This window comes from Neptuniibacter halophilus, assembly GCF_030295765.1.
GTDB lineage: Bacteria > Pseudomonadota > Gammaproteobacteria > Pseudomonadales > Balneatricaceae > Neptuniibacter > Neptuniibacter halophilus.
On record NZ_AP027292.1, the window covers coordinates 2880749 to 3108448 of the forward strand.

General features: G+C 53.1%; 212 protein-coding genes, 1 pseudogene and 1 riboswitch (1 of these 214 running past the window's edge). Of the genes and pseudogenes, 119 read left to right on the forward strand and 94 right to left on the reverse strand.

Annotation, left to right across the window (positions count from 1 at the left end; genetic code table 11):
• Positions 1–45 precede the first annotated feature (45 nt).
• The 4 genes from QUD59_RS13430 to QUD59_RS13445 all read left to right on the forward strand — a co-directional run bounded on the left by QUD59_RS13430 (position 46) and on the right by QUD59_RS13445 (position 4986).
• Positions 46–1545: an N-6 DNA methylase gene (locus tag QUD59_RS13430; protein WP_286237605.1), complete on the forward strand. Its 1500-nt coding sequence runs from the start codon at positions 46–48 to the stop codon at positions 1543–1545.
• Positions 1545–3290 carry a restriction endonuclease subunit S gene (locus QUD59_RS13435; RefSeq protein ID WP_286237607.1) on the forward strand — a complete coding sequence of 582 codons (1746 nt, stop codon included), beginning with the start codon at positions 1545–1547 and terminating at the stop codon, positions 3288–3290. Before QUD59_RS13430 ends, QUD59_RS13435 begins: the two co-directional genes overlap by 1 nt.
• A gap of 92 nt (positions 3291–3382) precedes the next feature.
• Entirely contained in the window at positions 3383–4342 is a 960-nt protein-coding gene (locus QUD59_RS13440) for a hypothetical protein (RefSeq protein ID WP_286237608.1), read from the forward strand.
• Between the two features lie 35 nt (positions 4343–4377).
• Positions 4378–4986, forward strand: coding sequence for a hypothetical protein (locus QUD59_RS13445; RefSeq protein ID WP_286237610.1), 609 nt, complete (start codon positions 4378–4380; stop codon positions 4984–4986).
• Here the strand turns inward: QUD59_RS13445 and QUD59_RS13450 are convergent.
• Positions 4983–5543 carry a hypothetical protein gene (locus tag QUD59_RS13450; RefSeq protein ID WP_286237611.1) on the reverse strand — a complete coding sequence of 187 codons (561 nt, stop codon included), beginning with the start codon at positions 5541–5543 and terminating at the stop codon, positions 4983–4985. The two genes, QUD59_RS13445 and QUD59_RS13450, sit on opposite strands and share 4 nt — an antisense overlap.
• Positions 5544–5930: 387 nt before the next feature.
• On the opposite strand from QUD59_RS13450, the gene QUD59_RS13455 reads away from it, so the two are divergent.
• The 4 genes from QUD59_RS13455 (at position 5931) to QUD59_RS13470 (ending at position 10809) form a co-directional block, all read left to right on the forward strand.
• Positions 5931–6614 carry a hypothetical protein gene (locus QUD59_RS13455; RefSeq protein WP_286237612.1) on the forward strand — a complete coding sequence of 228 codons (684 nt, stop codon included), beginning with the start codon at positions 5931–5933 and terminating at the stop codon, positions 6612–6614.
• A 516-nt stretch (positions 6615–7130) separates the two neighbouring features.
• Positions 7131–8984 (forward strand): hypothetical protein, encoded by a 1854-nt coding sequence (locus QUD59_RS13460; protein ID WP_286237613.1) that lies wholly within the window; start codon positions 7131–7133, stop codon positions 8982–8984.
• A gap of 2 nt (positions 8985–8986) precedes the next feature.
• Positions 8987–9691, forward strand: a complete 705-nt coding sequence (locus tag QUD59_RS13465; protein ID WP_286237614.1) for an OmpA/MotB family protein — start codon at positions 8987–8989, stop codon at positions 9689–9691.
• Positions 9691–10809 carry an HNH endonuclease gene (locus QUD59_RS13470; protein WP_286237615.1) on the forward strand — a complete coding sequence of 373 codons (1119 nt, stop codon included), beginning with the start codon at positions 9691–9693 and terminating at the stop codon, positions 10807–10809. Before QUD59_RS13465 ends, QUD59_RS13470 begins: the two co-directional genes overlap by 1 nt.
• 397 nt (positions 10810–11206) lie before the next feature.
• Here QUD59_RS13470 and QUD59_RS13475 read toward each other — a convergent pair whose 3' ends face one another.
• The 3 genes from QUD59_RS13475 to QUD59_RS13485 all read right to left on the reverse strand — a co-directional run bounded on the left by QUD59_RS13475 (position 11207) and on the right by QUD59_RS13485 (position 14312).
• A complete protein-coding gene (locus QUD59_RS13475; protein ID WP_286237616.1) occupies positions 11207–12763 on the reverse strand; it encodes a cryptochrome/photolyase family protein in 1557 nt (518 codons plus the stop codon).
• A gap of 17 nt (positions 12764–12780) precedes the next feature.
• Positions 12781–13197, reverse strand: coding sequence for a DUF3429 domain-containing protein (locus QUD59_RS13480; protein ID WP_286237617.1), 417 nt, complete (start codon positions 13195–13197; stop codon positions 12781–12783).
• 167 nt (positions 13198–13364) lie between these two features.
• Entirely contained in the window at positions 13365–14312 is a 948-nt protein-coding gene (locus QUD59_RS13485) for an AEC family transporter (RefSeq protein WP_286237619.1), read from the reverse strand.
• Between the two features lie 373 nt (positions 14313–14685).
• Here QUD59_RS13485 and QUD59_RS13490 point away from each other — a divergent pair, with 373 nt between their 5' ends.
• The 4 genes from QUD59_RS13490 to QUD59_RS13505 are packed head-to-tail and all read left to right on the forward strand — an operon-like array spanning position 14686 to position 17073.
• Complete coding sequence (locus tag QUD59_RS13490; protein WP_286237620.1) at positions 14686–15198, forward strand: DUF2878 domain-containing protein; 513 nt, start codon at positions 14686–14688, stop codon at positions 15196–15198.
• Complete coding sequence (locus QUD59_RS13495; RefSeq protein WP_286237621.1) at positions 15191–15718, forward strand: hypothetical protein; 528 nt, start codon at positions 15191–15193, stop codon at positions 15716–15718. Before QUD59_RS13490 ends, QUD59_RS13495 begins: the two co-directional genes overlap by 8 nt.
• Complete coding sequence (locus QUD59_RS13500) at positions 15705–16289, forward strand: DUF3833 domain-containing protein (RefSeq protein WP_286237622.1); 585 nt, start codon at positions 15705–15707, stop codon at positions 16287–16289. The genes QUD59_RS13495 and QUD59_RS13500 overlap by 14 nt, the downstream gene beginning before the upstream one ends.
• Positions 16279–17073: an SDR family NAD(P)-dependent oxidoreductase gene (locus QUD59_RS13505; RefSeq protein WP_286237623.1), complete on the forward strand. Its 795-nt coding sequence runs from the start codon at positions 16279–16281 to the stop codon at positions 17071–17073. The genes QUD59_RS13500 and QUD59_RS13505 overlap by 11 nt, the downstream gene beginning before the upstream one ends.
• 202 nt (positions 17074–17275) lie before the next feature.
• On the opposite strand, the gene QUD59_RS13510 is transcribed toward QUD59_RS13505, so the two are convergent.
• Positions 17276–18793 carry a choice-of-anchor I family protein gene (locus QUD59_RS13510; RefSeq protein WP_286237624.1) on the reverse strand — a complete coding sequence of 506 codons (1518 nt, stop codon included), beginning with the start codon at positions 18791–18793 and terminating at the stop codon, positions 17276–17278.
• 417 nt (positions 18794–19210) lie between these two features.
• Here QUD59_RS13510 and QUD59_RS13515 point away from each other — a divergent pair, with 417 nt between their 5' ends.
• Positions 19211–19786 (forward strand): phosphoribosyltransferase, encoded by a 576-nt coding sequence (locus QUD59_RS13515; RefSeq protein ID WP_286237625.1) that lies wholly within the window; start codon positions 19211–19213, stop codon positions 19784–19786.
• 24 nt (positions 19787–19810) lie between these two features.
• Complete coding sequence (locus QUD59_RS13520) at positions 19811–20404, forward strand: DNA-3-methyladenine glycosylase I (RefSeq protein WP_286237626.1); 594 nt, start codon at positions 19811–19813, stop codon at positions 20402–20404.
• Here the strand turns inward: QUD59_RS13520 and QUD59_RS13525 are convergent.
• Together QUD59_RS13525 and QUD59_RS13530 are read right to left on the reverse strand one after the other, a co-directional pair.
• On the reverse strand, positions 20401–21090 hold the full coding sequence (locus tag QUD59_RS13525; RefSeq protein ID WP_286237627.1) for a pirin family protein: 690 nt from the start codon (positions 21088–21090) through the stop codon (positions 20401–20403). The two genes, QUD59_RS13520 and QUD59_RS13525, sit on opposite strands and share 4 nt — an antisense overlap.
• A gap of 48 nt (positions 21091–21138) precedes the next feature.
• Entirely contained in the window at positions 21139–21585 is a 447-nt protein-coding gene (locus QUD59_RS13530; protein WP_286237628.1) for a DoxX family protein, read from the reverse strand.
• A 116-nt stretch (positions 21586–21701) separates the two neighbouring features.
• On the opposite strand from QUD59_RS13530, the gene QUD59_RS13535 reads away from it, so the two are divergent.
• Entirely contained in the window at positions 21702–22616 is a 915-nt protein-coding gene (locus QUD59_RS13535) for a LysR family transcriptional regulator (RefSeq protein WP_286237629.1), read from the forward strand.
• 28 nt (positions 22617–22644) lie between these two features.
• Here the strand turns inward: QUD59_RS13535 and QUD59_RS13540 are convergent, their stop codons facing one another.
• A complete protein-coding gene (locus tag QUD59_RS13540; RefSeq protein ID WP_286237630.1) occupies positions 22645–22956 on the reverse strand; it encodes an MGMT family protein in 312 nt (103 codons plus the stop codon).
• A 194-nt stretch (positions 22957–23150) separates the two neighbouring features.
• On the opposite strand from QUD59_RS13540, the gene QUD59_RS13545 reads away from it, so the two are divergent.
• The gene (locus QUD59_RS13545) at positions 23151–24617 is read left to right on the forward strand and encodes a protein adenylyltransferase SelO (RefSeq protein ID WP_286237631.1); all 1467 of its coding nucleotides are present in this window, start codon (positions 23151–23153) and stop codon (positions 24615–24617) included.
• Between the two features lie 492 nt (positions 24618–25109).
• On the forward strand, positions 25110–25313 hold the full coding sequence (locus QUD59_RS13550; protein ID WP_286237632.1) for a cold-shock protein: 204 nt from the start codon (positions 25110–25112) through the stop codon (positions 25311–25313).
• A 77-nt stretch (positions 25314–25390) separates the two neighbouring features.
• On the opposite strand, the gene QUD59_RS13555 is transcribed toward QUD59_RS13550, so the two are convergent.
• The gene (locus tag QUD59_RS13555; RefSeq protein ID WP_286237635.1) at positions 25391–25711 is read right to left on the reverse strand and encodes a DUF3301 domain-containing protein; all 321 of its coding nucleotides are present in this window, start codon (positions 25709–25711) and stop codon (positions 25391–25393) included.
• Between the two features lie 88 nt (positions 25712–25799).
• Here QUD59_RS13555 and QUD59_RS13560 point away from each other — a divergent pair, with 88 nt between their 5' ends.
• The 4 genes from QUD59_RS13560 (at position 25800) to QUD59_RS13575 (ending at position 31458) form a co-directional block, all read left to right on the forward strand.
• Positions 25800–26513, forward strand: coding sequence for a DUF599 domain-containing protein (locus QUD59_RS13560; protein WP_286237636.1), 714 nt, complete (start codon positions 25800–25802; stop codon positions 26511–26513).
• Between the two features lie 129 nt (positions 26514–26642).
• Positions 26643–28571 carry a molecular chaperone HtpG gene (htpG, locus tag QUD59_RS13565; protein WP_286237638.1) on the forward strand — a complete coding sequence of 643 codons (1929 nt, stop codon included), beginning with the start codon at positions 26643–26645 and terminating at the stop codon, positions 28569–28571.
• A gap of 220 nt (positions 28572–28791) precedes the next feature.
• Positions 28792–29088 (forward strand): c-type cytochrome, encoded by a 297-nt coding sequence (locus tag QUD59_RS13570; RefSeq protein ID WP_286237639.1) that lies wholly within the window; start codon positions 28792–28794, stop codon positions 29086–29088.
• Between the two features lie 429 nt (positions 29089–29517).
• On the forward strand, positions 29518–31458 hold the full coding sequence (locus tag QUD59_RS13575; RefSeq protein WP_286237640.1) for an ABC transporter substrate-binding protein: 1941 nt from the start codon (positions 29518–29520) through the stop codon (positions 31456–31458).
• Positions 31459–31545: 87 nt separating this feature from the next.
• Here QUD59_RS13575 and QUD59_RS13580 read toward each other — a convergent pair whose 3' ends face one another.
• On the reverse strand, positions 31546–33192 hold the full coding sequence (locus tag QUD59_RS13580) for a HAMP domain-containing methyl-accepting chemotaxis protein (RefSeq protein ID WP_286237641.1): 1647 nt from the start codon (positions 33190–33192) through the stop codon (positions 31546–31548).
• 449 nt (positions 33193–33641) lie between these two features.
• Here QUD59_RS13580 and QUD59_RS13585 point away from each other — a divergent pair, with 449 nt between their 5' ends.
• Positions 33642–35885 carry an ABC transporter substrate-binding protein gene (locus QUD59_RS13585; protein WP_286237642.1) on the forward strand — a complete coding sequence of 748 codons (2244 nt, stop codon included), beginning with the start codon at positions 33642–33644 and terminating at the stop codon, positions 35883–35885.
• A 50-nt stretch (positions 35886–35935) separates the two neighbouring features.
• Here QUD59_RS13585 and QUD59_RS13590 read toward each other — a convergent pair whose 3' ends face one another.
• A complete protein-coding gene (locus QUD59_RS13590; protein WP_286237643.1) occupies positions 35936–37039 on the reverse strand; it encodes a phosphoribosylaminoimidazolesuccinocarboxamide synthase in 1104 nt (367 codons plus the stop codon).
• Positions 37040–37143: 104 nt separating this feature from the next.
• A complete protein-coding gene (locus QUD59_RS13595; protein WP_286237644.1) occupies positions 37144–37362 on the reverse strand; it encodes a hypothetical protein in 219 nt (72 codons plus the stop codon).
• 309 nt (positions 37363–37671) lie between these two features.
• On the opposite strand from QUD59_RS13595, the gene hypF reads away from it, so the two are divergent.
• The 6 genes from hypF to QUD59_RS13625 all read left to right on the forward strand — a co-directional run bounded on the left by hypF (position 37672) and on the right by QUD59_RS13625 (position 44701).
• Positions 37672–40026 (forward strand): carbamoyltransferase HypF, encoded by a 2355-nt coding sequence (gene hypF, locus QUD59_RS13600; RefSeq protein ID WP_286237645.1) that lies wholly within the window; start codon positions 37672–37674, stop codon positions 40024–40026.
• On the forward strand, positions 40017–40265 hold the full coding sequence (locus QUD59_RS13605) for a HypC/HybG/HupF family hydrogenase formation chaperone (RefSeq protein ID WP_286237646.1): 249 nt from the start codon (positions 40017–40019) through the stop codon (positions 40263–40265). The genes hypF and QUD59_RS13605 overlap by 10 nt, the downstream gene beginning before the upstream one ends.
• Positions 40262–41437, forward strand: a complete 1176-nt coding sequence (gene hypD / locus QUD59_RS13610) for a hydrogenase formation protein HypD (protein WP_286237647.1) — start codon at positions 40262–40264, stop codon at positions 41435–41437. The genes QUD59_RS13605 and hypD overlap by 4 nt, the downstream gene beginning before the upstream one ends.
• Entirely contained in the window at positions 41434–42480 is a 1047-nt protein-coding gene (gene hypE / locus QUD59_RS13615; RefSeq protein ID WP_286237648.1) for a hydrogenase expression/formation protein HypE, read from the forward strand. Before hypD ends, hypE begins: the two co-directional genes overlap by 4 nt.
• Positions 42480–44228: a hydrogenase maturation protein gene (locus tag QUD59_RS13620; RefSeq protein ID WP_286237649.1), complete on the forward strand. Its 1749-nt coding sequence runs from the start codon at positions 42480–42482 to the stop codon at positions 44226–44228. Before hypE ends, QUD59_RS13620 begins: the two co-directional genes overlap by 1 nt.
• Positions 44229–44253: 25 nt before the next feature.
• A riboswitch (SAM-I-IV-variant riboswitch) is annotated at positions 44254–44357 on the forward strand.
• 38 nt (positions 44358–44395) lie between these two features.
• The gene (locus QUD59_RS13625; protein WP_286237651.1) at positions 44396–44701 is read left to right on the forward strand and encodes a hypothetical protein; all 306 of its coding nucleotides are present in this window, start codon (positions 44396–44398) and stop codon (positions 44699–44701) included.
• 2 nt (positions 44702–44703) lie between these two features.
• Here QUD59_RS13625 and QUD59_RS13630 read toward each other — a convergent pair whose 3' ends face one another.
• Positions 44704–45903 (reverse strand): EAL and HDOD domain-containing protein, encoded by a 1200-nt coding sequence (locus tag QUD59_RS13630; RefSeq protein ID WP_286237652.1) that lies wholly within the window; start codon positions 45901–45903, stop codon positions 44704–44706.
• Positions 45904–46081: 178 nt separating this feature from the next.
• Positions 46082–46390: a hypothetical protein gene (locus QUD59_RS13635; protein ID WP_286237654.1), complete on the reverse strand. Its 309-nt coding sequence runs from the start codon at positions 46388–46390 to the stop codon at positions 46082–46084.
• Positions 46391–46607: 217 nt separating this feature from the next.
• On the opposite strand from QUD59_RS13635, the gene QUD59_RS13640 reads away from it, so the two are divergent.
• Complete coding sequence (locus QUD59_RS13640) at positions 46608–47537, forward strand: AEC family transporter (RefSeq protein WP_286237655.1); 930 nt, start codon at positions 46608–46610, stop codon at positions 47535–47537.
• Between the two features lie 16 nt (positions 47538–47553).
• Here QUD59_RS13640 and QUD59_RS13645 read toward each other — a convergent pair whose 3' ends face one another.
• Entirely contained in the window at positions 47554–48621 is a 1068-nt protein-coding gene (locus QUD59_RS13645) for a nucleoid-associated protein (protein ID WP_286237656.1), read from the reverse strand.
• A 104-nt stretch (positions 48622–48725) separates the two neighbouring features.
• Here QUD59_RS13645 and QUD59_RS13650 point away from each other — a divergent pair, with 104 nt between their 5' ends.
• The gene (locus QUD59_RS13650) at positions 48726–49262 is read left to right on the forward strand and encodes a YaeQ family protein (RefSeq protein ID WP_286237657.1); all 537 of its coding nucleotides are present in this window, start codon (positions 48726–48728) and stop codon (positions 49260–49262) included.
• Here QUD59_RS13650 and arfB read toward each other — a convergent pair.
• Complete coding sequence (gene arfB, locus QUD59_RS13655; protein ID WP_286237658.1) at positions 49256–49669, reverse strand: alternative ribosome rescue aminoacyl-tRNA hydrolase ArfB; 414 nt, start codon at positions 49667–49669, stop codon at positions 49256–49258. The two genes, QUD59_RS13650 and arfB, sit on opposite strands and share 7 nt — an antisense overlap.
• Positions 49670–49768: 99 nt before the next feature.
• Between arfB and QUD59_RS13660 the strand changes: the two genes are divergently transcribed.
• Positions 49769–49972, forward strand: a complete 204-nt coding sequence (locus QUD59_RS13660) for a hypothetical protein (protein ID WP_286237659.1) — start codon at positions 49769–49771, stop codon at positions 49970–49972.
• A 42-nt stretch (positions 49973–50014) separates the two neighbouring features.
• Here QUD59_RS13660 and QUD59_RS13665 read toward each other — a convergent pair whose 3' ends face one another.
• Positions 50015–50236 carry a hypothetical protein gene (locus tag QUD59_RS13665; protein ID WP_286237660.1) on the reverse strand — a complete coding sequence of 74 codons (222 nt, stop codon included), beginning with the start codon at positions 50234–50236 and terminating at the stop codon, positions 50015–50017.
• A 362-nt stretch (positions 50237–50598) separates the two neighbouring features.
• Here QUD59_RS13665 and QUD59_RS13670 point away from each other — a divergent pair, with 362 nt between their 5' ends.
• Entirely contained in the window at positions 50599–53343 is a 2745-nt protein-coding gene (locus QUD59_RS13670; protein WP_286237661.1) for a bifunctional acetate--CoA ligase family protein/GNAT family N-acetyltransferase, read from the forward strand.
• A gap of 90 nt (positions 53344–53433) precedes the next feature.
• Here QUD59_RS13670 and QUD59_RS13675 read toward each other — a convergent pair whose 3' ends face one another.
• Positions 53434–53916 carry a GNAT family N-acetyltransferase gene (locus tag QUD59_RS13675; protein ID WP_286237662.1) on the reverse strand — a complete coding sequence of 161 codons (483 nt, stop codon included), beginning with the start codon at positions 53914–53916 and terminating at the stop codon, positions 53434–53436.
• A gap of 123 nt (positions 53917–54039) precedes the next feature.
• The gene (locus QUD59_RS13680; RefSeq protein WP_286241033.1) at positions 54040–54324 is read right to left on the reverse strand and encodes an ArsR/SmtB family transcription factor; all 285 of its coding nucleotides are present in this window, start codon (positions 54322–54324) and stop codon (positions 54040–54042) included.
• A gap of 314 nt (positions 54325–54638) precedes the next feature.
• Between QUD59_RS13680 and QUD59_RS13685 the strand changes: the two genes are divergently transcribed.
• Genes QUD59_RS13685 through QUD59_RS13695 form a run of 3 tightly spaced genes read left to right on the forward strand, consistent with a single transcriptional unit; the run spans position 54639 to position 59351 of the window.
• Positions 54639–57245 carry an efflux RND transporter permease subunit gene (locus tag QUD59_RS13685; RefSeq protein WP_286237663.1) on the forward strand — a complete coding sequence of 869 codons (2607 nt, stop codon included), beginning with the start codon at positions 54639–54641 and terminating at the stop codon, positions 57243–57245.
• Positions 57238–58050 (forward strand): outer membrane lipoprotein-sorting protein, encoded by an 813-nt coding sequence (locus tag QUD59_RS13690; RefSeq protein WP_286237665.1) that lies wholly within the window; start codon positions 57238–57240, stop codon positions 58048–58050. Before QUD59_RS13685 ends, QUD59_RS13690 begins: the two co-directional genes overlap by 8 nt.
• A complete protein-coding gene (locus tag QUD59_RS13695; RefSeq protein WP_286237666.1) occupies positions 58050–59351 on the forward strand; it encodes a DUF1302 family protein in 1302 nt (433 codons plus the stop codon). Before QUD59_RS13690 ends, QUD59_RS13695 begins: the two co-directional genes overlap by 1 nt.
• 4 nt (positions 59352–59355) lie before the next feature.
• Here the strand turns inward: QUD59_RS13695 and QUD59_RS13700 are convergent, their stop codons facing one another.
• Together QUD59_RS13700 and QUD59_RS13705 are read right to left on the reverse strand one after the other, a co-directional pair.
• Positions 59356–60636 (reverse strand): GGDEF domain-containing protein, encoded by a 1281-nt coding sequence (locus tag QUD59_RS13700; protein WP_286237667.1) that lies wholly within the window; start codon positions 60634–60636, stop codon positions 59356–59358.
• A gap of 180 nt (positions 60637–60816) precedes the next feature.
• Positions 60817–61233: a YgaP family membrane protein gene (locus QUD59_RS13705; RefSeq protein ID WP_286237669.1), complete on the reverse strand. Its 417-nt coding sequence runs from the start codon at positions 61231–61233 to the stop codon at positions 60817–60819.
• 187 nt (positions 61234–61420) lie between these two features.
• Between QUD59_RS13705 and QUD59_RS13710 the strand changes: the two genes are divergently transcribed.
• Positions 61421–62350 (forward strand): universal stress protein, encoded by a 930-nt coding sequence (locus tag QUD59_RS13710; protein WP_286237670.1) that lies wholly within the window; start codon positions 61421–61423, stop codon positions 62348–62350.
• A gap of 21 nt (positions 62351–62371) precedes the next feature.
• Here QUD59_RS13710 and QUD59_RS13715 read toward each other — a convergent pair whose 3' ends face one another.
• On the reverse strand, positions 62372–62869 hold the full coding sequence (locus QUD59_RS13715; protein WP_286237671.1) for a MarR family winged helix-turn-helix transcriptional regulator: 498 nt from the start codon (positions 62867–62869) through the stop codon (positions 62372–62374).
• Between the two features lie 97 nt (positions 62870–62966).
• On the opposite strand from QUD59_RS13715, the gene QUD59_RS13720 reads away from it, so the two are divergent.
• Together QUD59_RS13720 and QUD59_RS13725 are read left to right on the forward strand one after the other, a co-directional pair.
• On the forward strand, positions 62967–63866 hold the full coding sequence (locus tag QUD59_RS13720) for an EamA family transporter (RefSeq protein ID WP_286237672.1): 900 nt from the start codon (positions 62967–62969) through the stop codon (positions 63864–63866).
• A 23-nt stretch (positions 63867–63889) separates the two neighbouring features.
• The gene (locus QUD59_RS13725) at positions 63890–64507 is read left to right on the forward strand and encodes a nitroreductase family protein (RefSeq protein ID WP_286237674.1); all 618 of its coding nucleotides are present in this window, start codon (positions 63890–63892) and stop codon (positions 64505–64507) included.
• 33 nt (positions 64508–64540) lie between these two features.
• Here QUD59_RS13725 and QUD59_RS13730 read toward each other — a convergent pair whose 3' ends face one another.
• Positions 64541–64912 (reverse strand): chemotaxis response regulator CheY, encoded by a 372-nt coding sequence (locus QUD59_RS13730; RefSeq protein WP_434025558.1) that lies wholly within the window; start codon positions 64910–64912, stop codon positions 64541–64543.
• Between the two features lie 160 nt (positions 64913–65072).
• On the reverse strand, positions 65073–65690 hold the full coding sequence (locus QUD59_RS13735) for a LysE family translocator (RefSeq protein WP_286237676.1): 618 nt from the start codon (positions 65688–65690) through the stop codon (positions 65073–65075).
• Positions 65691–65916: 226 nt separating this feature from the next.
• Between QUD59_RS13735 and QUD59_RS13740 the strand changes: the two genes are divergently transcribed.
• On the forward strand, positions 65917–66828 hold the full coding sequence (locus QUD59_RS13740) for a LysR family transcriptional regulator (protein ID WP_286237677.1): 912 nt from the start codon (positions 65917–65919) through the stop codon (positions 66826–66828).
• A 109-nt stretch (positions 66829–66937) separates the two neighbouring features.
• Entirely contained in the window at positions 66938–67543 is a 606-nt protein-coding gene (locus tag QUD59_RS13745; protein ID WP_286237678.1) for a LysE family translocator, read from the forward strand.
• A 46-nt stretch (positions 67544–67589) separates the two neighbouring features.
• Here QUD59_RS13745 and xthA read toward each other — a convergent pair whose 3' ends face one another.
• Positions 67590–68405, reverse strand: coding sequence for an exodeoxyribonuclease III (gene xthA / locus QUD59_RS13750; RefSeq protein WP_286237679.1), 816 nt, complete (start codon positions 68403–68405; stop codon positions 67590–67592).
• Between the two features lie 248 nt (positions 68406–68653).
• Between xthA and gorA the strand changes: the two genes are divergently transcribed.
• Positions 68654–70012, forward strand: coding sequence for a glutathione-disulfide reductase (gene gorA / locus QUD59_RS13755; RefSeq protein WP_286237680.1), 1359 nt, complete (start codon positions 68654–68656; stop codon positions 70010–70012).
• A 62-nt stretch (positions 70013–70074) separates the two neighbouring features.
• Here the strand turns inward: gorA and chrA are convergent, their stop codons facing one another.
• Both chrA and QUD59_RS13765 read right to left on the reverse strand, forming a co-directional pair.
• Entirely contained in the window at positions 70075–71223 is a 1149-nt protein-coding gene (chrA, locus tag QUD59_RS13760; RefSeq protein ID WP_286237681.1) for a chromate efflux transporter, read from the reverse strand.
• Between the two features lie 74 nt (positions 71224–71297).
• On the reverse strand, positions 71298–72551 hold the full coding sequence (locus QUD59_RS13765; RefSeq protein ID WP_286237682.1) for a glycosyltransferase family 4 protein: 1254 nt from the start codon (positions 72549–72551) through the stop codon (positions 71298–71300).
• Positions 72552–72657: 106 nt separating this feature from the next.
• On the opposite strand from QUD59_RS13765, the gene QUD59_RS13770 reads away from it, so the two are divergent.
• The 3 genes from QUD59_RS13770 (at position 72658) to QUD59_RS13780 (ending at position 74642) form a co-directional block, all read left to right on the forward strand.
• Positions 72658–73191, forward strand: a complete 534-nt coding sequence (locus QUD59_RS13770) for a DinB family protein (protein ID WP_286237683.1) — start codon at positions 72658–72660, stop codon at positions 73189–73191.
• Positions 73192–73240: 49 nt separating this feature from the next.
• On the forward strand, positions 73241–74326 hold the full coding sequence (locus tag QUD59_RS13775) for a DUF1835 domain-containing protein (RefSeq protein ID WP_286237684.1): 1086 nt from the start codon (positions 73241–73243) through the stop codon (positions 74324–74326).
• A gap of 73 nt (positions 74327–74399) precedes the next feature.
• Positions 74400–74642: a hypothetical protein gene (locus QUD59_RS13780; RefSeq protein WP_286237685.1), complete on the forward strand. Its 243-nt coding sequence runs from the start codon at positions 74400–74402 to the stop codon at positions 74640–74642.
• Positions 74643–74684: 42 nt separating this feature from the next.
• Here the strand turns inward: QUD59_RS13780 and QUD59_RS13785 are convergent, their stop codons facing one another.
• The gene (locus tag QUD59_RS13785; protein ID WP_286237686.1) at positions 74685–76148 is read right to left on the reverse strand and encodes an HD-GYP domain-containing protein; all 1464 of its coding nucleotides are present in this window, start codon (positions 76146–76148) and stop codon (positions 74685–74687) included.
• A gap of 175 nt (positions 76149–76323) precedes the next feature.
• Positions 76324–77349, reverse strand: coding sequence for a GGDEF domain-containing protein (locus QUD59_RS13790; protein WP_286237687.1), 1026 nt, complete (start codon positions 77347–77349; stop codon positions 76324–76326).
• Between the two features lie 297 nt (positions 77350–77646).
• Here QUD59_RS13790 and QUD59_RS13795 point away from each other — a divergent pair, with 297 nt between their 5' ends.
• Positions 77647–79293 (forward strand): SulP family inorganic anion transporter, encoded by a 1647-nt coding sequence (locus QUD59_RS13795; protein WP_286237688.1) that lies wholly within the window; start codon positions 77647–77649, stop codon positions 79291–79293.
• Here the strand turns inward: QUD59_RS13795 and QUD59_RS13800 are convergent.
• A complete protein-coding gene (locus tag QUD59_RS13800) occupies positions 79275–79892 on the reverse strand; it encodes a YigZ family protein (RefSeq protein WP_286237689.1) in 618 nt (205 codons plus the stop codon). The genes QUD59_RS13795 and QUD59_RS13800 overlap by 19 nt on opposite strands.
• Positions 79892–81070: a cation diffusion facilitator family transporter gene (locus tag QUD59_RS13805; RefSeq protein WP_286237690.1), complete on the reverse strand. Its 1179-nt coding sequence runs from the start codon at positions 81068–81070 to the stop codon at positions 79892–79894. Before QUD59_RS13805 ends, QUD59_RS13800 begins: the two co-directional genes overlap by 1 nt.
• 581 nt (positions 81071–81651) lie before the next feature.
• Between QUD59_RS13805 and QUD59_RS13810 the strand changes: the two genes are divergently transcribed.
• Complete coding sequence (locus tag QUD59_RS13810) at positions 81652–82533, forward strand: bile acid:sodium symporter family protein (RefSeq protein WP_286237691.1); 882 nt, start codon at positions 81652–81654, stop codon at positions 82531–82533.
• A 30-nt stretch (positions 82534–82563) separates the two neighbouring features.
• On the opposite strand, the gene queE is transcribed toward QUD59_RS13810, so the two are convergent.
• Positions 82564–83196 carry a 7-carboxy-7-deazaguanine synthase gene (gene queE, locus QUD59_RS13815; RefSeq protein ID WP_286237692.1) on the reverse strand — a complete coding sequence of 211 codons (633 nt, stop codon included), beginning with the start codon at positions 83194–83196 and terminating at the stop codon, positions 82564–82566.
• Positions 83197–83302: 106 nt separating this feature from the next.
• Between queE and QUD59_RS13820 the strand changes: the two genes are divergently transcribed.
• Positions 83303–83812 (forward strand): DUF3087 family protein, encoded by a 510-nt coding sequence (locus QUD59_RS13820; RefSeq protein ID WP_286237693.1) that lies wholly within the window; start codon positions 83303–83305, stop codon positions 83810–83812.
• Positions 83813–84124: 312 nt separating this feature from the next.
• Here the strand turns inward: QUD59_RS13820 and rdgC are convergent, their stop codons facing one another.
• From rdgC to ccoN, 13 genes are all read right to left on the reverse strand, one after another.
• Entirely contained in the window at positions 84125–85039 is a 915-nt protein-coding gene (rdgC, locus tag QUD59_RS13825; protein WP_286237694.1) for a recombination-associated protein RdgC, read from the reverse strand.
• 136 nt (positions 85040–85175) lie between these two features.
• The gene (locus tag QUD59_RS13830) at positions 85176–85718 is read right to left on the reverse strand and encodes an adenine phosphoribosyltransferase (protein ID WP_286237696.1); all 543 of its coding nucleotides are present in this window, start codon (positions 85716–85718) and stop codon (positions 85176–85178) included.
• A gap of 163 nt (positions 85719–85881) precedes the next feature.
• Positions 85882–86679 (reverse strand): fumarate/nitrate reduction transcriptional regulator Fnr, encoded by a 798-nt coding sequence (gene fnr, locus QUD59_RS13835; protein ID WP_286237697.1) that lies wholly within the window; start codon positions 86677–86679, stop codon positions 85882–85884.
• Between the two features lie 71 nt (positions 86680–86750).
• Complete coding sequence (gene hemN / locus QUD59_RS13840; protein ID WP_286237698.1) at positions 86751–88139, reverse strand: oxygen-independent coproporphyrinogen III oxidase; 1389 nt, start codon at positions 88137–88139, stop codon at positions 86751–86753.
• Between the two features lie 41 nt (positions 88140–88180).
• Positions 88181–88843: a sulfite exporter TauE/SafE family protein gene (locus tag QUD59_RS13845; protein WP_286237699.1), complete on the reverse strand. Its 663-nt coding sequence runs from the start codon at positions 88841–88843 to the stop codon at positions 88181–88183.
• A complete protein-coding gene (gene ccoS, locus QUD59_RS13850) occupies positions 88836–89030 on the reverse strand; it encodes a cbb3-type cytochrome oxidase assembly protein CcoS (RefSeq protein WP_286237700.1) in 195 nt (64 codons plus the stop codon). The genes QUD59_RS13845 and ccoS overlap by 8 nt, the downstream gene beginning before the upstream one ends.
• 33 nt (positions 89031–89063) lie before the next feature.
• The gene (locus QUD59_RS13855; protein WP_286237702.1) at positions 89064–91583 is read right to left on the reverse strand and encodes a heavy metal translocating P-type ATPase; all 2520 of its coding nucleotides are present in this window, start codon (positions 91581–91583) and stop codon (positions 89064–89066) included.
• Between the two features lie 18 nt (positions 91584–91601).
• A complete protein-coding gene (locus tag QUD59_RS13860) occupies positions 91602–92123 on the reverse strand; it encodes a FixH family protein (RefSeq protein WP_286237703.1) in 522 nt (173 codons plus the stop codon).
• Positions 92124–92251: 128 nt separating this feature from the next.
• Entirely contained in the window at positions 92252–93676 is a 1425-nt protein-coding gene (gene ccoG, locus QUD59_RS13865; RefSeq protein ID WP_286237704.1) for a cytochrome c oxidase accessory protein CcoG, read from the reverse strand.
• A 142-nt stretch (positions 93677–93818) separates the two neighbouring features.
• The gene (gene ccoP / locus QUD59_RS13870; RefSeq protein WP_286237705.1) at positions 93819–94712 is read right to left on the reverse strand and encodes a cytochrome-c oxidase, cbb3-type subunit III; all 894 of its coding nucleotides are present in this window, start codon (positions 94710–94712) and stop codon (positions 93819–93821) included.
• Positions 94709–94897, reverse strand: coding sequence for a cbb3-type cytochrome oxidase subunit 3 (locus QUD59_RS13875; RefSeq protein WP_286237706.1), 189 nt, complete (start codon positions 94895–94897; stop codon positions 94709–94711). The genes ccoP and QUD59_RS13875 overlap by 4 nt, the downstream gene beginning before the upstream one ends.
• A 7-nt stretch (positions 94898–94904) precedes the next feature.
• Positions 94905–95525 (reverse strand): cytochrome-c oxidase, cbb3-type subunit II, encoded by a 621-nt coding sequence (ccoO, locus tag QUD59_RS13880; RefSeq protein ID WP_286237707.1) that lies wholly within the window; start codon positions 95523–95525, stop codon positions 94905–94907.
• Between the two features lie 19 nt (positions 95526–95544).
• A complete protein-coding gene (gene ccoN, locus QUD59_RS13885) occupies positions 95545–96975 on the reverse strand; it encodes a cytochrome-c oxidase, cbb3-type subunit I (RefSeq protein WP_286237708.1) in 1431 nt (476 codons plus the stop codon).
• 434 nt (positions 96976–97409) lie between these two features.
• On the opposite strand from ccoN, the gene QUD59_RS13890 reads away from it, so the two are divergent.
• Together QUD59_RS13890 and rlmM are read left to right on the forward strand one after the other, a co-directional pair.
• Positions 97410–97949, forward strand: a complete 540-nt coding sequence (locus QUD59_RS13890) for an alpha/beta family hydrolase (RefSeq protein ID WP_286237709.1) — start codon at positions 97410–97412, stop codon at positions 97947–97949.
• Entirely contained in the window at positions 97946–99013 is a 1068-nt protein-coding gene (rlmM, locus tag QUD59_RS13895; RefSeq protein ID WP_286237710.1) for a 23S rRNA (cytidine(2498)-2'-O)-methyltransferase RlmM, read from the forward strand. The genes QUD59_RS13890 and rlmM overlap by 4 nt, the downstream gene beginning before the upstream one ends.
• 66 nt (positions 99014–99079) lie before the next feature.
• Here rlmM and QUD59_RS13900 read toward each other — a convergent pair whose 3' ends face one another.
• Positions 99080–99361 carry an antibiotic biosynthesis monooxygenase family protein gene (locus tag QUD59_RS13900; RefSeq protein ID WP_286237711.1) on the reverse strand — a complete coding sequence of 94 codons (282 nt, stop codon included), beginning with the start codon at positions 99359–99361 and terminating at the stop codon, positions 99080–99082.
• A 150-nt stretch (positions 99362–99511) separates the two neighbouring features.
• Here QUD59_RS13900 and tusA point away from each other — a divergent pair, with 150 nt between their 5' ends.
• Positions 99512–99751: a sulfurtransferase TusA gene (gene tusA, locus QUD59_RS13905; protein WP_286237712.1), complete on the forward strand. Its 240-nt coding sequence runs from the start codon at positions 99512–99514 to the stop codon at positions 99749–99751.
• A 117-nt stretch (positions 99752–99868) separates the two neighbouring features.
• Entirely contained in the window at positions 99869–100273 is a 405-nt protein-coding gene (locus QUD59_RS13910; RefSeq protein ID WP_286237713.1) for a ProQ/FINO family protein, read from the forward strand.
• A 64-nt stretch (positions 100274–100337) separates the two neighbouring features.
• Here the strand turns inward: QUD59_RS13910 and QUD59_RS13915 are convergent, their stop codons facing one another.
• The 4 genes from QUD59_RS13915 to QUD59_RS13930 all read right to left on the reverse strand — a co-directional run bounded on the left by QUD59_RS13915 (position 100338) and on the right by QUD59_RS13930 (position 105513).
• A complete protein-coding gene (locus tag QUD59_RS13915; RefSeq protein ID WP_286237714.1) occupies positions 100338–102290 on the reverse strand; it encodes a bifunctional diguanylate cyclase/phosphodiesterase in 1953 nt (650 codons plus the stop codon).
• Between the two features lie 24 nt (positions 102291–102314).
• Positions 102315–102965, reverse strand: a complete 651-nt coding sequence (locus QUD59_RS13920; RefSeq protein ID WP_286241034.1) for a transglutaminase-like cysteine peptidase — start codon at positions 102963–102965, stop codon at positions 102315–102317.
• A 76-nt stretch (positions 102966–103041) separates the two neighbouring features.
• Complete coding sequence (locus tag QUD59_RS13925) at positions 103042–104118, reverse strand: DUF3080 family protein (RefSeq protein ID WP_286237715.1); 1077 nt, start codon at positions 104116–104118, stop codon at positions 103042–103044.
• 15 nt (positions 104119–104133) lie between these two features.
• A complete protein-coding gene (locus QUD59_RS13930) occupies positions 104134–105513 on the reverse strand; it encodes an MATE family efflux transporter (RefSeq protein ID WP_286237717.1) in 1380 nt (459 codons plus the stop codon).
• Between the two features lie 407 nt (positions 105514–105920).
• Between QUD59_RS13930 and QUD59_RS13935 the strand changes: the two genes are divergently transcribed.
• Positions 105921–106124 carry a cold-shock protein gene (locus QUD59_RS13935; protein WP_286237718.1) on the forward strand — a complete coding sequence of 68 codons (204 nt, stop codon included), beginning with the start codon at positions 105921–105923 and terminating at the stop codon, positions 106122–106124.
• Positions 106125–106561: 437 nt separating this feature from the next.
• Here QUD59_RS13935 and mqo read toward each other — a convergent pair whose 3' ends face one another.
• Entirely contained in the window at positions 106562–108073 is a 1512-nt protein-coding gene (gene mqo, locus QUD59_RS13945; protein WP_286237720.1) for a malate dehydrogenase (quinone), read from the reverse strand.
• 448 nt (positions 108074–108521) lie between these two features.
• Here mqo and QUD59_RS13950 point away from each other — a divergent pair, with 448 nt between their 5' ends.
• A complete protein-coding gene (locus QUD59_RS13950) occupies positions 108522–108923 on the forward strand; it encodes an SMI1/KNR4 family protein (RefSeq protein WP_286237721.1) in 402 nt (133 codons plus the stop codon).
• 2 nt (positions 108924–108925) lie between these two features.
• Positions 108926–109339, forward strand: a complete 414-nt coding sequence (locus tag QUD59_RS13955) for a tetratricopeptide repeat protein (RefSeq protein ID WP_286237722.1) — start codon at positions 108926–108928, stop codon at positions 109337–109339.
• Positions 109340–109401: 62 nt separating this feature from the next.
• Here QUD59_RS13955 and QUD59_RS13960 read toward each other — a convergent pair whose 3' ends face one another.
• Positions 109402–111165, reverse strand: coding sequence for a PHA/PHB synthase family protein (locus tag QUD59_RS13960; RefSeq protein ID WP_286237723.1), 1764 nt, complete (start codon positions 111163–111165; stop codon positions 109402–109404).
• Positions 111166–111639: 474 nt separating this feature from the next.
• Here QUD59_RS13960 and QUD59_RS13965 point away from each other — a divergent pair, with 474 nt between their 5' ends.
• Positions 111640–111855: a glutaredoxin family protein gene (locus QUD59_RS13965; RefSeq protein ID WP_286237724.1), complete on the forward strand. Its 216-nt coding sequence runs from the start codon at positions 111640–111642 to the stop codon at positions 111853–111855.
• On the opposite strand, the gene QUD59_RS13970 is transcribed toward QUD59_RS13965, so the two are convergent.
• Positions 111830–112639 (reverse strand): TatD family hydrolase, encoded by an 810-nt coding sequence (locus QUD59_RS13970; protein WP_286237725.1) that lies wholly within the window; start codon positions 112637–112639, stop codon positions 111830–111832. The two genes, QUD59_RS13965 and QUD59_RS13970, sit on opposite strands and share 26 nt — an antisense overlap.
• Before the next feature lie 28 nt (positions 112640–112667).
• Positions 112668–114590 carry a transglycosylase SLT domain-containing protein gene (locus QUD59_RS13975; RefSeq protein WP_286237726.1) on the reverse strand — a complete coding sequence of 641 codons (1923 nt, stop codon included), beginning with the start codon at positions 114588–114590 and terminating at the stop codon, positions 112668–112670.
• A 191-nt stretch (positions 114591–114781) separates the two neighbouring features.
• Here QUD59_RS13975 and QUD59_RS13980 point away from each other — a divergent pair, with 191 nt between their 5' ends.
• Positions 114782–116677: an ATP-binding cassette domain-containing protein gene (locus QUD59_RS13980; protein WP_286237727.1), complete on the forward strand. Its 1896-nt coding sequence runs from the start codon at positions 114782–114784 to the stop codon at positions 116675–116677.
• Positions 116678–116697: 20 nt separating this feature from the next.
• On the opposite strand, the gene QUD59_RS13985 is transcribed toward QUD59_RS13980, so the two are convergent.
• Positions 116698–117138, reverse strand: a complete 441-nt coding sequence (locus QUD59_RS13985; RefSeq protein ID WP_286237728.1) for a universal stress protein — start codon at positions 117136–117138, stop codon at positions 116698–116700.
• A gap of 123 nt (positions 117139–117261) precedes the next feature.
• Between QUD59_RS13985 and QUD59_RS13990 the strand changes: the two genes are divergently transcribed.
• Together QUD59_RS13990 and QUD59_RS13995 are read left to right on the forward strand one after the other, a co-directional pair.
• Complete coding sequence (locus QUD59_RS13990; RefSeq protein ID WP_286237729.1) at positions 117262–117768, forward strand: hypothetical protein; 507 nt, start codon at positions 117262–117264, stop codon at positions 117766–117768.
• A gap of 2 nt (positions 117769–117770) precedes the next feature.
• Positions 117771–117998: a DUF1653 domain-containing protein gene (locus tag QUD59_RS13995; RefSeq protein ID WP_286237730.1), complete on the forward strand. Its 228-nt coding sequence runs from the start codon at positions 117771–117773 to the stop codon at positions 117996–117998.
• Here the strand turns inward: QUD59_RS13995 and QUD59_RS14000 are convergent.
• Positions 117995–118699, reverse strand: coding sequence for a DNA topoisomerase I (locus QUD59_RS14000; RefSeq protein WP_286237731.1), 705 nt, complete (start codon positions 118697–118699; stop codon positions 117995–117997). The genes QUD59_RS13995 and QUD59_RS14000 overlap by 4 nt on opposite strands.
• Before the next feature lie 281 nt (positions 118700–118980).
• Between QUD59_RS14000 and topA the strand changes: the two genes are divergently transcribed.
• Both topA and QUD59_RS14010 read left to right on the forward strand, forming a co-directional pair.
• Positions 118981–121614 carry a type I DNA topoisomerase gene (gene topA / locus QUD59_RS14005; RefSeq protein WP_286237732.1) on the forward strand — a complete coding sequence of 878 codons (2634 nt, stop codon included), beginning with the start codon at positions 118981–118983 and terminating at the stop codon, positions 121612–121614.
• 14 nt (positions 121615–121628) lie between these two features.
• Positions 121629–122153, forward strand: a complete 525-nt coding sequence (locus QUD59_RS14010) for a DUF6586 family protein (RefSeq protein WP_286237733.1) — start codon at positions 121629–121631, stop codon at positions 122151–122153.
• A 126-nt stretch (positions 122154–122279) separates the two neighbouring features.
• Here QUD59_RS14010 and QUD59_RS14015 read toward each other — a convergent pair whose 3' ends face one another.
• The gene (locus QUD59_RS14015) at positions 122280–122744 is read right to left on the reverse strand and encodes a cell division inhibitor SulA (RefSeq protein WP_286237734.1); all 465 of its coding nucleotides are present in this window, start codon (positions 122742–122744) and stop codon (positions 122280–122282) included.
• A 2-nt stretch (positions 122745–122746) separates the two neighbouring features.
• Positions 122747–123349, reverse strand: a complete 603-nt coding sequence (gene lexA, locus QUD59_RS14020; RefSeq protein WP_286237735.1) for a transcriptional repressor LexA — start codon at positions 123347–123349, stop codon at positions 122747–122749.
• Positions 123350–123498: 149 nt separating this feature from the next.
• On the opposite strand from lexA, the gene dinG reads away from it, so the two are divergent.
• The 5 genes and pseudogenes from dinG to sixA all read left to right on the forward strand — a co-directional run bounded on the left by dinG (position 123499) and on the right by sixA (position 128934).
• Positions 123499–125619, forward strand: coding sequence for an ATP-dependent DNA helicase DinG (gene dinG / locus QUD59_RS14025; RefSeq protein WP_286237737.1), 2121 nt, complete (start codon positions 123499–123501; stop codon positions 125617–125619).
• Positions 125620–125647: 28 nt separating this feature from the next.
• A pseudogene (gene rhlB / locus QUD59_RS14030) lies at positions 125648–126934 on the forward strand (ATP-dependent RNA helicase RhlB); the annotation flags it as partial.
• Positions 126935–127214: 280 nt separating this feature from the next.
• Entirely contained in the window at positions 127215–127430 is a 216-nt protein-coding gene (locus QUD59_RS14035; protein WP_286237738.1) for a hypothetical protein, read from the forward strand.
• Between the two features lie 26 nt (positions 127431–127456).
• Entirely contained in the window at positions 127457–128485 is a 1029-nt protein-coding gene (locus QUD59_RS14040) for an NAD(P)H-dependent glycerol-3-phosphate dehydrogenase (RefSeq protein ID WP_286237739.1), read from the forward strand.
• A complete protein-coding gene (gene sixA, locus QUD59_RS14045) occupies positions 128482–128934 on the forward strand; it encodes a phosphohistidine phosphatase SixA (RefSeq protein ID WP_286237740.1) in 453 nt (150 codons plus the stop codon). Before QUD59_RS14040 ends, sixA begins: the two co-directional genes overlap by 4 nt.
• Here the strand turns inward: sixA and QUD59_RS14050 are convergent.
• Positions 128858–130681 (reverse strand): PglL family O-oligosaccharyltransferase, encoded by a 1824-nt coding sequence (locus tag QUD59_RS14050; protein ID WP_286237741.1) that lies wholly within the window; start codon positions 130679–130681, stop codon positions 128858–128860. The genes sixA and QUD59_RS14050 overlap by 77 nt on opposite strands.
• 91 nt (positions 130682–130772) lie before the next feature.
• On the opposite strand from QUD59_RS14050, the gene QUD59_RS14055 reads away from it, so the two are divergent.
• The 3 genes from QUD59_RS14055 to QUD59_RS14065 are packed head-to-tail and all read left to right on the forward strand — an operon-like array spanning position 130773 to position 133368.
• The gene (locus tag QUD59_RS14055; RefSeq protein WP_286237742.1) at positions 130773–131621 is read left to right on the forward strand and encodes an alpha/beta fold hydrolase; all 849 of its coding nucleotides are present in this window, start codon (positions 130773–130775) and stop codon (positions 131619–131621) included.
• A gap of 8 nt (positions 131622–131629) precedes the next feature.
• Positions 131630–132457, forward strand: coding sequence for a DUF4892 domain-containing protein (locus tag QUD59_RS14060; protein ID WP_286237743.1), 828 nt, complete (start codon positions 131630–131632; stop codon positions 132455–132457).
• 17 nt (positions 132458–132474) lie between these two features.
• A complete protein-coding gene (locus QUD59_RS14065) occupies positions 132475–133368 on the forward strand; it encodes a patatin-like phospholipase family protein (protein WP_286237744.1) in 894 nt (297 codons plus the stop codon).
• Here QUD59_RS14065 and QUD59_RS14070 read toward each other — a convergent pair whose 3' ends face one another.
• A complete protein-coding gene (locus QUD59_RS14070) occupies positions 133369–133926 on the reverse strand; it encodes a Smr/MutS family protein (RefSeq protein ID WP_286237745.1) in 558 nt (185 codons plus the stop codon).
• Between the two features lie 65 nt (positions 133927–133991).
• Here QUD59_RS14070 and prmB point away from each other — a divergent pair, with 65 nt between their 5' ends.
• From prmB to QUD59_RS14090, 4 genes are all read left to right on the forward strand, one after another.
• Positions 133992–134918: a 50S ribosomal protein L3 N(5)-glutamine methyltransferase gene (gene prmB, locus QUD59_RS14075; RefSeq protein ID WP_286237746.1), complete on the forward strand. Its 927-nt coding sequence runs from the start codon at positions 133992–133994 to the stop codon at positions 134916–134918.
• Between the two features lie 53 nt (positions 134919–134971).
• Positions 134972–136063, forward strand: a complete 1092-nt coding sequence (gene aroC, locus QUD59_RS14080) for a chorismate synthase (protein WP_286237747.1) — start codon at positions 134972–134974, stop codon at positions 136061–136063.
• Between the two features lie 91 nt (positions 136064–136154).
• Positions 136155–137414, forward strand: a complete 1260-nt coding sequence (locus QUD59_RS14085) for a threonine/serine exporter family protein (protein ID WP_286237748.1) — start codon at positions 136155–136157, stop codon at positions 137412–137414.
• A 36-nt stretch (positions 137415–137450) separates the two neighbouring features.
• On the forward strand, positions 137451–138176 hold the full coding sequence (locus tag QUD59_RS14090) for a lytic transglycosylase domain-containing protein (RefSeq protein ID WP_286237749.1): 726 nt from the start codon (positions 137451–137453) through the stop codon (positions 138174–138176).
• Here the strand turns inward: QUD59_RS14090 and QUD59_RS14095 are convergent.
• A complete protein-coding gene (locus QUD59_RS14095) occupies positions 138158–139021 on the reverse strand; it encodes a LysR family transcriptional regulator (protein ID WP_286237750.1) in 864 nt (287 codons plus the stop codon). The genes QUD59_RS14090 and QUD59_RS14095 overlap by 19 nt on opposite strands.
• Positions 139022–139142: 121 nt before the next feature.
• Between QUD59_RS14095 and QUD59_RS14100 the strand changes: the two genes are divergently transcribed.
• On the forward strand, positions 139143–139793 hold the full coding sequence (locus tag QUD59_RS14100) for a glutathione S-transferase family protein (RefSeq protein ID WP_286237751.1): 651 nt from the start codon (positions 139143–139145) through the stop codon (positions 139791–139793).
• A 64-nt stretch (positions 139794–139857) separates the two neighbouring features.
• On the opposite strand, the gene QUD59_RS14105 is transcribed toward QUD59_RS14100, so the two are convergent.
• From QUD59_RS14105 to QUD59_RS14120, 4 genes are all read right to left on the reverse strand, one after another.
• A complete protein-coding gene (locus QUD59_RS14105; RefSeq protein WP_286237752.1) occupies positions 139858–140628 on the reverse strand; it encodes an amino acid ABC transporter ATP-binding protein in 771 nt (256 codons plus the stop codon).
• A 12-nt stretch (positions 140629–140640) separates the two neighbouring features.
• Entirely contained in the window at positions 140641–141741 is a 1101-nt protein-coding gene (locus QUD59_RS14110; protein WP_286237753.1) for an amino acid ABC transporter permease, read from the reverse strand.
• Between the two features lie 15 nt (positions 141742–141756).
• Positions 141757–142938 carry an amino acid ABC transporter permease gene (locus tag QUD59_RS14115; RefSeq protein WP_286237754.1) on the reverse strand — a complete coding sequence of 394 codons (1182 nt, stop codon included), beginning with the start codon at positions 142936–142938 and terminating at the stop codon, positions 141757–141759.
• Positions 142939–143014: 76 nt separating this feature from the next.
• On the reverse strand, positions 143015–144028 hold the full coding sequence (locus QUD59_RS14120; protein ID WP_286237755.1) for an amino acid ABC transporter substrate-binding protein: 1014 nt from the start codon (positions 144026–144028) through the stop codon (positions 143015–143017).
• A gap of 477 nt (positions 144029–144505) precedes the next feature.
• On the opposite strand from QUD59_RS14120, the gene speE reads away from it, so the two are divergent.
• The 4 genes from speE to phaR all read left to right on the forward strand — a co-directional run bounded on the left by speE (position 144506) and on the right by phaR (position 147494).
• Positions 144506–145360 (forward strand): polyamine aminopropyltransferase, encoded by an 855-nt coding sequence (speE, locus tag QUD59_RS14125; RefSeq protein ID WP_286237756.1) that lies wholly within the window; start codon positions 144506–144508, stop codon positions 145358–145360.
• 95 nt (positions 145361–145455) lie between these two features.
• Entirely contained in the window at positions 145456–146628 is a 1173-nt protein-coding gene (locus tag QUD59_RS14130; RefSeq protein WP_286237757.1) for an MFS transporter, read from the forward strand.
• A gap of 73 nt (positions 146629–146701) precedes the next feature.
• Positions 146702–146965 (forward strand): DUF6489 family protein, encoded by a 264-nt coding sequence (locus QUD59_RS14135; protein WP_286237759.1) that lies wholly within the window; start codon positions 146702–146704, stop codon positions 146963–146965.
• A 55-nt stretch (positions 146966–147020) separates the two neighbouring features.
• Positions 147021–147494: a polyhydroxyalkanoate synthesis repressor PhaR gene (gene phaR / locus QUD59_RS14140; RefSeq protein WP_286237760.1), complete on the forward strand. Its 474-nt coding sequence runs from the start codon at positions 147021–147023 to the stop codon at positions 147492–147494.
• Between the two features lie 105 nt (positions 147495–147599).
• On the opposite strand, the gene QUD59_RS14145 is transcribed toward phaR, so the two are convergent.
• The 3 genes from QUD59_RS14145 to QUD59_RS14155 form a co-directional block, all read right to left on the reverse strand.
• Entirely contained in the window at positions 147600–148421 is an 822-nt protein-coding gene (locus tag QUD59_RS14145; RefSeq protein ID WP_286237761.1) for a helix-turn-helix domain-containing protein, read from the reverse strand.
• Positions 148422–148592: 171 nt separating this feature from the next.
• Positions 148593–149975, reverse strand: coding sequence for an aspartate aminotransferase family protein (locus QUD59_RS14150; RefSeq protein ID WP_286237762.1), 1383 nt, complete (start codon positions 149973–149975; stop codon positions 148593–148595).
• Between the two features lie 239 nt (positions 149976–150214).
• Positions 150215–150931, reverse strand: coding sequence for a GntR family transcriptional regulator (locus tag QUD59_RS14155; protein ID WP_286237763.1), 717 nt, complete (start codon positions 150929–150931; stop codon positions 150215–150217).
• 280 nt (positions 150932–151211) lie between these two features.
• On the opposite strand from QUD59_RS14155, the gene QUD59_RS14160 reads away from it, so the two are divergent.
• The 7 genes from QUD59_RS14160 to QUD59_RS14190 all read left to right on the forward strand — a co-directional run bounded on the left by QUD59_RS14160 (position 151212) and on the right by QUD59_RS14190 (position 159996).
• Entirely contained in the window at positions 151212–152549 is a 1338-nt protein-coding gene (locus QUD59_RS14160) for a glutamine synthetase family protein (RefSeq protein ID WP_286237766.1), read from the forward strand.
• 317 nt (positions 152550–152866) lie between these two features.
• Positions 152867–153961 (forward strand): polyamine ABC transporter substrate-binding protein, encoded by a 1095-nt coding sequence (locus tag QUD59_RS14165; RefSeq protein ID WP_286237768.1) that lies wholly within the window; start codon positions 152867–152869, stop codon positions 153959–153961.
• Between the two features lie 185 nt (positions 153962–154146).
• Positions 154147–155310: an ABC transporter ATP-binding protein gene (locus QUD59_RS14170; protein WP_286237769.1), complete on the forward strand. Its 1164-nt coding sequence runs from the start codon at positions 154147–154149 to the stop codon at positions 155308–155310.
• Positions 155307–156260, forward strand: coding sequence for an ABC transporter permease subunit (locus QUD59_RS14175; RefSeq protein ID WP_286237771.1), 954 nt, complete (start codon positions 155307–155309; stop codon positions 156258–156260). The genes QUD59_RS14170 and QUD59_RS14175 overlap by 4 nt, the downstream gene beginning before the upstream one ends.
• 2 nt (positions 156261–156262) lie before the next feature.
• A complete protein-coding gene (locus QUD59_RS14180; RefSeq protein WP_286237772.1) occupies positions 156263–157078 on the forward strand; it encodes an ABC transporter permease subunit in 816 nt (271 codons plus the stop codon).
• 87 nt (positions 157079–157165) lie between these two features.
• Positions 157166–157885 (forward strand): glutamine amidotransferase-related protein, encoded by a 720-nt coding sequence (locus QUD59_RS14185; protein ID WP_286237773.1) that lies wholly within the window; start codon positions 157166–157168, stop codon positions 157883–157885.
• Between the two features lie 131 nt (positions 157886–158016).
• A complete protein-coding gene (locus QUD59_RS14190) occupies positions 158017–159996 on the forward strand; it encodes a methyl-accepting chemotaxis protein (protein ID WP_286237774.1) in 1980 nt (659 codons plus the stop codon).
• A 186-nt stretch (positions 159997–160182) separates the two neighbouring features.
• Here QUD59_RS14190 and thpR read toward each other — a convergent pair whose 3' ends face one another.
• The gene (gene thpR, locus QUD59_RS14195; protein ID WP_286237775.1) at positions 160183–160704 is read right to left on the reverse strand and encodes an RNA 2',3'-cyclic phosphodiesterase; all 522 of its coding nucleotides are present in this window, start codon (positions 160702–160704) and stop codon (positions 160183–160185) included.
• 93 nt (positions 160705–160797) lie between these two features.
• On the opposite strand from thpR, the gene QUD59_RS14200 reads away from it, so the two are divergent.
• From QUD59_RS14200 to QUD59_RS14225, 6 genes are all read left to right on the forward strand, one after another.
• A complete protein-coding gene (locus tag QUD59_RS14200; protein ID WP_286237776.1) occupies positions 160798–161757 on the forward strand; it encodes a tRNA dihydrouridine synthase in 960 nt (319 codons plus the stop codon).
• 55 nt (positions 161758–161812) lie between these two features.
• Entirely contained in the window at positions 161813–162604 is a 792-nt protein-coding gene (gene amrB, locus QUD59_RS14205) for an AmmeMemoRadiSam system protein B (RefSeq protein WP_286237777.1), read from the forward strand.
• Positions 162588–163160, forward strand: coding sequence for an AmmeMemoRadiSam system protein A (amrA, locus tag QUD59_RS14210; RefSeq protein WP_286237778.1), 573 nt, complete (start codon positions 162588–162590; stop codon positions 163158–163160). The genes amrB and amrA overlap by 17 nt, the downstream gene beginning before the upstream one ends.
• A 126-nt stretch (positions 163161–163286) precedes the next feature.
• Positions 163287–163622 (forward strand): cupin domain-containing protein, encoded by a 336-nt coding sequence (locus QUD59_RS14215; protein WP_286237781.1) that lies wholly within the window; start codon positions 163287–163289, stop codon positions 163620–163622.
• 3 nt (positions 163623–163625) lie between these two features.
• The gene (locus QUD59_RS14220; RefSeq protein WP_286237783.1) at positions 163626–164156 is read left to right on the forward strand and encodes an O-acetyl-ADP-ribose deacetylase; all 531 of its coding nucleotides are present in this window, start codon (positions 163626–163628) and stop codon (positions 164154–164156) included.
• Between the two features lie 109 nt (positions 164157–164265).
• Positions 164266–164682 (forward strand): GFA family protein, encoded by a 417-nt coding sequence (locus QUD59_RS14225; protein ID WP_286237784.1) that lies wholly within the window; start codon positions 164266–164268, stop codon positions 164680–164682.
• A gap of 59 nt (positions 164683–164741) precedes the next feature.
• On the opposite strand, the gene QUD59_RS14230 is transcribed toward QUD59_RS14225, so the two are convergent.
• From QUD59_RS14230 to QUD59_RS14240, 3 genes are all read right to left on the reverse strand, one after another.
• Entirely contained in the window at positions 164742–165161 is a 420-nt protein-coding gene (locus tag QUD59_RS14230) for an Hsp20 family protein (RefSeq protein ID WP_286237785.1), read from the reverse strand.
• Between the two features lie 200 nt (positions 165162–165361).
• Positions 165362–165781 carry an immunity protein Imm33 domain-containing protein gene (locus tag QUD59_RS14235; protein WP_286237786.1) on the reverse strand — a complete coding sequence of 140 codons (420 nt, stop codon included), beginning with the start codon at positions 165779–165781 and terminating at the stop codon, positions 165362–165364.
• A gap of 232 nt (positions 165782–166013) precedes the next feature.
• A complete protein-coding gene (locus QUD59_RS14240; protein WP_286237787.1) occupies positions 166014–166784 on the reverse strand; it encodes a DUF4197 domain-containing protein in 771 nt (256 codons plus the stop codon).
• Positions 166785–166981: 197 nt separating this feature from the next.
• Between QUD59_RS14240 and QUD59_RS14245 the strand changes: the two genes are divergently transcribed.
• Both QUD59_RS14245 and QUD59_RS14250 read left to right on the forward strand, forming a co-directional pair.
• Positions 166982–167470 (forward strand): thioesterase family protein, encoded by a 489-nt coding sequence (locus QUD59_RS14245; protein ID WP_286237788.1) that lies wholly within the window; start codon positions 166982–166984, stop codon positions 167468–167470.
• A 94-nt stretch (positions 167471–167564) separates the two neighbouring features.
• Positions 167565–169310 (forward strand): sensor domain-containing diguanylate cyclase, encoded by a 1746-nt coding sequence (locus QUD59_RS14250; protein ID WP_286237789.1) that lies wholly within the window; start codon positions 167565–167567, stop codon positions 169308–169310.
• A 52-nt stretch (positions 169311–169362) separates the two neighbouring features.
• On the opposite strand, the gene metH is transcribed toward QUD59_RS14250, so the two are convergent.
• On the reverse strand, positions 169363–173013 hold the full coding sequence (metH, locus tag QUD59_RS14255; RefSeq protein ID WP_286241035.1) for a methionine synthase: 3651 nt from the start codon (positions 173011–173013) through the stop codon (positions 169363–169365).
• A gap of 477 nt (positions 173014–173490) precedes the next feature.
• Here metH and panD point away from each other — a divergent pair, with 477 nt between their 5' ends.
• From panD to QUD59_RS14270, 3 genes are all read left to right on the forward strand, one after another.
• Positions 173491–173925: an aspartate 1-decarboxylase gene (panD, locus tag QUD59_RS14260; protein WP_286237791.1), complete on the forward strand. Its 435-nt coding sequence runs from the start codon at positions 173491–173493 to the stop codon at positions 173923–173925.
• Positions 173926–174118: 193 nt separating this feature from the next.
• Positions 174119–174736 carry a bifunctional phosphoserine phosphatase/homoserine phosphotransferase ThrH gene (gene thrH, locus QUD59_RS14265; protein WP_286237792.1) on the forward strand — a complete coding sequence of 206 codons (618 nt, stop codon included), beginning with the start codon at positions 174119–174121 and terminating at the stop codon, positions 174734–174736.
• Positions 174737–175017: 281 nt separating this feature from the next.
• Entirely contained in the window at positions 175018–176163 is a 1146-nt protein-coding gene (locus QUD59_RS14270) for an HD-GYP domain-containing protein (RefSeq protein WP_286237793.1), read from the forward strand.
• Here QUD59_RS14270 and QUD59_RS14275 read toward each other — a convergent pair.
• Positions 176138–177055: a transporter substrate-binding domain-containing protein gene (locus QUD59_RS14275; RefSeq protein ID WP_286237794.1), complete on the reverse strand. Its 918-nt coding sequence runs from the start codon at positions 177053–177055 to the stop codon at positions 176138–176140. The genes QUD59_RS14270 and QUD59_RS14275 overlap by 26 nt on opposite strands.
• Positions 177056–177133: 78 nt before the next feature.
• Positions 177134–178480: an aminodeoxychorismate synthase component I gene (gene pabB, locus QUD59_RS14280; RefSeq protein WP_286237795.1), complete on the reverse strand. Its 1347-nt coding sequence runs from the start codon at positions 178478–178480 to the stop codon at positions 177134–177136.
• Positions 178481–178684: 204 nt separating this feature from the next.
• Between pabB and QUD59_RS14285 the strand changes: the two genes are divergently transcribed.
• The 6 genes from QUD59_RS14285 (at position 178685) to prpF (ending at position 186752) form a co-directional block, all read left to right on the forward strand.
• Positions 178685–179551: an alpha/beta fold hydrolase gene (locus QUD59_RS14285; RefSeq protein WP_286237797.1), complete on the forward strand. Its 867-nt coding sequence runs from the start codon at positions 178685–178687 to the stop codon at positions 179549–179551.
• Between the two features lie 145 nt (positions 179552–179696).
• A complete protein-coding gene (locus tag QUD59_RS14290) occupies positions 179697–180401 on the forward strand; it encodes a GntR family transcriptional regulator (RefSeq protein ID WP_286237798.1) in 705 nt (234 codons plus the stop codon).
• 1 nt (position 180402) lies between these two features.
• Positions 180403–181296, forward strand: a complete 894-nt coding sequence (prpB, locus tag QUD59_RS14295) for a methylisocitrate lyase (protein ID WP_286237799.1) — start codon at positions 180403–180405, stop codon at positions 181294–181296.
• A gap of 171 nt (positions 181297–181467) precedes the next feature.
• Positions 181468–182595 carry a bifunctional 2-methylcitrate synthase/citrate synthase gene (prpC, locus tag QUD59_RS14300; RefSeq protein WP_286237800.1) on the forward strand — a complete coding sequence of 376 codons (1128 nt, stop codon included), beginning with the start codon at positions 181468–181470 and terminating at the stop codon, positions 182593–182595.
• 121 nt (positions 182596–182716) lie between these two features.
• A complete protein-coding gene (gene acnD / locus QUD59_RS14305) occupies positions 182717–185320 on the forward strand; it encodes a Fe/S-dependent 2-methylisocitrate dehydratase AcnD (RefSeq protein ID WP_286237802.1) in 2604 nt (867 codons plus the stop codon).
• Positions 185321–185573: 253 nt separating this feature from the next.
• Positions 185574–186752, forward strand: a complete 1179-nt coding sequence (gene prpF, locus QUD59_RS14310) for a 2-methylaconitate cis-trans isomerase PrpF (protein ID WP_286237803.1) — start codon at positions 185574–185576, stop codon at positions 186750–186752.
• Positions 186753–186924: 172 nt separating this feature from the next.
• Here prpF and QUD59_RS14315 read toward each other — a convergent pair whose 3' ends face one another.
• Positions 186925–187584, reverse strand: coding sequence for a DUF4253 domain-containing protein (locus QUD59_RS14315; RefSeq protein ID WP_286237804.1), 660 nt, complete (start codon positions 187582–187584; stop codon positions 186925–186927).
• The gene (locus tag QUD59_RS14320; protein ID WP_286237805.1) at positions 187581–188213 is read right to left on the reverse strand and encodes a TetR/AcrR family transcriptional regulator; all 633 of its coding nucleotides are present in this window, start codon (positions 188211–188213) and stop codon (positions 187581–187583) included. The genes QUD59_RS14315 and QUD59_RS14320 overlap by 4 nt, the downstream gene beginning before the upstream one ends.
• Before the next feature lie 164 nt (positions 188214–188377).
• Between QUD59_RS14320 and QUD59_RS14325 the strand changes: the two genes are divergently transcribed.
• Positions 188378–189457, forward strand: coding sequence for an MBL fold metallo-hydrolase (locus QUD59_RS14325; protein ID WP_286237806.1), 1080 nt, complete (start codon positions 188378–188380; stop codon positions 189455–189457).
• Positions 189458–189586: 129 nt separating this feature from the next.
• Here QUD59_RS14325 and fusA read toward each other — a convergent pair whose 3' ends face one another.
• Complete coding sequence (gene fusA / locus QUD59_RS14330) at positions 189587–191677, reverse strand: elongation factor G (RefSeq protein WP_286237807.1); 2091 nt, start codon at positions 191675–191677, stop codon at positions 189587–189589.
• A gap of 241 nt (positions 191678–191918) precedes the next feature.
• On the opposite strand from fusA, the gene QUD59_RS14335 reads away from it, so the two are divergent.
• Positions 191919–192551 (forward strand): LysE family translocator, encoded by a 633-nt coding sequence (locus tag QUD59_RS14335; RefSeq protein WP_286237808.1) that lies wholly within the window; start codon positions 191919–191921, stop codon positions 192549–192551.
• Positions 192552–192691: 140 nt separating this feature from the next.
• Positions 192692–193306: a MiaE family protein gene (locus QUD59_RS14340; protein ID WP_286237810.1), complete on the forward strand. Its 615-nt coding sequence runs from the start codon at positions 192692–192694 to the stop codon at positions 193304–193306.
• A 35-nt stretch (positions 193307–193341) separates the two neighbouring features.
• On the opposite strand, the gene QUD59_RS14345 is transcribed toward QUD59_RS14340, so the two are convergent.
• The gene (locus QUD59_RS14345) at positions 193342–194079 is read right to left on the reverse strand and encodes a UDP-2,3-diacylglucosamine diphosphatase (RefSeq protein WP_286237811.1); all 738 of its coding nucleotides are present in this window, start codon (positions 194077–194079) and stop codon (positions 193342–193344) included.
• Positions 194079–194585, reverse strand: coding sequence for a peptidylprolyl isomerase (locus QUD59_RS14350; protein WP_286241036.1), 507 nt, complete (start codon positions 194583–194585; stop codon positions 194079–194081). Before QUD59_RS14350 ends, QUD59_RS14345 begins: the two co-directional genes overlap by 1 nt.
• A 278-nt stretch (positions 194586–194863) precedes the next feature.
• Between QUD59_RS14350 and QUD59_RS14355 the strand changes: the two genes are divergently transcribed.
• Positions 194864–196528, forward strand: a complete 1665-nt coding sequence (locus QUD59_RS14355) for a glutamine--tRNA ligase/YqeY domain fusion protein (RefSeq protein ID WP_286237812.1) — start codon at positions 194864–194866, stop codon at positions 196526–196528.
• A 295-nt stretch (positions 196529–196823) separates the two neighbouring features.
• Here the strand turns inward: QUD59_RS14355 and QUD59_RS14360 are convergent, their stop codons facing one another.
• Positions 196824–197378 carry a TetR/AcrR family transcriptional regulator gene (locus QUD59_RS14360; protein ID WP_286237813.1) on the reverse strand — a complete coding sequence of 185 codons (555 nt, stop codon included), beginning with the start codon at positions 197376–197378 and terminating at the stop codon, positions 196824–196826.
• A 120-nt stretch (positions 197379–197498) separates the two neighbouring features.
• On the opposite strand from QUD59_RS14360, the gene QUD59_RS14365 reads away from it, so the two are divergent.
• Positions 197499–198140: a glutathione S-transferase family protein gene (locus tag QUD59_RS14365; protein WP_286237814.1), complete on the forward strand. Its 642-nt coding sequence runs from the start codon at positions 197499–197501 to the stop codon at positions 198138–198140.
• 42 nt (positions 198141–198182) lie between these two features.
• Here the strand turns inward: QUD59_RS14365 and QUD59_RS14370 are convergent, their stop codons facing one another.
• Both QUD59_RS14370 and QUD59_RS14375 read right to left on the reverse strand, forming a co-directional pair.
• Positions 198183–198521 carry a methyl-accepting chemotaxis protein gene (locus QUD59_RS14370; protein ID WP_286237816.1) on the reverse strand — a complete coding sequence of 113 codons (339 nt, stop codon included), beginning with the start codon at positions 198519–198521 and terminating at the stop codon, positions 198183–198185.
• Complete coding sequence (locus tag QUD59_RS14375; RefSeq protein ID WP_286237817.1) at positions 198484–200064, reverse strand: methyl-accepting chemotaxis protein; 1581 nt, start codon at positions 200062–200064, stop codon at positions 198484–198486. The genes QUD59_RS14370 and QUD59_RS14375 overlap by 38 nt, the downstream gene beginning before the upstream one ends.
• A gap of 555 nt (positions 200065–200619) precedes the next feature.
• Here QUD59_RS14375 and hypA point away from each other — a divergent pair.
• Positions 200620–200952, forward strand: a complete 333-nt coding sequence (gene hypA / locus QUD59_RS14380) for a hydrogenase maturation nickel metallochaperone HypA (protein WP_286237819.1) — start codon at positions 200620–200622, stop codon at positions 200950–200952.
• A complete protein-coding gene (gene hypB, locus QUD59_RS14385; protein ID WP_286237820.1) occupies positions 200952–201866 on the forward strand; it encodes a hydrogenase nickel incorporation protein HypB in 915 nt (304 codons plus the stop codon). Before hypA ends, hypB begins: the two co-directional genes overlap by 1 nt.
• Positions 201867–201959: 93 nt before the next feature.
• Here hypB and hisI read toward each other — a convergent pair whose 3' ends face one another.
• Entirely contained in the window at positions 201960–202385 is a 426-nt protein-coding gene (gene hisI / locus QUD59_RS14390; protein ID WP_286237822.1) for a phosphoribosyl-AMP cyclohydrolase, read from the reverse strand.
• Positions 202386–202799: 414 nt separating this feature from the next.
• On the opposite strand from hisI, the gene QUD59_RS14395 reads away from it, so the two are divergent.
• Complete coding sequence (locus QUD59_RS14395; RefSeq protein ID WP_286237824.1) at positions 202800–204689, forward strand: alkaline phosphatase D family protein; 1890 nt, start codon at positions 202800–202802, stop codon at positions 204687–204689.
• 88 nt (positions 204690–204777) lie between these two features.
• Here the strand turns inward: QUD59_RS14395 and QUD59_RS14400 are convergent, their stop codons facing one another.
• From QUD59_RS14400 to QUD59_RS14435, 8 genes are all read right to left on the reverse strand, one after another.
• Positions 204778–205425, reverse strand: a complete 648-nt coding sequence (locus QUD59_RS14400) for a TatD family nuclease-associated radical SAM protein (RefSeq protein WP_286237825.1) — start codon at positions 205423–205425, stop codon at positions 204778–204780.
• Between the two features lie 141 nt (positions 205426–205566).
• Positions 205567–206367 (reverse strand): substrate-binding periplasmic protein, encoded by an 801-nt coding sequence (locus QUD59_RS14405; RefSeq protein ID WP_286237826.1) that lies wholly within the window; start codon positions 206365–206367, stop codon positions 205567–205569.
• A gap of 209 nt (positions 206368–206576) precedes the next feature.
• Positions 206577–206855 (reverse strand): hypothetical protein, encoded by a 279-nt coding sequence (locus QUD59_RS14410; RefSeq protein WP_286237827.1) that lies wholly within the window; start codon positions 206853–206855, stop codon positions 206577–206579.
• A 308-nt stretch (positions 206856–207163) separates the two neighbouring features.
• Positions 207164–208102 carry a homoserine kinase gene (locus QUD59_RS14415; RefSeq protein WP_286237828.1) on the reverse strand — a complete coding sequence of 313 codons (939 nt, stop codon included), beginning with the start codon at positions 208100–208102 and terminating at the stop codon, positions 207164–207166.
• 17 nt (positions 208103–208119) lie between these two features.
• Positions 208120–208710, reverse strand: a complete 591-nt coding sequence (locus QUD59_RS14420; protein WP_286237829.1) for an aminomethyltransferase family protein — start codon at positions 208708–208710, stop codon at positions 208120–208122.
• Positions 208711–208723: 13 nt separating this feature from the next.
• Positions 208724–209659: a lipoyl synthase gene (lipA, locus tag QUD59_RS14425; RefSeq protein ID WP_286237830.1), complete on the reverse strand. Its 936-nt coding sequence runs from the start codon at positions 209657–209659 to the stop codon at positions 208724–208726.
• 67 nt (positions 209660–209726) lie between these two features.
• Positions 209727–210842, reverse strand: coding sequence for a glycine cleavage system aminomethyltransferase GcvT (gene gcvT / locus QUD59_RS14430; RefSeq protein ID WP_286237831.1), 1116 nt, complete (start codon positions 210840–210842; stop codon positions 209727–209729).
• A gap of 158 nt (positions 210843–211000) precedes the next feature.
• Complete coding sequence (locus QUD59_RS14435) at positions 211001–212383, reverse strand: alanine/glycine:cation symporter family protein (RefSeq protein ID WP_286237833.1); 1383 nt, start codon at positions 212381–212383, stop codon at positions 211001–211003.
• A 722-nt stretch (positions 212384–213105) separates the two neighbouring features.
• On the opposite strand from QUD59_RS14435, the gene QUD59_RS14440 reads away from it, so the two are divergent.
• From QUD59_RS14440 to gcvP, 4 genes are all read left to right on the forward strand, one after another.
• Positions 213106–214485: an L-serine ammonia-lyase gene (locus QUD59_RS14440; RefSeq protein ID WP_286237834.1), complete on the forward strand. Its 1380-nt coding sequence runs from the start codon at positions 213106–213108 to the stop codon at positions 214483–214485.
• A 49-nt stretch (positions 214486–214534) separates the two neighbouring features.
• A complete protein-coding gene (glyA, locus tag QUD59_RS14445; RefSeq protein WP_286237835.1) occupies positions 214535–215839 on the forward strand; it encodes a serine hydroxymethyltransferase in 1305 nt (434 codons plus the stop codon).
• Positions 215840–215875: 36 nt separating this feature from the next.
• Positions 215876–216265, forward strand: coding sequence for a glycine cleavage system protein GcvH (gene gcvH / locus QUD59_RS14450; RefSeq protein WP_286237836.1), 390 nt, complete (start codon positions 215876–215878; stop codon positions 216263–216265).
• Positions 216266–216451: 186 nt separating this feature from the next.
• Positions 216452–219349: an aminomethyl-transferring glycine dehydrogenase gene (gene gcvP / locus QUD59_RS14455; protein WP_286237837.1), complete on the forward strand. Its 2898-nt coding sequence runs from the start codon at positions 216452–216454 to the stop codon at positions 219347–219349.
• 379 nt (positions 219350–219728) lie between these two features.
• On the opposite strand, the gene QUD59_RS14460 is transcribed toward gcvP, so the two are convergent.
• Positions 219729–220631 carry a LysR family transcriptional regulator gene (locus QUD59_RS14460; RefSeq protein ID WP_286237838.1) on the reverse strand — a complete coding sequence of 301 codons (903 nt, stop codon included), beginning with the start codon at positions 220629–220631 and terminating at the stop codon, positions 219729–219731.
• Positions 220632–220758: 127 nt separating this feature from the next.
• Here QUD59_RS14460 and QUD59_RS14465 point away from each other — a divergent pair, with 127 nt between their 5' ends.
• The 4 genes from QUD59_RS14465 (at position 220759) to QUD59_RS14480 (ending at position 225355) form a co-directional block, all read left to right on the forward strand.
• Complete coding sequence (locus QUD59_RS14465; RefSeq protein WP_286237839.1) at positions 220759–222204, forward strand: aldehyde dehydrogenase family protein; 1446 nt, start codon at positions 220759–220761, stop codon at positions 222202–222204.
• A 25-nt stretch (positions 222205–222229) separates the two neighbouring features.
• Positions 222230–223237: a dipeptidase gene (locus tag QUD59_RS14470; RefSeq protein WP_286237840.1), complete on the forward strand. Its 1008-nt coding sequence runs from the start codon at positions 222230–222232 to the stop codon at positions 223235–223237.
• A 95-nt stretch (positions 223238–223332) separates the two neighbouring features.
• Positions 223333–224913 (forward strand): BCCT family transporter, encoded by a 1581-nt coding sequence (locus QUD59_RS14475; RefSeq protein WP_286237841.1) that lies wholly within the window; start codon positions 223333–223335, stop codon positions 224911–224913.
• Positions 224914–224971: 58 nt separating this feature from the next.
• Positions 224972–225355, forward strand: a complete 384-nt coding sequence (locus QUD59_RS14480; protein WP_286237842.1) for a RidA family protein — start codon at positions 224972–224974, stop codon at positions 225353–225355.
• Positions 225356–225500: 145 nt separating this feature from the next.
• Here the strand turns inward: QUD59_RS14480 and QUD59_RS14485 are convergent, their stop codons facing one another.
• Positions 225501–226406, reverse strand: a complete 906-nt coding sequence (locus QUD59_RS14485) for a helix-turn-helix domain-containing protein (RefSeq protein ID WP_286237843.1) — start codon at positions 226404–226406, stop codon at positions 225501–225503.
• 143 nt (positions 226407–226549) lie between these two features.
• Between QUD59_RS14485 and QUD59_RS14490 the strand changes: the two genes are divergently transcribed.
• Positions 226550–226951, forward strand: a complete 402-nt coding sequence (locus QUD59_RS14490) for a protocatechuate 3,4-dioxygenase (protein ID WP_286237844.1) — start codon at positions 226550–226552, stop codon at positions 226949–226951.
• Positions 226944–227700, forward strand: the 5' portion of a protein-coding gene (locus QUD59_RS14495; RefSeq protein ID WP_286237846.1) for a class III extradiol dioxygenase family protein. The gene runs 89 nt beyond the window's last position; 757 of the gene's 846 nt are visible here — the first part of the coding sequence; its start codon is at positions 226944–226946; the stop codon falls past the right edge of the window. The genes QUD59_RS14490 and QUD59_RS14495 overlap by 8 nt, the downstream gene beginning before the upstream one ends.

Consider the following 227700-nt stretch of genomic DNA (forward strand, 5'->3'; position numbering starts at 1 on the left):
GGGATTCTGCCGTTTTGTATTGATAAAGAATAAGTAGAGAAAGTTATGTCCATCAGTTCAGTTATTAAATCGATCCAAGACATCATGCGTAAAGATGCGGGTGTAGACGGTGATGCTCAGCGTTTAGGTCAGCTGTCTTGGTTGCTGTTTCTGAAAGTGTTTGATGCACAGGAAGAGCTGCTGGAGTTTGAACAGGATAACTATAAAGAGCCAATTCCCGAGAAGTACCTGTGGCGTAACTGGGCTGCTGATGAGCAGGGTATTACAGGTGATGAATTACTAGAGTTTATCAATGATGACCTGTTCCCTGATCTGAAGAACCTAGTCGCACCGATCGATAAGAACCCACGTGGTTTTGTGGCTAAAGAAGCCTTTAGCGATGCGTTCAACTATATGAAGAACGGTACGCTGCTTCGCCAGGTGATCAACAAACTTAACGAGATAGACTTTACCGATTCTAAAGAGCGTCACCTGTTTGGTGATATCTACGAGCAGATTCTGCGAGATCTACAAAGTGCAGGTAATGCGGGTGAGTTCTATACCCCTCGTGCTGTAACCCGCTTTATTGTGCAGATGATTGACCCTCAGTTAGGCGAATCTATCTTCGACCCTGCTTGCGGTACAGGTGGATTCCTAGCCTGTTCATTTGACCATGTGAAAGGTCAGTATGTAGAAACAGCATCCGATCACCAGACATTGCAGAAGCAGATTCGCGGTGTGGAGAAAAAGCAGCTACCGCATTTGCTATGTACTACCAACATGCTCCTTCATGGCATCGAAGTACCTGTACAAATCCGTCACGCTAATACGCTGAATAAACCACTCTCCAGTTGGGAGATCGAAGATCAGGTTGATGTCATCGTGACTAACCCGCCATTCGGGGGTACGGAAGAAGACGGTATTGAGAAGAACTTTCCTGCTGAATACCAAACCCGTGAAACCGCAGACCTGTTCCTGCAGTTGATCATTGAAGTGCTAAAAGAGAAAGGTCGTGCAGCAGTAGTATTACCGGACGGCACGCTATTTGGTGAAGGTGTTAAAACCAAGATCAAAAAGCTGTTGCTGGAAGAGTGTAACCTCCACACATTAGTACGCCTGCCCAACTCCGTATTTGCGCCATATACGGGGATAAAAACAAACATCCTCTTCTTCGAGAAAGGCGAGCCTACTCAGGATGTTTGGTACTACGAAGTGCCGCTGCCAACTGGGGTAAAGGCCTTCAATAAAACCAAACCTATGAAGCTGGAAGATCTATCCGAATGTGCGGATTGGTGGGGTGAAGGCAATAGCCTGACAGATAAGATCAAACGTCAGAACCGTCAGGAAAATGAACATGCCTGGAAAGTGAGTATCGATGAGATTGTAGAGCGTAACTACAACCTAGATATCAAGAACCCACATGAAGAAGAACAGATCGTACATGATCCTGAAGAGTTGTTAGCCGAATATCATCAACAGCAGCAAGAGATCGGCGAGCTACGTAACCAGATTAAAGGTATTTTGGCAGAAGCCCTCGCACCGAATAAAGAGCGAGGTAAAGCCTAATGGGTTCTGCAAATGTAGAGCAATTGATCACTGATCATATCGATCTATGGACCTCTGCTATCGAGAACAAGAGTAGCAGTGGGCGAGGTGGTTCAAAAAAGAAAAGTTTATACGGTATCAAGAAGCTTCGTGAGTTGATTCTGGAACTTGCCGTAAGAGGTAAGTTAATCCCGCAAGATCCTAATGATGAGCCAGCTTCAGTACTGTTGGAACGGATTGCTGATAAAAAAGACTCGCTGATTAGAGCGAAGGCTATTAAAAAGCCCAGAAGGTTACCCGAAATCACTGAAGAGGATTGTTTAGAACATCTACCTGCGGGTTGGGCTCGGTGTCGTTTAGGTAGTGTCATGAATGTACTGAATGGTCGTGCATATAAAAAGCACGAGATGCTTCAAGAAGGTACACCTTTGTTAAGAGTCGGGAATCTATTTACCTCGAAAGAATGGTATTACTCTGATTTAGAACTGGAGCCTGACAAATACATCGATACAGGGGATCTTATTTATGCATGGTCTGCGTCATTTGGTCCTTTTATTTGGGATGGTGGAAAAGCTATATATCACTACCACATTTGGAAGCTAGACTTTTTTAATGAGGAGTCATTGTATAAACCATTTATCTTCAATTTTTTGTCAGCTATTACTGAAGAAATAAAAGCATCTGGTAATGGCATCGCGATGGTCCATATGACAAAGGACCGCATGGAAAAATTGATTCTGAGAATACCGCCATATTCCGAGCAAATTCGCATATCTGAAAAGGTTGCGGAGTTGATGGCTCTCTGCGATCAGCTAGAAGAGCAAACTGAAAACAATATTGAAGCCCATCAGGTTCTGGTTGAAACCCTGTTAGGCACTCTCACCCTAAGCCAGAATGCTGAAGAATTGGCAGAGAATTGGGAAAGAGTCGCTGAGCATTTCGATACCCTCTTCACTACAGAGCACAGCATCGATCAGTTGAAGCAGACAATTCTGCAATTGGCTGTAATGGGTAAGCTGGTGGCGCAAGATCCGAAGGATGAACCTGCTTCTGTTCTACTAGAACGGATTGCTGCTGAGAAAGAGCAATTGATTAAAGATAAGAAGATAAAACGATCGAAGAGCTTACCTTTAGTTGGTTCTGAAGAAAAAAACCATGATATCCCTGTTGCTTGGCAATGGGTTAGATTCAGTGATGTTGCCTCCTGCCGTTTAGGTAAGATGCTTGATAAGGCTAAGAATAAAGGAGAGCTTTTGCCTTATTTGCGAAATACCAATGTGCAGTGGAAATATTGTGATCTTGAGGATGTTAAGCAGATGAGGTTTGAGGAGTCAGAAAAGGAAGAGTTTTTGATTAAGGTTGGAGACCTCCTAATATGTGAAGGAGGGGAACCTGGTAGGTGTGCAATTTGGAACGAACCAGATAACGAAATTTATTTCCAAAAAGCTTTGCATCGTGCTCGCCCTTTCCAAGGAGTCTTAGCTGAATATCTTCAGATTTGTTTGAGGAAAGACGCAATTTCTAAACAGCTAGATAAGTACTTCACTGGTGCGACGATTAAACACTTTCCAGGGGATAAATTAGCTCGCTATGTGGTTCCAATGCCGCCCCAAAAAGAACAAATTAGACTAGTGGCTAAGGTTAATCAACTTCTGACCATCTGCGACCAACTCAAAGCCCGTTTACTGGAAACTCAACAAAACCAACTCTCCCTAGCCGAAGCAATAACGGATCAAGTGCTACAGGGGGAAGCGTTACTTGGGTAAGTATGGAGAGGATAAGGATGTCCTACGATAAACCTTGGGTGAGCCATTGAGATCAAAGACAGCAGCTTAAAGAATTTAGGGATGTTACTTAAATGGAAGAAATTATTGGTATCGTTGCTAGTCTAATTGCAGTGATTGGTGGCCTTTATCAAGGGTATCGCTGGCTTAGGAATAAGTTAGATTCTAAGAAAACGGAAATAACGAATGGTGATGATTCTTTAAATGAATCTGTTGCGAACAGATTCTTAAAACTGTTCGAAGCCCATGGGGTCTATCGTAACCAGATACCTGAATTCTTTGATCATGGTTTGACTATTTCGGATGTTCAAACGGAAGACAATCTCCTCAATAAGCTAACACCTTCACTACTCCAAAGCGCAGCTGATCTGTTTCAAGTTAACACTGAATGGTTGTCCCATGGGCAGGGGGAGATTTTTGAATCTCATCATTTCTATAAACACCCGACAGAGTTTGGTCGCTATATAGATGAGCTTCAGGCTAGGGGGGATGACAAGCTGATTGAAGGTTTTGTTCTAACGGTTAAACCACCACGAAAGCATGAAGAGGATACACTGATTCTCTTGAAAGAAAGTATTGGCGTAGTAGGTGAAAGAACTATATTCAGGTACCACCTTTGTCCAGGGTGGGTGCTCAGTTACTGGAAATGTTGCGCCGACGTGGCTTGCTGTATCTCGCAAGCCCAAATGCGCGATGTTTATATGGTTGGCAAGTATGTTGAAAAGGGCTGGCTGGAGTCCTTTGCCGAAGGAGTGCTACTACCATCATTCTCTTTTGAACTTGATGAGCTTGATATGTCTATAAAGGGGAGGTGGCAGGCTGATGAATTTGTGGATACTCCCGAAAAGTTCATTGCGCCATTATCCAAAGAAGATGGATATAGTGTTGCTTCAGCTATCGATCGGTGGTTAGGGTATTTCGAAGCTGGTGACATATATATCCATTCGGCCACCACTAATAAAAAAATAGGTGTGAGTTTTAAGCGTTATGCTGATTCTTATATCAGTAAAAAACAATATTTAAATAACTCTTAAAGATAAATTTTAACCCTAAAGGACAAAGGATAGTAATGGAGATAGAGCAAGGCTGGTTTAATTGGGAAAAGGCTAGGCCGTTGGTACGTGAGTGCTTTTCATTTTGGGAAGACGGTGAAGATATTCTGTGGGCAAAACAGTGTTGGCCTGCACTTGATAAAAAAGGCTTAACAATCTTCTTTTCAGAAAAAGAGGAAATGAAGGTGCGTAGCTATGTGGCAGCTTTGGGGATTATTTATTCTGAGTGTATGCGAGAATACCAAGAATCATTAGCAGGGTACAGAAACTCTGATGATGATTACTATAACGACCATCTTTTTAATGGATTTTTAAATAAAGACTATATTGGTTGGTTATTGGAAGAAGGGGATAATATAGCTGCAAGGAGAATTTCAGATGTTTTTCATGCTCTGATTGATTGTTATACAGTTGAGGGCCTGTTTTCGATGACAGCGAAAAGTATTATATCTGGAATTTATACTTGCTCTGATGCATTTACCGTTAACTCAGAAGCACAATCTTGGCTTGAGCAAGCTCAGTTAGAACAAGACCGGCGTCATACTGAATTGTTAACGTTTTTCCAGGCTGGGCCCATACTCCCTGGTCGAATGGAGCTCTTGGAGTATGGGGTCAGTTCACCTTAATTGTTAGGGAGAATGGTATCGATTCTTTTGAGCATCTTGTTGAGTATTTGGTTCAATGTAAAGGAATAATCAAACCTGCTAGTGAGTTTTAATACATCTTCAAGATCGATCAGAACCTTAGAAAAGACTTCTGTCATAATTAACTTACCAACTGGAGATACGGCATACCTCACCATATGTATTTTTTCTATAAAATTCGTTTCAGAGCATGGGCATATGCCGTATTTTTCATCATCAAATAGTTCAAAAGTATTGTCCCAATCGTACCCAGTTATTCGCTGCTGAACGTATCCGTTCTTCCCTTCAATTGAAGTGCCTAGTTCGTTGTCGTAATGATCTTCGTTAGGGCAATCATTATACTCTTCAGTTACCAAGATCCCGTAATCTAATAGTGCTTCATAATGGAATTTGTATATCTTCTCAACTTCCTTATGCGTCTGTATCTTGACAGGTTTGGCTGTTGAAAAGTCATCAATAATATCTTCAAATTTTCTTTGTATTTTTAGAATTTTCTGTTTTAAATTTAAGAAGTGAGTGACGGCATCAGAATAGTCCATTTTGGGTGCTTCCTTGGATTACAGCTATTAAAGTCATTCCTATTATCTCTTCATACTTCCAGAGCACGAAAATATTACTTTATATTTCTTGTGCTCGCTAGTATTGATCTTGCTTATTTTCTTCTGATCGACTGAGTATTCACGAATTTGGTAAACAATCTTAGTCACATGAGATGGTCTAAACGGCACCGTTTCTTTAGGTGCTGTCCTGATGTTTTTCAGAGCGGTTTAATGTTATTTCTGGCTAAAGCTTGTCTATAAAAGATATTAAATGTATAAGTACAGAGTAAGGCGGTTATTAAAACTCTTCATAGTGTTTTATCTCCGCGAATTTATACATACCTTGTGGTGCAGGGCTGGTCGTTACTAAATTAAAGGAAATAAATCATGTGTAAACGGAAACTAAGGAAACTTACCCCGCGACAGCAAGCCATTTTAGCGAATAAGAATTCTGAAAGTCGTAAAGTTACGCAGGTAGACATCCAGATTGAAGTCGCGAAAAATCCACTTCAGATCAAGGATTCAAAACGCACAAAGAAACAGCTCAAATTGAAAATGCGCGATAAAAAACGTGCGATGTCAAAACGACGTAAGATAATGAAAGGCCTCTCAAAAATCGACCGAGCAACTGAGCTGATAGAGATGTATGCAGGGCATAAGGAAATCAGACGATTACGTGTCGGCCTACAGAAGTTATGGCCTTTTGAAACGTCTGCTATGTACGATGACGATATAGCTGAAAAAAGATTAGCAGGGCTAGCTGAGATAGTGCGTAATGGTACGCTTCAGCGATCTGATGTTATCGATTATCTAATGCTGCTTGCCCGTCTGACAAATGAAATGACAGCTGGACCAAACATTGTCATTACTGAAGTCTATGGTCCGGCCCCAGCTACCACGCCTAATCATGATTATGAATTTAGTCATAGTGTCGAGCCTCTTTACGTTCAAAAACGGATTCGTAGTGATGACGTAAAGATCGATGATATCACTGCCAATAAAGAATCAGGTGATAGTAGCGTTCTTTATACTGCTGGCTGGTCAACTGACGGTGCTTTCACTAAAGATTGAACTGATGGCTAGAGACCCACAGAAAAATTTTCCCTGAGATAACAAGCAGATCATCTGGCTGGAAAATACATTTGAAGGGGCTTGCTACAGTTTTTTCTGATGGTGCATTGCTTCCAATATTCGCTCTTGATCTCGATGAGCTTGATATGCCGACAATGGGCTGGCTGCGTTAATGTGCTAATTTGATTGAATTAAAACATGTGTTTGGATAACTTGCTGATTTGCAAAGATTTTATTTTTCTGGCAAATTTGTTTTCAGCTTGTGTATAGATAATATTCGCGCAGGTTGCGCTCTGTTTTTGCACAAAATTATGGATGATGTCTAAGGGATCATGGTTAGATCAGCTGTTCTTCATGGATGGAATATCTCACCTCTCGAAACATGCTTTTCATACGCTAAATCTTTTGGCCTACCTTAGGGCTTAGCCTTACTAGGTAGGAAAAAATCGAATAATTCTGAGATTGCCAAGGGGCTTCTGCTCTTGTGGTAATCGTTAATCTGTTAAGGATGTGAAAATGTTGGCTGGAATAATTGAATCGACGCTACTCAATAGCGGTGCAGAATTTCTTACCAATGTCTTTTTATGGGCATTGATAGCCTGCTTTTTGATTGCTGTGGTTATGAAGCGAAGCAATAGCGCTCATTCTTTTACTCAATATGCCCCAACACTTCTTACTACCTTGGGTATTTTGGGAACATTTGCTGGAATTATTTCAGGATTATTAGGCTTCAATGTTGATGATATTGATGGAAGTATCAGCACTCTGTTAGCAGGATTGAAGACTGCTTTCACAACCAGTTTGGCTGGTATGGCGCTTTCGGTTTTATATAAATTAATTGTTGCTACAGGTTGGATATCCCCAAAAATTGCTGAAGGTGTCGATGAAGATGAGGTTGGGGTAGCCGAACTATATAGTGTAATGAAGGAGCAAGCAGAAGGTATTGAATCGCTGAAGAGTGCTATTGGTGGAGACAGTGAAGCAAGCTTAGTAGGGCAGATGAAGCTGTTGAGGTCTGATATTGGGGATCAGCACAAGAGCCTTGTGCAAACGGTTGAACCATTGTCTCCGACCTTAAAAAGCATCAATGAGCATTCCGAAAAGCAGCAAGCCGCATTCATAGAATTCCAAGAACGGTTATGGATCAAGCTTCAGGACTTTGCCGATATGATGTCAAAGTCAGCCACTGAACAGGTGATCAATGCTCTCAAGGACGTTATTTCAGATTTCAATAATAACTTGATTGAGCAATTTGGAGAAAACTTCAAACAGCTAAATGCTGCTGTTTTAGAGTTGGTTCAATGGCAGGAGAATTACAAACAACAGTTGGCTCAAATGAGCGATCAATATCAGCAAGGGGTCCAGGCAATAACTCACACTGAGTCTGCGGTAAGCCATATTAGCGAGGAATCGAAAGTGATTCCTGAAAGTATGAAAGAGTTGCAGGCAGTAATGGAAGTTAACCAGCATCAGCTTAAGGAGCTTGAGCGACATCTTGATGCGTTTAAAGATATTCGAGATCGCGCTGTTGAAGCTGTACCTGAAATAAGAGCTCAGATTGATGAGACTGTTAAGGGAATGAATGAAGTAGCTGCTTCGATAAATGACGGTATGACAAAAACAACCGAGACTCTTGTGACTGGACTATCCGACGCTGCCGAAGTTGTTTCGAATGAAGTTAGCTCTTCGGTTAAATCTATGTCAGAAGGGGTTCTAGCCGCTGCTGAGGAAGCTTCTAAAGGAATTACTGAAGCTGGAAATAAGATGTCCGAAGCCGTTGTTGATAGCTCTGGCGAAATGCAAAAGGCCATTATTACAGGTAGTGAAGAGTTTATTCAGAATAGCCAAAGAGTAAATGAATCTTTACAAGGTACTTCAGGCGTTATTGCGGACAATAGTGAAAAGTCTAAGCAGATGTTTGATGATGCGCTGAGCGAGACTAACTCCGTGCTACGAAATTTAATTGCCGATCTTAAAGATGATAGTCAGAAGTTAACTGAATCCTATAAAACCGCAAGCCAATCATTGGTATCTGAAACTGAATCTATTCGGAATAGCTTTGAGCAAGGGCTTTCATCAATGCGCCAGCAGTTGGGTGCAGAGCTACAAAAAATGGCTGAGCAGCAAACACAAGAGAGTCAGCGTGTGCTAGCAGGTATGAGTCAGCAAGCAGATAACGCTCTTAAAGATACTGGGGAAGCGGTTCAGAAACAGGTCAAAATGTTAGACGACGCACTTAATCATGAGCTTAATCGTGTTATGAACGAAATGGGGCGTGCGCTGACAACAATCTCAGGTAAATTCACAAGTGATTATCAACAGCTTGTAACTGAGATGCACAAGGTTACTAGGATGCGTGAGGTTAGCTAAATATGAGCCGGCTTTTGGATTCGAAGGTAACTGAGCAAGAAGAGTCTCATTGGTTATCAGTCTCAGACTTGATGGCTGGGTTGATGATGGTGTTCTTATTTATTGCAATTGCCTTAATGCGGGAAGCGTTTATTGAACGAGACAAGGTTAAAGAGGTAGCCGTTGCTTACCAAGAAAACCAAGTCGCAATATATGATGCACTAATGGGGGAATTCCAGTCTGATCTACAGACTTGGGATGCAGTGATAGATCCCCACTCTTTGACATTTACGTTTCAATCCCCTGAGGTGTTGTTCGCAACAGGAAAGATTGATCTTAGTTCACGCTATAAAGAGCTATTGAGGGATTTTTTCCCTCGGTATCTAGATGTTCTTGGTAAGTTTGCTAATTCAATCAATGAAGTACGTATTGAAGGGCATACTAGTAGCGTCTGGAATAGTTATGTAAGTGATACGGAAGCATATTTTAGAAATATGGAGCTTTCACAGGGAAGGACTCGAAGTGTTCTTGCCTATGTCTATGATCTCCCTGAATCTGATGAACAAAGGCGATGGATAAAGAAACACTTTGCTGCGGTAGGCCTTTCTTCATCTCACCCGGTCATGAATACTGCAGGGCAAGAGGACTCTGTACGTTCAAGGCGAGTTACTTTTCGTGTTATTACTAATGCTGATATCCAGATGCGCCAAATTCTGGAGCTAAATTAATGAAGTTAACTACTGATTTATCGGGGCTCTGGGCTAATGTCGAGCGTATGGGGAAGTTTGAAGCCAACTTCAACCTCCAAGAAGATCATTCACCGGATTTTGAGCTAGATAAAGACCTTTCTAGTACTGCTGGTTTGGATATTCAGCTAGAAGATCTAGAGCTTGAGAATGGTGTCCTCAGTGTTAAGGGCCGCCAGGTACTTCTATTTATTCCGGACCAAGGTCAGGCAATCGATGAGGTTCTTGAAGGAACTAAAGAGGGACGTAAGTTCCATGTTGCTGACTGCAAGACTTTGAATTCGATGCGCCAGAAAAACCGCTTTAACAGATATAAAGCGACTTATAACACCAGTGGCCTTTTTAAGGTTTATGGTGTCTCATATGAAACCGGTGATAGTGTTGAAGGTGAAGCAGAATTAAGAGTATGTAAGAACTGTTTATCCTATCTCAATTACAAAGGGTATCGGCACGGGAAGGGGCTTCCTAAAAAGCAAATATATGATGAGTATGATATTTCAGAGTTTTTATCAGAATACAGCACCTTGTTTAGCTCTATGCCCGATCGATCACAGGTTGTGGACAAGGGTGGGTACTCTGACGATTGGGCTGAAGTCTCCACAAATTACCGCGCCACCGTAAATTTCTGTTGTGAACAGTGCGGTGTTGATTTGAATTCTAATAAGCGCCTGTTACACACACACCATATCAGTGGGAATAAAAGAGAGAACCATCCAGGAAATCTCAAAGCACTTTGTATCGATTGCCATCGTAAGCAACCACATCATGACTATATGAGAGTTACTCATGAAAATATGTTGTTTTTGAATGGTCTCAGAAGAGAGCAGGGGCTGTTTAACATCTCAAACTGGAACCAAGCAAGAAATGTCGCTGATAAAGCTGTTGATGGTTTGCTGCGCTTCTATGAAAAGAATGGTTATCCAATACCTGAAATCAACTTTATTATCAAAAATAATGAGCAATCAACGTTTCAGTTAGAGGTGGCATGGCCTTCTCTGAAAAAGGGCATTGCTATAAGCAGGGAAGACATCAAGGCCGGGCAGTTATATGGTTGGAATGTTTTATCAGTGGGTGAAGCTCTTAGCGAAATGAATCAATAGTTAATACACTATCCAGGCTGGTATGTATTGTGGGTTTATGCTTTCGAATTGTTTTCGTAGAATCGCACCTTTCGATATTACAGCAGTGATTACTGACTTGGTTTTTAAGTAACACTGCTTGTAACATTAGCGGTAATTGTGGCTTAACTGTTCCTTTTAAAACAAAAGGTTATTTTATAGCTTCGAATCCCTCCCTGACCGCCATCTATTCTAGCGAAAGAGCCTCGATATTTATCGGGGCTTTTTTGTGCCTGAAAGATCCTATTTGGGAAATGTAGTGCCCAAGCAACACTGGCCACCACTCTGTTGCCATTTCAGTATCTTTTTTGTGTCAGATCAGGTGGCTGTATGCCGTTATTTTGATGGTGCCTTTGCCGGCTTTCAGTAACGGCGTTTCTTATTCCGCTTCGATCTGTAAGCTATGTATTACCTCATCACGCCGGGTAAGAATGGCTTTTTTCTCTTTAGCTTCCTTGTTCTCCCAGTGTTTTGTTTGCATGGCAAGTCGGGGGTTCTGGCTGAGCCAGCTCTGATTGTCGGCGATGAAGCCCCAGTACAGTGTGGTGAAAGGGCAGGCCTGATCGCCTGTTGCCTGTTTTGGATTGTAAGGGCACCGGGAGCAATAATTCGACATCCTGCTGATGTAGTTGCCGCTGGCGATGTAGGGTTTGGAGGCGACTATTCCGCCATCGGCAAACTGGCTCATGCCGAGGGTGTTGGGAATTTCTACCCAGGCCACCGCATCCACATACATAGCCAGATACCAGCGGTGGACCTGTTGCGGGTCGACTTTGCTGAGCAGGGCAAACAGGCCTGTGATCATCAGGCGCTGAATATGATGCCCGTAACCGGCGTCCAGCACCTGTGAGATGCTTTGTTGCAGGCATTTCATCTGCGTATCTGCGGTCCAGTAAAAGTTTGGTAGCCGGTTGCTATGCTGCAGCCAGTTCATCTGCTCCCAGTCGGTATGGTGCGTCCAGTACAGGCCTCTGACATATTCCCGCCAGCCAATAATCTGGCGAATAAACCCTTCGACCGAGTTCAAGGGTGCGTTTCCTTGTTCCAGCGCCTGAACTGCCTTCCCGATAACTTCCATAGGGTTGAGCAGTTTTAGATTCAAGGATGAGGAGAGCCAGGAGTGGTAGAGGAAAGGCTCATCTATCCACATCGCATCCTGATACTGGCCGAACAGAGGAAGCCGCTGTTCGATGAACTGATCCAGCGCAAGCAGGGCCTGTTCACGACAGACCGGCCATGAGAATTGATCCAGCTTCCCCGGCAGTTGAGGAAGGTGGTTGTTGATATCTCTGATCGCTGCTTGTGTGATGGCGTCGGGTGTGAACAGCGGTTTTAGCGCGGTGATGTCCGGCCCGTTGTGGCTGAATGTCTGTCGATTATCCTGATCGTAGTTCCACTTTCCCCCTAAGGGTTTGCTGTGCTCATCCAGCAGGATCTGGCGGGTTTTTCTCATCTCGCGATACCAGTATTCCATGCGGGGTTGTTTCATTTTTTTCAGCCAGCGGCTGAACTCTCCCGGCCGGGAGATAAAGTGATGATCCGCAAGCAGTTCTAAATCCAGATCGTGAGTTTTACAGAGTGTTTGCAGGTCTGTGAGAACTCTTGTATCGCCGGGCAGGACCAGACGAAGCTTTTCTGGCCTTTGCTGTCGGATCAAAGCTGTGAGGGCGTCGCTTATGGAGCGGTGTTGTTCAGCAATCGTAGAATAAAAAACGGGGAGCTGTTTTTCGCGTAGCTCTTCAGCAAAATGACGCATGGAGCTGAAGAACAGTGCGGTTCTCTGTTTTGATGACAGGGGGTGTGTGGATTCCTCTTTCACTTCGAACAGTGCGATCAGATCCTGCCGGGGGTCGAAGTCGTGCCATAGTGTGCTGTCATGGTTGAGTTGGTCGCCCAGTACCAGACAAAGGCTGCGAATCTGTTTATGAGTATCCATTTAACGTGATGGGCCTTTCAGAGAAAGCCGTTGATGATCAAAGCAGACCCGGCAACCACCGTCAGTTGTGTTCTCAGCCGCCAGAAGCTGTCCGGATAGATTGAGGTCAGGAAACGCCATTCGTAGAGCCACAGCGCAAAGAATGAGAGCCCCGCGACCTGAGATAAAAAAGGAAAGGGACAAATAATCCAGAACCAGCCCCAGAGCATCACCAGTATGGCCATAAGGGAGAGGTGCTTTGGCGCATCCGTTTTAAGAGAGGCAAGCCAGACGATGCCGCCGAGAAAAGCGTAGATCAGCGCGGCATAACTGATCAGCCACTGGTCGAGGGGTTTGCCGAAAAGCTGATAGGCGACAGGCAGGCCGATAAAGGGGATCAGGCCGGCGTAGCCTGAGCGTTGGTGAATACGGGATATTGGATCGGCGAAGAACATCTGCTCGTCTGCCCCTGATAATGTTAATTAACCCTGAAAAACAGAACTTATTAAATTCATTATACGATCAGAGAGAGCGTTTCGATCAGTGCCCTTGTGCCTCTCCGGGCAAAGCCCCCGGGTTGCTCCGGGGCGGGGCAACGGGGGCTGAACAAACTCAGTCAGACTCAGAGTGTGATACGGCCGGTCTGGCTCAGGATGATCAATACCAGATTGATGCTCATAAATGAGAGGGCGGTAGCGACCACCAGTGATGACGCACACAGGGCCGTCTGGCCATAGCGCTGCCCCAGCAGAGAGAGGACGCTGGCCATGGGCATGGCTGCCATCAGAATGGCCAGTGTCTGCATGACAGGATCAAATTCCGGCAGCAACCAGATCGCCAGCGCAACGGCTGCCGGGTGAAAGATCAGCTTAAACAGGGTCATCTGACCGATATCCGCCAGACGACCGCTGACTGAGCTTCCCACCAGACTGCCGCCGATCACAAACAGCGCCACTGCAGGAGCCGAGCTGCCCAGCGTGCCAATGGCCTGCTCCAGTACCGCGGGCAGGCTGAGCCCCTGCCAGGCAACTATCAGGCCTGCGGCAATGGACAGCACCAGTGGGTTAACCAGAGTACGTTTGAACAGTTGCAGGGTGCGTTGAACCGGATCGCCCTCGCCACTGCAAAGGTCGGCCATTATCAGCCCCAGCGGAATCAGGATCAGCAGGTCTACCAGCATGGTCAGGGCGACAGCCGTTGCCGCTGCTGAGCCGAACAGCTCTCCGGTAATCGCCAGACCAATAAAAGCGCTGTTGGCCAGCGTCGAGCCTAATCCCTGAAAGGCAGATTCCCAGCAACTGGCTCCACGCAGTCGGGTGCTGACAGTAAAAGCGATCAACATCAGAAAAACTGAGCCGCACGCATAAGCCAGCATGTAATCAAAGTTCAGTGACTCTTCCACAGGACGCGATGCCATGGATTTAAACAGTAGGGCGGGCAGCGCCAGTTTTATCACGTATGAGCCGAGCGAGGGCAGGGCCGATTCACTGACCCAGCCGGCGCGGACTGCAAAATAACCAATGGTGATAAGAATGAAGATGGGCAGAGTCAGGAGAAAGAGCTGGAGCATTCAGTCCTCATAGGAAAATATTAATATGTTAATGATATTTTCCGGCTTTCGAGGGATTCTATAAAGCTACAAATAATCAGCAAAAAGATTAGATAAATTCATGCTTTCTATATCTGGCCGGGTCATTCTCATGTGTACAGTATGGCGATAGGCCCTGATTTCTCGTGTGAATGCCGATCGATAGCGGGTTTTTCAGCCGCCGGCCCCTGAGGTTGTTTATCTGGAATAAATGTAAACAACTTATCTCTGTTTCCTGTCAGGGTTTGAGCAAAAGGCTGTGTATGCCGGTACGCCTGTCTGAGGGTAAAAAATCTTGTCCGTTGATCTGTTAGAGGGCGCCTGACGTATCTCCGCCAAACAGGAGAGGTTACAGATGTCGGCTAATTTTTGGATAAACCTTATCGGATTTCAGATGCTCTGGTGGATGAGTATTCTGCTGGGCGATAGCGCGCATCTGCCGGTTGTTCTCTTGCTGCTGGGGCATTTTCTGTTTCACCCTCAGGCCGATATTGAGTTGCTGGTTGTCTCTTTTACCGCGCTGACCGGTTTCTGTGTTGATCTGTTGCTGACGCTGGGCGGGTTCTTTTATTTCGATTCATCTTCTGCTCTGCCACCACTCTGGTTGCTTTTGCTCTGGGTGGGCTTCTGTTGCACGCTGCGCCAGAGCCTCAGCTATTTTTCCGGTCGCTATCTGCTGGCGTCCTGTGCCGGAGCCGTCGCCGGTAGCTCAACCTATCTGGCTGCTGTGAGTCTCGGTGCTGTTTCACTGAGTGTTTCCTGGTGGGCAGGCGGGCTGGTGCTTTTGTTCATCTGGGCGTTGCTCTTTCCGGCATTAATGCTAATCAGTGATCGTGTGGAGAAGCGTTATGCGATGCAGAATGTTTAGTGCTCTGAAGCCGCTTATCCTGATCCTCTCTTTTTTCTGCACCCCTGTCTGGGCGCAGTTGAGTCCGCCTCAACTTCAGAACAACTGGCCGAAGGTGGGCGAAGCCCGGTTAACGGTGCTCTGGTTTGATATCTATCAGGCGGTTCTTTTTACGCCCAGTGGTCAGTTCGAAAGCTATCGGGCCCCACTCAAGCTGCAACTGACCTATCAGCGCAGTATCAGCCGGGAAGATCTGATCAGCGAAACCGGGCGGCTGCTGGTGCCGTTTGCTGCGCCGGAGCAGCGCACAATCTGGTTGCAGGCGCTCCGCGAAATCTGGCCCGGAGTCAATGACAAGGATCAACTGGTCTTTCAGGTTGACGACCGTGGCAGTGCTCACTTTTTTTATAACCGGGTCTGGATCGGGTCAGTTGAAGATCCGGCATTTTCGGCTGCGTTTATACAGATCTGGCTCAGTGAGCAGTCTGAGTATCCGGCCTTAGCAAGGCAGTTAAGAGGAGTCCCCCGTGAATCTGAGTAAAGTGGCGTTGTGTAGTGTGAGCCTGATGCTTTCTGGTTGTGCGGCCAGTCTGGAGGATTACCGTCAGGTTGAACCCCGGCTGGAGCTGAATCAGTTTTTCGAGGGTTATCTCGAGGCGTATGGGATTGTTCAGGATTATCGGGGCGCGGTGGTCAGGCGCTTCAGAGCAGACATGATCGGGCAATGGCAGGGTCAGCAGGGGGTGCTTGATGAGCAGTTTTGGTTTGCCGATGGTGAAACCCAGCACCGGTGCTGGCGTTTAAATAAGCAGGGGCAACGGTACACCGGTACCGCAGGTGACGTGCTCGGGCAGGCCGAAGGCCGGGTAGCCGGAAACGCACTGAATTGGCAATACCAACTATTACTGCCGGTTTCCGGGCGAGAGTGGACAGTGAGTTTAAATGACTGGATGTATCTGATCGATGAGGACAACCTGATAAACCGCGCAGTGATGACAAAATTTGGTATTGAGGTGGGGCAGATCACGCTCTATATCCGCAAGCTGAATCAGCCGCCTGTGCGTGCAATGACATCCGGCTGCAAGCTGACCGGAGTGAATCATGAGCAGTAAAGAAATACCCTGGACGCGCGTATGGGTGACAGGCGCAGGCAAAGGCATCGGGGCGGCCCTGGCGATCCGTTTATGTCAGATGGGGTTAACGGTTTATGCCACCTCCCGGACAGAGGATGACCTTCTGAAACTAAGGCAGGATGCGGCAGGCGAAGCCGGAGAGATTATTCCTGTGCCACTGGATATTACCCGGCCTGAACAGATCGCAGAACGGATGCAGCACTGGGATCACGAAGGCAGTTTTCCTGATCTGGTGATCCTTAATGCGGGTACACATGACCCATTCCCTGCGCAGGCGTTTTCGGCTGAACGTTGCCGGCGGTTGCTGGCGGTTAATCTGCAGGGCAGCATCAATTGCCTGGAGCCGGTCCTGAAACGCTTTATCGCAAAGGGTGAAGGGCAGATCGCGGTAATGGCCTCTGTTGCCGGTTACCGTGGCCTGCCGACGGCGGCAGCTTACGGGGCCAGCAAAGCGGCATTGATTAATCTCTGTGAAGCGCTCTGTCTGGATCTGCAGGGCACAGGCGTGAAGTTGCAACTGATCAACCCGGGGTTTGTCAGAACGCCATTGACCGATAAGAACGATTTTGCCATGCCGGCACTGCTGGAATCGGAGGACGCGGCTGAGCGGATTATTCGGGGGTTGCTGCAGGATCGTTTCGAGATCTGTTTCCCGAAACGCTTTACTTACGTGCTGAAGTTATTGCGTTTACTGCCTTATCGCCTCTACCTGTGGCTGATCGGGAAAAGTGTCAGGGTGCCTGATTCGGCAAAGGGGGATTAGGCAGCCAGTATCTGCTGTGTTGCAGTACGGGTTGCAGGCTGTGGCCATTCAAAGCGAGTTGTGCCTTGTGTCTGCACATTTCAGGAGGTTTAGTAACAGGGGTTATTTGCAGGTTGCTCAGCCGGTTATAACGGTGTTTGTTAAACGGGCCGGCTACCCGTGACAGGGTAGCCGGCCGCAGCTCAGATGATCAGCAGAATGATCAGTCCTCGATCTCTACCTTAAAGACAGAAACGGTATTGCTGATCTCGTTAGTGACGATCAGCCAGTCTTTGTTATCCACAAACAGCAGACCTTCAGGGCCTACGTCGTTAACGTAGGTGTACTCACCACCTTCGGCACGCCAGTCAAAATCATAGAAGCCAACGCCGGTCGGGCGGGCCGGGTTATCCAGACGGTAGATAAACAGGTCGTTAGTCCGTTCGGTGGCGATAAAGGCATAGTCGTGTTTACCGATTTTACCTGTCGTAATCGACTCAGGTTCAGGGCCTTTATCATCGCTGCGGCTATCTACCCATTCTGCCTCGGGGCCGTGGGCCTCGATCGTCAGTTCGAAACTGCTGGCAGAATCGAATACCAGTTTGCCATTACCGTTCCAGACGGAGAAAGAGCGTCCGCCGTATGAGTAAATTTCATCATGGTCGCCGTCACCATCGGTGTCACCGTGGGCGGTTGTGGTTTTCAGGCGGCCCAGGTTTTCATCCATCTGCAGTTCGGCTGCATTGGGGAAAGCTTCCGGGTCCAGAGTCAGGTCTTTAACCCGGACCTCTTCGCTGTAACCCTCGTAATCACGGGCATCGCCTTCGTTAGCGCTGAGGATAAAGGTGTTTTTACCGCGTTGGAATGTGGTGATTGCATCCGGCTGGTACATCCCTTTGGTCGGCCATGGCTGGATATTGATGCCATCATCTTTGTTGCTGGCGTCAAATGCGTTCATCTTCTGCTTGTGCTTTTTAAAGCCCAGACCGTAGATGTCGGTAATGGTAGCTGAAGCGATATCCAGTTTTGCCAGTGCATTGTTTTCCTGCAGGCTGATCCATGCGGTGCCAGAGTCGGCGTCGACAGCGATATATTCCGGTTCCAGATCCTGAGCAACGCTGGAGCCCGGGCCGAAGATGCGCACATCTTTCAGTTTCTGGTCATTAAACCCGGTGAAGTCGGCGGTGGTTACCTGCCAGCTACCGGTGGTGATGACACTGACAGAACCTTCAGGATCATTGCTGTAATCGTCACTTGGCTCGCCTTCGTTAGCGACCAGCAGGTAGTTGCCATCGGGAGTAAAGGTCAGCATGTCGGGCAGGGCGCCGGCTTCGATTACTTCCTGCTCCTCACCGTCCAGATCGAAAATGACAACCAGACCATTCGCCTGCTTGTCTTCCGCTTCAACGGCAACGGCAACCCATTCGCCGAATACTGCAACGCTGTTCGGGCCGCCACCGTAGATGCTCAGGTCGATAAAGCCGAATTCGCTGATTTTGCCTTCGTCAGAAAGGGACAGTATGCGCAGTCCGTTCTCGGCTGCATTGGTGACATAGATGCGCTTTGCTATGCTGCTGTAGGCGGCGATCTCAGTGCAGCTTTCCGTATCGGCATCCACGCAACTGTTGATGGCTTCTTTATACTGGTCAAGCTGGGTGATTTTAACGGCCGCCTGGGTCTGGGTGGACAGGCCAAAGGCGAGTGCCATGCCGATGGCAGAGGCGAGAATTTGCTTTTTCATTTTCTACTCCGTGAAATCAGGGTTCGCAATGGGCTCCATTGTTGAGCAGGAAAATTTCAATTCGTTGACACTTATATGAAGCCCGTAAGTCGCCTGAGTGTTATTCATACTGAGGTTGGCAACCGATGGGCCAGGCAGGGGCAGAGACGCTGGTTATTTTGACATCAGTCGGGATGAACGGTATAAATCGCCCCTTTGTCTTTACCGGCCGGTCAATAACCGCTTTCGTACCCGCTGCGGACGGATCAATACAGGGCCGGATTAAGAAGGTACTCCCCGCAATACCTGCTACCCTGTATTACTTACATAGTCATTGCTGACGCGAAGGCGGTGGTGGCTAAACCAGGCAGGGGTGCTGTGATACAGCACACAATGCAGGTGGCTCAGTTTAAAACGATGTGATTCGAAAGAGGCGCAATGGATAAGGTATATATCAGTGCCCAGCAACTGCTGGAAGATTCAACTCAGATGGCTCTGCAGATTTTTGAAAGCGGCTTTCGCCCGGACTATATTGTCGGCGTCTGGCGTGGCGGTGCTCCGGTTGGTATCACTGTGCAGGAGGTGCTGGATTGCCTGGGTGTCGAGTCTGATCATATCGCTATCCGTACCTCCTCATACACGGGTATTGGTGAACGCAGCCGTCATATCAAGGTGCACGGCCTGACTTACCTGATCAAACGTCTGGAATCTGAAGACTCTCTGTTGATTGTTGATGATGTGCACGATTCCGGCCTGAGTATCGCGCAGACGGTACTGGAGCTGAAAAAGGCGTGTAAAAAGAACACCCCTGAGATCCGTATTGCCACACCGTATTATAAGCCTGCGAATAACCAGACCGAGGGTGTGCCGGATTACTTCGTTCACGAAACCAACGAGTGGCTGGTATTTCCGCACGAACTCGATGGCCTGAGCCAGGAAGAGATTCTGGCGAATAAGCCTGAGTTTGCCGCAGTGGCTGCGAAAATGGCTAAACTGGGGCGTTTTAAGTCTTAAATTTTTCGCTATCAGGGATAGAGCATGATCCAGTCGGAACAGGATGGTAAAAAGCGCTGCTTCGGCAATAAACCGGGTCAGGAATTCTATGCGCAGTACCACGATAATGAGTGGGGTGTACCGGTATATGATGATCAGCATCTGTTTGAGATGCTGATTCTCGAAGGCGCACAGGCAGGTCTCAGTTGGGAAACGGTACTGCGTAAACGTGATGGATATCGTCAGGCTTTTCATCAGTTTGATGTACAGCGCGTTGCCGATATGAGTGATGCAGAGCTGGAAGCACTGCGCGCTAATCCTGCTATTATCCGCAATAAACTGAAGATCTTTTCAGCAAGGAAAAATGCCCGGGTGTTTCTTCAGTTACAGCAGGAGTTCGGCTCCTTTTCTGATTACCTCTGGGCTTATGTGGATCATAAGCCGCAGATCAATCATTGGCAGAGCTTTGACGAGGTGCCGGTCACCACTGAGATCAGTGACCGGATTTCTAAAGATCTTAAAAAGCGCGGTATGTCGTTTGTCGGTTCCACTATTATCTATGCCTATATGCAGGGTGTGGGACTGGTGAATGACCATCTTACCGAGTGCTGGTGTTACGGGCGTACAGGTCACGCTTAAACTTCTGGCAACTCAAACAACAGGGCCTCAAATCCACTGGCTTCAGTGATGCTCAGTTCAGGCTCCTGTCTCAGATGCAGAGCGTCCCCCGCCTTCAGTGTGATACCGTTGATCTTTGCCTGCCCGCGCGCCAGATGCAGGTAATATTCCCGCCCTGATTGGGTCTGATAAGTCAGATCCTGTTCTGTCTGAACCCGGTAAAGGCTGATCTCCTGACGCACCAGCAGGCTGTCCTCTCTGCCGTCTGCGGAGGCCAGTAACTGCAGACCCTGCTGGTTGGCAAAGCGGCGTTCGAAATAACGTGGTTTGGTCTGGGTCTGATCAGGCCGAATCCAGATCTGAAGGAACTGTAACGGCGTGTCTTCTGACGGATTAAACTCACTGTGCATGATGCCGCTTCCGGCACTCATTACCTGCAGGTCACCCGCCTTGAGAATGCTGTGATAGCCCATGGTATCGCGATGTTCCAGTGATCCCTCCAGCACATAACTGATGATCTCCATATCGCGGTGAGGGTGGGTTTCGAACCCACTGCCCGGTGAGACGATGTCGTCATTCAGTACCCGCAGGTGTGAAATCCCCATATGTTGCGGGTCGTAATAGTGACCGAAGGAAAAGCTGTGTTTTGAATCCAGCCAGCTATAACGGGCTTTGCCGCGCTCATCGGATTTACGAATCTGTATCATAGGATTGGCTCCTGGGGAGGTCGGGCCTCCCCGCGTTGTCTGTAAATTTCAGGACAGTTTGTTTTCGATCAGGGCATCAACGGACAGCTTGCCGGCACCACTGAAGAGCAGTGAAACAGAAGCGGCCAGCAGGGCCAGTCCGAATTCGTAACCGTTGTTGCTCATAAACAGGCCGTTAGCAAAATGCACGGCGAAGATCGCTACCAGCATGGCGATAGCCAGTGCCGCCGCAGCAGGACGAACCAGCAGGCCAATCAGCAGGGCGATACCGCCAAAAAATTCTGCGCTACCTGCCATCAATGCCATCAGGTAGCCCGGCTCCAGCCCAATGGATGCCATCCACTGACCCGTGCCTTCCAGACCGTAGCCGCCAAAAGCGCCAAACAGTTTCTGAGCCCCGTGGGCAATAAAGATGATGCCAATCGGAATACGAAGCGCGAGGGCGGCCAGACCGGCGTTGCTGGAAACGATATTTTTGATCAGTGCGTTGTTCATGGTGAATCTCCGTTTGTTAAGCAGTTCAGTGTTTCTGAATTTTTAACTATGATAACCACGGGTTTTTATAAAAAATAACGGAGAATTTTGACCTGAATGGTCAAAAAATTTGAATTATGTTTTCGCCTATTACACTGGATGCATTGCGCACCCTGGATGCGATTGACCGGCGTAAGAGTTTCGCTGCGGCCGCAGAAGAGCTGTATCGGGTTCCTTCTGCGCTCTCCTATACCATCAGTAAGCTGGAGGAGGAGCTGGGGGTGGAGATCTTTGATCGCAGCCGGCGCAAAGCAGAACTGACCCCCGTCGGCCGGCTGATTCTGGAGCAGGGCCGGGATATTCTGCTTGCGACCGAAGAGTTAACTCAACTAGCCCGGCAGAAAGCTGAGGGCTGGGAGGTGGAGTTGACCCTGTGTATCGACAGTCTGATCAGTTATGAACCGGTATTTGAACTGATTGCCGAGTTTCAGCAGATCCAGCCCCGGGTCAAAGTCCGGCTTCTGGAAGAGGTGCTGGGTGGAGGTTGGGATGCGCTCAACTCCGAACGCTGTGATCTGGTGATCGGTGCTCCCGGTGCATCGCCCGCCAGAAAGATTGAAACCTTTCCTTTGGGGGAAGTGGTATTTGAATTTGCTGTGGCAGCCGGTCACCCGCTCACCCGTCTGGCGCAGCCCATCGCGCTGGAACAGGTCAGGCAGTTTCCGACGGTGGTCGTGGCAGACAGCTCGCGTCATCTGCCGGTCCGCTCCACGGGTTTGCTGGATGGGCGCAGCCGAATCACCGTACCGAGCATGCAGAAAAAAATTGAGGCCCAGATTAACGGCGTGGGGGTTGGCTATCTGCCGGTGCATATGATCAGTCGGGCACTGGACGAAAAACAATTGATTCCGCTGACGCTGTCTGAAATCAGGGATACGGTCGATCTGCATCTCGCCTGGCGGCGGGGGCCACTGGGTAAGGGGGCTAAATGGTTTATCGAGCGTCTGCAGCAGTACCGGTTTGATCCTCAGCAGGGGCTGGTCAGGATCTGACCGGTGAGAGGTGTAACGCCGGGCGCGGTCAGGGTTGCCATTGATAGCGTTTCAGGGGGATTTTACCTGCGGCAAACATGACACCTTCTGATTCCAGCCTCTGTTTCTGTCTCAGGTAAGCTTCGCTGCCATGAGGAAAGGAGATCATCCCTCTGGCATTGATCACCCGGTGCCAGGGCAGGTTGGTGTCGGCGGGCAGTTGGCTCAGCGTGCGACCCACGGCGCGGGCCATGCGTGGCAGGCCTGCCAGTTCTGCAACCTGACCGTAGGTAGCAACATTGCCCGGGGGGATGGCAGCAACAACCTGCCAGAATCGTTCCTGATAACTGAGTTCCTGCATTGGCTTCCTCTTAATACGCTCCAAATACGCTACAGGAGAATAGATCAACAGGAGGGCTGACGGAACGTGTGATTTGCTCCATTTGCATTTATCCCTGTCCGACGTCGCAGAAAAGCCCTACGAATAGAGGGATGATAATACCTGAGTGAAATGCTAGGGTAATGGCATCGCTTAACTTTGGATTGTGACCTTATATGGCTCAGCTTGAATCGCTTAATTTTGATAACAGCTACGTGCAGTTCCCGGCAGGATTCTATCAGCGGATCGAGCCGACACCGCTGCGCGATCCGTTTCTGATTGCGTTTAATCCGGCAGTGGCCGGCTTACTGGATCTGGACCCATGCAGCGTGCAGCCGAAAAAACTGGCGCAGTATCTGGGAGGGCACAAGCCGCTGCCCGGCAGTGAACCGCTGGCGATGAAATATACCGGACACCAGTTTGGTGTTTACAACCCCGAGCTGGGAGATGGCCGGGGCTTGTTGCTCGGAGAGGTACTGAATCAGCAAGGCGAGCGTTGGGATCTGCATCTTAAAGGTGCCGGGCGTACTGCCTTCTCCCGGTTTGGTGATGGTCGGGCAGTGCTGCGTTCGAGTATCCGCGAGTATCTGGTCAGCGAGGCGATGCATGGCCTTGGAATACCTACGACCCGTGCACTGGCGCTGGTGGGCAGTGAAGAACGGGTGATGCGTGATGGCATGATGGAGCCTTGTGCCGCGTTACTCAGGGTGACTCAGTGTCATATTCGTTTTGGTCACTTTGAATACTTCTATTACAGTCGTCAGCATGACCAGTTGCAGTTGCTGGCGGATTACTGTCTGCAGCGTTTCTTCGCGGATTGTCTTGAGCAGGAGCAGCCCTATCTGGCGATGTTTCAGGAGGTGGTGCGGCGTAGCGCCCGGCTGGTGGCAAAATGGCAGGCCTATGGTTTTGTTCATGCGGTACTGAATACAGACAATATGTCGCTGATCGGTGAGACCTTTGACTACGGCCCCTACAGTTTTATGGACAGCTACAAGCCGGATACCATCAGCAACCACAATGATCATCAGGGGCGCTATGCATTTGCCCGGCAGCCGGCGATTGTGCAGTGGAATCTCTCCTGTCTGGCGCAGGCGCTGTTGCCATTGATCGATAAAGAAGATCTGATCGCTGCGCTGGATAGCTTTCCGGCGCTCTACGAAACCGCTGAGCTGCAGGAGTTTCGTAACCGACTGGGCCTGCAGCAGGTTGCAGAGGATGATGCTGTACTGGTTAAAGAGTTACAGCAGTTGTTTGCTCAGCAGGCGCTGGATATGAATCGCTTCTTCCGGAAATTGTCCGACTTTGATGGTTCTGAGCAGAGCCTTACTGATTTGATGGCACTGTGCTGTTCACCGGAACAGCTTACCCCGTGGTTGCTGAAATATGAGCAGAGGTTGCTGCAAGAAGCGGCGAGCCAGCCGATACGCCGGGCGCAGATGCGGGCGGTGAATCCGGAGTTTATTCTGCGTAACTACATGGCGGAGGAAGCGATCCGCAGCGCCACAGAAGGGGATTTCACCCTGGTGCATTCACTCACCGATCTGTTGCGTAAACCGATGCAGGAAAATCCGGATTTCGCACATTATGCAGAGGCCCCCCCGGAGTGGGCCGGAGGGATCTGCCTGACCTGTTCATCCTGAGGAAGCCACTAACAGCACCTGCGTATCTCAGACTTTCAGTGTCTTTAACGCACATCGCTATATTTGCGGAATGTCCAAGGGGCTGTTTTTCATCATTCACAAAGTCATGTTTTGGCGCTGTGCGCCCCGCAGTGCCGGCTTTGTAACGGTTATTTGCTTTGTCAGCCGGCCTGAAAAAGTCGCGACATGGCCTGCACCATCTGTCTTGTATCCGGCCGTTCTGTAGCCCTTTGATAAAGCATCAGATTTATCCTCAGGTTCCCTCAGTTAAAAAATAACCAATTTTCTTGTAAAAAAGGCTGATTTTTTCGTTGACCCGGAATAAAAAAGGTCTATAGAATGGAAGCCGCTTGAAAGTAAGCCGTATATTTATGCACACCATTACGACGATACCTTGTATTTGTCGTCCTGTTTTTCATAAGTAATCGCAGCACTTCCAGCACAACCGCCCTGCGGGGCAAAAATTACTCTGAAATATATAGGACTACGAATATGTCTACTACTGGTACAGTTAAATGGTTTAACGAAGAAAAAGGTTTTGGTTTCATCGAGCAGGAAAACGGCCCAGACGTTTTCGCTCACTTCTCTGCTATCCAGGGCGACGGCTTCAAAACCCTGACTGAAGGTCAGAAAGTTGAGTTCACTGTAACTCAGGGTCAGAAAGGCCCACAGGCTGAGAACATCGTTAAGCTGTAAGCTTACGTTCTCGCTGAAGAAAAAAAGCAAGGTTTCGACCTTGCTTTTTTTATGCCTGATTTTTACCTGAACATCACTTATTGAAGACGGTGGGGGTCCAGGTGCAGGTCGGTTACCCGGCCGCCGAGCGTCACAACCCGGCCGCTGTAACGTTCCTCCCCGGTGGATGAAAATTCAAAGTTGTATGCCCGCCAGATTCTTACCCGGCCCTGACTATCCCGTTTAAGCCAGAAACCCCGCAGATTGATATTGTCGTCCAGCAGTTGCAGCTCCAGCTCTTTGCAGTGGCGGCGGGTGTAACGTAGTGCTGCTTCCTTCACTTTTTGTGACTGCCACCAGTGGTAGAGTAAAAATGCGATCAGAGTCAGCCAGAACAACGCTTCGAGATCTATAACCATCAATCTTTCCAGAGGTAATTGCAAAGAGCTTGTTTTACAATGAGTTGCACTGTTATGCACGATAAATTTGGGTTTGGAGCCATTTGCGATGTCACCCACCGAAACATTTCTGCACGAAAACTGGCTTAACCTGTTAGCGCTGGCCTGGTTTCTGGTCTGCTTTAAAGGCTATATGTATTACGCCCGCAAGCGCAGTTATGACACGCCCTGTCTGGCAAGTATTCTGCACATGTACCGGAAAGAGTGGATGCTGCGGATGCTGACCCGCGAAGTCAGGATCGCCGACACCACGGCGATTGCTAATCTTGAGCGGGGTGTTTCGTTCTTTGCCTCCACCACAATGCTGATTCTGGCGGGTTTGATGACGGTACTGGGGTCAACCCAGCAGGCAATCGATGTGGTGGCGGATATTCCGTTTGCTCATCACGCAACGCGTGGAGAGTGGGAGCTGAAAATCCTGCTGATGATCAGTCTGTTTGTCTACGCGTTCTTTAAATTTACCTGGAGCCTGCGTCAGTATGGTTTTGCCTCGATTATGATCGGCAGTTCGCCGGTACCGGATGAACATGTTAATGAGCAGCAACTCGAAGCCCATGCCAGCCGGGCGGCAAAAATGACCTCCATGGCGGCGAATAATTTCAACCACGGGCTGCGTACCTATTATTTCAGCATTGCGGTGCTGACCTGGTTTATCAATCCCTGGTTTTTTATGGCGATGAGTGGGGTCGTGGTGTTTATTCTCTACCGGCGTGAATTCAAGTCTTCCACGCTGACCACGTTGATGATGAGCAACGGCGAGTAAAAATCCTCAGCTAAGCGCTTGAAAAGGTTCAGGCCGTCCCAATATTGCTCTGTATTGGTATAGGTGTCGGTTGCCATTGTGGGTAGCCGGCACTGTTTCATAGCAAACAGACAGATTGGAAATGTGTTGATGACTACTGAAACCCGTACAGAAACTCACGGCTTCCAGACCGAAGTGAAGCAACTGCTTCATTTGATGATCCACTCCCTCTATTCAAATAAAGATATTTTTCTTCGCGAGCTGATCTCCAACGCCTCCGATGCTGCGGAAAAACTGCGTTTTGAAGCGCTGTCCGACGGTGCGCTGTATGAAAATGACGGCGATCTGAAGATTGTTATCAGCTTCGATAAAGAAGCACGTACCCTGACCATCGAAGATAACGGCATCGGTATGAGCCGTGATGATGTGATTGAGCATCTGGGTACCATCGCTAAGTCTGGTACTGCACAGTTCCTGTCACAGATGACCGGTGATCAGAACAAAGACAGCCAGTTGATTGGCCAGTTCGGTGTCGGCTTCTACTCCTCCTTCATCGTTGCCGAAAAGGTTGAAGTCTTTACCCGTCGTGCGGGTCTGCCTGTTACTGAAGGTGTCCACTGGGCATCGGCCGGCGAGGGTGAGTTCACGATTGGCGATATCGAGAAAGAGAGCCGGGGTACCCGCATCGTACTGCACCTGAAAGAGGGTGAAGATAGCTTTGCTGATGGTTTCGCACTGCGTGGTCTGGTACGTAAATACTCTGACCATATCTCCATTCCGGTGATTATGCAGAAAGAGGCGACGCCGGAGTTCACCGAAGAGGGTGAAGAGAAGCCTGCAGACGCAAATGCTGAGCCGGAGCTGGAAACCGTTAACAGTGCGACTGCTCTGTGGACCCGCAACAAATCTGAGGTCAGTGATGAGGAGTATCAGGAGTTCTATAAGCATATCTCCCATGACTTCAATGACTCACTGACCTGGGCGCATAACCGGGTTGAAGGTAATCTGGAGTACACCAGCCTGCTGTATGTGCCGGAAAAAGCGCCTTACGATCTGTGGAACCGTGAAGCGCCACGTGGCCTGAAACTGTACGTGCAGCGTGTATTTATTATGGATCAGGCGGAAGAGTTTCTGCCGCTTTACCTGCGCTTTATGAAAGGTATCGTCGATACCAAAGATCTTTCTCTGAACGTATCCCGTGAGATCCTGCAGAAAGATGAAAGCGTAACCAAACTGCGCACAGCGCTGACCAAGCGTGTGCTGGATATGCTGGTTAAGCTGGGTAAAAACGACGCAGAGAAGTACGCGAAGTTCTGGGCTGAGTTCGGTCAGGTACTGAAAGAGGGGCCCGCAGAGGATTACGCTAACCGCGAGAAGATTCTCAAGCTGATGCGTTTCTCCTCGACCCACAATGACAATGACGAACAAAATGTCTCTCTGGATGATTACATCAGCCGGATGCAGGAAGGTCAGGACAAGATCTATTTTGTTGTGGCGGATAACTACAACACCGCCAGGAACAGCCCGCACCTGGAAATCTTCCGCAAGAAAGGTATTGAGGTTCTGCTGCTGACTGATCGCATTGACGACTGGATGATGAGCCAGTTGTTCAATTACGACGGTAAAGCGTTCCAGGACGTAGCCAAAGGTGAGCTGGATCTGGATGATACCGTCAGCGACGAGGAGAAAAAGGAGCAGGAACAGGCTGCTAAAGAGCTGGAAGGTCTGATCGAGCGCCTGAAATCCAGCCTTGAGGATAAGGTGGCTGACGTTCGTCTGACTCACCGTCTGACCGATTCTCCGGCTTGTCTGGTGCTGGGCGCCCATGATATGGGGCTGCAGATGCGTCAGATTATGGAAGCCGCGGGTCAGGCAGTACCGGATTCCAAGCCAACGTTTGAGATCAACCCGGAACACCCGCTGATCGTCAAACTGGATAAAGAAGCGGACGAGGATCGTTTTGCTGATCTGGCTCAGGTACTGTTTGATCAGGCCGGTCTGGCGGCAGGTGCACAACTGGATGATCCGGCCAGCTACGTTGCACGTCTTAACAAACTGCTGCTTGAGCTGAGCGCCTGAGCGGAGTTAAAGCGTTAACAAAAGCGGCTTCGGCCGCTTTTTTCTTGCCGCCTGATAACCGCTGCAGCGCGCTGGCTGCATCTATTAGTCTATTCTTAGTCAGGTGTTGAGCGTTTCGGCACAGACCAAACGGTCTTTATGCGCTGGATCAAGGTTTTGAAACGGAATATGCAGTTCAATAATCTGACAATAAGATGATGGATCAGGTGAGGTGGTCTCAATGAAAAAAATGGCGTTTGTAGCCGCAGCGGCAATGCTGACAGTTGCATCTCTGAGTGCTCAGGCTGACGGTCAGGCAATTTATGAAAAGCATTGTAAAGCCTGCCATGAAGCGGGCGTAGGTAATGCGCCAAAACCGGGCGATAAAGCGGCCTGGGAGCCACGTATTGCAAAAGGCGTGGATGCGATGTTGCAGACCGTTGTATCCGGTAAAGGTGCAATGCCGCCGAAAGGTACCTGTATGAGTTGTGATGAGGCGACGCTGAAAGCGGCGGTGGAAGTACTGATCGCCCAGTGAGACGGGCCATCAACGATCGCTGAAGAAACAGTATAAACAGGGCTGCCCGTCACGGCGGCCTTTTTTATTGGTTCTTCGACAGCATTCCGCGCGCAATGAGCGATGGGCTTATTGTCTGTGATCGTGGTGTTATTCCGCAGGTAAATGCTCCACTGAACAGTCTCACCGGCAAAACCCGGCAGCAGTTGGTCGGGGAACCCTTCACCCGTCTGCTTGATGATCGTTATCAAAGAAGATGCATAGTTTTCTCCATCAGGCACGGATTCGGCCCCTGCGTGACTGTGAGCCTGAACTTCTCTCCCCGGGATCGACATGCGCAGCCCGGTGTATTAAGGCCTCGCTGAAATTAAGACTAAGTACCTCTTCCGCGCGACGGGAAGAGTTGTTAGCCTGTTGAATCCCAGATGTTGTAGTTGGCGTGAAACTTCTATGAGCCTCAGAGTCCTGATATCCAGCCTGCTTGTTCTGCTTTCCTCCTACTGTTCCGGCGCGGATCGGGTCGCCCTGCAGCTTAAATGGTTCCATCAGTTTCAGTTTGCCGGCTATTACGCTGCACTCGAGCAGGGCTTTTATGCCGAAGAGGGGCTGGAGGTTGAGATTCGCGCCCGGGACCCTGCGGTCAGCCATATTGATCCGGTTCTCAACGGCGAAGCGGATTTTGGTGTCTCTGATTCGAGCCTGATTCTGCAGCGGCTTCAGGGGCAGCCGGTGGTGGTGCTGGCTCCGGTATTTCAGCACTCTCCATTGATTCTGCTGTCACTGGCCGAGAGTGGTATCAATGGTCCGCAGGATCTGATCGGCAAACGGGTGATGCGACAGCGTGGTGTAGATGATGCGTCCATTACCGCCATGCTCTATGCCGAGGGCATCGATGAGGCGAAACTTACCGACCTGCCACACAATTTTAATGACCGGGCGCTGCTCGATGGTGAGGCGGATGTGATGACCGCCTACATCTCGGATCAGCCGTTCTTTTACAAACAGCAGGGTGTAGCGACCCGGGCGATCTATCCACTGAATTACGGCATCGATTTCTACGGAGATATGATCTTCACCCGGGAGCAGATTATGCGGGAAAGCCCTGAGCTGGCTCTGCGTTTCCGGCGGGCTTCTCTCAAAGGCTGGGCCTATGCCCTTGAACACAGTGAAGAGATTGTTGACCTGATTCTGGCAAAGTATCCCACCGATAAGAGTCGTGAGTTTCTTCTTAACGAAGCGGCGGAAACGGTGCGGATTATTCGTTCAAACCTGATTGAAACCGGTTATCTGAATGTTGGCCGGTTCCAGCGGATTGCCTCGATTTATCAGGATCTGGGTATGGCTTCGCGAGAGGTTGAACTGAGCGGGATCGATTACCGGGATTACCTGAAATCTGACACCGACCTGTCACGCTGGTTACCCGCTCTGATCGCTGTGGTGGTAGGCGTAGTGCTGCTGGCAATGTTACTGGTGCTTATCAACCTCCGGCTGAAAGCCGCCGTCAGAGAGCGGACCCGTAATCTGCAGATCGCCAATCAGCAGCTTTCGGAATACCTTGAGCTGTTTGATAAACATATTATCTCTGCATCGACGACCTGCGACGGGGTTATCACCCAAGTCTCAGAAGCGTTCTGTGAAGTCACCGGTTACCACCGGGATGAGCTGCTCGGGAGCCCCTACAGTATTGTCCGTCATCCGGATATGCCGAAAAAGGTGTTTGTCGATCTCTGGCAGACATTGGAGCGCGGTCAGGTCTGGATGGGTGAGATCCTCAATCGAACCAAGAGCGGTGAACCGCTCTGGGTGAACGTCAGAATCGAGCCGTCTCTTAGCGACACGGGTGAATTGCTGGGGTACACCTCGATTCAGCACGATATTACCGATAAAAAGCGGGTTGAGAAGCTTTCGATTACTGACCAGTTAACCGGCTTGTATAACCGTCTCAAAGTGGATCAGGTGCTGAACGCAGAAGAGCAGCGATTTCAGCGTTATGGCCGCCCCTGCTCGGTGGCCATGCTCGATCTCGATCACTTTAAGCAGATTAATGACACCCACGGTCATGGGGTAGGGGATCAGATTCTCCGCGGTTTTGCCGACTTGCTGCGTTATCAGGTGAGGGCTACCGATCTGGCCGGGCGCTGGGGGGGAGAGGAGTTTATCCTGATCTACCCGGATACCGGGCTGGAGGGGGCCGCAGAGGCGGCCAACCAGCTATGTGATCTGATTCGCAGCAGCGAACTGGCTGCGGGGATCGACGTCACCGTGAGTATTGGTGTTGCTACGTTGCAGTCAGGTATGCAGGTTCAGGATCTGTTGACGCAGGCAGATTTTGCGCTCTATCAGGCAAAACGCCGGGGACGGGATCAGGTGCAGGTGTTCTGGCCGGAGTAGCTCCGGGCTCAGAACAAGCTCTCAGAAAAACCGCATCCCGATCAGGCTTTGCATGGTATTTGCCTGATCGGGAACCGGGTTGCCGGGTCAGGTTCTGAACTGGCTTACCTTGCTGTTCAGTTCCACTGCCAGCCGGGACAGTTGTTCACTGGCTGCAGAGAGCTGTGTGGCGCCGTCGGCAGATTCCTGCGAACTGTCGTTGATCGCAACCAGCGAACGGTTAATCTCTTCAGCCACACTGGTTTGCTCTTCACTGGCGGAAGCGATATGGGTGTTCATATCAGTGATAACGCCCACGGCTTCAGAAATTCCCTGCAGTGCTTCACCGGCTTCAGTCGCTTTACCGCCGGCCTGTTCTGCCTCCTGCTGGCTCTGCTCCATGGCGGCTACCGCAGAGCGGGTGCCTCCCTGAAGTCTTTCGATGGCGGTCTGAATCTCAGTTGTGGATTGCTGGGTACGTTGCGCCAGTGTACGGACTTCATCTGCAACTACCGCAAAGCCACGTCCCTGATCACCTGCCCGCGCAGCCTCAATGGCCGCGTTCAGGGCCAGCAGATTGGTCTGTTCGGCAATATCATTAATCACCCCGATAATGGAGCCGATGCTGTCGCTGTCCGCTTCGACAGAGCGGATTCGCTCGGCCACTTCGGCCACATTGCCAACCAGTGAGTTAGTCGAATCTACCGCAGAGGCAACAATCTGGTTACCCTGCTGAGCCTGATCCTGCATCAACTTAGCCTGACTGTCAGCCTGCTCTGCATTGGTCGCCACATCCTGAGAGGTAGATACCATCTCGTTCATGGCGCTGGCGACCTGTTCGATCTCCAGACGCTGGTTGTTGATACTCTGGTTGGCCTGAGTGCTGATGGAAGACATCTCCTCAGCCGCGGAAGCAAGTTGGTGGGTGGCGTTGCTGATATCGCTGATCAGCCCACGCTGATGCTGCAGCATGGTGTTGAAGTTGTTGGACATCAGCGCCAGTTCATCATTGCCGTAGACCTCAACGGTAGCGGTCAGGTCGGACTGGCTGGCGACACGGTCCATTGCGTTGTTCAGGGTATCCAGCGGTTTACGGATAGAACGGTAGATCATCACACTGAGCAGACCAAGAATAATCAGAGTGCTGCCACCGAGTGCCAGCATCATGGTCAGGGCCTGGTCGTAATCATGGCGGATCTGTTCCCGCTCTTCTGCGGCCACCCGTAACTGCAGTGAGATCAGCTCGGAGATCTTCTCGCTGATCGGATCAATGGCGGCATAAGAGGGGGCGATAAAGCGGCGCAGCATACCGGAAAGGTCGCCGCCTTTACTGTGCTGCAGACTGACCTCAATGGTTTTCTGCAGGTTGTCCAGGGCCTCGTTTGCGGCTTTAAACAGCGTTTCTGCCTCGTCAGCCAGTTGTGCTTCCTCTGGCGTCAGGGTTGTAGCCATATACTTCTGCCACTTCTCATCAATCTCTTTGCGCGCGCTCTGGATTCCATCCAGTGCTTCGGATCCGGTCATGATGCCCGCATTGGCTTTGTTCAGCGCATCAATCACGAAGACCGCGTAGTCATCAGCGATGATTTTCAGGTCTTCGAGAGGAACGACACGATCCTCGTAGATGCGGTTTACCCCTTGGTTGGCGTCGCCCAGTTTGGCCAGCGAGGTCATGATGATAATGATAATGCCGATCACCGGCAGTACAGAGATAAGAATCAGTTTACTGCGGATGCTCAGTTTGCTTAGAAACATAGTCGTCCCCGTTAAGTGCTATAAATAACTTCGCCGAGAACAACGTTCAGATCCGTGGCTGGAGCCGGCAGGCCCCAGATAGCATGAAGAGCCGGAAGAATCCGTTCACTCTATTTATAGCTGTTAAATAATCTATTACCAGTAATATTCTATTTTTATTTGTTAGATAAAATCCATATTTTTTGTAAGGCTTATTCTGTTAATTTCTTAAGAATCATTTAGATAGAGAGGTCTGTGTTGTATAGATGCAGACAGAAGTTTGTTTTAAATGTAAACGCGCTGACTATATATAAAAATCCATATGGTTGCATCGGTTTTCTGGCGGTTATCCTTTTGGGGCAAAATCGTAAATATTGAAGTTATTTTCTGTTCGGCATTGCTATAGTTATTAAGCCCCTGAGTTGCGTCGGGATGAAGTAACGAAGAGTGTCTTGTTTAAGGAAGCGTTGATGCGGTTTGTTTTCGGGTTTTTGTTGTTGTCGCTGTTGAGTGTGGTAACCCAGGCTGCTGAATCGATTTCAGTACAGCTTTTGTGGAAACATCAGTTCCAGTTTGCCGGGTACTACATTGCTAAAGAGAAGGGCTTTTATGCTGAAGAGGGGCTGGAGGTCGGACTTAAGGAGTATGGACCTGACCTTGATCTGGTAGATGAGGTGCTTCAGGGAAACAGCCAGTTTGCTGTGGGCCGGACCTCGTTACTGATTGACCAGAATGCCGGTGCCGATATTGTCGCGCTGTTTGCCGCTTACCAGCAATCTCCCCTGATGCTGCTCACCCGGAAGGATTCGGGGATTCTGCTGTCATCGGATCTGCGTAACCGCAGGGTTATGATCACCAACGATGCCAAACGGGTAGGAGAGCTGATCGCCATGTTACTGCAGGCGGGGATTACCCTGTCTGAATTCGAGCAGGTGGAACACAGTTATGATGTTAACGACCTTATATCGGGTAAGGTCGACGCGATAGCCTCTTATGTTTCAAATGAGCCGTTTGAGATGGAGCGGCAGGGGGTGGAGTACAATGTTATCCACCCTAAAGATTATGGTTTTGATATGTACTCGGACATTCTGTTCAGCTCCCGTGAGTACATTGAGCAGCATCCGGATACAACAGATAAGTTTTATCGTGCTTCGATTCGTGGCTGGATCTACGCATTCAACCATATAGAAGAAACCGCCCGGCTGATCTTTGAGCGCTACAACACCCAGAATAAATCCTTAGCTGCACTCATCTTTGAGGGCCAGGAGCTGAAGAAACTGGCTTTCGATAAGGATGGTAATTTCGGCACCTTGTCAGAAACCAAGTTTAATGAGATGGCGCAGGTCTATCTGGTTACCGGGAGTATTTTTCGCGGTTATAACTTTTCTGATTTTATCTACCGTCCGCCGAGCAATCAGTTTCGTCTGAGTATGGCGGAAAAACGTTTTATCCGTAATACCACGCCGCTCAGGGTGTGTGTTAATCCGGACTGGTACCCTTTTGAATCCTATGATGAAGCGCAGCATCAGGGCATGATTGCGGACTATCTGGCGTTAGTGATGAATAATCTGGAGCTGGAGTATCAGGTGGTGCCCAGCACGAGCTGGAGTGGTTCAATGCAGTTGCTGCGCAGTGGGCAGTGTCAGATGCTGGCCGGGGCGATGCAGACGATTAACCGGGCCGGTTTCATGGACTTTTCCCGGCCCTATCTGTCGGTACCGGCTGTGGTTGCAATGCGTCAGGGAGAGGAGGGCAAAAAGCTCTCTGAGATGACGCTCGGGGTGATTGAAGGCTCAGCGTTTCAGGAGATTCTGGCTGCCCGGTATCCGGGGATTCGGATGCTGGGGGTTGAGCGCAATCTGCAAGGGTTGCGCATGGTGCTGTCGGGCGAGCTGGACGGATTTGTGGGCGGGGATGCCAGTATCGCCCATGCCCTCAAAGCTAACCAGATCTCCGGAATTACACTGGTAGACCAGTTACATGATAACTGGGACCTCAGTATTGCGGTCAGTAAACAGGGTTCACCTTATCTGCTGAGTGCGATCAACAAATCATTGCAGTCAATCACACCTGAAGAGCGGGATCAGATCTATCGTAGCTGGATGGGTGTAGAATATAAACACAGCGTTGATTACACCCTGATCTGGGTGATTCTGGGTGGTGCAGGAATACTCGCCGCCTATGGATTATACCGTTATCTTAATGTGCTTTCTTACAATAAGATGCTGCGGACCATTGCCGAAAAAGATGCGCTGACCGGGATTCTCAGTCGTCACAAGCTCTGTGCCGAGATCGACAGTTTTATCGAACTGGCGCAGCGTCATAACTGGACGCTTTCGCTGCTGTTCTTTGATATTGATGACTTCAAACAGATCAATGACCGCTTTGGCCATGCTAAAGGGGATGAGGTATTGATTGAGCTGTGTGAGCTGATCGCCAAAAGTTCGCGTAAAACAGACCGGTTTGGCCGCTGGGGTGGGGAAGAGTTTCTGTTTCTGATGCTGGAAACCAATCTGGATGCGGCCCGGATGATCGCTGAGAAGTTTCGGGCGGAGGTCGAGGAACATGATTTCGGGCTTGATCTCCCGGTAACCTGCAGCTTCGGTGTAGCTCAGTTCAGCCCCGGGGAAACCGTGGAGAAATGGGTCGGTCGTGCCGACGAAGGGCTTTATCAGGCGAAAGCCGAGGGGAAAAACTGCGTCCGGCTGAGTTAGCGGACAAAAAAACGCCGGGCTCTGCCCGGCGTTTTAAGATGGGTGAAGCGTCAGTCGATAAGGCCGTAATCGTTACGCAGAATCTCGATAATCTCTGCTTTCGGATTGTCCGACAGGGTGAGTTTCTCGCCGGTGATCTTCTCAGCAATGCCGACATAGGTTTCGGATACTTTCATCAGCAACGCTTCCGGCAATGCGTTGTCACGTGCCAGTGCGTAGCGTTCATCCATGCGGTCTTTGTTCAGCAGAATGTCCGGATCCGGGAAGTGATTCAGCAGCTCCTGACGGAACACCTCTTTCGAGTTTTCGATCACTTTACCTTCGCGGTAGGAAGGGCCGTCCCAGATGCGGGAAGAGTCGGGCGTGCCCACCTCGTCCATGTAGATCAGTTTTTCCTGACCCTGACTGTCGGTCACGTAGCCAAACTCAAACTTGGTATCGACAAATATCTGGTCCAGTTCCGCCAGCGCCTGACTGATCAGTTCGAAACCCTCTTTCAGCAGCTTTTCATACTGATCAACATCTTCTTTGCAATTAAAACGGAACGCTTCGAAGTTGTTAACCAGATCGCTGCGGGTGACGTTTACATCGTCCACTTCAGGAATACCGGGAATGCCCTGCATAATCCCTTTGGTAGACGGGGTGATCAGCAGTTCAGGCAGTTTCTGGTCTTTTTGCAGATCATCTGCGATCTGGATGCCGCAAAATTCACGTTCACCTTTGGCGTAAGCGCGCCACATAGAGCCGGTAATATACTGACGGCAGATCGCTTCAATCATAACCGGGCGGGCTTTCTGGACGATCCAGACAAACGGATGCGGGATATCCAGAATATGGCTGTCGGCAAGGCCCTGCTCGCGGAACAACTGGAACCAGTGGTTAGAGATGGCGTTCAGCGCGGCGCCTTTACCCGGCACACCGTTCATGCCGCCTTCGCCGTGCCAGATGCACTCAAAAGCGGAGATCCGGTCACTGATTACCATGATAGCCAGTGGTGTATCTTCGGCAACCGGGTAGCCTTTCTCTTTGATCAGACGCTGACTGTCGGCAGCTCTCAGCCAGTATACCGAACGGACTTTGCCGCTGTGCACTGGCTGGTCGGTACGAATGGGAAGGTCGTTGTTAACAGCCAATACTTTATCAGCAAGACTCATGGATACCTGTCCTGTATTTGAACTAAATGAATCAAAGACCCTGTCCGCGGTAAACGGATCGGGACTGGAAAATAAATCGTTGTGTCAGGTGCAGCCAAAGACGATCAGGAATAACGTTTGGCCTCGCGAAGCAGTGAGCTTAAATCTAACCCCTGTAAATCAGCCAACGCTTCAAGGTCGTTTGAGGTACGGGGAGGTAATTTCGTCAGGTGCGCCTTTTTTGCTTCTTTCTGTTTGACAGTGTCCATTAGTCTGTCGTGAATAGCATCCAGTTGCTCTGATGAAAGTGATCTGAGGCGACTGATAAGTTCGTCTTCAGTCATGCGTTGTGTTTTTACTCCGAAACAACAAAATCAACGAGTTATTATACCAGCACTGTATGGATTCCGATCAATACTTATTGCATAACAAAGGGGGGTAAGTTATCTATCCTTGTTAAGGAAGGCAGGTAGTTTTTTGTTTGCTGACGAATCCCATGCTGCTTTAACGCCGCAGGTGTGAATCCTGCGGGGGCCGTTGATCCGCATTGCTGGGAGAGGAGTCAGGCTTCCCGGGAGCCGGGGCTGTCGCGGGAGAGGCTGCGTTCCGGGCTGGAGCTACGGTCTGAATAACGAGTTTCATCAGGAGTCGCTATGGCAGAGCAGGCACGGCGCATTGAGATTCAGGGACAGGTGCAGGGAGTGGGTTTCCGCCCTTTCGTCTGGAATCTGGCCCGTCGGCTGAACTTGCATGGCTGGGTTGCCAATACCACTTCCGGGGTGAGTGTGACTATTCAGGGAGATCCGCTGCGGCTGGATGAGTGTATCCACCTGTTGCAGGCTGAACTGCCGGCAATGGCGTTGATCGATTCTCTGCAGTATCAGGTAGTGGACGCCAACCCCGGCCTGAATGACTTTACCATCCGTGACAGCGCAGCGGGTGAGGTACGCCTGCGGGTTACCCCCGATGCCTCGGTCTGTGAGGCCTGCCTGAGTGAGTTGTTCGATCCGAACAACCGGCGCTATCGTTATCCGTTTATCAACTGCACCAACTGTGGCCCGCGCTATAGCCTGATCCGCTCTCTGCCCTATGACCGGGCCAATACCACGATGGCCGGTTTTAAGCTCTGTGCTGCCTGTGATGCAGAGTACCGTAATCCGGAGGATCGGCGTTTTCATGCCCAGCCCAATGCCTGTGAAAGCTGCGGGCCGCAGCTCAGTTTTCTGCCGGCGCAGGGGCAGCCAGAATCGCAGCCGGATCCCGTAGCGCTGGCGCTGCAGCAGATTCGTGAAGGCAAGGTTGTGGCGGTCAAAGGGATTGGTGGTTTTCATCTGATCTGCGACGCCCGCAATACTGCGGCGGTTGAGTGTCTGCGCCAGCGTAAGTGTCGGGGAAACAAACCGTTTGCGCTGATGGCGGCGAATCTGGCATCGCTGGAACCTTATGTGGCACTTAATGCTCAACGCCGGCAGCGCTTAGCCGCGATGGATGCGCCGATCTGCCTCTGTCCGAAAGCCGATTCAGCCCTGCCCGAAGCGCTGGCGCCGGGGCTGGACTGGCTCGGGGTGATGCTGCCCCATTCACCGCTTCAGTACCTGCTTTTTCATCAGGCGGCCGGAGAGCCTTCCGGTACTGACTGGCTGGAGCAGGCTCAGGCGTTGTTGCTGGTGGTGACCAGTGCCAACCGGAGCGGGAACCCGCTGATTACGGATAATCGTCAGGCACTTCAGGCCTTGCAGGGGATTGCAGACGGATTTCTGCTACATGACCGGGATATTCATACCCGCTGCGATGATTCGGTGGTCAATCTGCTGACGGAGTATCCGGCTCTGGTACGGCGTGGCCGTGGTCTGGCGCCGCTGGCTTTGCCACTGCCGCCTGCACTGGCAGAAACGGATCGCTCTGTGCTGGCGCTGGGTGCTTATTTCAAAAACAGTATCAGCCTGAGTAAAGGCGATAAGCTGTATGTCTCGCAGTATATCGGCGATCTGGATAACCCGGAGTGCTGCCGCACGCTGACACAGAGTATCGGGCAGTTGAAGCAGTTGCTGGATATTGAACCGGATCTGGTGGTGGCGGATCTGCATCCGGACTTCTACAGCACTCGTCTGGCTGAGCGTTATGCCCGGGAGCGGAACCTGCCCCTGCTGCAGGTTCCGCATCATCAGGCGCATATTGCCGCGGTGATGGCCGAGCATCAGTTGTCAGGCCCGGTGCTTGGGCTGGCTTTAGATGGGCTGGGGCTGGGTACTGACGGCGGGCTCTGGGGCGGGGAGCTGTTGCGTCTGGAGGGAGCTGAATGTGAGCGTCTTGATCATCTGCAGCCGTTGCTACTGCCCGGTGGCGAACGGGCGGCGCGGGAGCCGTGGCGGGTGGCTGCGGCTGTGCTGTTCGGTTTAAGCCGCGGTGAACAGATTACACAGCGGTTTGCTGAGCAACCGGCAGCCGCACAACTGAATGAACTGTTGCAGCGCCCGTTTAACTGCCCACCGAGCAGCAGCGCGGGGCGTCTGTTCGATGCTGCCGCCGCGTTGCTGGGGATTAAACAATGCCACAGTTACGAGGCGGAGGCCGCGATGCTGCTGGAATCAAGCGCCTGGCGTCAGTTGCACAGACATGGCTGGCCGGATGAACCTTTATTGATCAGGCAGGGGGTTGATGGCCTCGATAGCACAGCGCTGCTGGCCCGGCTGGCAGAGTGTAATGATGCGGATTATGGTGCGTTGCTGTTCCATCAGCAGTTGATCGAAGCGTTAACCCACTGGGTCGTTAACGCGGCCAGCCAGCAGCATCTGGATCGGGTGCTGCTGGGCGGCGGCTGTTTCCTTAATCAGTTGTTACTGAGCCGGTTATGTATGGCTTTGCAAGCGGCAGGGCTGAAGGTCTTTCGGGCGGAAAAGCTACCGTGCAACGATAGTGCTATATCGGCAGGGCAGAGCTGGCTTGCTCTGCAGCAGGTGGCATCCGGCAAGCTGAAAAAAAGCAGGGGGGAGGGAGTATGTGCTTAGCGATTCCGGTACGGGTAGAAGTCATTCAGAGCCCGGATATGGCGCTGGTGGATATTGGTGGGGTGAGGAAAAGTATCAATATCGCGTTGGTGCCGGATGTGGTTGTGGGCGACTATGTGATCCTGCATGTGGGGTACGCACTGAACAAAATAGATCCGCAAGAGGCGCAGCGCACTCTGCAACTGTTTGCTGAGGTGGATGAGGTGTCACGACAGCAACGGCTGGAGAACAACCCGTGAAATATGTCGATGAATACCGGGATGGTGCGCTGGCGCGCGATATTGCCGGCCGGATCCGCGAAGAGGTGCTGCCGCAAAAGCAGTATCACTTTATGGAGTTTTGTGGCGGTCATACCCATGCGATCTTCCGTTACGGCATTCCGGACCTGTTACCGGATAATCTGAAGATGATCCACGGCCCGGGCTGTCCGGTGTGTGTATTGCCGATCAGTCGTCTGGATGCTGCCATTGAACTGGCCGTCAGCCATGATGTGATTCTCTGTTCCTATGGCGACATGCTGCGTGTGCCGGGCTCACGTAAACGCAGCCTGCTGAAAGTGAAAGCTGAGGGGGCAGATGTGCGCATGGTGTATTCCTGTATGGATGCTCTGCGTATCGCCGCTGAGAACCCGCAGCGGGAGGTAGTCTTCTTTGCCATCGGCTTTGAAACGACCACACCGCCGACGGCACTGGTTATCCGTCAGGCCAGAGCGCAGGGCCTGAAAAATTTTTCGGTGTACTGCAACCATCTGCTGACCCCGGCGGCGATCAGCAATATTCTGGAATCGCCGGAGGTGCGTGATCTGGGCATACTGCCGCTGGATGGCTTTGTCGGTCCGGCGCATGTGAGTACGGTGATCGGCTCACAGCCTTATCACTACTTCGCCGAAGAGTATCAGAAGCCGGTTGTCATCGCCGGGTTTGAACCGCTGGATATGCTGCAGGCGATTCTGATGCTGGTACGGCAGGTCAATCAGGGCCGTGCGGAGGTTGAGAATGAGTTCTCACGGGCGGTTACCTTTCAGGGAAACCTGCGAGCCAGGGCGGTTGTGGCAGATACGTTTGAACTGCGGCGCAGTTTTGAATGGCGCGGCCTCGGGGAGGTGCCCTACAGCGCACTGCGGATTAAACAAGAGTTCGCTGAGTTTGATGCTGAAAAACGCTTCACCGTCGAATATCGCAGTGCCCGGGAGAATAAAGCCTGTGAATGCGGGGCGATTCTCCGGGGGGTGAAATCTCCCCGTGACTGTTCACTGTTTGCCGATCCCTGTACTCCGGAAAACCCGCTGGGTTCCTGTATGGTCTCCAGTGAAGGAGCCTGCGCGGCTTATTACAGCTACGGTCGCTACCGGGAACGGACCTTTGCTACCGATCGCAGTCACGGTGCAACTGTCAAAGAGAGCGCTATATGACCAGACAACCCAACTACAGCTCAAATCTGGATCTGAACCGGGGCCGGGTGGAGATGATTCATGGCGGTGGCGGCAAGGCGATGGCCCAATTGATAGATGGGTTGTTCTGCCGGGCGTTCGATAATCCCTGGCTGGCGCAAAAAAATGATCAGGCCTGCTTTACGTTGCCGCCGGGGCGAGTCGTCATGGCGACCGATAGCCATGTGATTTCGCCCCTGTTTTTTCCGGGAGGGGATATAGGTTCGCTATCGGTTCACGGCACTGTTAATGATGTGGCTATGTCCGGAGCGGTGCCGCATTTCCTCTCTGCGGGCTTTATTCTTGAAGAGGGTTTTCCGTTAGCTGAGCTGCAGCGAATTGTGACCTCGATGGCGCAGGCGGCAGCCGAGGCGGGTGTGGCGATTGTAACCGGCGATACCAAAGTGGTGGAGCGGGGTAAAGGCGATGGTTGTTTCATTAATACCACCGGAGTCGGCGTGGTCGCGGAAGGGATTCAGATGGGCAGCGACCGGGTCAGGGCCGGAGATAAAATTCTTCTTTCTGGCAGTTTGGGGGATCACGGGGTGGCGATCATGTCACAACGCCAGAATCTGGACTTTGCGACCCGTATTGAGTCTGACAGCCAATCCCTGAATGATCTGGTAGCGGTGATGACTGCTGCTGTTCCAAAGCTGCACTGCCTGCGGGATCCTACCCGGGGTGGCCTGGCAGCGACTCTGAATGAGATCGCTCAGCAGGCGGCGGTGGGCATGCAGATCTATGAGCAGCAGATCCCGGTGAAAGCCGAGGTGGCTGCCGCCTGCGAATTTCTTGGTCTGGATCCGTTGTATGTTGCCAATGAAGGCAAGCTGGTGGCTTTCTGTCCGGCGGAGCAGGCAGAGCCGTTACTGGCTGTAATGAGAGCGCATCCGAAAGGGGCTGATGCAGCGATCATTGGCGAAGTGGTCGAGGATAGCCTCGGGTTTGTGCAGATGCAGACTGCCTTTGGGGGCAACCGTATGGTGGACTGGATTAATGGCGAACAGCTACCGAGGATCTGCTGATGCGCATTCTGTTTCTGATCCACAGTTTTAACAGTCTCGCCCAGCGCCTCTACGTTGAACTGCAACAGGACGGACATGAGATCTCCGTGGAGTTTGATATTAACGATCAACTGGCAGAGCAGGCGGTAGCGATGTTTCAGCCTGATCTGATACTCGCGCCTTTTCTGAAACGCAGAATTGCCGACCCCATCTGGCAGAATCACCGTTGCATTGTGGTTCATCCGGGGGTTATCGGTGATCGTGGCCCGTCAGCGTTAGACTGGGCCATTATGCGTCAGGAAACACGCTGGGGAGTCAGTTGTATTCAGGCGAACGAAACGATGGATGGCGGTGCTGTCTGGGCGTCGGTGGAGTTCCCCATGCGGGAGGCAAGTAAAAGTAGCCTCTATCGCAATGAGGTGACGGAAGCCGCCGTTGTGGCTGTACGCCAGACACTGGCCCGGATCAGCGCAGGCGAGCAACCAGTGCCACTGGATTACCGTGACCCTTCAGTGCGCGGGCGCTGGAATGATCCGATGCCGCAAAGCCAGCGGAGGATCGACTGGCTGTGTGATGATACGGCGACGATTGTGCGCAAGATTCGTGCGGCAGATTCGATGCCGGGGCTCAGGGATGAGATCGGCGGACGGAGTTACTACCTCTATAACGCCCATGCGGAACACCAGTTAGGGGAGGGCCTCGCAGAACCGGGATCGTTGCTGGCAACGCGCGACGGGGCAATCTGCCTGAAGACCCGTGATGCTGCAGTCTGGATCACCCATTTGCGGCATGCCGACCCTAAAGGCGCGGAAGCGGGCTTTAAGTTGCCGGCAGCACAACTGTTACAACCGCAGATGGACCGGGCGCCCGCTGAGCACAGGGTGCTGCAATCTATATTGAGACCTGAGGAGATTCCGCCGGGCCCGAGCTGGCAGGAGATCCGCTACCGTGAAACGGCGCAGGTCGGTTATCTGAGTTTCGACTTTTATAATGGGGCGATGTCCACCGAACAGTGTCAGCGCCTGCAACAGGCGCTGCAATATGCCAAACAGCGCCCGGTTAAGGTACTGGTATTGCTGGGAGGTGATGAGTTCTGGTCGAACGGTATTCACCTGAATCAGATAGAAGCTGCAGAGAGCCCTGCGCAGGCTTCCTGGGAAAATATCAATGCGATGAACGATCTGTGTCTGGAACTGCTGGACACCCCGGATCAGTTTACGCTGGTGGCGATGCGCGGAAATGCGGGTGCCGGAGGCGTATTTCTGGCGCTGGCGGCAGATCGGATTCTGGCTCGGCGCAATGTTGTGCTGAACCCGCATTATCGCTCGATGGGTAACCTGTATGGCTCCGAATACTGGACTTACCTGTTGCCGGCACGGGTCGGTGAAGCCCGGGCGGAGCGTCTGATGCAGTCCCGGTTGCCGGTCTCAGCCAGCCGGGCTAAGGAGATAGGTCTACTCGATCAGTGCCTGGATCTGTCTCCTGAAGGCTATCTGCTCGCGGTACAGCAGCAGGCGGAAGAACTGGCTGAGAGTATTGAACTGAGTGAAATGCTGGCGCAAAAACAGCGCCGGCGACAGGCCGATGAAATCTATAAACCACTCGCCCGCTACCGGGAGGAGGAGCTGGAACAGATGAAGCTGAACTTCTTTGGCTTTGACCCCAGCTACCACGTGGCGCGTTATCATTTTGTAGAAAAACTGGCGAAGGCACGAACGCCGGCGTACCTCGCGCATCATCGCAAGCTCAGGGGCTTGCACCCGGCATAAATTAGGGCTACAGTCAGTCTTCAACTTTTGACATCAAGAGTAGGGCTGACGTCCTCACCAACCTGCCAACCTGGGCAAGGTGGTTGCTGAAAAGCGATGTGGTCGATACCGACAACGAATCAGGTAGACCTCCAACGTCAGCTCTCATAATTAAATGGGAGCACCTCATGTTTGAAGCACATCTTCTCGATCCGCAAGAGCTACTTAACAGCTGCTCAATCAATCTGCCTTGCACCAGCTTTAACCGTTGCCACAGCGAAACCCACAAACCACTGCGTATCTGGTTTGCCGAGGGTAAACGTAAGAACCTGCAGGGAGACGTGGTGAAGGCGATTTTTGTTTACAGTGAATACCGGGACAGTCAGGGAGATAACCGCTTCCTTTGCCAGCGTTATGATTATCCCGCCTGCCTGCAGCAGGCGGATATCGATCGTTATCTGGCGCGCGCGGTTAGCCAGCCGTTAGCCCTTTAAGGTCAGCTGACCGCTTTCTGGCTTTCCAGAGCCCAGCGAATCGATTCAGCCTGAGCCTGCAGGAGCAGGCTCTCATCGATCAGCCCGGAGAGCCGGTTCCACTCATAGTGTGAGAAATAGATCACGTCAGAGAGTAATTTACCGAGCGTGCCTTCGCGTTGAGTCAGGGCCTGATGCATCTCATCGCTGATCGAGATATGTTCGTGCAGCTCATGCATCGGGATGGAAAACAGGGCATCAGCACCGGAGAGTATACCCAGCAGGAAGGCCAGGCTGGCATCAACGCCGTAGGCCGGGGCCACCATTTCGCACATTTTTGAGCGAATCAGCAGCTCGCGACATAACTCATCGGGCACATCCAGCGTGCCGGAGAGAGAAACAATCAGCGCCCAGCGTTTCAGCTCCTGAAGACCCAGCAGCACCACCGCTTCGGTGATGGTGGAGATCTCCCGCTGTAAAGAAAAAGTCGCGGAGTTGACGATTTTGATCAGACGCACCGCCAGACGGGGGTCTTTGGCGATAATCTGTTGCAGGCGTTCTGGGGTAGCGTCCGGATTATTCAGCTCGGACAGCAGTTCCATAATGGTCAGTTCGTTACCGCTGACCCGCTTGCCTTCAACTTTTTCAGGGTAAGCGAAAAAGTAGCCCTGAAACAGTTGGAAACCGAGTTTACGGAAGCGGTGAAACTCAAAGATATTCTCGACCTTTTCAGCCAGCAGGGTGATGTTGTAGGGGTCGAGTTTCTCCAGCGTGTTGAACAGCGCATTCTTGCGGGTGGCGAGCACATCAATCTTAACAATATCCACCACATCCATAATCTGGGTGAATTCATCTCGCCAGAAAAAATCATCCAGTGCAATCTTGAAGCCTTTATCCGCAAGGTGCCGGATCCGCTCGGCCGTTTTTGCGTTGATCGGAACATCTTCAACGATCTCAAGTACCACATTTTCGGCGGCAAAACTGGGCAGATCCTGAAACAGCAGCTCCTCGTTTATATTCATAAACGCCGGCAGGGTGCGCATGCTGCCTTTATGCAGTATGCCGGTGTAGGCACTGAGCAGGACTTCACAGGTGGCAGATGTCGGGTCAAACAGCTCGCCCGGCGGGCAGCCATTCTGATCACGGTAAAGGAGTTCATAACCGACGGTTTCGCAGTCTGCGTTGAGGATCGGTTGTCGTGCTAGCAGGATTTGGTCGATCACTGCGCCCCCAGGTCTGGTTGCCGGAAATATAGAACAGGTACGGTTTATCTTAACCCAAATTTCAGATAAGACTAGTCCCGACGTGAGAGAGATTGTGCAGAAAGAGGTTTGTGAGGAGCGGCTGCGGGTAAAACAAAAAACCGGGCAGAAGCCCGGTTTTTAAGATGCTGAGGATCACTTATTTAGTGATAGCCTGCAGTTCAGCCATAGCCGCTTCACGAGTTTCGTTAGCGATAGAGGTGAATGCTTCACCCTGGGCTTTCAGCAGTTCGAACAGCGCTTTGTTCGCTTCCATGTTGAACTTGATCAGTTCTTCCGGAGTTTTCAGTTCTTTAGCTTTTTCAGCTTCAGATTTGAAGAAAGTAGTCAGCTCTTCGCCAGACTTTTTCTGCTGCTCGATAGACTTAGTAATCGCCTGAGCCTGCAGGTTCATCAGAGACTGGACAGCATCGAAAGACTTCTGGAAATCAACAGTAGTGTTAGTCATGGTAGTTCTCCCAAAAAAAGTTTTGTTGCACTGCACAATATGAAGCCTATTCTAGGCTGTTTTTTGATCAAGTCAACCTCTTTTTTGTGCAATGCACAAAAATAATTTAACGCTGTATTTTCCGCAGGTTAAAACAACTCTGTGAAGAAAACATGTCTGGACCTGGAAAAACTGAATTGGTCTAATAGCCGCTGATTTTCCTCGCAACGTGAGAGTTATGGCCAGCATTGAAACTATTCTGACACTTTTTATTCTGATCGGCCTCGGCTATCTGGGTAAGCGTACTGTACTCAATGGTCAGCCGCTGGCCCCCCTGAATACCTTTGTTTATTACTTTGCGGTGCCGGCGCTGCTGTTTAATTCTGTTTATCAGCTCTCCCTTGATCAGCTTTTCCGGCCTGCGTACCTGCTGGCGTTTGTGCTCGGGGTGACACTCACCGGGGTGATTGCTGCACTGGGTTGCCGGTATCTTTTCCGGGAAAAAAGTAAGGAAGTGCTGTCTATCCGGGCACTGAATGCGACCTTCTCCAATTATGCCTATATGGGCATTCCGATGGTATTCGGCCTGCTGGGTGAGGCTGCATACGGTGCGATGATCAGTATTATTCTGCTGGGAAATATTTTTCAGATTGGCGGAGTCCAGCTACTGATAGAAGGCCAGCGGGAGCAGGGCAAAGGGATGCGTTCTCTGCTGGCGATTCTGGATAAATCCCTGTTGCGCAGTCCGGTGTTTATTGCAACGCTGCTGGGGGTTACGGTGTCGGCGTTTCAGGTAGAACTGCCCGCTCTGGTCAGCAGTACGCTGGATATGCTGGCGCCTGCCACCGTGCCGGCTGCGCTGTTTTGTCTCGGTGCCAGTCTTGAGTTCAAGAGCCTGAGCCGGAACCGGGCGATGCTGGGCTGGCTGGTGGCGGTGAAATTGCTGATCCATCCACTGCTGACGCTGGCGATCTTTACCCTGGCCGGGCTGGAAGATCGCAACTGGTTGCTGGCTGCGGTGTTCCTGGCAGCCCTGCCAACCGGTGCGCTGGCGCATGTTATGGCGCTGCGTTATGACGTCTGTGAGAAGGAGACCTCGCTGACCGTAGTGATTTCAACCCTGCTCTCTCTGGTCAGCGTTTCCCTCTGGGTGATGCTGATGATCTGACTCCTGGCCGCCCTAATCAGTCCTGCTGTTCGAGGGCTTCCCGGAGCTGGTTGAGGACTTTGCTCGGCAGGCGTTTGATGATCAGGCGGCCGCCATCTTCATCGAACTCGATATCTTTACCGCTGTTCAGATCGCCCAGACTGCGTTTATTGAAATCCAGCCCCCAGTTGTCGGCTTTGACCTTGAGTTTGGCAAAGCGGTTGATGGTACTGGTATGTGGCTGGAACTCCTGGCTGACATTATAGGGGCCCTGATTGGCGAAGGTGCCAAAGGTGCCGGCGACTGTTTCAGCCTGTTCCGGCGGGATATAGGCGTCAAACAGGTTCTGCACATCGTTGAGGTTGGCGGATTCCTTTTCAGAACGCTGTTTTTCCAGATAGCTGACCACATCTTCAACGACTTCTTCTTTGCGGTCTGACATGTTGTTCTGGTTGCAGAAATCGCGCGCGGCCCGGATCAGCTCGCCGGTGGATTTACGCGACGGGGTCACGTCGGTGCAGCCGAAAGCGGTGGAGAAATAGTGGGTGATCTCGCCCTTCTCTTTGCTGCCGATGAAGCTGAGGTAGCTGTCCTGTTTCTTGCGGAAGGTGGTGATGTTGATCCGTGCTCCCTGATGCAACTGGTCCAGATTGACTTCCATGACCTCAGTCGGGTGCAGGTCATTGTCAAAGCCGATGCTGGCTTTATCCCGCACCAGAGCAATCAGCAGATATTCGTAGCGGTCACTGGCGTAGAGTGCGAACAGCACATAGCCGCCATGGGCGGTATGCGCCGACGGATTGTTAATCGCCGCTGCCAGTTGGGCCATGCTTTTGTCTGTCAGTTCGGCAAAGCCGGCTTCATCCCATTCGGATGCAACAAATTGTTCAAACGCGGAGATAAACGGGTAGCCCTCTTCATTTTCATGGTTGAAAGAACCGTGGGTCAGGCTGGAGCGGCGGCTGAAGGCTGAGTTGAGGGTCTCGAAAAGCTGGTTGGCGATCGGTTCTGAAGTGGGAATAATCCCGCCGCGCCCGGTAATCCGCGCCGGTGCTTCTTCAGATTCTTTTACCAGTTCACGAATCGCCAGATGTTTCAGTTCCATATAGACCTCAGTAGCCAACTTGTTTGTGCAGAGTGGAATTGTATTTAAAAGCGCCGGGCGATGCAGTATAAAGATGCCCCCGTTTCTACAGACAGGCCGAAACCATGGCGCTTAAACCAACCCTCTACAAACTGACCCTTAATCTGGTGGATATGAACCGGGATATCTATCTGACCGATAAACTGACGCTGGTGTTGCACCCGTCGGAAACGGAGACCCGGATGATGGTACGACTGCTGGCTTATGCACTGAACCACGAGTCTGATCTGGCGTTCAGTCGGGGTCTGTCTGCAACCGATGAGCCGGATCTGTGGACGGTGCAGGGCGATGGTGCTGTCCATTTATGGATTGAGGTCGGGCAGGCGTCAGCGGAGCGTTTGCGTAAAGGGGTCAGCCGGGCTGACAGGGTCAGGCTCTATGCCTATGGCAGTGAGACAGATATCTGGTGGAACAAGCAGGGCGGGGCACTGAGTGAACTGCCTAAAACTGAGATCTACCGTTTTGATCCGGCGGGTGTCGACTCTCTGGCAGCTCTGTGCAGCCGGAATATGGAGTTAACGCTGACCATCAGTGAGGAGCAGATTTTCCTCAGTGACGGGGAGCAACAGGCCGAGGTGAGTCTCAGCCGTCTGAGTCAGTAATCCACCCGGGAGCGGTTCTTTTTGGTCTGGCCGCGCTGGGTTTTCTTATCCATCCGTTTTTTCTGCGAGCTGCGGCTGGGCTTAGTTGCCCGCCGTGCTTTGCTGACCGCAGTGGCTTCCTGAATCAGCTCGACCAGACGCCGGCAGGCATCCTCTTTATTACGCTCCTGATCTCTGAAATTCTGCGCTTTAATCACAATCACGCCTGAGGCGGTGACTCGCTGATCTTTCAGATTGAGTAATCGTTCTTTATAAAAGTCAGGCAGCGAGGAAGCTCTGATATCAAAACGCAGATGGATCGCACTGGAGACCTTATTGACGTTCTGACCGCCGCTGCCCTGAGCGCGTATGGCGTTGAACTCCAGTTCGTGAGGATAGATAAAAACGTGATTGGTGAGTTTCAGCATGCGGCGATTATAACAACAGTGGCTAAGGATACTTAAGCTGATTTGAATATTCTGTGGATCTGGTTCATGCTGTTCTCAAAGCTCAGCGGAGAGAGACTGATGGTCAGAACACTGTGTGCTTGTAGTCAGACGGTAAAGAACCAGCCAGCAGCAGAGGTGGATGCGAGGTTTGAACTGGTTCGGCGTTCCGGTGAAACCGGAATCTATCGGTGTTGTCTGTGCAGTCAGATGTTTGTGTTCAGCGATCAGGGGTGGTTCCCGCTGGAAGTGACGCATTACCCCTCTCAGGCCGTCATCTCCTGATTCGGATAAAAGCAGGCAAGGCTGGCAGCATGGCTGCCAGTGTCAGTCATCAAAATCATAGTCATCAAACACGTCACGAATATCTTTAAGCAGCTCCCGCTCTTCACGCATCGCTTCCAGACGGCGGCGTTTGGCTGGATTGATGCTCTCCTTCTGGTAGATCGTCGCGTCGGCCAGTGACTCATCCAGACCGTCCTCCGGTACCCAGTCTTCCAGCTCGATAACAGTATCTGAATCATCACTAACAGGGCGTTGTCGGCTCATAGCAATGCCTCACGGTTGAGTTGAAATTAAGTCTCCGCATAGCCTGATTATGGTACAGATTCTGAAATTGGAAAGTATCTTCAGATGAACCTTTTGCTGTGGGAGCTGGCCGGGCTGGCTGTCGCTCAGAAGGGCTTTTAATAGGGCGCTGTTGCGGCGGATCAGCCAGCCAGGCGCAGAGCTTTGCTAGACTGCATGAACAATGTCAGGCGCCGCCGGGGTTCATCGTGCCTTAATGCTGCACTTCTACAATTGCTCTATCCGCACGCCATTTCTGGTCTGCGAAGGATATTAGACTAAAGTTTTGCTGCAGTGCAAAAAACAGGTAGAATGGTAAGGTCTTTTTAAGAGGAATGATCTGAGTGGCCACCAAATATTTGAAACGTTTCTTTAAACCTGCATCCATCGCAGTTTTCGGTGCCTCCGCCCGGGAAAATAGTATGGGAGGGGCTGTGATCCAGAACCTGCAGGAAAGCGGTTTCAAAGGAGCGCTGTACGCGGTTAACTCCCAGGGTTATGACGAAGTGTATTCGGTCCCCTGTTTTAAAAGCCTGAAAGACCTGCCTGAGATGCCGGACCTGGCGATCATCTGCTCACCGCCTGAAACCGTGGCAGATATTATTCGTGCACTGGGCGCGAGCATGGTTAAGGCGGCGATGATTCTGACCGGTGGCCTGTCGAGTGCCGATGATGGCGTCAGTCAGACTCTGCGCGATGAAGTGCGCGAGGCGGCCAAACCATACGGCATCCGTGTGCTGGGGCCAGACTGCATGGGTATGCTGGTGCCGGGACACCATATGAACGCCAGTTACTCCCATGTGAATATCCTCAAGGGAAAGGTGGCTTATGTGGGGCAGTCGGGGATTCTCGGAACGGCCATGATCGATTGGGCAACCGGTCAGGAGATTGGTTTCTCACACTTCCTGACGCTGGGCGACGGGGCCGATGTGAACCTGCCGTCGGTCATCGATTATCTGGCGCAGGATCCATACACCCACGCGATTTTGCTGCAACTCAATCAGGTTGATGGTTCAGCCCGTGATTTCCTCTCTGCGGTGCGCTCAGCGTCGCGTAACAAACTGGTACTGGTGCTGAAGAGCGATATCTTTGTCGGTGAGAAATCCGGCACTGAACTGGCGCCGGGCATTTACGATGATGATCAGGTTTACGATGCCGCGCTCCGCCGGGCCGGTGTGGTTCGGGTAGAGACCTCCGACGAGCTGTTTAATGCGCTGGAGACCCTGACCCGGATGAAGCCGATGCGCGGTGAGCGTCTGGCGATTCTTTCTAATGGTACCGGTCTGAATGCATTGGCGACCGAACGTTTGCTGGAGCAGAACGGTAAGCTGGCCAAACTGACCGATGAAACGATTGACGCGCTGGGTGAAATCCTGCCCTCCTACTGGAACCGTTCCAATCCGGTAGATCTGAGTGCAGATGCTGAGCCAGCCCGGTTTGCCGAGGGCGTGCGCCTGTTGAGCAAAGATAAAAATGTGGATGCCGTGCTGGTGCTGCATGCGCCGACCCGTCTGGCACCTTCGGTGGCAACCGCCGATCAGGTGATTCAGGTGGTGAAGAAAACTCCGCGTAACGTGCTGACCTGCTGGATGGGCAGGGCTACCGCGATTGAAGCACGCAATCATTGTAATGCCGCGGGCGTCTCCACCTTTAAAACTCCTGAGGAGTCGGTGGATGCGTTTATGCATATGGTGGATTTCCATCGCAATCAGGAGGTGATGCGACAGACACCTCCGCCCTATGTCGAGCAGAATACCCCGAACCATATTAAAGCCCGTGATCTGGTGCAGAATGCGCTGGCAGAGCAGCGCGACTACCTGACCCATCAGGAAGCCTGTGCCCTGCTGGACCTATACGATATTCCGGTATCTAACACCTATTACAGCCACAATATCACGGAGGTTGTGGAGCAGGCCGGACGGATTGATAACTCTGTCCGGATCAAGGCGCTGCACCGGCAGAATGTGTACCCCTTCAGCTACGATGCCAAAGGCAGCCAGCGCTGGCGGGATATTGCCCTTGATCTGTTCTCAGCCTCTGAAATTGAGCACGCTACCACGCAGTTGTCGTACCGGGTTGCGGAAGATTTCAGGCCGGAGGATCAGCTTGGGTTCTGTGTTCAGCAGATGAAACGTGGTTTCCAGTCGTTGCAGATCAATGTGGGTATCACCCGTGATCCGACTTTTGGCCCGGTGGTTGTGTTTGGTGTGGGAGGCCATACAGTTGACGTACTGGCTGACCGGCATGTGATGCTGCCGCCGCTGAATATGGCGCTGGCGCAGGAGCTGATCCGGCAGTCACGTATCTGCCAGATCATTGAAGAGAACAGTTACCGTCCGCAGCAGGATATTGAGCAGTTATGTAAATTGCTGCTCAATCTCTCTGAAATGGTGGTCGATCTGCCTCACCTGAAGTGTCTGGAGATCAACCCGTTGCTGGTCAACAAGACCGGATTGCTGGCAACCGATGTCGCCGTTTCCCTCTCGGCAGAAGAGGGTAAACTGTCAATCTCTCCTTATCCTGAGCATCTTACTGAAGAGATCCGCCTGAAGCGTTCCGGGCGAAAAGCCATTATGCGTGCGATCCGGGGTGAGGATGAGCCGAACCATCTGGAGTTTTACAACAAGCTCAGCCCGCAATCGATCCGTCTGCGCTATTTCTACAGCCGAGGCATTCCGACCCATCAGGAACTGGCCAACTGGACTCAGATTGACTACGACCGTGAGATGGCGTTCATTATTTCTGTACCCCGGGATGAGGGCCAGGGGATGGAAACCCTCGGCGTGGTGCGTGCTGTGACTGATGCAGACAATGTTCGTGCCGAGTTCAGTGTGGTGATCCGGGATGATCTTCAGGGTGAAGGACTGGGCGTAGCCCTGATGAGTAAGATCGTCGATTACTGCCGCAGTCGGGGAACGTTGCAGATTGTTGGTTCAACCCTGCCGAACAACAAAGGGATGCAGAATCTGGCGAAGAAGCTGGGTTTCAGTAACAGCTTCAACGTCGAGGAAGATGTGGTTGATATGAAGATGATGCTGAATGAGCCCACCGAGGACTGGCAGCGACTTCGACTCAATCTGGCACACTGATACAGATCAGCCGGGCTTGCCCGGCTGATCTGTATTTGGCGAGAGCCTCAGCTTGTTTTTTAAAAGAGCCTCAGCCGGTTTTAAAGAGCTTCAATCAGATTCAGCCAGTGCCAGCAGTTCGCTGCCGGTCAGGCGATAACCGATCCACTCAGGTTGTGGTTTTGCTCCCAGTGATTCATAAAAATCGATTGCGGGCTGATTCCAGTCCAGTACACTCCATTCAAACCGGCCACAGCCTCTGTCAACGGCAATCCGGGCCAGATGGCGCAGCAGAGCATTGCCGGCGCCACTACCGCGCGCTGCCGGAGTGACGTAAAGGTCCTCAAGGTAGAGGCCGTGTTTGCCCAGCCAGGTTGAATAGTTGAAGAAATAAACCGCAAAGCCGACCGCTTCACCAGCCTGTTCGCAGATCAGGGCGCGGGTAGCGGATGCGTCGCCGAAAATTGAATCACGGATCATCTCCTCGCTGGCAAGGACTTCGTGAGCGGCTTTTTCATATTCAGCCAGTTCCTTAACAAAGCTGAGAATCAGGCCTGCATCTTCTGGCGTTGCGTTGCGTATCTGTAATGACATGACCGGGTTACCACCTGAATCGGGATAGGGTAAGAGGCGCGATACTATAACTGAGGTCAGGTGGCGGGGCCAGTGACCCCCGGAGGTAAAAAAGCCGCTGAAGAAGCGGCTTGGTCGATAAGGTTACATGGTGGGACAAAACATCTCATGCAGGGTGTGGATAATCCGTTTAGCGGTATCACCCTCGAGCGAATAAAAAATGGTTTGCGATTCCCTGCGGGTTTTCACCAGACCATCTTTTCGCAATACAGCCAGATGCTGCGAAAGGGCTGACTGGCTGAGGTCGAGACAGTTATTTAACTCTGTAACAGAAAGCTCCTTACCGTCCAGATAGCAGAGAATCAGCAGGCGGCTTTCATTGCCAAGGGCCTTCATAAGCTTGGCCGCTTTTCCTGCATTCACCTTCATCATGCTGAGGGTTTCTGCATCCAGGGGGGGAACCGAGGTAGTATCGTTCAAGTTTTACTCCGAAGCGCTGTATCTTTTATTATATTAAGTTGTCCTGCCAGCAATAGTTACTGCTCACCGGGCAGGCACTTTTCATCCCCATATCAGCGTCCTGTCTGCCGATTCTCTGATCGACTTAATCATTATAATCATCGTGGATAATGGTACCTCAGTTCTGCATGGTGTCGCAATTTTAAGCAATGCTTGTCTTTTAATATTAGAATGTTCTAATATTTAGGCCGCTATGAATATTAATCAGTGTTGCTGGAGAAAAAATGGCACCGGCTAAATGGATCGTTGAGCAATCGATGCAACAGGCAAAACCTGTGTTGCTGTCAATTTTGTTGCTGGTGGCACTGGCTGCCTGGCAGATCCCGTCGCTCAGTGTCGATACCGATCCGGAAAATATGCTGCCCCATGACCAGCCGGAGCGGCTGTTCCATGATCAGGTAAAACAGCGTTTCTCGCTGTACGACATGCTGGTGGTCGGAGTGGTGAACCAGACCGACCCAAACGGCATCTACAACCCGCAGACACTTGCTCTGCTGGAGCGGCTGGCACAGCGTATCAAGGCGATGGACGGGGTCATTGAGCAGGATCTGATGGACCTGAGCAGTGTTGATAATATCAGCCAGGTCGAGGCTGAGCCGGGGACGATTCGTTTTCAGTGGCTGATGCAGACGGCGCCCACCACGCAGGCCGGCGCAGAACAGGTTCGTCAGGCGGTTGAACGTTTGCCTCTGCTGCGTAACACGCTGGTTTCTGGCGACGGGCAGGCAGCCGCCATCTACATTCCTATTACGGCTAAATCTGAAAGTTACCGCCTGTCTCAGCAGATAGAAGCGGTGATCGCTGAATTGAAGACCGGGTCAGATGAGAGTAACCGCTTTTATATGGCTGGCCTGCCGGTGGCAGAGGACACTTTCGGCGTAGAGATGTTTATTCAGATGGCGATCTCTGCGCCGCTCGCCGGCCTGATGATATTTGTGCTGATGTGGCTGTTTTTCCGCTCATTGCTGCTGATCACCGCGCCGATGCTGGTCGCTATGGCGGCGGTGATTATCACTATGGGTCTGCTGATCGGACAGGGATTTACGGTGCATATTATGAGCTCGATGATTCCGATCTTTCTGATGCCGATAGCGGTCGTGGACTCAGTGCATATTCTGTCGGAGTTTGCCGATCGCTATAAACCCGGGGAGAAACCTCAGGCTGCTCTGCGTCAGGTGCTTAGCCATCTGTTCAGCCCGATGCTGTATACCTCGGTCACGTCGGCTGTGGGTTTTGCTTCTCTGGCGTTTACCCCGATTCCGCCGGTGCAGGTATTTGGCCTGCACGTGGCATTCGGGATTCTGCTGGCTTTTCTGCTCACGGTGACGTTGCTGCCGGCGTTTATTGTCAGCCTCTCGCCACAGCGGCTGGCTGCATTGAAAGATCATCGACTCTCTGCTGAAGAGGGGCGTCAGGCAGAACAATCCGGCCGGATGGCGCGGATGCTGTGGCGGATCGGACAATTTTCACTGGGTCGTGCGAAGCTGCTTATTGTTCTGTTTACACTGCTCAGCGGCTTGTCGGTATATGGCCTCAGTCAGATTCAGATCAATGATAACCCGGTGCGCTGGTTTAAACAGGATCATCGTCTGCGGATTGCTGACGAGGTGATGAACCGGCATTTCCCGGGAACCTATGACGCCTATCTGGTACTGCAACGCGACGCTGACGAAGACGCGGGCAGGATTCTGCTGCACCAGCTCAGGCAGCGCGCTGACAGTGCCGGGCTGAGCTCAGCCACTGCCACCTTGCTGCAACCTTATCAGGTGCCGTTACAGGCAGAAGATCTGGATCGTCTGGCGCTGGCACTGGATGATGCGGCATTCGCTGATGCTGAGTATCAGGAACAATGGCTGGCGATGCTTGATCTGGTGGAAGCGGAGCAAGGTCAGCGAAGTTATTTTCTGAGTCCTGAAGCCCTGAACTACCTGCAGGGGCTGCAGCAGTTCCTTGATGACTCGGAGCTGATCGGCAAAAGCAACTCTCTGGTGACCCTGCTGAAAACCGTTTATCGCGAGTTGCAGGGTGGAGCCGCAGAGGACTATCAACTGCCACCTACACAAGCTGCCGCCGCGCAGACACTGCTGAGTTATCAGTCATCTCATCGTCCGGATGACCTCTGGCATCTGGTCACTGTGGATTACAACGCGACTTTGCTCTGGTTACAGCTTAACAGCGGCGATAATCAGGAGATGGTGCGGGTGGTCGGGCAGGTACAGGGCTACATTGACACCCATCCGTTGCCAGCGGGGGTGAGCCTGAACTGGGCGGGGCTGACCTACATTAATCTGGTCTGGCAGGAGCAGATGGTCAGCGGCATGCTGAAGAGTCTGGTCAGTGCGTTCTTTATGGTGCTGCTGATGATGGTGTTGCTGTTCCGCTCGATTCGACTGGGCTTGCTGGCGATGTTGCCGTTGAGCGTGACGATTCTGTTTATCTACGGCCTGATCGGGTTTGTGGGTAAAGACTACGATATGCCTATTGCGGTGCTATCGGCTCTGACGTTGGGTTTATCAGTGGATTTTGCGATCCATTTTCTTGAGCGCTGTCGGGCTATCTACCGCAGCACTGGTAGTTGGCCGGCAACGGTGAATGCCCTCTATCAGGGCCCTGCACGGGCGATAAGCCGTAACGCGACCGTGGTGGCGATCGGGTTTACACCGCTGTTGTTTGCACCACTGGTGCCCTATATCACGGTCGGATTCTTTCTGGCGATGATCATGCTGGTTTCGGCGCTGGTAACCCTGATTCTGCTGCCGGCGGTGATCCATCTGATCGGCCAGAAATCAGCGCTGTTCCCGGCCGTTAAACAGGAGAAATACCATGACTAAACTTACAGCCTTTGCGGGCATTATATTCAGCCTGTGGCTGGGTATCAGTACACCTGCACACAGCAGTGAGGCGCTGACGGATGCTGACGCTATTGTTAATCGGGCCAATCTGGCGGCTTATTACGCTGCCAGTGATGGCCGGGCCGAAGCGCGTATGCTGATCCGGGATGCTCAGGGGCGTGAGCAGATGCGCCAGTTCACCATTCTGCGTCGTGACCGCGAAGAGGGAGGGGAGCAGGATTTTCTGGTGGTCTTCAGTCGGCCGGCGGATGTCCGTAATACGGTGTTTCTCGTGGCGAAAAAGCCGGGAGGGGACGATGACCGCTGGCTCTACCTGCCGGGGCTGGATCTGGTGAAGCGGATCTCCGCCGGGGATAAGCGCAGCAGTTTTGTCGGTTCTCACTTTTTTTATGAAGATGTTTCCGGACGCAGCCCCCGTGAGGACAGTCATCGTCTGATCGAAACCAGCGGGCAATACTATGTGATAGAAAATACGCCGCTGGCCCCGGCCAGTGTCGAGTTTTCCCGTTATACCGCCTGGATCAACCGGGACAATTTTCTCGCAGAAAAGATTGAGTATCAGGATGCTCAGGGTGAGGTCTATCGTCGGGTGGAAGTCCTGCAAAGCGAGATGATTCAGGGGCATATCACGGTCGCGGAATCCCGGGTCGAGGATCTGCGCAGCGGTGGCGAAACCCGGTTGCAGTTTCGCTATCAGAGTTATGATCTGGGGATGGGGGCTGAGGTGTTCAGTGAACGTTCCCTGCGTAAACCGCCGCGGGAATGGTTAAGGAGAGCTGAGTAATGCGGCTCTGTTATCGGAGTGTACCTCTGCTGCTGGCGTTATCAGCCCCCTCGCTTCATGCTCAGGATGACTGGGGTGAGGATGTCTGGGCGGAACCCGGGCAACAGGAGATCCGGCTACACGGTTTCGTTGAGCTGGCAGCAGGGGGCCGGATCGACAATGATCCGGTTCTGGCCGATGACGATCTGAGCCTTGCAGAATTTCGCAGTCGTCTCGAACTGGAAACCTACGCCGATACGGTCCGCCTGAGTGCCAAACTGGATCTTTATGCTGATGGGGTAGAGCCCGGTGCACATCTGGATATTCGCGAGTCGCTGGCGGATATTTCGCTGGCCGATAATGCCGACCTGCGTCTTGGTCATCAGGTGCTGACTTGGGGTACCGGTGATCTGTTGTTTCTTAATGACCTGTTCGCCAAAGACTGGCAGTCATTCTTCTCCGGACGGGATGATGAATATCTCAAAGCGCCCTCAACCAGTTTAAAACTCTCTCTGTATGGTCAGAAGGCCAGTCTGGATCTGGTCTGGACGCCGGAGCTGACCCCGGACCGGTTTATCAATGGTGAGCGCTTTTCCTATTTCTCTGCTGGGGCCGGTCAGCAGGTGGCGGCACCGGAGAATAAGATCGATCCAACCGAACCGAAACAGCGTCTGGCGAATGGCGAACTGGCTGCCCGGCTCTACGGACGCCGTGATCTGGGGTCGGGTAGTGCAACGGAGTGGGCTTTATATGCCTACCGTGGATACTGGAAACAACCCAATGCGATTAATGCAGACGGGGAGCCTTACTTCAGCCGTCTGAACAGTCTGGGGGCGAGTCTGCGTGGAAATCTGGCTCGTGGTATCGCTCATGCAGAGCTGGCCTGGTATCAGGGGCAGGATCATCAGGGTAATGACCCGCGCCTGCCAAACGATCAGTTAAGGTTGCTGCTCGGTTACGAGCAGGAGCTGGCACCTCGGCTGACGCTGGGGCTGCAGTACTATCTGGAAAGAACCCTGGACTATGATGCATTGTCAGAGAACGATAGTGGTTCGGTCTATCGGGTGGATGAACACAGGCAGCTCTGGACGATGCGCCTGAGTTACCGGGCAATGCAGGATCGGTTGAGCCTGAGCTGGTTCAGTTTTTACTCGGATACCGATCAGGATGCATACCATCGGCCATCACTGAGCTACAAGTTCAACGACAATCTGAACCTCACGCTGGGGGCCAACCTGTTTAGTGGCGCACAACCCCATAGCTTCTTTGGCCAGTTTGATCAGGCAGACAATGTCTACGCCCGGCTGAGATTCAGCTATTAGGCTGTCAGGCGTAATCCTTACGGTGGCCGCGCCGTTGTGACTTGGTTTCAGGTTTGAAGTGGGCCGGGGTGGTGCAGTTACGTCCGTTTTTCTTCGACACGTAAAGTGCTTCATCGGCTTTTTTAATGACCGCCATCGGGTCGCTCAGCTCCGGGGTTTTCTCACACAGGCCGATACTGATGGTGACGCTGACAATCTCGCTTTCAGAGGCTTTACTGCGTAATTTTTCGCCCTTTTCGTTATCCTGTGGTCGGTTCTGGTTACGGATATGCATCGGGTAGTTGGCGATAGTCTCCCGGAGTTGCTCGATATAGGGCAGCGCCTCCGCCTCGCTTTTACCCGGAAAGACCAGGGTAAATTCCTCACCACCGTAACGATAAGCCCGGCCACCACCGCTGACCTGATTCAGCTTAGCCGCTACCATCTTCAGAACCTGATCGCCGACATCATGGCCATAGGTATCATTAAACTTCTTAAAGTGGTCGATATCGCTCATCGCCAGTGTGTATTTTTTACCCAGTGTTGAGAGTTTATCCTGCAGCGCCCGGCGGGCCGGAATGCCGGTCAGCTCATCGATAAATGCCATCTTGTAAGAGTTCTGTACTACCGATATCGCCAGAGCGATCAGGCTGGCAGAGACAAACAGCGCAGAGATCATCGGCTGGTTAAACCAACTGAGCATGATCAGCGAGGAGATCAGTGAGGCCAGCAACGCCGCATCTGTAAAGGTACGACGAAACGCAAAGGAGAGCAGTACCGGTATCAGGCCGAGGAAAAAAGCCAGTGCGGCGGCTTCACTCAGGTAATACTCATGCAGCAGCATCTCAAGCATCATCATGGGCAGGTTCGGCAGGTAAAGCCCCAGTGAACCGTTAGACCAGACTAGCATCAGCAGGCCGTAGCTCAGCAGAATCGCCAGCAGGCGAATGATTCCGGCCGGTGTCAGCAGGCCCCGCTCCCGATAAAGCGCAATCATCCCCAGATGCAGGGGCAATAACAGTGAGATAAGACTGAACAGGACAAAAGCATCAGGTTGATTAAGGCTGGTTTGCAGGCCGTTCTGAATCAGCCAGTAGGCACAACTCAGATTAAGCGCGGCAAAGAGGATCCGGCTGGAGTTAAAACCATAACCCAATAAACAGACAATCAGGGCGACCGGATAGGGAGCCAGGGTAAGAATGGTCTGGTATTCGCTGCTTAACTGAGCGGTGACAGGAAGCAAAAAGCCGGCGCCACACAACAGGATAAGGGACGGTACGATTAAACCAGCGGTTCTCAGTAACATCAGATTATTGGGCTCAGTCAGGGTTCTACCTGCCCATTGTAGCCATATCGGCTTTAAAAATAATCTCCTTATTCAACAAAAAACACACAGATATCAGGTGATTGGCAGATTCTGGCACAGCCGATCAGCGGGCGCTTCAGAGGAGGCCGGGCAGTCTCAGGGGAGCTGCCCGGGTAAGGCTCAGTGCCGGGGTATGGCTTTGCCACAGCCGAGCATAGCCGCAAGGCTCATTGCCGGGCACCAGCCAGTAAAGGCCGACTGGGTCAGACTCAGGCCAATGACTCCGGTAGCCAGCAACAGATTAACCGGCAAGTTCAACAGAATCACCGGCAGCACGGTGATCAGTACTGCGCTGCCGGCGATAAAGTGGACGCCCTGATGGACGCTGGGCGCAGAACTGTCACAGCTTTCCTCTGAAAGGCCGATCTTACGAAACAGGTATACCGCGGGGCACCAGCGACTGAAACTGGACTGGAACAGGTTCAGGCCTACAAATGCGGTCAGATAAAGCCAGTCAGGATGGCTGTAATAGCTCAGTACAAGGCTGGTGAGTATAACGAGGCCTGCCATCAGGCGCAGTGCAGCATTCAGTGACATTGTCAGATCCCGGTGTAAGTTCGATGAGGTACATTATATATAAGTAGTTTCTAATATTAATATCTATATTAGATTATTTAAATATAAAGAGTGCAGACCAGATAAAGCAGGGGTTATAAGCAAATGCTGGCGAAGCAGCGGCTTAGCGTCCAGACTTTACAACAGGGGACAGCTACAGGACCGTGTAATGGAAAAAATACTGGTAAATATCGACTTTAAACAGGACAGCGCGGCGCTGCTGACCAAAGCCGCCCGGCTGGCGTTGCAGCACAATGCCCGGGTGGAGCTGTTCTGCTGTTGCTATAACCGCTCAATAAAGCATGGTTATCTGTTTGATAAAGCCGAGGAGCAGAAAGCCGAACATGCCTACGTGCGGCAGATTGAATCCCGGCTGGAAGCGCTCTGTCAGGGACTGCAGGTGGAGGGGGTTGAAGCAGAGTTCGATGCCTGCTGGAATCGCCATACCGGCGAGGGCGTGGTACGCAAGGTACTGCGCTATCAACCGGATCTGCTACTGCACCCGGTGGCCCCACACAGCCGCATTGGTCACTATCTGTTTGCGCCGGTGGACTGGCAGATTGCACGTAAATGTCCGGTACCGGTACTGTTTGTCAAAAACACCCCCTGGCCTGATCACTGCCGGATCGTCGCCTGTATTGACCCTTTGCACGAAGGTGACCAGCGTGCGCTGCTGGATCGGGAGCTGCTGAGCCGGTCGCGCGGTTTTGTTGGTGATGAGTTCACCGAGCTGCGTGTGCTGCACTGCTATAACACCCTGCCCCACGAAGCGATCTTTGATGAGCACGTTGTGACTGACTACGAAGCCCTGCAGGATCGGGTAGAGAAAACCCATCTTTCCACCTGCAACGGGATTCTGGAAGAGTTTGGTCTCAGTTCAGACTCCTATCTGGTGGATATCATCAAGGGTGAGGCGGACCTGACCATCAGTAATTATGCCCGGCATAATCAGGTTGATATTGTGGCGATGGGGGCCGTTGCCCGCAGTGTACTGGACCGCTGGCTGGTGGGCAGCACCATGGAATACGTAGTAGACCACGTGGATTGTGATGTGCTGATCGTTAAACATCCCGATTTTGTCTGCCCTGTTGCCGAGTAGCTCACTTCAACACTGACCGGTTCAGCGCTCCAGAGTTTGCAGTAACCGCCGCAGGCTCTGGTTAAGCTGTTCCACCTCCTCTTCGGAGAACGGCGACATCAGTCTGTCCAGATTTTCGACATGCGCAGTGACCGCCTGATCGATCAGGGTGAACCCTTCTTCTGATAATTGCACCAGCATGCTGCGGGCATCCTCCGGGTTGTTGCAACGGCAGATCAGTCCGCGTTTTTCCAGGCCTTTAAGCCGGTGGGTCATGGTGCCGGAGCTGACCATCAGTGAGGAAAATAACTGGGTCGGGGCGAGGCAGTAGGGCGCACCGGAACGACGTAATGTTGCGAGCACATCAAACTCCCAGTAGTTAAGGCCAAACTGCTTGAACACCTCTTCCAGTGGTGACTGCAGCAGGGCCGCGCACCGCTTCAGCCTTCCCGCCGGGCCCATCAGGTCAGCATTCAGTTCAGGCCGTTCCCGATTCCACTGTTGAATAAGGCGATCCACCGCATCGGTTTGTTGGTTCATATCTCTTCTCCTGATTTATCTTGATATTAAGATAAATCGATGACAGAATGAATTATATCTTGAATTCAAGATAAATTTTTTCGTTAAGGAGTTAACCATGATCCGTATTGAAAAGGGCGCTCTGCTAACCCTTGCATTGACTGCGCTGGCCCCGGTGTTGTGGGGCTCTACCTATATTGTCACCAGTGAACTGCTGCCACCTGACCGGCCTTATACCGCCGCGCTGATACGCGTGCTGCCTGCCGGATTATTGTTGCTGATGCTGTTTTCCCGGCAACTGCCACAGCGAACTGAATGGCTGCGCCTGCTGATTCTTGCAGCCCTGAATATCGGGGTGTTTCAGGCGCTGTTGTTTATTGCTGCCTATCGCTTACCCGGAGGCATCGCTGCTGTAGTCGGTGCCATACAACCGTTGCTGGTGATGTTGCTGATCTGGGGGCTGGACCGGATTCAGCCGGGGATTCTGACCCTGATTGCGGCTGGATTCGGGGTTCTGGGCATGGCTGCATTGTTACTGACGCCGGATGCCACCTGGGACAGTATCGGTCTGCTGGCGGCCTTTGTCGGCGCTCTGTCTATGGCCGCCGGGACATATTTCTCGCGACGCTGGTCGCTGTCGTTAGCGGTAGAGGCCTTTACCGGCTGGCAATTACTGCTCGGTGGGGTGTTGTTACTGCCTCTGGCGCTGTGGCTCGACCCGCCACTGGTGGCACTGGGGCTGACTGAGGTGGCAGCCTACGCCTATCTCTCACTGTTTGGGGCATTGCTGGCTTATCTGCTCTGGTTCCGTGGTCTGGCCCGGTTGTCACCCGTGGCCGTGTCCTCGCTGGGGCTGTTGAGTCCGGTCAGCGCAGTCTTACTGGGGTGGACACTGCTGGATCAGAGTATCAGCGGTATCTCCCTGCTGGGTCTGATAACCGTACTGCTCAGTGTACTGGCGGTGCAGTGGGGCGCTCAGTTCAAGCCTGGCTCTGCCCGTCCGGCTAAATCAAATTAATTAATTTTTTCAGGAGTGATCTTATGCAAAATTCAATTGTTTCTCTGATCGAAAACCGCCGCTCAATCGGTCGCTATAATCCACAGAAAGGAATGAGTGAAGCGGAAATCCGGGAGCTGATACGTCTGGCTTCGCTATCACCTTCCGCGTTTAACATGCAGAACTGGAAATTTATTGTGGTGCATACTGAGGAGGCAAAGCAGCGTTTGCACCGGGCGGCGTATTTTCAACCGCAGATACTGGATGCCGCGGCTACGGTGATTGTCTGCGCAGATACCGAGGGCTACCGGCAACTGGCGCAGCGCCTGCAACCGGCGGTCGATCAGGGAATTGTGGCCGCAGAAACCGCAACCGGCTGGGCGAATATGGCTGCCGGTGCCCATCAGGATAATGCTCAGTTGCGCCGGGATGAAGCACTGCGCAGTGCCTCTCTGGCATCGATGACCCTGATGCTGGCTGCAGAAGGTCTTGGTTATGCTTCAGGTGCGATGAGTGGCTTTGATGCCGAAGCGCTGAGTCAGGCGTTCGCTCTGGAAGCCGGTGAGTTGCCGGTGATGCTGGTGGCTCTGGGGCATGCGGCAGAAGGTAACTGGTCACAGAAACCGCGCCGGCCGCTGCAGGATATTCTGGAAATTGTCTGAGCGGACGCTGTCAGATCCGCAGAAAGCGCCTGTTTACTGCAGGCGCTCAAAGATCTTATTCACCTTCTCCTGCAGGGTAACAGCAGAGAATGGCTTCACGATATATCCGTTAACTCCGGCCATGGCAGCAGCCGTAATCTGCTCGCGTTTTGACTCGGCGGTTACCATCAATACCGGGATTGAGCTTAACTCAGGGTTATTGCGAATCTCTTTAAGCAGATCCAGACCGGTCATGTTTGGCATGTTCCAGTCAGTCAGCACAAAATCAATGTGCTCATTTTTGAGCACGGTCAGGGCTTTTGTCCCGTCTTCTGCTTCGATGATATTTTTGAATCCGAGTTCGCTGAGGAGCTTTCTGATGATTCGACGCATGGTGGAAAAGTCATCGACCACAAGAATTTTGATGTTCTTCTGCACGGCTTGTGTTACTTCCCGTTGGCTGGTTTTCTGCCCGATATCGAGATGGACGGGCTTTCGACAGCGGCAGAGTTTACCTGAGTTTCAGACCGATCCAAGTTAAATTTTGAAATATTTGGCCGGGCAGGGGATTCCTGCCCGGAGGCGTTCAGATCAGGTAGGTCTGACGTAACTCGTTAACCACCGGCAGGATCGAAACCACCAGTAGCAGGGCCATGGACAGGTTGAAAAGGCGCTGATAACGGGCTTCTCGGAGAAAGCGTTTCAGGGCTGATCCGCAGACCAGCCAGACACCGACACAGGGGAAAGCTACCAGAAAAAATGCCAGACCGATCACCAGTACCTGCAGCAGTATCTCAGCATTTTGCGTGGTATAAGCAGCGACAGCGCCGGTCGCCATCACCCAGGCTTTCGGATTAACCCACTGGAACAGAGCCGCCTGAAAAAAGCTCAGCGGCCGGGATTTGCTGTCACTCTCCATTGAGCTGGGTGCCGCGGTAGCGACCATCCACGACAGGTAAAGCAGATAACCGACCCCGAGCACTTTAATCACCTCATGGAAAACCGGGAACTGCTCGAACAGCGCGCCAAAGCCGATGCCAACCGCCACGACCATCAGCGGAAAACCGATACAGATACCCAGCAGATGGGGCATGCTGCGCCTGATGCCGAAGTTCAGGCCGGAGGTCATGATCATAATGTTGTTAGGCCCCGGGGTAACGGTCGAGGAGAGGGCAAAAATCAGAATCGCCAGATAGAGTTCCACGCTGTGCTCACTTTTTCCTGAATAAATGAATAACTCTGCCAGTATCCGGATTCCGGCTGCAGGGTTACAGATTCAGAATTGAAAAAAAATGGCGGTACAGATTTAATGCCCGCGCTATCCGGGTTGTCAGGCATGGTCTGAATATTTGCCCACCGATGCATTCGATTTGTCGCGCAAATATGGATTATGATGAAACTTCGTTTACGTCCGTTACTCTGGTATGCCTATGAATCGTCTCAATCTGAACCTTCTTCGTGCGCTGGTTGTGATGCTGGAGGAGCGTAACCTGACCCGCGCCGCGGACCGGCTGCATCTGACCCAGTCTGCAATCAGCCGGCAACTGGGGCAGCTCAGGGAGCATTTCAACGACCCGCTGCTGATTCGCGAGGGGAATCTGTATCTGCTCAGTGCCCGTGCACAGCAACTGCTGCCGAAGATTCAGGTGATTCTTGGTGAGGTGGACGAGCTCAGCGAAGGAGACAGTTTTAATCCTGCGGAATGTGAACGACGTTTCAGTTTTGCCTGCACCGACCATGTCGCGCAGTTTATCTTTCCGGATATTCTTTCCCATCTGCAGGAGGTGGCACCGGGCGTCGATATCACCTTTGAGATGTGGCGACCGGAGTGGTTACCCCGACTCGGACAGATGCCTTTAGATCTGGCATCAACCACCACCACACAGCTACCAGAGAATGTGTTCAGTGAGCATATCGGGCAGGACAGCCCGGTCTGTCTGATGGCTGCAGACCACCCACTGGCGCAGCAGCCATTGCAACTCCAGGCGATGCTGGCGTTTGCCTTCCTGCGTCTGAACAGTGGTGGTGATAAAGACTCGTTTTTTGACCGGGCACTGGAACGGCAGGGGCTTGCGCGACGGATACAGTTTGAGGTGCCGTTCTTCTCGGCCGCGTTTCAGGTTTTATCCGGAAGTCGTCTGTTGATGATTCTGCCCAAGCATATTGCTGAGAATGCCCTTGAGCACTTTCCTCTGCACTATGCGCCGCTGCCACTGCCTGAGGTGCCGAAAAACCAGTACCACCTCTGCTGGCACGCCTTGCATGCCCAGGACCCGGCGCACAGTTGGCTGCGTAATCTGATTGCCCGCATGCTGCGGGAGCGGATGTATCTCGATACCTGATTATGCAATCTGGCTATGATTTAAAATCATGGCTTGGATAATTAATTTGCATTTTTGTAATGTTCTCGCGGTGACTAGAATAGACCCCATCTGAAATGAGGGGGTGGTGATGACATTAACGGTTTGGTTCTCTTTTGTAGTGGTGTGTGTACTGGGGACAATTTCTCCCGGCCCGAGCCTGGCTGTCGTGCTGCGCCGGACCCTGAGTAATGGTCGTAGCCATGGTCTGGTGACCGCTGCCAGCCACTCAGCCGGGGTGACCCTCTGGGCGCTGCTGACTGTCTGGGGGCTGGGCGTGGTGGTAACAGAGCACCCCATGCTGTACCAGATAATCACCGGGGTAGGTGCAGTCTATCTGGCATGGCTGGGCTTTAAAGCGCTGCGTTCCAGTGGCAACCCTCAGTTTTCCGTGGAAGGCAAGCCGGGTTCCCTGTTCGGTGCGGTGCGCGATGGCGCGATGATCTCGCTGATGAACCCAAAACTGGCGCTGTTCTTTATTGCCCTGTTCTCTCAGTTTGTCTCTGCTGAGCAGGCGCTTACGGAAAACCTGTTGATGACCGCGACCGTCGTCAGTATTGATCTGCTCTGGTACTGCGGTGTGGCATTGCTGCTGTCTCAGGAGCGGGTGATACGTGCCCTGCAGGAGAAAACTAAAGTGATCGACCGGGTCAGTGGACTGGTGATGATAGGGCTGGCGGTACGGGTCGCCTTGTAATCAGGTCACTCACCGGCGGGGTTATCGCCGGTGAGTGATGTGCGGATCAGAGCAGCAGTTCTGCCCAGAGCGGGGCGTGGTCGGATGGCTTCTCCATGCCGCGCAGCTCATAATCAACTCCTGCGGAGATGCATTTTTCCAGCAGGGGAGCGGTCAGCAGAATCCCGTCAATACGCAGACCGCGCTTGGGTTCAGCTTCGAAACCGCGGGAGCGGTAATCAAACCAGCTAAATACCTGATCTTCTTCCGGGTGAAGATGGCGGAAGCTGTCTTTCAGCCCCCAACCGGTCAGACGGGCGTACCATTCGCGTTCCTCCGGCTGAAAGCTGGCTTTACCGGTTTTCAGCCAGCGCTTGCGGTTTGGCTCGCCAATACCGATATCTATATCTTCCGGAGATATATTCAGATCTCCCATCAGCACCAGATTGTCATCAGCGGAACAGTGGGTTTCCAGATGTGTCTGCAGATCGGCATAAAATTTACGTTTGGCCGGAAATTTAACCTCGTGCTCGATATTCTCCCCCTGAGGAAAGTAGCCATTCATGATCCGTACTGTGACACCGCTGTCGGTCTCATAATCACCCATGATCATCCGCTTCTGAGCGTCTTCATCATCACTGAGAAAACCTTTCTGCACATTGCTCAGTGGTTTCTTCGAAATCAGGCAGACGCCGTAATGACCCTTCTGGCCGTGATACTCAACCTGATATCCCATCGCTTCGACTTCGGCAACCGGAAAGGCTTCATCGTGCACTTTGGTTTCCTGCAGCCCGATAACATCGGGCTGATAGCTGTCGATCACCGCCTGGAGCTGGTGCAGACGGGAGCGGAGACCATTGACGTTGAAGCAGATCAGTTTCATGAGTGTTTTCCTGAACAGATGGGTAAAAGCAGGATTCTATTGAACATTTCTTTCAATGGATACACTAAGAAAACTACGAATAAGCCCGGTGAGTGCTCTGCCTGCCCTGAAACCCGCAGAGAGATGGCTTGTTTTAACGAAATTAGTAATTTCTATGGCGCTGGTTAACTTTCTCAATTGGTTTCTATGGAGATGATTGGGTAGAGTGTTGCGATCACGATAAGACACAATTGAACAAGGAGCCTTGTGTGGCGAACTATGACTTTGATCTGTTTGTAATTGGTGCCGGTTCCGGCGGTGTGCGGGCTGCGCGCATGGCGGCAGGCATAGGGGTAAAAGTTGCTATTGCCGAAGATCGCCATCTGGGCGGCACTTGTGTCAACGTCGGCTGTGTGCCGAAGAAACTGTTTGTCTATGCCTCTCATTACGCAGAAGGTTTTGCTGAAGCTGAGGGCTTTGGCCTGAGCACCGCACAGGTGAGTTTTGACTGGCCAACCCTGCGCGATAACAAAACCCGTGAGATCGAGCGTCTTAACGGGATCTATCAGAACATGCTGGTTAATTCCGGTTGTGAACTGATTAACGGCCGCGCTACGCTGGTTGACCCGCATCGGGTGGCTGTGGGTGATAAAGAGTACACCGCCGAGCGTATTCTGATCGCTGTGGGTGGCTGGCCAAACATCCCGGATATTCCGGGTAAAGAGCATATTGTCAGCTCCAATGAGGTGTTCTATCTGGAACAGTTCCCGCAGCGCGCTCTGGTGGTCGGTGGCGGCTACATTGCGGTCGAGTTTGCCGGGATCTTTGCCGGTTTGGGGGCTGAGACAACCCTGGCTTACCGCGGTGATCTGTTCCTGCGAGGCTTTGACAATGAAGTGCGCGAATTTACCGCGCAGGAAGTGGCCAAGAAAGGGGTCGACCTGCGTTTTAACAACAACGTGGAAGCGATCGAAAAACAGGCAGATGGTTCCTTTCTGGCGACCATGACGGATGGCAGCACGCTGGAAACGGACCTGATTATGTACGCGACCGGCCGAAATCCCAAGGTTGAGGGTTTGGGGCTGGAGCAACTGGGCATCGAACAGGGCAAGAACGGTGCGATTGTGGTCAATGATGATTACCAGACCAATGTCCCCTCTGTTTATGCTGTGGGGGATGTGATCGACCGTGTTCAGCTCACGCCGGTAGCACTGGCCGAAGGTATGGCGCTGGTACGTAACCTGTATGCGGGCATGAACCAAAAGGTGGACTACGATCTGATTCCAACGGCGGTGTTCTGTCAGCCGAATATTGGTACCGTGGGCCTGACGGAAGAGCAGGCCCGGGAACAGTATCCGGAGATCGAAGTCTACAAGTCAGAATTCCGTGCCATGAAACACACGTTGAGTGGCAGTGATGAGCGTACATTTATGAAGATGCTGGTCGATAAAGCGTCCCGCAAGGTACTGGGTGTACACATGGTTGGGCCGGATGCGGGCGAGATTATTCAGGGGATCGGTATCGCTCTGAAAGCCGGGGCTACCAAAGAGGTGTTCGACTCCACCATCGGCATTCACCCGACGGCTGCCGAAGAGTTTGTCACCATGCGTGATCCGGTCAGCAACTGATCGCTGTGCAGTTCATCAGAGGGCCATACTTATGGCCCTTTTTTTGTGCCTGAGGCACAGCGTCAGTAGAGTATCATCCCGCAACCTGCAAAACCGGCGACCAAAAGCAGAATCGGTGGTTTGATCCGTTGCAGCAGAAAAAATCCGATCATCACCAGCACCATATCCAGTGCGGAACTGACACTGCTGATAAATACCGGCTGGTAGAGCGCGGCCAGCAGCAGGCCGACCACCGCCGCATTGATGCCCCAGACCGCTCCGGCCACACGCGGGCGTGCAGCAAAAGATTCCCAGGCGCCCTGCAGACTCAGCACCAGCAGAAAGCCGGGCAGAAACACGGCGAGGGTAGCCAGCAGTGCGCCCGGCAGTGCCATCTGCGGCGTCAGCTCAGCGCCAAGAAACGTCGCCAGCGTAAACATCGGTCCGGGGATGGCCTGAGCAGCCGCATAGCCGAGCAGAAAGCGATCAGCGGCAATGGTTTCTCCCAGCGCCTGTTGCAGCAGAGGCAGAACCACATGGCCACCCCCAAATACCAGACTGCCGGTCTGATAGAAGGCTGAGAACAATGCAGCCCAGTCGGAGATCATCGACAGCAGCGGCAGGATCAGAAATAAGCTGAAAAACAGGATCAGTGCAGGCTTTGCGGGCTTTTTCTGTTCCGAGGGAGCTGCATCTTCGATTGTGGCCCGGTGAATCTGTGTGCCGGCCAGCGCGGCGAGGATCAGTACCAGCATCTGAGTCCAGAGGCTGGGTATCAGCAGAATCAGTGCGGCGGTGAACACTGCGATGCCCAGAGAGGTGTTTTCTTTACAGAAGCTGCGTTGCATGTTTAGAGTCGCGTCGGCAACCACCACCACGGCCAGCAGTTTAAGACCATGGATCAGGCCGTTGAACCAGGGATCTGCGGCGATGCTGCCGGAGATTGCCAGCGCATACATGATCAGAAAGGAGGGCAGGGTAAAGCCGAGGAACGCAGCCAAACCGCCGGCGAGACCTGCACGCCGCAAACCCAGCGCGAAGCCAACCTGACTGGAGCCGGGGCCGGGAAGAAACTGGCTTAATGAGATCAGTCGCGCGTAGGCCTGCTGATCGATCCATTTCTGTTCCTGAACAAAGGTGCGCTGAAAGTAACCCAGATGCGCAGCCGGCCCGCCAAAGCTGCTGCAGCCGAGAACCAGAAAACGCCAGAAAACTTCCCAGACCTTTTTCATGCTTTACCTGAAATCTATGGTTTTCAAAAGGTTAGCAGATTAAGGCAAAAAGGTGACAGTTTCCTGACAGCGGTTTATTTGTCGCGGTTTTTAGCCTCGATCCACTGCGACATATACTGGGTACTTTTCATGCTGTGATGTTGCAGCATGGCTCCGGTGAAGTTGTTCAGGCGGTGGCAGGCAAGCTGCTTACGGAGCTCAAGGAGGCGTTCAATCAGCCGTGGTCCGCTGATGGCACCGTTATAACGTTGGTGCAACAGTGCGTGTCCGCGCTGCTGCCTTTCCTGCCAGAGCGTTGCGTCGGTATAGAGCTTTACGGTGGCGTCGATAAACGCGGCGTCTGAATCGCAAACGGCACCGGGCCAGAGTGTTGCCGGGTCGTCTGCACCGGTCATCCCTTCAGCGCCGATCGGGCTGGTAACACTCGGCGTACCACAGAGCATCGCTTCCAGCAGTTTGCCTTTGATACCGGCACCAAAACGCAGGGGGGCGAGGCATAAACGCGCCTGACGCATCACCGCGCAGGCGTCTTCGGCCCAGCCCTTAATCAGAAAGCCGTTGCCCGGATTATGCATCGCGGTGGCTTTGGGAGGCGGGTAAGAGCCGTAGATATGCAATTGCGGATCGGTTTCTCCCTGGCTGATCAGCTCACGGCGGATCAGTGGCCAGAGGTGCTGCATCTGCAGCACCGAATCCCAGTTCGGGGGGTGGCGGAAATTTCCGATCATCATGCAATGCTGTCGTTCGCTGAAGTCGGGGGACGGCTGATCCAGCTGATCCGCATCCAGCATAAACGGCAGGTGGTGCAGCAGAGAGTCTGCCACAGCAAAGCGCTGCAGCAGCAGTGTCATCTCATAATCGGAGATAATCAGTGACAGGTCACTGCGATAGATCGCTGCAATTTCCCGGAGGGCGATCTCGGAACACAGATCTTCCTGAGTCAGTTCACGTGATTGTTTCAGCGCCTGATGCCGTCCTTTACGCAGACACTGAAGATCTTCGGTATCGAGTACACGCAGGGCCTGCGGGCAGGTCTGAGCCACGCGCCAGCCATACTGTTCCTCGGTCATAAAGCGGTCAAACATCACCAGGTCGGGTTGCAGCTCAGCAATGAACTGATCAAAACTGCTGCAGTTTAAATGGATACTCCGGCTCTCTACCCCCTCCGTACTGAGGTCGGTCATATGCTCGGTGGGTTGCGCTGCGCTGGCAAAGGTAACCTGCCAGTGCTGTTGCCGGAACAGCCGCAGCAGAGAAAGGATGTGCCGACCGGCGGCTGATGAATCAGGTTCGGGCCAGACATAGCCGATGACCAGTACACGGAGCATGAGGGTTACCTAAAAATCAGAGAGGGAGTATTTTACATGGAACTCAGCCGGTATCGACAAGTTGTCATCTTCCGCTGCTTAAATGGAGTTTCGCTTAGGAGGCACTATGACGTTGAAAGACCAATTCGAGCTGATGGCTCGCTATAATCAGTGGATGAACGAGAGTCTGTATGAGGCTGCCAGCGAAATGGACAGCGCAGATCTGAGTCGTGATCAGTGCGCATTCTTTGGTTCGATTATCGGTACCCTGAACCATGTTCTTGTGGGGGATACGATCTGGCTGAAGCGCTTTGCCGAGCATCCCAGCGATTTTCCCAGCCTGCGCTACCTGAAAACGCTGCCCCGGCCTGCCACGCTGAGCACCATTCTTTATCCGGAGTTCGAAGAACTGCGTGATGCCCGCTACCTGATGGACCGGACGATTATCGATCTGTGTGACGAGATCGAAGTTTACGATCTCAATCATCCGCTGGTTTACTGCAATATGCATGGCAACAAATTTGAAAAGCGTTTTGGTTATCTGTTACAACATTTCTTCAACCATCAAACCCATCACCGTGGGCAGGTGACGACTCTGCTGAATCAATCTGATATCGAATTGGCGGTTACTGATCTGCTGGCGGTGATTCCGGAAGCCTGAATGTCCCTGTCCGCTTCTGGCTTCTGAACCTGTATCCGGAGATGCCTCTATGCAGCTACATATCACCAACGGAGACTGTACTGCTGAGCTGCTCAGGCAGATCGATTCCCTGCAGGGGGAGGTGCTCTGCTGGCGTGACCTGCTGCATGATGGCCCGCTGCTGAAGGATCCGGTTTTATATCGCGAAGCGCGGGTCGAATTTATCACCAGCATGTTGCTTCAGACGGGGCTGGAATCAAACCCGGGGCCTGAAATAGAAGCCGATTTCCGCACCCGCGAACAGCGTTTTAATGAGATTCCTTCCTGTTCTGAGGTTGTGCTCTGGTTTGAGCATGATCTTTATGATCAGTTACAACTGGTGGAGATCTGTCAGCGGCTTAAAGAGTTGCGGGCAGTGTTACCGAAGATCTCCCTGATTTGTATCGATCAGCACCCGGAGGTCCCGTTTTTTCATGGCCTGGGGAACCTGACGCCGGCAATGCTGGAAGCGCTTTATCCGCAGCGCCGGGAGCTGAATGCTGCTCAGTTACGCAACGCCCAGAATATCTGGCAGGCGCTGATTGCCGAGGTGCCGCAACCTTTGGCTGATCTGGCTCAGAGCGAGGTGGAAGGATGGCCGTTTATGAGCAAAGCGCTGCGACGTTTCTGTTGTGAATTTCCTGCTGCCCAGACCGGATTAACCCTGACTCAGACTTACCTGCTCTTAACCCTGCTCAAGGCACCTGACGAACTGCCGGTACTGGAACAGCACCTGAAACGTCAGGATTTACTCGGTCATCTACCTGAAGGGGTCGGCGCCACGCAGCGTTACTACGAAATTCTGACCGGGCCGGCCCGTTTCAGCCGTATCTTTCATCACCTGCAACAGTTGGAAGTGGATCCGTTTATGGGGGATCTCAGCATCCGGCTTGAATTGCAGCGCCTGGCGCAGGCGGAAGTGCCTTATATCTCGGTTACGGGTGAAGGTGCGGATGCCATCTACAGCCTGACTGCGGCAGGCGCCGAAGCGTTGCAGGGACGGCGTCACTGGCAGGAGGGGAACGCCTTTGATCTCTGGCGCGGTGGGGTGCATATTTGTCCCGGAAATCTCTGGTTCTGGGATCCGGGTGATGGTCAGTTTGTGCTCTATTGTTAGGCTTTTTATTGTGCGGCGCACAATGGTGGTTTATACTTAAGTCTAGCTTATCTTGGTTTATGAGGTCTTAAGCATGAACTTGAACGGAATGAACTTCACTGGTGTTGCCAACGATGATCGCCGCATTGCTGCAGAACTGCAGGCAATGGGTGCTTTTGATCAGGCTCAGCCTGAGCAGGAAAGTTCCCTGCAGCAGGCGATGACGGCGGTAGGTCAGTTTCTGACCTGGCTACGCTGGAAAGGCGAAGTGGGTGTATACGGTTGTCGTGTGGGTGCCGCTCAGGCGCGCAGACTGGAAGCCGCCCAGATCGCTTAATGTTGTCTGGCTGCAACGTTCTGTTGCAGCCAGCTCCTCTCCTCAGGCAGCCTGATGCTGCTCATCCCTGAACTGCTCCGCAATCTCTGTAAAACGACTTTCCAGTTGCAGAAATGCATCGACCACGCTCGGATCAAAATGGCTGTCGCGTCCCTGCAGGATAATATCGCGGGCTTTTTCGTGGCTGAATGCCGGTTTGTAGACCCGTTTCGAGATCAGGGCATCATACACATCTGCCAGCGCCATCAGCCTGCCGGAAAGAGGAATCTCTTCACCCTTTAAGCCACGGGGATACCCGCTGCCATCCCACTTCTCGTGGTGACTCAGGCTGATCTCCCGGGCAATGCGCAGAAACGAGTTCTCGCCTAACTGCTGTTCTGCGACCTGCAGGGCATCGGCGCCGATTTGCGGATGCTGCTTCATGATCTCAAACTCTTCATCGGTCAGTTTGCCGGGTTTAAGCAGGATATGATCGGGAATGCCAACCTTGCCCACATCATGCAGCGGGGCAGATTTATACAGCAATTCAATGGTGTTGTTGTCCAGATCCTTTGCGTAGCGCGGATCTTCGCTTAGTTTCTCTGCCAGTATCCGGACATAATTCTGGGTGCGCAGGATATGCCCGCCGGTTTCGTTATCACGGGTTTCAGCCAGACTCGCCAGACCAAGAATGCTCGCATCCCGGGTAATACCCAGCTCATAGGTCTGTTGTTGCAGGGCCCGGATCATATGGTTGGTATGCTGTGCGATATGGCCGAATTCATCGTTGCTGGTGACGGGCACCTGTACGCTCAGATCGCCACGGCTAACCTGCGACAGGGTTTCCTGTTGGGCATGGATAAACAGTCTGAGGTTGCGTGAATAGCCGAGAATGATGCTGAGAACATATCCCATGACCACCGCGACAACAAAGACGATTTCAGCAAGGATATAGCGTTGCGCCAGCGCCAGTGGTACCTGGTTGTTGTTATGTACCAGCCATTCGAGGTCCTTATTAATGACCAGAAACACCACGCCGGTAACCGCGATAGCACAAGCGCTGGCAAACCAGCTGAATTTCCGGCTCAGCGGAAAACCCTGCTGATCCGGTTGCAGTTGTTCGCCACGGGCTTTGAGTAACCGGGCCAGACAGCACTCCCGGTACAGGGCCATATCACAGGCGATCAGAAAGCCAAGCACACTCATACCGACTAACACTTTACCGCCGCTCTCTAACGGAAATTGATAGATCAGCGTGTTAAAGAGGCTGAGCAGGATAGCGGAAAAGAGGAACAGGCCAAGATCGATACGGAATTGGCGTTTAACCTGATCTTTGTAGGGGTGTTCCAGCAGCCGGCGCTCCAGCACGAGGCGGAGCCAGCCCTGCAGAAGAAACACCAGAGCAATGGGAAGCAGCAGTTGCAGGGGGGTCAGGGAATCCAGAAACGGACAGACCTGAACACCGTAAACAGATAACAGGCAGAGCGCGATAAAATAGTGGATCAGGGTTCGTCTGATTGTGCTCATCCGCTTAACCTCCCGTTGTTAAGTCGTCAGGCCTGCAATAGTGACCGGATCTGCCGGCGAAAGTTTAGTATTTTGAATGATACATCATAAATATCCAGAGCAGGCTGAAGACTGAGGGAACTCAGGAGCTGCCTCAACGAGGCAGCCCCTGACCCCTTCCAGCGAGGATAAGGTATCAGGCGCAGACAACCTGATTACGGCCGTTGTTTTTGGCCTGATAGAGGGCTTTGTCGGTGCGCTCCACCAACTGTTCTGAGGTTTCACCGGTGATCAGCTGGGAAACACCGAATGAGGCGGTAATTGAACTAATGATCTCGCCGGATTTTTTCTGTTTAATCCGGATCGCCTGGATCTTCAGGCGAACCTGTTCGGCAATATCGGCGGCCTGTTGCTGGGTCACGCCCGGCATCAGTACGGCAAACTCTTCACCACCAAAACGTACCGGCAGCATAGGCTCTTTACAGATCTCTTTGAGCAGGTTGCCGACATACTGCAACACCTTGTCGCCCATCAGGTGACCGTAGGTATCATTAAAGCGTTTGAAGTGATCGATATCGATCAGAACAAAGGATGAGGTCAGGCTGGGATTGTCGAGCCCGGTCAGTTGGTCAAGCTCGGCATCAAAGGCTCGGCGGTTAAACAGGTTGGTCAGGGGATCAACACGGGCATCCTGCCGGGTTTTGTTGAGCTCCTCTTTCAGCGCCTGAATTTCGGCCTGCGCTTCATGCATGCGTTGCTGGAACAGGCGTGCGGTTTCGCCAACGGACTTGGTATGGTCCGACAGCGCCTGAATGATCGATTCCAGCGGCAGTGAGGTTTCACCGTTTTCCCGTTCGTGAAGTGATTCCAGACTGTCTTCCAGTACATTGCTGAAATTTTCAGTTTTCTCGGCGGTCTCTCCGGCATGTTCGTGCAAGTCATTGATCAGCCCGATCAGACTGGTCTGGATATCTTCAGCCCCCTGAATCTCATCTTTTATCAGATGTTCACGAAACAGTTGCTCGCTCAGCATCGTAGGGCAGGTGCCGTATGTGCTGAGGGTTTTATCCAACTGGCTGTTCAGCTCCGGAACCCGGTCGCTGACATAGGTATACCAGAGGGCATAGTTGAGGGGGTTGGGTGGAATGTTATGCCTGACCATTAATGGTACCGCCTGACGAAGGTATTCAGCGGCCTGGCCGTTTTTTTCAGAGAACTTCATACTTCCCCTAACGCTTATACAAAATAAACTAAGCTGTGGCGAAAATTAATTAGCGTTGACTCAGCAATATTAAAACAAGCGTTTAACGATATAAATAGTTATAAATCAAATAATTCCTTAGCTGAGTCCGCAATCCCTTAAAACCAGTATCGGCAGGGGAGTGGGAATCTTCAAGAAATTTATCCCGACAGGGCTTTAGACCATAATCGAATCTCCCGGGTTGCCGCTGCGCTATACAGACGTGGTACAGTCGTCTGACCTGGATCTCTTGTTAGCACAGACGGACGGTAGCTTGATATGGCACTGGTTAACGGCATTCACTTTCGCAATTTACGCGGTGATCTGTTTGGTGGGGTGACGGCGGCTGTGGTTGCCCTGCCTCTGGCTCTGGCGTTTGGGGTTTCTTCAGGGGCCGGACCGATCGCCGGCATCTACGGTGCTATTTTCGTCGGATTTTTTGCTGCCCTGTTTGGTGGCACACCCACACAGGTGTCCGGGCCCACCGGCCCCATGACGGTGGTGATGGCGGCGGTCTTTACTCAATTCAGTGCCATCGATCCGGTTCAGGGGCCAATGCTGGCGTTTACCGTTGTCCTGATGGGCGGCTTTCTGCAGATGCTGTTCGGCCTGTTCCGTCTGGGTAACTATATTACGCTGATGCCTTTTCCGGTGATCTCCGGTTTTATGACCGGCATTGGCCTGATTATTATTGCGTTGCAACTGGCACCTTTGCTGGGGCATGAGTCTATGCCTTCGGTGCTCGCCTCGATTCAGGCACTACCCCATAATCTCGCCACATTTGAGCCGACCGCGCTGGGTCTGGCACTGCTGACCCTGCTGATTGTTTTTTTCTGTCCTAAAGCGCTGGCCCGGATGATACCGGCGCCCCTGATTGCGCTGGTGGTGGGGACTCTGGGTTACCTGTGGCTCTTTCCACAGGCGCCGATAGCGATCATCGGGGAGATCCCGTCTGGTTTACCTCAGTGGCACTGGCCGCAGATTGAGCCTGATCTGCTGCAGGAGGTGATACTGGCGGCCGTGATGCTGGCGGCACTCGGTTCGATCGATTCCCTGCTGACGTCACTGGTAGCCGATAACCTGAGTAAGACTCAGCATGACTCTGACCGTGAACTGATCGGTCAGGGAATAGGCAATATGCTGGCCGGCCTGTTTGGTGGTCTGCCGGGCGCCGGGGCGACCATGCGCACGGTGGTGAATATCCGTGCTGGCGGTCAGACTCCGATCTCAGGCGCAACCCATGCGTTGATTTTACTGCTGATTGTACTGGGCGCAGGCCCACTGGCGGAGCACATTCCCCATGCGGTGCTGGCCGGGATTCTGATCAAGGTGGGGATCGATATTATCGACTGGGATTTTCTGCGCCGGTTGCACCGGGCTCCACCGGTGGTGGTGGTACTGATGTTGCTGGTGCTGGGGCTCACCGTCTTTGTCGATCTGGTGACTGCGGTGCTGGTGGGGGTGTTTCTGGCGAACGTTATTACCATCAAGCGGCTCTCGGATATTCAACTGGATTCGATTCGGGTCATCTCCGGCGCTGAGGCTGAAACGGCCGGAATACTGAGTGCCCGCGAGCAGGAGATTATGCGTCAGGGGGGCGGCCGGTTACTGCTCTATCATATCGACGGCCCGGTCAGTTACGCGGCGGTTAAAGGGATGACCAAAAAGCTGGCTGACAGCCAGCCTTACGAAGTTCTTTTGTTCGACATGACGGCTGTGCCGATGGTGGATGTCTCTACCACCATGGCGATTGAAAGCATGATCGTTGATGCCCGGCAGGCTCAGCGAGAGGTGTACTTTATTGGTATGAGTCCTTCTGTCCGGCATGTATTTGAGCGGATGCAGGTACTGGCCCGTCTGCCTGAGAGCGTTTTGTTTGAGGAACGGCTCGAGGCGCTCGAAGACGCCTACCAGCGAATCTCATGATCTTTATAAGTGGTCAGATGGCGCACTGAGTCAAGCTGTTCACGCAGACGCTGCAGATTACCGGCACTGCCCCGGCCGGTGATGCTCAGGAGTTCGCTCCAGTGACGCCCTTCGACTTCGATTTCGCAGTTGCTGAGCATCTGTTCAATATCACCGACCAGTGAGTGGGGCAGAGTCAGGGAGAAGGGGAAGGTCACCACTTTTTCCTGACATTCGAGCCGTTGCAGTGCTTCCTGAACCGCCTGACTGTATGCCCGGACCAGACCGCCCGCACCCAGTTTAATCCCGCCAAAGTAGCGGGTAACAACGACCGCAATTTCACACAGTTCGCTGTGGCTTAACACGTTCAGCATCGGCTTGCCGGCAGTACCTTTCGGTTCGCCATCATCATGGCTGCCCCAGCAGTTCAGATCCTCGCGGTCTCCGGCTATCTGAGCCCAGCAGTTGTGGTTCGCTTTGGCATGTTCCGCACTGATGCGGAGCCGGAATGACTGTGCTTCCCCGGGGGTTCTGCAGTGTGCAACGTGGGTGATAAAGCGGCTGTGGCGAACCTCGGTTTCATGCTGAAAGTAGGGCTGTGCCGGAAAATATTGGGTCATTACTCACTGCCTGAGGCGAGGAAAATAGTTCCCAGCCAGTCAGTGCCCGGCGGGGCGTTTTCGAAGGCCTCAATCAGGCCCTGTCGGATTTGTGCCTCAGTATACCCGCTCTGCAACAGCCTTTGCATATCCTCCTGTTGCAGCAGCAGCTCCAGATTGATCCGCTGGCGTTTGTAAAACAGGTGCAGGCGATAGGTTAAAGGCTCCTGCAGCAGGGATTGCAGATACTGATCCAGTACGGGTTCGATCTGCTCTCGTGTTGGCAGCAGGGTGCTGTTACCGGTCAGGGGCGGTGTATCTGCATCATCATAGGTGTCGATGTGATAGATGATATGACCGATCTGATCGAACTCACGGAGCCGGCGACAGGCCTGCTCACCAATAAAGTGCCCCTCTGAGGCGCTGAGCTGGGGGGCAACCTGAATATGCATTTCCAGCAGTTTCTGATTGCCCATGGTCCGGGTTTTAAAGTCGTGAACCGCACGCACGCCGTGGATCTGGAGTAACTGCTGCCGGTAAGCCTGAACCTGCTCTTCAGGTAAGGCGGTATCGACTAATTGACGCAGGCTGTTCCAGGTCAGATCCCAGCCGATCTTGGCGACCAGCAGGGCCACCGCAATCGCTGCTACCGCATCGAGCCAGAGCAGGCCAGCCATTGCGCCGGCAACACCAAAGAACACAACGATGGAGGAGAGGGCATCGCTGCGACTGTGCCAGGCGTTGGCGATCAGCAGGTCAGAACCGATCTCCCGACCGATCCGCAGGGTAAAACGGTAGATCCACTCTTTTCCGAGAATCGATACGCCTGCCGCCAGCAGGGCTGGCCATTCAGGCATCTGAAAATGGGTTTGAGTCAGCAGGTTATACAGGCTGTGATAAGCGATGGCTCCGGCGATGGCAACCAGCAGACTGCCAAGCAGGGCGGTACCGAGTGTCTCAAAATGACCGTGCCCCCAGGGGTGGTTCTGATCAGGGCCTTTGCCGGAGATCCGCAGAATCAATACCACCATAAAATCGGTGACCAGATCGGAAAGGGAGTGAATACCATCGGCAATCAGGGCGCTGGAATGAGCGATGATGCCGATACCTATCTTCAGCAAGCCAAGAAACAGGTCCAGTGCGGCACCGATCCAGGTGACCCGGGTGGCGGCTTTATTCTGGGCGTGATCTCGATTCATAGGGCTGTTCTGATGCTGGTTATCTTTGCTCATAGCCTAGCAGTTTGTCACAGCAGATACTTGTTACCGGTAAGGTTTTATTGCTGTTTTCCTGCTCGGTCAGAAACAGTGCCGGGTGCTGTCTGATGGTGGGGCCTGTGTTGTATGGAGTGGCGTTTGAGGTGGAATTGATTATTCAGGGCTTTGTTTGAATATTATGCTTCAGGCACGGTAAAACGGTTACCTGCTGTAACTTGATGTTTCATTCATAAAATAGTTTTGCACCGGGCACCCGATTGGTGCGAAGTCGTCATTTTTAGGGCATGCTAAAAATCGCCGAATGGCGTGTTGACAAATATAACCTGTTGAAAATATTAATCATTTCAATTGCTGTATGTTTTTTGAACAGTTCGAGAGTGTGCCAGAGATCATGGGCTTCAGATGACGTTTTGAAGTCTTAATTAACAGTGTTATCCACAGCTAATGTGGGTAGGGTCGGGAAAACCCGATAATCACAGGGGTTGAACCCGACTGTGTTAATTGGTTACTTTTCCCCAGACCAAAAAGTCAGGTTCCCTGAGCTGCGATAATAAGGAGATAAGATGGGTAGTGGTGCTGTGACCCAGTGGGTTTTGCCACTGGCACTTTTCACAATCATGCTGGGGGTAGGGATGACCCTGAAGCTTTCTGAATTCAGGTTGCTCCTGCGTCAGCCAGGTGTTGTTATGGCTGCACTGCTTGTGCAGTTACTGTTGTTGCCTTGTCTTGGTTTTGCTGTGGTGAATCTGCTCCAGCTACCTGCCGCGCTGGCTGTGGGAATTATGATTCTGACCTTTGCCCCCGGGGGGGCCAGTTCGAATATGATTACCCTTCTGGCGCGGGGGGATACGGCCCTCTCTGTCTGCCTGACAGCCCTCTCAGGCCTGATAACTCCTTTCACTATGCCTCTGCTTACCGGTATGGCTCTGGCGTACTGGATGGGCCAGGAGGCGGCGCTGGACTTCCCTGTGGCTGAGGCGATGCTGAAGCTGTTTCTGATTGCGCTGTTACCCGCGCTGCTCGGCACACTGATTAATGCGCGCTGGCCCGGTTTCTGTCGCAAAGCAGAACGCCCGGTAAAGGTTTTATCCTGCCTGTTTCTGCTGTTGGTCGTCATAGGTATCGTACGGGCCAACTGGGATCAACTGCCTGACTTTATCTCGGTTCTGGGGCCGGCGGTGTTGTTGCTGGTGACTCTGGCGATGAGCGCGGGGTATCTGCTGGCACGGAAGATGCGCCTCAGCTCGGCACAGGCAGTGACTTTAGCGGTTGAAGTGGGTATTCAGAACGCGGCGACAGCGCTGCTGGTGACCGGTGGTATCCTGCACAATGCTGAGATGTCGGCCAGCGCGCTGATCTATGGGCTGCTGATGAACCTGCCGGCATTTATGCTGATTGCCTCTCGCAACCTGCCACAAAAGCAACGTCTGCCGGGCGGGGCCTGAGGGTTCAGTTATTGTGTTGAGCCCGGTGTTTCAGTCTATGCCCAGCGTCTTGTGGGTTTGCAGGCTGAGCTTCCAGCGCGGATCACGGAGGCAGTAGCTGATCACTTCCCGGGTGTAGATCGCCCGGGCAGGGCCATCCAGCGGCTGCAGATAAAAGTGTTCAAACGCCAGGTTGATAAACTGCTCCGGTTTCGCCAGTGGCTGAGGGTAGACCAGTTTCAGTTCATTACCTTGCTGAATAATCACCTCAGCATCGGCTTTCGGGCTGACACAGATCCAGTCGATAGATTCAGGCAGGGGCTTGGTGCCATTGGTTTCGATAGCCACCTCGAACCCCTGTTCGTGGCAGCAGTCGACCAGTGTCTGGTCGAGTTGCAGCGCCGGTTCGCCACCAGTAAAGATGATGTAGGGGCGGCTGCCGCTGTTGTCCGGCCAGAATGTTTTCAGGTAACTGCAGAGTTGCTCTGCCGTGCTGAACTTGCCACCGTTTTGCCCATCGGTGCCGACAAAGTCGGTATCACAGAAATCACAGACCGCGTCGGCCCGATCCTGTTCCCGCCCTGACCAGAGGTTGCAGCCGCTGAAACGACAAAAAATTGATGCACGTCCAGCTTGCGCACCTTCACCCTGGAGGCTGTAGAAAATCTCTTTTACGGAATACATCAGACTGTGATAGAAAGGGCCTTTGTTGATAAGGCGCTAAGTCTACACTTGCGGTTTTGGACTGCAAGTTAATTCGATTCATCAAGTTTCAGCTAAAGGGTTATACGTGGAACTACAACAGATTGATAAGCTAATTTACAAGCAGAAGCAGCGTAAGGTCGGAATTATTGGCTGCCTGATTTTTGCCGCCCTGGGTCTGAGTATCAGTGCTGCACTGCGCCACTATTATGGCAATCCGGAAGGGGAGAATATGGCGGTCAATCTGGCCGGGGTTTTGACCGGACTGCTGATTACCATCGCGATTTTTTCTCAGTTGGTGAAGAAGCCTTATTTTGATGAACTGCGCTACGGCTGGAACCTTAAACGGCAGGCGCTGAAAATCCAGAATCACCGTCATCGCTGGGAAAAGCTGCTTGAGGAAGGGAACGACACAGCCGCGATTGTACTGGCTTTCTATTATCAGGCGACCCTGCAACTGCAGAGTCTGGATGGCAATGAATTCGGCTACAACGAGAGTAAAGAGCGTGAGGCTCAGTTCCTGAGTCAGTGCGAAACGCTGGGGCTGAAAGCGGATGCTGATCAGTTCAGCATTGATATGTTATTGCTGGTGAAATAGCTAAGGTAGGAAATTGATCGCCTGCATCCCTGTGGATCTGGCTGAACAGATTAGATTGACTACACTTATGCTTCCTGAAAAGGACTTGTGGCTCTTACATGAAGTAGAGGGAATTCAATTATGAAGGCATTTTTGGTAGCTGTATCGCTCATTCTAGTCAGTAATCTGGCCGTTGCTCATGGAGGAGGTTGTCGAAAAAGCTCACCACCAGGTCAGTGCTGTCATATGGACAACAGTACCGGGATAGTTCATTGCCATTAAAGCTTTTGGCAATTTAAGAGAAAATAGCCGGCATTTGCCGGCTATTTCGTATTACGGTCGCTGTGCCTCGCCACCGAAGGCGGCGAGCAGGGCCGGGTAGAGACGGGCAAGTTCGAGCCCCATCTGCACCATATCTGCGTCAAACTGCGCGATCTCGTCTTCTGCGGCTTCGTCATTCATCTTCTCCTGTAGCTGCTCGCTCAGCTTCAGGCGTTTGATGGACAAGTCATCCTGCAGGACAAACTTAAGCTGTTCATCCCATTCCAGCGCCAGTTTGACGACCCGCTTGCCAGCCTCGAGATGGGCGATGAACTCTTCGTCTTCCAACTGCTGCCCTTTAATCCGGATAACACCGCCTTCCAGTACATCGTCACGCAGCTCGCACTCATCCAGTACATCGATCCCTTCCGGCAGGGTTTCATGTTTCTCCAGCCAGTGTGACATGACCGCAGAGGGTGACTGGTTTACGTCGGGCAGGGCGATGGGCAGGCTGCCCAGTGTGCCACGCAGATGGCTGAGCAGTTCTTCTGCGCGTTTATGACTGCTGGCGTCCACCGCAATCCAGCCCTGTTGTGGCGCGATCAGCGCACAGGTCTGCTGGAATTTACTGAATGCCCGTGGCAACAGGTCGAGGACGATCTCATCTTTCAGTTGGTCGCGCTCTTTTTTGTATACTTTACGGGCCTGTTCCTGCTCGATCAGGCCGACCTTTTCCGACAGCATCTCTTTGATAACGGTACCGGGAAGGATCTTCTCCTCTTTACGCGCCGCCAGCATCACCATGCCATGGACCTCGTGGGCCAGCACGTCATCTAACTGACTGCAGGGCGATACCCAACCATAGCGGCTCAGCTCCTGACTGCGACAGGGGGTAAAAGCCTGCTCTTTCAGTTTCTCCTGCAACTGTTCCTGGCTGTAGTCAAAGGATTCATTGAGACGATAGAAGATGACATTCTTAAACCACATAAGCGCTCCGGTTAGGCAAAAAGGCAGTGCATGGTAGCAAGAATTTACGGCTATGGAAGAGGTGGTGCAAAAAAAGCCGGAATGGGGCGGGCGGGGATATTGCGATGCCGGGGTGATGCCGGCATCGCAAACAGGATCAGAGGCCTTCGTAGGCCAGCAGGGTGTGTACGGGAATACCGGAATCCTGAATTTTGCTGGAGCCCTGCAAGTCTGGCAGGTCGATCAGCGCGGCTGCTTCGTATACTTCCGCGCCCAGCTCTTTGATCAGGCCGCAGGCAGCGAGGATGGTTCCGCCGGTGGCGATCAGGTCATCAAATACCAGTACGCGGTCACCCGGACCCACGGAATCTATCTGCATTTCAACGGCCGCAGTGCCGTATTCCAGCTTGTATTCCTGATGGATAGTTTTGCCCGGAAGTTTGCCTTTTTTACGTACCAGAACCAGTGGGATATTCAGGTGGTAGGCCATGATGGAACTGATCAGGAAGCCGCGTGCGTCGATACTGGCAATATGTGTAATCTCGGTATCGATATAACGCTGAATAAAGGCGTCAGAGATCATGCGCAGTGCTTTCGGGTCCTTGAACAGCGGTGTGATATCTCGGAATTGAACGCCCGGTTCCGGCCAGTCAGAAATCGTGCGGATAACTGACTTCACATAACACTCGTCATAAGACATGAAAAACTCCTCGATGGTACGCCTTGACTTGGCTCAATGATTTAAAAGGGGGAAGACGATTTAATGTAGCGGTTGGGTTACACATTGAGATGGCTACTTAATCGTGAAACTGGCAGGCACCGGCTAATCTGATTAGCGGTGCCTTTTTATTTATCGACCTGTCTCAGGAACAGTTGCTTTTTCCACAGGCAGCCGTGATTGCAGGTTCGCTGGTATCGCTGAGCGGGTTTTCTCCGGAGAGAATGTACAGTTTTTCCAGATCCTCGATGTGAACCTCTTTACCCTCAACCTGCAGCAGGTTGGATTTCTGAAAACGGGTGAAGATACGGCTGACAGTTTCTACCGCCAGCCCAAGATAATTGCCGATCTCGTTACGGGACATAGAAAGACGGAAACTGGTCTCAGAATAGCCACGCAGTTTGAAGCGCTGTGACAGCTTAATCAGGAACGTTGCAACCCGCTCCTCCGCGTTTTTCTTCGATAGCAGCAGCATCATCTGCTGCTCTTCACGAATCTCTTTACTCATGGTGCGCAGCAACTGGCGGCGAAGTTCAGGTAACTGACCAGACAGCTCATCGAGGCGTTCAAACGGAATTTCGCAGACCGTGGTGGTTTCCAGAATCTTGGCGGAAACCGGGTATTCGTTGTTATCGAAACCACTCATGCCGACCAGCTCGCCGGGGAAATAAAAACCGGTGATCTGCTCTTCGCCTTCGTTGGTGATGGTGTAGGTTTTCACCGTGCCGGCACGGATGGCATAGACACTATCGAAGACGCCACCCTGATGGAACAGGTGTTCGCCTTTCTTCAGTGGGCGGCTTTTTTCAATAATATCATCCAGCCGTTCCATCTCTGTCATATCCAGTGACACCGGAAGACACAGTGAACTTAAGCTACATGTATTACAGCTGACCTGTTGCAGACTTCGCAACTTTCCTTCGGTTGCCTTGTTGTCACCCATGATTTAATCCTGTAATGGTTCGATAAAACGGCTGCTTAAGGATTATGTAATATTTCACCGCATTCTAAAAGTTAAATAATCCGCGAGAAGCGCTGCGAACTCTGGTCTTTCGGTATATAGGCGTCAAATGCCATGCAGATCCGACGGATCAGCAGGCGTCCCGAAGGGGAGACCTGAATGCTGTTTTCGTCCATTTTTACCAGACCATCTTCAGCAAATGCTGCCAGTTCCTGTCGGGCATCAGCAAAGTAGCTGTCGAAGTCGATACCAAACAGGGATTCGACAGGGGCTTTGTCCAGCTCGAAATGACAGATTAACTGGGTGATCACATGACGCCGGATAATATCGTCCCGGGTCAGTTTTACACCGCGCTTGATAGCGTGTTGATTGGTTTCAACCGCTGCACTGTAAGCGCTCATCTCATGCTCGTTCTGATAGTAGACCGAGCCGATCTGGCTGATGGCTGAAACACCCATCGCCACAAGATCACACTCTGCATGGGTGGTGTAACCCTGAAAGTTCCGGTGCAGGTTGCCGGTGCGCTGTGCAACGGCCAGCTCATCGTCAGGCTTGGCAAAATGATCCATGCCGATGTAAACGTAGCCCGCCTGCAGCAGTTTATTGATGGTGGATTCAAGGATAGCCAGCTTGGTTTCCGGGCTAGGCAGGGTATCTTCCTGAATGTGACGCTGTGGGCGGAAACGGTCCGGCAGATGGGCGTAGTTAAATACCGAGAGTCGATCAGGATTCATCTCGATGACCTTATCCAGCGTGGCGTTAAAGCCTTCGAGGGTCTGATAAGGCAGGCCGTAGATCAGGTCCAGGTTCAGCGAGCGGAAGCCCAGACGGCGGGCTTCTTCAAGAATCGCAGCGGTCTGTTCAACCGATTGTACGCGGTTAACGGCTTCCTGCACTTTAGGGTCAATATCCTGCAGGCCCAGACTGATCCGGTTAAATCCGATATCGCGCAGCACCTGAATGGTTTCCAGTGAGGCTTCACGCGGGTCGATCTCGATGGAGTAGTCGCCGCTGTCATCATCCAGCAGGTTAAAGTGTTTACGCATCTGCCCCATCAGCTCGATCATCTGTTCGTGGCTGATAAAGGTCGGCGTGCCGCCACCCCAGTGCAACTGGGTAACCGGGCGGTTGTGACTGTACCAGCCCGCCAGTTTTTCCATCTCACGATAAACGGTATCCAGATAAGGCTGGGCTTTTTTCCGGTTGCGGGTGATAACTTTGTTGCAGGCGCAGTAATAGCAAACGTGTTCGCAGAACGGGATGTGCACGTAAAGTGAAAGCGGTGCAGTCAGATCGGCGCTGGTCTGTCCGGTTTCCACCAGATCTGCCGGGGACAGTTGAGGGTCGAACTGTACTGCGGTCGGGTATGAGGTATAACGCGGGCCTGACAGGTCGTAACGTTTGATCAGGTCCAGATCCCATTTAATCAGTGTATTTTCCACTTAGTATTCCTCATATGTGCGATCCCGCAGTAGCGGGTTAGTCAGGCTGCCAGCCCCTGCCATGGGATGGTGTATAACCCCATGAGGATAATCAGGCTGCCTGAAATATGTTTTGTCATGCGCTTTTGCAGCAGTTGCTTCATCTGCGCGGCCAGCATCCCGGTAAGCAGCATCGCCGGCAGGGTGCCGAGGCCAAATGCAGCCATCAGGGCGGCGCTCTTGCTCCAGTCCGAAGCCGCAGATGCCCAGATCAGGGTGCTGTAAACCAGTCCACAGGGAAGCCAGCCCCAGAGCATGCCGAGTAGTAAAGCCTGTTTCAGGTTACGTACCGGCAGTAGCCGGCTGGCCAGTGGGCTGATCTGTTTCCAGAGAATGCCGCCGGCCTGCTCCAGTCGGGTCAGTAGCTGCCACCACTGGGCAATATAAAGCCCCATCAGCACCAGCATCAGCCCGGCAAAGGTACGCAGGGCGAGCTGAATCACCGGGTTTTCTATCAGCCAGCTCAGGCTGCCAAGCAGCGCGCCGGCGATGGCATAACTGAATATCCGGCCGCTGTTGTAACCGAGCAGCAGCCACGGGTTTTGTTTACCGCCGGGGTTGCCCATTGCGACCGTGGCGGCGATACCACCACACATACCCAGGCAGTGGGTTCCTCCCAGCAGGCCAAGAAAGAAAGCCGTGGGCAGAGCCAGCGCTTCAGTCATGCCTGGCTGAATCCTCATTGACCCGTGCATCTTTCGGGATCAGATCTTCGTCATCCTCATACAGGATACTGTGGGCCGGGCTTTCCAGATCTTCATACTGGCCGGTATTGACGCTCCAGAAGAAAGCCCAGATGCCACATCCTGCCAGGACAATGGCGATCGGTATAAGCAGAAAAATAATGTCCATGGATAGCCGGTGACTTGTTTGATTAGAGGTTGTCTATTCTACCTGATTTAAGGCGGCCGAGTCAGTTTCAACAGGGCGAGTGACACTGATCTGAGACAGACTTATCGGTCTTTTTGGCAAACGGTTGAGGCGCATGGCGTTACCGACAACCACCAGAGAGCTGGCGGACATACCCAGTGCCGCCATCCACGGAGCGATAAAGCCCAGCGCAGCCAGCGGCAGGGCCATCAGGTTGTAGCATAAAGACCAGCCCAGATTCTGGCGGATCACCCGCTGAGTTTTACGCGACAGGAGGATCCCGTCAACCAGGCGTAACAGGTCGTGGCTGATCAGTACACCATCGGCATTGGTTTTAGCCAGATCGGTGGCGCTGCCCATGGCGATTGAGGTCTGGGCTCCGGCCAGAACAGGAATGTCGTTGATACCATCACCGACCATCATCACCTGAGCCCCTTCGGTCTGCAGGCGCTTGACGTGTTCCAGCTTCTCTGCCGGAGAGACGCCGGATATTGTCTGGTTGATGCCCAGTTGCCCGGCCACTTCACTGACGGCGGATGAGTTATCACCGGTCAGCATCTCACACTGCAAACCGAGCCCCTGCAGCAGAGAGATCGCTTCGCGGGCTTCACGGCGTAATTGATCATTCAGGCGGAACCAGGCGATCGCCCCCTGATCTGAACAGAGCAGGAGCCATTGACCGCTGCTGGCCGGCAGCTCAGGAGTCGGCTGCGAACTGATTGCAGCGGAGTATTCTGGTTTGCCGATCCGATAGGTGAGTCCGTCAATGCACCCTTGCAGACCTTGCCCGAGCTCGGCTTCAATCGAGGTGGCTTTGAGCGTGCCTGCCTGATCATGGAAAGCTTTAGCAATCGGGTGTTCGCTGTGTTGCTCCAGCGCTGCAGCAATTCTTGTGGCCCGGTCGCTATCGTTGTTCTTAAGCGGAATAACCTCCTGCAGGCTAAGGTTGCCTTCTGTCAGTGTGCCGGTCTTATCGAAGACAATATGAGTGGCGTTTGCCAGACTCTCGAGCACATGCCCACGGGTGATCAGCAAGCCGTTCTGACGCAGGGTGCCGGTTGCTGCGGTCAGGGCTGTTGGTGTGGCAAGCGACAACGCGCAGGGGCAGGTAACAACCAGTACCGACAGCGTAATCCAGAATGCATTGGCCGGATCAACAACCCACCAGCCAAAGCCGACGCCACTGGCGGTCAGCAGAACCGCGGCGACAAAATAGCTGGCCACTTTATCGGCGATCTGAGCGCTCCGGGGTTTCTCCTCCTGAGCACGCTCCAGCAGGCGAACGATGGCGGAGAGCTGAGTCTGGCCGCCAACTTCAGTAATTTCTATCTCGATCGGGTTTTCGACATTGATGGTACCGCCGACAACCTTCGCGCTGGTTTCTTTACGAATGGGCAGGTATTCACCGGTCAGGGCTGACTCGTCTACAGAACTGCTGCCCGCGACAATGATGCCATCGGCCGGGATTGTATGGCCGGGTTTGATCAGGACCCGGTCTCCGGTTTTCAGATCGCTGGCCGGCACCAGTTGCTCCTCGCCCGCTACCAGTTTTATGGCGCTGGCGGGTAACAGGTTCAGCAGCGCATTGCCCGCGCGGCCAGTACGATGACGGGCCGTCATTTCGAGGAAGCGGCCGATTAGCAGGAAGAACGTGAACATCGTGACCGAGTCGAAGTAGACTTCACCGCTATCGGTCAGGGTTGCCCAGACACTGGCGAGATAAGCACCGTAGATGGCAATAGATACCGGCACATCCATCGTCAGGTGGCGGGTTTTGATATCCCGGATCGCAGCCAGAATAAAAGGGCGTGCAGAGTAGAGTATAACGGGCGTGGCGATCACCATGCTGGCCCAGCGGATAAACGTGACGTATTTGTCATCGATACCCTGAAGGGCGCCACCGTAGAGTGCAACAGCCATCATCATGGTCTGCATCATGCCGATGCCGGCAACCCCCAGACGGCGAGTGGCCCGCTTCTTCTCCTGCTCGAGAAGCTGTTCTTCTTTATCCGGGTGGTAGGGGTGCGCCTGGTAGCCGATGCGGTAGATCTCGGCCAGAATGTGGCTCAGCTTACAGGTTTCTGGCTGCCAGCTGATCCGTGCCCTGTGATTGGTCAGGTTAACGTGAACCTTACTGACGCCGTCGATCTTGCGGATATGGTTTTCCAGCAGCCAGACACAGGCTGCACAGGTAATACCTTCAATGACGAGAATGGCTTCTGCAGAGTTATCCTGATGCGTGACAAAATCGCTCTGGACGCTTTCATCGTCATACAATCCCAGTTCAAGCAACAGGCTGTCGGGCAGCTCTTTACTGTTGATATCGGGCGAGTAAGCCGATTCGGAACGGTGTTTGTAATAGTTGTCCAGGCCGCTGTCGACAATGGTCTGCGCGACGGCCTGACAGCCCGGGCAGCACATCTGCCGGGGCTCACCGTTGATAAGGGTCTGATACCGGGTTCCGGGCGGAATTGTCAGTCCACAGTGATAACAATCAGCGGACTGCTCCAGGCCGGTGCTATTAAGATCCTGCACTGACGTACCCCGCCCTGTTTATTTTAACGACGCCGTCAGTTCAATAGTCTTCTGATCGTAAGGCGGGTTAGATTCTGTGCGCAGGCGCCAGGTGGCATCTTCCGCTTCCAGCAGAATATAACGTTTACCCTTAAGGCTGGATTTCAGGTTGCCTGTATAGGCGTTGGTACCATCGACACGTTTCAGCGTGATTTTCTGGTCATATTTCTGATGCGTCGGGCTGATGATATCGAGAATCAGCAGGGCGGGTTTCTCAGTCTGGTTGCTTCTGAAATGCAGCATCAGGTCGCCGGTGAGGTTATCCAGTTGCAGGGTGCCGCCGATTGCCAGGTCAATCGCTTTCTGGGCTTTGCTGCTATCGACAAAATGTCCGCGGGCAACTTTGTAGTAGTCGTCTTTAACAATGCCATCGCTGGTGGTGATCGCGATGTAGAGGAAGAATGTACCGTAAATAAAGACCGCAATCAGCGGTGCAAGAATGAACCACAGCCAGGGCTGTTTGTACCATGGCGCTACCGAGTTGTTACTGCTGTTACTCATCGAATCTCTACCCAAAAAAATAGCTGCAAAGTCGGGCAGAGTCTCCGGCCCGGACAAAGCAGCTATTCTAACCTATTTATTTCAGGTTTGGGGGCGATTTTCGCCCCTCAGAATTGACCCGAATCAGTTCAGCGTTTGGGGGCCGGGCCGATAAACCGGTTCTCCTCTTCGATCAGAATCGATGGATCATCAAGTGCCTGAACCCGGAACCGGATATTGGTATTTGACCGGTCCAGGTAGCGTGGGTCGATCTGCAGGCGGATCGGCAGATCCAGCAACTCCCCGGACCTGATGGTAACCTGAGTATCACCGACGTATTCCAACCCATCGAGCCCTTCAACCGCGATACTGTAGTCATGGTCAACCTGCTCTTTGTTGGCAAGTTTCAGGGTATAAACATTCTCGATTTTACCGCTGGATGCCTCAGTATAGAGCTGACCACGGTCGCGCAGAATATCAACTTCCAGCGGTACCCGGCTGAAAAGGGTATAGCCGAAAGCGATGAACATGGCGCAGAGCACGGCAAAATAACCGATCAGGCGAGGGCGCAGAATATGGGTTTTGTTACCGTCAAGCTGGTGTTCAGTCGTGTAGCGCACCAGACCTTTGGGGTAGCCAACCCGTTCCATCATGTCATCACAGGCATCCACACAGGCTCCGCAGGCAACACACTCATACTGCAGGCCATCACGTATATCTATGCCTACCGGGCAGACGTGAACACAGGCGTTACAGTCGATACAGTCACCCAGCCCCTGGGCTTTGTAGTCTGAACCTTTCTTGCGTTTGCCACGATTTTCTCCGCGCTTTTCATCGTAGGAGATGATCAGGGTATCCTGATCGAACATCACGGACTGAAAGCGTGCATAAGGGCACATGTAGATACAGACCTGCTCCCGTAACCAGCCGGCATTGCCATAGGTCGCGACGGTGAAGAAGCCCAGCCACCAGGTTTCCCAGGGGCCAAGTTCCCAGGCGAGAATGCTCGGGATCAGTTCTTTGATCGGGGAGAAATAACCCACAAACGCTATAGCCGAAGCGACTGAAAACAAAATCCACAGCAGGTGCTTAAAGCCTTTGCGACGCAGCTTTTCACCGCTCCAGCCTTTCTGTTTGTCCATTTTCATGCGCTGGTTACGATCACCTTCGGTAAAGTTCTCGATCCAGATGTAGATCCAGGTCCAGACAAACTGAGGGCAGGCGTATCCGCACCAGAGTCGTCCGGCAAATACGGTAAAGAAGAAGAGGGCAAAGGCGAGGATAATCAGCAGCCATGACAGCAGCATAAAATCCTGTGGCCAGAACGTCATACCAAACACGTGGAACTGTCGGTTTGGCAGATCGAACAGTACCGCCTGACGGCCATCCCAGGTAATCCAGGAGAAACCAAAAAACATCAGCAACATAACAAAGCTGCTGATCTGGCGGAATTTTTTGAAGAGACCTGTGTAGTGCTTTACGTAAATATGCTCACGTTTGGCATACAGGTCATAGCTTTCCCCCTGGCCTTTCTTTGACTTCGGGGTAACGTCTTTAACCGGTATCTGACTCATACTGTTGCTCACCAGTAAATAGAGGACCTCACTTTCTGATACATGCTCATGTATTAGAAAACTCGAATATTATAATAGTGTCGCACAAAAAAAGGCGACATGATCTGCATCATATCGCCTTTTTATTCTGCTTCAGAAGTCCTTATTTATTGGACAGGCTGTAAACGTAAGCAGTGATCAGGTGGATCTTCTCATCGCTGAGCAGATCTTTGTGAGCAGGCATTACACCGTTACGACCGTTACGAATGCTGTGGGCAACTTTTTCAAAGGTGCCGCCGTAAAGCCATACATCGTCAGTCAGGTTTGGTGCGCCCAGTACTGCCATGCCTTTAGCGTCAGCGCCGTGACAAGCTGTACACAGAGCCTTGAACTGAGTTTCACCGCGGGCGGATGCTTCAGCATCAACCTGGTTGCCGCTCAGAGACAGAACGTAGCTGGTTACATCACGTACACCTTCTTCGCCCAGTACTGCGCCCCATGGTGGCATTGCACCGTTACGACCGTTAGTGATAGAAGCCTTGATTGTGGCAGCTTCACCGCCGTACAGCCAGTCAGCATCGGTCAGGTTAGGGAAGCCGTGTGCGCCGGTGGCTGCAGTGCCGTGACAGACGGAGCAGTTGTTGGCGAACATGCGCTGACCCATTTTAAGACCGGTCGCATTTTCAGGTTTGGTCAGGTCTTCTACAGGCAGGGCTGCATATTTAGCAAACACCGGCTTGTAAGTTTCTTCAGCATGCTGCATCTCTTCTTCCCACTGACCGTGAGAAGACCAGCCCAGCAGGCCCTGGAAGTTACCCAGACCCGGGTACAGTGTCAGATAGCCGAGACCGAAAATTACGGTACCAACGAACATCTGAAACCACCAGCGTGGCAGCGGGTTGTCATACTCTTCGATTCCATCGAAAGCATGGCCGAGGGTTTCTTCTGTCGTTTCTTTGTGTGTTTCGCCCTTGCGAGTGGCGAACAGCAGCCAGGTACAACCAAAGATGACTGCCAGGGTAATTACGGTTACCCACGCGCTCCAGAAAGCACTCATTTTTCATTTCTCCCGTTATTGATCTCACTGTTCACGGCCGGCTCATCATCAGGTTCCTGAAGAGGCATGTTAGCTGCCTCATCATATTTGGACTTGTTCTTAGGGTTGAGAACCCAGGCAAACAGGGCCAGGAACGTGATCAGCATCACGACCGGAATGTATGGACCATAAACTTCGTAACTCACGCGTTACTTACCGCTTGTTGGTGTATTCAGAATGCATTTTGCCCAGCGCCTGCAGGTATGCTACGAGAGCGTCGATCTCGTATTTGCCCTGAACAGCATCCTGTGCACCCGCGATCTGTTCGTCAGTAAATGGAACACCCAGAGATTGCTGTGCTTCCATTTTCTTAACGGTGTCCTTACCGGTTAGCTTGTTTTCGAACAGCCATGGGTAAGAAGGCATTTTGGACTCAGGTACAACATCACGTGGGTTGTACAGGTGAGCACGGTGCCAGTCATCGGAGTAACGACCACCTACACGAGCCAGGTCAGGACCGGTACGTTTTGAGCCCCACAGGTGCGGGTATTCAAAAACAAACTCGTTAGCGGTGGAGAAGTGACCGTAGCGCTCAGTTTCCGCACGGAACGGGCGGATCATCTGAGTGTGACATACGTTACAACCTTCACGGATGTAGATGTCACGGCCTTCAAACTCCAGCGGCGTATAGGTACGCAGACCTTCAATCGGCTTGGTGGTTGAAGTTGAGAAGAACAGAGGTACGATCTCGGCCAGACCACCGCCACTGATCACGATGATGACCAGCAGGATCATTAAGCCGATATTCTTTTCAATAGTTTCGTGTTTGATCATTTCTATCTGCTCCTTGACCTTAAGCTGCCTGTGCAGAAGCTTCAGCTTCTGGTGCAGTGCTGCCCTTACGAACAGTCTGCCAAGTGTTGTAGGCCATCAGAACCATACCTGTCAGGAAGAACATGCCGCCCAGCCAGCGTACGAAGTAACCCGGGTGAGAAGCTTCCAGCGCCTCAACGAAGCTGTAAGTCAGGGTGCCGTCTTCGTTAACTGCACGCCACATCAGACCCTGCAGGATACCGTTAACCCACATCGCACAGATGTACAGTACAGTACCAACGGTGGCCAGCCAGAAGTGAGTGTTGATCAGACCAACGCTGTACATCTGAGCCTTACCGAACAGACGAGGCAGCATGTGGTAAACCGCACCGATAGAGATCATAGCAACCCAGCCCAGTGCACCCGCGTGTACGTGACCCACAGTCCAGTCAGTGTTATGAGACAGCGCGTTTACTGTCTTAATAGACATCATTGGACCTTCAAAGGTAGACATACCGTAGAAAGACAGGGATACAACCAGGAAGCGCAGTACCGGATCGGTACGCAGTTTGTGCCACGCGCCGGACAGGGTCATCATACCGTTGATCATGCCACCCCAGGATGGAGCCAGCAGGATCAGGGACATAACCATGCCTACAGACTGAGTCCAGTCTGGCAGCGCGGAGTAGTGCAGATGGTGACCACCCGCCCACATGTAAGTCGCGATCAGTGCCCAGAAGTGCACTACGGACAGACGGTAGGAGTAGATTGGACGCTCAGCCTGTTTTGGTACGAAGTAGTACATCATGCCCAGGAAGCCTGCAGTCAGGAAGAAGCCTACTGCGTTGTGGCCGTACCACCACTGTACCATTGCATCAACAGTACCTGGGTAGACAGAGTAAGACTTGAACAGGGTTACCGGGATCGCAGCACTGTTAACGATGTGCAGCACAGCAACGGTGATGATGAACGCCATGTAGAACCAGTTACCCACGTAGATGTGGGAGGTCTTACGCATCTTCACAGTGCCCAGGAACACAACAGCGTACGCTACCCAGACCACGGTGATCAGCAGGTCGATCGGCCATTCCAGCTCAGCGTACTCTTTAGAAGAGGTCAGACCCATCGGCAGCGTGATCGCTGCAGCCAGGATAACTGCTTGCCAGCCCCAGAAGGTAAACGCTGCCAGGCCATCAGAGAACAGGCGAACCTGGCTCGTACGCTGGACCACGTAGTAAGAAGTTGCAAACAGGGCGCAGCCGCCGAATGCAAAGATAACTGCGTTGGTATGCAGTGGACGCAGACGACCGTAAGTCAGCCACGCGGTATCAAAGTTTAGTGCAGGCCAAACCAACTGGGCAGCGATCAGGACACCGACGGTCATACCGACGATACCCCAGATCACTGTCATTATGGCGAACTGGCGCACCACTTTATAATTGTAGGTGGGGTGTTCAGTTGCTGTGCTCATGTCAGGCTCTCATCAACAAGCTATTAAGGAAATTTTCAGTTTCGCAGGCAATTATCTTGGAATAGGGGCGTGTTTTCAATGTGTTTCGCGGTTGCAATGAGGCATTTTGTCGCAGGTGCACACCTCCTTCTTTGGTCGACAAAGGCTCCTACTTTTAGTGGTTTTGTGTTTCTAACTCACTGAAAAATATGACTAATTTCGTATAGTTGTTTTAGTTATAAAAAAATAGTTTTTAGCGCTTTAGTGGTTTTTTTTGACCTGTGTCTAGGTTTTTAGAGACGATCTTTCAGGCTTATTCGTGCATTATTTGACGTAAATCAAGTTTGGTCGGGCGTAAAAACCAGATTTTTGTCTGCGGGAGGGCTAACTCAGTGTTAATTAATGGAAAACCTATTTCGGGCAGGGTTATTCTTGCGCATGGCGCCGGAGCCGGCATGGACAGCGATTTTATGCAGGCAATGGCACTGGGGCTGGCTGATCTGGGTTGCGAGGTGATTCGCTTTGAGTTTCCCTACATGGCGAAGAGTCGGGCAGAGGGTAAGCGTCGTCCGCCGGATCGGATGCCAAAGTTGCTGGAGGCCTACACCGCCCTGATTGAGCAGGTTCATACTGCCGATGTGCCGCTCTTCCTGGCGGGTAAATCGATGGGTGGCAGGGTGGCTTCAATGCTACTGGAGGCATCACCGGCCACTGCTGGTCTGGTGTTTGGCTATCCGTTCCATCCCCGGGGTAAGCCGGACCAGCTGCGTACTGAACATCTGCTGCAGTTACAAAAACCGTTGCATATCTTTCAGGGGAGTCGTGACCCGATGGGTTCCATTGCTGAGGTGAGCAGGTACAATCTGCCAGCTTCAGTGAATATACACTGGCTGGAGGATGGTGATCATGACCTTAAACCGCGAAAAGCCTCAGGTTTTAGTCAGGAGCAACATATCTTATCGGTAGTCAGTGCCATAGCGGGAGTCATCTCTTGAGTGATTTAGATCGTCTGCTTTTACAGTGTCGTGCCGGTTTTGAAAAAGAAGCCGCCGCGGAGATTACCGATCAGTGTGCAGCGCTTGGTATCTATGGCTATTGCACGCTGAACAGCGATGATGGCTACCTGCTGTTTCACCTGCAGCAACCGGAGGATGGGGAACGCGCGCTGCGCGAGCTCCGCTTTCGCGAATTTATTTTTATCCGCCAGTGGGCGCTGGTGGGTGAGTGTCTGGAGCTGGCTCCTGATGACCGGATCGGGCAGATCTCAGCGCTGTTGCAGGATCTGCCCACCGCTACGGAGCTCTGGGTGGAGTATCCGGATACCACCGAAGGCCGGGAGATGGCGAGGTTTGCACGCAAATTCGGCTCGGCACTGGCACAGCATCTCAGGCGCAACGGCGGTTTGGAAAAACAATCCCGAAATCGTGCGCAACGCTTATTGTTGTTCACTCTGAGCGGTAGTCAGCTCTATCTGGGCTATGCGCCGGTCAGAAATTCAGCGCCCTGGCCTATGGGGTTGCCGCGTCTGAAGTTCCCCAAAGATGCGCCCAGCCGGTCTACCCTCAAGCTGGAAGAGGCATGGCACTGGTTTATTCCGCGTGAGGAGTGGGATACCCGGCTTGCACACAGTTCTACTGCGGTCGATCTGGGGGCGGCACCGGGAGGCTGGACCTGGCAGTTGGTGCAGCGCAGTATGTTTGTTACCGCCGTGGATAACGGGCCGATGCAGCCCGCGCTGATGGAGTCAGGTCAGGTGCGTCATGTGCAGGAGGATGCCTATCGCTTCGTACCGGATCAGCCGGTGAATCTGATGGTGTGCGATGTGGTGGATAAGCCGGTTAAAACTGCCGCGATGGCCGCGGATTGGGTGCTCAATGGTTACTGTAACGAAGCGATTTTTAATCTTAAATTGCCGATGAAACAGCGCTATCAGGAAGTGATCGGTTGTCTTAACCTCATTGCTGAGCGGTGTATGCAGGCGGGTGTGGCCTATGAGTTGTTAACCCGGCATCTTTATCATGACCGGGAAGAGGTGACCTGTCTGTTACGCAGGCTTTAAAAAAGCATGCCGAAACGGAGTGTTTGTGGCATCCCTTTCGGCATAATCAGCCAGTCGTGTACCGTTTCAGTGTTCGAAGAGGGTGACCTTTTCTTCGCTTTCCAGCATCGGGTTAATAGCTGCCATCATCTCCAGTCGTTCCGGGGAGCGGTGCCAGCGCTGCCAGTCCTGTACGGTTCGATAGGTGGCGATGACCAGACGGTGGTTGGGGTCATCGGTGTTCTGCAACGCTTCACCGGAGATAAAGCCGTGCGCCTGCATCGCCAGTTGCAGGGTGTCCCGGGCTGCTTTGTCGTAGTGTTCTGCCAGTGAATCTGCGATATGACGTTCAATCATTACCCGAATCATCTCGTTTCTCCCTCTAAATTAGGCCTGTCTTTTGTAAAGAATGGCTTATTTTTCAAGGAAATGCGACTTTAAACCGCAGATTGGTCGGAAATCACTTTTTCTGTAATCTCTAATTTGAGACAATGACCGACTTTCTGCAAGAGAGACACGATGAGTACGATAAAAGCTGACCATGTTCTGGATGCACAGGGCCTGTATTGCCCTGAACCCGTTATGATGTTGCATAACCGGGTGCGGGATATGGCGGCAGGAGAGGTCCTGCATATTCTGGCGACCGATCCCTCTACCCAACGGGATATTCCGAAGTTCTGTACCTTTCTCGGACATGAGCTGGTAGAGCAGTACGTTGATGAACCGCTCTACGGTTACTATATCCGCAAGGGCAGTTGATTCCTCATCGGGCTTGCGTTTGATTTTAACCCGGCAATTATACAGGCAACTGGAACGGGCAATGTGCTCGCAGGGGAGCCCCCTATCCAGACAGAGGCTATTCAGGTGAATGACGTAGTGAACAAAGCGCCAAAGGCGAAATCCAAAAACCGTGCTGCAAATATGGCTGCTCTGCAGCAGTTGATGGAAGCGTATCCGAAAACCTTTGATCGTAAAAACGTTCGTCCTCTGAAGATCGGCATTCAGGAAGATCTGGTTGCGGATGAAAAAGTAGCGAAGAACAAAATCAAGCGGGCGCTGGCCAGCTATGTGCGTTCGCTGAACTACTACCGTTCACTGCGTGAAGGTGCCGAGCGGATCGATATTAATGGCGAGCCGGCAGGTCTGGTGACTAAAGAAGAGTCTGATCACGCTAAAGATAAGCTGCGCGAAATTAACAAAGCGCGGCAGGAAAAGCGTAAAGAGCAGGAGCGTGAAGAGCGAATGTCCATGAAGCTGGAGCAACTGGTCACGCGTAAATAAAACGCAGGGATTACACAAAAAAACGGCGGTTATTACCGCCGTTTTTTTGTTTTATGGTATGCGCTTACGCGTTCAGAGGTCGCGGAGCGCCATGCAGGTAACCCTGCGAGCCATCAACCTCCAGCTGATTCAGGAGTTCCAGTTGGCTTTCACGTTCAACATGCTCGGCATAAGCCTTGATGCCGAGGCTGTGAGCCACGCTGACCAGACTGCTGACGAAGAAGCGATCCTCTTCACTCTGATCGATGTTGCGAATCAGCGAACCATCAATCTTAATGTAATCGGGTTGGATCGAGTACAGGTAAGAGAAGCCGCTCGGGTGGATGCCGAAATGATCGACGCCAAAGCCGATGCTCTGCTCGTTGAGGGCTTTGCGGAATCGGCTACTGGCTTCAGGATGGTTCAGTACGCTGGTTTCATCCAGCTCAAAGACCATTTTCTCAGACAGGTCGCTGTTTCGGATCTGTTGCAGTAGCCAATCAAGGTTGTCTGCTACGCTGACACTTTCCGCACTCAGGTTGATACACAGCGGGCAGGAGAGCTGACTGGCCTGTTGTGTGCCCAGCTCGAATACGGCCCGATCCAGCTCTGCGGACAGATTAAGCTCTTTGACCACACTGAGAAACTCACCGGCTGAGGCCGGCTGGTTGTTCTGGTTAAGAATGCGCGCGAAGACCTCCTCCTGAATCGGCATGGAGCTGGGGGCTTTACTGAAAACGCTCTGTACCTGCAGGAAAATCTTACGTTGGTTGATGGCATGAGCAACATGCTGTTGCCAGTCGGTCTGATCCGGCGCATTACTGCTCTGCTCATCAGCGTTAAACTGTTGCCAGAGCTGGTTGGCTTTTTCCGCTTCCTGTGTGGCGATTTGTGCCTCAGACAGCAGTTGGCTGCTGTTGCTGTCGTGCCGGCAATGGCTGCTGCCTGCGCAGATCAGTGGTGAGGGTAGTGGATCGCTGGCAAATTGGTTGAGCTGTGTGCTCAGTGTCTGGTCGAGCTGCTGCAGGGCGATAATGAGCTGATTGCTGTCGCTCTGGCGGGTCAGGAGGATAAAGTCGGCCCCGCTGACACGGCCCAGAATGCCCTGATCGGATTGATCTGCCATAATCTGCAGTTGTTTGGCCAGCGTTTTAATCAGGCTGTTGGTCTGTTCGATACCGATCTGCTGGTTGATCTGCTGCAGTGATTTAAGGCGCACGTTCAGCAGGGTCCCGGTGCCAAAGTCCTGGCGATAATCGAGGCGTTCTGCCAGTTGTGACTGCGTGGCCCGCTGATTAGACAGGCCGGTCAGGTTATCCTGATAGGCGCTGCGACGCAGCTCTTCGATATTGCGGCTCTGCTCTTCGAACATCTGATGTACCCGGCGAACCATCCGGTTCATGGCCTCAACCACCCGTTTCAACTCACGTGTTCTGGGTAGCTTTTCTTGCTCCAGATAGCGTTTCTCAGTGAGGGCGACAGCCTGGTTTTCAACCTTCTTCAGGGGCGCCAGCAGGTAACGGATCAGGGTGCTGATGGCCAGCAGACAGAAAAGGGAGAGGCAGGTGAACAGAATCAGGCTGTCCTGAGCGCCTTTCCAGAGTTTTTCGTAAGCGTAACCGGCCCGGCTCTGCACGTATATTTTGCCAACATGGCGCCATTGGTAGGTGACATCACGAAACATGTTGGGCGGGGTGATTTTTACCAGATCCTGAAACCACTGCGGCACATCCGGGCTGATCTCCGGCGGGGTCTGTTTTTCAAACAGTATTCCTTCTTCGGCATTGGTGACGATAATGCGCTGATAGAAGCCGCTGTCAAAGATCGCATTGACTGCGGTTTCTACCGTGGCGCTGTCGTTCTCCGCCATGTAAGGTGCCAGATAGAGCCCCAGATGGGTCGCTGAGTCCTGTGCGTGCGATTCAAGCTGATCCTGCAGCACCGAGCGGGAGCTTTCCGACATAATGTACAGCGTGCCAGAAACCAGGCCGATAAGGATGGCTAAGATCGCACCTATCAGTTGGTTAACCAGTGACATAACACTTACTCCTCATCATTAAACCTATTGTAGGTTAATGTCCTTATTTTCAATTCTTGATTGCAGTTTTACCCAGGGCTTCAGCCGATCTGATGTGCCGACCAGCGTGGTTCTGCGCCCCATCTTTGAGAGCCAGAGCTTATCGCCGTTAAAGCTGTAAACATGAAGCAGGTCCGGGCGTTTCGAGGCGGGCAGGATCTGGCCATTGATGTTATCGAGTACCAGCGGGACTGAGCCAGGAGTCTGATAGTAGGTCAGCACCATGTGCGCCTGGTTGTAGGTCAGGGCTTTTACGTAGGCCAGATTCATTTTTTCGACCGGAACACCCAGCTCCTTCAGGGTATAGTATTTGGCGATACTGAAGTCTTCGCAGTCTCCGCCATTGGTAATCAGAAATTCGACCGGCGTGGCCCAGTAATCTTTTTTCTTCCAGTGTTTGATATCGTCAATAAAGCGGACCTGATTAAAAAACCGATTCACCTCTGTGAGCTTTTCCTGTTCATCCTTGTCAGCCAGATCGGTCAGCAGTGCCTGCCAGCTTTGCAGGCGAAGTTTCGCCCGCTGGCCATATTTCTGCCCCAGCTTCTCAATATCAGCCTGGCTCAGGCGAATACTCTCGGCACCTACTTGAAGCAATAACAGGCAGGAGATGACGATCAGCAACACGAACAGCATAACGCTCTGTTTGCCGTGGTTGTGCTCGCGGGTGGCCGGGTGTGTGCGCAAGGTCAGATCCGTTGCCTCTGGTGATTTATTTCGTTGGCATCAGGCCGCACTGTTTCAGCAGTCGCTGCCAGGATTGTGTGTGCTGATCGCGGGCCCGGATATATTGCTGCCATAAACCCTCCGGCGCCGAAATCGAGATCATTTTAGCGTAATACGCCTGCATACTCTCGGGTATCTGGATATTAAGCTGCTGAAAATTAGACAATAAATCAGCATTTAGTTTCATCCATGGGGCGCTTTGATTGTGTACCAGAGCCAGGTAGGGCTGGACATCACCAATGTAGAACTTGAAGAACACATTGCGGAGAATTTTACCCTGTGTGCTGGCCTGCTGGTTATAACAGAGCGGGCGTTGGGCCAGTCGGGTATTGATCAGCGAACTGGCTGTGTTCAGGTAGTGCGTCATGAGTTCCAGCGAGCTGAATACACGAGTGCCACTGGCGTTTTTGTGCAGTATTTCATAACTGGGTTCAAGGTCAGGGATGGCGCTGTCGGGAGATTCAAACCAGCCGGGCGGATGACCTGTCAGCGCGACCAGCTGGCTCAGGGCAGCCTGACTGGCAGCGACTGTACCGTCATCCCGCAGTGGCAGCGGGGTCCTGTCCCGGCTGAAATTTGCCTCGATCGCTTCCGAGCTGAATATTCCGTTCCACAGTTCCAGTGGCAGGTTCTGCTGTTTGACCTGATAGATCTCATCCAGACGCCTGAGCAGAGCCTGATCGGCGCTTTCCTGATTGGCCAGACGCTGGCGACACTGGCTCAGGGCGCTGAAAAAGCGTAGCTCGTAAGCCAGTTTCAGAGAGGGGCGGTAAACCTTGCCCAGAGAGCTGTTACGTTCTGCAATCATCAGAACCAGATTGCATTCCTGTAAGCGGAGTACATCCAGTAATCCTTCACGGATCTCCTCTGTCGCCAGAATGCGTTCACGCTTCAGCGGGAATCCCGCACGGACAGGGGGTGAAAAGGGGGCAGGTTGTTCCAGTTCAAGGCTGTTGCTGAGGCGATACAGATAGTTTTCCAGCATGGCCTCAGGGGTGTCCCGGCTGCAACCGGTCAGCCCGAGAGCCGTGCAGGTTAATAGCAGGAGGAGCATGTAGCGCATCAGCAGCCTCCTCTGTTATGGGGAAAGGGGTTGCCTGCTCCGCCAGTAGAGGCGGGACAGTAACAGTATAGCCCCGATCGTCAGGCCGATTAGCAAACCGATCCAGAACCCCAGAGGGCCCATGGCGGGTAATAGTAAATTCGTTTTGCCGAGCAGGTAGCCGGTGGGGAGGCCGACAACCCAGTAAGCGATAAATACCAGCAGCAGGGGGATGCTGGTGTCTTTGTAGCCGCGAAGTGCACCGGCGCAGGTGATCTGAATCGCATCTGAGAACTGAAACAGTGCAGCCACCGTGATGAGTACGGTCGCAATTTCGATAATAGTGGTTTCCCGCGTATACAGAGAGGCGATCTCCTGAGCGAACAGTGCCATGGAGGCGGAACTGACAAAGGCCAGCCCCAGTGTGATCAGAAGGCCACTGCTGACACTGAAACGCGCGGCTTCCGGGCGTCCGGCGCCGAGTTGGTGGCCGACGCGGATGGTCAGTGCCATGGCGATACTCAAGGGCAGCATAAAGATCAGGCTGGTGAAGCTGATGGTGATCTGGTGCGCCGAGATAATCACCTCACCCAGATCAGCCAGCAGCAGGGCAATGACTGAAAACATGCTGGCTTCAATCAGCAGGGCAAAACCGATCGGCAGGCCCAGGCGAATATAGCTTTTCGCCTGAGTCAGCGGCGGCAACCGCCATTGGCTCAAGGGTTTAATACTGTCGAAGCCGGGGGATTTCTGCAGGTAGAGCAAAGCGGTCAGGCACATGGTCCACATCACAATCGCCGTGGCCCAGCCACACCCTACGCCGCCCAGTTCCGGGAAGCCAAATTCGCCGTAAATAAGCACGTAGTTGAGCGGTATGTTACAGAGCAGGCCCAGTATTGAGATCTTCATAACCGGGCGTGTTTTACCAAACCCTTCTACGTAACTGCGGATCAACTGAAACAGCAGCAGGGCGGGGAAGCCCCAGGATATGGCCGCCAGATAGGCCTGGGTCAGCCGCGCCAGCTCAGCTTCCACTGACATGAGTTCAAAGATGAAACCGCAGTTTTGCAGAAAGCTGATGCCGAGCAGGCTCAGTATTCCGGCGACAATCATTCCCATATGTAAAGGTTGCCGGCTCTGTTCGGCCGCTCCGGCGCCGACCAGATGGGCGACCAGCGGCGTAGTAGCCATCAGCAAACCCTGACTGGCGATAAACAGCGGTAACCAGATGCCGGAGCCCAACGCGACCGCAGCCAGATCGGTAGGGCTGTAGCGCCCGGCCATCAGGGTGTCGACAAATCCCATGGAGGTCTGTGCCAGTTGGGCGATGGCGATGGGCAGACCAAGGCTCAGAATTAGTTTTATTTCAGCTATCCGTTTCAGGGCTGGAGCTCCGTAAATAAAGAAAAGCGACAATCCAGAAGTGGCCGTCTCATACCGAGACTAAGCAGGAGTGCCGGAGGTTCTGTGATCTGTCGCGGGAGGGCTATTCTTGAGGATTGGGCGCTGAACTGCAAGCGCTGATGCATGGTCACTGCGTGGAGCTGGCTGGTTTTTGCACAGTCTGGCAGGGTGTGTGTTGTGTACGCTTATTGACCAAATGATTAGGCAAAACCATGAATTTGTCATTGAATTCACATGTAACAGCGCTATGATCAAGAGGCTAGAAAAAGAATACGGCTTGCATTGGTAGTGGCGGAGCCTCCTTTCGACACCTCCTATTTCGCACGGGTAATTCAGTTTTTCTCAGCTCCAAATCGTCAGGAACAGGGATGCTCCCGAGTTCTGGCAAATTACTAATGTCCAAAATAGGATGATGAAAGATGGCAACAACTGGAACAGTTAAGTGGTTTAACGACGAAAAGGGTTTTGGCTTCATTGAGCAGGAAAACGGACCTGACGTTTTTGCTCATTTCAGCGCAATTCAGGGTGACGGCTTCAAGAGCCTGGCCGAAGGTCAGAAAGTTGAATTCACGATCACTCAGGGTCAGAAAGGCCCTCAGGCTGAGAACATCGTTAAGCTGTAAACGCTCCGGTAGGCCGTAGCCCGGCCACAGCAAAATGATCGATAAAAGCAGACCCTTCGGGCTGCTTTTTTATTGCCCGAAAAAACTCAGGCGGTACTCCGTTCCAGCAGGGTTAATATCTGTAATGCTTCCCGTTGGTTGTTGCCGCAGAACTCGGCCTCGGGGGTAAAACCGGCGCAGACTGCCGGGCGTTCAGGCGAGTCAAAAATAAGGCAGAGAAGTTCTTCACTGAGGTGCTTGCAGCGTTCCCCGGCGGGTTTGTTTAAGCTGGAGATACTCGGTGCAATACAACAGGCACCGCAAGAGGCTCGGCATTCCATAATGTGTGACGGGGACCGCGAAGTGAAAAGGCTATTTTAGCCCAACTGACGGGGAATTTAAAAAGCCGGTCAGTGACCGGCTTCAGAGGGAGGTTGTCCGGGCTTCTGCAGGCCGCCTCAGGCAACCTGCAGTTCAGGCTTTTTTACGTTATCCAGCCCCAGAACATCCAGAGTACGCTGACGAATGCTGCGCAACAGCTCTGCATCCTGTGTCAGATCCTGACCGTAGGAAGGGATCATCGCGTGCAGTTTTTCCTGCCACTCGGGAGTGCTAAGTTGTTCTGCAAAACAGGTTTCTACGATGTTAACCATGGTGGAAACCGCCGTAGAAGCGCCCGGAGATGCGCCCAGCAGGGCAGCAAGGGAGCCGTCGGCTGCGGAGATTACCTCGGTACCGAACTCCAGTTTGCCCTTGCCTTCAGCGTCTTTCTTGATGATCTGGACGCGCTGACCTGCGTAAGACAGCTCCCAGTCTTCATCTTTGGCATCCGGGAAGAAGCGGCGCAGTGAGTCAACGCGCTCACCGTGAGACTGCATCACTTCACTGATCAGGTACTTGGTCAGGTCCATGTTGTTCATGCCAACGGAGAGCATCGGCTTGATATTGCCGAGGTTGATGCTGAGCGGCATGTCCAGAATCGAGCCCTGTTTCAGGAACTTGGTGGTAAAGCCGGCAAACGGACCAAACAGCAGGGCCTGCTCACCGTTGATGACACGTGTATCCAGGTGAGGTACGGACATCGGTGGCGCGCCGATCGGCGCCATGCCATAGACTTTCGCCAAGTGCTGTTTAACGATTTCAGGCTTGCGGCAAACCAGCCACTGGCCGCTCACCGGGAAGCCGCCGTAGCCTTTGCCTTCCTGAATGCCTGATTTCTGCAACAGTGGCAGGGCACCGCCACCTGCACCCAGGAAAACGAATTTTGCGTTGTAGATCTCTTTTGCGCCGCTTTGTTCGTTCTTCAGTGTCACTGTCCAGCTTTTGTCACTGTTCTGGTTCAGGTCTTTGACTGTGCGGCTCAGCAGTAACTCAAAGTCATCCTGCTGTTGCAGGTGGTTGACCATATTACGTGCCAGAGAGCCGAAGTTGACGTCGGAACCATAGCGAACGCGGGTCGCAGCCACTTTTTCATTCGGATCGCGATTGGCCATAACCAATGGCATCCACTCCTGCAGGGTAGTGAAATCTTCGCTGTATTCCATATCCTCAAACTGGTGTGAGGCACGCAGGGCTTCATAACGCTTGCGCAGGAATTCGACGTTCTCTTCACCCCAGACAAAGCTCTGGTGTGGAACCGGGTTGATAAACTGGTTTGGCTCAGGCAGTGCGTTCTGCTCGACCAGGTAAGACCAGAACTGCAGGCTGACTTCAAATGAGGCATTAATTGCGAATGCTTTGCTGGCATTGATACTGCCGTCAGCCATCTTAGGGGTGTAATTCAATTCGCAATAAGCGGCGTGACCAGTACCGGCATTATTCATGCCGTCAGTGCTTTCATAGGCAACATGGTCCAGGCGCTCGACCATGCTGATTTTCAGGGATGGATCCAGCTGCTTGAGCATAACCCCCAGGGTTGTACTCATCGCTCCCGCGCCGACTAGTAATACGTCTACTGATTTTGTGCTCATAGGAACTTCGCCATTTGTAATAATAATGGTTGTTTGAAGCATCACGGCTAACAGAGCTTGTGGCCCGGCGGGAGTGATCCATAACTCCTTGATCCCCGACCGGTTAGCGGTGGCTTCAATCTGGCTGCAACAGGCTCTTGCATAGAACTATGACATTTTGTCTATGTTGCAGTGCGGTTGTCGCGAATTATACGGATTTTGTCGGTAATGTCTTGGTAATTGCTACGAAGGGTCTTAGCAATTCGGCGCATAGTCATTCTAAAGTAGTAACGAAATCACCTGTTATCAGGCCTTGGCTGCCATTTCTATAAGAGATCGCTTATGGATCCTATTCAAAAATAAAATATAGCTTATATAGCGGCGTATATTTGTCGTCAGGGGGCATATTTACTTATTTCATCGACTAGAATAGTCTCCACGCCCCACTTGTTCCGTTGCGGAGAGATCGATGGAAGATATTATTGAATTGCTGCAGGAGCGTAATGCCGATGTACCTGTGCCGCTTGAGCTGCCGGATGACGATGACCTGGTTGAGATTGAGGAGCAGATCCTGATCTCTCTGCCGGATGAGTACAAGGAGTTCCTGCTTGAAGTCAGTGATGTCATCTGTGGTTCTCTGGAACCGGCTACAGTGGCAGACCCTCAGTCTCATACGTTTTTGCCGGAAATGGCAGCAACGGCCTGGGATATTGGCATGCCGCGGGAGTTTATTCCTGTCTGCGAGCATGCGCAGGGATATTACTGCATCAGTCAGGAAGCTCAGATCTTCCTGTGGCAGCGGGATGAAGGGCTGGTTGATGAGTGGCCTTCGATCTGGAACTGGGCTAAAGAAGTATGGCTGGAGAGCTGAGCATGAGCGGAACACTGTTTAAACAGGTTGAATTACTGGCTGAGCAGATGCTGGAAGCGGCTGAGGCAGATGATGAACCTCGCTTCTATCAGCACTATGAGGCGCTGGAAGCGCTCTGTATGAGCCATCAGGGCAAAAAGTCTGATCATCCGGTGTTGTGGGAGACGCTGGCCGATTTTTCCGAGGATAATCCCCGGGCAATTGCGCTTTACCAACAGGCGTTCAGTCTGGCTGATCAGCTAAAAGAAAATGAGTATAAAGCGTCGATTATGTTCGCACTGGCGCAACGCCAAAGCGAAGAGGGTGACAGTGAAGCAGCGCTGCTGTCGCTGGAGAAGGCGCAGCGGTTCGCCTCTTTTACTGAGGACGAGGAGTTGCAGCAGGAGATTGCTGAACTGCAGTCAGCTCTGGCTTAATCGCCGCTAGCAGCACAAAAAAACGGAGCCAGTTGGCTCCGTTTTTTTGTGCATGGCCAGGCTTAGTCGATACGTACAGCGACGTAACGACCCGGTGCCGGCTCAATGGCCTGATACTCGGCATTACCCGGCGCAGCCGGTGCAGGCACTTTTTTGCCCGCACGGCGTTTCAGCCACTCGGCCCAGTGAGGCCACCAGGAGCCTTCCTGACGTTCCGCGCTTTCCAGCCAGTGCTCTGCAGTTTCACCCAGCTCACCGTTGATCCAGTAGTGGCGACGGTTTTTGGATGCCGGGTTGATAACGCCGGCCACGTGACCGCTGGCGCCGAGAACAAACTCGTTTTTACCTTTGAGCAGCTCGGTGCCGCTGAAGGTGCCTTTCCACGGTGCAATATGGTCTTCGATGGTCGACAGGAAGTAGCAAGGGATCTTGATTTTGCCCAGGTCGATCTTTTCACCACAGATGGTCAGCTCATCTTTTTTGGTCAGCGCATTGTCCAGATACATCTTGTTGATGTAGTAGGTGTACATGGTCGCTGGCAGGTTGGTTGAGTCGCTGTTCCAGTAAAGGATATCGAACGGCGGTGGTGTCTGGCCTTTAAGGTAGTTGTTGACTACGTAAGACCAGATCAGGTCATTGGAGCGCAGCATGTTGAATGAGGTCGCCAGCTCGCGTCCACTGAGATAACCCTGATTGTTGACCTTGTCTTCCAGCTTCTTAACCTGCTGTTCGTCAATGAAAACGCAGAGATCACCCGGATCCTGGAAGTCCAGCAGGGTGGTAAAGAAAGTGGCAGAGGCGATAGTGGTATCTTTACGTGCGGCCATCACTGCCAGACTGGTGCCCAGCAACGTACCGCCTACACACCAGGCTACCGCATTGATCTTGTCGCTGCCGGTAATCTCCTGAACCACCTGAGTGGCTTTAATCACGCCTTTTTCTACGTAATCGTCCCAGCTGATGTAGCTCTGATCAGTTGTCGGGTTGAGCCATGAGACCATAAAGGTGGTCTGGCCCTGATCAACACAGTATTTAACGTATGAGTTGCTTTCCTGCAGGTCGAGAATATAGAACTTGTTGATGCAGGGCGGCACGATCATGGTCGGGCGTGCGAAGGTTTCTTCGGTCGTTGGCTTGTACTGGATGAGCTGGAACATCTCGTTTTCGAAAACCACGGTACCTTCGGTGGTAGCAATGTTCTCGCCCAGTTTGAAGGCTGACTCGTCGGTCATGGAGATGCGGCCTTTATCCACATCGCCGAGCAGGTTTTTCAGACCGTCTACCAGACTCTGACCTTTGGTTTCGAGTGCCTGCTGCAGGACTTCCGGGTTGGTGAGGGCGAAGTTGGTCGGCGACATCGCGTCTATGTACTGCTGGGTGTAAAACTCCAGCTTTTTCTGTTCCTGATCGGAGAGCTTGGCATTGGAAGCCATCTCCTGCAGCAGTCGTGAACTGAGCAGGTAGGATTGCTTGATGTAGTCAAAGACCGGGTTCTGAGACCACTCTTCAGCCTGGAAGCGGCGATCACCGCGGGCAGGTTCGGCGATGGTCTGGTCGGTTTTTCCGGTGAGCAGATTAGTCCAGAGGTTTAGCTGGCTCTGCTGGTAATCAGTAATGGCGCGAATCCATACGGTTGGGTCTTCCCAGGAGCGGTTAGCCAGTTCAGTCCAGGACTGAGCAAACTGGGTGAAAATATCGTCACCGCCTGAGGTTGAAAACATGTCCAGCACTTTCTGTGTTTCGGTGTTCAGGTAGTCGATAAACTCCTGAGGATTGGAGGAGAGTAGATTGCTATTGTTGTCCATAGGTTCGCCTTTCTTCGTCATATCCGTCTTCCATCTCTCTTGCTTCTTCTGTCAATTTCGCCGGAAGCGTGGGAATACACAGTTTTTATCGGGTTTTTCAGCTTATTGTCGGCTGTTGATGATTGCAAGAACGCGCTACTGAAACACCAGCATATGTCTGAGCGGTAGTCTGACGCAAGGTATCACTTGGTAGATAACGCTAAGGTGTTATACGTTTTCAGTATAAAGCCTGGTTATTAGTGCTACCTTCAGGTCTAACAACCGGTATTCGCGGCGCTGTGTTGCTCCATCCGCGGGGCTGAACAGGTGTAAAGATCCTACTGGTTAAATGTTTCAGTAATTTGTATCACCGCAGTGACCGGCTGATGTTCACCCGATGGTTCTGTGGCAACAGGGAATTTTGTTAGAATCCCGGCTTTACCCTTTTGCCGGGTCAGACTTATGGAGGCGCAGCGGGTGCGAGAGCTTGAATTGATGGGAACCTTAGGGTGTCACTTGTGCGAGGTTGCAGCGCAACTGATCGCTGCCACGGTCGATATGCAGCAGTACGCCATCTATCAGGTCGATATCGCAGATGACGATCAGTTGCTGGAGGCTTATGCCGTGCGTATTCCTGTGCTGGTGGATCTGAGCAGCGGCAAGGAGCTGAGCTGGCCGTTTGATCAGACAGGGCTGAGTGATTTTCTCAGTCAGTTGGATCAGCCAGCCTGAAAAACTGTCGGCTGGTAGTGGCGACCTCAGTCTGCAGTTGCTTAAGTGACACCCCGCGTAAGCTGGCGACCTTGGCTGCGATATGCGGAAGGAATTCAGGCAGATTCCGTCGGGATCGGGGCTTTGGCTTGAGATCGCGGGGAATCAGATAGGGAGCATCGGTTTCCAGCATCAGCCGATCAGCAGGAATTTCACTGACCAGCCGCTGTAATTCGCTGCCGCGGCGTTCGTCGCAGATCCATCCGGTAATGCCGATGTGCAGATCCAGATCCAGATAGTTGTAGAGCTCTCTTTTACTGCCGGTAAAGCAATGCGCTACCGCGTGACGGAAATCATCCCGATAGGTTTTCAGTATTTCTACCTGTTTCTGGTGGGCGTCCCGTTCGTGCAGAAACAAAGGTAACCCGCATTCTGCGGCCATTTCGACTTGCTTTTCGAATGCCGCGATCTGCATATTGGCCGGAGAAAAATTGCGATTAAAGTCCAGCCCGGTTTCACCCACGGCGATTACGCAATCCTCACGATAGAGGGGCTGAAGCTCGGCCAGATCGGAAGCAGAGTGGTCTTTTGCGTAGTGGGGGTGAACGCCGGCGGTACAGAATAGCCGGCCGGGATATTGCTGGCACAGCTCGATCGCCTGAAGGCTCTCCTGCAGCGTGGTACCGGTCAGAATCATCTGGCCGACACCGGCTGCAAAACTACGTTCGATGACCTCGCTACGGTCGGAATTAAAACTGTTATCGGTCAGGTTAACGCCGATATCAATCCAGCAGGGGGCAGACATAAGGTAAAGCTCTCAATCGGGTCGCGGGTTACAGGGCGGTTTTTTCGCTCTGATTCAGGGCCAGCAACTCTACCTGTTTTTCGTTCAATAAGCTTGCCTGTCGGCCTTCCAGACGATCATAGATGACCCGGAACGCGAGAACGTTCTGAACATACTTGCGGGTTTCGCTGAACGGAATTGTCTCGATCCAGATATCCAGAGGCAGATCACCCCGTTGTTTGAGCCACTTACTGACCCGATGGGGGCCTGCATTATACGCGGCTGAAGCAAAGGCCGGGTTGTTGTTAAAGCGTTTCAGCATGTCGCCCAGATAAGCGGAACCCAGGGTGATATTGGTTTTCGGGTTATACAACTGTGACGTGGATTTGTAGGGAACCTTATGTTTCCGCGCGGTCTGCTGCGCGGTTTTTGGCATGAGCTGCATCAGGCCACGGGCCCCGACGCGGGACTGGGCATTATACAGGAATGCACTCTCCTGGCGGGCAATGGCCACCGGGAAGCTGAGATCGAGACCGTTCCTGATGGCGTGCTGCTTAAACAGTGCTGCATGAGGGTGTGGAAAACGCAGGTCGACGTGATCCCAGCGTTCAGTTTTTGCCGCATTGATGATGGCCTGCAGGTGCCATCCCCAGGAGCGGGCCAGATAGCCAGCCAGCCGGAACTGGTTTTCATCCATCTGCGAGAGGGCGACTCGCCATTCGCGGTTGGCATCAATCAAGCGCCCCAGCCGGAACAGTTCACCTGCGCGGCTCGCTGCGGGCAAGCTGGCGAGTTGATCGAGTTGTTCCTGAGTGACCGGGTCACTGACGGCATTAAGCTGAAAGGGACTTTGGTTCAGCTCTGCGGCAAGGAAGCCGTAATAACTGCGATCCTTAGCCAGTTGTTCAAAGCGCTGCTTGTGATCACCCTGCGGCTGCAGGTGGCGTTCTGCAATCAACAACCAGTACTGCCATTTAGGATCGTTGGCTTCTTCCTCCGGAAGGTGCATGATCGCGGTCTGTACCAGACGCCAGTCTTGCTTGGCCAGACCGTTCCGGATGCGGGTTTCCGTTAGCTCCGGTAGCTCGAAATCAGGGTCAAGCTTTGCGCTGATGCGGATCGCATCCCGATGATAGTTACGGTTGAGCCGGACCCCCATATATTCAGTCACTTCCCCCTGGGCTGGTTTGTCCATCCAGTTATCCCGTTGTGCTATCCAGTTCTGGCTGGCACTGATGGGTTGTTGGCGATACCAGGCCTTATAGGCCAGCGTGGCGGTAATTCGGCGTTGCTCTGCTGTCAGTTGTTGCAGATTGCTGGTGCCAATCAGTTTGGGGTTTGCGTAAATTTTCCAGAATTCATCGGCCTGAGCTTTATGAGCGGAGTTTGTGAGCTTTTTAGTCAGGTAGCGTGCCAGTTTGGTATTGCCCTGATCCAGACTCATCCAGAGTCGCTGCTGTGCTTCCGCGGAGGTGGGGTGCCCGGTTGCCATCCACGCTTTAAACAATGGGTCACAGGTTTTGGGTTGTGAGTTAGCAACCAGCCAGAGTGAACGTGCCTGTTTAAGTGCTGCTTTTTTCTGTTGCGCAGTGCCATTAAGCAGGGCCTGTTGTTGCAGGCAGATATAGTGGGTGCTGCTGACCGGATGGGCGTTGTAATGTTTTATGAACTCTGCCCATTGCTGTTTCTGTGCCAGCCGGGTCAGCCACTTGCGGTTCAGACGATCCGCAACAGGCAGGTCGGGATTAGCGCGGATGAAACGGCTGATCTCCTGATCGCTGCTATTCGACAGGTTTCGCAGCAGGGCCTGATAATCCAGATAAGGAGCGAGCGGGTAATCATTCAGTTGATCCCGCTGTGCTCTGTAGGCGCTTATCTTGTTTTGTTTCAGCAGCGCTTCAGCTTTGAGAAAACTTTGCCGCTGCTGATCGAGGGAGGCGTTTGTGGTGGAAGCGATAAACGGCATTGCCATTATTGAAAGAAGCAGTAAAAACCTTTGCACAACCCGTCGCATTATCCATTCCTATTTGAGGTTTTATTATCAACTTATACGGCAGTTTAGATGGTAAATTAAATAATAATTCACCTGGATGCAGCATTTTCATGCATCTCAGATAAAAAACAGTAAAATGGCGCCCTTCACAAGACAAATACTGAGTACCTATGCCGTTAATCCGACTCGATAAAATCTCCATCGCTTTTGGTGCGAAACCTCTTCTGGATCAGGTGGACTTTCAGATAGACCCCGGTGAGCGGGTTGCGCTGGTCGGCCTCAATGGGGCAGGTAAGTCGACCCTGCTGAAGCTGGTGGCGGGCCATCATAAAGCTGATGGCGGAGAATTCTGGGTCTCTCCGACCTGTCGTGTTGCCGAATTGCCACAGGCGATGCCGGCGGCTGATGAACGTCTGGTGCGGGATGTCGTTACCGGTGGGCTTAAAGATCTGCTGGCCCTGCGCGAGGCCTACGATGAATTAGCTTCATCTGAAAATGCGGATATGCAGGCGCTGGATAAACTGCAGCATCAGATTGAAGCTCAGGATGGCTGGCATATGGAGCAGCGGGTGCAGCGTGTTCTGGAACAGCTTGAACTCGACGGCGATAAACGGATGTCAGAGCTTTCCGGTGGCTGGCGGCGGCGAACGGCGTTGGGCGCGGCACTGGTTCAGCAACCGGACCTGTTGCTGCTCGATGAGCCGACCAACCATCTGGATATTGAGACCATTGAGTGGCTGGAACAGCAGCTCATGGAGTTTAAAGGCGGGCTGCTGATCATCTCCCATGACCGGGCGTTGGTTGACAGGCTGGCGACACGCATTATCGAACTGGACCGGGGAATTCTTACCTCTTTTCCCGGTAGCTACTCGGCGTATCTGGAGCAGAAGCAGAAACTGCTGGAAGAGGAAGAGAAGCATAATGCGGAGTTCGATAAAAAACTGGCTCAGGAAGAGCGCTGGATTCGTCAGGGCATTAAAGCGCGTCGTACCCGTAATGAGGGGCGTGTCCGGGCGCTGAAAAAAATGCGCAATGAGCGGGCGGATCGCCGGGAACGGGCAGGCAAAGCCAAATTCTCACTGGAAGAAGCAGCCCGTAGCGGCAAGCTGGTGGCTGAGCTCCAGGGCGTTTCACTGGGATATGCCGGGCGTACCCTGTTCAGGGATTTTGATTTTACCCTGCAGAGGGGCGACCGGGTTGGCCTGATCGGTCCGAATGGTGCGGGTAAGAGTAGCCTGCTACGCATTCTGCTGGGACAGTCTGAGCCGGATAGTGGTCAGGTACGCCTGGGCACCAATCTGCAAGTGGCCTATTTTGACCAGTTGCGGGCGCAGGTTGATCCGGAAAAAACCGTCATGGATAACATCGCACAGGGGCGTGAAAGTATCAGCATCAATGGCCGTGAGCGGCATCTGATCAGCTATCTGGGGGACTTTATGTTCGCTCCGGAACGCGCCCGGACGCCGGTTAAGGCGCTTTCCGGTGGTGAAACGAACCGCGTGCTGCTGGCTAAATTATTCAGTCAGCCGGCCAATCTGCTGGTGCTGGATGAGCCGACCAACGATCTGGATATTGAGACTCTGGAGCTGCTGGAGGAGATCATCCTCGACTTTGATGGCACCATTCTGCTCGTCAGCCATGACCGTTCTTTCCTCGATAATGTTGTGACCAGCACGCTGGTGTTTGATGCCGATGGTGAGCTGCGCGAATACGTCGGCGGATATAATGACTGGCTGCGTCAACGCCCGGCTCTGCCAAAATCCGCACCTAAGTCAGTTCAGGAAGAAAAGCCTGAGCCAAAAAAGGTGGCGGAGAAGACTGCGGCACCCAAGCAGAAAAAGCTCAGCTATAAGTTCCAGCGAGAGCTGGATGAGTTACCGGCAAAACTGGAACAGGCTGAGGCGTTGCTGGAAAGCTTAACGGCTGAAACCAGTGCCGTTGATTTTTATCAGCAGAGCCACGACCATGTCAGTGCACGGCTTGAGGCATTGCAGGAGCAGGAGCAGGTGGTGGAAACGTTGATGGAGCGCTGGGTTGAGCTGGAGGCAATGCAGGAAGGGGAGTGATCCCCTTCCGTGGCGAAGCGTTAGTCCTGCTCTCTGATCCGTACCGCCAGTACATCACAGTTGGCACCGTGGAGCACGCCGTTTGCAGTGGAGCCCAGTAACAGGGCGATGCCATGGCGTCCATGGCTGCCTACCATAACCATATCAATCTGGTGCTCATCGGCAAGCCGGTGAATCTCTGTTTCTGTATGTCCGGTGACAACTAACTGTTCTTCAACCGGGTAATTCAGTGCTTCGCAGTAGGCCTTTAGTTTCTGTCTGGCATGCTGGTCCAGTTGTTCCTGAATTGAGGTCAGATCCATAGGGACATCCCCGCCATAGGCAAAGCTCAGGGGTTCTATCACATGGACCGCGTACAGTTTGGCACTGTTGGATTCGGCCAGCTCACGCGCTTTTTCCCGTAACTGTTCCGATTCATCCGAGAGATCAAGTGCCAGAAGAATCTTTTGGTAGGTGCTCATTGCGTGACTCCCTTATGGTTGGTCATTCAGCTCTGTATTTGAGGTTAGCATAGAGCCAGCAGGATAGTACTCTGATAAACTGAACAAAACTGATTTTTATCAATAAATTAGCGGGAGTTGGCCATGAAGTGGATGATCATCATTCTGGTCATGATGTCATTGATCGGTTCTATGATGTGGGTGATGCCGACCAAGCGCCAGAAATACCAGGCGGGGCTACGCCTCAAGGCTAAGCAACTGGGTCTTCAGGTTCAGTTGGAAAAGGTGACGCCACCGAGAGCTAAGGGTGAGCTGGAACCAGAGGTAAGGGATCGTACGGCCTACCGCCTGATGCGACAGGGTCTGAGCCGCGAACAGAAAAATCGCTTTAAGTCATGGCATATTTTTCGTGTTGAGTCTCTGGCTGATACCGGGCTGCCGCCGGGATGGAGCTGGCAGCAGGGGGAGCGGGATCTCAGCGACGATCAACTGGCACAGGTCGCAGATCTGGTCGCACAGCTACCCGATGGTGTTTTTTCAATTGAGTCAACGCCGGTTTATCTAGGTGTACATTGGGATGAAGAGGGTGGTGACAGCACGTTGCAGGCCCTGCATGCCGAATTGAATCGTTTCTCTGAAAAGGGGTTTTAATCATGCAGGCGGAAGTCAGGCTGCAACCGGGTCGTTACCGGCATTATAAAGGGCCTGAATATCAGGTACTGGATCTGGTGCGACATTCTGAAACTGAAGAGTGGCTGGTGCTTTACCGCCAGTGCTATGGCGATGAGTCGCTCTGGGTCAGGCCGCTGGCGATGTTTACACAAACGGTCACGCTGGGAGATGGAACCGAGGCACTGCGTTTCACCCGGATCGGTGACTAAAGCAAGCGGTCCATTGAGTCGGAAAGGGTGCCTTGTGAACGAGCTCGCTTAGGTTCGATCGCCTGAATCAGCGCTTCAATCTTATCCAGCCGCGGTTTTTTGTTGTGGTGCGGGATATTCGCTCTCACCAGCAGGGCTTTAGCATGGCGATAGTGTGACAGGGCGGTCATCAGATCATCAGAATTCTGGAAACGCTCCCCCTGACTGATATGAGCATCCGCTACAATGGTGATCCGTAACCAGTAAAGTTCCTGCTGGTAGCTGCGGGCCAGGGTCAGGGTGATCTTGCCGCCACGGGCCAGTTGGATCACCAGTTTCTCGGCAAAGTTGATATAGATCTGTGCCCGCTTCAGGGCCTTATCGCTATCAAAAACCTCCGGGTCAGGGTAGGCCTTATCAGCGGTATCCTTCTGTTGTGAAAGTGAGTTGAACAGTTCGGAATCCGGTGCCAGCATCGCTACCTCTTCGAGCAGTGAGGTGGCATGTTCATTGATTTTGTGAACTATCTCCGCCTTACAGTCAGCTTCGCGGAGCACCGCGATCGCCTGCAGAATGTGCTCTGCCTGACCCTTGAGCCAGGTCAGACGTTTATCTTTGGCTTCCTCCTGCTGCTCCCGTGTGGTGATGACGAAATTGACCGTGAGGGCAATCAGGCCCACTACCGCAATCAAAACCACATAAAAGAGATTATCGTTCAGCATGAGAAAGTTTTTCGATAAATAACTGGTTGTTTAATATAGTGATTATTGTGGCCCTAAAGCATGAATTGGTAAAGATATAACTGATCCATTGGTCTACTTTTATGGAAATTGCCGCTTGACCCGGGCATGCTCAGCACTTATATATGCTCCCCAATTATTCATATTTGTCGAGTTGTCACTGGGAATAAGCCGATTTCTTTGCACTATGCTCAATCGGTAACGCAGGAAATTACCCGGTTCCAGGCCACTTGATGGTACAGCCCAAGATAAAGAAGGACCCTATGGGAAAATCCCTAGTAATTGTCGAGTCACCCGCAAAAGCCAAGACTATTAACAAGTATCTGGGTAACCAGTTTGTTGTTAAGTCCAGCGTGGGTCATATCCGTGATCTGCCAACCAGCGGCAGTACGCGGAAATCCGATCCAAAAGAGCGAGCCCGACAGGCAGCGCTGACCCGGAAGATGTCGCCTGAACAAAAGGTCGAGCATAAGAAGAAGAAAGCGCGGGAGCAGTTGATCGGACGCATGGGTATCGACCCTGAGCAGGGCTGGAATCCGCACTACGAAGTGTTACCCGGTAAAGAGAAAGTCGTTGATGAACTGAAGCGCCTGGCGAAGTCGGCCGACGAAATCTATCTCGCAACCGATTTGGACCGCGAAGGGGAGGCCATTGCATGGCACCTGCGGGAAGCGATTGGTGGAGAAGAGGGGCGTTACCGCCGGGTGGTGTTTAACGAGATCACTAAGAAGGCCATTACTGAAGCATTTGAGCAGCCTTCAGCACTGGATATGGATCGGGTAAATGCGCAGCAGGCACGGCGCTTCCTCGATCGTGTGGTGGGTTACATGATCTCGCCATTGCTCTGGGAGAAGGTTGCCCGTGGTTTGTCTGCCGGCAGGGTGCAGTCCGTTGCCGTGAAGCTGGTGGTTGAGCGCGAAAAAGAGATCCGTGCCTTTGTCCCGGAAGAGTTCTGGGAAGTTCAGGCTGATACCCTGACTAAGGCCAAAGAATCACTGAAGCTGCAGGTGCACCGGGTAAACGGTGAAACCTTCCGGCCCACGTCTGAAGCGGAAACGCAGGCTTATATTCAGCAACTGCAGTCAGGCGCGCTTGAGGTTATCAGTCGTAAAGACCGGCCGACAACCAGTAAGCCATCGGCACCTTTCATTACCTCTACTCTGCAGCAGGCGGCGAGTACGCGACTCGGATTTGGCGTTAAGAAGACCATGATGATGGCTCAGCGCCTTTACGAAGCGGGCTATATCACCTACATGCGTACCGACTCCACCAATCTGAGTGCGGAGGCGGTCGCCAGTTGCCGTGAGTATATTGGTGATCATTTTGGCAGTAAGTATTTGCCAGAGACTCCAAACAGTTACAGCAGTAAAGAGGGTGCTCAGGAAGCGCACGAAGCGATCCGTCCATCCGATGTGAATGTAGAAGCGACGGCGCTGAAGGGTATGGATCGCGACGCCGAGCGTCTGTATGAACTGATCCGTCGACAGTTCCTCGCCTGTCAGATGACACCAGCCCAGTTCCTCAGCACGCGGGTTACCGTGACAAGCGGTGACTTCGAGCTGGTAACGAAGGGGCGGATCCTCAAGTTTGACGGTTATACCCGGGTTATGCCTGCCAAAGGTAAGGGCGAAGAAGATATTATCCTGCCGGATGTTCAGGCGGGCGATAATCTCACGTTGGTTGAGCTGCAGCCTAAACAACACTTTACTAAACCCGCACCCCGCTTTACTGAAGCCAGCCTGGTAAAAGAGCTGGAGAAACGGGGCATTGGCCGGCCATCGACCTATGCTGCCATTATCTCAACGATTCAGGATCGTGGTTACGTAGAGGTACAGAACCGACGTTTCTACGCCCAGAAGATGGGCGATATTGTGACTGAGCGTCTGGGCGAAAACTTCTCTGATCTGATGGATTACAGCTTCACAGCACGGATGGAAGAGAGTCTTGACGATGTGGCTGAAGGCAGTCGCGACTGGAAGGCGCTTCTGGATCAGTTCTACGCTGATTTCTCCGCCAAGCTGGAAGATGCTCAGGATGGCGAAAATGCTATGCGACCTAATTCGCCGACGGAGACGGACATTGCCTGCCCCGACTGTGGTCGGCCAATGATGATCCGAACCGCCAGCACTGGCGTGTTCCTCGGATGTTCAGGTTATAGCTTGCCGCCGAAGGAGCGTTGCAAATGCACCATTAATCTGGTGTCCGGTGACGAGGTCGTGAGTGCAGACGGTGATGATGAAGAGGAATCGCGCATTCTGCGTAAGAAGCATCGTTGCAGCCTTTGTGAATCCGCGATGGATTCTTATCTTATTGATGAGAAACGTAAGCTGCATGTGTGTGGTAATAACCCGGATTGTTCAGGTTTTGAAGTGGAGCTGGGTGAGTACCGCATTAAGGGGTATGACGGCCCAACGCTGGAGTGCGATAAATGCTCTGCTGAGATGCAACTGAAAACAGGTCGTTTCGGTAAATACTTTGGTTGCACGGCTTGCAGCAATACCCGCAAGTTATTGAAGAATGGCGAGCCGGCGCCACCGAAGATGGATCCGGTGCCGATGCCGGAACTGCAGTGTGAAAAGGTTGAAGATACCTACATTCTGCGTGATGGAGCCTCCGGACTGTTTCTGGCGGCCAGTCAGTTCCCGCGCAACCGGGAGACCCGTGCACCAAAAATTATTGAGCTTCTGCCGCATCAGCAGGAGATTGATCCGAAGTATTCCTTCCTGTTCTCGGCGCCAAAACAGGATTCCGAAGGAAACCCGGCAATTGTTCGCTACAGCCGTAAGACCAAGGAGCAGTATGTTATGACAGAGGTCAATGGCAAAGCGACTGGCTGGCGGGCATTCTATCGGGATGGAGCCTGGGTTGAAGAAGAGACCCGGAAAAAAGCCAAATAACAGTTGGGAATAGTATGAGCGGTATTTATCTGGCACGGACTAACCAGAAACTGGCCTTTACCCGGATCCATCTGGATCAGTTGAAGCGGGCTCAGGATGACACCAGTTGGAGCAAGCATGCGCTAATTGAATCCTACAATGAGTCTGTTTTGTTTCATATGGCATCGGCCTATGATGCCTTTCTTCGGGAAATTGCTGAGCTCTACCGGGTGGATACCGAATCTCTGGATGGCTACCGTTCTCTGGCGGCCGAGCTGGAGGCCACCGGTGTTGAAAGCCCTGAATTAAAGCAGCTCAGTCTGCTGGAGGCGGACGAAGCCGGCTGGCTGCATAAACTGATGAGTGCTTATGAGGCATGCTGGCATGGCTCGGATAAGCAGGCCGCTTTAACCGAAACCAACAGCCTGTCTGAGATTCATGTGTTGCAGGTGAACCCTGATCATGCGGAAGACAAAGCGATCGTTGCTGAATATGAGATGTGGTTCACAGCGCTCTCTGAACTGGTCAACCGGCTGCGTGAAGGGATGCAGGAGTGGTAGTCGTACAGACGACTGTGTCACACTGATATTCTTCTGATCTTTGAAAAGTTCCGGCCAGCATCTGCACAAGGGGAAGGGCAGAGCTGGCAGCGGAAATATGTTGCCCGGGTTGATAAACCTGATTCGTTAGCTGTGTTCTCTGCGGCGTATGACAATGCCGTGGCTCTGACCTGCTTTTGCCGCGGATTCCAGTCCGGAAAACTCTTCCTCCGAAAGATAGCCTGGCCAACTGACCACCGCATGGCTGGTGCCGGTACTGAGTGCCTGCCGCGCCAGCTCGTAGGTGCTGTGTTTACTGTCAGGATTCAGAAGAATAACCTTACGCAGATCAATGCCCGCTTCAAGCAGCAGCTGTTTTGGTAGAAGTACCGGTGGGGCAATCCAGACAAACCAGCGATCATCACGGCTGAGCTGCGCGAGCAGTGGCATCAGCATCGGGATGTTAGAGAAATTTTCTCCCTGTACCACGATTTCAGTGATAGAGCCCGCCAGTGCGCACTCGGTTGTTTGTGCAGGTCTTATCCGTACAATCTTTTCACGTTTCGAACGTGACAGTAACCGAGGGGCCGGGTTTGTCTGTAGTGCTAACATGGTTAGTTACCTCTGCGAATAACGCCTACACTCAGTCCTTCGATTGCTACTTCCTGTTCGTTCAGGTCGATAACAATCGGTTCAAATTCTTCGTTTTCGGCGATCAGGTAGACGATATTGCCTTCCTGCTTAAAGCGCTTAACCGTCACTTCATCTTCGAGCCGGGCGACGACAATCTGTCCGTCACGGGCGTTATTGCACTGGTGTACAGCCAGCAGATCTCCATCCATGATGCCCACATTTTTCATGCTGGTGCCTTTAACACGCAGCAGGTAATCGGCTTTAGGATGGAAAAAGTCAGATGAAATGGTGCAATGATCCTCAACGTGTTCCTGGGCCAGAATCGGCGAACCAGCCGCAACCTGACCAACAATCGGCAGGCCGGATTCCTCTTCGAGTTCCGGCACGCGAATGCCGCGTGACGTTCCGGGGATGATCTCGATGGCGCCTTTCTTGGCCAGTGCCTTGAGGTGTTCCTCTGCGGCATTGGCGGAGCGGAAACCCAGATCTTTAGCAATGTCTGCGCGGGTCGGCGGGTATCCGGTTTCACCAATGTGGCGTTTGATGCAATCCAGCACTTCCGTTTGTCGTTTAGTGAGTTTCATGATCATTAGTCTGTTTGTTTATACAGTATGTGTATTTTTATACAGTATTTCTGTTTTGTAAAGCAAGTCATGTTTTTTTATACAGTATTTTTTGCATGCGGTTTTATAACTGGTAGAATTCCCCGGTCAACCCTGCAGGAATTCCAGCCTTGTTAGATCAGCAGCTCAAACGCACTATTCAGGATGCCTACACCGCGTTTCTGTCCAACCGCGGGCTTAAGGCACGCTATGGTCAGAAGATGATGATTGCTGAAGTCGCACGCACGCTGGGCTCTATCGATCAGGATTCAGAAGGTGTACGCAGCGGTGGTCAGCATATCTGCGTCACAGAAGCCGGCACGGGTACCGGCAAAACCATGGCTTATCTGCTGGCTTCTGTTCCCGTGGCTCAGCAGCGTAAGAAGAAAGTGGTCGTCGCTACAGCAACAGTTGCCCTGCAGGAGCAGCTCATTCTCAAAGATCTGCCGCAACTGGTCAGTTCTGCAGGTGTCAATCTGACCTATGGGCTGGCAAAAGGTCGCGGCCGGTATTTCTGTATCTCCAACGCGGAAAAGATGCTTGAGCAACAGAATGAGCTCGGTCAGATCGCGCTATACGAAGACGAGGTTGCCCGCCAGCTCGAGTCAGCGGATGTTGCTGAGCTCAAATCTCTGCTCAGCCTTTATGCCTCAGGGGAGTGGGATGGTGACCGCGACGGGCTCAAGGAGACTGTACCTGATCCTGTCTGGCGTCTGGCGACCAGTGATCATATGCAGTGTACCAACCGGCGCTGCAGTAATTTTTCTATCTGTCCGTTCTTTAAGGCGCGTCAGGAGCTTGATAAGTGGGATCTGATTGTTGCCAATCACGATCTGGTGCTGGCGGATCTCTCGCTGGGGGGCGGTGCGATTCTGCCACCACCGGAAGATACCATTTACATCTTTGATGAAGGGCACCATCTGGGCGGTAAAACCACCGGTCACTTTTCCTACAGTCTGCGGCTTAAATCCAGTATCCGCTGGCTTGCGAAGACAACCCGTAGTCTGAACAAGTTGCTGACCGAAAGCGCTGAGCATATGGTGCTCAGAAACTATATTGAAACCCTCGCTACCCCCTTTGCGGATATGGAGCATTCTCTGCAGGAGTGGCAGCTACTGATGCAGCAGTTGCTTGAGGATAAATTGCAGGGGCCAAGTGACCGTTACCGGTTTGCACAGGGGATGATTCCCGAGGCGTTGCAGTTGATCAGTCATAATGTTGCCAATTCAGCAGAGCGGGTCGTACTTAAGTTCGAGCAGATTGTGGATCTGCTGAAAGAGGGGCTGGACGGAGAACTGGCTGATCTGCCGCGGGACCTTTGCGAAAAGTGGTATCCGCAGATGGGGGTGATGCTGGCCCGGCTGCAGTCAGTGTTCTGGCTGGCCCGGAGTTATTCGGTAGCCGATCAGGCCGGTGGTTTGCCTACGGCACGCTGGGTGGTAAAAGTCGACGGTCCTGAGGGGCTGGATATTGAATGCTGTAGCAGCCCGGTGTCTGCTGCAGATACCCTGCAGGAGCACCTCTGGAAGCCATGCTATGCCGCAGTGATTACTTCGGCTACGTTGACGGCGCTGGGGCGCTTTGACCGGCTGTATGCTGATTTGGGGATTCCTGCCGAGAGCCCGAATGCGGTGTTTGCCAGCCCGTTCGATTTCGCCAATGCGGCCGAGTTAAGGGTGCCAGCGATGCGGTCGGACCCCGGTAATCCGGATGCCCACAATCAGGAACTCGCAGACTACCTGTTAGCGCAGTTGCCCGGGGAGCAGGCGGCACTGGTTTTATTTAGCTCCTGGCGGCAGATGCGGTATGTTCTTGAGCAGATGCCTGATAAGATTGTGGCCGATATTCTGGTGCAGGGTGATCTGGCCAAACATGAGATATTGCGGCAGCACCGGCAACGTATTGATGAACAGAAGCCAAGTGTTATTTTTGGTCTGGCTTCGTTTGCCGAAGGTGTTGATCTGCCGGGTAGTTACCTGACTCATGTCATTATCACTAAGCTGCCGTTTGGGGTCCCGGATGATCCAGTGGATGCGACCTACTCCGAATGGCTTGAATCTCAGGGACGCAACCCGTTCCAGGAGTGGGTGATACCCCTGGCGTCAATGCGTTTGACCCAGGCAACCGGACGCTTATTGCGCACAGAACAGGACGAGGGCAGGATAACCCTGCTCGACCGACGCTTTATTACCCGTCGTTATGGTAAACAGTTGCTTGCAGCACTCCCGCCATACCGACGCAATTTTTCTTAGGAATAGTCAATTGAGTACAGAAGCAAAAGTGGAAGCTCAGCCAAACAGCTCAGAAAATAAGAAGAACAAGTCCACGCGTAAACCCCAGCAGCGACGCCGCCGTCAGGGTAGCCGAAACAAGCCGCGCTGGACACCGGAGCAGTTCGTCGTGCCCGCCGTTGAAGGTAAAGTACGTTTTCACGACTTTAATCTGCCGGACGATGTGCTGCATGCCGTGGCGGATCTCAACTTTGAGTACTGCACAGAAATTCAGGCAGAAACCATTCCTTCTGCGTTGCAGGGGCGAGATATTATCGGTAAGGCCCAGACGGGCACCGGTAAAACCGCCGCTTTTCTGCTGGGTATCGTGACTGATCTGATCGATTACCCGATTGATGAGAAGCGCCCTCTTGGGCAGCCGCGGGCACTGGTCGTTGCACCGACCCGTGAACTGGCCCTGCAGATTGCCGAAGACGCTAAAGGTCTGTCCAAATATACGGATCTGCATGTGGTGAGTCTGGTTGGCGGTATGGATTATGACAAGCAGCGACAGAAACTGAAAAAGCCGGTCGATATTCTGGTGGCGACTCCGGGTCGTCTGATCGACTTTATTAACCGCAAGGATGTCGATCTGTGGAACGTTGAGGTTCTGGTGCTGGACGAAGCGGACCGTATGCTGAGCATGGGCTTTATTCCGGATGTCCGTACCATTGTCCGCAATACCCCACGCAAGGGTGCAGATCGTCAAACTCTGCTCTACAGTGCGACGTTCACTGACGACATTCTTAATCTGGCCGAGCAGTGGACGCTGGATCCGGTAAAAATTGAGATTGCGCCGCAGATTAAAACCACCGATAACGTGACTCAGACGGTATACCTGGTCTCCGGCGAAGAAAAATATCGTCTGCTACGTAACTACATGGACAAAGATCATGCTGAAAAGGTGATCGTGTTTGGTAACCGTCGTGATGAAACACGCCGTCTCGCTGAGCGTCTGTGTAAAGATGGTATCAAAGCGGCACTGATGTCCGGTGAAATTCCACAGGCTAAGCGAGTACGTACCCTGGAAGACTTCCGCAGTGGTGAAATTCAGGTGCTGGTAGCGACTGATGTTGCCGGCCGTGGTATTCACATCGATGGCGTAACACATGTGTTCAACTACCAGCTGCCGGAAGACCCGGATGATTACGTACACCGTATCGGTCGTACCGGGCGTGCCGGAGCAACCGGTGCCTCCATCTGTTTCGCCTGTGAAGATGATTCCTTCCTGATTCCTGAAATCGAAGCGGAAACCGGCGTTAAACTGGAGTGTGTTCACCCTGAACCTGAATTGCTTCAGGAGCCTCAGGCAGCGGGTGTCGCTGTGAAACAGCCGGTTGCAGATACTGAGACAGAAGAGGCTGAGCAGGCTGAAGAAACAGTGGCTCTGGCTGAAGACGCAGCATCTGAAGAGGCGGTAACGGCAATCACCGAAGCAGCTGAGTCTAGCGCAGATGAAACTACTGCTGCAGAGGCGGAAGATCAGGCGCAGGTTCAAGGTGCGGGTGCACAAAGTGCCTCTGTTGATACCGAAGCGCAGGCTGCTGATGAATCCCCGGTAAAGGCAAAGACCGAAGATGGCACAAGCGGACAAACACAAAACTAAGCGTATCGCCAATATCGCTGCGATTGTATTCAGTGCGGTGATTGCCGCACTGGGCGTCGCGGGCTACCAGCGTACTGAAGACCCTTTGCAGCTGATCTTATTTCTGGCGCTTGCCGGCGCAGGATATCTGATTGTTATGCTGTTGTTTAAAGGGGTTAACAAAGTGCTGGACAGTCTGGATAACTGAAAAATTAGCCAGGGCGTACCCAATCTATGTCAGAAACAAAAAAAGTAGCTGTTCTGGGTGGCGGAAGCTTCGGTACAGTCATTGCGAACATTGTCGCAGAAAATGGTCATTCAGTAGGTCTCTGGCTGCGTGAACAGTCCCGTGCTGATCTGCTGAATCAGTCGCATGAAAACAGTCGTTACCTGCCAGACTACCGGTTATCAGAGAACATCACGGCATCCTCTTCTCTGGAGGAGGTGCTGAGTGATGCTGAGCTGGTTTTCGTGGCAATTCCGAGTCAGTCCTTTCGGGATGTTATTCGCCAGGCTGTGCCATGGTTGAAACCGGATCAGATGCTGGTCAGCACTACAAAAGGGATCGAAGCACAGACTTTCAGTCTGATGAGTGAGATTCTGCGTGAAGAGTTACCTCAGGCCCGGGTGGGCGTGCTCAGTGGCCCGAATCTGGCAAAAGAGGTTGCAGCACGCCAGTTGACCGCTACGGTGATTGCCAGTGATTGTCCTGAGCTGCGAAGCGCCGTTCAGGGGATGCTTCATTCCGCTTATTTCCGGGTTTATGCCAGCTCAGATACCTATGGCGTGGAACTGGGGGGGACGCTGAAAAATATCTATGCGATTGCTGCGGGCCTTAGCGCAGCACTGGGTATGGGCGAAAATACCAAGAGTATGCTGATGACCCGCAGCCTTGCTGAGATGAGCCGGTTTGCGGTGTGCATGGGGGCTAACCCCATGACCTTTATCGGACTGGCCGGTGTCGGCGACCTGATCGTCACCTGTATGTCGCCGCTCAGCCGAAACTACCGTGTTGGCTATGCGCTGGGTGAAGGTAAAACCCTGGAACAGGCTGTCGAGGCGCTTGGGCAGGTGGCTGAAGGTGTTAATACCATCAAGCATGTGCGGGAAAAGGCCTGCGATATGGGTGTTTATATGCCGCTGGTTTGCGGTCTCTATGAGGTGGTGTTTAATAAGGCGCCGGTTGCTGAGGTGGTAAAAATGCTCATGATGAACGAGCAAAGCACCGATGTTGAATTTGTACTGCCACGTAGTGAGTCATGAACTTCTATCTGATGCGTCATGCCGAGGCAGAGCTGTTTGCCGAGTCTGACGCAAAGCGATCGCTGACGGAGTCAGGTCGGCTTCGTTTACAGGCAAAAGCTGCTGATCTGCGTGATGCGCTGGCATCAGTTGACTGCATTGTTCACAGTCCCTATCTCCGTACCCGGCAGACTGCTGAAATCATGGCGGATACGCTGGGTGTTCAGGTGCTGGCTGAGTCTCCTCTATGGACTCCGGAGGCCGCTCCAATGGAAGCTATAGAGTCGTTAGAGGGGTATGTTGAACGCACACCTCTGGTTATTACACATATGCCGATCGTTGCCCTGGTCGAGGCGCTGCTGATTGAGGGGGGAACTCGTTACCCCGCAGGCTTTAATTGTGCTGAGATTGCCCTGATTGAGGCGGACTGGCCGGCTGCAGGGCTCGGGGTGTTAAAGCGCCGCTACTGATCTTTTGGTTTTTAAGCCGGAAGAATTCCCGGGCCTTTAACAGAGATGGATCCTTCGGGTATATCCGCAGTCCGGCATTAAGCACTCCGTCCCGGGCTGCTCTGTCACCGAGCGCATTGTAGGCATGGGCCAGATCAACGTAGTAGGTTTGCGCCGGGATTAACTGAATCGCCCGTTCCGCCCAGGAGATGAAATCATGAATCAGCTTAGGCTCTTTTTGCTGAATCCCCAGAAACATCTGTCTGCGCAGGATCAGGTAGGAGGCGTGGTTCTGAAAGTACCAGGAGTTAAGGCCGTCTTTCAGTAGTTGCGGTTGTTGCTGTCCTCCCGAGTAGTATTTCACCAGCCCGGCATTAGCGACCTGAGCGTTAGTCAGGACATAACTGCTGCATAAGGCGATTATGCTGAACACAGCTGGGATCAGTTTTTGGGCCAGTTCGGACAGCTTTTCAGTAGAGTGGACTTTCTTCTCATGCTGATGGGTCAGAAACAGCAGGTAGATCAACAGGATCCAGGGCAGGGTTGAAATATAAAAAGGCAGTTCTACCTGACTATGAAAGGTGATCGGCAGTAACAGTGCCGCATAGGCACTGCCCCGCTGCCAGCCACTGCGCCACAACTGGATAAAGGTCACGACTGCCGCAGCAATGATGCCAAGTATGCCGATCAGCCCCCCCTCTACCAGCCAGAAAAACAGTTCATTATGCGGATGTGAAAAGCGCGGCGAACTCTCCAGATTGACGTGACCGTTTTCCTGATACTCTACACGTTTCTCCTGGAATACATGCTGAAAACTGCCAATCCCATGGCCGGTTAACGGCTCCTCTGTAAACAGCTCCCATGAAGCCTGATAAATACTCCAGCGGATATCACCGCTCATGTCGGCGCCGGTCAGTCTGTCCAGTTTATCGACGGTTTTATGCAGACCCGAACTGCCGAGGGCGCCTCCGGTGAGCATGGCGATAATGGCCAGAGATACAAATTGCTTTCTGAAGAGAAGCAATCTCCAGCGGCCGGCGAACAGGAGTGCGAGTGCAGCTAACGCGCCGAGCAGACCAACTCTGGAACCGCTGAGCAGGAGAATGTAGCTGGTTGTAATGATTGTCAGCAGCAGGGCAAACCGAACGATCCAGTTCATCGTGCCCAGGGTCGGGCGGCTGATCAGATAGAAGCAAAGGGTCAGGCTGGTCGCCATAAAAGAGGACTGAATATTGACCTGCTGAAACGGGCCGACGGGCAGGTGCTCTTTGCTGATCACCATCCAGCGCGCATCTATACCGCCGGTAAAAACCTGTACCACGGCGTAGAGCGCCGCGAGTAATCCGAAAGTCATCAGCAGGTACAGGCTACGGTCAATCTGTTTCGGGGTAAGGCGGAACTGGAACAGGCTGAGGAAGAACAGATAGCCACCGGTTATAACCGAGATCCGTACGGACCATTCGGTGGGGTTGTTATTCTCGGCGATCAGTCCGGTAACAAATGCGCCTATCGGCAGGAGCGCCATGCCCAGCCAGTAGCGGGGCAGGATGATTTCGCCATGGCGGTAGATCTGAAAGCTGGCACTGGCGATAATCCAGCTTGCGACAATCCAGAGGGCGCTGTTGTGAGGAATATAAAGGCCTTCACCGCCGAAGTTGGGCTGGTAGTAAAACGGGGCGATCAGAAACAGCAGGGCAAACAGCAGGAAAAAAAGTTTTTGTGGTCGACCAAGGGAAGGATCTGACTCAAGCCGGGCTGTAAAATCCATATACTCACTGCTTCTGCTAAACCATGGGTCTGCAAGATATTAGCGCATTTTGTCGCTATAGTACCTAACAGATTAATTTTTAAGGAATACCATGTCTGACTATCACGACATCATTATTAATGCGGGCGATTACCAGTTAGCTGCGGTGGAATACGGTGATCCCGAAGGTGTGCCGGTTCTCGCGTTACATGGTTGGTTGGACAATGCCGCCAGCTTCTCAGTATTAGCCAGACATCTGCAGGGTGTCCGCCTGATTGCACTGGATCTGGTAGGGCATGGCCGGTCGGATCATCGACCTCAGGCAATGCCTTATCATATCTGGGATAACGTGGCTGACCTGCATGCGGTACTCAAAGCCCTGCAACTGGAAAAAGTCGATCTGATCGGTCACTCAATGGGGGCCAGCATCGCGATGTTGTTTGCGGCCAGTTTTCCACAGCAGGTAGGGCGGTTGTTGCTGATTGAAGGGCTGGCACCGCTGGCTTACGAGGTCGATGAGTTGCCCGGATTGTTTGCTGAGGCGGTAGTGAAGCGCAGCCGCATGGCAGAGAAGTCCCTGCGGCCCTACCCGGATTTTGAGCAGGCTGTTGAAGCCCGGATGAATGGCCGCTGGCCGGTCAGTCGCAGTGCTGCTGAAGCGCTTCTGGAGAGGGGGCTCAACAAAACTGAGCGGGGATATATCTGGAGTAATGATCCCAAACTTCTGTTGCCTTCATTGCTGCGCTTCAGTCCGGAACAGATCCGATCGTTCCTCAATGCAGTAGAAGCAGAGACGATGGTGATAAGAGCCAGTGAGGGAGCTTCAGACAGTATTATCGATCGCTGGGTTGATGATCTCAGGCAGGTTGAGGTGGTTGATATGCCAGGAGGCCATCATCTTCACCTGTATCATGAGGCGGCTGCAGAGATTGCAGAGCGCCTTGCAGCTTGGTTTAAATAGGGGCAGACATGCGTTTACTGGGTTTTATTCTGATGCTGATTCCGGTCGCTCTTCAGGCGGAAACGGATATTCGTAACTCTGCAGATAATGATCTTCTGCAGCGTTTTCCCCGCTCTTATATTGTCCAGTATCAGCAGGCCCGGGCTGAGGATTATCGTCTGGTGCTGGGTGGGCTGGAAAAAATTAACGGCGTGCTTGCGCCCGAGAAAGAGCGCCGCTTAAGTGGTGAGCTACAGCAAATTACTTACCGGATTCCGGATAATCACAGTGCCGAAGAGGCGTATGCGTATTTCGCTGATCAGCTTCAGCGTCTTGGTGCTGAGCGCTTATTCAGTTGTACAGGAAGAGACTGCGGCAGCAGCAATCAGTGGGCGAATGCGATTTTTGATTACTCCCGGCTCTACGGCGTCGACAGTACCCAGAGCTTTGCTGCCTATCGGCTGAGTGACCGGTTTTTCTCCCTCTATTCGGTCAGGCGCGGCAATAAGCGTGTCTATCTGCGGCTGGAATCACTGCAGTCTGATCAGTTAAGCCTTACCGACGCATTGCAGCAGGGAGATCCTGCTTTTCTGCAGGGAGCGTCGGGAGTGGATGAGTTGATCCGTTATATGCAAGAGAACACTGATCGCAAGGTCTGGCTGGTGGTATCTGATCATGGCGCGGGACGCTTTGAGGAGCAACTACAGCGCTCGCAGCAGCGTGCCGAGCAGCTTCGGCAGCAACTGCTGGAATCTGGCATTGCAGCCGGGCGGGTCAGAATTTTAGCTCAGGGCTCGTTTGTCACTCTGCAATCTGATCAGGGTCGTGTGCGGGTCTATAGCGAAGCGATTGATTAAGCCGTAAGGGGAAACGCATGGCTACTGTATCTCTTGTATTGGGCAGTGGTGGAGCCAGGGGCTACGCCCATATTGGTGCCATCGAGGAGATTGAACGTCGGGGTTATCAAATCGTTGCGATCTCAGGTAGTTCCATGGGGGCTCTGGTAGGCGGCATGTATGCGGCGGGCAAACTCAGTGATTATCGTGACTGGGTACTCAGTCTTAACTGGATGAAGGTGGTCCGTTTACTGGATTTTACCCTCTCCCACGGCGCTATTCGTGGCGATCGGGTGTTTGTAAAGCTCGCGGAAATTCTCGGCAACCCTGATATCGCAGAGCTGTCTGTCGATTACACGGCGGTGGCGGCCGATATAGCCCATCAGAAAGAGGTCTGGTTTCAGAAGGGCTCCCTGCTGGAGGCGATTCGTGCCTCGGTGGCGGTTCCTGGGATGTTCACCCCGGTGATCAAGGAGGAGCGGGTGCTGGTTGATGGCGGGGTGCTCAACCCGTTGCCGATTATTCCCGCGGTTGCCGCGCAGGCCGACCTGATTATTGCGGTGGATCTCAACACCGGCGATTCCAGTCACAGTCATCTCCGGCTTCCGAGCAATAAATATCTGAAGCGCAGCGGGATGAGCGATGAGTGGCAGGCACCTAATGCGAACATCGAAAAACGGGATCGCGTCAAAGCGCAGAAGAATCATGTGCTGGGCGGGCGGATGGATATTCTCCTGAACTCCGTTGAGGTGATGCAGGCGAGTCTGGCGGAATATAAAATCGCCGGTTATCCGCCGGATCTGGTGATTCGTATTCCCAAAGATCTGTGCAGTTTTTATGAGTTTCATCGGGCGGCAGAGACGATAGAGTATGGTCGCCTTGCAGCCCGAGATAAACTTGAAGCTCTGGAAAAGGGTGATCCGATTAACTGATCACCGCTCCCGCTTCAGAAGCACATAGAGCGCACCCGCGCCGCCATCCCGGGCCTGAGCAGAGCAGAAGGCCAGCACGCCGTCGAGGCGCTTGAGCCACTCATTGACGTAAGATTTGATTAATGCCTGCTGGCTGCCGGAGGAGTGGGCTTTGCCGTGAACCACTAACACACAGCGGCAGTCGTTACGGCGTGCATCAAGAATAAACTTACTCAGCTGGTCTCGTGCCTGATCGACGGTGTAACCATGCAGGTCCAGACCCTGCTCCCAGGGGATATGCCCCTGTTTCATTCGCTTCAGCAGACGTAGCTGGACGCCGGGGTTGGCAAACAGCAGCTCCTCGCCGGACTCCACCAGATCCACCGCTTCATCGGACAGGCCGTCAATCACCTTGTGTTCTTCCTGCATCGCAGCCTGACGACGATAATCCGCATTCAGTTGTTTCTGCCGGCTGCTGGTTTTACTCAGGTCGGCCCGGTCATGATGATGCCGGCTGACACCCTGCATCGCCTGCAGGAATGAATCCTCGTCATTTGCGGTGTCGTGCGGGTCTTTCATGGTGTTCCTGCTAGAGTTTTATTAAGATGGCGCGACTAATTTATCAAACAATCGGTGTCGACTGAATGAGTGAACAAGCCGGGATGCCCGCAACGATTGAAAATCAGCTGCACAGTCTGCGTGATTATATCCGATATGCCATGAGTCAGTTTAGTGAACATCAGGTCTATTTCGGTCACGGTACCGATAATGCCTGGGACGAAGCGACTCAACTGGTTCTGGCGGCGGTCTACCTGCCCTGGAATGCGAACCCTCAGGTGCTTGACGGGCGTCTGACGTTGCAGGAAAAGCGCCGGGTGCTGGAGTTTATTCGCAAACGCGCCGAGGAGCGCATCCCGTTGCCTTATATTACCCGCGAATCCTGGTTCTGTGACTTGCCTTTCTACGTTGACGAGCGGGTGCTTATTCCGCGTTCGCCTATTGCTGAGCTGATCGAAAACCAGTTTTCTCCCTGGTTGCGCCCGGGGCCGGTGGATCGGGTGCTGGATCTCTGTACCGGCAGCGGTTGTATCGGTCTGGCCTGTGCTTATGCGTTCCCTGAAGCGGAAGTTGATCTGGCTGATATCTCCGGCGATGCAATCGATGTTGCCAGGCATAATGTCGAAAAGCATGAGATGACCGAGCGGGTTCACGCCATTGAAAGTGATCTTTTCTCCGGTTTGCAGGGGCGGCGTTATGATCTGATTGTCAGTAATCCACCGTATGTAGACGCGGCGGATCTGGCAAGTATGCCGAATGAATACGGACATGAGCCTGAACTGGCGCTGGGCTCCGGCCCGGATGGGCTGGATATAACCCGACGGATTCTGCGCGAAGCCAATGACTATCTCACTGATGACGGATTGCTGGTGGTAGAAGTGGGTAACAGCGAAGTGCATCTTATGAGTCAGTACCCGCAACTGCCTGTGGTCTGGTTGGAGTTTGAGCGCGGTGGCAACGGTGTATTCGCCATCACTGCAGCCGATCTTATGCAATACAGGGATCAGATTTAATCTGCTATAATCCCGCCCCTTGTTTTTAGTGAGTTTTTGGATGGAACACGGCGATGTCAGGAAATAGTTACGGTAAGCTGTTCACAGTTACTACCTTTGGTGAGAGCCACGGTAAAGCCCTGGGCTGTATCGTCGATGGCTGCCCTCCGGGCATTGAGCTGAGCGAAGCGGATCTGCAACTGGATCTGGACCGCCGCAAGCCGGGCACCTCTCGCCATACCACCCAGCGTCGTGAAGCGGATGAGGTGGAGATTCTGTCCGGTGTATTTGAAGGACGCACCACAGGCACGCCGATCGGTCTGCTGATCAAAAATACCGATCAGCGTTCCAAAGACTACTCGAATATCGCAGAGACGTTCCGTCCGGCCCATGCCGACTATGTTTACAGCCATAAATACGGATTCCGTGACTACCGTGGCGGCGGCCGCTCTTCGGCCCGTGAAACCGCTATGCGCGTGGCGGCCGGTGCGATCGCTAAGAAATATCTGTCCAGCAAAGGCATCGGGGTACGTGGTTACCTGTCACAACTGGGGCCGCTGAAGATCGATATGGCCCGCTTTGACTGGTCTCAGGTTGAGCAGAATCCGTTCTTCTGCCCGGACGCTGCGATCGTTCCTGAAATGGAAGAATATATGGATGCTCTGCGTAAAGAGGGTAATTCCATCGGTGCCCGTATCAGCGTCGAAGCCACCGGTGTTCCGGTTGGTCTCGGTGAGCCGATCTTCGACCGTCTGGATGCTGACCTGGCGCATGCGCTGATGAGTATCAACGCGGTTAAAGGGGTTGAGATCGGTGATGGTTTTGCCTGCATCGAGCAGAAAGGCACGGAACATCGTGATGAGATGACGCCGCAAGGTTTCCTCTCTAACCATGCTGGCGGCATTCTCGGCGGTCTCTCCACTGGTCAGTCAATTACCGCCCATATTGCGCTGAAGCCGACCTCGAGCCTGCGTCTTCCGGGCCGTAGCATCAACGCCCGTGGTGAAGAGATTGAGGTGGTGACTAAAGGGCGTCATGACCCGTGTGTCGGTATCCGGGCAACGCCTATTGCCGAAGCGATGATGGCCATTGTATTGATGGACCACCTGTTACGTGATCGGGCGCAGAATGCTGATGTGAACAGCGAGATTCCGGTGATTACCTGACCTGATCTCAGATCTGTCGCTTCGGGAAGGGTAAATTAGTGATAATTTACCCTTTTTTATTTTCCCAATTTTCGTTGTACGAGCCATGTCTATGTCGTTTGATCTGCTGGATCATATCTCTCTGGATAAACAGCCCAATTTCCCGCCACGCACGTTGCCGGTCGGGTTTATGCTGCGTCTGGCTAAAGCGCTGCATACCAACGGCATGACAGCTTATGAGCTGGAAGCGACGATGAAGCAGGTCGGGCAGACGCTGGGCTTTGGGGTGCAGTGTCTGGCTCAGCCGACCAATCTGATTATGAGCTTCTCCCATCCGGAAGAACCGGAGCCTAAAACCTATGTTTTCCGGGTTGAACAGGGCGAGGTTAATCTTGAGCGCCAGATTCAGGTGAATAATGTGGTGCGCGGGGTGATGTCGGGTAGTCTGAGTGTGGCGGATGGTGCCGGTGAGCTGAAGGCGATCAACAATGCGCCGGTAAGGTTTGGTGTTAAAGGGCAGATGGCGGGGTTTGGCCTGCTTTCGGCGGGTATTGCGCACCTGCTGGGCGGCGCGGTACCGGAGATTGGCGTCGCACTGATCATTGGTATGCTGACCGGGCTGATCGCGGTTAAGTTCTTAAAGACCGACTCTTTGCGTTATCTGTTCCCGACGCTCTCGGCAATGATTTCGGCATTGCTGGCCAACTTTGTTGCCAGTCTGGGATGGCTCAGTTCCCCCTATATTGCGACCGTGGCCGGGGTGATTGTGCTGGTGCCGGGTTTGCCACTGACCACGGCGGTGGCTGAGCTGGCGCGGCAGAATATGGTCTCGGGCACCGCCCGATTAGTCTATTCCGGGACGATCTTTCTGCAGATCGGTTTTGGGGTAGCGATAGGTAATGCCGTCGGGATGGGGCTGTTTCCGGCTCAGGATGTAACCCTGCACTGGTACCTGCCGGACTGGACCCTGTGGCCGGCCATTATGATTGCCGGGGTCGGGCTTTGTTTTCTGTTCCAGAGCCGTCCGCGGGATCTGCACTGGGTGATATTAGGTGGTCTGATCGCCTTTGCCACGACCTGGTATGGCGCGCAGATGTTTGGTCAGGTGATGGGGGCCTTTATCGGTGCTTTTACGACCGGAGTGGTGGCCAATCTGTTTGAACGCCTCTCAGGAATCACCCGTGGGGTGATGCTGATGCCGGGGATTATTCTGCTGGTACCGGGAAGTGTTGGCTTTCAGAGCCTTTCTCTGCTGGTGGAAAAAAATGTACTGGAGGGGATCGATACTGCCTTTAGCATGAGCTTTGTAGCCATTGCGCTGGTAACCGGGCTGTTGTTCTCATCTCTGGTATTGCCCCCTAAAGAGGTCTGATGATTCGCTTAAAAGCCTGCTAAACTGGCGTTTATGATGAGCTTACCTGCACCGCTTAACCGACTGATGATCTGTCTGACGCTGATGGCTGTCGGGCCGGTTTTGTCTGTTCAGGCCGGGGAGATCCGCAAGATTGTGCATCCGGACGGGCGTGTCGAGTTCACCAATCTGAGCGATCGTGAGCGCGGCGTACACTTCACCAATCAACAACGCGGTTCCACGACACAGGTTTACAAATACCGTAATCAGAGCGGGGTGATCTCATTCTCCGACCAGCGCCCGATTGATACCGGTTTTGAGGTGTTACGCTTTGACTGTTACGCCTGTCGTCTGGATTCTAAAGTGGACTGGCACAACACGCCATTGAACCTGTCTGCCTATCGCGAACAGGTACGCTCCATGGCGAAGAAATACGCGGTGGATGAAGCGCTGGTCAGAGCCGTGATCCATGCGGAATCCGCATTTCGCGCCGATGTGGTATCCAGAGCCGGGGCGCAGGGGCTGATGCAACTGATGCCTGCAACCGCCCGGGATCTGGGGGTCAGCAACAGCTTCAATGTAGAACAGAATATTGAGGGCGGCACGAAGTATCTGGCGGAACTGCTGAAAAACTTTTCTGGCGATGTGCGTCTGGCGACGGCGGCCTACAACGCCGGGCCGGGTGCGGTCAGTCGTTACAAGGGGGTTCCGCCCTATGAGGAAACCCGGGCTTACGTGCGCCGGGTTTCGATTCTGCAGGAGCGTTATGCTGCTGCGCTCTGATCTGCTCCACTGAAATAGGCTTTACTCAGGCCGGCGGCCAATGCGCTGTCAAACAGCGGGTGGGGCCGTGGCGCTACGGCCAGTACGATATCTACCGCCGGCAGAGGTGGTAAAACCCCTGAAGGTACCGGACAGAGCCCGGCACTGAGGCTGGAGTTGGCCATCGCACAGAGTCCCAGTCCTTTTCGCAGCAGGCTTTTCAATACGGTGGCACTGGATGAGCGGCAGACCAGCCGGTAGTGAATACCCTGTTTTTCAAGTCCGTCCACGGCGCTGCTGTGAAATTTACAGTCGGCTTCGTAGAGTACCAGCGGCAGCACTGCCTGTTGCAGCAGATCCGGGTAGCCGCCATGGGCCCAGATACCACTGTCATGTTTAAGCAGATACCCCTCCTCCGCTTCCGGTGCGCGGGTCAGAATGGCTGCATCGATCTCTCCCGCATCCAGCAGCAGGCGTAACTGGCTGCTGGTGTCGCAGCGCACCCTGAAGTTAAGCCTTGGGCGTTGCTGTCTGATCAGTTCTATCAGGTCGGGCAGAATGGATTCGGCGTAATCGTCCGGGCACCCCAGCGTCAGGGGAGGGTGATCGCCACTGCCTGAAAACTGTCCCAGCGCCTCATCATGCAGTGCCAGAATCCGGCGTGCATAGCTGACCAGTTGCTGGCCCTGATCGGTCAGCGCGAGATTTCGTCCTTCGCGCACAAACAGCGTCTGGGAGGTTTCCTCCTCCAGCTTTTTCATCTGCATGCTGATGGCGCTCTGGGTTCTGCAGATCTGTTTCGCTGCCCGGGTAAAGCTGCCGGTATCGACAAAAGCGATAAAGCTTCTCAGTGCGTCTATATCCATGGTGAGTTCCAACCCATTACCAGCGTAAATAGAAACCATCAAAATTATGCGTTAGTCAGGCGAAGTGCAAGTTGCCAGAATGAAGAAACTTCTTTTCAGGTGCCTTAAATGGAGGACGGCAATGGAACTGATTATCGGCAATAAAAATTACTCATCCTGGTCACTGCGTGCCTGGTTGTGTCTGGCAGCGTTCGAGGTGCCTTTCAGGGAGACAAAACTGAATCTGTTTACGCCTGAGTTTTATACCCGGCTTGAGGCGCACACCCCGGCGGCGAAAGTACCGGTACTGATCGACAATGGAGTAACTGTGTGGGACTCACTGGCGATCTGTGAGTATCTGAATGAAACCTGTCTTCAGGGGCGGGGCTGGCCTGAAGACCCCTCTGAGCGTGCCAGAGCCCGCTCTGTGGCTGCGGAGATGCATTCAGGTTATGCGGCGCTGCGTAATGAGATGCCGATGAACTGCCGCGCAAAACGCCGGGTTGACCTCAGCGAAGCTGCACTACGGGATGTGGCTGCCATCGATCAGCTCTGGTGCGATCTGCTGCAGCGGGATAGCGGGGCACCCTGGTTATTCGGTGAATTCAGCATTGCAGATATATTCTTTGCGCCTGTGGCACTGCGGTTTGAAACCTATGCTCCGGAACTGTCAGCCCCCGCCGCAGCCTATATGCAGCGGCTGCTGGCCCTGCCGGCGATGCAGCAGTGGGTTGAGGATGCATTGCAGGAAGAGGAGTGGGTTGAAGAGGATGAAGCGGGTCAGCCGCTGTAAATAAAAAACCGCTACCTGTGATGCAGGCAGCGGTTTTGTTTCGCTGGAAGGTCGAACCAGTAGATCAGTGATCCAGAATCTGGCTCAGGAACAACTGCAGACGGTCGGTCTGCGGATTATTGAAGATCTCATCCGGCGTGTTCTGTTCGACAATCTCACCGGCATCCATAAAGATAACCCGGTCTGCGACCTTCTTCGCAAAACCCATCTCGTGGGTTACACAAAGCATGGTCATCCCTTCTTCCGCCAGCTCGATCATGACATCGAGTACTTCTTTGATCATCTCCGGGTCGAGTGCTGAGGTCGGCTCGTCGAACAGCATGATTTCGGGGTTCATACACAGCGAGCGGGCGATCGCCACACGCTGCTGCTGACCACCGGAGAGCTGCCCCGGGAACTTATTCGCCTGATCCGGAATTTTAACCCGCTCCAGATATTTCATTGCGGTGGCTTCCGCTTCCTTCTTCGGCTTTTTCTGTACCCAGATCGGGCCGAGGGTCAGGTTTTCCAGAATGGTCAGGTGCGGAAACAGGTTGAAGTGCTGGAATACCATACCCACCTCGCGGCGGATCGCTTCGATATTCTTCACATCTTCAATCATCTCCACGCCGTTCACCGTCAGTGAGCCGCGCTGGAACTCTTCGAGACGGTTGATGCAGCGGGTCATGGTTGATTTACCTGAACCGGATGGGCCGCAGATAACGATCCGCTCACCTTTTTTAACCTGCAGGTTGATATCTTTCAGTACGTGGAACTCGCCATACCATTTGTTGAGATCCTTGATGACGATAATGTCTTCATTATTTTCGATGCGATTTTCTTGTTCTGTACTCACAAGGATTTCCTCTTAATTCCTATGGCTGGTATCAAGCTTGCGTTCGATGGAGGCGCTGATACGTGACATGCTGTAACAACAGATCCAGAAGATGATGGCGACAAAGAGGTAGCCCTCGGTCGAATGTCCACCCAGCCAGTTAGAGTTGGTCAGGGCGGTCTGGGTTGTACTCAGTACCTCGAAGATACCGATGATCAGCAAGAACGTCGTGTTCTTAAACAGCATGACAAAGGTTGCCAGAATATTTGGCATAGAGATCTTAATAACCTGCGGCAGGATAATCAGCAGGGTTTTCTGCCAGTAGCTCAGGCCGAGGGAGTCGGCTGCTTCATACTGGCCTTTAGGCACTGCCTGGAATCCGCCACGGAACACTTCGGCCATGTAGCCCGCCATGAACAGGGTCAGCACGATCCAGACACGAAGCAGCTTATCGACGTTAGTCCCTTCCGGGAAGAACAGTGGCAGCATAACCGAACCCATAAAGAACAGGGCCAGTACCGGAACGCCACGGAAAAACTCGATCAGGATTACGCTGACACTGCGGATAAATGGCATATCCGAACGACGCCCCAGCGCCCAGAGGAAGCTCAGCGGGAAGGCGATGATGATACTGGCAGCCGCCAGCAGCACGTTCAGGGAGAACCCGCCCCAGTAGTCAGTAGAGACATATTCCAGACCGATCCAGCTTCCATCCAGAATCAGGATGGAAACGAAAGGCAGCAGCAGGAAAGCCGGAATAGAGATCTTGCCGCGCAGCTCTTTCGACAGAAGCTGTGATGATGCGATGACCGCGATCAGTGCAATCAGGCAGAGGTTGATGCGCCAGAGCTCTTCAGCGGGATAGCTGCCGTAGAAGAACTGTTTTGACCAGGCAATAACAAACACCCAGCAGGCGCCATCTTTGGTGCAGGCATCCTGAGTGGTGCCCGACCAGTTAGCGGAAAACAGCAGCCAGTCAAACAGAGGCGGCAGAACAGTCACCAGCAGCGCCAGAATAATCAGTGTGGCGGCACTGTTGATGATTGAAGAGAAGAAGTTCTCTTTGATCCAGTGAATCGGGCCGACGGTGTCCTGAGGTGCGGGTTGTGATGGTAAAGGTTTAAACTCACGCATAATGATTCAGCCCCCTTAGCGTTCGGTCAGAGAAACGCTTTCGTTGAAGCGGTTCATCAGGAACGAAATCGTCATGTTGATAACAAAGTAAACCGCCATGGTCATAAACACGATCTCAATCGCCTGACCGGTCTGGTTCAGGGTGGTACCGACAAATACGGTAAAAAGATCGGGGTAACCGATGGCTGTTGCCAGCGTCGAGTTTTTAACCAGACTCTGGTATTCACTGTTAAGCAGAGGCACGATCACCCGCATCGCCTGAGGAACAATGATCAGTTTCATGATCTTGCTCTCTTTCAGGCCGAGGCTGCGTGCGGCTTCGGTCTGGCCATGGGGAACTGCCTGAATGCCGGCACGTACCGCCTCGGCGATAAAGGCACCGGTATACACCGTCAGCGCGATTGTCAGCGCCATCAGTTCAGGAATGACCGTGATACCACCACGGAAGTTGAAGCCTTTCAGTGCCGGGAAGTCCCAGACAAAAGGGAACCCTGCAACTATCAGTGCCAGTAGCGGCAAGCCAAACAACAGGCCGAGGCTGGTCAGGAAAACCGGAAACTGCTGCCCGGTGTCGTCCTGGCGCTTCTTGGCCCAGCGTTTGAGGAAAAATATGGCAGCGATGGCAGCCGCGATAGCGCCATACACGAGACCCGAACCCGGCTCACCTATCAGTCCGGGGAAATAGAGTCCGCGAACGTTGAGAAATATCGCTTCACCTATGCTCAGGCTCTGGCGGGCGCTGGGGAGCGCAGCCAGTACCGCAAAGTACCAGAAGAAAACCTGCAGCAGCAGAGGAATATTTCGAAAGGTTTCTACATAGGCCGTAGCCAGTTTGCGGATCAGCAGGTTGTGGGAGAAATGGGCAACGCCCATGATAAAGCCCACAAGAGTCGACAGCACAATACCGATGGCCGAGACCAGCAGGGTATTAAGCAGGCCAACGACAAAGGTTTTGCCGTAGGTGTGAGTCGCATCGTAGTCGATCAGCGACATCAGAATATCAAACCCGGCGGTGGTGGAGAGGAAACCATAACCACTCTGTATACCGCGGGCTTCCAGGTTGGCCATGGTATTGCTGACAATACCGTAGAAAAAATAGGCCAGACCCACAAACAGCAGTATCTGATAGATAATCGAGCGGTTACGCGGATTGTTGAAGAACGAAGGTGACGATTTCACCGGTGTCTGTTCAGTCATAATTACGCACTTAACTTCAGAAGGTTACCGACAATAACAACAGAGGGACATGAAATGTCCCTCTGTGGTGTCTTCTTTAGCGTACTGGGTTTGAGTACATAATCCCGCCCTTGTTCCACTGGGCGTTCAGACCACGGGCAATGTTCAGCGGAGAGCCGGAGCCAACGTTGCGCTCGAAGCTTTCACCGTAGTTACCCACCTGCTTAACGATGTTGTAGGCCCAGTCATTGCTGATGCCCATTTTCTCGCCGGAATCAGTATCCACGCCCATCAGACGTTTCTGTTCAGGCTTACCTTCAGATTTAGCTTTGTCAGCGTTGGCGCTGTCGATGCCAAGGAATTCAGCTTCAACCATCGCTGCCAGCGACCACTTAACAATGTTGAACCAGGCATCGTCACCCTGACGTACAACCGGGCCCAGTGGCTCTTTGGAGATCACTTCAGGCAGTACCATAGCGCCGGAAGGATCCTGCAGACCAATGCGCAGCGCGTAGAGCTGAGACTGGTCAGAGGTCAACACGTCACAACGACCGCTGTCGAAACCGGCACGGGTCTGGTCAGACGTATCGAAAGTAACTGCCTTGTAGGTAATACCGTTTGCACGGAAATAATCTGCCAGGTTCAGCTCGGTGGTGGTACCTGCCTGGATACAGACCGCAGCGCCGTCCAGTTCCAGTGCGCTGGTAACGCCCAGGTTTTTAGAAACCATGAAACCCTGACCGTCGTAATAGTTCACGCCCGCAAAGTTCAGACCCAGAGACGTATCGCGGGTATGAGTCCAGGTCGTGTTACGCGAAAGAATATCGATTTCACCGGACTGCAGCGCGGTAAAACGCTCTTTCGCGGTCAGCGGCTTGTACTGCACTTTGCTGGCATCGCCAAACACGGCTGCTGCAACTGCACGGCATACGTCTACATCGAGACCGCTCCACTGGCCATTTTCATCCTTCTGGGAAAAACCCGCCAGACCCGTACTCACACCACAGGAAACACTGCCCCGCGCCTGTACGTCTTCCAGTGTGGCAGCCTGGACACCGAATGCCATACCAAGAGCCAAACCTGTAGCGATTACTGAGGTAAGTCTTTTCATTCTATCTCTCCGTTTTTTTAGGCGATGTTGCCAAAAGCTCTGTTGTTATTTTTTTTAAATAATATAGCGAACAGAATTAATAAAATAACGCTTACTAAGAAACCTAGCAGAATATATACCAACCCGCCGGTCAAATTAGACTTTAGTATTAGTTTTGCTCTAGGCCTTTAGTTATAGGGGGTGTGGCGTATTACGCATGTTTCTAATATGCACAACGCCTGCCTGCATTTGGTGCCCGGCGCACCAAAATGAGCAATTAACTTATTGGCCTGAATGAAAATGTTAGTACATTTGAGTGAAAATGTTACCTCGGGTGGAGCAGATAAAATTGTCTTAACTGCTTTGTTTTTAACCGGTTTAGGGGTATAAATGCGCGCCGGTCAGACCTGTTCGCGGGAGGGCCGATGAATAACCTTTTTATAAATCCGATCTGGTCTATGCTGATTTCCACAGGCCACCGGAGTTGAGAGAAAACTGATGACAAATACTTACAAAGAAACCCTGCACAAGGGCTATGGTCAGGCTTTTGATGTTGAGGAAGTGTTGTTTGAGCAGCAGACCGATTCCTGGCATCTGATTATTTTCCGCAACCCGGTGTATGGCACGGTAATGGCGTTGGACGGCATTATCCAGACAACCGAACGTGACGAGTTTGTTTACCATGAAATGCTGACCCACGTACCGATTCTGGCCCACGGCAATGCTAAGCGTGTCCTGATTATCGGCGGCGGTGATGGCGGGATCCTGCGTGAAGTCTGCCGGCATCAGTCTGTTGAGCATGTCACTCAGGTTGAGATCGATCAGGCTGTGATCGATATGTGTAAAGAGTACCTGCCGAAGCATTCTGCGGGCGCTTTTGATGATCCGCGTGCAAACATCGTGATTGCTGACGGAGTCGAGTACGTTAATCAGACTGACGAGAAATTTGATGTCATTATCTCTGACTGCACCGATCCGGTGGGGCCGGGTGAGGTGCTGTTTTCCAGCCGTTTCTATGAAGGTTGTAAAGGCCTGCTGAACGAAGGCGGTATATTCGTTGCCCAGAACGGCGTACCGTTCCTGCAGCAGGATGAGGTGATTACGACCCGTCGTCGTCTGAGCCCTTACTTTGCTGACCAGAGCTTCTATGTGGCTGCGGTACCAACCTATATCGGCGGGGTCATGACACTGGCCTGGGGGTCTGATAATCCGGCCCTGCGTCAGCTTGATCTGGCTGAGCTGGAGAAGCGTTACGCGGCCAGCGGTATCAAGACCCGTTACTATAACCCGCAGAGTCATCTGGGCTGTTTCGGTCTGCCTCAGTACCTGCTGGATGCACTGGAACAGGCCTGATATTCAGGCAAGACCCGTGGCCGGTTCAGGGATGCCTGAACCGGCCTTTTTATTTCTGTTAACCTTGGTGGTCTGAGTAACTGGTTAAGATATTTATGACGCAACAAGGCAACTACCTTCGCCTGTCGGGATTTTATTTTTTCTATTTTGCCCTGCTGGGTGCGCTGGTTCCTTACTGGAGCCTTTACCTGACCTCCTTCGGATTTACCGCCCAGACCATCGGCAGCCTGATGGCGATGCTACATGTGTCGCGAATTGTAGCGCCTAATCTCTGGGGCTGGCTTGCTGACCGCAGTGGCCGACGGGTACAGATTGTCCGCTTTGGCGCACTGATGACCTGTATTCTGTTTCTGGCTATTTTCTTTCAGGAAGGGGCCCTTGGCATCGGTCTGGTGATGCTGGGTTTCAGCTTTTTCTGGAACGCTGTGTTACCGCAGTTTGAAGTGATAACCCTGAATCAGCTCGGACAGGAAAAATCCCGTTACAGTCAGATTCGTCTCTGGGGATCGATCGGTTTTATTATTACCGTGTCCGGGATAGGCGCCTTGCTGGATCTGATCAGTATACGCTGGCTGCCCTGGCTGATGCTGGGGCTGATGTTGCTGATCTGGTTGAACACCCTGTTGATACCGGAGGAAGATCCGGTACCGGTTGATCCGCAACAGAGGGGGGCGGGGCAGGGGTTTTCAGAGTTATTGCTGCGGCCTCAGGTACTGGCTTTTTTCATCATCTGCTTCCTGGTTCAGTTTGGGCATGGCGCTTATTACACCTTCTACTCGGTTCTGATGGTTGAGGTGGGGTTCACCCGGGCGGAGGTGGGAATGCTCTGGGCGATCGGCGTGGTTGCCGAAGTGATCGTGTTTATCTTTATGCACCGGCTGCAACAGCGCTGGGGACTTCGCCGGATTATGCTGATCAGCCTGTTGCTCTGTGTGATCCGCTGGCTGCTGATCGGTTTTTTGCCTCAGCAGTTACCGCTGATGCTGCTGGCGCAGACCTTTCATGCCGCCACCTTTGGTTGCCTGCATGCGGTGGGTATCGCACTGGTTCATCACTATTTTACCTCGCGTACACAAGGGCAGGGCCAGGCGCTGTTTTCCAGTTTCGGATTTGGGCTCGGCGGTGCATCCGGGGCCTATGTCAGCGGTGTGCTGTGGGGCAGCTTCGGTGCCGGTGTTACTTTCGGCGTGTCGGCACTGGCCAGTTCTGTCGCGATTGTGTTGGCACTGATATGGATTTATCCGGAAAAAGTGCAGCAAAACAATTGATTTGATTATTTTGCACTGCCGTAGTTTTGCTATAGGATTAGAATACTATTCGGCCTGGTAAAGGAGTCAGGGTGTGAAGTTCAAAATCGATATTGATATGTCCCCGGAAGAACTGCGAAAGGTGCTGGGTTTGCCAGATGTGCAGAAATTTCAGCAGGATATGATGGACAAGATTACTGAACAGATGGAAGCCGGAGTGGATGGCTATGACCCTCTGACTCTCTTCAAGCCCTACCTGACCAGCGGTTTAGGTTCTATGGAAGCGCTGCAAAAATTGATGATGGGGATCATGACCTCAGGTCTGGGCGGTTCCGGTTCTGATAATAAAAAAGACTGATCCAGGCAACGTGATCAGAGATACCCAAGGGAATGTTACAAGAGAGATTAGTGCATTGCGTATTTTAAGAAAGTATACAAACCGCCGTTTGTACGACACCTCACGCAGTTGCTACGTCACACTGGATGACGTCAAACAACTGGTACTGAATGGTGAAGCCTTTAAGGTTGAAGATTCTAAAACGGGCAATGATCTGACCCGGAATATCCTGCTGCAGATTATCAGTGAGCAGGAAGCGCAAGGGCACGGTACCCTGCTGACTAATCAGGTGCTGCAACAGTTGATTCGTTTCTACGGAGACAGCATGCAGGGAATGATGAGCCAGTACCTTGAGCAGAGTATAGCGTCATTCCTGGAGCACCAGGACCGTATCCGTGAGCAGATGCAGACCATGATGGGCGCGGCGAATCCGCTGACCATGATGAACCGCATTGCCGACCGCAATATGCAGATGTGGGGCATGTTCCAGGCGGGTGAGCAGGACGCACCGCCGACCCAGAACGAAGAGCCGGAAGATAAACCTAAGTAATGTTCCGGCCTTGCAGGGACAGCTTCCCTGCATAGCACGCCACAAAAAATACCCGCTATAGATGCGGGTATTTTTTTATCTGTCAGGTAGCCGCGCTGACGTTATTCAGGCGGATGCCGCAGCCGCTTCCAGTTCGTTGAGGTGAGCGAGGAACAGGGTGAAGATCTCCGACTGCGTGGAGGTGTTAAGCCGGGTATGAATGTTTTTGCGATGGACCTTGACCGTGCCCAGGCTGATATTCAGCATGCTGGCAATCGCCTTTGAGGAGTGTCCCTGCAGGATCAGGCCGGAAATTTCCTGCTCCCGCCGGGTCAGCACGCCGCTGCCAAAGGTGTTCAGGGCCTGTTTCATGGCGCTGTCGGATTTCTCGTACTTAACGTATTCCTGAGACTGCGACAGCCAGAACTGACGGACCAGCGCGTTGATCACCGGGTAGGCTTCCTGCAGGCGATGCAGTTCAGCCCGGGTAATGGTGCCGAGATTAGTTTTACGACCCAGAGAGATCGAGCAGTTGACGCCCTGATTAAGTTCAATGATCAGGTTGATCTCGTCGACCAGATCAAAGTTTTTGTAGCAGTTCTGATAATACTCCGAGGTTTCAAACGAGTCGGGGGCTATTTCGACCAGACGGCTGACCTGCGGTGTGTTGCCCGCCTGAATACTGTTAAACAGCGGGTCGAGTACATAAGCTTTGCTCAGGTAGTTACGCAGTGTCGGGCTTTGCTCAGCCGGATCGCTGGGGTGAAGAATGATCGGCCTGAGGGATTTTTTGAAAGTCACCATCAGGATGGTGTCGAAATGGCAGAGGGTCGAGAGGTAGTCTTCCAGTGCCTTCGGAAAGCTGCGCAGGCGAGTATGGTCAATCAAAGACGCCAGGTGTTTGTAACAATCGGCTGAATTGCGTTCCTGGTGGTGTCGTTGAATCATAGATGCCCCTTAACCTGACTCGATATGCTGGTTCGTGATTAAGTGAAATTATCCGGTATGCTTTTTAGTTTAGCCAGAACAAAAAAAACGGCGGTGTTGCCACCGCCAGTAAAAGAGAGCTTCAAGTCAGATCGGTCAACGTAACTGGCAGGAAGCTCTGTACAGTAGCCGTTAAGAAACGGACTCCAGAGTGAGATCAAAACAGTGACGTGCTTTTTCGCACAGCTCGTCAACTTCATCGCGGCTGATCACCAGTGGTGGTGACAGCACCATACGGCTGCCAACTGCACGCATGATCAGGCCGTTGCTGAAGCAGTGGTCACGGCAGATCAGGCCGATATCGATATCATCGCCAAACAGCTCTTTGGTTTCTTTGTCTTTAACCAGAGCGATACCTGCGACCAGACCGACGCCTTCAATGTGTCCAACCAGTGGGTGGTCGGCCAGCGCTTCGCGCAGTTTCTGCTGGAAGTAAGGGCCGATGTCGTCAGCCACATACTCAACGATCTTTTCTTCCTTCATCAGGCGGATGTTGGCAATTGCAACCGCTGCGGACACCGGGTGACCGGAGTACGTAAAGCCGTGGTTGAAATCATCATCATGCTCGATCAGTGCGTTGGCGATACGTCCGCCAACGGCGACAGCAGCGATTGGCAGGTAGCCGGAAGACAGGCCCTTCGCCATGGAGATAATGTCCGGCGTGATGCCCAGCGTTTCGCTGCCAAACCAGCTACCGGTACGGCCGAAGCCACAGATCACTTCGTCGGCTGCCAGCAGAATGTCATATTTTTTACAGATCTTCTGGATTTCCGCCCAGTAGTTAGCAGGCGGAACGATAACACCGCCAGCACCCTGAATCGGCTCGCCAACGAAGGCTGCCACGTTATCGGGGCCGACTTCCAGAATCTTCTCTTCCAGTGCTTTAGCGCAGGCAATACCGAACTCTTCTTCGCTCATGTCGCCGGCTTCGCCGTACCAGTATGGCTGACGGATACGTTCGATATTTGGTACCAGCGGTGCGCCCTGTTTGTGCATACCGGTCATGCCGCCCAGGCTGGTGCCACCTACAGTACTGCCGTGGTAAGCGTTTTCACGGCTGATCAGGATGTTGCGGTAAGGCTTGCCTTTAATGGCCCAGTACTGGCGAACCAGACGAATAATGGTGTCGATCGCCTCTGAACCGGAGTTAGCAAAGAAGATGTGGTTCAGGTCACCCGGCGTCACACTGGCAATCTCTTTCGCCAGTTCTGCTGCAGGTGTATGTGTAGTCTGGAAGAACGTGTTGTAGTAAGCCAGCTCATTCATCTGCTGAGTTGCTGCTTCAACCAGTTCTTTTCGACCGTAGCCCATGTTAACGCACCACAGACCAGCCATACCGTCGAGGATTTTATTGCCTTCACTGTCCCACAGATAGACGCCTTCGCCGCGTGTAATAACACGGGCACCTTTTTTATTCAGCGCGCCGGTATTGGTAAACGGGTGCAGATGATGTTCAGCATCGAGCGCCTGAATTTCGGCAGTGCTGACAGCGGAGGTGTTTTTATCGTCTAGCATCTCTTTCTCCCAACAAGGCTTAGCAGTGAACTGAAAGCCTGACTCTTGGCAAAGTTGATTTTATTTTGTGATCAAATTATTGCCCGGTGAAAGGGCGTTCACTCGATCTGTTGATTGGATTTTGTGATCACAAAACTTAAAAGTCAACATAAATTATTCAGATGAATTTGCAAAAAAGATAAAAAAACGGCACCTGAAAAGTGCCGTTCAGAAGAAAAAACAGGGCTGAAACAGTGTCGTCAGCGGCTGCTGCCGGTCGCCTGCTGGATGAAGTTATGCAGCAGTTCAGGGGTGCCTGCAAAGGCGATACCTTCACGAATATCCGCACTGATCGCGAGTTGCAGAGCGAACGCATCACGCTTTTCAATGGCGCTCATCGCTTCATTATGACGGTCTACCAGATAGTGTTCTTCGAGCTTACTGGAGGCCAGGCGCATAAAGGGGCCCAGTTGTAACCAGAGGCTTTCTATCAGGGGGAGTGTGACCTGATGCGGGTTGGCGGTGTACAGGGCACGGTGGAAATTCTGGTTCAGTATATTCACCTGTTCGAGGTTCTCTTCGGCCTGGGCCTGATCAATCAGATAGTCCAGATCACGCAGCTCCTGGAGGCGTTTGCTGTCTATATAGGGGAGTGCCCGGGCCGCTGCATGGGGTTCGATCGCAATGCGCGCTTCGCAGAGTTCATTGAACTTCATGGCGGTCATCTGCGGCACCATGACCCGGCGATTGCCCTGAATTTCCAGTGCATTTTCGGCGGCCAGTTGGCGCAGGGCTTCGCGTACCGGCATCGGGCTCACATCAAGAATGCCGGCCAGTTCGCGGATCGTCAGTGCCCGGCCAGGGAGTATCTGGCCGTTCATCACCGCGTTGCGCAGGGTCTGATATACCCACTGGGTGATAGTTACAGCGTCATCACGCTCAGTTAAGGTAATTTCTATGGGAGATTTCTTGTCCATGTGCATATTGGCCTGGAAAATTTCTTCTATTCTAATGCGATCACGAATTTGGGTGAAAGCCTTTTGCTATTAAAAGGGTTCTTGACCAAAAAATCAAAATGTGATCACATTAATTAAAAGTTTGTGATCACATTTGCCGGATTTGCTCTATTCTAATACAGAGTGATGAAGCAGATTCGCTGAATGGACACGGTTATTCGCTGCACCTACGGAGCTGTGTTCGGAAACAGCCCGGTCACTAACCGGGCGACCACGCATCTTTGTGCGAGAGAGAATGTATATGTCTTCTAATAACGATAAAGAGTTTGATCTGTTCATAACCGACCTGAACGGTAATCTGCGCGGTAAGCGGATGCCAGCTTCTGCTGCCAGTAAGGTCATGGAAGAGGGCGTTAAGCTGCCCCGTTCGGTCATCGGTTTTGATTTCTGGGGTGATGATGTGCTGGATAACGGTCTGGTGTTCGAGACCGGTGACAGCGATGGTATCTGTATGCCGGTACATGATGCACCTGTACCGGTACCTTGGGCAGAATCTCCACGTAACCAGATTCTGGCTACTATGTTCAACCCGGATGGTACTCCGTTCAGCGCTGACCCGCGTCAGGCTCTGAATGCGGTGGTAGACCGCTTCAAAAAACTGGGTCTGACTCCGGTGGTTGCGACTGAACTTGAATTCTATCTGATGGATGGTAAGTCCGAAGAGACTCAGCGTCCTCAGCCACCGGTTCTGGTGGAAGGTCACGGCCGTCGTCTGGCTGAAACTGATTGCTACTCCATCGATGAGATGGATGGTCTCTCCTCTTTCTTTGCTGAAGTTCGTGATGTGTGTGAGCAGCAGGGCGTTCCGGCTGACACGATCATCTCTGAGCTGGGCCCGGGTCAGTTCGAAATTAACCTTAATCACGTACCTAACCCGATGCAGGCGGGTGATCAGGCAATTATGTTTAAGCGTCTGGTTCGTGGCATTGCGCGTAAGCATGGTTACTCCGCTACCTTTATGGCTAAACCCTACGCGAACAAGAGCGGTAACGGTTTCCACGTGCACTTCAGTCTGATCGACGAAGCCGGTAACAATGTATTCGACAACGGCGGTGATGAGGGTACTGATGTGCTCAAGCATGCGGTGGCCGGTCTGATGAATACCATGGCCGACAGCATGCTGGCGTTTGCGCCGCACATGAACTCCTACCGCCGCTTTATGGTGGGAGCGCATGCGCCAACGTGCGCTAGCTGGGGTTATGAGAACCGTACCGTAGCCATCCGTATTCCGGAAAGCCCGCCGGTAGCCCGTCGTATTGAGCATCGAGTATCCGGTGCAGATGCCAACCCGTATCTGGTGCTGGCAACCGTGCTCGCCGGCGCACTGTACGGTATTGAGAATAAACTGATGCCGCCTGCGCCAATTGATGGTGATGCTTACGCTGAAGAGAATCAGGATCTGGTTCTGCCGAATAAGTGGGATGATGCAACCGATATCTTCAGCCGCAGTGATGTACTGCGGGAGTATCTGGGTGAGGAGTTTGTCCGGGTATACACCGCAGCCAAACGTCAGGAACAGCGAAAACTTCACGCACAGATTTCTGACATTGAATACGAGTCTTACCTCGGATTCCTATGATGAATTGCCCCGGCGGGAGCGGAAAATCTGCTCCTCCCGGGGCAAAATACCCTTTGGGGGGTATATAGATGGCGCAGTGGGTCACGTAAATTTTAAGACAACGTAACAATTGCGTCAGGAGAAGCTCGAAGAAGCTTCCCAAACTAGGCCAAAGCGCCAGTGCCTTAAGCCGAAATGCTGAGGGGCTGGGCTGGATAATAAAAAAAACAAAGAGTTTCTGTAGAGTGACTGCCAGACCGATCAGGTTGATAGCGCTGTCAGAAATGCTGAATGACAAGTGTTTTTTAACACCTGCCGTGCCTAAATGGAGAATGTATATGCACCACACTAAACTTGGCTTGGCCGTTGCGCTGAGTGCTGCTATTTCTACTTCTGCGATCGCAGAAGATAAAGTGCTGAACGTCTACAACTGGTCCGATTACGTTGACCCGGCCATTATCACCGCCTTCGAAGAGAAGACGGGTATCAAAGTAAACTACGATGTTTATGATTCCAACGAGGTACTGGAAGCCAAGCTGATGTCCGGCGGCAGCGGCTACGACATTGTTGTACCGACCGGTGCTTTCCTGGAACGTCAGGTTCAGGCGGGTATCTATGCTGAAATCGATCGTTCCAAGCTGACCAACTACGGTAATCTGGACACTGTTCTGACGGATAAGATTGCCCGTCACGATCCGGATAACAAACACAATGTACCCTGGGCATGGGGCACCATTGGTCTGGGTTACAACGAAGCGATGGTTAAAGAGCGTCTGGGTGAAAATGCTCAGCTCGATTCTCTGGATATGATCTTCAAACCCGAAGTGGCTGCGAAACTGGCAGATTGCGGTATCGGCCTGCTGGACTCTCCGGCGGAAGTGATCTCCGTTGCTCTGAACTACCTGGGTCTGGATCCTAACTCTGAAAACAAGGGTGATCTGAAAAAGGCTAAGGAACTGCTGGATTCTGTACGTCCAAGCATCAAATACTTCAACTCCAGTAAATACATTGCCGATCTGGCCAGCGGTGAGATCTGTGTAGCACTGGGTTATAACGGTGACGTGCTGCAGTCTCAGAGCCGTGCGGATGAAAACAACCTGGGCCAGACGATCGGCTACAGCATCCCAAAAGAGGGCACAATGGTCTGGTTTGACCTGATGGCGATCCCTGCTGATGCACCGCACCCGGAAGCAGCCCATAAGTTTATTGACCACATGCTCGAAGCCGAAAGTGGCGCGGGTATTGCTAACTACGTTTACTACGCCGTGGCTAACAAAGCGGCTGAACCACTGCTGGATAAGGAAGTGTCTGGCAATCCGGGTATTTACCCATCTGAAGAGGTTAAAGCTAACCTGTTCACACAGAACGCGCATACCGCTAAGTTCGACCGTGCTCTGACACGTGCCTGGACCAGCGTGAAAACAGGACGTTGATAATGCCGGGGGAAGCAACGCTTCCCCCAACTGCCTCTGGCGAGTTACTAACTAAGTGTTCTGTTTGAAGAATGTTTACTTAGTGACTTCCAACCGGGGAATGATGCTGCTCATCAGGGTTCTATGTTGTAACTCAGCAGATAACACCTATTCCCCTTGATAATAATAAGTAACCGAGGTTTGTTATGACTTCCTCTCAGCCGATCGATACGCAGAACTCTACAGCAGCGAGCAAAACGCCTCTGTGGAAACAGGCTGGCGCCGAGCCATTCCTGAAAATTGAAAACGTCACCAAAAAATTTGGTGAGTTTACTGCCGTCGACAATATCTCTCTGGATATCTACAAGAACGAGCTGTTCTGTCTTCTGGGTGGTTCCGGTTCCGGGAAAAGTACCCTGCTGCGAATGCTGGCAGGTTTTGAGTCGCCGACCAGCGGCCGGATTCTGATCGATGGCGTTGACATGGCGGGTATTCAGCCATGGAAACGTCCGGTCAACATGATGTTCCAGTCTTACGCGCTGTTTCCTCATCTGACGGTAGAGGACAACGTGGCATTTGGCCTGAAGCGTGAAGGTGTCAGCCGTAACGAAGTGAAACAGCGTGTCGCGCAGATGCTGGATATGGTTCAGCTCGGCCACCTCGGCAAGCGTAAGCCGCATCAGTTGTCCGGTGGTCAGCGTCAGCGTGTTGCCCTGGCCCGTTCACTGGTGAAACGCCCGAAATTGCTGCTGCTGGATGAGCCGCTGGGTGCACTGGATAAAAAACTGCGTGAAGAGACCCAGTTTGAGCTGATCAATATTCAGGAAGAGCTCGGCGTTACCTTCGTTGTGGTAACGCATGATCAGGAAGAGGCGATGACACTGGCCAGCCGTATCGGTGTTATGAACCACGGTGTCATTGTGCAGACCGACGAACCGCACGATGTATACGAATATCCAAACAGCAAATTTGTCGCGGAGTTTATCGGTTCGGTTAACCTGTTCGAAGGCAAGGTGGTTGAAGACCAGCCATCGTTTGTACGTATCGAATCGGCTGAAGCCGGTGCCACTCTGTTTGTTAACCACGGTATCAGTTGTGCACCGGAGCAGATTGTGCACGTTGCGCTGCGTCCTGAGAAGATCAAGATCAGCCACGATAAACCGGAAGGTCATGTGAACTGCATTCAGGGTGAAATCGAAGAGATCGCCTACATGGGCAGCCTGTCGGTATACCGGGTACGTCTGCCAAGCGGCAAGGAAGTACGGGTTACGCAGCCTAACTTCAATCGCCACATGGGCGAGCGTTTCACCTGGCACGATAAAGTGTTCCTCTCCTGGGATGAAGACAGCAGCGTGGTACTGACATCATGAGTACTTCAACCGGATCAGCGTGGATTAATGGTCCTTCGTCACGAATGACCAAATATAACTTCCTCAGCCGTATTAACTGGGGACGTCTTGCGGTAGTCGCTGTGCCTGCACTCTGGCTGGCGATCTTCTTCTTTATCCCGTTTCTGGTGGTATTCAAGATCTCGCTGTCTGAAACCGCCATTGCCATCCCTCCTTATACCTCGATTGTGGAGTGGGATCTGGAAGAAGCCTATCTGGCGTTAAAACTGAATCTGGGTAACTACCTGTTCCTGATTGAGGATGCGTTCTATCTGGATGCTTACCTCAGCTCGATCAAGATTGCTGCGATCTCCACCTTCTTTACACTGCTGGTGGCTTTCCCGATCGCTTACATGATTGCCCGCAGTGAAGGTGGCAAACGTGCACTGTTGCTGGCGTTGGTGATTCTGCCGTTCTGGACCTCTTTTCTGCTGCGTGTTTACGCCTGGATGGGTTTCCTGAAAAAGAACGGTATTGTGAATGAGTTTCTGCTCTCCATCGGTCTGATCGATCAGCCGCTGGTAATGTTGCAGACGGATTTCGCGGTCTATCTGGGTATCGTTTATACCTATCTGCCGTTTATGGTGCTGCCGCTATACAGCGCGCTGGAGAAAATGGATATGACGCTGCTTGAAGCGGCTGAAGATCTGGGCGCACGTCCGGTCACCAGCTTCTTCCTGGTAACGCTGCCGATGGCGATTCCGGGCGTTATTGCCGGCTGTCTGCTGGTATTTATTCCGGCGGTAGGTGAGTTTGTCATTCCGGCATTGCTGGGTGGTTCCGATACGCTGATGATAGGTCGGGTATTGTGGGACGAGTTCTTCCTTAACCGTGACTGGCCGATGGCATCCGCCGTGGCAATTGTCATGCTGGTGGTGTTGGTGTTGCCGATCATGCTGATCCGCAACGGTCAGGGTAAAGAGGAGGCCTAGTCATGAAACGCAGATCTTTATTTCTTAACTTTTCGGCGGGTTTTGGTTTTCTGTTCCTGTACGCGCCAATCATTGCCCTGATTGTTTACAGCTTTAACAAATCCAAGCTGGTAACGGTGTGGGGTGGCTGGTCACTGAAATGGTACGGTGAACTGTTCCGGAACGAACAGATTATCGATGCGGCATTGCTCAGTCTGAAAATCGCCTTTATCAGTGCCACGGCTGCCGTGGTGCTGGGCACCATGGCCGGGTTTGTCCTGAGCCGTTTCGGACCGTTCCGCGGCAAGATGATTCTGTCTGGCTGGATCACTGCCCCTCTGGTCATGCCAGAGGTCATCACAGGTCTTTCTCTGTTGCTGCTGTTTGTTGCGATGGAAGGGCTGTTTGGATGGCCGTCAGGTCGTGGTACCGGCACTATCATTATTGCCCATGTCACCTTCTGTATGGCGTACGTTGCGGTGATTGTGCAGTCCCGGCTGGCATCGATGGATGAAACTCTCGAAGAAGCAGCGATGGATCTGGGCGCCAAGCCAAGCTCTCTGTTCTTTCTGGTAACGTTGCCGCTGATTGCTCCGGCGATTATCTCCGGCTGGCTGCTGTCGTTCACCTTGTCTCTGGATGATCTGGTTATTGCCAGCTTCGTATCCGGACCGGGTAACAGCACACTGCCAATGGTGATCTTCTCCAAAGTACGTCTGGGTGTAACCCCGGAAGTGAACGCGCTGGCTACGATCATGATTGCGATTGTCGCACTGGGTGTTATTGCCGCGATGTTCCAGATGCGCCGTCAGGCACGTCTGCTGGCCAAGCCGGAGTAATTCCGGCCTGGATCAACTTTAAAACAGGGCGCTGTGCCTGCACCCTCAGCGCCCTGAGTTCTATGTCATAAGCTACAGGTATAAGTAATGAAAATTGGTATCCTCGCGACCGGAATCACCCCGGATGAGTTACTGAATGAATATGGCTCCTACGCGGATATGTTTGTTCAGCTATTTGATCAGGCTCAGCGTAAGTTTGAATATGAAGTTTTTGACGTTCGCGAAGGAGAATTCCCGGGCGGTGCAGAACAGTGCGATGGCTGGATCATCACCGGTTCCAAGTTCAACGTGTATCAGAACCTGCCGTGGATGCAGCAGCTTAAGCAGTTGATTCTGGAAATCCATGCGGCGAATAAGCCGATGATCGGTATCTGTTTTGGCCACCAGATTATTGCCGAGGCGTTTGGCGGTAAAGTTGATAAATATCCGGGTGGCTGGGGTGTAGGTCTGCACAGCTATGAACTGCGCGGTGCAACCCAGTTTATTAAAGCGGCACCGACCTCTTTCACCATCAGTGCGATGCATCAGGATCAGGTACTTAATAAGCCTGATAATGCTCAGGTCTTCGCCTGCTCTGACTTCTGTCAGTATGCCGGTCTGATCTACGATGATCGTATTATCACCTTCCAGGCACATCCTGAATTTAACGTCTCCTATGAAGAGGCGCTGGTGGATCTGCGTAAAGGCGCAGTGATTCCAACCGACACTGCAGAGCAGGGCCTGACAACTCTGCGCAGTGACAATGCGGCAACCGACTCCGTTGCGGTGGCTCACTGGATGGCGGACTTCCTCGAGGCTCGCGCCTGATTCCGATTGTAATGCGGCTACCCACGGGTAGCCGTTTTTGTTTCCTCAATGCCACGCAGATAGGGTGGCCGGAGCTCCTCGATTATAGCTGGAGCAGGCGCCTGCAGGTGGTTGCTGTGCAGGGGTAACCCATGAATATTTCTGTATCCCAGCGGATCATACTGACCATTTCAGTAACGCTGTGCCTTTTTCTGGTGACCGCAGCGGTTGCCTACTTCAGCTTTAACGCTGTCAGCCGTCAGGTGTCGACGGTGACCAATGAAAGCTCTCCCCGGGTCAGCCTCAGCGCCAGTTTGCGCGCTAATCTGGCCGATACCAAATACATTCTCCTCGAATACATCAGTGGCAGAGCCGATGAAGACAGCGCGGCCGTTAATCAGCGTCTGGAACAACTGCAGCAAGCCTTTACCACTGACTTTAATCAGTTAAACAATATCGGTGCTGAGGGTGATAGTCTGGATCAGATCCGCCAGCTTACGGATGTGATTTTTGCGCTGGCCGGGCAGATTGTCAGTGAAAAGTCCCGCTACCTTCAGGAGCAGGCATATATAGCAGAGCAGGCCGAGGAGTTTAAATACCTCAGCAGCGAGATCGGTTATACCCTTGAGGATCTGCTGCTGGATGAATACCGCTTTGAGTTTTTGCAGTTAGCCCGTCCCCTGCGTGATGATATCTCCTATCTGGTGAGTAAGGTGAATACGTTGTTGCAGGAAACAGCGCCTTCAAAGGTGTCGGCACTCAATGCGGATGTAGAGAAATATCTGGCCCGGATTGATGCCAAGCTGCAACAGCTCAAAACGCTGGAAGCTGAAGCCTACGAATCGGTTATTGAGATCTGGCAGCCTTATACCGCACAGCTCAAAGGGGAGGATATGACGCTGAGTTCCCACTTGCAGTCGCTGGAAGCGGAGCAGCGTTCGGCTCAGTTGCTGGAACAGATCGAGCAGCGGGTCGGCCACAATGCTGAACTGATCGCAGAGTTTATTCGCGCAGCGCAGGCGCAGGCCGTTGCAGTGGAGCAGGCCACTTCAGATACCATCAACCGGGGTAAGCTGCTGATTGCGCTGGGGACGCTGGCTGCGGCATTAATCTCCGGATTGTTCGGTTACCGGCTGGTGGTGCATCTGCGTGGTTCCCTGCACCGGGTTGTTCAGGGGATGGGACAGATCGCGTCCGGTGATCTCTCTTCTCAGGTCGAAGTGCTCGGCAAAGATGAACTCTCTGCTCTGGCGGAGAGTACCAACAGTCTCTCCGCTCAGTTACGTCAGTTGGTGGAACAGATTCTGAACACCGTCTCGCAGGTTCAGGATACCGCCCGGGTCAGCAGTGATATCAGCGGCGAAACCCTGAAAGGTGTGGAGCAGCAGAGCCTGCTCAGTGCACGACTGGCGGCAACCGCTACCGAGATGGAAGCCAGCGCATCAGAAGTCGCCCATCATGCCGACCAGACCTTGAGCGATGCTCAGCAGGCTGAACAGCAGCTCAATGCCAGCAGTGAACAACTGGTGCAGAACAGTCAGGGGATCAACGTGCTGGCACAGGAAGTGAATGATGCCATGGAAGGGGTTAACAAGCTGAAAGAGCACAGTGATTCGATCAGTCAGGTGATCAATGTGATCCGCGACATCGCCGAGCAAACCAATCTGTTGGCGTTGAATGCGGCGATCGAGGCCGCTCGGGCCGGCGAAACGGGCCGGGGGTTCTCGGTTGTGGCTGATGAGGTTCGCTCACTGGCAACCCGGACTCAGGGTTCAATCAGTGCTATTGAGTCCATGGTTCAGAACCTGCAGCAGGGCGCTGAAAGTGCTGCCCAGACCATGTCCAGTTGTTCGGGCCGGGCGATGCAAAGCAGTCAGCAACTGGAGGCGTGCACCCGTAACCTGACACAGGTGGTCGCGGCCGTGCAGCGGATGCGTGAAATGAGCTCTCAGGTGGCCAATGCGACCGATGAACAGAGCTCCACCGTTGCTGAAATCAGCCAGAGCCTGACAGAAATAAACCTCATCATGTCCAGCACCACCGAGGGGGCAGAGCGCTCAGCAGGTCAGAGTGAATCGCTGCGCGACCTTTCCGACAACCTCAGTCAGCAGGTGAGCCGGTTCCGGGTTTAGCCTCAAATCAGCAGTTACAGGCCCGCTTTATGCGGGCCTGTTTGTTTTCGGAAAGCTGACCTTTTCGCGGAGGGGACTCCGCTCCTACCTGAGGGGGCGCCTATAGTGGTTTGGCAGATCAGGTTTTTTTCCTTCCGCAGGCGCGCTGTCCTCAGCGCGATAGCACTGGTGAAGGGGCGATCTGATTCAGTCCGGCCAGAATTCGGCTTCGGTCTCATAGCAGGCCCCTTCCGGTCGTAAGAGGCTGCTTTTTAACTGGTAACTGTCCACCTCCATCCGGCTGCGGAAGCCCAGTGCCTGTGTACTGATCTGAGTCAGTAGTTCAGGGCTGAGCCGATGACAACGGCCGAGGGTGATATGAGGGATATATTTACGCTGTTCCAGTTTCAGCCCCTGTTTTCTCAGGGCGTGGCTTAATGAAGCCTGCAGCCGCATGAGCGCCGGTTCCTGTTTTACCCCCAGCCAGACTACGCCGGAGCGGAAGTGGCCGCAGCCGGAAAACGCCAGTGCAAAGGGTTGAAAGGGGATCTCTGCTGCGGTTTCGATGATCTCATCCAGCCGTTGTTCGGGCTGTTCGCCGAGAAACGCCAGCGTCAGGTGAAGCTGAGCGGGTGGCGTCCAGCGGACCTGCTGCAGTTGCGGCAGGTAGAGGGTTTCTATCTCATCCTGAACACGCTCAATCAGGTTGATGGCAAAAAACAGTCGCATCCGTGTAATCCCTTCTCAGCCTTTTTTCTGAGCTGCAGTATAATGGCGGCCACTGATGACCCCTGCCATTAATCAAGTATAAGGCTTAGCTTCTTGAAGATCATTTTAGCGCCCATGGAGGGCGTGGTTGACTATACCATGCGCGATCTGTTGACCCGGGTGGGCGGGATTGACGCTTGTGTTACCGAGTTTCTGCGGGTCAGTGACCGGGTCCTGCCGGCCAAGGTGTTTCGCCGTCTCTGCCCGGAGCTGCACAATGGTGGTCGCACCCCAGCGGGGGTGCCGGTCATATTGCAACTGCTTGGCAGTGATCCCTCGGTGCTCGCGGGTAACGCACGCAAGGGGGCTAAACTCGGTGCGCCGGGTATCGATCTCAACTTTGGCTGTCCGGCGAAAACCGTGAACAAGAGCAAAGGCGGTGCGGTGCTGCTGGACACCCCGGAACTGATTCATCAGATTGTCGCTGCGGTTCGTGAGGCGGTACCGGCTGAGATTCCGGTGACTGCAAAAATGCGTCTGGGGAATAAAGACAAGAGTCTGGCACTGGAGAACGCTCATGCCATTGCTGAGGCGGGGGCCGACGGACTGGCGGTGCATGCCCGTACCAAGCTGGAGGGGTACCGGCCACCGGCACACTGGGAATGGATCAGACGCATCCGTGATGCGGTTAACATGCCGGTGATCGCCAACGGTGAGGTCTGGAACTGGCATGATTACCAGAAATGTCGCGAAGTCAGTGGCTGCGACGATGTGATGATCGGTCGGGGCCTGATCGCCCGTCCGGATCTGGGCAGGGCCATTAAACAGCAGCAGATGGGTGACCCTGTTGAGGGATATCACTGGGATCAGGTCAGTGCGCTGGTGGAAACTTACCTGAATCGTATCGAGCAGGATATTGCCCCGCGCTATGTTCATGGCCGGATCAAACAGTGGTTACAGCAATTGCAACGAACTTATCCTGAGGCAGCTCATCTGTTCCATCAGGTGAAGACCCTGAAAGACCCCGAAGCTCTGCGTCAGGCGATGGCCGTGGCATTACCTCCGACCTCCTGACAGGCATTTTCTGCCGCTCTGTCTCATACTGTTTTATAGAGAACAGGAGGCGGCTATGAATACACGGGTTGCTGCCGTGGCGGGTATGTTCTATCCGGCTGAGGCAGAGGTACTGGCAGCACAGGTGGATGCGTTGCTGCACAGGGAAGCAGAGGCAACAGAACGGCCACCACGCGGTTTGATCGTGCCCCATGCCGGTTACATCTACAGTGGTTCAACAGCGGCGGCAGCTTACCGTTTGCTTCAGGGCCGGGCAGAGGAATATGCCCGGATTCTGCTGTTGGGGCCGGGCCATCGGGTCGCGGTGCGGGGTATGGCTGTTCCCGCTGTGGCCAGCTTCAGCACCCCGCTGGGTGATTATCCTCTGGCTACGGAGGCTCTGGCCGGTTTAGTGCAAAGTGGTCTGGTGCAGTACAACGACGCAGCACATCAACTGGAACACTCGCTGGAGGTACAGCTACCGTTTCTGCAGCGGCTGGGTTTCTCTCTGCCTCTGTTGCCCGTGGTGGTCGGTCAGGCAAGCGCCGCGAAGGTGGCCGGGCTGATCACAGAGGTCTGTGCCGGCGATAATACACTGCTGCTGATCAGCACTGACCTGAGCCACTTTCACCCCTATGAGGAAGCTCGACGTTTAGATACAGCCACGACACGCGCGATCGTTGCGCTGCATAGCGATCTGCTGCCGCAGCAGGCCTGCGGCTGTTACGCACTGAACGGGCTGCTACACTGGTTGCAGCAGTCCGGGGGCTCGGTCGAGCTGGTTACACAATGCAACTCCGGTGATTGCCCTCAGGTTGGCGATAAAACACGGGTCGTAGGATACGGAGCCTATGTCATATACAGCTGAGCAACGCACCACGTTAAGTCAGTTATCGCGCAGTGCGATCTGGTCTGAATTTCATCCTGAGGAGGTCCGCTCTCCGCAGCGGGAGGAGGCCTGGCTCAACGAACCCCGGGCCTGTTTTGTTACCCTGAAAAAGTTCGGCGAGTTGCGCGGCTGTATCGGCAGTCTTAAAGCGCACCGGCCTCTGCTTGAGGAGATCTGGGAGAGTGCCCGGGCGGCTGCGTTCCATGATCCGCGTTTCCCACCGCTGAATGAAGATGAGTTTGCTCAGGTCGAGGTGGAGTTGTCCGTGTTAACCCCCCTGCAACCGATCCACCCCCGTTCTGAAGAGGCGCTGCTGGCCCAGCTCCGTCCGGGTATCGATGGGCTGGTGATGAAGGAGGGGGTGCATAAGGCGACATTCTTGCCCGCTGTCTGGGCTCAGTTACCGGTGGCTGCAGAGTTTCTTGAGCAGCTCCGGCGCAAAGCCGGCTTACCGCTGGGTTACTGGAGTGACGCATTGGAGTTCTTCATCTACCAGACTGAAAAATGGAGTGAAGAGGATAATGAACTGGATTAATCAGATTGTCATAACGGGGTCATCTGGCCGGGCTATAAACGGTAACGCCTTCGGCTGGCGCCCGTTTTGTACTGTTCCCACAGGCGGGCTTGTGAGCTGTTGGCAGATACTCCGGGTAACAGCACAATGAATCTTTACGATCTGTCCGGTTCCGGGCCTGATGCGGAGAAATTCGACCCGCTGTTCTCGCTGCGGGGTGTCAGGGTTGAGCGAATTATCTCTCATGGTCAGGCCACGCCGGAAGGGCAGTGGTACGATCAGGCGTGGGATGAATGGGTACTGCTGATCTCAGGGAGCGCAGCGCTGGAGATTGCAGGCCTGCCGGAGCAGATCGAGTTGCAGGCGGGTGATCATTACCTGCTGCCGGCCCATCAGCGTCATCGGGTTGCCCGGACCGACTCTCAGGAACCGACCATCTGGCTCGCGTTGCATTTTGACCAGCATAAGATTGCCGGGGAGTAGCGGATGCAGATTGAGCGCAGGATTGAGCTGGTTAAGGGAGATATTACAGCGCTTCAGGTCGATGCACTGGTCAACGCTGCGAATTCCAGTTTGCTCGGTGGCGGCGGTGTAGACGGTGCAATTCATCGGGCCGCAGGGCCTGAACTACTGGCAGAGTGCCGTAGCCTGGGAGGTTGTGAAACCGGTCAGGCAAAAATGACGCACGGCTATCAACTGGCAGCTCCATGGGTGATCCATACCGTCGGGCCGATCTGGTACGGCGGGGATGACAATGAAGCCGGCCTGCTGCAAAGCTGCTATCGCAACTGTATGGCGCTGGCGGCAGAAAACGAGCTGAAATCGCTGGCATTTCCGGCCATCAGTTGCGGGGTTTATGGTTATCCGCCGCAGCAGGCCGTGCCGCTGGCTCTGCAAACGGTTGCACAACAGCTACTGCAGTATCCTGCAATTGAACGTGTTTTGTTCTGCTCTTTCAGCGCTGAGATGCACCACCTCTATCAGCAGGCCTGTGCTGATCTGTTCTCCCTTTCATAACCACTTACTACCCGCTTCTGCGCGCTGGCGCTATAGTGGTGCCTGAGTTATTGTTGAGCGATAGTTACATAACTGAGCAGGCTGCTGCTCATATAGAAGGGAGAACGCTATGAGTGATGTGGAATATCCGATAAAAGGCGCCTGTCAGTGCGGCGGGGTTACTTATGAACTGCTGGCGCCACCGGCGATGGTTGTGGCCTGTCACTGCCGGGAGTGCCAGAAATTGTCGACCAGTGCGTTCAGTATCACCGCTATGGTGGATGCAGATTCAATTCGCTTCAGTGGTGAGATGCAGGAGTGGAGCCGTCCGGCGGAGAGCGGCAATATCAGTGCTGCGAAGTTTTGCCCTTGCTGTGGTAACCGTCTCTATCACTTCAATCCTGATGAGCCGGAAAAGATCAAACTCAAGCCGAGCACCCTCAGCGATACCCGGATCATCAATCCGACTGCCCACGTCTGGGTCAGTGAAAAGCAGGACTGGTATCAGATCCCTGAAGGAGTTAAGGTTTTTGAAAAACAGCCTTGAGGTCAGGGCACTAAAAAAGGAGGCATGGCCTCCTTTTTTATGATTACTCAGATAAGCATTCAGTGCTCAATCTGAATCTGACGAGGCTTCATTGCTTCTGGTATTTCATGTACCAGATCCACATGCAACAGCCCGTTTTCCATCGACGCTTTGACTACTTTGACATGATCTGCCAACTGGAAGCGGCGTTCAAAGTTGCGCGCGGCGATGCCCTGATAAAGGTAGTGGCGGTTCTCTGGTTGCTCTTTTTTCTGGCCGGTAATGGTCAGAGAACCACTTTCGCTCTGGATGTTCAGTTCATCGTTATCAAACCCGGCGACAGCCATAGTAATACGGTAGTTGTTCTCACCCAGTAGCTCGATATTGTAGGGTGGGAAAGAGGGCTGGTTGTCGTTGCGGTTGGCGTTATCCAGCATGTTTGCCAGACGATCAAAACCGATAGCAGAACGGTACAGTGGGGAAAGGTCGAATTCACGCATAGTCTATATCCTCATCAAGCAATATATTTTTATCGATCGGCCTCTCAGTTTGAGCAGGCCAGTCAGCAGACCTCACCGGGAGCATCTGCTAAGGAACCGGCTAACGAGTCGTGCAGGCAGAGCACTAACAGGATTTATTAGCAGGTTCCCTTACTAAATAAAGGCGCTTGTCAGGAATTCAAGACAGTGTTGTGAAATTTTTATGCGTCGGGTTCAACCTTGAAGCGATCAACGTCGTTGGTGATCTCTACTTCAACACTGGGTGAAGGGATACGGTAGTCGTGTACCCGCTCCCAGCCATCGCTCTCTGGTGCGCGTTCCCAGACGGTGCCTGCGTTATAAGTCACCAGCTCTGTCATGGAAGGGTCAAGACGACACATTTTTTCCACCGGCACCGGAACCAGATTAGACAGTTCATCTTCCAGAAACTCTTCAGTTTCGTATCCGGTAAACATACGCCAGCCTGTGTCATTCAGGTGCTCAGGTACCGTTTTATACATAAAGCGGATCGGCAGTTTTTCGTCAAAGCACAGTTTAGAAACCAGGGCCAGAAAGCCATTTTTGGTCTGGTTGGTTTCATTTTCCTGTGTAACCGGGGTATCGACATCAACAGATTTCATGGTGGCCTTTGTCATTCAGAGAGTGTGCGGGGCTATTTTAAACCCTGCAGCGAGTTGAGGCCACCGGGCCGTTTGCTCAATATTGAGGTCAGTGTCGAAATCGGGTTTCGGCAGAAGAATGAGAAGGGATCTCAATGATTATGCAAAACAGGGCCGGGCCCCGGAGGTTAAAAAGGAAAAAAGAGCCGCACAGGTTAGCGGCTCTTTCTCAGTTTGATGCGGGTTATAGCCGTTAATCAAACAGGGTTTTGAGCAGTTCAGTAGATCGTGCGGCCGGATTCTCGCGGATCTTTTTCTCTTCGGCGGCGAGTACGGTGAACAGGCCGCTGAGGGCTTCGTCGGTGACGTACTGATCCAGATCGACGTTGACTTTATCGCCGACAAAAGGAATCTGTTTGGCCTCACCGGCGAGATCCGAGTAATAGCGGGTTGCACCGACCTGACTCAGAGAGTCTTTCACGCTCGGCTGGAACAGTTCACGTAGCTGGCTGCTGGTTTTCTCCTGAAAGTACTGAGTAGCGGCATCGTCCGGGCCCTGATAGATCTTTTTCGCATCCTCAAAGCTCATCTCTTTAATGGCGTTGACGATCAGGGCCGTGGCCTGCGGTGCTGCTTTTTCGGCGGCACGGTTCATGCTCTCTTCGAACTGGTCAACCTGTTGCTCCAGCCCGTATTTCCGCAGCAGACCGGCGACCTGATCGATTCCGGAGGGCAGTGGGATACGAATCTGCTGATTATCCAGATAACCGCCGGGCTGGCTGATCTCTTCGATCGCGCGTTGGCTGCCTACTTCGAGTGCTTCTTTCAGTCCGTTGATCAGGGTCTGGGTGTCCAGTTGGGTGTTGCTGGTGGCGTTGCTGCTGCCGAGGGTAGTGTCGATCACCTGTTTCTGCAGCTCTTCATCCTGTACCGCCTCTTTCAGTGCATCTGCCCAGCCGGCATAGGTGTGGCCTGCCAGAAGGCTGAGGAGCAGAGCAGACAGGCTGAGTGTGTGTTTTTTCATTGTCGCGATTTCCTTTTCTGAACCGGTTTTTGCCGGGTGAAAATCTATCTTAGCCGGATGAAACTGGCTGGAGAATGAACCCACAGGGGATATAGCCTCAGCATAGCAACAAGCCGGCAGCAGGTCTTGTCTAAAGTCGATTGGCAGTCGCCCCGGTAGAAGATAAGATGTTAATTTTTTCAGCGAAGGAGCAGGCGATGACTCAGCGCCCAGAGGTGGTCTTCAGCACGAATATTCAGCCGGAATGGCTGGATTATAACGACCATATGAACGTAGCTTACTATGTGCTGATTTTTGACAAAGCCGGGGAAGCGCTGGTCAGCGAACTGGGTTTGAGTGAAGCCGTTACCCGTGAAACGCAGATCTCATGGATGGTGCTGGAAAACCATATCACCTATAACAATGAGGTGGTGCTGGATCAGCCGGTCGAAGTGCGGGCACAGTTGCTGGATCATGACGCTAAGCGGATGCATCTGTATTTCGAGATGTTCGCCAGAGACGATAAGGGTGGGGAGTACCTTGCCTCCACGCTGGAGCAGATGGCGATGTGTGTGGATCTGAGCCAACGCAAGAGTTGCCCGTTCCCGGAAGCGGTGTCGGCAAAACTGGCGCAGATGTCAGAGGCCCAGTCCTCGCTGGAAAAACCATCCAACATTGGCCGGACAATCGGTATCCGGCGTAAATAAGGCTGTTTTCCTGCAGCAGCGGTTTTGAAAGTCAGCTTTGTGCTGTTGCAACTGCTATCTTTAAAGCTCTCAGGGAATGCAGTAAGGGGTCGGTGTGGCTGCACTTGGTTGTACCCGTAGTCTCAAAAAACGAATGCGTGAGGGTGCCTGCCTGCTTTTTCTGTTGCTGGCGGTGGCTTTCTTGCAGCAGGCTCGCGCAGCGATTCCGGTTGTGTCTGAAGTTCAGCCCCTGCCGGGTTATGAGATCCGCTACATAAAAGAAACCGGTAAGCAGCGCTATGATTATCTGGCTGCGGAACAAGAGATTGAGCGGCGCGGTATAACGGGGACGAGCGAGGTGCTTAATTTTGGTTTCGGCTCCGACCCGGTCTGGCTGATGTTCCGGTTAACGGCTGAGCATACGGGACAATCCCGGGTGTTACAGGTAGAGAATGCCTGGCTGGACAGGATCGATCTGTATTTCGTCAGCGCGGATACCGCCGTGCACCACTACCAGACCGGCGATAAACTGCCGTTTTCCGGGCGGAGTCATCGCTTTTTCCGTTTTCCGCACACCTTTGCATCGGAGCAGACCACCGTGTTAATGCGGGTTGAAAGTATTGACCCGATGCTGCTGCCGATGAAGCTCTATTCGCAGCCGGCAGCCGCTCAGCAGCAACTCAGTTCGGGTTATCGTTACGGTATTATCTACGGTTTCCTGCTGGCGTTGATGATCTATAACGCCTTGCTGGCCATGAGTTTGCGCAGCCGTCGTTATCTGTTTTATTCCATCTATCTGGGCTGTTTTCTGTTGCTGAATATGGCCTATACCGGCCATGGCAACCAGTGGCTATGGCAGGCAAGTCCGGCATGGCAAAACACCGGTATCCCGGTGCTGATGATTCTCTACGCCACCAGTGGTTTACTGTTCGCGCGGTTTTTCCTGCCTCTGTCCCGTTATCTTCCGCAGATAAACCAGATTGCGATGGGCTATATGCTGCTGTTGGCGCTGCTGGCCATCGTGTTCTCTCTGACCGGGCTTCACCTCTGGCTGTTGTACAGTGCTTTCAGCGGGGTGGTACTGTTTGCCCTGTTGATGATGCTGATTGGCGTCATCGCCTGTTTGAATGGAATTAAAGAGGCGCGTTATTTTCTGGGTGCGGCGGTGTTCGCCATGATCAGTGCGATCATTACCGCATTAACGGTATCCGGCGTGGTTGAGTACAGTGCGCTGGGTTTTTATGCGGTTGAGTATGGGATGCTGCTGGAGGCGGTATTGTTTGCCTTCGCGCTGGCGTACCAGTTCCGTATCAATCAGGTGGCTAAGCTCAGGGCTGAGCAGATGGCGGAACGGGATCAGTTAACCGGGCTGTATAACCGGCGTGGCTTTCTCAACGCGCTGTCACCTATGCTCAGCAACGCTCAGCGTTACCGGCATCATGCCTGTCTGATGCTGCTGGATATCGATCACTTTAAGAAGATCAACGACAGCCTTGGGCACAGTTTTGGTGATCGGGTATTGCAGGATCTTTCCTCCCTGCTGCAGAAAGAGCTGCGCAACGGAGATCTGGTGGCGCGCTGGGGTGGCGAGGAGTTTCTGGTGCTGTTGCCGGAGACGGAGCAGGGCGATGCGATCGCACTCGCGGAGCGTCTGTTGTCTCAGGCGTCCAATCGGGCCGTCAGCTCGGATGGCGTAAGCCGGGCTTATTCATTGAGTATCGGGATCTCGACGCTGGATCTGAACCGGCCGAATTTTGAAAACCTGTTTCAGGAGGCCGATCAGTACCTGTATCAGGCGAAGCAGGCAGGGCGCAACCGGGTTTGCTACCGGCAGGCCACTCATGAATCCGCTTGTGTTTAGGGCATAAAAAAGCCGGAGCACAGGCGTCCGGCTTTTCGCATTTCTCTCAGGCTTAACCCTCTTCCGGCTCGTAGCCCAGGTTCGGTGCCAGCCAGCGTTCCGCTTCGGCTTTTTCCATACCCTTGCGTTTGGCGTAGCTTTCTACCTGGTCTTCGCTGATCTTGGCGACACCAAAATACTGTGACTCCGGATGGCTGAAGTAGAAGCCGCTGACCGCTGCGGTTGGCAGCATTGCGTAGGCATCGGTCAGTGTCATACCGGTGTTTTTCTCCACATCCAGCAGTTCCCAGAGCAGCCCTTTCTCAGTGTGTTCCGGGCAGGCCGGGTAACCCGGAGCAGGGCGGATCCCTTTGTATTTCTCAGCGATCAGCTCGTCGTTGCTGAGCTGCTCGTCTGCGGCATAGCCCCAGATCTGTTTACGCACTTTGTCGTGCATCATCTCAGCCAGAGCTTCGGCAAACCGGTCTGCCAGAGCTTTTACCATGATCGAATTATAGTCGTCGTGGTCGGCCTCATACTTCGCCACCAGTTCATCACAGCCGTGACCGGCGGTGACCGCAAAGGCGCCCAGGTAGTCGCCTTTGCCGCTCTCTTTCGGCGCGACAAAATCGGTCAGGCACATATTCGCTTTGCCGCCGACCTTCTCGGTCTGCTGACGCAGGTGGTGCAGTTGCATCAGGACTTCGCTGCGGCTGTCATCGGTATACAGTTCGATATCATCGTGGTTGATGCTGTTGGCCGGGAAGATACCCACCACCGCTTTGGCAGTCAGCAATTTTTCATCGACCAGCTGTTTCAGCATCGCCTGAGCGTCCTCAAAGAGGCGGGTGGCCTCCTCACCGATGATCTCGTCATTCAGGATGCGCGGGTAGCGACCGGCCAGCTCCCAGGAGTGGAAGAACGGCGTCCAGTCGAAGTACTCGAGAATTTCATTCAGGGAGATGTCATCGAACACATGAATACCCGGCTGCAGCGGTGCCGGTGGGGTGTAGTTGTCCCAGTCAATTGCATATTTATTGGCGCGGGCTGCTTGCAGCGTGACCCGGCGCTTATCATTCATACGTGCGGCATGACGTTCGCGAACCGCAACGTACTCTTCCTGAATCTCCCGGACGTAGGCTTCCTTCTTACTGCCCAGCAGGGAGGACGCAACATTTACCGCCCGCGAGGCGTTGGTGACGTGTACGACCTGATCACGCTTAAAGGCAGGATCGATCTTAACCGCAGTGTGTGCTTTGGAGGTGGTGGCACCCCCGATCAGCAGCGGGATATCGAAGCCCTGACGCTCCATCTCTTTGGCTACATGAACCATCTCATCCAGTGACGGGGTGATCAGGCCGGAGAGGCCGATCAGGTCAGCGTTCTCTTCACGTGCGGTTTTGAGGATGGTTTCAGCCGGAACCATAACGCCCAGATCGATAATCTCGTAGTTGTTACACTGCAGCACCACACCGACGATGTTTTTACCGATATCGTGTACGTCACCTTTAACCGTGGCGAGCACGATCTTACCGTTGGACTGGCTGGCGCCATCTTTCTCAGCTTCGATAAACGGCATCAGGTAGGCAACCGCTTTCTTCATTACGCGGGCGGATTTAACCACCTGCGGCAGGAACATTTTGCCGGCACCAAACAGGTCGCCCACGACGCTCATACCATCCATCAGCGGGCCTTCGATGACGTGCAGCGGGCGATCATGGTTCTGTCGGGCTTCTTCGGTATCGTCTTCGATAAACTCGGTGATCCCCTTAACCAGAGCGTGTTCCAGACGCTTGTTAACGTCCCACTCGCGCCATTCCTGCGCTTTGGCTTCATCCTGCTGGCTGCCGTCGCCGCGATACTTTTCGGCGATATCCAGCAGACGTTCGGTGGCATCGTCACGGCTGTTCTGGATCACATCCTCAACCGCCAGACGCAGCTCTTCGGGCAGGTCATCATAGATCGCCAACTGGCCGGCGTTAACGATACCCATATCCATACCCTGTTTGATGGCATGGTAAAGGAAGACACAGTGGATCGCCTCACGTACCGGGTTATTCCCGCGGAAGGAGAAGGAAACGTTAGAAACACCGCCGGAGATCTTGGCGTAAGGCAGGTTCTGTTTGATCCAGCCGGTGGCCTGAATAAAGTCGACCGCGTAGTTGTTGTGTTCCTCGATACCGGTCGCAACCGCGAAGATATTCGGGTCGAAGATGATATCTTCGGCCGGGTAGCCCACCTTGTCGACCAGTACCCGGTAGGAGCGTTCACAGATCTCGATCTTACGCTCATAGGTATCGGCCTGACCGCTTTCGTCAAACGCCATTACCACGACCGCAGCACCGTAGCGGCGCAGTTTGCGGGCCTGTTCGATAAAGTTCTCTTCGCCCTCTTTGAGGGAGATGGAGTTGACGATGCCTTTACCCTGAATACACTGCAGGCCGGCTTCGATCACATCCCACTTGGAGGAGTCGATCATAATCGGTACACAGGCGATATCCGGTTCAGAGGCGATCAGGTTGAGGAATTTAACCATCGCCGCATGGGCATCCAGCATCCCCTCATCCATGTTGATATCGATGATCTGGGCGCCGTTTTCTACCTGCTGACGGGCGACGTCGAGGGCGGTTTCATAATCCTGTTCTTTGATCAGTCGCTTGAACATCGCCGAACCGGTGACGTTGGTACGCTCACCGACGTTGACGAACAGGCTCTCTTCGCCGATGTTCATCGGCTCCAGACCGGACAGACGGCACTCAACCGGCAGTTCAGGCAACTGACGAGGTGCATGCTGCTGAGCAGCTTCACGCATCGCTTTAATATGCGCAGGGGTGGTACCACAGCAGCCACCGATAATGTTCAGGAAGCCGGACTGCGCCCATTCGCCGATCTCTTCTGCCATCTGCTCCGGGGTTTCATCGTAACCACCGAAGGCGTTGGGCAGGCCCGCATTCGGGTGCGCCGAAACAAAGGTTTCGGAGATGCGCGACAGCTCTTCGACATACTGACGCAGCTCTTTCGGGCCGAGCGCACAGTTCAGACCGATGGAGATCGGTCTGGCATGGCGAACCGAGTTCCAGAAGGCTTCAGTCGTCTGCCCGGAGAGGGTACGACCGGAGGCATCGGTAATTGTACCGGAGATCATTACCGGTAGGCGGATGCCCCGTTCTTCGAAGTAGGTTTCAACTGCGTAGATTGCGGCTTTGGCGTTCAGGGTATCGAAGATGGTCTCGATCAGAATAATATCAGCACCGCCCTCGATCAGGCCGTCCAGTGATTCGGTATAGGCTTCAACCAACTGGTTGAATGAGACATTACGGAACGCCGGATCGTTTACATCCGGTGAGATCGAGCAGGTACGGTTGGTCGGGCCGAGGACACCGGCAACATAGCGTGGCTGATCCGGTGTTTCGGCGCTGATCTCGTCACAGGCCTGACGTGCCAGACGCGCCGCTTCAACGTTGATCTCACGGCTGAGAGATTCCATCTCGTAATCCGCCATGGCGATCTGCGTCGCGTTGAAGGTGTTGGTCTCGATGATGTCGGCACCGGCCAGCAGGTATTCCCGGTGGATCGCTTTGATCACATCCGGTTTGGTCAGCACCAGCAGGTCATTGTTGCCTTTTACTTCAATATGCCAGTCGGCAAAACGCTCGCCCCGGTAATCCGCCTCTTCCAGTTTGTAATCCTGGATCATGGTGCCCATACCACCATCCAGAATCATGATGCGGTTTCGGAGGCTTTCTGAGAGCGTTTCGGTCAAGGTTTTATCTGTCACGGCAAGGTACCTGAATCAGCCACTGTAAAAATAAGTGCTGTATTGTAAATCAATTAGTTAAGAAAGGGAGTGAGTAAAGCTAATAGGATAATGAAGCTGACTCAATTTGACCTGCCTGATCGCGGCAATCATCTGACAACCGTTACTGGCGGCATAGCCTGTGGCACATGCAGGGGGGAAATTCTTAGAGCCTCTGACTATTTGTATATATAAAAGTGGGTAGTCTCTGTTAAAATCGCGGCCACTTTTTAGTAATATGTGCGCCGCACAACGCGAGTTGCCTGCTCACTGATGCCTGAGTGCGCAGGAGGGGGCAACCGATAAAAGACTGTCTGAGCGGAACCTTTTGGTTCACTTGCCTGCAGACAGTGGATGGGAGCCAGAATTATCTGGCAGAGATGATTAAACGCAGGATTTCAGTCTATGCTGCAGACATTTTTGAAGTGTAAGCTACATCGGGTAACTGTCACCCACGCTGAGCTGCACTACGAAGGTTCATGTGCCATCGATGGTGTATTGCTTGATAAGTCAGGCATTCGTGAATATGAACTGATTCATATTTACAACATCAACAACGGTGAGCGCTTCACCACTTACGCAATCCGCGCAGAAGATAACAGCGGTATTATCTCTGTTAATGGCGCGGCTGCTCACAAAGCGAGCAAAGGCGACCTGCTGATCATTGCATCTTACGTCCAGCTGGACGAACAGGAAGCTGATGCACACCAGCCAACGCTGTGCTACTTCGAAAACGCTAAAGCCGATGGTGGTGTAGGCGCAACTGATGAAGAGCTGCACCAGCGTAATGTGCTGACCGGTATGAAACAGGCCATCCCTGTTCAGCCGAAGGATATCTGATCCGAATTCAGTAGAGCCGCTGCACCGGCTATACTCCCTGCAAAGCCCGCCCTGTGCGGGCTTTGTCATTTCTGGATGACGAGTACCGACCTATGGCTGGCTTGAAAGGCTCTGCTATTGCGGGTAAATTGGCGCCACAAATGGCTAACCGCCGATAAAAAAAGCACACCAAATAAATCATTAGGAGTTACGCGTGGAACTCGCATGTCTTGACCTCGAAGGGGTACTGATCCCGGAAATCTGGATCGCATTTGCTGAAGAAACAGGTATTGAAGAGCTGAAAGCTACAACGCGTGATATTCCTGATTATGATGAATTGATGCAGCAGCGTCTGCGGATTCTGGATGAGCACGGTCTGACGCTGCCACAGATCCAGAACACCATCAGCCGTCTGGCACCGCTGGAAGGTGCGGTTGAATTTGTTAACTGGTTGCGTGAACGCTTCCAGGTGGTGATTCTGTCAGATACCTTCTATGAGTTCGCACAGCCACTGATGCGCCAGCTGGGTTTCCCGACGCTGCTTTGCCATAAGCTGGAAGTGAATGAGGAAGGCCGCATTACGGATTACACCCTGCGTCAGAAAGACCCTAAGCGTCAGTCTGTGCGTGCATTCCAGTTGCTCAACTACCGTGTGATCGCCGCAGGTGACTCTTATAACGACACCACTATGCTGACTCAGGCGGAGTCTGGTATTTTGTTCCACGCGCCGGATAACGTGATTGCTGAGTTCCCGCAGTTCCCGGCCGTCCACACCTACGAAGACCTGAAAAAAGAGTTTATTAAAGCCAGTAACCGCAATCTGTCGCTTTAATCTCCAATCTGCAGAAAAGCGATCCACCGGATCGCTTTTTTTTACTCTGCGATAAGCATGCGGCAGCGCAGGCCCTGAATTGCGGCAACCTGAAGTGGCCCGTATAACGGGTTCAGCCCGAACCGGATCGCGCCGGAACTTGCTTCTCTGGTTGAGAACTGATCTGCTTATCAGCGATAACGGGGTAATAAAGGTGATTACAGCCGACTGAACATTGTTTCATCCGCGTATCGTCAGTATTATTCCCGGGCTTCTTATATCCCCCTCTGAACAGGTGTTTCATGCTCTCAACCGTGATTGTCAGTAATAATCCTCAGCTAACCGACCGTTTGTCCGGGCTGTTGCAGGAGGAGTATCAGGTTGAATCTTATGACTCGCTGCTCAACATAGCTGCTGAATACGGACAGCTAGTGTTGCTCGGCGCGGATCAAATGGATCTGCATGCCCATACCGACCTTCAGGCATGGGTTGTGGCGCAGGAGAAGATCGGCAATCCGGTGATTCTGTGCTGGCCGGATGAAGCTCAGGACCTGCGTGAACAGGCGATCGCACTGGGGTGCTCTGATTATCTGACGCCGCCGTTTTATCCGGCGGTGGTGAATGCTAAATGCCAGACGTATATGAGCCTGGCGAAGCTTAAACAGAGTTTTGAAGGCGCCGGCCCGCTGGATGAGAACCCCACCTGTGCCCGTGAGCACGCTCTGCTGGCGGTTCAGGATGCGGCGATTCTTTGTCTGGCGACGATCGCCCGGGTGAGGGATCATTCCACCGGCAACCATATTCTGCGTACTCAGCATTATGTCAAATCACTGGCAGAACATCTGCGTAAGCAGCCGCAGTTTGCGGATGAGCTGGACAGTGAGACGATTGAGCTGTTCTACAAGACCTCTGCGCTGCACGATATTGGTAAAGTAGGGATTCCGGATCATATTCTGCAAAAGCCCGGCGCGCTGACCGATGCCGAATATGAGGTGATGAAAACGCACACGCTGCTGGGTTATCAAGCAGTCAGTTCTGCAGAGCAGTTGCTGAACAAATCACCTCAGAATGAGGCGGTCAAATTCCTCAAAATCGCCCAGCAGGTCACACTCAGCCACCATGAGCGCTGGGATGGTGAAGGTTATCCCCAAGGGCTGAAAGGAGAACAGATTCCGTTGGTAGCGCGACTGATGGCCGTGGCGGATGTATATGACGCGATGATCTCACGCCGCCCGTATAAAGGCGCGCAGGATCATGATCATGTCAAAGAGATGATTGTGGCCGGTCGCGGCAGTCACTTTGATCCGGCGGTGGTGGATGCGTTTCTTGATCTTCAGGATATGTTTGCCAGAATCTCGATCCGGTTGGAGGATGTGTTTCCCTCCAGTGCTGACCTGACCCTGCACTCCATGGCCGAACTGATCAGCGAGAATGATCGGGCGGGCTGAAAGAAAGGTTTTTAATCAGGTCATAGTGCTGCCTGAGATGCTCCGGTAACCACTGCCGGTAAGCTGCATTTATGGTTTGACGCACTTCAGGGTCTTCCGCGATCAGTCGGTTGATCTCGGCCATCAGGGGTTTATTCCAGTCACCTTTGGAGCAGCCGACATGGCCGAGGCTCAGGGTGGGCGTGTCGGCGATCGGGATAAAGAATAGCGGGGCATTGATGCCGAACTGCTGTTTGCTGTACTCCACCTCTTCCGGTCGGGCAATCATGCCATCGAGACGGCCGTTCACCAGTAAATGCACCAGCCGTTCATGGTCCTTAAGACCGGTTTTAACCTGAAAAATACTCTCGGGTTGTGTCTTCCACTGGCTGATCACGTCGTTGATATGGGGCTCATAGGCGCGACCGTCATGGATGCTGATGGTGAGCGGGCGGCCAACATAATCTTCCAGATGGATCTGACTGATGCTGTCCGGGGTCAGCCCGAACTTACTCAGGCCTTGTTCAGTGGTGACAATGCCATTGCCGTAGTTCTGCATAATCGGCTGGCTGTAATCAATAAAGGTTTCACGTTCTGGTGTTTTCAGCAGGGCGACATGGCAGATGGGATTGGCTGACTGAGCATTACGCAGCATGCGCTTGAGGCTCATCACCGTCGGTTTGTGGTTGAATCCGCTTATTTTCCGCGAGAAAAGCCGGATGATCTGGTCGCTGATGCCCTGATTGGCATACTGTCCCTCAAGGATAAAAAACGGGGCAAAGTCGGTTCTGGACCAGACCACGGTAGTCGGCCCGGCTGGCTGTGCCTCAAGTTTGTTCGCTGCAACCGGGTGAGAGAACAGTGTCAGAGCAGACAGCAGGCCCGTAATAAGAGTAGTGGATGCCCGGATCATTACAATTCCTGCCTGTGGGTATTAGCTCTAGTATAGGCAAAGATTGCCGGGCTGTGTGTAACAAAACGCCCTCTGGGATTACTCGTTGCGGGTGCCCATCTGACGGGACAGGCAGTTGAGCAGGTTATTGACCTTGTCGAAGGTCTCCTCGTATTCCATTTCAGTGACAGAGTCGGCGACGATGCCACCCCCGGCCCAGCAGAAGATCTTCTCATCTTCGCACAGCAGGGTGCGGATCGTGATGCTGGTGTCCATCCGCCCACAGAGGCTGATATAGCCAATTGAACCACAGTAGATTGAGCGGCGGTGGGGCTCCAGCTCCTCGATAATTTCCATTGCCCGGATCTTTGGCGCGCCGGTAATCGAACCACCCGGGAAGCAGTGTTCAAGCAGGGCAACCGGCGATACATCGGCACTCAGCTCACCGGTGACGGTACTCACCATATGGTGAACATTGGCGTAGCTTTCGATATTAAACAGTTTCGGTACCCGGACGCTGTTGTGCTGGCAGACCTTGCTCAGATCATTGCGTAGCAGGTCGACAATCATCAGGTTTTCAGCCCGGTCTTTACGCGATTCGCTCAGTTCCTGTTTCAGGCGCAGATCTTCAGTGCTGTCGGCTGCCCGCGGACGGGTGCCTTTGATCGGTTTTGTGGTGACCTGCTGCTGGTGGCTCTCAAGAAACTGTTCCGGTGAGAGTGACAGGATCTGCTGAGCTTCCCCATCAATAAACGCGGAGTAGGGAGTGGGTGCCGCGACCCGCAGTTGCTTGTAGGCGCTCCAGGCATCCCCCTGATACTCACTGTTCCAGCGCTGCGCAAAGTTGACCTGATAGCAATCACCGGAGTGAATATAGTCGTCTATCTGGGCCAGCTTTTGCTGATATTCAGCCTTGCTCAGATTGGCGGTAAATGGCTTTAGCAGATTAAAAGGTGCTGCGGCGGCTGGCGTTTCAGCCTGCAGGCGCTGTTCAATCTGATCCAGCTTCTCAGCCGTGACCCGGTGATCCGCGACCAGCGTTGCGGTCTGTTCATGGTGATCAACCACCAGTGCCCAGAGGTACATTCCTACCCGCATATCCGGTAACCGGGAAAACACGTCAGCCTGCTCTGGTAGCTGCTCCACCGCGCGACCCAGATCGTAGGAAAAATGGCCGAGGATACCGCCACAGAACGGCAGTTCTGAGTTTACCGGTTGTTCCGGCTGGTAACGCTGGTAGAGCTGTTCCAGTTGCGTGAACGGATTTACCGGGTCGTCAGCATTCAGTTCCAGTAACTCAACCGGTTCTGCCGCCAGAATATCGTAGCGCCCCCAGGGGCACCCGGGGCGGCCGCTATCGAGAAAAATCCCATGCCCGAGAGGGCGGAGCTTTTCGAAATAGGTTTCACTGCTACTGAGGTAGGGAAGGGGACGTTGGGTGATCAAAGCGCTGGCTTATCCCGGTTGTTGAATAAAGTGTTGCGAATTGTATGTAACCGGCCGGGGCCTGTCCAATAAGGGGTCGAAAATAGGCAAAACCATAAGATTGTCGACAAAGTGCTGGTTTGAGCGGCGCGTTGGACTAGAATGGAGGGTCATAATAACGAAGGTTTCTCAATATAAGTAGCCACAGTAGAGTATCGCTTTAAGATGAAACACCCTTTTTCGGTTGAGCAGCGCGAATTCCATCTGCCCGACCAGCATATCGTTTATCGTTTATACCGAAATCCGCAAATAGCTACCTCGCGCCGCCTGGTATTGCTGCATGGCGCTGGCGTGGCCGGTGTAGACACCTGGGAGCATATTATTGCCTTTCTTGAGCTCTGGTCTGAGGTGCTGGTACCGGATCAGCGCGGCATGGGAGATACCTTCTACCCGGATCGGCAGGAGCACCGCTACAGCGCTCAGGAGCTTGTAGCGGATCTGAACGCTCTGGTAGACCAGCTTGGCTGGTGGCAGTTTGATCTCGGTGGCTACTCCATGGGCGGGCTGGTGGCTCTGCTGTTTAAGCAGCAGCACCCGGATCGGGTAGAAAAACAGTTTCTGCTTGAATCCGCTGTGCTCGATCGTCCCTGCTGGGAGTCTACAGTTGAGCTGCGTAACTCCCTCTCTGCGGCCACCGTGCATCTGCGCGGGGCTACGAATAAAGAGCAGGGGATTATCGGTTTTCTGGATACCATTTCGCCTAACCGTAAGGTCTCACCGCAGGTTGAACAGGTGACGATCAGCCGGCTCGGCCAGCGCCCGGAAGGCTTTGCGAACGCGCTGGACTGTGTCACGGATGCGGTGCGGCAGATCGATCGCGAAGCGCTGGTCGCGGCGCAGGGTGATGTAACCAGCTTTATCGGCGGTAACAGTGTTGAACTGTTACACCAGTATCAGCGAGAACTGACAGAGCGTTTACCCAACTGGCACTACTTTATGTTGCCGGGTACGGATCACTCTCTGCCGTTCCAGAAGCCGCGCCAGATCGCGCGGATTATGAACGATGAGACCCGTCGTTTTGTGGAAAAATAGGTTTACAACAAGAATAGGGTAAAACCCTTAAACTTTTGTATTGTGTTGACAATTAATCGGCAAATTCGAGTTGACTGCGGTTTTTAGCACAGGTATCGTTGCCTCAGTTCGAAATTGTCGACAATCTTCAATCTTATTGGTTGTTATGGCAGAGATGACAGAAAACAAAGCGTTTCAACCGGAAACGCGCACCTTGGCAGACCGGGTCTGTGAACAGATCGTTACCGCAATTGTGGTCGGCGATATTCCTCCGGGTCAGAAAATCAGTGAGCCGGAACTTGCCCGGACCTACGGCATCAGTCGTGGACCTCTGCGGGAAGCCATGCGGCGACTGGAAGCGCTGAGGCTGGTGGAGCGAAAGCCGCACATCGGGGCGCGGGTTGTGAATCTGTCGGCAAAAGAGCTGATTGAAATCTATCGTGTCAGGGAAGCCCTTGAGGGGATGGCCTGTCGTCTGGCAGCAGAAAACATGCCGCAGGAAGAGATCGACCGCCTGCGTGAGTTGCTGGATGAGCACGAGAAGAGTATCGAACAGCTCGACGGACGCTCGTATTTCCAAAAAGAGGGTGATCTGGATTTCCACTACCGAATTGTTCACGGCAGTAAGAACGCTAAGCTGCTGGAGTTCCTCGGCGGTGATCTCTATCACCTGGTACGAATGTACCGCTATCAGTTCAGTGTCTCCAGCTCGCGACCGAAGCGGGCGCTGAAGGAGCATCGCCAGATTATCGACGCGATTGAATCCCGCGATCCGGAACTGGCCGAAATGCTCATGCGGCGTCACATCGGTTCAGCGCGACAGAATATTGAAGACAAACTGAATGCAGCGACCGAAACCAGAGGTGAATAACATGTCCAACAACCTGTCTGCCGGTGCCCGCTTCCGCAAAGCACTGGCTGAAACCAAACCCCTTCAGATCGTAGGTACCACTAACGCTTATCATGCCATGATGGCTGAGCGTGTCGGTCACAAAGCCATCTACCTGTCTGGCGGCGGCGTTGCTAACCACTCTTACGGTCTGCCGGATCTGGGTATGACCTCCATGAACGATGTTCTGGCGGATGTCAGCCGTATTACCAGCGCTGTTGAAACGCCGCTGATGGTGGATATCGATACGGGCTGGGGTGGTGCATTCAATATCTCCCGTACCATTAAAGAGATGATCAAAGCCGGTGCGGCGGCGGTACATATTGAAGATCAGGTTGCACAGAAACGCTGTGGTCACCGTCCGAATAAAGAGATCGTTTCCCTGCAGGAGATGGTTGATCGTGTTAAAGCTGCGGTAGATGCCAAAACGGATGACGACTTCTTCGTTATGGCACGTACCGATGCATTCCAGATGGAAGGCCTGAATGCGGCGGTTGAACGTGCGCAGGCATGTCTGGAAGCGGGTGCTGACGGTATCTTCGCCGAAGCGGTTCACACACTGGATGATTACAAAGCCTTCTCCAATGGCATCAACGGTGCCCACCTGCTGGCGAACATCACCGAGTTCGGTGCAACGCCACTGTTCAACACAGCAGAGCTGGCTGAAAACGGCGCGACTATGGTGCTGTACCCGCTGTCTGCATTCCGTGCAGCGAACAAAGCGGCGCTGAATGTCTACGAAGCGCTGCTGCGTGACGGCGATCAGAAAGCAGTTGTCGACACCATGCAGACCCGTATGGAACTGTACGATTTCCTCAACTACCACGATTTCGAACAGAAACTGGACGCACTGTTTGCGGAAGGTAAAAACAAATAATTGAGGTCGTGTAACTGCGTTTTCGGTCAGGGCTGGAGAGATCTCTTCAGCCACTTCCGAAGCGAGATACACCGCCTCAGCAGGCGGGTACGATCCGTTAGAGCACTTTAAATCAACGATTAATTAAGTGGGCCAGCAGAGCCCGCATCGATAGGAAAACAGGAGCACGTTATGGGCGATAAAAAACTGGGTGGCGCTGGCCTGCGAGGTCAGTCAGCAGGTGAAACCGCACTGTGCACCGTAGGTAAAACTGGCGCAGGCCTGACCTACCGTGGTTACGATATTAAAGAACTGGCTGACAAGGCTCAGTTTGAAGAAGTTGCGTACCTGCTACTCTACGGAAAATTGCCAAACCAGGCTGAACTGGATGCCTACAAGGCCAAGCTGAAGGGTATGCGCGCACTGCCGGACGCTCTGAAAGTGGTTCTGGAACAGATCCCTGCAGATGCTCATCCGATGGATGTTATGCGCACCGGTTGCTCTATGCTGGGCAATCTGGAAACCGAGATGGATTTCTCCGAGCAGCATGATCATATCGACCGCATGCTGGCGGTGTTCCCGGGCATGATCAACTACTGGTACAACTTCAGCCATAACGGTATCCGTATTGACGTTGAAACCGATGCTGATTCCATTGGTGAACAGTTCCTGTGGACGCTGCATAACAAGAAGCCTGAAGCGCTGCACGTTGATGTGATGCACGCATCCCTGATCCTGTACGCAGAGCACGAATTCAACGCTTCTACCTTCACCGCGCGTGTCTGTGCATCCACCCTGTCTGATATCCATAGCTGTGTAACCGGTGCGATCGGTTCCCTGCGTGGTCCGCTGCACGGTGGTGCTAACGAAGCGGCGATGGAGATGATCGAAAACTGGCGTTCTGCGGATGAAGCAGAAGCTGAGATCATGGCGATGCTGGCGCGTAAGGATAAGATCATGGGCTTCGGCCACGCGATCTACCGCGAGTCTGACCCACGTAATGCGATCATTAAAGAGTGGTCGAAAAAGCTTTCTGAGCAGGTGGGTGATGAGTACCTGTACGCTGTATCTGAGCGTGTTGAAGCGGTTATGTGGCGCGAGAAGAAACTGTTCTGTAACGCAGACTTCTTCCATGCCTCTGCCTACAACTTCATGGGTATCCCAACCAAGCTGTTCACACCGATCTTCGTATGTTCCCGTGCGGCAGGCTGGACTGCTCACGTAATGGAGCAGCGCGCGAACAACCGTATCATCCGTCCATCCGCTGACTACACCGGTCCGGAAACGGCTGAATGGGTTGCGATTGAAGATCGTCCATAAGATACGACGCCCGGCAGTGACCCGTCTGTGACGGGTTGCTGCCCCGCTTTTGAATAATAAAAAGCTGAGAGATTAGCTTTACCAACACCTCTCGGCCTGATTAAACCTGACAGGTTGTGCCATGAACACAGAATACCGCAAGCCTCTTCCAGGTACCTCTGTAGATTTCTTCGACACCCGCGCGGCGATTGAAGATATCCAGCCAGGTGCTTACGCAAAACTGCCTTACACCTCCCGTGTACTGGCAGAGCAACTGGTACGTCGTTGTGAGCCTGAAGCGCTGACCGACTCCCTGAAACAACTGATCGAAACCAAACGCACACTGGACTTCCCATGGTACCCGGCGCGTGTTGTCTGCCATGACATTCTGGGTCAGACCGCACTGGTTGACCTGGCGGGTCTGCGTGATGCGATTGCCGATCAGGGCGGTGACCCGTCTAAGGTCAATCCGGTTGTACCTACACAGTTGATCGTTGACCACTCGCTGGCGGTTGAAGCACCGGGTTTTGATCCGGATGCGTTCGAAAAGAACCGTGCGATTGAAGACCGTCGTAACGATGACCGTTTCCACTTTATCGACTGGTGCAAAACGGCATTCGATAACGTAGACGTAATCCCGGCCGGTAACGGCATCATGCACCAGATCAACCTGGAGAAGATGTCTCCGGTGATCCAGAACCGTGATGGTGTGGCCTACCCGGATACCTGTGTCGGTACTGACTCCCACACGCCGCACGTTGATGCGCTGGGTGTTATCGCCATCGGTGTCGGTGGTCTGGAAGCGGAAACCGTTATGCTGGGTCTGCCATCCATGATGCGCCTGCCGGACATCATCGGTGTGAAAATCGTTGGCGAACGTCAGCCGGGTATTACTGCTACTGACATTGCACTGGCAATGACCGAGTTCCTGCGTAACGAGAAAGTGGTTTCTGCGTATCTGGAATTCTTCGGCCCGGGTGCTGCAACCCTGTCTATAGGTGACCGTGCGACTTTGTCCAACATGACGCCGGAATACGGTGCGTCTGCCGGTATGTTCTATATCGATGAACAGACCATCGATTACCTGAAGCTGACCGGTCGTGAACCTGAGCAGGTGGCACTGGTTGAGACTTATGCTAAACAAACCGGCCTGTGGGCGGATGATCTGGCAGAAGCGGAATACGAGCGCGTGCTGGAATTCGATCTGTCTACGGTTGTTCGTAACATGGCTGGCCCGTCTAACCCGCACCGCCGTCTGCCAACAACGGCACTGACTGAGCGCGGTATTGCCGGTGATGAGATGCTGGCGACTGCCAAAGCGCAGGAAGCTGACGGCCTGATGCCGGATGGTGCTGTTATTATTGCGGCGATCACCTCCTGTACCAACACCTCTAACCCACGCAACGTTGTAGCGGCTGGCCTTGTGGCCAAGAAAGCCAACGAGCTGGGTCTGGTACGTAAGCCCTGGGTTAAAACTTCATTCGCGCCGGGCTCTAAAGTTGCAAAACTCTATCTGGAAGAAGCCGGTCTGCTGCCTGAGCTGGAAAAACTGGGCTTCGGTATCGTCGCTTATGCCTGCACCACCTGTAACGGTATGTCCGGTGCGCTGGATCCGGTCATCGAGAAAGAGGTGGTTGAACGTGACCTGTACGCGACGGCGGTCCTTTCCGGTAACCGTAACTTCGACGGCCGTATCCACCCGCATGCGAAGCAGGCATTCCTCGCTTCTCCGCCGCTGGTTGTGGCTTACGCGATTGCCGGTACGGTGCGTTTCGATATCGAAAATGATGTGCTGGCCGTGGTTGATGGCAAAGAGATCACCCTGAAAGATCTGTGGCCATCTGATGAAGAGATCGATGCGATTGTAGCTAAGGCGGTTAAGCCTGAGCAGTTCAACCAGATCTACATCCCGATGTTCGATCTGGGTGATGTTGAGCGCGCTGAAAGCCCGCTGTACGACTGGCGTCCAATGTCTACTTACATCCGTCGCCCTCCTTATTGGGAAGGTGCGCTGGCTGGCGAACGTACCATGAAAGGTATGCGTCCTCTGGCAGTACTGGGTGACAACATTACCACCGACCACCTGTCGCCATCGAATGCGATTCAGGCGTCCAGTGCGGCGGGTGAATACTGCGCGAAAATGGGTCTGCCGGAAGAGGATTTCAACTCTTACGCCACGCACCGTGGTGACCACCTGACCGCACAGCGCGCAACGTTCGCGAACCCGAAACTGCTGAACGAGATGGTGCGTGACGAAAACGGTGAGATTAAACAGGGCTCTCTGGCCCGTATTGAGCCGGAAGGTACCGAAAGCCGTATGTGGGAAGCGATCGAAACCTACATGGAGCGCAAGCAGAACCTGATTATCGTTGCCGGTGCTGACTATGGTCAGGGCTCCTCCCGTGACTGGGCGGCTAAAGGTGTGCGTCTGGCGGGCGTTGAAACCATCGTTGCTGAAGGCTTTGAACGTATCCACCGTACCAATCTGGTGGGTATGGGTGTACTGCCGGTTCAGTTTAAAGAGGGTGAAACCCGCAAGACTTACGGCATTGATGGTACTGAAACGTTCGACATCGTGGGTGAGATCTCGCCACGCTGCGATCTGACCCTGATCATCAACCGTGCTAACGGCGAGAAGGTAGAAGTACCGGTGACCTGCCGTCTGGATACCGCTGCGGAAGTACACGTGTACAACGCCGGTGGTGTTCTGCAGCGCTTCGCTAAAGACTTCCTTGAAGGAAACTGATAGCGGGCTAAACCGATAGGTGCTGTCTGTAACGCTCAGCTCTGCAAGGCTCACGCAGGGCTGGGCGCTCCAAGTCGAACAGGCAGCGCCCATCATTCTGAGAAAATTATTACTCACGATTACTCACCTGAATGGATCAGCCAGAGTAGAGCAACCGCCGCAGAGCGGATCGTTAAGCTGAAGAGTGATCGTCACTAAGTATTTTCTTAATCGTGGTTCTGTTGTGCACCACATCGTAAGAAAGGATTGATAAATGGCTCATGTACCACAGATTAAAATCCCTGCGACCTACATTCGTGGTGGAACCAGTAAAGGTGTTTTCTTCCGTCGTCAGGATCTGCCCGAGGTGGCACAGGAACCGGGCGAAGCGCGGGACAAGATTCTGATGCGGGTGATCGGCAGCCCTGATCCTTACGGTCAGCAGATCGACGGTATGGGTGGTGCGACCTCCAGCACCAGTAAAACCGTGATTCTGGATAAAAGCAGCCAGCCGGATCATGATGTTGATTACCTGTTTGGTCAGGTCGCGATTAACAAAGCCTTTGTTGACTGGTCCGGTAACTGTGGGAATCTGACCGCTGCGGTCGGTGCATTTGCGATCAGTGGTGGTCTGGTTGATCCGGCCCGGATTCCAGAAAACGGCATCTGCACGGTACGAATCTGGCAGAAAAATATTAAGAAAACCATTATCGCCCATGTCCCGATCAGCAACGGTGAAGTTCAGGAAACCGGCGACTTTGAGCTGGATGGTGTAACTTTCCCGGCGGCTGAGGTGGTCATTGAGTTTATGGACCCGGCGGATGGCGAAGGCTCCATGTTCCCGACCGGCAATCTGGTAGATGAACTGGAAGTGCCGGGCATCGGTACTTTCCAGGCGACCATGATCAATGCCGGAATCCCGACTATATTTCTGAATGCGGCAGATATCGGTTACACCGGTACGGAGCTGCAGAAAGATATCAACGCCAACGCTGAAGCGCTGGAGCGGTTCGAAACCATGCGCGCCTATGGCGCGGTGAAGATGGGCCTGATCAAGGATATTGAAGAAGCGGTTGCCCGCCAGCATACACCGAAGATCGCTTTTGTGGCGCCAGCAACTGATTACGAAGCCTCCAGCGGCAAGCAGATTGCTGCCGGTGATATCGACGTCTGTGTACGTGCGCTCTCCATGGGCAAACTGCACCACGCCATGATGGGGACTGCATCCGTGGCGATTGCGACGGCGGCCGCGGTACCGGGCACGCTGGTGAATCTGGCAGCCGGTGGTGGCGAGCGTGATGCGGTCACTTTCGGTCATCCGTCCGGCACTCTGCGTGTGGGTGCGGCGGCAGCAGAGGTCGATGGCGAATGGACCGCAACCAAAGCGGTGATGAGCCGCAGTGCGCGTGTCCTGATGGAAGGCAATGTGCGGATTCCGGGCGACAGTTTTTAACCCGTTGTAAACTGAAGGGCGCAAGGCAGATCGGTTTACCTATCAGAACCGGTCTGTTGTCCTTCCTTGAACCCCTCGCTGTGAAGCGGGGGTTTTTTTTGTCTGTTTTCTCGCCGCTAGCCCCAGTACGTAGGGTGCAATCGCAAAGCGTATTGCACCATTGTCCTGCTAATCAATCCCACCAGAAGTACCAGCAGTCGTGGTTGATCAGGACTTCGGCGAGTTTAGCGACGGATTCAACACCCTGTTCGACGATATCCGGGCAGTAGAGGTACTGCTCCCAGGCGAGTTTCAGGGCTTCTTCCTGAGTGGCAGGTGGTTGTTTGACGTGGGCTTCGATTACATCGTTGCTGACGCCGACAATATGTGCACCATACAGCTTTTGCCAGCGCTTCCAGATAGCGCAATGTACTTCGGGTGCAGGGCATTCATTCCAGCCGCCGAAACGGAAGTGAGCCGGGACTTTCCAGCTCTGGTCGGTTTTGATTCTTACGCCCAGCAGGGTATGCAGCGGCTCGCCGGTAACGAAGTCCGTCGCCAGATTGAATCCCTGTTTGTGTTGGGATTCTTCCTGCCACTGGCCTTCAAGGGCAGCGGGATTCCACTCCGGTTTAGCTTCCAGTTCTGCCCGGCGCTGCTGCAGCCAGGCTTTCGCGTCGACCTGAGCGGCAGCGCGCAGAATCGCTTTACTGTCCGGGCCCGGCTCGAAGAGGGCCTCTTCGATATAGCGCTGATCCTCATCCGAACCACACACAATCAGCTTTTTATCTTTGTTGCAGCTCTTAACTGCCTGATCAAATGCGCTAGCGGGATTAAGGTCGATAAACTTCATGCACTCTGTCCTTCAGGTCGGATCTCATAGTAATTGAGGAAAATAGCGGCGGTTTCGGCGGCCAGTTGTGCCCGGGCGCTGGCATCCGGTTGTGGTTTCAACTGAAACAACTGGGGCCAGAAGCATTCACCTTTAATCATGCCATGCAGGCGGGTAATAGCGGTTTCGATCTCTACAGGTTGCAGACGCCCATCGCGCTGAGCCGCAGCGAGCCACTGGTGCAGGGGAGTCTGATCGCTGTCGTGTTTTTCCAGTTCTGCCTTGAGTGCTTCCGGGTGATAGAAATAGTGGCCAAAGGCTACCCGGGCCAGTTCCAGATAGTCGCTGCTGCAGATCAGCTCCAGCTCTGCCTGCAGCAGGGCGGCCAACTGCGGTGCCAGTGCAGAATCACCACGGTATTGGTGATTACTGCCGGCAGCAGCCTGCTTCCACAGGTCGGTGACCAGGTGGATAACCAGTGCTTCTTTTGAAGGAAAGTGGTTGTAAACGGTGCGCTTTGATACCTGAGCGCGGGTTGCGAGCTGATCCATGCTGGTCCCCTTAACGCCATTCTCCTGAAAGGCTTGTTTGGCTGCTACCAGAATGGCCTGGCGTTTCAGCTCACTTCGGGACGGCTTTTTTTCAGCCATGATTGTCGGGCTCTGTGATTAACGAAATTTTCGCTGATTTTACACTTGATGGTTTACTTTTAGAAGTTTTTAAATAAACTACACCGTGTAGTTTACTTTTGGTTGGATTTTCTAATCCGGGAGCGTTGATGCGTTTTGTTTTTCTTATAACTGGAGGGGTGCTCATGTCAGCAGGTTTGCTTTCTTCTTGTGGTTTCGGAGAGCAGAGGCCGGAAGGTGATGGTCAGGGGGCGGCCTATGTTGATGGTCGCTTTAAAAATACCGAGATTGATTATCAGACAACCCTCTCGGGTATCTACGATATCGCCCGCAGCTATCTCCGGGCTGAACGTAAAGCGCCTGTTCCGCAAGTCGAGCTGCCCATGCTACCTCTGCAAGTGGAGCAATTGGAACAACTGGTGGGGCCGGCGGTTATTCGTCTGGGGCACTCTTCCGTGTTGATCCGACTGGATGAGCACTTTTATCTCACCGACCCTGTATTCAGTGAGCGTGCATCGCCCGTTGGCTTTGCTGGCCCGCAGCGGTTTCATGAACCGCCTATAGCCACTGAACAACTGCCGCCACTCAAGGCGGTCATTATCAGCCATGATCACTACGATCACCTGGATAAGCAAACCTTACAGGCGTTGGCGAAGCGAACAGAATTCTTTGTCACCCCGTTGAAGGTGGGTGAGAAGCTGATGAGTTGGGGGGTGGACAAAGCGCAGATTATCGAGCGTGACTGGTGGCGGTCGGTACGGCTTGACAGTGTGACAATGACTGCCACACCGGCCCAGCACTTCTCCGGCCGTGGCTTGTTCGACAGGGATAAGACCCTGTGGGCAAGCTGGGTCATTCAGGGGCAGCAGGCGAATATTTTCTTCAGTGGTGATTCGGGATACTTCGCCGGGTTTAAAGAGATCGGTGAGCGTTATGGTCCGTTTGATATAACGCTGATTGAAACCGGCGCCTATAACGAGCTCTGGTCTGAGATACATATGTTACCGGAACAGAGTGTTCAGGCGCATATCGATCTGCAGGGCAGGGCGATGATCCCTATTCATAACAGTACCTTTGATCTGGCGTTGCATGACTGGTACGAGCCACTGGAGCGGGCCAGTGTTCATGCAGAAAAGACGGGAGTGACATTGCTGACCCCATTGATGGGTGAGATCGTCAGTGTGCAACAGCCTGCAGCTACGTCGGCCTGGTGGCGTGACTTTATTGCAGAACCAGAGGAGCAGCTGGTTATGCAACTGCCTTAGGTAAGTGTTTGGGGTAAGTGTTCGAGGTAAGCGTTTCAGGTCGGTGTCTTTCTGTTCAGCACGTTCCGGCAGAAACAAAAAAGCCCGCTGATTGCTCAGCGGGCTTTTTATCAGGTCGAAAAGAGAGGCTTACTTAGCGTCTTTCTTCGCTTTAACTTCTGCAATCACTTCCTCAGCAACGTTAGCCGGGCAAGGTGCGTAGTGTGCGAACTCCATGGAGAACTGACCACGACCGGAAGTGATAGTACGCAGGTGACCGATGTAACCGAACATCTCAGACAGAGGAACGTCTGCTTTGATGCGTACGCCAGTTGCGCCTGCTTCCTGGTCCTTGATCATGCCGCGACGACGGTTCAGGTCACCGATTACATCACCCACGTTGTCTTCCGGAGTGAATACGTCAACCTTCATGATTGGTTCCAGCAGCTGTGCACCCGCTTTAGGGATAGACTGACGGAACGCGCCACGTGCAGCGATTTCGAATGCTACAGCAGAGGAGTCAACCGCGTGGTAGCCACCGTCGAACAGCTCGATTTCAACGTCCAGTACAGGGAAGCCAGCCAGAACACCTTCATTCATCATGCCAGCGAAACCTTTTTCGATAGCAGGGAAGAATTCTTTAGGTACGTTACCACCTACTACAGTAGAGGTGAACGTGAAGCCGGAGTTTGGCTCACCTGGCTTGATGCGGTAGTCGATCTTACCGTACTGACCAGAACCACCAGACTGCTTCTTGTGCGTGTAGCTGTCTTCGATTGCCTGAGTAATAGTCTCGCGGTAAGCAACCTGTGGTTTACCTACTTCCAGCTCAACGCCGTAAGTACGCTTCAGGATGTCTACTTTGATATCCAGGTGCAGCTCACCCATACCTTTCAGGATGGTTTCGCCGGAATCTTCGTCAGTTTCAACCTGGAAAGACGGATCTTCAGCAACCATCTTACCGATCGCGATACCCATTTTCTCAACAGAACCTTTATCTTTAGGCGCAACAGCGATAGAGATTACAGGCTCTGGGAAGATCATTGGTTCCAGAGTACATTCGTTTTTCGGATCACACAGAGTGTGACCAGTCTGAACGTTCTTCATACCAACAACGGCGATGATGTCACCTGCCTGAGCAGAGTCGATCTCGGTACGGTCGTTAGCGTGCATCTCAACCATACGGCCGATACGTTCAGTTTTACCAGTGAAGGAGTTAAGGATGGTGTCACCCTTCTTCATTACACCGGAGTAGATACGGATAAAGGTCAGGGCGCCGAAACGGTCGTCCATGATCTTGAATGCCAGTGCGCGCAGTGGCTCTTCAGCAGAAACGGTAGCAACTTCACCTGTTGGCTCACCGGTTTCTGGATCAGTCAGAGGCTGAGCGTCAACTTCGGTTGGAGATGGCAGGTAGTCAACAACGGCGTTCAGAACCAGCTGGATACCTTTGTTTTTGTACGCAGAACCACAGTAAGTTGGGAAGAAGTCCAGTTTACGGGTACCTTCACGGATGCAGCGCTTGATGTCGTCCATAGATGGCTCAGTACCTTCTTCCAGGTACTCCATCATCAGATCTTCATCCTGCTCCAGCGCCGTTTCGATCAGCTGTTCACGGTACATTGCTGCATCGTCAACCATATCAGCCGGGATGTCGGTTACTTCGAAGTTTTCTGGCAGACCGGAGTCATCCCAGATGTAAGCTTTCTGAGACAGTACGTCTACAACACCAGTGAACTCATCTTCACGGCCGATTGGCAGAGTCATAACCAGTGGGTTTGCACCCAGTACGTTTTTAACCTGATCTACGACTCGGTAGAAGTCTGCACCCAGACGGTCCAGCTTGTTTACGAAGATCAGACGAGCAACTTCAGACTCGTTCGCGTAACGCCAGTTAGTTTCAGACTGAGGCTCTACACCACCGGAACCACAGAATACACCTACACCACCGTCCAGTACTTTCAGGGAACGGTATACTTCAACTGTGAAGTCAACGTGGCCCGGAGTATCGATGATGTTCATGCGGTGGTCGTTCCAGAAACAGGTAGTCGCTGCAGACTGGATAGTAATACCACGCTCAGCTTCCTGCTCCATGAAGTCGGTAGTCGCTTCACCGTCGTGAACGTCACCCATCTTGTGGATCTTACCAGTAAGCTTCAGGATACGTTCTGTTGTAGTGGTTTTACCCGCATCTACGTGCGCGAAAATACCAATGTTTCTGTACTTGGTTAAGTCTGTCATCTCTTTACTCGACTAAGTGAGGTCCTAAAATTGCGCGACAGTATACAGTCTTTTTCGCGACATTTCGAAGAAAAATTGCTATGAAAACGGGGTTTTTTTTACTGAAATTCGAGGGTTTGGCGGTTTTATTCACGGCCGTGTTTTTCAAAAACCGGAGAAGAGTGCTAGGCTCCGGTCTAACTTACTGTATTTAATAGTTATCTTTGGCCGGGCCAGGGGAACTTTGACAGGGGATAAGGCCATGCTGGGCTTGGATACCTTAATCACTTTTATAGCGGCCTCGGCCTTACTCACACTGGCGCCGGGACCGGACAATATTTTTGTCTTGCTGCAGTCGGCCATGCATGGTCGGCGTGCCGGGGTGATCGTAACACTGGGGCTTTGTACCGGGCTGATTGCACATACGCTGGCGGTGAGTCTGGGGATTGCCGTGATCTTTCAGGTCAGTGCGCTGGCGTTTACTTTGCTGAAAGTAGCCGGGGCAATCTACCTGCTTTATCTGGCGTGGCAATCCATTCGCGCAGCGGCATCGCACATCAGTGATGAGAATCAACCCGTGCTGGGTAGCTGGTCGCTTTACCGGCGGGGAGTTCTGATGAGCAGCAGTAACCCTAAACTGGCGATCTTCTTTATGGCGTTTCTGCCGCAGTTTGCCGACCCCGCGGCCGGCTCGCTCAGTCTGCAACTGGCACAGTTGGGGCTGGTGTTTATTCTGGTGGCGTTTTGTGTGATGGGTATGATTGCACTGCTTGCAGCAGGGCTGAGCGGCTGGTTACGTGAATCTCCACGGGGACAGGTGCTGATCAACCGTCTGGCGGGGGTTGTGTTTATTGGTCTGGCAGTGAAACTGGTGACCGCAGAACAGCATAGCTGAGCGAAAACAGCCAGACGTTTCTGCAGCTAAGCTGCATCGGATCAATGTCTGGTGGGCTATGTTCACAGATCGCTTACATCCATCCGGTGCTGCCGTTATAATTGCCGGCTTTTAATTGCGCTAAGCCATCAGGGTCATTAATGGACGCTCTCGACGAAATCAAACAGTTTTTGGCATGTGAAACCCCGGACGCCTGGATTCAGGCGGCGTTGCAGAATCAGGATATTATGCTGATCGATCACGCCCATTGTGAAAAGAAAGCGGCGTCTACCGCGATGCATCTGATGTTTCGTTATGTTGAGCGAACCGATCTGCTGAATAAGATGTCCCGTCTGGCGCGTGAGGAGCTGATCCACTTTGAGCAGGTGCTGGCGATCATGGAAGCGCGCGGCATTGTTTATGATCATATGTCGCCGGCGCGTTACGCAGCAGGTATGCGAAAACATGTTCGCACCTATGAACCGGGCCGTTTGATTGATCTGCTGATTATCGGTGCATTCATTGAAGCCCGTTCCTGTGAACGTTTTGCCAAACTGGCACCGTTTCTGGATGATGAGCTGGCGAAATTTTACCGTTCATTGCTCAAGTCTGAGGGGCGCCACTATCAGGATTATCTGGGGCTGGCTGAGGCGTATGCGGGTGAGCCGATCGATGAGCGGGTGGCTTTCTTCCGGGAGCAGGAGCGGGAGCTGATTGAAGCGCCGGATGACGAATTCCGTTTCCATAGTGGCCTGCCAACCTTTATTGCAGCCTGAGGCCCGGAAAAAAGCACTGCCAAAAAAGCCGCTGATCAAGCGGCTTTTTCAATTTCAAAACTGACCAGTTGATAGCCATCCGGCTCAACTCGCAGATACCAGCCCAGTTTATCCCAGTCGCCGAGTACGACACGGGTGGCGGTGCTGCCATCGGCAAGGTTAAGCTGATGTTCGGCCGGACGATGGGTATGCCCGTGAATCAGTAACCGGGTACCGGCGTTCTCCAGAGCCTGCTCTACTGCCTGAGGATTGACATCGGTAATGTAATCATCTTTCGCGGCGTTGCGCTCTTTGCTGGTGTCTCTCAGCTGTCGGGCGATTGCCAGTCGTTCCTGCAGAGGTTTGTCGAGAAATGCCTGCTGCCATGCGGGGTTTCTGACCATGCTGCGGAACTGCATATATTCCTGATCATCCGTGCAGAGCTGATCACCATGCATGATCAGCGCAGGGCCGCAGGGCAGGTCGCAGACCAGTGCTTCGCTGAGCAGTGTGGCACCGATCGAATCTGCGAATGTCTGGCCTACCAGAAAGTCGCGATTACCGTGCTGGAAGTAAAGGCTGCATCCTTTAGCGCTGAGTTGGCGCAGGGCAGAGAAAACCGCTTCGAGGTCGGGGGTGGGCGTGTCATCACCAATCCAGGCTTCAAATATGTCACCCAGCAGGTAGAGCGCTTCAGCATCCTGAGCCGTCTGTTGCAGGAAATGCAAAAACGCCCGGGTAAGATCCGGGCGTTCAGGTTTCAGATGCAGATCTGAGACGAAGTAGACAGTCATTATTCTGCGGCGCTGTCCACAACTTCAGCCGACTCGATAATGATATCTTCAGCCGGAACATCCTGATGGCCGGCACGCATTGTAGTGGCAACCGTTTTAATCTTGTTGACTACGTCCATACCGTCGGTAACTTTACCAAATACCGCGTAGCCCCAGCCTTCCGTAGTTTTAGCTGTGTGGTCGAGGAAGCTGTTGTCAGAAACGTTGATAAAGAACTGCGCAGAGGCACTGTGCGGGTCCATGGTGCGGGCCATGGCAACGGTGCCGGTTGCGTTTGAAAGACCGTTATCGGCTTCGTTTTCAATCGATTCACGAGTCTCTTTCTGTACCATGCCCGGTTCAAATCCACCGCCCTGGATCATGAAGCCATTGATCACACGGTGAAAGATTACTCCGTTATAAAAGCCTTCAGAAACATACTGTTCGAAGTTTGCTGCTGTTTTTGGAGCCTTTTCATGGTCAAGCTCAAGCGTGATATCGCCAAAATTCGTATGGAGGATAATCATTGTTGTAATGTCCACTTCATTCGCTTGTTTCGGGGCCATTATACGCAAGTCTAAAAGAAACGCATCATTGTTTATTCTAAGGGTTTGTTTGAATCCTGCTTAAGATTTAGAGCTAAAGAACGGTGCCCGGCACAGGCTTACCTGAGCGCTGAAAAATTCTTCGTTTCCTCTATGCCATTTTTACAGTGCATCCGTTTATAATAGTCGGCAATTTTTTCGGCGGGTCTGGTCGCCGAAGATCACAGAATTGACGCGGTGTCGGGAAATAGACCTTATTTATGAGTAATACAGAAAACAGCAAGCCAACCAATTTCATTCATCAGGTGATTGAACAGGATCTGGAACAGGGTACTACCCAGAAGGTTGTGACCCGTTTCCCGCCAGAGCCGAACGGTTATCTGCACATTGGTCATGCCAAATCGATCTGCCTGAATTTCGGCACCGCGGAAAAGTATCAGGGCGAATGTAACCTGCGTTTTGACGACACCAACCCAACCAAAGAGGAGCAGGAATACGTTGACGCGATCAAGCGCGATGTAGAGTGGCTTGGCTTTAAGTGGGCGGGCGAGGTGCGTTATGCATCTGACTATTTTGATACCTTCTACGCCTGGGCACAGCATCTGGTGCGTGAAGGTAAGGCTTATGTCTGTGACCTGAGCCCGGAGCAGGCCAAAGAATACCGGGGCTGGGCGACCGAACCGGGTAAAGACAGTCCGTTCCGTGAGCGCTCCGTTGAGGAGAACCTGACGCTGCTCGAAGGCATGAAAAAGGGTGAGTTCGATGAGGGCAGCCGGGTACTGCGCGCCAAAATCGATATGGCTTCGCCGAACATGAACCTGCGTGACCCGATCCTTTACCGTATCCGGAAAGAATCCCATCACCAGACCGGTGATAAATGGTGTATCTACCCAAGCTATGACTTTGCTCATGGTCAGGAAGACGCGATCGAAGGGGTCACCCACTCGATCTGTACGCTGGAATTTGCTGACCACCGTCCGCTGTACGAGTGGTTTATCGAAAACCTGCCGGTACCGTCCAAACCCCGTCAGTACGAGTTTGGCCGCCTGAATCTGAACTACACCGTGACCAGTAAGCGTAAGCTGAAGCAACTGGTAGACGAAGCCCACGTTAACGGCTGGGACGATCCGCGTATGCCGACGATCTCCGGCCTGCGTCGCCGTGGCTACTCTCCGCAGTCGATTCGTAATTTCTGCGACAGTCTGGCGGTGGCGAAAACCGACGGTACGGTGGATATGGCGCAGTTTGAATACTTCATCCGTGAAGATCTGGATAAGCATGCGCCGCGCGCCATGTGTGTGGTTCGACCGCTGAAAGTGACGGTGACCAACTACCCGGAAGGTGAAGAGGAGTGGTTTGAACTGCCAAACCACCCGAAAGATGAATCGATGGGTATGCGTAAGGTACCGTTCAGCCGTAACCTGCTGATCGAACAGGAAGACTTCGCTGAAGTACCGCCGCGTAAGTGGAAGCGTCTGACACAGGGTGTTGCGGTGCGTCTGCGTGGCGCCTATGTGATTACCTGTGATGAGGTAATCAAAGACGACGCGGGTAACGTGATTGAGCTGAAATGCAGCTATGATCCGGCAACCAAAGGCGCCAATCCTGAAGGTTATAAGCCAAAAGGGGTGATCCACTGGGTCTCTGCCGATAACTCTGTGCCTTGTGAAGTGCGCGAGTATGATCGTCTGTTTACTGAAGCTAACCCGGATGGTGATAAGGAACGTGATTTCCTTGAATTTATTAACCCGGAATCTCTGGTTGTGCTGACTGGCAGTCGTTGTGAAGTGGGTCTGGCCGGCGCTGAAGCGGCAAGCAGTTTCCAGTTTGAACGTACCGGTTATTTTGCTGTCGATCAGGATTCCAGTGCGGATAAGCTGGTGTTTAACCGCACGGTAGGGCTACGTGACTCCTGGGGTAAGTAAACCCGGAGAGCTTGTATCTGTTCCGATCAGGGCCGCTTTAATCAGCGGCCTTTTTTATGGCCGGAGGCTCAGGCAGAGGACTCAGTAAATCTATGTTATTTCCCGGCGTGAAAAACGCCTTCTTCGGAGCTGATGCGGTAGGAGCGCGGTCTCCGCGCGATATCTGGTGCGACATAGCAAGAGAGTTGTTTGGCGTGAGACACGCCTTCTTCGGGGCTAATGCGGTAGGAGCGCGGTCTCCGCGCGATGTCTGGTGCGATAGAGCAAGAGAGCTGTTTGGCCTGAGACACGCCTTCTACCTGCGCTCGCTAACCAGCCCGTCCCGGCAGCTATTCAGGAGCTTTTCGGCGTAGCTGTCATCATCGACCGCACGGGAGATGGCGACGGCGCCGATCATTAATACCGCCTGGCGGATCGCTTCCTGTTCATCTGTGGTTTCGCGGTTGTCCAGTTGTTGGATATTGTGAATAAAGCCCTTCAGCACCCGGGTGTAGGTCTGGCGTACCTGCTGATCGCGCTGGGTGATATCGGTGGTCAGAAAGGCCAGCGGGCAACGCAATGTATCACCTTCCCGGTGTTGAAGGCTGAGGTACCCTTCGATCAGATGTTTGCGGTCGCTGGCATTGGCACGGGCCAGATTTTTTGCTGTATTGGCTGCGGCGAGAATTGCTTCGGCGTAGAGCTCACTCTTTGAGGAAAAGTGGTTATAGAAGGCACCCCGGGTCATCCCGGCGTGTTGCATGACGTCATTGATGCCAACATTTTCAAACCCTTCCCGGGTGAAAAGTTCAGCGGCACTTTGCAGGATACGCTCCCGGCTCTGCTGTTTCTGTGATGCGCTCCAACCCATCATTCTCTCCTTTTTTATGTCTGCGGGTCATAGTATGCCCTGGGTTCAGAATATGTTCTTGAACATATTGTTGCTGAGTTTAGAGTCATTATCAGTTTTCAGCAAAAAGGAGATTTGGCCATGTCTGGCTTCGTTAAAATTCTCGGCCCTCAGTTCAGCACTTTTGTTCGTTCAGTGATGATCGCCTGCGAGGAGAAGGGGATCAGCTATGAATACGGTATGGAACACAATGGCAAGCCGGTGGCGCTGGCCAGTGAAGAGTTACTGAGCCTGCACCCCTACGGAAAAATTCCGGTGTTGCTGACGGAGGATGCGGTGATCTGCGAGACCGCCAGTATTATTCGCTATCTGGATATGAATTTTTCCGGTACACATCTGCAGCCAGATGCCGGGCTTGCGAGAGCTGAAGTTGATCAGTGGAGTGCGCTGATCAGCCGATATATTGATCAGGCGATCGTGCGTGATTGCCTGCTGGAATTTGCCCGCCCGAAAGGTGAAAACGGCACAGTACGTATGGATAAAGTCGAGCAGGCAACACCCGAATTGCAGCGTGCGCTGGATAACCTGTCGAAGCAACTGGGGGATAAGGAATACCTGTGCGGGGGAGGCTTCAGTATGGCGGATATTCTTTTGCTGCCGATGCTGGATTATCTGGCCGGATCGCCTCTTGGCGGTTTAATTTCTGATACCGCTAATCTGATGCCTTATCTGCAGCGGTTACGGCAACGAGAATCGGCGCAGAAAGTGCTCCGCGCCGGTTAGTTTTTCGGGCCGGGCTGCAACAGAGGGCAGCCCGGCTCTTTTTTACACTTTAAACTTGTTCAGTTCACGATCCTGCCGGAGGGTCAGTTCAGCCATACCGTGGCAGTTACTTTCCTGCTCTTTAGCACTGTCAGCAACCGACTGGCTGAGGTCACGGATATTGGTGGTATTACGGTTGATCTCCTCCGCGGTTGCGCTTTGCTGCTCGGCAGCGGTGGCGATCTGCACCGTCATCTGATTGATCTCCTGAATGCTGTCACGGATGATGTTGAGTGCGGCGTCCGCCTCGCTGGCAACGGTCTGGGTCTGGGTTGCCATCTCCTGACTGTTGAGAATGATCCCCTCAGCGCTTTTGACCCCGGTCTGCAACTGCTGGATCATACTCTTGATCTCCTCCGTTGACTGACGGGTGCGTGAGGCCAGCGCGCCGCACTTCATCGGCGACCACGGCAAAACCGCGACCCATATCTCCGGCCCGGGCCGCCTCGATGGCCGCATTTAGTGCCAGCAGGTTAGTTTGTTCGGCAATCTCGGTAATGACGGTCAGGATCGACTCGATATTATCGCTGTAACCTGCCAGTTGCTTGATTGATTCCACAATGTTGTTCATATCCCCGGCCAGTATGCCGATCGACTCAGTTGTCCGGGAAACCACGGCGGCGCCCTGTTCGGTGGCTTCATCGGCGCGTCTTGCCGAGTCAGCCGCATGCTGGGCATTGCTGGCGACATCCTGAGCGGTGGCTGACATCTCGTGCATCGCGGTCGCCAGTTGGTCCAGCTCGTACAGTTGCTGTTCCAGTTTGGTGGCGGCAGAGGAGGCAGAGGCGGAGGTCATATCACTGTTATTGCGGACTTCAGAGGTGATCTCTTTAATATGGCTGATCAGGCTCTGCAGATAATTGATGAACTCATTGAAGTCGGTGGAGACCTGACCAAACTCATCTTTACTGCTGATCTGCAGACGCTTGGTCAGATCGCCGTCACCACTGTTGATCTCAACCAGTGAGCTGCGCAGACTGGCCAGTGGCAGCAGTTGCCGGGAAACTGCCATATACAGGGCAGCACTACAGATCAGGGCACTGATCAGGGTGGCGATCAGTGCGGTGATACCAAACTCCCGGGCGCCGGCCATGACCAATCTTTTATCCAGCACGACACCGATGAGCCAGTCACTGCCATGCAGACCCTGCAGGGGGTTAAATGCGGTAAATACATCGCTACCCCCGACACGGGCTTCGATCAGGCTGCTGCTGAAGCCGGGGGGCTGATCATCAAAAAGATCGCTGAGTGGCTTGCCGTTCAGGTCGGGATCGGGGTGGCTGATGATATTGCCGTTGCGGTTGACCAGAAAGGCGTAACCGGTGTTATGGAAGTTCAGTGTATTCAGCGCTTCTGATACGGTTTTAAGGCTCAGGTCGCCGCCGAAGGCGCCTTTAAAGGTTCCTTTGTCGTAGAGATTGGCTACGGCAGAAATCAGGATTTCCCCGGTGGCCGCATCCGCGTAAGGGTCGGTCAGTACGGCCTGCTTATTTTGTTTGGCGTAAGGGTACCAGGGGCGTTTGCGGGCATCCCAGTTTTCCGGATTCCAGCTTGGATCATTGGTGATCGGTTTACCATCGGTCTCCAGTCCGCCGAAAATCAGCAGAAACTCCTGTTTAAGCAGGGGGTTTTCAAAGGTGCTCTGAATGGTTTCAGGGGAGAAATCTCCATCGATGCGTGCCGCCATCATATCGATCAGTTTCAGCTTTGCATTCAGCCAGTGACTGATCTGGTAGCTCAGCACCGAACTGGCCTCCAGTGTACTCTGTTCTGACTTCTCGTAAAGATAGTCACTGACTCTCTGGTATTGCAGCAGTGAGTACAGGGCAAAGGTGACTGCAACAATGGCGGATGCCAGCAGAGCAACTTTATGGGAAACCTTCATAAGCAGGGCCTCATTCGTTAAACGGGGGTATCGGTCAGGCTGATGCTCCAGCGGGCTTCCCTGATCCACCGGATTTAGCACTCATTTTATTTTTGATCATAAGTTGCGGATTGCAAGTTTCAGACAGCCGTTCCGCTTACGCTGAAATGCTGTCAGGTGTCCTCTGTCTTCAGCACTGACACCACATCAGCCATGCTATAAGGGCAGAAACGTGTTAAGGCGTGTCAGCTACCCGATATCAGGCAGGTGCATTGTTTTTTTGATGCGGGTGGTTATCGTGGCGCAGAATCGTGAACAGACTAATAATGTTAAAGCGCGCTGGAAGCGTGTTGAATTACCTAGCAGAATTAAAGAACGGAGTAATCATCCGCGTATCTACAAGGTTTAATTGAGAGCTAGTATGCGCGGCTAGCGTGAGTACCCGTTCAGGATAATGAAGTGTCGGTGTGATCTCACCAAAACCTCAGATCACCGATGGATGCCGAACGGGAACAACCTGATTCTGTCATTCGACCTGACGAATGTCATAAAGGCTAAGAGTTAACGATGCATGAAATGTCGATTTGCGAGGGGATTATGCAGGTGCTTGAGGAGCAATCCCGGGTGCAACACTATCAGCGGATCAGGACGGTCTGGCTCGAGGTGGGTCCACTGGCGATGGTCGAAACCGATGCACTGCGTTTCTGCTTTGAAGCGGTGACCCGCAATACACTGGCGGATCAGGCACGGCTGGAAATTATCGAACGGCCCGGCGAAGCCTGGTGTCTGCAGTGTGCTCAGACCGTGCCAATCCATAACCGTTATGATGCCTGCACTCAGTGTGGTAGTTATCAGTTACAGGTGACTCAGGGTGATGAATTACGCATAAAAGAGCTGGAGGTGGAGTGATGTGTACAGTCTGCGGGTGCAGTGAGGGTGAAGTCCGGGTTGAGGGAGCGTCTGCCGGGGAAAAGGATGCCCGTGCCCCGGAAAAACATACCCACAGTCATGATCATGCTCATGGCTATTCATCAGCACCGGTCACGGTAGAGGGGGATAATCTTCATTTCGGGAGAGGTCCTGCCCATGCGCACGCACCGGGATTGTCACAAACCCGGATGGTGCAGATTGAGCAGGATATACTGGGCAAAAATAACCGCTATGCGGAGATTAACCGGCAGCGTTTTATGCGCGACAACCTGTTTGCCCTGAATCTGGTTTCCAGCCCCGGATCAGGCAAAACCACGTTGCTGACGGCCTCCATCGAGCGAACCGGTCAGCGTTATCCGGTGGCGGTGATTGAGGGCGATCAGCAGACCGCGAACGATGCGGAGCGGATTCGGGCTACCGGAGTGAAAGCGATTCAGGTCAATACCGGCAAGGGCTGTCATCTGGATGCGCATATGGTCGGGCACGCGCTGGATCACTTTTCGGATCTCAGCGGCGGGGTACTGTTTATCGAGAACGTCGGGAATCTGGTCTGTCCGGCGGCCTTTGATCTGGGTGAGGCGCACAAAGTTGCGATTCTCTCCGTGACCGAGGGGGAAGATAAGCCTCTGAAATATCCGGATATGTTCCATGCAGCCGATCTGATGCTGCTGAACAAGGTCGATCTGCTGCCTTATCTCGATTTTGATGTTGAACAGTGTATCGCCGCCGCGCGCCGGGTTAACCCGGAGATCGGGGTGATTCAGGTGTCTGCCCGTTCCGGTGAAGGGATGGATATCTGGCTGGAGTGGATTGAGCAGCGCCGCAGGGCACTGATTCAGGCGCGAATTGATCAGTTGCAGACTGAGATTAACAAGCTGAAGGCCTGTTTGTGAGCCGGGTAACGAAAATCCGGAGCAATGATCTAAAGCTCAGCCGCGTTGCTTAATGGCGGATTGAACCTCAATCCGCCATGGAATCTGAGCGTCTTAGCCCTGTGCGCAGCAGGGCTCGGCAATCACTTCGGCCTGATCGCCCTTAACGGCGTGGTAGAAGCAGTTGGAGCGTTCGGTATGGCAGGCAGGGCCTTGCTGATCAACCAGACACAGCAGTGTGTCGCCATCACAATCAATACGCATCTCTACCAGCTTCTGCACATGCCCGGAGCTCTCTCCTTTACGCCAATAGGCCTGACGCGAACGGGACCAGTAGCAGACCTGACCTGTTTTCAGCGTCTCCTCAATGGAGGCCCGGTTCATCCAGGCCATCATGAGCACTTCGCCGGTGGCTTGTTGCTGGGCGATGGCGGGAATCAGGCCGTCCTGATTAAAGCGAAGGTTATCCAGCACTTCTGCCAGATCTGTCCGGGCACCCAGTGGCGCGGACTCCAGAGCGTAAAAGAAATCGTTTTTCATGCTATTCCGGTCTGTCAGTAAAAAATCTGTGCGAATCATAGCACAGGGGGTGAAGGTTCCAGCGTTTAAAAAATGAATCATTATCCATTTCTCTACTCAAAGCCTGCATAAGATCAGCTTCGCAGGCTGACGAATGAGGTCTCCTGAGCCACAAAGGGGACTGCGTTGACCCGGTAAAATTGGATAGTGTTATGATCAGTCGTGCCAGCCTTTTGGCCTTTATTCTTGCCCTTGTATTTACACTGTTGTGTGTCAAATCCTGCTCCCTGTTCAGCCATGAGGACGGAGCAGCGGCAAATGTTGAGCTAAACCCCTCTGTTGCCGATGCAAAGTCAGGTAAACCCATTGAATTGTCTTTACCCGGGTCGATAAACTATCAGCAGACCTCTATACAGGGAGAGTACAGACACGCTTATGAGCACAGCCAATTCCGCACTGCCCTATATCATTGCCGGACCGATTCTGCGTCGGGTTCAGCCTGAAGAGGTTGTTATCTGGCTGGTAACGCGGGAGCCGTTGCAGGCCCGCTTCAGTCTGTTCACGGATAAGCAGCAACTCACCGAACTGGATTGTGCTGCAATCACCTCAACGCTGCAGGTAGGGGAGCACGCCTATATTCACCTGATTCATTATCGGGCGGACACGCCACTGCCCCATAATCAATGGCTTTACTATGATCTGATCTGTCAGGTTGATGGTCAGTCGAGTGCTCTGGGAGAGCTGGTACCGGCACTGCTTTACCCGGGGGAAACGCGCCCTGGTTTTGTGCTGAAAATGCAGCTCGATCATGTGCTGCACGGCTCCTGCCGCAAGCCTCACTATGCTTCGGAAGATGCCCTTCTGAGGGTTGATCAGGTATTGGCGCAGAGCGTGAATGATCCGGCTGATCGGCCTGCGTTGCTGATGATGGCCGGTGACCAGATCTATGCCGATGATGTGGCCGGACCGATGCTCTCGGCAATCCATCAAACCATCGATCTGCTGGGGCTTTACCCGGAATTGATTGAGGGCGCCACGGTCAGTAACTGCAAAGAGCTCTATAACAGTCCGCATAACTACTACGAACGAGAATCCCTGCTGCCCCATACCAAGGCCAATCAGGCCCTGCAGGAGCGCTTTTTTGGTGGCGCCCGCAAGCCGATTTTCACTGCTGACACCGCACATAATCATCTGATTACCCTGTCGGAAGTGCTGGCTATGTACTTTCTGGTCTGGTCCCCCCAGCTCTGGCCGAAACTGAAGCTGGGGATCAGCGATGTGGCAGAGCCGCACCGTGACCGGTATCTCGAAGAGCAGCGTGAAATTGAAACGTTCAGCCGGGGGCTGGACAGGGTTCAGCGTGCCCTGGCGCATGTTCCGGTGTATATGATCTTTGATGACCATGATGTCACCGATGACTGGAATCTGACCCGAGGCTGGGAGGAGGCGGCATACCAGCATCTGTTCTCCCGCAGTATTATCGGCAATGCCCTGATTGGTTACTGGTTATGTCAGGGCTGGGGAAATGCGCCGGACAAATTTCCGTTGTCATGGCTGGAACAGTTCCGCCCGGGCACGGCTAATAAGGAACTGATAGATAGTCTGCTGGAATTTGAAACCTGGCACTATAGTCTGCCGACAGCGCCGAAGCTGGTGGTGCTGGACACCCGCACCAAACGCTGGTGGTCGGAGAGCAGTCAGGCCAAACCTTCTGGCCTGATGGACTGGGAAGCGCTATCTGATCTGCAACAGGAGCTGCTGGGCGAGGATGCGGTACTGCTGGTTTCTCCGGCCCCGATCTTCGGTATGAAGCTGATTGAGACCGTTCAGCGCATCTTTACCTACTTTGGCCGCGCATTAATGGTGGATGCGGAAAACTGGATGGCCCATGCGGGCTCTGCCAATGTGATCCTGAATATATTCCGCCACCGGAAAACACCTCAGCATTTTGTGATTCTGTCCGGCGATGTGCATTACTCCTTTGCTTACGACATAAAAATACGTTTTCGTAAGAACAGCCCGGATATATGGCAGATCACCTGCAGTGGTTTCAAGAATGAGTTTCCGCACACACTATTGCGGCTGTTTGATCGCTGCAACCGCTGGCTCTATGGCAGCCGCTCGCCATTGAACTGGCTGACCAAGCGTCGCCGGATGCAGATCCGCTCGCGAATCCCTGAAGGTCGTGAGCATGACAGGGTACTTAACCTGAGTGGGGTCGGACGGCTGCGTCTGGATCAGCAGGGCGTGCCTGAACAGATCAGTGTACTGCCAGCCGGTGGTGGCGAAATCAGCTTTCCGCCAAGAGAGAAAGCCGATCCCTGATCAGGGAACCTGCGAGCCCGTCGTGCCGGGCACCAACAGGGCTTATGCTCAGGTTCCTCAGGGGCATCCGATACAGCGGGTCGCAGAGTTAACCCACGACATCCAGTTGGCGCTCGCGGAATATTCCGCCGCGGGCTTCTGAGAGTGCTTTGCAGGCGGGGATATCCACCCCTTCCAGTCCGTTGATCGCGGAGACATAAACCTCCGGTATCAGTTCGCTGGCGCGGGCGATAAAGGCTTTCACTGCAGGGTAAGAGCCGCTCAGGCTGGGCCGGCAATGTTGCTGATAGGTGGATTCGTCCTGAGCGTTGAGTGAGATCGACAGTGCATCGATACACTCCGCCAGCTCGGGAACGATGTCCCGTTTGTGAAACAGGCTGCCAAGCCCGTCGGTGTTGAGCCGGGTCCGGCCACCGCGGCCCTTGACCCAGCGAGCGACCCGGAGCAGGGTTTTCAGACGCAGAGTGGGTTCACCGTAACCACAGAATACCACTTCGCTGTAACGTTTCGGATCACCGATCAGTGGTATCACCTCTTCATGGGAGGGCAGCGTACTCAGGTACAGCTCGTGGCCTTTAACCTCCATCGAGCCGTTATGTTTCGGGCAGAAACCACAGGCCAGCGTGCAGCGGTCGGTCAGATTGACGTAGAGGCTGTTACGAATCAGGTAAACATAGCTGTCGCTATGATCTGCAGGGGTCTCTCTGCGTGCGGGATTGGGGCGAACTCGGGACATAATTTTCTGCAACTGTGTAATGTCCGTGCAGCGTAGCACTGAATGGGTTAAGCATCGTTGATGCCTGTCAAACCATTGAGGTCTCAAGGAGAAAACCGGCCAGGCAGGTCAAGCCGGGTGTTGTAAAACGAAGGGGACCTGTTACTGCAGAGCCGGGGGCCGGGTCTGGGAGTCGGTATCGCCTGTTGGAGCTGTCTGCTCAGTGGCATGAAAAATTGTGTCATATTCACCGCTGTCTCTGAGCCACCTGAGCCCCTGATCAAGATCCCGGGCCAGTTGCTGGTGCTGCGGATTCTTCTTGCTGAAGGCGACATAGATCTCGCTGACGTGATTAATCGCCCCTTTCTCAATGGCATCTTCCGGCAGGCCCATCTGATTCAGATTATAAAGAGCGACCTCGTCAAACATGATGGCGCCGTCGATACGTTGTGTCAGCAGCATGTTGATGATCTGTGACTGGTTGTTGACTGCGTGCTGTTTAAATCGGTGTTGATGTTGTGTGTACTCATCGCCGTATTCGTAATCAATGATCACACCCATATTAAAGCCGTCCGGGATCAGCGCCGGGCGCGTAAAATTCTGTGCCTGACCTTTAGGAAAAAAGTAGGAGGCCTGAGTCAGCATCAGCGGCTCTTCGCCAAAATGAAATCGCATCTCAGTGCTGGGTTGGCGGGTCACATTCCAGCAGGCATCTACCTCTCCCATTTCGGTTGAGCGTAAGGCTCTGGCGTAGGGCAGTACCTCAATGGAAAACGCTCTGCCGACGCTGGAAAACGCCGCTTCCACCAGATTGTAGGAGATCCCTTTGCCATGCATGTCTGAGAAGGGGGGCCAGCTGTTCTCTGCCGCGATCACAATCGGCTCTTTAGCCGCGCTCGTAAAAGAGATCAGGCTGATAAGACAGACCAGTAAACCTGATCCTGGTTTAGAAAAGCGCTTCATCTATGAACTCTGGGCGTGGCAGGCAATATCGGTTCAGTAAATTATAACTGAATTTGGCTCTGATGCCCCGCTGTGGCTGTTGTTGAAAAGGGAAAAAGCTGTTTCCAAATAAAGAGTTATGGATATGAAAAATAAAAGGTGACCCGGTTAGGGTGCCGCAGCACCCGTTACCGGTTCGAAGGGGGAAGGGGTCTTGCTGGCAGAGCGGCTCAGGCGGCCACTCTGCTGGATTTGTGTTCAGGATGGGTTGCAATAAAGTGTTTCAGAACCTTATGCAACATCTCGGCGTGGCCGTAATTACGATCACGCTGAGCTTTTTCTATGTCGTCCATGATGATTGTTTTTATCTTCTGTTCACCATCATGGGTAATCATATAATGGCCCAGTGCCATCGCGATCATGGAGTCCATATGTTCGTGTTCCGCAATCGCACCGACTTCGTCTGCTGTCAGGTCACTCAGCTCCAAGCACTCTTCATAGGTTAACATCTTGCGTCCTCTACCCTCTGATAAGGCCTTTAATACGACCTTTTTATTTGCTGGCACCGGTCTCTCTCTTTACCGGCAGAAATGAGTTTAGGAGAGGTACAGAGGTTTCTCTAATCCTGATAATGGATAAAAATTCAATTTGAATATTTTTTCAAAAAATGTGATTCATGCTGCGGGTGCGAAAGTCAGAGGCATCTGAGCTGCCCGGAACCGGGTATTTCGGGGCTGGGGAGGTGGTGCATTACAGCAACCCCAAACTGGTGCGCGTGAACCAGTTTGGGGAGCAGAAAAAAATTCATCCTGACCGGTTATAAAACCAGCTCTGTGGTGGCCATCAACCAGGCTAACAGGCGCTGCTTACCCAGCGGGTCTTTCTGGGTGACGACCTCGCCACTGGAAGGAAAATGCAGATCACGTAGCCGCGACAACCAGAAGCGTAATGCGGCCAGCCGCATCATCGGCAGCAACTCTGCCTGTTCCAGTGAATTCAGAGTACGCTGCTGCTGGTAATGACGCAGAAGCTGTCGGGCCTTGTCCAGACAGAAACGGGCGTCGGACTCATCAAAGCACCAGGCGTTGAGCGTCACGCTCAGGTCATAGAGGTAGGGCGCAGGGCAGGCGTGATAGAAATCGATCAGCCCGGCGAGCTGATCACCCTTGAACAGCGCATTATCCGGAAACAGATCCGCATGTACCGGGCCGGCAGGCAGGTTTTCCCAGTCGAGCTGGTGCGCTTCAGCGAGTGCTTTCTCTAGCAGGGACTGTTGCTCTGGCTTCAGGCGGGGCATCAGGCGTTCAGCTAATTGCTGGCACCAGAGAGGGATTTGGTCACTGCGCCGGGCCGGCAGTTCAGCGGCCAGTTGGTGAGCGCGCGCCAGTGTCGCACCGATAATACCGGTCTGAGCCAGATTAGGCTGCTCCAGAGGTGCGCCATTCAGGCGTCGCATGAGGACTGCGGGTCGCTGATTCAGGCTGCTGAAGGCGTCACCATTGCGTAAGGGAACCAGTTCTGCACAGGGCAGGCCATGACGACTAAGCTGCTGTACCAGACCGAGAATAAACGGTAGTTCAGCAGAGGATACGGATTCAACCAGAGTCAGTACGTAACGACCCTGATCCGTATCAACAAAAAAATTACTGTTTTCAACACCGGCACTGATCCCTTCATAAGCGATAAGCTGGCCAACTTCGTATTCTGTCAGGTGTTGCTCAAGTTCGGTAAAGCTGACGGATGTGTAAACCGACATAGTTCTGGGGTGTCCTTTCAGTGATCCTGTGCCGGTTTGGCATCTTGTTTCAGCCACTGCCAGAGCCCTTCCGCACCGCTTTTACGGATCAGAATGTCGTAGTCTTCGGCATCCTGCAGCGGCATGATGCTGATCTCACGGGGTTCGCTGTCATCGTATCGGACAAAATGGTTCGGGTAGGTATTACGGCTGTTAAGCAGATACGCCAGCGCTGCGGGTTCAAGACTGAGCTTCAGTGGACCGCTTGTTTCTGCAAGCAGGGATATATCCTGACCGAAACATTCCTGCAGTGCCTGAGCCACCGATTCGTGAGTGCCTGCCTGAGGCAGAACCAGCCATTCAGTGTCGCTGACCCAAAGGATCGCCAGACGCCCCAGACAGGAGATACGATTGACGGTCAGCGGGCGGGCAACGCTCATCACTTCACCCAACGCAATCAGCAGGGCCTGATTATCCGGTTCGGTGTCCAGTGCCAGATCACCGAGAAACGGACGCTCACGAACCATGATACTGCTGATCCGGCTCTGCTGATCGATGGCGGCCTGCAGGTTCAGGTGAACCAGCGGGCTACCGGGAGTGAAAGTGGGGTTGTTGCCTTGAAATGCCATGAAATTACTCCTGTTACAGGGCCTTAGCCTGCAGATCCGCATGGTAGGAGGAACGTACCATCGGTCCGCTGGCTACATTCTTAAAGCCCAGCTCATATCCGATCTCTTCGTAGGTTTTGAACTCTTGCGGAGTGACGTAGCGCTCAACTGCCAGATGGTGCTTGCTCGGCTGTAGGTACTGACCGATGGTAAGCATATCCACATCGTTGGCACGTAGATCTTTCATTACCTGAACGATCTCTTCCTGAGTTTCCCCCAGCCCCACCATCAGGCCGGATTTGGTATCCACCTCCGGGTGACGACGTTTGAACTGGTACAGCAGGTTAAGAGAACCGTGATAATCAGCACCCGGGCGAACAGCGTCATACAGGCGCGGTACGGTTTCCAGATTGTGATTGAGTACGTCAGGTACCGAAGTGGCGAGAATATCCAGTGCTGTATCCACTTTACCGCGGAAATCGGGTACCAGAATCTCTACCTTCAGCGTGTCGCTGACCGCACGGGCTTCGCGAACGACCTCGGCAAAGTGAGCTGCGCCACCATCGCGCAGGTCATCCCGGTCCACTGAGGTGATAACCACATATTTCAGGCCCAGCTGCTGAATCGTGGAGGCAACATTTTTAGGCTCCTCCGGATCAAGCGGCATCGGCCGACCGTGCGCCACATCGCAGAAAGGACAGCGGCGGGTACAGATCGCGCCCATAATCATCAGGGTTGCGGTCTTGTGGCTGAAACACTCTGCCAGGTTAGGGCAGGATGCTTCTTCACACACGGTATGCAGGTTCAGCTCACGGAGCTGCTTTTTGACCTTTTTAACATTCGCATTGGAGCGCGCATCGATACGGATCCACTCCGGTTTGCGCAGACGTTTGCGCTCCGGGTCCGGTTTGTGTCGCAGGCGCGACATTTTCGATTCGCCTTTCAGCTCTTTTAATGGGATCAGGTCCATGGTCCACCTCAGGGTAGGGCAGCGGCCATGCGTTTAAACACAGCCGCTGTGTGAGTCAGATAATGAATTAACCGCGATAGTAACGCTGTTCAATAAACGGCGCTTTTGACACTACCATCGGCATCTGCTTGCCGCGGACCAGTGCAAACAGCTCGGTTTCCAGTGCGGCGTATTCGGTGGCTACATAACCCATCGCAACCGGTTTGCCGACGGTCGGGCCAAAGCTGCCGCTGGTGACAACCCCGACTTTCTCGCCAGCGGCGTTCACCAGCTCAGCACCTTCACGAATCGGCGCTTTACCGGAGGCGATCAGACCAACACGCTTACGGCTGTAGTTTTTGTCAGCGATCTGCTCAAAGATCTTTTCTGCGCCCGGGAAACCTCCCGCGCGTTCACCGTCGGCGCGGCGGCACTTGCTGATTGCCCAGATCAGGCTGCCTTCGATCGGTGTGGTTGTCGGGTCAAGATCGTGTCCGTAAAGGCACAGTCCGGATTCCAGACGCAGCGAATCGCGGGCACCGAGGCCGATAAACTCGACTTCAGGCTGTTCCAGAAACAGGCGGCACAGGCGTTCTGCTTCTGCGGCAGGAATGGAGATCTCATAGCCATCTTCACCGGTGTAACCGGAACGGCTGACAAAGCAATCGACGCCGTCGATGCTGATATGACGCGAATCCATAAATACCAGTTCGTTTACTTCCGGGCAGATACGGGACAGCGCCTCAGCGGCCTTCGGGCCCTGCAGAGCAACCAGTGCACGGTCATCCAGCACTTCCAGCTCAACATCGTCTGCCAGATGAGTACGCATATGGGCGATATCCTGCTCTTTGCAGGCAGCATTCACGACTACATAGAGGTGATCACCGTAGTTGGTCACCATCAGGTCGTCCATAATGCCGCCTTCCTCATTGGTGAACAGGGCGTAGCGCTGCTTACCCGCTGGCAGATCGATGATATCGACAGGCACCAGCTTTTCCAGTTCAGCAGCGGCGTTAACGCCGGTCAGTTTAACCTGACCCATATGGGAAACGTCGAACAGACCGGCCTGTTCGCGGGTGTGCAGGTGTTCCTTTTTAACACCCAGCGGGTACTGAACAGGCATTTCAAAACCTGCGAAAGGGACCATTTTTCCGCCCAGCTCAATGTGCAGGTCATACAGCGGTGTTTTGTTCAGTTCAGACATCGTGTTCTCCATCATGCTCGTTTGCCAGCCCGCTGCGTTGGCGGGGTGGTCATCGTTGTTCAAATACGCTCTATGGGAAAAGCTCAGGGTGCAGCCGGAACCTTTTCAATAAACCGCAGGGTTAAAGTGCCGGGCCGCAGCCGACCCGGCTTTATTACTTACTGTTGTTCGCTGGCCGCTTCGGCAGATGAACCGCCACGGGCAAAGAACTCACGGCTCAGCCTGAATACAACCGGGCTCAGCAGGGCCAGTGCGATCAGGTTAGGAATCGCCATCATCGCATTCAGGGTATCTGCAACCAGCCAGATAAAGTCCAGGCTGACCCCCGCACCTACCGGAACCGCAATGATCCAGAGCAAGCGGTAAGGTTTGATCGCTTTCACACCAAACAGGAACTCAACGCAACGCTCGCCGTAGAAAGACCAGCCAATAATGGTGGTGAAGGCAAAGATCGCCAGCGCAATGGCTACCAGATAGTTACCCACGCCCGGCAGCGCCTGAGCAAAGGCGGCTGAAGTCAGTGCAGCACCGGATTCACCAGACGTCCAGGCACCGGAAGTAATAATGACCAGACCGGTGATGGAGCAGATGATGATGGTGTCAATAAAGGTACCCAGCATCGCGATCAGGCCCTGACGAACCGGATCTTTAGTCTGTGACGCAGCGTGTGCAATCGGAGCAGAACCCAGGCCTGCTTCGTTGGAGAAGACACCACGTGCCACACCGAAACGAATTGCAGCCCAGACAGCAGCACCGGCAAAACCACCTTCAGCAGCGGCTGGTGAGAATGCATGGGTGAACACCAGATCAATAGCAGCAGGGATCGCATCTGCATTGATGGCCAGTACCACCAGACCCGCCGCCAGATAAGCGATTGCCATCAGCGGAACCAGCGAACCGGCCACTGCGCCGATACGTTTGATACCACCAATCAGCACTGCACCTACCAGCACCATAAGGATCAGGCCGGTTGCCCAGTGGTTAAGACCGAAGTTGGATTCCAGTACATCCGCAACAGAGTTGGACTGTACCGTGTTGCCGATGCCGAAGGCGGCGATGGCACCAAAGATGGCAAAGGCCGTGCCCAGCCAGGCCCATTTCGCACCCAGACCGTTCTTAATGTAGTACATAGGGCCACCTACGTGGTTACCCTCTTCATCGACTTCACGGTATTTCACTGCCAGAACGGCTTCGGAGAATTTGGTTGCCATACCGACCAGCGCGGTACACCACATCCAGAACAGGGCTCCCGGGCCGCCGAGGAAAACGGCGGTGGCAACACCCGCGATATTACCCGTGCCCACCGTAGCGGACAGGGCGGTCATCAGTGCCTGGAAGGGAGAGATTTCACCATCTTTCTCTTCACCCTGACGGCTGCTGCGACCTTCGAAAAGTAGTTTGAAACCGGTGCCCAGCTTGAACAGGGGCATCAGGCGTAACCCCAGCATCAGGAAGAAACCGACGCCAAGGATAAGAACGAGCATCAACGGACCCCAGACGATACCGTTAATTGCACCAATGATTGAGTTTAATGTTTCCATAAACCCGGACTCCATAGAATTGTTATTTTTATTGACAGATGGAGGGTTACTGGGGATCAGCACCCCGGTGACCCGACCTACCTTCTATCTCTTATTTATTTCTCCATGACTGCCTGAAGAAAAAATATAGAAAAAGATGAATAAGTTTCCAATAGGAAACAAACCTAGCTCAACAGGAAATTTATTTCAATCAAAAATATCCCCCAGATTCCATCCGGCAGTGGATGTTTGCGTGGTTCCTCAGCGCTTGTATTGAAAAAACAGGGGGTTAGCGGAATAGGAAAATTATTCATTCTGAAAATTGAGCGAACTTCATAATTTGCATAATGCTTTATTCATAACGACATTTCTTGTCTGCCTTGGGTCGTGTTTGGCTGTTTTCTGTCAGCCAACTCTTAAGGTGGGTGAGCCCGGTCAGGGCTGGAAGAGGGCTCAGGTGTTGTGTCGGTTACAGGCGGACAGGGGAGCTGTATAAGGTTGTTCAGTCGAGTCAGTGAACAGAGGAGAGGGGAGGAGATATACGTCTGGAGAATAAGTTTCCTATAAGAAACTTTTTGTTGATTTTGGAAAATTGCGCTGATAATCTGCCCAAATCGAAATGCGGATTGATTAAAAAGCAGTCAGTCCTGAGCCGAAGTGCGGGTGGTCTTGTCTAAGCCTTATTAAGGCTGATCGCCCTATCCATAATAAAAAGAGCGGTTCACCGCTGCGGAGAAGTTAACGTGCCACTGAGTATCTTTGATCTTTATAAAGTGGGTATAGGCCCATCCAGTTCCCATACCGTGGGGCCGGTGGTTGCAGCCAATCGCTTTCTGCAGGAGCTGCGCGACCGTGCGCTGCTGGATCAGGTGGTTTCACTGCATGTAGGGTTGTTCGGTTCACTGGCGATGACCGGTAAAGGGCATGCGACTGATGTGGCGGTGATGATTGGTCTGATGGATGAGAAACCGGATCAGGTCGATCCTGATCAGGTGCCGGTCTATGTGGAACAGATCCGCGAGACCCGTCAGCTTAATCTGGCCGGGGAGCGGATGATTGCGTTCGATCCGGAAACTGATCTGCCTTTTAACTTCGGCGAGTCCCTGCCTAAGCATCCGAATGGAATGCACTTTAAAGCCTATGACGCGGCCGGCATTATTCTGCATGACAACATTTTTTATTCCGTAGGCGGGGGTTTTGTGCTCAGCGATGCGGAAGCCGGTCAGGGCGTTGTAGAAGAAGATGAGCTGCAACAGCCTTACAGCTTTAATAATGGTGCTGAGCTGATGGCGCTGAGTGAGCGTGAAGGCAAAAGCATTGCTGAGCTGGTACTGGAGAATGAGCTGGTCTGGGGCAGTAAGGAAGATCTGGAGCAGCGCCTCTGGGATCTCTGGCAGGTGATGGATCAGTGTATCCGACGTGGCTGTGCGGCTACCGGTGAACTGCCGGGCGGTCTGAATATCAAGCGTCGTGCTAATCAGCTCTATCGGGAGTTGACCACCAGCCCTGAAGCGGCGTTCAAAGATCAACTGACGGTGATGGACTGGGTCAACCTGTTCGCCATCGCGGTCAATGAAGAGAACGCAGCAGGTGGCCGCGTAGTGACTGCGCCGACAAATGGTGCAGCCGGGGTGATTCCAGCGGTACTGGCTTACTACGATCGTTTTGTGCCCGGTTCCAGCCGGCAGGGCATCTTTGATTTCCTCGCGACCTCTGCGGCGATCGGCATGCTGTATAAAAAGAACGCTTCCATCTCTGCTGCCGAAGTGGGCTGTCAGGGGGAGATTGGCGTTGCCTGTTCCATGGCGGCCGGTGCGCTCTGTGCAGTGATGGGCGGAACGACTCAGCAGATTGAAAATGCGGCTGAGATCGGTATGGAACATAACCTGGGGCTGACCTGCGACCCGATCGGTGGTCTGGTTCAGGTGCCTTGCATCGAGCGGAATACCATGGGGGCAGTGAAAGCGATTAACGCCGCACGGCTGGCGTTGCGCGGCGATGGCAAACACCACGTCTCACTGGATTCGGTCATCGAAACGATGCGTCAGACCGGTCTCGATATGCAGGACAAATACAAAGAAACCTCACAGGGTGGGCTGGCGGTCAACGTCGTGGCCTGTTAACGGCCTGCCTGTCTTCTATTTCATTCGCACTAACTAAGAGAATAACAACATGAGTCACAGTGATCTGTATCGCAACGACGCGGTTTGCGAAGCATTTTTTACCCAGAATCTGGCTGAGCGTGATGCTGAGCTGATCGCCGCAGTTAATGAAGAGTTTGATCGTCAGGAGCAGCAGATTGAGCTGATCGCTTCTGAAAATATTGTCTCTAAAGCGGTAATGCAGGCGCAGGGCACCGTACTGACCAACAAGTACGCGGAAGGTTATCCGGGGCGTCGTTATTACGGCGGTTGTGAATTTGTTGATAAGGCTGAGGCGCTGGCGATTGAGCGGGCTAAAGCGCTGTTTGGTTGTGAATACATTAATGTTCAGCCGCACTCCGGTGCGCAGGCTAACGGTGCGGTGATGCTGGCACTGTTGCAGCCGGGTGATACGGTGCTGGGGATGTCGCTGGATGCCGGTGGTCACCTGACTCACGGCGCACGTCCTGCGTTGTCCGGTAAGTGGTTTAATGCGGTGCAGTACGGTGTGTCCGAAAAAGACTGTCGGATCGATTACGATGCGGTGGAGCAACTGGCTGAAGAGTGCCAGCCAAAGCTGATCATCGCCGGCGGTTCTGCGATTCCACGTGAGATCGACTTTGCCCGTTTCCGCAAAATTGCTGACAAAGTGGGCGCTTACCTGATGGTGGATATGGCGCACATCGCCGGTCTGGTGGCGACAGGTGCACATCCTTCGCCGCTGCCGCATGCGGATGTGGTAACGACAACCACCCACAAAACCCTGCGCGGCCCTCGCGGTGGCATGATTCTGTCCAACGATCTGGAGCTGGGTAAAAAGATCAACTCTGCGGTATTCCCGGGTCTGCAGGGCGGCCCGCTGATGCACGTAATCGCGGCTAAAGCCGTGGCGTTCGGTGAAGCGCTGCGTCCTGAGTTTAAAACTTACATTGAACAGGTGGTTGAGAACGCCAAAGTGCTGGCAGGTGTCATGGTTGAGCGCGGTTGTGACATCGTAACCGGTGGCACCGACACTCACCTGATGCTGGTTGATCTGCGCCCTAAAGGGCTCAAAGGCAACATCGTTGAAGAAGCACTGGAGCGGGCCGGTATTACCTGTAACAAGAACGGTATTCCGTTTGATCCGGAAAAACCGATGGTCACCTCCGGTATTCGTCTGGGTACGCCGGCAGGCACCAGCCGTGGTTTTGGTGCTGAGGAGTTCCGTCAGATCGGTAATCTGATCAGTGATGTGCTGGATGGGCTGGCAGCCAATCCTGAAGATAATTCAAACGTTGAAGCGGAAGTGCGTGCGCAGGTTGAAGCGCTGTGCCAGAAATTCCCGCTGTATCGATAACAACCTGTGTAACGAACGAGCTATAGGAAAATTATTATGAGCATCCCTACTAACTATCTTTTTGCACCAAGCCATGAGTGGGTTCTGGATAACGGTGACGGCACTGTAACTCTGGGTATCTCCGATCACGCACAGGAACTGCTGGGTGATGTGGTTTTCGTTGAGCTGCCGGAAGTGGGCCGCGAAGTAAACGCGGGCGAAGAGTTCTCTCTGGTTGAGTCTGTTAAAGCGGCTTCCGACATCTATGCTTCAGTCTCCGGCGAAGTTATCGAAGTCAACGAAGCGCTGGAAGATTCTCCTGAAACCGTTAACGACTCACCGTTCGGTGATGGCTGGATCGTTAAGATTAAACTGGCCGATGCGTCTGAGCTGGAAAACCTGCTGAACGCAGAAGCTTACCAGGCAACGATTGCTGAAGAAGCCTGATTGATAGGCTGCGGCTGTGAAGGGTCTAATCAACTTTTCGGGTTGCAGCCTTTGTCCCCTTTCAGGTTTCCGGAGAGGCTTCGGCCTCTCCAGCATACGCGGAGTGGTAGTGCAGGACCGCTTCGCACCCTTTAATTGATTGTTCTGAACGCACTTCAGAACAACGTGTTACCACAGGTTATTGTTATGGCAGTAGAAACTCGTACCTTGAGTGATCTTCAGCAGGCGAATGAATTTACTCAGCGTCATATTGGTCCTGATTCCGAACAGACACAGGCGATGTTGTCTTATCTGGGGCTGAACAGTATCGAAGAACTGATGACGCAGACCGTGCCTGACTCAATCCGTCTGGATGATGCACTGGATATGGCTGATGGTGTGTCCGAAGCCGATGCGCTGGCGTATCTGAAACAGCTCGCGGCCAAAAACAAAGTTAATAAATCCTATATCGGGATGGGCTATAACAATACCCTGGTGCCAAACGTTATCCTGCGTAACGTGATGGAAAATCCGGGCTGGTATACCGCATACACGCCTTATCAGCCAGAGATCGCTCAGGGGCGTCTGGAAGCGCTGCTGAATTTCCAGCAGATGGTAATGGACCTGACCGGTATGGATCTGGCCAACGCTTCCCTGCTGGATGAAGCCACTGCGGCTGCAGAGGCGATGACCCTTTGCAAGCGCTCCAACCGCAAAAAAACCAATACCTATTTTGTTGCCGACGATGTGCATCCACAGACCATCGACGTGATCAGAACCCGTGCCGAATACTTTGGTTACGAGGTTGTGGTGGGTAATCCGCTGACTGATCTGGAAGCGGCTGACCCGTTCGGTGTGCAGTTACAGTACCCGGGCACCTATGGTGATATCAGTGATATCAAAGCCGTGATCGATGCTGCGCATGGTCAGAAAGCGATGGTTTCAGTGGCAGCCGATATTCTGGCGCTGGTACTGCTGAAATCGCCGGGTGAACTGGGCGCGGATATTGTACTCGGTTCCTCTCAGCGTTTTGGTGTACCGATGGGCTTTGGTGGCCCGCACGCTGCATTCTTTGCCGCATCTGAAAAGCTGAAGCGTTCCGTCCCGGGTCGTATTATCGGTGTTTCCATTGATGCCAATGGTAATCAGGCACTGCGTATGGCAATGCAGACCCGTGAGCAGCATATTCGTCGTGAAAAGGCGACGTCCAATATCTGTACAGCTCAGGCGTTGCTGGCAAACATGGCTTCTTTCTATGTGGTGTACCACGGCCCTGAAGGTCTGAAGCGCATTGCTGAGCGTGTTCATCGTCTGACTGCGATTCTGGCGAACGGCCTGAAAGCGAAAGGCGTGGCAGTTAACGATACTTACTTTGATACCCTGACCCTGACGCTGCCGGAAACCCAGGCGGTGATCTATCAGCGTGCACTGGATGCGGGTTGTAACCTGCGTCAGATCGGCACGGATAAGCTGGGTATCACGCTGGATGAAACCTCGCGCCCGGCCGATGTGGCTGAACTGCTGGATGTGATTCTGGGGGCAGATCATGGCCTCAGCGTTGCTGCGCTGGATGCTGAGATCGTAGCGGGCGCTGCGACCGGTATTGCTGCTGAGATGCGCCGTGAAGACGCGATCCTGACGCATCCGACGTTCAACAGCTACCACAGCGAAACGGACATGCTGCGCTACATGAAGAAGCTGGAGAATAAAGACTACTCTCTGGTTCACGGCATGATCCCGCTCGGTTCCTGCACCATGAAGCTGAATGCGACTGCAGAGATGATTCCGGTGACCTGGCCTGAAATTGCCAACATGCACCCGTTTGCCCCGGCTGATCAGGTGCAGGGCTATCATCAGATGCTGAAAGAGCTGGAAGACCAGCTGGTTGAGATTACCGGTTACGATAAGGTTTCCCTGCAGCCAAACTCCGGTGCCTCCGGTGAATATGCCGGCTTGCTGGCGATCCGTAAGTATCACGAGTCGATTGGTGAAGGTCATCGTAATGTCTGTCTGATTCCATCTTCTGCCCACGGTACTAACCCGGCATCGGCAGCGATGATGGATATGAAGATCATCGTCACCAAGTGTGATGAGAAGGGTAACGTTGATGTGGCGGATCTGCGTGCGCAGGCTGAGCTGCACAAAGATGACCTGTCCTGTCTGATGATTACCTACCCGTCTACTCACGGTGTGTATGAGGAAGATATCGTAGAGATCTGCGAAATCATCCACAAAAACGGCGGTCAGGTGTATATGGATGGTGCCAACATGAACGCGCAGGTGGGGATCTCCAAGCCCGGTCTGATCGGTTCTGACGTATCGCACCTGAACCTGCATAAAACTTTCGCAATCCCTCACGGTGGCGGCGGCCCGGGTATGGGGCCTATCGGTGTTAAGAGTCATCTGGCTCCGTTCCTGGCGAGCCACAAGGTCAGCCCGGTTGAAGGCCTGAATCCTGAAAACGGAGCGGTGGCTGCAGCGCCTTACGGTTCTGCATCGATTCTGCCGATTACCTGGATGTACAACGTCATGCTGGGTAAATCCGGTCTTAAGGCTTCAACGCAGATGGCGATTCTGAACGCCAACTACATGACCGAGAAACTGGCTGAGCACTTCCCGGTACTCTACCGCGGCCGCAACAACAAAGTGGCCCATGAGTGCATCGTCGATATCCGTCCTCTGAAAGAGGAGAGTGGTGTTACTGAAGAAGATATTGCCAAGCGCCTGATGGATTACGGTTTCCACGCGCCGACCATGTCTTTCCCGGTAGCGGGCACGCTGATGATCGAGCCGACTGAATCTGAATCCAAGGTGGAGATTGATCGATTTGTCGATGCCATGGTGCAGATCCGCGCTGAGATCCGCAAAGTCCAGAGTGGTGAATGGCCTGCGGACAACAACCCGCTGTGCAATGCGCCACACACTCAGGCTGATGTCATGAGTGCGGTTTGGGAGCGTCCATACAGCCGTGAAGAGGCGGTGTTCCCGAATGAAGCGACCCGTCAGAACAAGTTCTGGCCGATGAACAACCGTATCGACAATGTTTACGGTGACCGTAACTTTATCTGCTCCTGTCCGGGTATTGAAACCTATCAGGAAGACTAAGGAGCGAAAGCTCTGTCCGAATTCACTCATTGGCCACACTGCGCGCTGGCCGGTGAGTGGATAGTGGTCAGGCCTTTCGGGCCTGATCGCATCCCCCAGCCAGCCACCGGAGTTCGCTCCGGTGGCTGTGCCCTATAGCGGAAGTCAGCTCTCAGCTTCCGTCATAGCATTGTCCAATTTGGTGTGCCTCCAGCTTCGGCTGGTTGCTTTTGCGGGGTAGTTTCTACCCCGTTCTTTTTTCAGTTTCCCTGTTCTGCTTTTTGATATCGCTTTTCGGCCTGAGACAGGCCTCCAACGGGCCATTATGGTAGGAGCGCGGTCTCCGCGCGATCAGAGGGCTTGGCGGGGTGAAGGTCTTCCCGGCCTGTTACCGGCCTTCCTACCCATCCGCCTGGCGATTCTGCTCCAGAATAAAATCTATCAGTGCCTGAGCCGGAGGTGTCAGGGATTTTTCTCTGAGCTTAACGATGCCCAGTCTTCGCAGTACGGTCGGGCGGGTCAGGGGAATAAAGCGCAATGTTTCGCTTTCCTGTGGAAAAGCATAGCGGGGCAGGGTGGTGATACCGAATCCGGCTTCGAGCATGGCGATCAGTGAGATCATATTCGATACATAAAACTGCGATTGGCCAAGCAGTGGGCTCGCTTCGCTGTCCTCCAGCAGACGTGAGGTGCCATTACTGATCAGGCGGTGCGCCTGCAACGCTTCCCAGTGCAGTTCGGTTTTGTCTGCCAGTGGGTGAGTCTGCGGGCAGACCACGCCGATCTGGTCTTCCCAGATCTGGGTGAAATCTTTATCGGTATGTTCGTATTCATGGAACAGGTGACAGATACCAAAATCTACCTGCTGGTTCTCTACCATCTTTAAAACAGCATCGGAGTTGTCGTCAAAAAAGCTGATATGAAGCTCAGGGCTGCCGGCAATAAAGCGTTGCAGCAGATCCGGCAGCACCTGGCTGGCGATGGAAGGCACCGAGGCCAGACGCAGATGCCCGGTTTTATGCTCTGCCAGCAGCGCCATATCTTCAGACAGACGGTCATGGTGTTCGATCAGCTCTTTGGCTTTGGGCAGAAAGTGCTGACCAAAGGGGGTGAGTTCCGTTTTTGCGGTTTTTGCATTGCGCTTTTCAAACAACGCTTCGCCCAGCTTATTTTCCAGATCACGAATCGACAGTGAGATCGCCGGTTGGGTGCGATGGGCTTTTTCTGCCGCCGCATGAAATCCCTTCAGTTCAGCGACCCAGACAAAGTGGCGGAGTTGAGCAATTTTGAATTCGGGCAACATCGGTAACCCCCCGGCAGGTTGAATATATCCAAATGATAAAAAAAGCTTATCGCCGGATATTAATTATTAATTTTTATTATTAAAGCACGACGCCTAAGATGGAGCCAACAACATTTGGGAGGTTCCTATGTCTGATTCTGTTTTTCGTAACTACATCGCCGGTGAGTGGGTAGAAGGTAACAATGGCAGTGTGGCGAATATCAGCCCGGCCGATACTAATGATCTGATTGGCCACTACGCGCAGGCAGATAAAGCCCAGACTGAAGCTGCGATTGCGGCGGCTCATAAAGGTCAGGAGGCCTGGGCTCAGAGCGGGCTGGAGCAACGCTACTCCGTACTGATGGCAATAGGCGATGAGCTGATTGCGCGCAAAGATGAGCTGGGCCGGATTCTGGCACGGGAAGAGGGTAAGACTCTGGCTGAGGGGGTAGGCGAGACTTACCGGTCCGGACAGTTCTTCCACTATTACGCGGCAGAAGTGCTGCGTCAGATGGGCGAAACCGCCGACTCAGTGCGTCCGGGTATTGAGATCGAAACCCGTCGTGAGCCGGTCGGTGTGGTCGGTATTGTCACCCCCTGGAACTTTCCTACCGCGACCGGTGCCTGGAAGATCGCTCCGGCACTGGCATTTGGTAACGCTGTCGTCTGGAAACCTGCCAATCAGGTGCCTGCTTCTGCCTGGGCGCTGACTGAGATTATCTCCCGTCAGAATCTGCCTGCAGGCACCTTTAATCTGGTCATGGGGCCGGGTTCCGAGGTGGGTGATGTGCTGATCAACTCCCGCGATATTAACGCGCTGACCTTTACCGGATCGCTGGAAACCGGCCGCAAAGTGGCTGCTGCAACGGCCGTTAATCTGGTTAAGTGCCAGCTTGAAATGGGCAGTAAGAATGCACTGGTGGTGCTGGATGATGCGGATCTGGAGAACGCGGTGGAGTGTGCTGTCGGTGGCGCTTACGGCGGCACGGGACAAAAGTGCACCGCGTCGTCCCGACTGATCGTGACGGAAGGCATCCACGACCGTTTTGTTGAGGCGATGGTTGAGCGCATGAAGAAGCTGGTGGTGGGCCATCCGCTGAAAGAGGGCGTGCATATTGGTGCGGTGGCTGATGCACGTCAGATGGAGCAGAACCTGAACTATCTGGAAATTGCGTCCCAAGAGGGTGGCAAGCTGGTTTACGGTGGTGAGGTGTTGCAGGAGGAGACAGACGGTTACTACATGCAGCCTGCTTTGTTCACCGAGACCCGCAACGATATGACGATCAACCGCGAAGAAGCTTTTGCGCCGATCGCCTGCGTGATCAAAGTGAAGGATTACGAAGAGGCACTGGCGACGCTGAACGATACGAATTTCGGTCTGACCGGTGGTATCTGCACGCAGTCTCTGAAGTATGCCAATGATTTCAAACGTCGCGCTAAAACCGGGTGTGTGATGGTCAACCTGCCGACGGCGGGTACCGACTACCACGTACCGTTTGGTGGCCGTAAGGACTCCAGTTTTGGCCCTCGTGAACAGGGCAGCTACGCCAAAGAGTTCTACACCGTAGTGAAAACAACCTACATCAGCGCCTGATCCGAGCCATTGCGGAGGTACGACTATGCGCAGCGAACAGCTACATAAAGAGATGATCGTGATTGATGGTCTCCAGTATTCCAACTGGAACCGGCAGATCTTTGAACAACTGCGCGAGGGCGGGGTGACCATGGTGCACGCCACCATCGTTTATCACGAACAGATACGCGAGACCCTGCTGCGAATTGCCGAATGGAATCGTCTGTTTGAGCTGAACAGTGACCTGATTATGCCGGTGAAAAGCGCGGCGGATATCCGCCTGGCTAAATCATTGGGCAAGGTCGGGGTGATGTTTGGTGCCCAGAACTGCTCACCGATAGAAGACGATATCGGCATGGTTGAAGTGATGCGTGAGCTGAACATGATGATTATGCAGCTCACCTACAACAACCAGAGCTTGCTGGCGTGCGGCTGTTATGAGGCCGAGGACAGTGGGGTAACCCGGTTCGGGCGTCAGGTGATTCGGGAGATGAACCGGGTCGGCATGATCGTGGATATGAGCCACAGCGGCGAACGCAGCACGCTGGAAGCAATTGACATATCGGATCGGCCGATCGTGATCTCCCACGCAAACCCGGCCAGCTTCCACGCGGCTAAACGCAATAAGTCTGACCGGGTGCTTAAAGCACTGGCAGAGTCCGGCGGCCTGCTGGGTTTCAGTTTGTATCCGTTCCACCTGAAGGATGGCCCGGACTGCACGCTGGAAGCGTTCTGCGACATGGTTGCCAGTGCCGCCGATATGATGGGCATTGAGCGCATCGGTATCGGTACTGATCTCTGTCAGGAACAGCCTTTGTCAGTGCTCGAATGGATGCGTAACGGCCGTTGGTCGAAAGAGATGGACTACGGCGAAGGCTCCAGTTCTAACGCGGACTGGCCGCGTCCGCTGTCGTGGTTCCGTGACAGCCGTGACTTTCCGAATCTGACCCGCGGGCTGCTGGAACGTGGCTTCAGCGAAGATGATGTGCGGCGGATTATGGGCGGAAACTGGTTTGAGTTCCTCAAAGAGGGGCTGGAGCCGCAACCTGCATAACCTGTGATAACCCTTTTACGGGGCTTCGGCCATCGACCGGAGCCATCGTAACTCCCTGATAACCAATAAATATAAAGATCCATCAGGAGACTACAATGAACAATACGACTCAAGCCGCTGTTGCCGGACAACAGCTCAGCACAGAAGAGGCCGGAATGAGCGGAAAAAAATGGCTCGCAGGCGTCGATCTGCCGGTATTTCTGATCAGTGGTGGCGTACTGGTACTGTTTGCGGTACTGGCCCTCTATGATCTGGAGATGGTATCCGCTCTGGTGAACAGCGCATTTGCCACCTCCACCCGATATTTCGGCGCTTACTGGCAGGTACTGTTGCTGCTGACCTTCCTGATTGGTCTGTTTCTGACCATCGGGCGTACCGGCTCAGTGGTGCTGGGTGGAGTTAAAACCCCGGAGATGCCTACCTTCCAGTGGATCTCGGTGATCATGTGTACGCTGCTGGCCGGTGGGGGTGTGTTCTGGGCGGCCGCCGAACCGATGGCGCACTTTACCTCCGCGCCGCCTCTGTTTGCTGATACGCAAGCTGGCACCGTACAGGCCGCCTATAACGCACTGGCACAGAGCTTTATGCACTGGGGTTTTCTGGCCTGGGCGATCCTCGGCAGCCTGACCGGTATTGTGTTTATGTACCTGCACTATGAAAAAGGTCTGCCGCTGAAACCGCGTACACTGCTTTATCCGGTGTTCGGTGACCGGGTGATGAGTGGGCCGCTGGGTGCTATCGTCGATGCCAGTTGTGTTCTGGCCGTGGTTGCCGGTACGGTCGGTCCGATCGGTTTCCTCGGGCTGCAGGTGAGCTTCGGTCTGGAGAAGTTGTTTGGTATTCCCAACACCTATACTACGCAGGTGGTGATACTGGTCTGCCTGATTGCTATCTATACCCTGTCTGCCGTCAGTGGTGTGACCAAAGGGATTCAGATCCTGAGCCGGGCCAACGTATTCCTCGCCCTGATTCTGATGAGCTTTATCCTGCTGTTTGGCCCGTCTGCTTTCATTATCGACAGCTACCTGCAGGGGTTTGGTACCTACCTGGCTGAGTTTATTCCGATGGCCACCTTCCGTGCCGATACCGGCTGGCTGGACTGGTGGACTGTGTTCTTCTGGGGCTGGTTCCTTGGCTACGGGCCCCTGATGGCGATGTTTGTGGCGCGTATCTCTAAAGGCCGCACAATCCGCGAGATGGTTTTGCTGATCTCGATTGTGGCACCGGTGATCACTTGCTTCTGGTTCACCATTGTCGGTGGCAGTGGTCTGGCGTTTGAGCTGGCGAATCCGGGGGTAATTTCTGAGCCCTTCACCGGCTTCAACCTGCCCGCAGCATTGCTGGCGATCACCGAGCAGTTGCCATTCGGCTTTGTTATCTCGGTGCTGTTTATGATCCTGACGACAATCTTTGTGGCGACGACCGGTGATTCCATGACCTACGCGGTTTCCATGGTGATGACCGGTACGGATCATCCGCAGAGTTCTGTCCGGGTGTTCTGGGGAGTGATGATGGGGGTTGTTGCAGCGCTGCTGATCTCAATCGGCTCCGGCGGTATCTCCGCGCTGCAGTCCTTTATCGTGGTAACGGCTGTACCGGTCTCTCTGGTTCTGCTGCCATCCCTTTGGACCGCACCGCAGATCGCCCGCAAGATGGCCGACGAGCAGGGTCTCTGATCTTAAACGGGAGTGCAGTGTCGCTCCCGATCTTCTCAACTGAATGAAGTGAACAACCATGAAACAAGCTGTAAAAACCGATCTGTTTGCCTCTAAAGCGCCTCTGGAATGGGCGGTCATCGCTAACGGCCAGCTCTCTACCGCCCAAATCCCCATCAATGCAGAGGGGCAGGTAGTAGAGGGGGGCATAGAAGCTCAGGCCCGGCAGACGATGGAAAACTTCAAACACACCATCGAAGCCGCAGAACTGAGCATGGATGATGTGACCCAGGTACTGATCTACGTAACTGCGCGTGAGCAACTGCCGGTGTTTAATCAGGTCTATGCCGAATATTTTCAAGCGCCGTACCCGAACCGCGCCGCGATGGTGGTGGCCGGACTGGCGCGCGAAGAGATGCTCTGCGAAATCGTTGCTTACGCCGCTGTTCCCCAGACGAAGTAAACGCTGTCTGTTCCTTGCCGATAGGTTTGGCACCTGAACATGGTTCCGGTGCCTTTTTTATTATGGGGCGAAAGGAGTAGCTAACCAGTATTGATAACCAGCAAAGGCAAGATTTTTCTAGCCCCTAGCCCCTAGCCCCTAGCCCCTAGCCCCTAGCCCCTAGCCCCTGGCCCCCAGATTTAACACTGCTGTTCCGGAATTGCTTCGGGGTTTGTCCGGTGATGCGTTTAAAGAAGCGGTTAAAGTAGCCCGGATCCTGAAAGCCCAGTGCGTAAGCGATCTCGCTGACACTCATCACCGTGTAGATCAGCTCCCGTTTAGCCTCCAGCAGCAGACGGTCGTGTACCAGTTGCAGGGCGCTGCGCTGTACCAGATTCTGGCAGAGGTTGTTCAGGTAGGGAGCAGTAATGCCCAGCTCCCGGGCGTAACTTTCTACTTTCCGATGCTGGCGGAAGTCCCGGTTAATCAGGTCGTTAAACCGGTTCAGGTATTCGCCCTTACGATCCTGCTGATTACCGGAAAAATGGCGCTGGCTGGCGTTACGCTCCAGCCAGATAGCCAGTAGTTTCATCAGCGAGCCCAGCATCTGTGCCCGCCCGGTCCGGGCAGGCTGACTATACTCTTGTTGCAGTAAGTCCAGAATGGTTTCCAGTTGTTCCTGTTCCCGGCGCACGGTCATGATCAGCGTTGAGCGCAGTACCTGATGTTCGCTGTTAAGTACCTCCGCCACCCGGTCGAGCAGAGGGTTGGCTACCGATATCACCGTGCCGGAGACATCGCTTGACCAGATAAAGTCGTGCACGCACATCTCGGAGATCACAATCACGCAGGGGGCTTTCACGGTGGTCGGATCGCCGTCGAGATTGGCACTCCCTTCGCCCTGCTTGAGGAAAAAAATCTGGCTGAGACCATCATGGCGGTGTGGCCGGATGGTGAACTGATGTTCGCGGCTGCGGGTAATCAGGGGTTCGCAGTGGAGCAGATCCGGGGTAACCCGTTCGTCCTGCTCACCGTAAAACTGGACCGTGGGTATAGGTTGTTGTGTTCGCATCACTATAAATTAGCGGGAATCTTTAAAAAGTACAATTTTAAATCGGATTTGTCTCTTAAATGCCCGTTTGTATTTTATAAAAATACATAAAACAGGGTGGCGAGTCAGATCGCTGAATTTAAAATAACAACAGGGTGATCAGCATGGTTTGGCAAAAGCATGATTATGAAGATATCCCGGGCACTTACGTGTTCAATGGTGAGCGCTCGAATGCAGCTTACAACCTGAACAAGATGGCCTACTCCTTTAACAGTGAAGCCAACCGCAACGAGTTTGCTGCGGATATGGATGCATACTGTCGTAAATTTAAGCTCAGCGATGAGCAGCGTACAGCGGTACTTGAAGGTGATTTCCTCAAGCTTCTGCAACTGGGCGGTAATGTCTATTTTCTGGCAAAAATTGCCGTATTCCACGGCATGAACATGCAGGATGCGGGCGCACAGTTCCACAAAATTACCACCGATGAGTTCAGGCAGATTCTGCTGGATAACGCGGAAGGTTTTGAAGACAAGTTACAAAAGCGGGGAGGGTACTGGCATGGGTAAGGTAATTGGTGGACTGACAACATCCCACATTCCGGCCGTGGGTAATGCCATGGCCAGCAAGCTGGAGAACGATCCCTACTGGAAACGCTTCTTCGATGGTTACACCCCGGTTATCGAATGGCTGGAAGAGGTCAAACCGGATGTAGCCATCGTGGTGTATAACGATCATGGCCTGAACTTCTTCCTCGATACAGTGCCGACCTTCGCCATCGGTTGTGCCGAACAGTACCAGAATGATGATGAGGGCTGGGGTATCCCGACCACCGCATCGTTCGAAGGTGATGCTCCGTTGTCCTGGCATCTGGCGGAATCCCTGATCGATCAGGGATTTGATATGACCATGTGTCAGGAGATGAAAGTGGATCACGGTTGTGTGGTACCGATGAGCCTGATGTTCCGTCATCTGCCGGAGTGGCCGTGCAAGATGATTCCGCTGGCGGTTAATACCGTACAGCACCCGCTGCCAAGCGGTCAGCGCTGTTACGATCTGGGTAAAGCCCTGCGAAAAGCGATTGAATCTTACCCGGAAGACACCAAAGTGGTGGTGTTTGGTACCGGCGGTCTGTCGCATCAGTTACAGGGCGAACGCTCCGGTATTATCGATGTGGAATTCGATCTGGAGTGTATGGATTACATCATCAACGATCCGGAAAAGATGTGCGCGTTCAGTAACACCGAGATCATGCGTAAAGCCGGTACGGAAGGGATCGAAGTGATTATGTGGATGGTGATGCGCGGTGCGCTGGCAC

Excerpts from the sequence above, each read along its gene's own strand:
- QUD59_RS14190 (WP_286237774.1), top strand. The coding sequence starts at position 158,017 with ATGAATATTTCTGTATCCCAGCGGATCATACTGACCATTTCAGTAACG.
- QUD59_RS14460 (WP_286237838.1), bottom strand. The coding sequence starts at position 220,631 with ATGTTGCCCGAATTCAAAATTGCTCAACTCCGCCACTTTGTCTGGGTC.
- mqo (WP_286237720.1), bottom strand. The coding sequence starts at position 108,073 with ATGAGCACAAAATCAGTAGACGTATTACTAGTCGGCGCGGGAGCGATG.
- QUD59_RS13520 (WP_286237626.1), top strand. The coding sequence starts at position 19,811 with ATGATCCAGTCGGAACAGGATGGTAAAAAGCGCTGCTTCGGCAATAAA.
- chrA (WP_286237681.1), bottom strand. The coding sequence starts at position 71,223 with ATGAAAAAGGTCTGGGAAGTTTTCTGGCGTTTTCTGGTTCTCGGCTGC.
- QUD59_RS13475 (WP_286237616.1), bottom strand. The coding sequence starts at position 12,763 with ATGGATACTCATAAACAGATTCGCAGCCTTTGTCTGGTACTGGGCGAC.
- QUD59_RS13560 (WP_286237636.1), top strand. The coding sequence starts at position 25,800 with ATGTCACCCACCGAAACATTTCTGCACGAAAACTGGCTTAACCTGTTA.
- QUD59_RS14215 (WP_286237781.1), top strand. The coding sequence starts at position 163,287 with ATGAATCTTTACGATCTGTCCGGTTCCGGGCCTGATGCGGAGAAATTC.
- glyA (WP_286237835.1), top strand. The coding sequence starts at position 214,535 with ATGAGTCACAGTGATCTGTATCGCAACGACGCGGTTTGCGAAGCATTT.
- QUD59_RS13545 (WP_286237631.1), top strand. The coding sequence starts at position 23,151 with ATGGCTCAGCTTGAATCGCTTAATTTTGATAACAGCTACGTGCAGTTC.
- QUD59_RS13450 (WP_286237611.1), bottom strand. The coding sequence starts at position 5,543 with ATGGACTATTCTGATGCCGTCACTCACTTCTTAAATTTAAAACAGAAA.
- QUD59_RS13955 (WP_286237722.1), top strand. The coding sequence starts at position 108,926 with ATGAGCGGAACACTGTTTAAACAGGTTGAATTACTGGCTGAGCAGATG.
- prpB (WP_286237799.1), top strand. The coding sequence starts at position 180,403 with ATGTCCAACAACCTGTCTGCCGGTGCCCGCTTCCGCAAAGCACTGGCT.
- QUD59_RS13570 (WP_286237639.1), top strand. The coding sequence starts at position 28,792 with ATGAAAAAAATGGCGTTTGTAGCCGCAGCGGCAATGCTGACAGTTGCA.
- QUD59_RS14345 (WP_286237811.1), bottom strand. The coding sequence starts at position 194,079 with ATGACTGTCTACTTCGTCTCAGATCTGCATCTGAAACCTGAACGCCCG.
- QUD59_RS14090 (WP_286237749.1), top strand. The coding sequence starts at position 137,451 with ATGAGCTTACCTGCACCGCTTAACCGACTGATGATCTGTCTGACGCTG.
- QUD59_RS13430 (WP_286237605.1), top strand. The coding sequence starts at position 46 with ATGTCCATCAGTTCAGTTATTAAATCGATCCAAGACATCATGCGTAAA.
- QUD59_RS14405 (WP_286237826.1), bottom strand. The coding sequence starts at position 206,367 with ATGAAGCGCTTTTCTAAACCAGGATCAGGTTTACTGGTCTGTCTTATC.
- QUD59_RS13970 (WP_286237725.1), bottom strand. The coding sequence starts at position 112,639 with ATGTCTGCCCCCTGCTGGATTGATATCGGCGTTAACCTGACCGATAAC.
- QUD59_RS13580 (WP_286237641.1), bottom strand. The coding sequence starts at position 33,192 with ATGTTTCTAAGCAAACTGAGCATCCGCAGTAAACTGATTCTTATCTCT.
- QUD59_RS14065 (WP_286237744.1), top strand. The coding sequence starts at position 132,475 with ATGGCTACTGTATCTCTTGTATTGGGCAGTGGTGGAGCCAGGGGCTAC.
- QUD59_RS13710 (WP_286237670.1), top strand. The coding sequence starts at position 61,421 with ATGGAAAAAATACTGGTAAATATCGACTTTAAACAGGACAGCGCGGCG.
- fnr (WP_286237697.1), bottom strand. The coding sequence starts at position 86,679 with ATGGGTGACAACAAGGCAACCGAAGGAAAGTTGCGAAGTCTGCAACAG.
- QUD59_RS13990 (WP_286237729.1), top strand. The coding sequence starts at position 117,262 with ATGAAGTGGATGATCATCATTCTGGTCATGATGTCATTGATCGGTTCT.
- QUD59_RS13700 (WP_286237667.1), bottom strand. The coding sequence starts at position 60,636 with ATGTTACTGAGAACCGCTGGTTTAATCGTACCGTCCCTTATCCTGTTG.
- rdgC (WP_286237694.1), bottom strand. The coding sequence starts at position 85,039 with ATGTGGTTTAAGAATGTCATCTTCTATCGTCTCAATGAATCCTTTGAC.
- QUD59_RS14155 (WP_286237763.1), bottom strand. The coding sequence starts at position 150,931 with ATGGACAAGAAATCTCCCATAGAAATTACCTTAACTGAGCGTGATGAC.
- ccoP (WP_286237705.1), bottom strand. The coding sequence starts at position 94,712 with ATGAGTGCTTTCTGGAGCGCGTGGGTAACCGTAATTACCCTGGCAGTC.
- QUD59_RS14485 (WP_286237843.1), bottom strand. The coding sequence starts at position 226,406 with ATGCGAACACAACAACCTATACCCACGGTCCAGTTTTACGGTGAGCAG.
- QUD59_RS14365 (WP_286237814.1), top strand. The coding sequence starts at position 197,499 with ATGTCTGGCTTCGTTAAAATTCTCGGCCCTCAGTTCAGCACTTTTGTT.
- QUD59_RS13605 (WP_286237646.1), top strand. The coding sequence starts at position 40,017 with ATGTGCTTAGCGATTCCGGTACGGGTAGAAGTCATTCAGAGCCCGGAT.
- QUD59_RS14285 (WP_286237797.1), top strand. The coding sequence starts at position 178,685 with ATGAAACACCCTTTTTCGGTTGAGCAGCGCGAATTCCATCTGCCCGAC.
- QUD59_RS14000 (WP_286237731.1), bottom strand. The coding sequence starts at position 118,699 with ATGCTGAACGATAATCTCTTTTATGTGGTTTTGATTGCGGTAGTGGGC.
- QUD59_RS14475 (WP_286237841.1), top strand. The coding sequence starts at position 223,333 with ATGAACAATACGACTCAAGCCGCTGTTGCCGGACAACAGCTCAGCACA.
- thpR (WP_286237775.1), bottom strand. The coding sequence starts at position 160,704 with ATGCGACTGTTTTTTGCCATCAACCTGATTGAGCGTGTTCAGGATGAG.
- QUD59_RS14370 (WP_286237816.1), bottom strand. The coding sequence starts at position 198,521 with ATGATCCAGCAGTTGCAGACCGGGGTCAAAAGCGCTGAGGGGATCATT.
- QUD59_RS13960 (WP_286237723.1), bottom strand. The coding sequence starts at position 111,165 with ATGACGAAGAAAGGCGAACCTATGGACAACAATAGCAATCTACTCTCC.
- QUD59_RS14470 (WP_286237840.1), top strand. The coding sequence starts at position 222,230 with ATGCGCAGCGAACAGCTACATAAAGAGATGATCGTGATTGATGGTCTC.
- hypA (WP_286237819.1), top strand. The coding sequence starts at position 200,620 with ATGTCGATTTGCGAGGGGATTATGCAGGTGCTTGAGGAGCAATCCCGG.
- QUD59_RS14095 (WP_286237750.1), bottom strand. The coding sequence starts at position 139,021 with ATGGATATAGACGCACTGAGAAGCTTTATCGCTTTTGTCGATACCGGC.
- QUD59_RS13985 (WP_286237728.1), bottom strand. The coding sequence starts at position 117,138 with ATGAGCACCTACCAAAAGATTCTTCTGGCACTTGATCTCTCGGATGAA.
- sixA (WP_286237740.1), top strand. The coding sequence starts at position 128,482 with ATGAACTTCTATCTGATGCGTCATGCCGAGGCAGAGCTGTTTGCCGAG.
- QUD59_RS13660 (WP_286237659.1), top strand. The coding sequence starts at position 49,769 with ATGGTCAGAACACTGTGTGCTTGTAGTCAGACGGTAAAGAACCAGCCA.
- QUD59_RS13860 (WP_286237703.1), bottom strand. The coding sequence starts at position 92,123 with ATGAGTAACAGCAGTAACAACTCGGTAGCGCCATGGTACAAACAGCCC.
- QUD59_RS14165 (WP_286237768.1), top strand. The coding sequence starts at position 152,867 with ATGCACCACACTAAACTTGGCTTGGCCGTTGCGCTGAGTGCTGCTATT.
- QUD59_RS14230 (WP_286237785.1), bottom strand. The coding sequence starts at position 165,161 with ATGCGTGAATTCGACCTTTCCCCACTGTACCGTTCTGCTATCGGTTTT.
- aroC (WP_286237747.1), top strand. The coding sequence starts at position 134,972 with ATGTCAGGAAATAGTTACGGTAAGCTGTTCACAGTTACTACCTTTGGT.
- fusA (WP_286237807.1), bottom strand. The coding sequence starts at position 191,677 with ATGACAGACTTAACCAAGTACAGAAACATTGGTATTTTCGCGCACGTA.
- QUD59_RS13645 (WP_286237656.1), bottom strand. The coding sequence starts at position 48,621 with ATGGAACTGAAACATCTGGCGATTCGTGAACTGGTAAAAGAATCTGAA.
- lipA (WP_286237830.1), bottom strand. The coding sequence starts at position 209,659 with ATGGACCTGATCCCATTAAAAGAGCTGAAAGGCGAATCGAAAATGTCG.
- QUD59_RS13675 (WP_286237662.1), bottom strand. The coding sequence starts at position 53,916 with ATGTCATTACAGATACGCAACGCAACGCCAGAAGATGCAGGCCTGATT.
- QUD59_RS13830 (WP_286237696.1), bottom strand. The coding sequence starts at position 85,718 with ATGTCTTATGACGAGTGTTATGTGAAGTCAGTTATCCGCACGATTTCT.
- htpG (WP_286237638.1), top strand. The coding sequence starts at position 26,643 with ATGACTACTGAAACCCGTACAGAAACTCACGGCTTCCAGACCGAAGTG.
- QUD59_RS13720 (WP_286237672.1), top strand. The coding sequence starts at position 62,967 with ATGATCCGTATTGAAAAGGGCGCTCTGCTAACCCTTGCATTGACTGCG.
- QUD59_RS13595 (WP_286237644.1), bottom strand. The coding sequence starts at position 37,362 with ATGACTGAAGACGAACTTATCAGTCGCCTCAGATCACTTTCATCAGAG.
- QUD59_RS14150 (WP_286237762.1), bottom strand. The coding sequence starts at position 149,975 with ATGCTAGACGATAAAAACACCTCCGCTGTCAGCACTGCCGAAATTCAG.
- QUD59_RS14410 (WP_286237827.1), bottom strand. The coding sequence starts at position 206,855 with ATGTTAACCTATGAAGAGTGCTTGGAGCTGAGTGACCTGACAGCAGAC.
- QUD59_RS13680 (WP_286241033.1), bottom strand. The coding sequence starts at position 54,324 with ATGAAGGTGAATGCAGGAAAAGCGGCCAAGCTTATGAAGGCCCTTGGC.
- QUD59_RS13505 (WP_286237623.1), top strand. The coding sequence starts at position 16,279 with ATGAGCAGTAAAGAAATACCCTGGACGCGCGTATGGGTGACAGGCGCA.
- QUD59_RS13745 (WP_286237678.1), top strand. The coding sequence starts at position 66,938 with ATGACATTAACGGTTTGGTTCTCTTTTGTAGTGGTGTGTGTACTGGGG.
- QUD59_RS14170 (WP_286237769.1), top strand. The coding sequence starts at position 154,147 with ATGACTTCCTCTCAGCCGATCGATACGCAGAACTCTACAGCAGCGAGC.
- QUD59_RS13515 (WP_286237625.1), top strand. The coding sequence starts at position 19,211 with ATGGATAAGGTATATATCAGTGCCCAGCAACTGCTGGAAGATTCAACT.
- QUD59_RS14160 (WP_286237766.1), top strand. The coding sequence starts at position 151,212 with ATGTCTTCTAATAACGATAAAGAGTTTGATCTGTTCATAACCGACCTG.
- QUD59_RS13775 (WP_286237684.1), top strand. The coding sequence starts at position 73,241 with ATGCAGCTACATATCACCAACGGAGACTGTACTGCTGAGCTGCTCAGG.
- QUD59_RS14085 (WP_286237748.1), top strand. The coding sequence starts at position 136,155 with ATGTCGTTTGATCTGCTGGATCATATCTCTCTGGATAAACAGCCCAAT.
- QUD59_RS13695 (WP_286237666.1), top strand. The coding sequence starts at position 58,050 with ATGCGGCTCTGTTATCGGAGTGTACCTCTGCTGCTGGCGTTATCAGCC.
- QUD59_RS13440 (WP_286237608.1), top strand. The coding sequence starts at position 3,383 with ATGGAAGAAATTATTGGTATCGTTGCTAGTCTAATTGCAGTGATTGGT.
- QUD59_RS13705 (WP_286237669.1), bottom strand. The coding sequence starts at position 61,233 with ATGTCACTGAATGCTGCACTGCGCCTGATGGCAGGCCTCGTTATACTC.
- QUD59_RS13810 (WP_286237691.1), top strand. The coding sequence starts at position 81,652 with ATGGGTAGTGGTGCTGTGACCCAGTGGGTTTTGCCACTGGCACTTTTC.
- QUD59_RS14055 (WP_286237742.1), top strand. The coding sequence starts at position 130,773 with ATGTCTGACTATCACGACATCATTATTAATGCGGGCGATTACCAGTTA.
- QUD59_RS13805 (WP_286237690.1), bottom strand. The coding sequence starts at position 81,070 with ATGAATCGAGATCACGCCCAGAATAAAGCCGCCACCCGGGTCACCTGG.
- QUD59_RS13725 (WP_286237674.1), top strand. The coding sequence starts at position 63,890 with ATGCAAAATTCAATTGTTTCTCTGATCGAAAACCGCCGCTCAATCGGT.
- QUD59_RS13445 (WP_286237610.1), top strand. The coding sequence starts at position 4,378 with ATGGAGATAGAGCAAGGCTGGTTTAATTGGGAAAAGGCTAGGCCGTTG.
- hisI (WP_286237822.1), bottom strand. The coding sequence starts at position 202,385 with ATGAAAAACGATTTCTTTTACGCTCTGGAGTCCGCGCCACTGGGTGCC.
- QUD59_RS14420 (WP_286237829.1), bottom strand. The coding sequence starts at position 208,710 with ATGGCATTTCAAGGCAACAACCCCACTTTCACTCCCGGTAGCCCGCTG.
- QUD59_RS14120 (WP_286237755.1), bottom strand. The coding sequence starts at position 144,028 with ATGAAAAGACTTACCTCAGTAATCGCTACAGGTTTGGCTCTTGGTATG.
- QUD59_RS14360 (WP_286237813.1), bottom strand. The coding sequence starts at position 197,378 with ATGGGTTGGAGCGCATCACAGAAACAGCAGAGCCGGGAGCGTATCCTG.
- QUD59_RS14290 (WP_286237798.1), top strand. The coding sequence starts at position 179,697 with ATGGCAGAGATGACAGAAAACAAAGCGTTTCAACCGGAAACGCGCACC.
- QUD59_RS13480 (WP_286237617.1), bottom strand. The coding sequence starts at position 13,197 with ATGTTCTTCGCCGATCCAATATCCCGTATTCACCAACGCTCAGGCTAC.
- QUD59_RS14355 (WP_286237812.1), top strand. The coding sequence starts at position 194,864 with ATGAGTAATACAGAAAACAGCAAGCCAACCAATTTCATTCATCAGGTG.
- QUD59_RS14235 (WP_286237786.1), bottom strand. The coding sequence starts at position 165,781 with ATGAAATCTGTTGATGTCGATACCCCGGTTACACAGGAAAATGAAACC.
- QUD59_RS14320 (WP_286237805.1), bottom strand. The coding sequence starts at position 188,213 with ATGGCTGAAAAAAAGCCGTCCCGAAGTGAGCTGAAACGCCAGGCCATT.
- QUD59_RS14335 (WP_286237808.1), top strand. The coding sequence starts at position 191,919 with ATGCTGGGCTTGGATACCTTAATCACTTTTATAGCGGCCTCGGCCTTA.
- QUD59_RS13455 (WP_286237612.1), top strand. The coding sequence starts at position 5,931 with ATGTGTAAACGGAAACTAAGGAAACTTACCCCGCGACAGCAAGCCATT.
- QUD59_RS13785 (WP_286237686.1), bottom strand. The coding sequence starts at position 76,148 with ATGAGCACAATCAGACGAACCCTGATCCACTATTTTATCGCGCTCTGC.
- QUD59_RS13780 (WP_286237685.1), top strand. The coding sequence starts at position 74,400 with ATGAACTTGAACGGAATGAACTTCACTGGTGTTGCCAACGATGATCGC.
- QUD59_RS13650 (WP_286237657.1), top strand. The coding sequence starts at position 48,726 with ATGGCGCTTAAACCAACCCTCTACAAACTGACCCTTAATCTGGTGGAT.
- QUD59_RS14180 (WP_286237772.1), top strand. The coding sequence starts at position 156,263 with ATGAAACGCAGATCTTTATTTCTTAACTTTTCGGCGGGTTTTGGTTTT.
- QUD59_RS14240 (WP_286237787.1), bottom strand. The coding sequence starts at position 166,784 with ATGAAAAAACACACACTCAGCCTGTCTGCTCTGCTCCTCAGCCTTCTG.
- QUD59_RS13925 (WP_286237715.1), bottom strand. The coding sequence starts at position 104,118 with ATGCGCTACATGCTCCTCCTGCTATTAACCTGCACGGCTCTCGGGCTG.
- QUD59_RS13525 (WP_286237627.1), bottom strand. The coding sequence starts at position 21,090 with ATGATACAGATTCGTAAATCCGATGAGCGCGGCAAAGCCCGTTATAGC.
- QUD59_RS13625 (WP_286237651.1), top strand. The coding sequence starts at position 44,396 with ATGTTTGAAGCACATCTTCTCGATCCGCAAGAGCTACTTAACAGCTGC.
- QUD59_RS14225 (WP_286237784.1), top strand. The coding sequence starts at position 164,266 with ATGAGTGATGTGGAATATCCGATAAAAGGCGCCTGTCAGTGCGGCGGG.
- QUD59_RS14130 (WP_286237757.1), top strand. The coding sequence starts at position 145,456 with ATGACGCAACAAGGCAACTACCTTCGCCTGTCGGGATTTTATTTTTTC.
- QUD59_RS13975 (WP_286237726.1), bottom strand. The coding sequence starts at position 114,590 with ATGGCAATGCCGTTTATCGCTTCCACCACAAACGCCTCCCTCGATCAG.
- QUD59_RS14070 (WP_286237745.1), bottom strand. The coding sequence starts at position 133,926 with ATGAAAGACCCGCACGACACCGCAAATGACGAGGATTCATTCCTGCAG.
- QUD59_RS14145 (WP_286237761.1), bottom strand. The coding sequence starts at position 148,421 with ATGATTCAACGACACCACCAGGAACGCAATTCAGCCGATTGTTACAAA.
- QUD59_RS14245 (WP_286237788.1), top strand. The coding sequence starts at position 166,982 with ATGACTCAGCGCCCAGAGGTGGTCTTCAGCACGAATATTCAGCCGGAA.
- QUD59_RS14340 (WP_286237810.1), top strand. The coding sequence starts at position 192,692 with ATGGACGCTCTCGACGAAATCAAACAGTTTTTGGCATGTGAAACCCCG.
- QUD59_RS14315 (WP_286237804.1), bottom strand. The coding sequence starts at position 187,584 with ATGAAGTTTATCGACCTTAATCCCGCTAGCGCATTTGATCAGGCAGTT.
- QUD59_RS13935 (WP_286237718.1), top strand. The coding sequence starts at position 105,921 with ATGGCAACAACTGGAACAGTTAAGTGGTTTAACGACGAAAAGGGTTTT.
- QUD59_RS13535 (WP_286237629.1), top strand. The coding sequence starts at position 21,702 with ATGTTTTCGCCTATTACACTGGATGCATTGCGCACCCTGGATGCGATT.
- QUD59_RS14110 (WP_286237753.1), bottom strand. The coding sequence starts at position 141,741 with ATGCGTGAGTTTAAACCTTTACCATCACAACCCGCACCTCAGGACACC.
- acnD (WP_286237802.1), top strand. The coding sequence starts at position 182,717 with ATGAACACAGAATACCGCAAGCCTCTTCCAGGTACCTCTGTAGATTTC.
- QUD59_RS13585 (WP_286237642.1), top strand. The coding sequence starts at position 33,642 with ATGCGGTTTGTTTTCGGGTTTTTGTTGTTGTCGCTGTTGAGTGTGGTA.
- QUD59_RS14175 (WP_286237771.1), top strand. The coding sequence starts at position 155,307 with ATGAGTACTTCAACCGGATCAGCGTGGATTAATGGTCCTTCGTCACGA.
- QUD59_RS14400 (WP_286237825.1), bottom strand. The coding sequence starts at position 205,425 with ATGTCCCGAGTTCGCCCCAATCCCGCACGCAGAGAGACCCCTGCAGAT.
- QUD59_RS13510 (WP_286237624.1), bottom strand. The coding sequence starts at position 18,793 with ATGAAAAAGCAAATTCTCGCCTCTGCCATCGGCATGGCACTCGCCTTT.
- QUD59_RS14050 (WP_286237741.1), bottom strand. The coding sequence starts at position 130,681 with ATGGATTTTACAGCCCGGCTTGAGTCAGATCCTTCCCTTGGTCGACCA.
- prmB (WP_286237746.1), top strand. The coding sequence starts at position 133,992 with ATGAGTGAACAAGCCGGGATGCCCGCAACGATTGAAAATCAGCTGCAC.
- QUD59_RS13460 (WP_286237613.1), top strand. The coding sequence starts at position 7,131 with ATGTTGGCTGGAATAATTGAATCGACGCTACTCAATAGCGGTGCAGAA.
- ccoO (WP_286237707.1), bottom strand. The coding sequence starts at position 95,525 with ATGATCAAACACGAAACTATTGAAAAGAATATCGGCTTAATGATCCTG.
- metH (WP_286241035.1), bottom strand. The coding sequence starts at position 173,013 with ATGATTCTGGATGGTGGTATGGGCACCATGATCCAGGATTACAAACTG.
- QUD59_RS14060 (WP_286237743.1), top strand. The coding sequence starts at position 131,630 with ATGCGTTTACTGGGTTTTATTCTGATGCTGATTCCGGTCGCTCTTCAG.
- QUD59_RS13915 (WP_286237714.1), bottom strand. The coding sequence starts at position 102,290 with ATGTCACTGGTTAACCAACTGATAGGTGCGATCTTAGCCATCCTTATC.
- QUD59_RS13950 (WP_286237721.1), top strand. The coding sequence starts at position 108,522 with ATGGAAGATATTATTGAATTGCTGCAGGAGCGTAATGCCGATGTACCT.
- gcvP (WP_286237837.1), top strand. The coding sequence starts at position 216,452 with ATGGCAGTAGAAACTCGTACCTTGAGTGATCTTCAGCAGGCGAATGAA.
- QUD59_RS13740 (WP_286237677.1), top strand. The coding sequence starts at position 65,917 with ATGAATCGTCTCAATCTGAACCTTCTTCGTGCGCTGGTTGTGATGCTG.
- QUD59_RS13920 (WP_286241034.1), bottom strand. The coding sequence starts at position 102,965 with ATGCTGTTCGTGTTGCTGATCGTCATCTCCTGCCTGTTATTGCTTCAA.
- QUD59_RS13555 (WP_286237635.1), bottom strand. The coding sequence starts at position 25,711 with ATGGTTATAGATCTCGAAGCGTTGTTCTGGCTGACTCTGATCGCATTT.
- QUD59_RS14220 (WP_286237783.1), top strand. The coding sequence starts at position 163,626 with ATGCAGATTGAGCGCAGGATTGAGCTGGTTAAGGGAGATATTACAGCG.
- QUD59_RS13495 (WP_286237621.1), top strand. The coding sequence starts at position 15,191 with ATGTTTAGTGCTCTGAAGCCGCTTATCCTGATCCTCTCTTTTTTCTGC.
- QUD59_RS13530 (WP_286237628.1), bottom strand. The coding sequence starts at position 21,585 with ATGAACAACGCACTGATCAAAAATATCGTTTCCAGCAACGCCGGTCTG.
- ccoN (WP_286237708.1), bottom strand. The coding sequence starts at position 96,975 with ATGAGCACAGCAACTGAACACCCCACCTACAATTATAAAGTGGTGCGC.
- QUD59_RS14035 (WP_286237738.1), top strand. The coding sequence starts at position 127,215 with ATGGCACAAGCGGACAAACACAAAACTAAGCGTATCGCCAATATCGCT.
- QUD59_RS13980 (WP_286237727.1), top strand. The coding sequence starts at position 114,782 with ATGCCGTTAATCCGACTCGATAAAATCTCCATCGCTTTTGGTGCGAAA.
- QUD59_RS13620 (WP_286237649.1), top strand. The coding sequence starts at position 42,480 with ATGCGCATTCTGTTTCTGATCCACAGTTTTAACAGTCTCGCCCAGCGC.
- QUD59_RS14350 (WP_286241036.1), bottom strand. The coding sequence starts at position 194,585 with ATGATTATCCTCCATACGAATTTTGGCGATATCACGCTTGAGCTTGAC.
- QUD59_RS13540 (WP_286237630.1), bottom strand. The coding sequence starts at position 22,956 with ATGCAGGAACTCAGTTATCAGGAACGATTCTGGCAGGTTGTTGCTGCC.
- QUD59_RS14185 (WP_286237773.1), top strand. The coding sequence starts at position 157,166 with ATGAAAATTGGTATCCTCGCGACCGGAATCACCCCGGATGAGTTACTG.
- QUD59_RS13800 (WP_286237689.1), bottom strand. The coding sequence starts at position 79,892 with ATGACCCAATATTTTCCGGCACAGCCCTACTTTCAGCATGAAACCGAG.
- QUD59_RS13590 (WP_286237643.1), bottom strand. The coding sequence starts at position 37,039 with ATGAGTCTTGCTGATAAAGTATTGGCTGTTAACAACGACCTTCCCATT.
- amrB (WP_286237777.1), top strand. The coding sequence starts at position 161,813 with ATGAATACACGGGTTGCTGCCGTGGCGGGTATGTTCTATCCGGCTGAG.
- QUD59_RS14490 (WP_286237844.1), top strand. The coding sequence starts at position 226,550 with ATGGTTTGGCAAAAGCATGATTATGAAGATATCCCGGGCACTTACGTG.
- QUD59_RS13690 (WP_286237665.1), top strand. The coding sequence starts at position 57,238 with ATGACTAAACTTACAGCCTTTGCGGGCATTATATTCAGCCTGTGGCTG.
- panD (WP_286237791.1), top strand. The coding sequence starts at position 173,491 with ATGCTGCAGACATTTTTGAAGTGTAAGCTACATCGGGTAACTGTCACC.
- QUD59_RS13485 (WP_286237619.1), bottom strand. The coding sequence starts at position 14,312 with ATGCTCCAGCTCTTTCTCCTGACTCTGCCCATCTTCATTCTTATCACC.
- QUD59_RS13770 (WP_286237683.1), top strand. The coding sequence starts at position 72,658 with ATGACGTTGAAAGACCAATTCGAGCTGATGGCTCGCTATAATCAGTGG.
- QUD59_RS13640 (WP_286237655.1), top strand. The coding sequence starts at position 46,608 with ATGGCCAGCATTGAAACTATTCTGACACTTTTTATTCTGATCGGCCTC.
- QUD59_RS13890 (WP_286237709.1), top strand. The coding sequence starts at position 97,410 with ATGGACAGCGATTTTATGCAGGCAATGGCACTGGGGCTGGCTGATCTG.
- QUD59_RS13470 (WP_286237615.1), top strand. The coding sequence starts at position 9,691 with ATGAAGTTAACTACTGATTTATCGGGGCTCTGGGCTAATGTCGAGCGT.
- prpF (WP_286237803.1), top strand. The coding sequence starts at position 185,574 with ATGGCTCATGTACCACAGATTAAAATCCCTGCGACCTACATTCGTGGT.
- QUD59_RS13900 (WP_286237711.1), bottom strand. The coding sequence starts at position 99,361 with ATGATTCGGGTAATGATTGAACGTCATATCGCAGATTCACTGGCAGAA.
- ccoG (WP_286237704.1), bottom strand. The coding sequence starts at position 93,676 with ATGAGTCAGATACCGGTTAAAGACGTTACCCCGAAGTCAAAGAAAGGC.
- QUD59_RS14015 (WP_286237734.1), bottom strand. The coding sequence starts at position 122,744 with ATGTTAGCACTACAGACAAACCCGGCCCCTCGGTTACTGTCACGTTCG.
- QUD59_RS14040 (WP_286237739.1), top strand. The coding sequence starts at position 127,457 with ATGTCAGAAACAAAAAAAGTAGCTGTTCTGGGTGGCGGAAGCTTCGGT.
- QUD59_RS13795 (WP_286237688.1), top strand. The coding sequence starts at position 77,647 with ATGGCACTGGTTAACGGCATTCACTTTCGCAATTTACGCGGTGATCTG.
- QUD59_RS14395 (WP_286237824.1), top strand. The coding sequence starts at position 202,800 with ATGAGCACAGCCAATTCCGCACTGCCCTATATCATTGCCGGACCGATT.
- QUD59_RS13635 (WP_286237654.1), bottom strand. The coding sequence starts at position 46,390 with ATGACTAACACTACTGTTGATTTCCAGAAGTCTTTCGATGCTGTCCAG.
- QUD59_RS13715 (WP_286237671.1), bottom strand. The coding sequence starts at position 62,869 with ATGAACCAACAAACCGATGCGGTGGATCGCCTTATTCAACAGTGGAAT.
- QUD59_RS13665 (WP_286237660.1), bottom strand. The coding sequence starts at position 50,236 with ATGAGCCGACAACGCCCTGTTAGTGATGATTCAGATACTGTTATCGAG.
- hypF (WP_286237645.1), top strand. The coding sequence starts at position 37,672 with ATGGCAGAGCAGGCACGGCGCATTGAGATTCAGGGACAGGTGCAGGGA.
- prpC (WP_286237800.1), top strand. The coding sequence starts at position 181,468 with ATGGGCGATAAAAAACTGGGTGGCGCTGGCCTGCGAGGTCAGTCAGCA.
- QUD59_RS14325 (WP_286237806.1), top strand. The coding sequence starts at position 188,378 with ATGTCAGCAGGTTTGCTTTCTTCTTGTGGTTTCGGAGAGCAGAGGCCG.
- QUD59_RS13845 (WP_286237699.1), bottom strand. The coding sequence starts at position 88,843 with ATGACTGAAGCGCTGGCTCTGCCCACGGCTTTCTTTCTTGGCCTGCTG.
- QUD59_RS14480 (WP_286237842.1), top strand. The coding sequence starts at position 224,972 with ATGAAACAAGCTGTAAAAACCGATCTGTTTGCCTCTAAAGCGCCTCTG.
- arfB (WP_286237658.1), bottom strand. The coding sequence starts at position 49,669 with ATGCTGAAACTCACCAATCACGTTTTTATCTATCCTCACGAACTGGAG.
- QUD59_RS14010 (WP_286237733.1), top strand. The coding sequence starts at position 121,629 with ATGAGCGGTATTTATCTGGCACGGACTAACCAGAAACTGGCCTTTACC.
- queE (WP_286237692.1), bottom strand. The coding sequence starts at position 83,196 with ATGTATTCCGTAAAAGAGATTTTCTACAGCCTCCAGGGTGAAGGTGCG.
- amrA (WP_286237778.1), top strand. The coding sequence starts at position 162,588 with ATGTCATATACAGCTGAGCAACGCACCACGTTAAGTCAGTTATCGCGC.
- QUD59_RS14100 (WP_286237751.1), top strand. The coding sequence starts at position 139,143 with ATGGAACTGATTATCGGCAATAAAAATTACTCATCCTGGTCACTGCGT.
- QUD59_RS13685 (WP_286237663.1), top strand. The coding sequence starts at position 54,639 with ATGGCACCGGCTAAATGGATCGTTGAGCAATCGATGCAACAGGCAAAA.
- QUD59_RS13490 (WP_286237620.1), top strand. The coding sequence starts at position 14,686 with ATGTCGGCTAATTTTTGGATAAACCTTATCGGATTTCAGATGCTCTGG.
- QUD59_RS14375 (WP_286237817.1), bottom strand. The coding sequence starts at position 200,064 with ATGAAGGTTTCCCATAAAGTTGCTCTGCTGGCATCCGCCATTGTTGCA.
- lexA (WP_286237735.1), bottom strand. The coding sequence starts at position 123,349 with ATGAAACTCACTAAACGACAAACGGAAGTGCTGGATTGCATCAAACGC.
- ccoS (WP_286237700.1), bottom strand. The coding sequence starts at position 89,030 with ATGGACATTATTTTTCTGCTTATACCGATCGCCATTGTCCTGGCAGGA.
- QUD59_RS13575 (WP_286237640.1), top strand. The coding sequence starts at position 29,518 with ATGAGCCTCAGAGTCCTGATATCCAGCCTGCTTGTTCTGCTTTCCTCC.
- QUD59_RS14270 (WP_286237793.1), top strand. The coding sequence starts at position 175,018 with ATGCTCTCAACCGTGATTGTCAGTAATAATCCTCAGCTAACCGACCGT.
- tusA (WP_286237712.1), top strand. The coding sequence starts at position 99,512 with ATGAGTACGATAAAAGCTGACCATGTTCTGGATGCACAGGGCCTGTAT.
- QUD59_RS13465 (WP_286237614.1), top strand. The coding sequence starts at position 8,987 with ATGAGCCGGCTTTTGGATTCGAAGGTAACTGAGCAAGAAGAGTCTCAT.
- hypB (WP_286237820.1), top strand. The coding sequence starts at position 200,952 with ATGTGTACAGTCTGCGGGTGCAGTGAGGGTGAAGTCCGGGTTGAGGGA.
- QUD59_RS13995 (WP_286237730.1), top strand. The coding sequence starts at position 117,771 with ATGCAGGCGGAAGTCAGGCTGCAACCGGGTCGTTACCGGCATTATAAA.
- QUD59_RS14465 (WP_286237839.1), top strand. The coding sequence starts at position 220,759 with ATGTCTGATTCTGTTTTTCGTAACTACATCGCCGGTGAGTGGGTAGAA.
- gcvT (WP_286237831.1), bottom strand. The coding sequence starts at position 210,842 with ATGTCTGAACTGAACAAAACACCGCTGTATGACCTGCACATTGAGCTG.
- gcvH (WP_286237836.1), top strand. The coding sequence starts at position 215,876 with ATGAGCATCCCTACTAACTATCTTTTTGCACCAAGCCATGAGTGGGTT.
- topA (WP_286237732.1), top strand. The coding sequence starts at position 118,981 with ATGGGAAAATCCCTAGTAATTGTCGAGTCACCCGCAAAAGCCAAGACT.
- hypE (WP_286237648.1), top strand. The coding sequence starts at position 41,434 with ATGACCAGACAACCCAACTACAGCTCAAATCTGGATCTGAACCGGGGC.
- QUD59_RS14275 (WP_286237794.1), bottom strand. The coding sequence starts at position 177,055 with ATGATCCGGGCATCCACTACTCTTATTACGGGCCTGCTGTCTGCTCTG.
- QUD59_RS13550 (WP_286237632.1), top strand. The coding sequence starts at position 25,110 with ATGTCTACTACTGGTACAGTTAAATGGTTTAACGAAGAAAAAGGTTTT.
- QUD59_RS14115 (WP_286237754.1), bottom strand. The coding sequence starts at position 142,938 with ATGACTGAACAGACACCGGTGAAATCGTCACCTTCGTTCTTCAACAAT.
- speE (WP_286237756.1), top strand. The coding sequence starts at position 144,506 with ATGACAAATACTTACAAAGAAACCCTGCACAAGGGCTATGGTCAGGCT.
- xthA (WP_286237679.1), bottom strand. The coding sequence starts at position 68,405 with ATGAAACTGATCTGCTTCAACGTCAATGGTCTCCGCTCCCGTCTGCAC.
- QUD59_RS13435 (WP_286237607.1), top strand. The coding sequence starts at position 1,545 with ATGGGTTCTGCAAATGTAGAGCAATTGATCACTGATCATATCGATCTA.
- QUD59_RS13790 (WP_286237687.1), bottom strand. The coding sequence starts at position 77,349 with ATGAAGTTCTCTGAAAAAAACGGCCAGGCCGCTGAATACCTTCGTCAG.
- QUD59_RS14415 (WP_286237828.1), bottom strand. The coding sequence starts at position 208,102 with ATGTCGGTTTACACATCCGTCAGCTTTACCGAACTTGAGCAACACCTG.
- QUD59_RS14435 (WP_286237833.1), bottom strand. The coding sequence starts at position 212,383 with ATGGAAACATTAAACTCAATCATTGGTGCAATTAACGGTATCGTCTGG.
- QUD59_RS13765 (WP_286237682.1), bottom strand. The coding sequence starts at position 72,551 with ATGCTCCGTGTACTGGTCATCGGCTATGTCTGGCCCGAACCTGATTCA.